We start from the raw sequence: 230,686 nt of genomic DNA on the forward strand, positions 1-230,686 counted from the left end.
GACCGGATGGTGGCTTTTCACGTCCAGCGGGGCGTGACTGTGCCGCTATCCGCTACGGAGTTCTATTCCGGTTTGGTCCAACGGCTCTCAGAACGAGACGGGATGTACTTCCTTCCCGAGCAGGTGGCCGAGTACGATAAAAAGCGCATAACCGTCCGGGAAGTTCTACAACTCCAGCTTTTCGTCACGGACGAGTCATCAGCCATCCAATGGCTCAAGCAGCAGATCGTTAAAAAGCCCCAGACCTTTCAGGAACTTCAGCCGCAGTTCATGCGAGAGACCCAAGGAGGTTGGCAGAAGTATGAGAAGCCGCTGGAGCTGTCGGAACTGTTGGAGCAGAACTTCCTCCGTTACGACGGCAAGGGGGAAGTGCCGAACCAAATTCACAGCTACCTCTCCACGAATTTCAAGGAGCTACGGAACCTGCCCAAGGACGACGAGAGCCTGCGCGCCAAGGGCAAAGACCGCTGGTATGTGCCCGACCCCAACAAGGCCGGCGACCTGGAGAAGCTGCGCGAGCGGTCTCTGCTCAAGGAGTTCGAAGACTATCGCACTTCAAGCCAGAAGCGCCTGAAGGTGTTCCGCCTCGAGGCGATCCGCGCAGGCTTCAAGAAGGCGTGGCAGGAGCGCGACTACGCCACGATCATCACCGTGGCCCGCAAGATTCCCGAGAACGTCCTCCAGGAAGACCCCAAGCTCCTCATGTGGTACGACCAGGCGTTGACACGAAGCGGAGAAGAATGATCCACGAAGGGCACGAAGGGGCACGAAGAATGACAGAGTTGATTTTGAAAGATGAAGTCTTTGCCATCGTGGGCGCGGCTATTGAGGTGCATCGGGAGCTTGGGCCGGGGTTTCTGGAGGCGGTTTATCAGGAAGCATTCGAGATGGAATTGCGAGATCGCGGCATTCCGTTCGAGGCACAGAAGCTGCTGAGGGTTTCTTACAAGGGCAAGATGCTGAACAAGGAATACTGCGCGGACCTGATCTGCTATGGGCAAATCATTGTCGAGCTTAAAGCGCTTGACCGGCTTTCGGGGAATGAAGAAGCGCAGATTCTCAATTATCTCAAGGCGACTGGATTGAGAGTCGGTGTCCTCATCAATTTTGGCAGTCACGGCAAGCTGGAATGGAAGCGATTTATCCACTAAGGACACGAAGATGCACGAAGAAAAAAAAGAAAACTTAGCGTCCCTTTGTGACCTTCGTGGATTGTGTTTTTCGTGGATGTATTCTCTTGATCATCAACAGCTCTGTCAGGTCATCGAAGCCCAGACGCTCTGGGGTGAGACGACCTGCCGCGTCTGGCTGCCCGGCCGCGACTCCGTGGTCCGCATCCCGGCTTCCAGGCTCAAGCCCCTGGAGAGCGCGGGCACCGGTTCGTCGGACGATATCGCCTACATCGCTGCTGCCGCGCGGGTAGCCGACGCCCTGACCCAGGACGTGCTGCTCGCGCCCATCGAGTCCTCCGTCATCCCGCTGCCGCACCAGATTCGTGCGCTATCCCGCGCCATCGCCTATGACCGGGTGCGCTACCTCCTGGCGGACGAGGTCGGCCTGGGCAAGACCATCGAGGCCGGGCTCATCATGCGGGAGCTCAAACTTCGCGGGCTGGTCAAGCGAACGCTGGTCATCGCCCCGAAGGGATTGGTGAGCCAGTGGGTGGCCGAAATGCGGGAGCACTTCAACGAGCATTTCCAGCTTGTTTTGCCGGATGATATCAGAACGCTCAGCCGCATTTCGGCAGTCGCGAGTTCTGAGTCGCGGGTCTCGGGTCAAGAAGACTCGCAACTCGTGACTCGCAACCCGTGGACCATGTTTTCCCAGGTGGTCGTGCCGATGGACTCGGTCAAGCCCCTGGACAAGCGCCGCGGATGGAGCGCAGCTCAGGTGAGCGAGCACAACCGCGAACGGTTCGAGGACCTGATCTCCGCCGGCTGGGACCTGGTCATCGTTGACGAAGCGCACCGTCTCGGTGGCAGCACCGAACAGGTGGCCCGTTTCAAGCTGGGCCAGGGACTCTCCGAGGCCGCCCCATATTTCCTGATGCTTTCGGCCACCCCGCACCAGGGTAAGACCGACGCCTTTCATCGGCTGGTTTCCCTGATCGACGCCCAGGAGTTCCCGGACATCAGCAGCGTCACCCGTGAGCGGGTCCAGCCTTATGTCATCCGTACCGAGAAGCGCCGCGCTATCGATGCCGATGGGAAGCCCCTGTTCAAACCGCGGCGCACGCAGCTTGCCCCGGTCTCCTGGGAAGAGCGGCACCGCAGTCAGCAACTCCTCTACGAGGCGGTCACCGAATACGTCCGCGAAGGCTACAACCAGGCCATGCGGGAGAAGCGGAGCTACATCGGCTTTCTGATGATCCTGATGCAGCGCCTAGTGGTCTCCAGCACAAGCGCCATCCGCACTACGCTTGAAAGGCGGCTTGAGGTTTTAACCACAAAGGACACGAAGGAACACCAAGAAGAATTATTTCCCGCATTTCGTGATTCTTCGTGTGCTTCGTGGATTGAAGATTTCGAGGATTTGGATGGGCAGGAACAATTAGACGTTTTGCTTCGTGGAAAGATTCAGGCGCTCAAGAACGAACGCGCCGAGGTCAAGCTGTTGCTGGAGGCCGCGGCTCGCTGCGAGCAGATCGGACCGGATGCCAAGGCCGAGGCGCTACTCGACTGGCTCTACCGCCTCCAGTCCGAGGAGAGCGACCCGGAGCTCAAGGCGCTGGTGTTCACCGAGTTCGTTCCCACCCAGGAGATGTTGCGTCGGTTCCTGACTGAGCGCGGGTTTTCGGTCGTCTGCCTGAACGGCTCCATGGACATGGAAGAGCGTAAGCGGGTCCAGGAGGCATTCGCCAAGGATGTTCGTATTCTCATCTCCACCGACGCTGGCGGGGAGGGCTTGAACCTCCAGTTTTGCCACGTGGTGATCAACTACGACATCCCCTGGAACCCGATGCGTCTCGAACAGCGGATCGGCCGGGTGGACCGTATCGGTCAGGCCCATGCGGTGCGCGCGGTCAACTTCGTCTTCGAGGGCTCGGTCGAGCACCGGGTCCGTGAGGTCCTGGAGCAGAAGCTCGCCGTCATATTCGAGGAGTTCGGTATTGACAAGACCGGCGACGTCCTCGACTCAGCCCAGGCGGGCCACATGTTCGACGAGATGTATGTCGAGGCGATCCTCAATCCCGAAAAAGTGGAGGAATCCGTAGAGAGCGTGGTTGCCCGCCTGCAGGAGCAGGCTCGCGAGGCGCGCACGACCGCATCCGTGCTCGGCGCGACCGAGGACCTGGAGCCTGGCGAAGCCCAGCGGCTGCTGACCCACCCCTTGCCCCATTGGGTCGAGCGCATGACCGTGAGCTACCTAAAGGCGCACGGCGGCCAGGCCGAGAGGAGAAGCCAGAGCTGGAACCTCACCTGGCCCGACGGCGAAACCTACGAAAACGTGGTCTTCACCGGCAAGGAAGCCGAGAGGCTTCCGGCTGCCCGGCATCTTACCCTTGAAGAGCCGAAAGTCCGCGGACTGGCCATGCGGCTCCCACGTTTTGCGCCTGGCCAGCCGGTCCCCATCGTGTCGATCCCAGGTCTCTCCGAAGAAGTTCAGGGCATCTGGTCCTTGTGGCGGATCGCGATTGCCACCATGGAGTGGAACCGTCGACGGATCATGCCTCTCTTCCTGGCCGACAACGGCATGGTCTACATGCCGGCAGCCAGACACGTATGGGACCAGCTCCTCGCGGCAAGCACAAAGGTCCGGTCCGTTCTTGACGCCGAGGTCTCCCAAGCCGCTTTCGCAAAGCTGCAAAGCGCCGCAGAGGAGCACGGGAAGCCAATCTACGAAGCACTCGTGCAAGAGCACCGGGGCCGCATCGCACGCGAGCGCGAGAAGGCCGACTACGCCTTTGCCGCGCGCCGCAAGACCGTCGAGCGGATCGGCCTGCCCCAGGTCCGCAACTATCGCCTGAACCTCCTCTCGCAGGAGGAGCGGAGCTTCCAGGAGCAGCTCGATCAGAAGGCTCATGCCTATCCCGAAATGGTGCCGCTGCTTGTGATTCGGGTGGAGGGCGGTGGACATGAGTAGCTGGCGCGATCAAATACTGAAGGAATTCACCCCGAAGGTCGCCCGACTCACCCTGGTGGCCGATCCGGACGGACTTCTCCTCGAAGAAGGGATTCTCGAAGGTGTCCGCGAGCGTGGATTCGAGCTGATCCCGTTTGAAGACCATATCGCGTTCCGTTACGCCTACGAGTCGAAGTTTCGCTCCCGCTGGGACCGCGGCGAGCACACGGACCTTGTCGTCGTGTTGCGCTCGCAAGCAAGCGACCTCAGTGGGTTGCCCTATGATCTCCTCCAGGCCGGTCGCAGACTCTCCTTCAACCTCGGCGACATCTTCCCGAACCTCAGCTACCCGGTCGTGACTGCCCTGGACCGCGGGGACCTCGATGCCTTGTATGAGGCGCAGAAGAGACATGCACCCGGCCAGTTGGGCGACAACGCCACCAAGGAGTTCGTCCTCCGGCACGTCTTTGAAATCGCGCCCGAGCTGGTCAAACAGCCATCCGACCTCCTGCGGGTGCTGCTGCGCCGTCACTACCGCGGCCAAAGAATCCCGGCTGACCTTGACAACCGGTTCATCCAGCTCTTGCGCCAGAACAACATCTTCGACGACTGGCCGCTTGAGACGCTGGTTTCGGACCGGGAGGCGTTCTTCGCATTCCTCCAGGAGCGCTGGCCGATCTTCCTCGACCGTGAGGCAGCCAGAGGGACGTCCGGCGTTCGTGAGGATGAGAAGCCCTACGGTCTGTCCATTGAGGGACCGGTCGAACTGCCCTTCGACCACCATGACATCCGGGTCTACATCGACAACCTGTTCGTGGAGGGGGTACTGCACTCAGTTCCACACGAGCACGCGGACACCTTGTCCAAGACCTGGGTAGGTATCGGCGTTCGAACCGCTCCCATGGAGGACAGATCCCGTCGCCTGAGCAAGCTCATCGATAGCCTGGAGGCATCCATTCCGGCCGAGGACGCGAAGCACACGGACTGGTTCCACTTTGCCCGCGGATGGGCGGAGACGATCCTGCTGGCGAACGATCAGGCCGAAGCGATTTCCGAACCGACGGATGAACGCATCAAGAACTTGCAGGCACAGGTGGATGCCGGTTTCGCAGCCTGGCTCTTCAAGCGGTATGCCGGGCTTGTCAACCTGCCACCGGTGCCTCCGGTCATGTTGCATCACCTCCCGCGATTTCTTGCCCGCCAAATGGGAGAAGACCGCAAATTCAAGATCGCACTGATCGTGGTGGACGGCCTTGCCATGGACCAATGGCTGGTAGTCCGGGATGCACTTGCCTCGCGTCAGCCCGGTTTTCGATTCCGGGAGCAGGCGGTCTTTGCCTGGATTCCCTCGCTCACATCTGTTTCGCGCCAAGCGACCTTCGCTGGCAAGGCTCCCATCTTTTTCCCGAACAGTATCCAGACCACGGACAGGGAGCCTGCTCTATGGGCGCAGTTCTGGGCGGATCAGGGTTTCGCGCCAAACGAGGTCGTCTACATCAAGGGGCTGGGCGACGGTAATCTGGAAACCGTTTCCGAAGCGCTTTCTCATCCCAGGGCAAGAGTCGCCGGGCTGGTCGTGGACAAGGTCGACAAGATCATGCACGGGATGGAAATGGGCACCGCCGGGATGCACAACCAGGTTTGCCAGTGGGCCAAGCAGCCGTACCTGAACACACTCCTCGATCTGCTCTTGGATCGGAGCTTCCGTGTCTATCTGACTTCTGATCATGGCAACCTCGAGGCGGAAGGTTGCGGTCGTCCATCCGAAGGGGCTGTGGCGGACCTGCGCGGCGAACGAGTCCGCATCTATCCAGACGCGGCCCTTCGCGGAAAAGTGAAAGAACGCTTTCCAGCCGCGTTGGAATGGGGAACCGTTGGTCTCCCGGAGGACTACCTCGCCCTGCTGGCCCCTGCTCGGCAGGCGTTTGTCCAGGAAAAGCAGCGCACCGTGAGCCACGGCGGCGTTTCAGTCGAGGAACTCATCGTCCCTCTGATCCAAATTGACAGGAGGGGCGAATGACCAGACGGACCGACCAGATCGGATTCAGTCAGCGGGTGCGTCTGGAATGGCTTGAGCAGACGGCCAACCTGGTCTTGGCAGGGAATGACAAGGCTGCGGTCAACGAAGCCTTGCAGGATTTGCTGAAGGACAAGGTGTCCGTAGGCGGACAGGCCGAGCGTGGCAATCGTGAGAAGATCATCACGATTCTCCTGAAGACGTGGCTGACGGTTCCGAGCGAACTCGAGTCGTTGCGCATCGAAGGACTGGAACTACTCAAACGTGTTCCTCGACGCGATCATCTGGCCATCCACTGGGGGATGGTCATGGCCGTCTACCCGTTCTGGTCGGGTGTAGCCACCCAGACCGGCCGTCTGCTGAGGCTTCAGGGCTCCGCTGCCGCGGCTCATGTCCAGCGCCGGGTTCGCGAGCAATACGGCGAGCGGGAAACTGTTTCCCGAGCGGCCCGCCGCGTGCTGCGTTCGTACCTGGACTGGGGCGTGCTTCAGGAGACCGGCGCAAAGGGCATCTACTCCGCCGGGGCAACGCTCGCCGTCGATGATTCCCGACTGATCGCATGGCTGGCCGAAGCATCCCTCCACGCCCGCGCCAACGGCTCGGCTCCGCTGAAAGATCTGATCGACAGCCCGAGCCTCTTCCCGTTCCGAATCAAGCCGGTCCACGCCGAAAACCTCGTGGCCGCGTCATCCAGACTCGATCTTCTCCGCCATGGGCTGGACAACGACCTGGTCATGCTGCGGAAACAGACACCGAACGGAAAGGAGGATAGGCGATGAGCGAGACTTTCCGCTTATCTGATTATCAGATACGCATCGGAAGCGAGGATATCATAGAGCGACACCTGCATGGCATCTTGAGCGCTGACGCTGAGAACTCCGAGAACCAAGAGAAGGCTCAAAAGGCACTCGATGAACTCCTCAAGGAGATGCGCGTCCGGTTTGGCACAGTAATTAAGACCGACAACGTCTCATTCCTGCTCGGGGCCGGTGCCTCCCTGGCTGTCGGAGGTGTATCTCTTACCAACATACCGAAGCAACTCGAGAAGGCACTTATCGACAAAGCGAAGGACGAGCAAAAAGAGAAAGAAGCTCCTGCCTGGATAGATCTCTTCTATATGATTGCTTCAGCCCTTTCCCGAAAAGACTTCTCGTTTGACGCCCGTTCTAAACTTTTCCAGTCGACCGGAGAGAAGGACATTCCCGCGATAGGTGTGAACCTTGAAGCCTATCTCAGTCAATTGCATACATGGCATGCCGGAATGCTCGATGTGACTGAGACATTAAAACTGACGGGCGGCTCCGAACTGTCAATCGTCAAGAGCGATTTGGCTCGTCTGATCAAAGAGATAACTGGCTCCTTGACGATTCTCCTTAACCTGCCAAAGTCTGGCTTGGATGAGCCTCTTCGGAGTCACAGGAAATTCATCAAGAAGGTCCTCACTCGACCGCTTAACCTTCGACGGGCGAATCTCTTCACTCTTAATTATGACACACTGATTGAACAAGCCGGAGATGCTGAAGGAGCGGTGCTTGTCGATGGATTTGTGGGAACACTACGTCGTGTTTTTAGACCCGAGTCCTACGACATAGATTTCTATTTCCCCGCACAGACCACCGAAGGACGGGTTCATCGATTTGATCGGGCCCTTCACCTTTATAAGCTTCATGGCTCGATTACATGGCATCGCTGTGATCCTGATTGGGGAAACCCTTTCGGATTGTATGCAACATTCTATAACCAGGACTGCCGCACAGACGATGTCCTGATCTATCCATCTCCTCTCAAATATGGACAGGCGCTGGGCATGCCGTATTCCGAGCTGTTTCGTCGGTTTGGAAACGCCATCGCGCAACCCCAATCGGCACTTTTTGTGATTGGTTACGGATTCGGAGATGATCACGTCAACGCTTTGATCCGGCAGGCGCTTGCCATACCGAGCTTTACTCTTGTTGTGGTGGACCCCGATCCGAAGAACGATTTCGTCTCGGAGCTGGAGAAACTCGAAGATGAACGCGTTTGGATTGTCAAGGGATGGGGGTTAGGGACATTTGAAGGTTTTGTTGCGAAGCTTTTGCCTGACCTGAGAGAAGAGGAAATCGATGCCAAGGTAATAAAAACCTTCAAGGGGCTATCGTCGCCTTCCAGGCGAGAAGCGAAAGACGCAGAAGAGGACAACGATGGCAAGTGACCATGAAATTGGCCGGGTCGTCGCAGTTGACACGGCCCAGGTGACGGTTGAACTGAACCGGGAGCTGAAAGCCCTGACCCGATCCACCTATGAGGGGACGCTGGAGGTCGGGCGGATAAACTCATACGTCATAATTCCCGTCGGTGCCCGCCGGATCGTGGCTATGGTCACACGTGTTCTATTGACAGAAGAAAGTGAACTGAAAGCCGACAAGACTATGGTGACGCTGCCTTCTTCTCGAAGATTGATGAAGGCAACGATGATCGGCACCATTGACGAGGATAGATTCCGGCAGGGGATCAATCTGTTCCCGGTCCTCGATTCGCCAGTTCTTATTACAACAAAAAAGGACCTTGATGCAATTTTCGGCAAGTCTTCCGAGCAGGATGGGGCGTCATCGGATGAACCAGGGTTCTGCATTCCAATTGGGCGTTCCGCGGTCTTCCGGGATTACGACATCAAAATCGATCCAGACGGGTTCTTCGGAAAACATGCCGCTATCATCGGCAGCACTGGCTCCGGCAAGTCCTGCACTATTGCCACCATTATTCAGTCGATTATCCATCAGGCATCGGTAAAGCAAACGCGGTTCATAATCCTCGACACCAATGGGGAGTACCGCACAGCCTTCCAAAGGCAAAATGGGGACAAGGCGTGGACTGATGCGGATGCGGCATTCAAGGCGCTCTATATACCCACCGATCCTGCAGAGAAAGAAAAACTCGCTATCCCTTACTGGTTTATGGATTCTGAGGACTTCGTTCGTTTGTTCAGGGCATCTCCTGGCGTTCAAAGGCCGGTACTGCTCAACGCTCTGTCGTCGGCTCGAGACTCTGAGGAAGGTGCCGAGAACTGGCTCCATGTGCGTGAAAACATCATTAAGGAATGCAACCGGATTCTTGGGCTTTGTTCTGGTACCGAGACAAAAGACGCAAAGTCTATCCGGCAGTTATGCGATGGATTTCTCACTTACATTGCGGAGCCGGCCATCGAACAACAACTTAGTCTTCTATCTAAACATTACCCAAATATTACAGCTACAGACATCAAAACGATCTTTGAGGGAATAAGAGATGTCGTTCGGGATGGAATCCGCAACGAGGGACAACAATACGAGGCATACGCAGCCATCGATGTAAACAAACGTAGACGTATTGAGAAGTCTATCAAGCCTTTGTTGGGGGCGTTATCGCGACTTCCCGAGAACAGCACCGCTCTCAGCACGGCGTCAGCAGATTGCCCGAGGTTCTTTAGTAAGAGCGAATTTCGCTACTGGTATCTTGAGCAAGCCATGACTCGCGACGAAGCAAGCTCTTCGCGGGCTCGCGACAATTGCTCCACGATGCTGATGCGCATTTACCGGCTACTGGAGGATTCCCGATTCGAATTTATGTTTGGCCCTACTTGTTCTGAATGGCCATCGGTTACGCATTCTCTTGCCACCTTCATACGGGACATTCTGGGAGCTGGATGCTTAGGGGAAGCAGGACTAACTGGAACCGCTGCCTGTCCTGAAGGCTTACTGCCCTTCTACGACAGGCAGCGAGGCGGTTCTACTCGATCCAATGTTGTTATCATCGACTTGAGCCTCCTCGCCTCTGAAGTTCTCGAGAATGTAACCGCACTCATTGGACGCCTTATTCATGAATTCTTGCAGCGATTGAGCGATCCGGTTAGTGGTGTCGGCCGCGGTGAGTACCCGGTTGTTCTCATCCTTGAGGAGGCACAGAACTATATCCGCGAGGGAAGAAGGACAGAGGAGGATTCCATCTCGAAGCTCGTCTTTGAGCGTATCGCCCGAGAGGGTAGGAAGTATGGGTTGGGATTGGTTGTAGCTTCCCAACGGCCAAGCGAATTATCAAAAACGGTTCTCTCGCAGTGCAATAGCTTCATTGTCCATCGTCTGCAGAATCCTGAAGATTTACGCTATTTCCGGGAAATCGTACCTGGCATCTACGGCCAACTTCTCGATCAACTTCCAGCTCTTGCCCCTCGAAGCGCCTTGGTATTGGGAGAGTGTGTTCAGGCTCCCGCGTTGGTGGAAATGCGAGAAGCCAGCCCTGTTCCAAAAAGCAAGAACCCGAAGTTCTATCGAAGCTGGACCCAAGAGGAGAAGCAACCTGATTTTGAAGCCGTATGTGAAAGGTGGGAGGGCAGGCAACCCGAATGCCCTGCTCTCGCCGATCAACCTCATAACGCTCCCCAAAATGGAAGTGAGACGAAATGAGCAGGAGATTTCGTTCCGCATTCATAAATAACAGAAGGATCACCGGTGGGCTGTTTCGGACTAACGACAAGTGGCGCATCCATCCGGTCTTGTGCGATCTCGATAGGTCGGGGAAAGACTGATGACCGGCCCACGAAGAACAGCAGACAAGGTGCAATGGTCCGGCCGCGTCGCGGCCGTTCAGCCCCGCATCCGGCTCACGCGTTCCTTCGATGAGCGGTCCCACAGCTACCTCGGGTACGTGCTTCGAATCGACGGAACATGCGGCGGGGAGGCCGGAGAGTTCCTGATTGCGGTCGGTGAGGGTGCGCACGAAAAGCACCGGTTTCAGACGGGCATGGAGCTCGCCGGCTCCTCCGTGCCGGTTGACGACCCGCGTAAGGAAACGGCAACGCTCTACAAGACGAGCGGACTCAAGGTGGTCGAGGATGCCGCCAGTGAAACTCCTGTTGGGCCGCCTTTTCATGGCGTGCCTCCTGACCTGGAAACGTACCGCGCAAGGGGACATCGCCGCCTGGACGCCCGGACCTATGACACAAAATGCACGACCTGCATCTGGGGCTGCCGGATGCCGGTGGAAATGATCATCGACCAATGGAATCCGTCAAAGAAACAGTACCGGTTCGAAACCTTCTGTTACGGCCCGAAAAGCTGCCCCTTTTACCGGCCCGGGCCCGTGCGGAAAGTTCCGGGTCGAAAGGGCATGTCCTACACCGAGGAGGATTGGGTCGACGAGGACGCCATCGCCCACCGTGGGCCGGATGATTGAGGATTGAGGAACTTGCGACAAACTCACGACTCGACTTGCGACACGCGCATCGGGTAGAGTAATTGGGAAATCGAAATCAACGCCGCTACCGGCCCGCCGGGGGCCGCATACTCCTTGATAACCCGATGATATTGAGGGTTTTTGGTTAACAGCCAGAGAACGAGAAGGATTATGAAGAGGGTTGCACACGGGGAGCCAAAAATTTTATATCAGATAATTATCAGTAACGACCTTAAGACAATCTTAATAAAATCATATTTTGTTTGAAGATAACTTTTCTGCTATTCTGAAAAAAAATCCTAAAGCATGTGACAGGATTTTTTTAAATGGGACCTACCTGCAGCCAGAAAATATAACAATGATTTATTCATGTGCTCCTTTTATATTCATTCTTAAACTATCTTGGAATTCGATAAAACGGTTTCTATTTGTGCCCTCTGAACACATGGCAGAAAAAATCCATTTCGAAGTGAAATTAATTTCCATCCGTAAATTTTTTCATACTGGCCTCTATGAAAATCATTGAATTAACAGCAGGTTAAAAATGATACCATGTGGCATAGTACATGCATTAATTGTATTCATATAAGTCATCTGGTGATGCAACATTATGAGGGAGGCAACATGGCCTGGCAAAGAATTTGTCAGGCCATTCGCCTATGTAAGGGCTGCAGCAATGTTTAAAATCTATCTTAATGAGGAGATGCACTTATGCGCAAAGTTCTTCTGTTGGCGGCAATCGGTCTGATTATCTTTTTTCCGGGATGCAAGGATGACTCTTATGTGGCGCCATGGCCCCAGAATGCGGTGGAGACCAGGGACTATGATGAAAGCAAGCCGGCCGGTCTTCTTCGCAACAAGGCGGACCAATATGACGCCTGGCATGTACAGTGGCACCAGCCATATTACGGCGGTACGGTAGAAACCTACTTTGCCGATGACGCAAGGACCATCATGAGTGGAGTCGGAGGCTATGGCGACAGCTGCATCTGGACCGGGACATATCTCGGCAGTCAGGCCATGCGTTACCATGTGACAGGAGACCCTGTCGCAAAAGCGAACGCAATCCGGATGGTTGATACGCTTGACGGCTTTCTTCATGTAACGGGCAAGGAAGGCTTTATCGCCCGATACCGCGCCCCGCAGACATCGCTTGCATACAGAGGAGATGCCGCATGTGACGCCAGCGATAGTTGTCACCGTGTCGTAACCGGCCCCTATGCGGGAGACTTCTGGGAAGGAAATACGAGCCGCGACCAGTACACGGGTTGGTTTTTCGGCATGGCTCTGGCCTATGACCTCATAGACGATGATACGGTAAAGACAAAAATTCGCGATGACGTAAGCGAGGTGGTGACCGCCCTTATGGACAACAACTGGAACATAACGGCCCAGGACGGCAAACCAAGCAAAACAGCTCCTCAGGTAATAGCCACGATGAAGATGAACTTCCTTCTTATAGGCTATCACATGACCGGAGATGCACGAATGCTCAAGCAGCTTAAAACCATGCTGCTCAATGCAAACCGCGCGACTCTGTTCGTATCCGATATCAATTATTTCAACCGGTATCTGGAGTATTACGGAAACAACCTGGGACATACGAACTGGTACAACCTCCTCAGGCTTGGCAAGGCCTATTTCAGCGAAGATGACTATAACTGGCTCGTAAGCGAATTCAACAAATCGGTCCATACTTTCACAAGGCTTTCTCACAATGCCTGGTTCAACGGCATATATATGAGCCAGGGCGGATGGGTTAATGACATATCAGATGCATATTATACGCAGCTTGTTGAAGATCTCACCGCATTCAGGAATGCACCTAACGGCGAATACTACCTGCCAGACCGTGATCCTTCGACCTATACGATAGACCCGCAGTCAGAAAAGCTTCATAATCTATTTGAGGCGCTCAATGTGGATGCCATCTGGAAGCCGATCAACATACAGGCGCTTGAGGCATTCCCTGTGCCGCTGCAGTGCCCCAGCGATTTCCTCTGGCAGCGCAACCCGTTCGTCATCACTGCCTGCGGCAGCAACAATCCGAGGCATGTCAACCCTGGTGTCGACTATCTCGCAGCATATTGGCTTGCCAGCTATCACAAGTTCCTGAACAAGGACATGTAAAGTCTTCAAGGGGGCATATTGCGATATGCCCCCATCCAAAAATATTTTCAGCTTTATATCTGCTCGTCATTGATATTGATCTTCTTATCCATTAAAATCACCAGTCTTAATAAACCAAGACAAATATGGGAGGAAAAGATGGATTTTGAATTATCGGAAGAAATGCGGATGCTGTCGGACATGGCCTACAAGTTCGCGGTCAATGAGATCGGTCCGGCATCGGAAGAGGCCGACAAACTGGAAAAGTATACGCCCGACATCAGGAAGAAAGCCGGGGAAAACGGCCTGATAGGGAGCTGGATACCCGAAGCCTATGGCGGAGCAGGCGTCGGCTTCCTCGGAAACACCATCATAACAGAACAACTTTCAAGGGTCGATATGGGCATAGGGCTCAATGTCATCGCCGCGACATTCGGATGTGAAAACCTTCTCCACTACGGCTCCGAGGAGCAGAAGCTTAAATATCTTCCGCCCGTATGCGCGGGTGATTCCGTATTTGCAGGTGCCTACACAGAACCGAACGCGGGCACCGACGTCGCAGGATATCGCACCAGAGCGGTAGCCGACGGTGACGATTTCATCATCACCGGCAACAAGATGTTCATAACAAACGGTACCGTATGCGATTTCATGGTTGTACAGGCACTAACCGATCCGGATGAAAAGATTCACAAAAGTTTCAGCCAGTTCGTGGTGCCAGCAGATGCACCAGGGGTAACCGCCACCAAGATAAAGGGCAAGCTGGGCATCCGCGCCAGCGATACGGCGGAGATTGCACTGGACGGCGTCCGTGTGCCAAAAGAAAACCTCATAGGAAAAAGGGGGGCGGGCTTCTACCAGCTAATGCACTTCTTCGACACCACGCGCGTATTCGTCGCGGCGCAGGGCACTGGCATCTCGCAGGCGTGCCTGGACGAGTCCGTTAAATATTGCAAGGAAAGGACGGTTTTCGGCAAACCTCTGGGCTCCTTCCAGATCAGCATGCAGAAGCTGGCCGAGATGTGGATCAGGATAGAAGCGCTCAGGAACATGACATACAAAGGAGCGGTATCTCTTGACAGCAAGAAACCCGACTATCATGTCTCTGCCATGGCTAAATTTTTTGCAGGCCAGACCGCGGTCTTCTGCGCCAATGCAGCAGTTGAGCTTCACGGCGGCTATGGCTATATTGAGGAATACAAGGTGCAGAAGTGGTACCGTGACGCAAAGATTCTTGAGTTGTATGAAGGAACGAAGGAAGCCGAGATCATGACACTGGGAAAGGTTCTTCTTTCGAAATAGCAAATATGTCTTTTTGAACAAAAGGCCGCACCTGATAATAAAAGTGCGGCCTGTTCCTGTTCTATTTTTCAGTCTGGAATTATATCCTTATCAGAATCGTATCAGTCGCCCGAATCATCATTAAGAATGGCATTCTTATCGACCTTTTTGCCTGCGCCCTTGTCGTCATCATCGATAACGGCATTCTTGTCGATTTCCTTGCTTGCGCCCTTGTCATCATCATCGATAACGGATTCTTTATCCTCATCATTGCTGGAACCGGCATCGTCATCATCGATGACCGCCTCTTTATCTATATCGGAGCTGCTCCCGCACATTACTATTTTACCATTGATCAAAGAACCGTCCTGATATGCAGGAGATGCAAAAACTTTAGAACCGGCAATGAAAACAAATGCACAGCACATTGTCATCAGCAGCAGTGTTAACCCGTATTTTTTCATGACTATCCGCCTCCTTGAGTTCAACAGACCTTTCCCGGCATCTGTCGCTTATCACACCTTATCGGCAAAATACGTCTTTTAACTATAATTTTTTTCTGTTTTCTGGCCAACAAGCCCTCTTTTCCTCCAGATGAAAAATATGCTCGGGTAGATGAGCAGTTCAAGCAACGTTGATGTAACGACGCCTCCGACCATAGGTGCGGCAATGCGCTTCATAATATCCGAACCTGCTCCGTGACTGAACATGATCGGTATGAGCCCGGCAAGGATCACGCTTACGGTCATGATTTTAGGGCGTATCCGCTTTACTGCGCCTTCCATTATCGAGGCCTCTAAATCACTATCCGATTTCATCCTGTCCATGGTTTTGTATTTATTATATGCAAGGTCGAGGTATAAGAGCATTACCACGCCGGTTTCCGCATCGAGCCCGGCAAGCGCAATGATACCGACCCAGACTGCAATGCTGAGGTTGTACCCCATGATATAAAGAAACCAGAATGAGCCCACCAGGGAAAAAGGGACTGCAAGAAGAACGATGGCCGTCTTCGTCACAGAGCGAGTGTTCATGTAGATAAGTACGAATATGATAAAAAGCGTAAGAGGAATGACCAGCATGAGCCTTTCCTGTGTCTTGAGCAGGTATTCGTATTCGCCGCTCCATTCAAGTCTGTAGCCGGATGGGATTTTCACGACTGATGCGGCCTTTTTAGCCTCTTTCACGAATCCCCCGATATCCTTGCCCGAAAAATCAATGAATACATAGGTGTTAAGCAGACCCTTTTCGCTCTTTATCATTGTTGGGCCGCGGACAATCTTTATATCCGCAAGCTCGGATAAGGGAATCCAGGCTATCTGACCTGAAGAGGCACCCACGGCCTTGTCACCCATGCCGGATCCGCCCATGCCGCTTGTCGCAGCACCGGCCTGGACCGGTACCTCGATTCTTTTCATCTTTTCGATGTCGTTCCTCAGTTCCCTGGCATAACGGACATTGACAGGATAACGCTCCCTCCCCTCAACCGTTGTCGTGATATTCATCCCGCCTATTGCCGTTTCCACTACCGTCTGGATATCCTCCACACTCAGGCCGTAACGGGCGGCGGCATTTCTGTTCACCTCAAAATCCACATAATAGCCTGTAGTCGCACGTTCGGCGTAAACGCTCCTTACCTCGGGGACATTTTTAATAGCTTTTTCAAGTTCAAGACCGATCCTGTCTATCACGTCAAGGTCGGGGCCAAGTATCTTTATGCCCACAGGGGTTCTGATACCGGTTGCAAGCATGTCTATCCTGGCCTTTATAGGCATGGTGAAGGAATTCGCCACACCCGGAATGCTCAGCCTGTCATTGAGCTCGTCTTTTATGTCATCTGTCGTAATGTCCTTTCTCCACATGGATTCGGGCTTGAGGTTGATGACCGTCTCGAACATCTCAAGCGGTGCAGGGTCGGTTGCCGTCTCTGCTCTTCCGGCCTTGCCGAATACAGATTCCACCTCTGGAACCTGCATAATGATCCTGTCCTGAAGATTGAGAAGCTTCTGAACCTCACTGATCGATGCCGCAGGTACTGTTACAGGCATGTAAAAAAGCGTGCCTTCATTGAGAGGCGGCATGAATTCGCTGCCAAGTTTTTTTATCGGGTAAACGGTTGCCGCCATAATGATCAGTGAAAGCACGATCACGATCCACGTATGTTTGAGGGCTATTCCCGCAACAGGTCTGTATATCCATCTGAGAGCAATACTTATGGGGTTCCTGTCCTCATGCCTGATTCTGCCTCTTATGAATATGGTCATGAGTACTGGTGTCAGGGTCACGGCCAGCAGAGATGAAAAGAGCATTGCAAATGTCTTTGTATATGCAAGAGGTTTGAAAAGCCTTCCGGCCTGGGCCTCAAGTGTAAAGACGGGAAGGAACCCAACCATAATAACGAGCAGGGAGAAGAACAGAGACGGTCCCACTTCCTTCGCCGCCTCCACTATGGCATCAAATTTAGTCCCCGAGCGTTTCTCTTCCCATTCCTCCAGTTTTTTATGGGCATTCTCCACCATTATTATAGATGCGTCGACCATTGCGCCTATTGCTATTGCGATGCCGCTCAAGCTCATGATGTTTGAAGTGATGCCGAGGTAGTACATGCAGATAAAGGACATGATTATGGCAACGGGCAGAGTGAGTATTACTACAAAAGCACTCGGCAGGTGGAAAAGAAAGATAAGGCATACAATACCTACTGCAATGGCAAGTTTTATTATCTCGTCCCTGAGCGTTGCTATGCTCCTCTTTATAAGATCGGAACGGTCATAGGTGACAACGATCTTAACCCCATCGGGCAGGGAAGGTCCTATATCGTTCTTAATCTTTTCCTTTACCCTCTCGATCACGTTGAGGACGTTCTCGCCGAAGCGCACGACAACTATTCCTCCCGCGACCTCGCCTCTGCCGTTCAGGTCGGCGAGCCCCCGCCTTATTTCAGGCCCGACCTCAATAGATGCTATGTCCCTGAGGATAACCGGCGTACCCCTGCCGTCTGTTGAGATTGAGATATTTTCAATGTCAGTGAGGTTTTTTATGTAACCGCGGCCTCTTATCATATACTCAGTGCCGGACATCTCAAGGACGCGGCCTTCCACATCGAGGTTGCTCTTCTTCACAGCCTCCATTACCTTCATGAGCGGGATATTGTATGACCTGAGTTTTACAGGGTCGATATTTACCTGATATTGCTTAATGAACCCGCCTATGGAGGCAACCTGGGAAACACCCGGAACGCTTTCAAGGGCCAGTTTTACCGTGTAGTCCTCAATTGAACGCAACTGGGAAAGGTCATGCCCACCTTTTTCATCGACAAGGGCATATGAAAAACCCCAGCCGAGGCTGGTGGCGTCAGGGCCGAGTACAGGGGTTACCCCCTGAGGTATCTTGTTGGTAACCGCCTGTATATACTCTATCACCCGGCTCCTTGCCCAGTATATGTCGGTGCCTTCATCGAATATGACATATATGAATGAGCTGCCGAGAAAAGAAAATCCTCTCACGGCCTGCACCTTGGGGGCTGCAAGAAGCGTGGCCGATATCGGGTAGGTTATCTGGTTTTCAACAAGGTCGGGGCTCCTGCCGGGCCACTCCGTATATATTATAACCTGCGTGTCGCTCATGTCCGGTATCGCATCGAGCGGAGTGCGCTTCATGGCCCAGACGCCCCAGATTATGGCAAAGACCGCAATCAGGATAATGAAGAAACGATTTCGGGCGCTCAGGCCTATTATCTTATCAATCACCGTCTTTCTCCCTTAATAAAGATTGACTTACTGTCCGAACACGGCTTTATTCTCAGAAGATTTCCATAAGAATCAATACGATCGGAGGTTCTGATGAATGAGTTTATCGCCGGATTGATCAAAGACGGACCGGTTCTAACAGACGGGTCATGGGGTTCGCAGATGATGAAGCGGGGACTTAAGGCGGGTGTAGCTCCGGATTCATGGAACCTCACCTTTCCCGATAAGGTCGAAGAGATCGCACGACAATATGTCGAGGCAGGCAGTCGTGTCATCCTCACTAACACCTTCGGCGCGAACCGCTTCGTTCTGGGCAAGTTCGGCATGGCCGATAAGGTATCTGAAATAAACAGAAAAGGTGTGGAAATATCGAAAAAAGCAGCAGGAGACAGGGCATTCGTCTTTGCATCGATCGGGCCCAGTGGCAAACTCCTCATAACCAAAGATGTCACGGAAGGAGGCCTTATAGAGGCTTTTTCTGAGCAGGCGCAGGCCATTGCCGATGCCGGAGCGGACGCCATAGTCGTTGAGACCATGATGGACCTGAACGAGGCCAGGATAGCGGCAGAAGCTGCTAAAAAGACAGGTCTGCCGGTCATCGCCTGCCTGGTCTTCGATGCAGGCAAAAACAAGGACCGCACAATGATAGGAAACACCCCGGAGCAGGCGGTTGAAACCTTGACGGGTATCGGCGTTGACGTCATAGGCGCAAACTGCGGGCAGGGCATAGAGGGTTTCATACCGATCTGTAAACGCATGCGTTCAGCCACATCACTACCTCTGTGGATGAAGCCCAATGCGGGCTCACCCGAAGTTATAGGCGGGCAGACCGTGTATGCCACATCCGCACAGGATTTCGCCCGCCATATCCCGGCTCTTATTGAGGCAGGCGCCAATTTCATAGGCGGCTGCTGCGGAACAGACATGGAATTCATAATAGAGGCAGGGAAAGCCTTGAAAGGCATATAAAAGAAACCAGAGGCTACTTTCTATCATGAAGGGTAACACCCTTTAACTGTGCCTCGGAATCGATCAGGAACGTGCCTGTCGCCGCCACCTTTTCGCCAACATTGACACCTGAGAGGATTTCCCTCATGCCGCCTGCCGAGATTCCTGTCCTGACCTCTCTGGGCTCGAACGTTTCATCACCTTTGTCAACATATACAATCTGTCTCAAACCCGTATCGATCACGGCATCGGCAGGCACGGCAAGCCTTCTTCCAAGGTTTGCCGATGAAGTGAGCGTTGCATACATCTGCGGTTTCAGTGAACCGCCTGGATTGTCAAGGACGCATCTTATCCTGACCGTTCTTGTGGAACCGCTCATCACAGGATAGACATAATCAATTCTGGAATTAAATGTCTTCCCGGGCATGCCTTCAAAACTGATTTTTACGGCCATATCCTGCTTGACCTGCTGCATATCCGCCTCGGGGACTTCAGCGACCACCCATACCCTGGAAAGGTCGGCGATATCGAACAGGGGCTCCCCGGGCATAATCTGCATACCCTTAACTGCATAACGCTTAAAAACTGTTCCTGTAACCGGGCTCCTGATTGTAAGCGCCCTTACGGGTTTGCCTGTACGCTCGATTTGAGCAATCTGTCCTTCGGTAATGTCCCACAGTATAAGCCGTTTCCTGGCTGCTGAAATAAGTTCCTCAGCATCTTTTTCAACCATCCTGCCCAGATCGGTCGAATCTTTCCTGCCGGAGAATGCCTTAAGACTCAAAAGCTCCTTCTGTGCGCTTAGAAGCTCCGGACTGTATATATCCAGCAGGGATTCTCCTTTTTCCACGGGCCTGCCCTCAAAATCGACATACAGTCTTTCGATCCAGCCATCGACTTTTGCATTGACCGTTGATATTCGCTGTTCGTCATATTCAATACGGCCAGCCAGCCTTAAATCGGAGTTCATCTCAACAAAAGAGACCGGAACTGTTTTTACCCCGATCATTTTCTGTCCCGCCTCGGACATATCAAGTGATGGCGCCTCATCGGTTTGAAATGCATTCGCAGACTGAGTCTGAGACATTGAAGGCGTTTGGGAATGCTTACTGAAGTAGTAAATCGCAAGTGTTGCAACAATCATAATAACCAATATGGCGGCAACAATAACTGCGGCCTTTCTTCTGTTCATTTCGCACCTTCGGCATCAAGTATGCCTGTAACCGAGTTTATCCTGGCTATCGCCTTTTCCCGGATGGTGAACTGCTGATAGTATGAAAGCTCGAAATCAAGCGGCTGCTTCAGCCTGGAAATTAACTGCATTGAGTTTGATTTTCCGGATGTAAACCTAGCCAGAACAGCATCAATATCCTGCCTGCCTTTAGGTATGAGGGCCTTTTTGTAGATTTCCATGAGCTTTTCCGATGTCTTTATCATGGAATAGTTATCCCTTATAAGAGATTCCGCCATAAGCCTCGCACCTTCCATCTCTTTCCTGGCGGCAGCCATGCTATAACCGGCTCCCTCGATCTGGCTCTTCTGCTTGCTGGCATAAAACACCGGTATGGGAAGGCTTGCGGTAAGACTCCACATATCGTCAAATTCTCCACCCTTGTTCATATATGATACGTTCAGCGTGACATCCGGCAGGGCTTCCTTTTTTGCCATTTGAAGCATTCGCGACTGGGCCTCGACCATATTTTTCTGCATCGTGACATCAGGCGAAGTTTCTCCGGCCTTCTTTATAAGCTCTTCGAGGTTGTAAGGGAAAGGTGTAGCAGGATATTCGGCACTCATATCAAATGTCAGATTAACCTGCGTGCCCGTCTCGCTGCTCAGCATGGCGTTAAGCGATTCGACCTTCTGCCTCGCCATTTCCTGTCGCTCAAGGATCATATACTTCTCCGACTGCGCCATTATGACATCTTCCTGCGACGCCATACCTGAAGCATACATTGAAAGCGAAGCCTTCTCCAGTCTGGTGTTAATATCGTTTTTCAATGAAAGGATATACTGCTCACGGTATGCATACATGATGTCGTAATACTGCTCGGTAACTGCAAGAGTCGTCTTTCTTTTCAGAAAATCGGCGGAAGACTTGAGCACCCTTGCCTCATATTCTGCCGTCTCCCCCGCAAGTCTCCTTTTTCCGGGATAAAGGAACATCTGGGATGCGGTGAACATCCATTGCGAATCGTTCATCTCACCGTAGGTTATCCTGTCAAAACCAGCATTCTGATATCCGAACATGAACATCGGATCAGGGAGAGACCTTTTAACTGCAACCTGCTTGAAGGCTGCATCCGCTTTCTCTTGTGCGGCAATCAGCTGGGGATTGTTATTTAGCGCGTCAGTTATAAGTTCTTCAAGCATTTGATCCCTGGCTTGAAGGGACTTATTTTCAAATACAAATAAAAAAGCCAAAAGAACAATAAAAGCAGCCTTGCGCATGGCAGGCCCCTTTTATCTTACATCTATATTAAGCTTGGATTTTCCCTTATTTCCTGCTGCCTCAACCTTCACTTCAACAGACCATGCCCCGGACATTGAAAAATTAAGTTTGCCGGAGTATATACCGTCCTTTCCAGCAAGAGCTGCCTTGTAATTCATTGCAGGCATACCGGGCATAGCAGGCATAATATATTCAATATTAACCTTTGCATCTTTTACCGGCCTACCCGCAACATCCCAGACAAGAATACTAATATTGTTCTCACCCGTAACCGGCGGGTTTTTGTCAAGCGTTATATCAAGTTTGAAAGGGCCTGCCTGTTTGCTTGTTTCAAAACCCTTTGCGTAAGCGGCAGAAGTTATCAGCATTATTATCATTATTATTGTCAACATCGTCTTTTTCATATGATCCTCCCATAAAACTCATATTGTTTTATAATAGGGTTTATTTTCATCAGGACAAGTCCTGTCAGGTTTTCTCTATAAGCTGTTTTAGTTCAAGCGCCGCTTCATAAGGATCAGGGGCCGCGCAAATGGCTGATACTACTGCAATGGAATCGGCACCGGCCCTGATTACAGCAGCTGCATTTTTCATGTTTATACCCCCGATGGCCACAAGCTTATGCCGGGAAAAGGCCTTGATTCGTGAAAGCCCGTCAAGCCCCCAGGCGTACTTCGTATCAGTCTTGGTAGGCGTATCAAAGACAGGGCTTACGCCCAGATAGTCGGCGTCAAGATCCTGGGCCTTCTCCACATCTTCCCATGTCTCGACGGACAGGCCGATTATGGCCTCAGGTCCCATAAGTCTCCTTACTTCGATAAAGGGCATATCGGACTGCCCAACATGAACTCCATCGGCACCCACAGCCAGCGCTACATCCACGCTGTCATTGATTATCAGAGGAATATTGAATGGCTTTATAAGCCCTTTTATCTTTTTTGCCTGTTCGATGAACAGATTCAAGGGGAGCTTTTTTTCTCTTATCTGAACACAGGAAACTCCTCCCCTGACGGCCATAAGGACTACCTCTTCGAGTGGCCTTTTCCCGCATAATTCCCGGTCTGTAACAAGATACAGGCCCTGCATGTCAGTTCTCTACTTTCAGGCGCTGTCCTATATCATCAATCGAAAGATTAAAAAGAGCATCATAAAAACCAACCTGCAATGTTCCCGGCCCTGCTGCACGCTCAGCTGCAATTTCGCCTGCTATGCCCATCACCGCCATGGCATGCGCGGCAGCCTGTGCACGATTTTCACTGACCGCGGCAAAAGCCCCGCAGAGAGCCGTCGCCGTACAGCCCAGACCGGTCACCCTTGTCATCATCTTATGGCCGTTTCTGATCTTTATTATACGGCCTGCATCGATGACATAATCGGTTTCGCCGCTTATGCAGACAACCGAGCCGTAATCTTCATTAATACTCATGCCTGTCGAAACCGCATCATGTGAAGCCTTGGTGCTGTCTACACCCTTTGTCGTGCCCGCATCCTCATAGACCGACATGATTTCAGAGGCATTCCCTCTGATAACTGAAGGCCTGAACACCCTGATAAATTCCCGTGCCGTTTCCGTCCTGAAACTGGTGGCGCCTGCACCGACAGGGTCCAGTATGACGGGTATATTCCTGAGGGTAGCCCTCTCGGCTGCCTTGAACATGGCCTTTATCCATTCCCTGCTTAAAGTTCCAATATTGACAACCAGGGCAGCAGCTATACCCACCATTTCATCCATTTCCTCCAAGGCATGGGCCATCACAGGAGAGGCGCCGATTGCAAGAAGCGCATTGGCCGTGGAATTCATGACCACATAGTTGGTTATATTATGAATAACCGGCGAGAGTTTTCTTATGCTCTCGACCGATCCCCATACATCCGTCACATTACATTTGGGCATTACCAATTCTCCTTTAATAAGTTTTGATCTTTACTGGTTCTGGAACAGCCAGGTTGATAGGTAGCGCTCGCCTGTATCAGGAAGAAGAACAACAATTATCTTTCCCTTGGCTTCAGCTCTCGCGGCAACCTGAAGTCCGGCCCACAAAGCCGCACCGCTTGAAATACCGGCAAGAATGCCTTCCTCCTTTGCAAGAGCCCTTGCCGCTATTCCCGCATCATCATTGGCAACAGTAATAATTTCATCAAGTATTTTTCTGTTGAGCACGTCAGGCACAAAACCTGCTCCTATACCCTGAATCTTGTGAGCCCCTGATTTCCCTCCTGAAAGAACCGGTGAATCCTTGGGCTCGACCCCTATGATTTTTACCCCGGGCAATTTATCTTTAAGCACCTCGCCAACGCCTGTGATTGTTCCGCCCGTACCGATACCTGCAACAAAATAGTCAACCTTGCCGCCCGTGTCGGACAATATTTCCACGGCAGTAGTCCGCCTGTGAATCTCAGGGTTTGCAGGATTCCTGAACTGCTGCGGTATGAAGCTGCCCGGGATTTCAGCTGCAAGCTCTTCCGCCTTTTGGACAGCACCCGTCATCCCTTTTGCCCCTTCTGTCAGCACGATTTCGGCGCCCAGGATTGCAACGAGCTGTCTCCTCTCAATGCTCATGGTTTCGGGCATGGTAAGTATCAGCCGGTAGCCGCGCGCAGCACATACGAAAGCAAGCCCGATTCCGGTATTGCCGCTCGTGGGTTCAATGATTACCGTACCTTTTTTTATAAGCCCTTTTTTCTCGGCATCATCGATCATGGCGACTGCAAGCCTGTCCTTGACGCTGGAAAGGGGGTTGAACGACTCGACCTTGACAAGCACCTGCGCACCAAGACCTTCAGCCATCCTGTTGATACGCACAAGAGGGGTGTTTCCTATTGTCTTTGTTATATCGCTGTAAATCATATCGTCTCCTTTTTAAAAGTATCCCCTCTTCAGAGTGGTGATACTTGCTGGATTCTTCTATGCCTTTGCAAGGGCCTGGTCAAAATCCGCAATTATATCGTCGATATTTTCGATGCCGATAGAGAGCCTGATGAAATCCGGCGTCACCCCTGTTGCGAGCTGCTCTTTTTCCGAAAGCTGCTGATGGGTGGTGGTAGCAGGATGAATGGCCAGGGTCTTTGCATCGCCGATATTTGCAAGGTGGCTCGCCAGCTCAAGCGATTCTATGAAGCGCCTGCCAGCCCTTATGCCGCCTTTTATGCCGAAGCCGATAATCGCCCCTGCTCCCCTGCCCAGATATCTATCGGCCCGTAATTTTTCCGGGCTTGAAATAAGACCGGGATAATTGACCCATTTTACCTTCGGGTGCCCTTTAAGGAATTCAGCAGTTGCCAGTGCGTTCGCTGAATGCCTTTCCATTCTCAGGTGAAGCGTCTCAAGCCCCTGCAGAAGAAGAAAGGCGTTGAACGGGCTTATGGCCGGCCCCAGGTCGCGAAGGAGAACAACGCGTGCCTTTGCAATATATGCCTGAGCGCCCAGGGCCTTATGGAAATCAAGACCGTGATAGTTCCTGTCGGCACCTGAGATGAGAGGGAACTTGCCGCTTCCGAAATCGAATTTTCCGGAATCTACAATGATGCCGCCCAATGATGTCCCGTGGCCGCCGATGAATTTAGTCGCAGAATATACGGCTATATCCACCCCGAAATCAAAGGGCCTCAGAATATACGGGCTCACCGTGTTGTCCATGATAAAAGGTATGCCATGACTGTGCGCAACAGCGGCAATGCCTTCAATGTCCGCCACATCGAGCTTGGGATTTCCTATAGATTCGGCATACACCGCCTTTGTCCTGTCAGTAACGGCTGCCTTCAGTTCGTCGAGGTCATTCGATTTTACGAATTTGACTTTTATTCCGAATCTTGGAAATGTGTTGTGAAAAAGATTGTATGTCCCGCCGTAAAGATTATCCGCAGACACAATTTCATCACCCGATTGTGCCAGGTTCAAAAGTGCGAGCGTAATGGCTGACTGACCGCTTGCAACGGCCAGGGCGCCGACACCGCCGTCCATAAGCGCAATGCGCTTTTCGAGGACATCGGTTGTCGGGTTCATAAGCCTTGTATAGATATTGCCGGACTCTTTGAGCCCGAAAAGGTTTGCTGCGTGTTCAGTATCTTTGAACTGATACGACGTCGTCTGATAAATCGGCACGGCGCGCGAGCCTGTCGTCGGATCAGGCTCCTGGCCTCCATGCAGGAGCAGGGTTTCAATCCTAAGTTTATCATCTATTTTACTCATTATAATCTCCTGATTTCATGCGGGGACATTTGCCCCCATTCAGTTGTCCGTTATTCTCTGTTCCCCGCTCAATATGTCGCCGCGCTGACCCATGAGCTTGCTTGCAAGAGTTATGTTGGTCACCCTGGCGAGCTTGACCGCCTGATTGGTGGCACTGCCGAGTGCGGCTATAACGGGGAATCTTGCCCTGAGCACCTTGGAGAATATCTCCGAGGATACCCTTCCGGTAGTCAGCAGGACCTTGTCGGACATACATATTCCGGCGGCCAACGCAGAGCCTATGACTTTGTCGATTGCGTTATGCCGTCCAATATCCTCTCTCACTATAAGTATTTCCTTTACTGATGCCATTGCCGCCCCGTGAACCCCTCCGGTTTCACCGTGGGACAGCGGGGTTTTTGCAAATTCCTTCATAAGCTCCAGCAGTTTTGATGCCGGTATCGTAAACCCGTTTTCAAGAGGCGCCTTGCCGAGCACATCCATCGGGTTATGAAAAATCACGCCCTTGCCGCAGCCTGAGGTATATATGCGCTTGAAAACAAAGTCGTCCGGGATCCCTTCAATGGTAACGGATGTCCTGAACCTATCCATATCTACTGAAATCGATTTTATATCTTCCCTGCCCTGAATAAGGCCCGATGTGAATAAAAAACCCACGGCAAGTTCATCAAGGTATGTAGGGCTCGCCAGCACGGTTGCGATCTCGGTATTATTGACCTCAATGGTAAAGGGGACCTCGGAGGCTACCGTTTTTCTGGCAGAAACGAGCCTGCCTTTTTCGATCTGAATTATCTCAAAATTTTCCATAATCTACGCCCTGTATTCAAGCATCCTTCTCAGACACTGCCTCGCCTTGAACATGGCCTCCTGCTCTATCTTTACCTCGAACGTCATTTCCTCAAGCGAGAATAACACCTTTTCCAGGGTTATCTTTTTCATGTTGGGACATATTGCCCTCTCGCTTGCCGGTATGAAGTCCTTATCCGGGTTTTCCTTTTTAAGCTTATGCAGTATGCCGATTTCGCTAGCAATAATGAAAACCTTATTGTGAGAGCCTGCTGCATAAGTGCACATCGCCTCTGTAGAGAGTACCTTATCGGCAAGCTCGCGGACAGCCCTCGGACATTCCGGATGGGCAAGGACAATGGCGTCTTTGTATTCAGCCTTCAGCTTTTGAATATTTTCCGGCAGAATTTTAACATGAGAGGGACAGTACCCTTTCCATATTATAAATTCTCTTCCTGTCTGACCTGCTACATAATCGGCAAGGTGCATATCGGGTACGAATATGACCTCATCATCGTTTTTAAGCGCCCCGTTAACCATGGCCAGCGCATTTGCAGATGTGCATGAGAGATCACATTCGGCCTTAACGTCAGCCGTCGTGTTGACATAACAGAGGACCTTTGCCTTCGGATGATCTCTTTTAAGTCTTTTCACGTCTTCGGCAGTGATCATATCCGCCATGGGGCAGCCGGCATCCCTGTCAGGTATGAGAACTGTTTTGGCTGGCGATAGTATCTTCGCGGTCTCGGCCATGAACCTGACACCACAGAATACGATCACCTTTGCATCGGTGCCTGCGGCCTGAATGCTCAACCCGAGCGAGTCCCCGACAAAGTCGGCTATATCCTGCACCTCGGGCGACTGGTAATTATGCGCGAGGATAACCGCATTCCTCGTGCGCTTGAGCTTGTTTATCCTCTCAACAATATCCATGCATTCTACGCCTTGGGATGCTTTTTCCTGTAATCATCTATTGCAGCCTGAAGCGCCTCTTCTGCAAGAACCGAACAGTGCATCTTGATGGGCGGCAATCCGCCAAGGGCCTCTGCAACCGCCTTGTTGGAAACCTGAAGCGCCTCATCAATGGTCTTGCCCTTGACGAGTTCGGTAACCATCGAACTGGTTGCAATAGCCGCTCCGCAACCGAAGGTCTTGAATTTTACATCGGTTATAACATCGTTATCCACTTTAAGAGAAAGCTCCATGATATCACCGCACTGAGGATTACCGGCCGTACCGGTTGCATCAGCGTTCTCAACCTCGCCTACATTTCTGGGATTTTTGAAATGATCCATCACCTTCTCATTATAAACCCTGCAAGTACTTTCCATTATCTTGCTCCTTTCTTGTACAGGGGCGACATCGCCCTCAGCTTTGCTATTATCGGCGGCAGAACCTTTATTACATGATCGATTTCCTCTTCTTTAGTTCCCCTTCCGAAAGTGAACCTGAGAGAACCGTGAGCCAGCTCGTGAGGAAGGCCGCATGCAACAAGCACATGTGACGGCTCCAGACTTGACGATGTACAGGCGCTGCCGGTGGAAGCGGCAATGCCTTCCATATCAAGATTGAGCAGCATCGCTTCACCTTCCACATAGGCGAATGATATGTTCACATTGTTGGGAAGCCTGAGAACAGGATGTCCGTTAAGCGTGCTTTCCGGAATGGCGGCAAGCAGCTCTTTAATAAGCCTTTCCCTGAGAGCAGTCTGCCTTGCCGATTCAGCAAGCATCTCTTCCTGTGCAAGCTCAACCGCCCTGCTGAAGCCTACTATACCCGGCACATTCTGGGTAGAAGCACGCCTCCTTCTTTCCTGGTCTCCACCGTGAAGTAGAGGGGTAAGCTTGACCCCTTTTTTTATATAGAGCAACCCCACACCTTTAGGACCGTAAAGCTTATGGGCCGAAGCACTTAAAAGATCGATGTTCATATCTTTAACGTCGATCGGAAGATGCCCGAATGTCTGGACCGCATCGGTATGGAAAATGACACCTGCCTCCCGACATACCTCACCAAGCGCCTTTATCGGCTCTATTGTCCCTATCTCGTTGTTTGCGTGCATGACGCTTACAAGAATCGTCTTGTCCGTTATCGCCTTTTTCAGATCGTCCGGATCGACAAGGCCTGTGGCATCATTTGGCAGGTATGTAACCTTGAAACCCTTCTTTTCAAGAAAGTGAAGGGGCTCGTGTATGGCATGATGCTCAAGGGCTGTCGTTATTATATGGTTGCCCTCTCCTTCAAGCACATCGACTATTCCCTTTATTACGGTATTGTCGCTTTCAGTGCCAGAACCTGTAAACACGATCTCATCATCACGGGCATTTATGAAAGATGCTATTCTGTGTCGGGATGCCTCCACCATGTCCTTTGCATCAAGACCGAATGAATGAAGGCTCGACGGATTTCCAAAGTTTTCACTAAAACATGGCGCCATAGCCTCTGCCACTTCTTTTGCCACCGGTGTCGTAGCCGCATGGTCCAGATATATTCTTTCCATTTTTTTCCTCTCAGATATTATAATCGCTGCTTGTGCCTGACTTTTCCCTGCTTGTCCTGACAAGATCCGCCAATGTCATTGATTCAAGCACATCTGTCATTTTATCCGCAACTATCTGCCAGACATCCCTAGTGGCACAAACCCCTGAACGAGTGCATGATCTCGGATCTGTCAGGCAGTCCACGAGGAATATCTTCCCCTCCAGACTTTCTACAACTTCCTTAAGCGTAATCTCCGACGGTTCTCGCGAAAGAGTATAGCCGCCGCTTGCACCTCTCAGCGCTTTTATAAGACCTGAGGCCTTAAGCGGAAGGACTATTAGGCTCAGGTATTTCTCGGACAGGTCCTCTTCTCTTGCAATGTCCTTGAGAAGCACCGGCCCGCTGCCGTGTTTCTGTGCAAGATCGAGCATCAATCTTACCCCGTACCTTGTCCTGGTTGACAGTTTCATCATTTATCTCTTTTTTTATTTTCTATTATTACTATCTTATTACTAGTATTAATATCCATCCACCTGAAAGTCAAGAAAATATTAATAAAAGACGAAATGTCGATAAGAAGTCAGAAAAGAGAAGTGAGGATTAACGGTGAAAGACAATGACAGATATGTGATTGACTCAATGAACCCTGATGAGTCCTGGAGGGTGTTCAGGATTATGTCGGAATTCGTTGACGGTATCGAGACGCTCTCAAAACTCCCATCGGCAGTAACTTTCTTCGGTTCCGCCAGGTCAAAGCCTGAAGACAAATATTACATGCTTGCAAAAGAGCTGGCTTCGGAACTGGCGGGACAGGGTTTTGCAATCATAACAGGCGGCGGTCCGGGCATAATGGAGGCTGCCAACAGGGGGGCGCTGGATGCCGGAGGGATATCGGTCGGAGTAAATATTGAACTTCCTTTCGAGCAGAAGCCGAACCCGTACACGAATGTTAAGCTTACATTCAGGTATTTTTTCGTAAGAAAGGTCATGTTCATTAAATATGCGATCGGATATGTTATTTTTCCGGGAGGGTTCGGGACACTGGATGAGCTTTTTGAGGCTTTGACGCTTATCCAGACCGACAAGATACGGCCTTTCCCGGTCGTGCTTTTCGGTTCGGAATACTGGTCGGGCATGATAGACTGGCTGAATAAGACCATGGTCGAAAACAAGATGATCCGGCCTGAAGACATGTCGATCTTTACGGTAACCGATTCGATACCGGAGGTTGTAAAAATTTTAAGAAGCCTTTATCATTGAATCCTGTTGAAGCTTGAATCCTGCATAATTGCATGATAGCGTTCCCGAACGCTGGAGGCCGTTATGGTGATTGAAAGGCTTACATTGGGACAGTATTTCAGGGCTGAAAGAGAAAGGCTCGGCATAAGCCTTAAGGATATTGAGCGACGCACCAAGATATCCTATCAGACGCTTGTCTGGCTCGAAGAGGACAATATTGAAATATTGCCGCCAAGGGCTTTTTTAAGAGGCTTCCTTCAAGTAATCTCCAAAGAGTTCGGAATGGATGAAAACGAACTTTTCAGGCTCATGGATGAATCGCTGATAAAGATCGAAAAGGCTAAAAGCGCCACCCCCTTGAGAATCGATTCACCGGCAAAAGCCAGAAAAAGGGCATACCTTTATATAGCGGCAGCCGTTTTACTGATTGCGGTAATCATCACCGGTGCAGTCTGTGCCATACGCTACTGGGAAGTATCTTCGAGTCTGATTGAGCCGGATACAAGAATCGCATATTTATCCGACCAGGAAAAAGGTTTGAGTTTCGATATCTGACAATAAGCAACCGGGAAAACATAAAGCGGCCGGATCATGCCAAGAATTAAAACCAGGGCAATAATACTCAATACAAGAGATTATTCGGAATCAGACAGGATAATCATCATGCTGTCTCCCAATCTGGGGCTGATAAATGCAATCGCGAAAGGGGCACGAAGGAGTACAAAGCGTTTTCCAGGAACTCTTGAACCATTTTGTGAAATTGAAGCTGAGCTTTTTATTAAACCCGGTTCGGAATTGTTAAGACTAGAAGAAGCAAAGCTTGTAAACGCCAATCTGTGGGCAAGGGAAGATTTGAACCTCTTTGCGCATGCGTCCGTACTGCTGGAGATACCGGCTGTAAATCTTGCACCCCTTGACCCTCACCCCCAGCTTTTCGAGGTGCTGAGGAGGTCTCTCTCGTATTTGAGCCCCGGGAAAAAGTGGTTCTGCTTCTGGGCTTCGGCATTGACCGGAATCCTCAAATCCATGGGGTACGGCTTTGACGTCACGGAAACCCTCAAAAATGGCGAACCTCTTTCCATGAGCAGCATGTCGGGAGAGGCAGTTAAATTTATGGAACATTCCTGCATGCTTGAAACCGGACTGCTCTCAAGGCTTTATTTGAGCGAAAGGGCAAAAAATGAAATAAGCCTGTTCCTCTTTGAATTATGCGAAAAAGTTTCACACAGGCCCCTTAGGACAATAGAATTCCTGAAAGGGCTGGGCTGAGGAATTGGCCGCTGGAGCATACCCAGCTTAATGGACTGGACAAAAAAGCCGATAGATGCTAACTGCAATTAATTATCATCTGATAAAAATTTAATATGAGGAGAATATTATGAAAAAGATGTTGGGGCTGATTCCGGTTTTATCAATTTTTTTCGTGGCAATCATTTCAACAAGCGCAGTGGCCGATCAGAATGCACTGCTGGGCGGTTTGAACATCTATTTTGGAAGCCTGCATGCACACAGCAATTTTTCTGACGGCAAAGGCACACCGGAAGAAAATTTCAAATGGGCGCGCGATGTGGCTAAGTATGACTTCTACGCGCTTACCGACCACAGCGAACAGGTCCTGCCGTTCATGTGGTCAAAGATCGGCAGCCTTGCCGACAAATACAATGCCGATGGGGTATTCACCACCATCAGGGGATTTGAATGGGGCAATCCGCTTCAAGGACACATAAATGTTTTTGACACCGCCACTCAGACAAACACCATAGCAATAATGGCAGTTGATCCTTTCTACATGTGGCTGCGTTTGAACAACGGGATAGGCCAGTACAATCATCCCGGCGAGCAGCCAATGAACTACAACAACTTCAGATACATACCCAAGGATGACAAGTATATGTGCCTCCTTGAAACAGGCAACAGCGGAACTGGTAACAATGACACTAAATATATTCTTCAATATATAAAGGCGCTTGACAAAGGATGGCATGTGGCGCCTGCAAACAATCAGGACAATCACAGCATGAGCACAAACTGTCACCGCACCGCTATAGTTGCATCGTCCCTTTCAAGGGCGGCTTTACTGGATTCAATCCGCAAAAGAAGGGTATATTCAACCGACGACCCGAATATGAACGTTGTCTTCAAGGCAGGTTCTGCATGGATGGGAACACAAATGGCAACCGGTGATCCGGATATTACCTTTACCGTCTCGGTCACTGACGATGAGCCTATACTCAAGATGGAACTCATAACAAACAAGGGCGCTGTCCTTGCAACGAAAACATTCAGCGAAACTGCAGCAGAATATGTCTGGCAGCCGACAGTTCATCTTTCCGGTGATGCATATTACTTTGTAAAAATTTATGAGCTGAATACAATAGAGACATCTGACGGCGGCATTCAGATCGCAGTGACTGCCCCGATATGGATTGATTTCGCAAACTGAAACTGAATAAATTTTTTAGTTTAACATTATTATTCCCGCAAGCCGGCGATCTTTCGCCGGCTTGTTCTTTTCAATGCCTATATGGTTCTCTGCTGATCAGATCTATTGCTCACTTTTTTTGTTGTATCAGAATAAAATATTTAAAATAAATCACTAAAGTAAATCCATATTAAGTCGATAGATTATATATCAGACGAGGGTTTTGGAGGCTAAAAAAACCTTCTACATAAAAGCAACCAGGCGCCTTATAGGTGAGCCTGGTCAGGCTTTTTTTTAAATGCATTATAGGGGTTACTATCTCTGGTTGTCCTGGTATGATACCTTTCAAAGGATAAATTAAAAACATTTCAAACCTATTGAGAATCCAAGTGTCACCTATTATAAAACACAGTCCCCAGGAACAGGAAATTTCCTCAATAAGTTATTTTGTTATCAGCGTCCTGTGTGTGATCCGTATTAGGCTTTTCTGTTATGGAAAACTTACGTCAACTCCTTCAGGTTATAAATCTTTTGGCTAATGCAAAATGTGGGTTTACAAACACTATAAAGATAAGAACTCATCACCTGAACGAGAAAGGATTGAACCTGGTACCGATGTCGAAATGATCGATGTTTTCCTTTTTCTTCAGCCAGGCACAGACATTATATGTTACCGGCGTCATGATAACTTCAACCGAGCACTTGAAAATATAGTTCGTGAGAAAGAGCTGCACGAAAAGGGCGAATGGAAAGACACCGGTGAAGCACGCAATCGCTAGAAAGATGCCCGTATCAACGATCTGGCCGGCCAGCGTACTGCCCACCGTCCTGGTCCATAGCCACCTGCCCTTCGTAAGCACCTTCATTTTTGCCAGGACGAACGAATTAGTAAATTCGCCGGTGAAATACCCGCACAGGCTTGCAACCACTATCCCGCCGGTACTCATTCCTCCAAGTATCGCCCAATAGGCCTTGTCGCCTGCATATTGCCTCCACGAAGCGTCGCCCGGCATTGCTGAAATAAGCATGAAAAGACCGGAGCTAAGAAACAGCATGAAGAACCCCGTCCATATGATTCTACGTGAGCGCGAATAGCCGTAGACTTCAGTGAATATGTCTCCGAAAATGTAGCTCAATGGATAAAGGAGCGTCCCGGCGTCAATTGCCATCCTGATTCCGAAAACCGAGAATCCGCAGTCTATTATCTTGGCAGAAGAAGCGATGTTGCTGACAAGAAGCACCGTCACGAATGCAGTTGAAATGATGTCGTAATAGCCTGGTTTCCGATCATCCATAGTTGCATAATATTTCGGCATTTGATTTAGAGAAGATTAACCGAACGTTTGCCGGAATGAGAAATCATGCCTTTTTACCCCGCTGACCCGCCCTTTGTTTTTGACACCCGGGCTTTTCTTCCTGTATAAACTTGCCCCATGAACAATACCATTTCATATATAGTCCTCATGATTGTGCCTGTGCTGTTCTCGCTCTCGGTGCATGAGGCATGTCACGGCTACGCCGCCTATGCCCTGGGTGACCCGACTGCAAAGCTTCAGGGCCGGCTAACTTTAAACCCGCTCAAACACATAGACGTCTTCGGCCTGGCCGTGCTCTTCATCACGCGTATGATAGGCTGGGCAAAACCTGTCCCGGTCGACCCCCGCTATTTCAAGAATCCGAGAAAAGACATGCTGTGGGTGGCGCTGGCAGGCCCGGCATCAAATCTGGCTCTCGGTCTGATTTTTGCTCTGCTCTTGAATTATGTGGGACCGCTGATGACAGGAAGCATCTTTAATCCTGTAAAAATAATGATGGAGATTATGGTATTCATCAATGTAGGTCTCGCAATATTCAATCTCATTCCTATTCCGCCCCTTGACGGCGGAAGAGTGATGGTAGGGCTTCTTCCTGAAAATATGGCCAATTCATGGGCCAGAATCGAACCCTACGGATTCATCATTCTCCTCGTACTTGTTTTTACAAAAGCTGTGAATTTCGTGATATTCCCGATCATCCACAACATAGTAAATATCTTTTTATCTATATGAGGTGAAATAATGGACAAACCAAGGATAGTTTCCGGAGTCAGACCGACAGGCCCTCTTCATCTGGGGCACTATCTGGGTGCGCTCAAGAACTGGGTGTCCCTGCAGGACGACTACCGCTGCCTGTATTTCATAGCGGACTGGCACGCGCTCACGACCGCATACAAAGACCCATCCATAATAACCGAAAGCACGGAAGATATGGTGCTTTCCTGGCTTGGCGTTGGAATTGACCCGGAAAAGAGCATTATATTCAGGCAGTCGGATATCAAGGCGCATGCAGAATTTTTTCTGCTCCTTTCCATGATCACTCCTGTAAGCTGGCTGGAAAGAAACCCGACCTACAAGGAGCTCAAAGAGGAACTCAAGGAAAAAGACCTGGGCACAATAGGATTTCTCGGCTATCCCGTGCTTCAGGCGGCTGACATCGTGATTTATCACGCCGATAAAGTGCCCATAGGAGAAGATCAGCTCCCCCATCTGGAACTGACAAGGGAGATCGTGAGGCGCTTCAACTATATCTATGGTGAGGGGCTACTGAAGGAGCCGCAGCCGATTCTAACGGCAGCGCCCAGGGTGCCGGGTCTTGACGGTAGAAAGATGTCGAAATCATTCAACAATGCAATCTTCATCAACGACTCTGGTATGGAGCTGAAGGAAAAGGTCATGCAGATGTTGACAGATATCAAGCGCATGAGAAAAAAAGACCCTGGCGAACCAAAAGACTGCAATCTTTTCCCGTTTCATGAATTTTTCACCGATGAATCAAAACACGACGAGATAAAGGAGGGCTGCAGAAACGCCACATGGGGATGCGTCGACTGCAAGAAGCTCTTGATCGCGAACATCGAGGCTGAGATGTCGCCAGTCTGGGACAGAATAGAATATTTCAAGGGCCACAAACAGCAGGTGCAGAATATCCTTCACGAAGGCGCTTCCAAGGCAAGGGCCCTTTCTGCAATTACGATAGAAAAAGTCAGGGAGGCGATGAAGGTAGCCTGATGGACCTTATTTCAAGTTCAGACCGCACGGATTTCATCCTGCACCTGGAAAGATTCGAGGGTCCGCTCGACCTTTTGCTCTACCTTATAGAAAAAAACAAATTCAGCATAGAGGAGCTTGAAGTCTGCCCGATAGTTGACCAGTACATCGAGCACATCAAACGCCTAAGGTCATTGAATATTGAACTTGCAGGTGAATTCCTCGAAATGGCCTCATACCTGATATGGCTCAAGTCATGCATTCTTCTTCCCGTATTCAGGGAAGACGGCTCAGAGGAGATTAACCCCGCCCAGCAGCTCAAAGAGATGCTGCTGGCCTACATGGCGATCAAGCAATCGGCCGGTCTCCTGGCCGAACGCCCGCAACTTTTCAGAGACAGGTTCCCAAGGGGCGTTGCCAGCGAGGAAAGAGGCTTGCCCAGGCTTGGACTCGCGGCACTGCTTCAGGCAATAGACTCAATCAAGGAACGCACCAGGCATTACATAATGAAAGTAGATGTCCGCAGGTATCATATAAGAGACATGATGGCCAGGATTACAGCGATGCTGACAAAAAAGGAAAAAATCGATCTAATGGAAGCGGTCCAGACAAAGGAAAAGGCTGAAATAATATCTCTGTTCATGGCAGCGCTGGAACTTTCAAAGGCATCGTTGGCAAAAACTGCCCAGAGCGGGCTTTTTTCAAGGATATTCGTCATAAGAAAAAGCGGGGCTGCATAAAATATGGCAATTGAAGAAAGAGGGATTGTTGAGGCTATAATTTTTTCATCGGACAGCGCACTGGGACTAAAAGACATCCAGAAGGCAATGCCGGACATGACCACCGACAAGCTGGATGAAATTGTATCCGAATTGAACAGCATATACGACGAGACAGGAAGGTCTTTCAGAATCCTCAAGGCGGCTAACGGCTACATGTTCGTATCCCTTGAAGTCTTTTCACCATACATCAAGGCCATGCTTTCGCCCAGAAGGCTGTCGCAAGCGGCGTTCGAGGTGCTTGCCGTTATCGCGTACAAAGGCCCCTGCACAAAAATGATCATTGACGGGGTACGCGGAGTCGATTCGACATCCACTTTGAAAAATCTGCTCAAGGCGGAGCTGATAGACGTAAGACCTGGAAAACCAATGAAATATGTTACGACCAATCATTTCCTTGAGGTGTTCGGTCTCAATTCTCTCAAGGACCTGCCGGATATGAGCCAGTTCGAGGAGGTTTTTGCGGAAACCGCAGGCAGGATGGATGAGGTTCAACACGAACAGCTTGATCTGATCCAGGATGATGCCGCCATAAAAAGCATGAAAACAGCAGACAATCCCGATGAAGCAAACCGGACGGGATAAATTTCACTATTATCCTGATTAAGTTAAAAGGTCACGGAGTATTGTCAGCATTAATCTCCTTCATCATCAGGGAACATATGAATGCAGCGATAAAAAGTATGGTTATAAGCTTCATGCCAAAAAATATGACGATGGGAAGGCCGCTGATCTGACCGCTCAGCATCAGAATGCCGTTGGATGTGGCTTCCGGGACGGGGTGTGTTTTCTCTACCGCATATGTAAGCCCTACAGGCAGCGCCGCCACAAGAAAGAACCCGAACACGAAACCGCAGGCTCCCAATACCACTATGGAAGATGAATACTGAAGCAATATTGTCAGCGGTACGGCCAGTCCCGCAGATAAAACCAGGAACATCTTTCTCTTGTGGTATTTGTCGGATAATGCTGCAAGAATAACCGCACCGAATATTCCTCCGATTACAAGCAATCCTCCTACTATACCGGGAGCAAGCGCGGTATCTATATCCAGAGGCCGGTCTTTGAATATGCAGTCTATCTTTGTCAGTATGGCATTGAATGCGCCGAGACCTATGAAGAATAGAACGAGCAGGAGCAGGTAATCCCTGTTTTTAAACAGGGCCTTCAGTCCCACTGTCATGGTGACTTTTTTCTCCGCGGCGATAGCGTTCGGCGGTATCTCCGGCTTTTCCCTGAAAAAGAAGATAAACAAGACCATGGATAAGAGGGCCAGGATCCCATAAATATAAAGGATGGCATCCATACCCTGTTTGACGGCGCCCATATCCCGGTAATGTGCAAGGATGAAATCGGTAGCAAACATGACTGTGGTGAATCCGACAAACATGGACATGGTCAATAAGCCTGAAGCAAGCGCCTCTTCATTTTGGGGGAACCAGTTCGAAGCCAGTTTGGTAAAGGCATTCAGAATGAAGGGCTGCGCTATTGCGCATCCGGCCATACAAACAAGGAGCCATGTATAATTAGGGGCGAATATCCTTAAAAACCCGCAAATACCGATAAGCAACACGCCGATGCCTGCACCTTTCCTTAATCCAAGGTTGTCGATGCACCATGCAGCCGGAATGGCGAAAGGCAGCCATGCCAGCATTGCAAAGACGGCAAGAAGGTCAATCAGATCGATGTTTCCGTTTGTATAGATTGCCGCTGCATCCCTTGCCACAGGCGCAAAAGTCATCCACATGATTTGCGATGCCCCTGTCACAAGCATGTATACCGCCAGCACAACCCAGCGATATGAAGACACGACTGAATTGGATTGTTCCATGATTCTGTAGCCTCCCTGAATGAAATCCTAATTTAATGAAAAGACCTGTTTAGTATACAGCATAGTTTGAGCAATCTCTACATATAATAGACTGTTAAATCATCTGATTTCATATAATTTTCATGCGGCGGACCGGCTGCTGTTTTTGAAATTTCAAGATTTCCTCAATATTACTTCCACGGCAGACCCGGAACCAGCTTCAGACAATTGTTCTCGCATGAGCTGACGCATTGTTCGCAGATTATGCAGCTCCTGCTGTTGACGCTTTTTCCGTTCTTTACAAAACCACTTACATCTATAAGCATGGGACACGCTTTGCTGCACCTGTTGCAGCCTGTACATTTTTCAGCATTTACCGGCTTGATTTTAAAGATCGAATATTTCGATATAAGCCCGGACACCGACAGAAACGGGCACAGCATCCTGCAATAGGCACGGCGGCCCAGAAAGACCGACAGGATAATTCCGAGGCTTAAAATGAAAGCGTTCTCTCCTACTATCCACCAGAACCTTTTGCTCTCATTCAATGCCGGATTCCCGTATAATGAAACGCCGCCGGCTATTATTACAGCGACAGCAAGATATGAGAATGCTGTTACAACCGATCTTTTTCTATTGTTTTTTGATTTCGGTATGACATTCTCCGCCAGTTCGAATATCGCACCGTCCCAGCACACCCAAGAACAAAACGCATTGCCTATGATAAAAGGCATGATGAGTCTTGCTATGACAAATTGAATGATCGCGCCTGTTGCAACAAGAGCGAAAATGTCGAAAATAACCTCCGAAAACTGGAAGTTGACATTGACTCGAAGAGACAGCCCCAGGAACAATCCGCCGCCTACAAGGACTTGTGTTGTTCTGCGAAAGGCCTGTTTCTTTTCGGGAAAAAGAATTGTTAGACTTCCGCAAGCTCCTGCTATCAAGCCGATCCCGGCGAAAAGGAAAAAATATATCAGCCTTTGTTTGTATAAAAATACTGCAATTCCGATCAATGAAAAAATAATAATCACGAATATCGGAAGCAGTAGATTTTTGAATTCCAGCGCGTACTTTGTTTTCCTTGATATCATATTATATTCCAATATAAGCCCTTAAACAGCAAATGTAATGGCGGTAATAAAAAAAGCAGGCCGTTGCGGCCTGCTTAAATGGGAGGTTCTTTTGGTTTGAATCCAGGAAATTTTTTTATGTTACAGTCTCAGTATTAAATACCCTGTTTATTCGATAATTCAATTTTTGACTCATCCATTACTGGCTTCAATAATCCCGCCCTTTTTCTCAGAAAGGGAAGGGTTACCTGTATTAATCAGCTCACCAAGCCTTTTATAGCTTCAACAGCCGGCGCAGTGAACAGTGTAACCATAACCGCATAAAGGGCAAATGACCCGACTGCCTCGCTCAGATACATTTTCTGATATCTGTATTTCAAAGATACGATGGTCAATCCGCCCATGATAAGGCATCCGAGATTGAAATAAGGGAAATTGCCTTCACCGGACACTGCATTTGCAGCAAAAGCAAATGATGCCGTGATTAATACAACGAATACCGATACGATCAATGTCTGTACTGTCCTTTTCATCTTAATCCCTCCCGCTACCTTATTTTTTTGTTTAACTGCATATCTCTCTAGGAAGAACCATGCCAATTCTGCATCAAAATCTAAAAAAATTGTAACTGGTTGTTTTCATAAAAGATTGAATGGAAAAAACTGAATTGCGGATGCTCCTTCGCCTGATGCATCCGAAAATTTATCGAAAAAAACGTTAAATCCCTTAAATAAAACTTTCAAACGGGAACACATGTCAGATTAAAATATGAGTATCTTATAAGACAAAGGGATATGGTATTTCCTGTATGAGCTTTTAAAAAACCCTTGTTTCTCCGAAATTCATAACCAGAAAGGAGTCATCGCTCACCCCTGCCTCTTTCATGATTTTTTTTAAATAAACAGGCGGTTCATTCAGCGGCTCATCGGTGAGCTTGAATGTTCCCCAATGCATGGCAACGGACTTTTCCGCCTGAAGATCCCTGTGAGCCAGCAATGCCTCCGGTGGATCCATATGAACTGCCTTCATGAGCCAGCGAGGCTGGTATGCCCCTATGGGCAAAAGCGCAATACGCATCTTTCCCAGCTTATCACTGATCTCCCTGAAATGATGCGAGTAGCCCGTATCACCTGCAAAGAATATTTTCCCATGGCTTGTTTCCAGTACCCATCCTGCCCAGAGAGTTTTATTTCTGTCACTCATGGATCGCCCTGAAAAATGCTGAACCGGAACCGACACGATGCGGATGCCACCATACATAGATGTTTCCCACCAGTCCATCTCCACATAGTTAGTAATATTCTGTTCTTTGAACCACTTCCCGAGCTTAAGGGGAACAAAATATACAGGCTTGTTGCCCAGCTTTTTGACAGTGTACAAATCAAGATGGTCATAGTGGTTGTGGCTCTGAAAAACGGCGTCGATCGGCGGCAGGCGGTCAAAGGGAATGCCGGGGGGGCTTTGCCGCCTGGGACCTATGCCGGCAAAAGGTGATGAACTGCCGTTGAAAATCGGGTCTGTAAGGATATTGATTCCTTCAACCTGGATTAAAAACGTTGAATGGCCTATCCAGGTAATCTGGATTTTGCCGGGATCAGGATGATATATCTTCTGATAATCGGGAACAGCTATATCAGGCACATAGGGTGACATCAGGCTATTAGAAATGGCGGGCGGTTCATCCGGCCCCAGCCCCAGTTTCCATCGCAGAAGACTTGTGAAACCATGTTCCGGGTTTTCGTAAATATTGCGAAACCCGTTCATTGTATAGTGCTCCTGTGCATTATTACTGTCCGGGGTTTTCTTCCCGGCAAAAGCATAAACAGCCATGAAGTTGATGCAGCCGAAAAGCGTCGCAAGCAGGATGTAAAAAATTTTCTGGTGTCTGATTTTTTCCATGGAAATATAAAGAGATCAACTCCGCCAGACGGCCTTTGATAATGGGAATTTCCATTACCGAAAAGACCTCTAGCCGGCACAATCGCTCATATCGCCGTCCAGCTTGGAGAGCGCATGCGGCAGGGCAGGGAGAATTACCTCCAGATTCTCTCTAACCGCTTTCGGGCTTCCCGGCAGATTGATGATGAGCGTCCTTCCCCGAATCCCTGCAACAGCCCTTGATATCATGGCATTGGGTGTTTTTTTCAGGCTTTCCATCCTCATGGCCTCTTCCATGCCCGGAACCCTTTTATCAATTACAGCCAGCGTTGCCTCAGGCGTGACGTCCCTTGGAGAAAGGCCTGTCCCGCCTGTTGTCATAATCAGGTTCAATCCTTTGGAATCACTCCATTCCTTAAGCTTTGATGAAATAAGGAGGGCATCATCGGGAATAATCTCATATGTGTCAACCTCAATCCCCAGACCTTCAAGCATCCCTCTGATGACCACTCCGCTTAAATCCTCGCGGTCTCCCCTGGATCCCTTGTCACTCAATGTAAGTATGCCGGCCTTCACTTCTTCACCTCATGGAGTCTTCTGACAGCTGTCAAGCCTAGGACTCTCGGAACCGCCTTGCTTTTCCCAAGCTTGGAAAGTTCTCTTTCCTTCATATATTGCACTTGTTTGGTTGATATGAATAGAGGCGTCTTGGGATTGAAGACCAGGGCGACTCTGACTTCATAATTTTTCATCCATTCACGCTGGGTTGAAATATACTTTAAAACATCTTCATGAACGGAGCGGTTGTTGGCTATCGTAATAACTTCACTTTCTGTTATTTTCGGAGACCTGATAACGGACATCTGAACCAGCCGGTTGCTGTCGCGAATGAGGATTGTCCTGGCCTCCTTGTTGCATTTCATTGCAAACTCGATTTTCTTCGACACGGTCATTTCCTGAAGCTGAAGATACAGACTGTTTGTTTTGCGCTCTTTCTCTTCACTTGGAAGATCTTCCAGATCCTCTTCAAAGGCTTCCAGACTTACTTCACCGGCTTCCAATTCAAACGAATCCGTACCGATGAAACCATCGTCTTCAATCGAATACTGGCCCGCTATCTCCGCATAGTCTGCAAGTCCGTCACCTGCTGTTTCTTTTACAAACGAAATGCGCGGTTTTCCCGGCACGGTCAGGCTTCTGGTCTGGATCTGAATGATAACCGGCAGCCACCGTTCGTTATATTCTTTTTCTATCTGTGGCCTGCTTTTATCTTCCATAGCTCAGATAAAAATAAAGCCCCTGCTCAAGGGGCTTTATTTTATCGTTATTTCTCTTTTGCCTCTCTGGCCGCCTTCGCCTCGGCCACGACCTTTTCCTGGATATTGAAAGGTACGGGTTCATAGTGTGAAAAGCTCATCGAATAAGACCCGCGGGCTGATGTCATTGAGGTAAGGTCGGACGCATACATGAGGACTTCGGCAAGAGGCACGCTAGCCTTGATCTCCTGGTACTTTCCTTTGGCGTTCATGCCTTCGATCTTTCCCCTGCGGCTGTTGAGATCTCCCATAACATCACCCATACAGTCTTCAGGCACCACTATAGCGATTTTCATTATGGGCTCGAGCAGTATCGGCTTACAGCTCTCCATCGCCTTCTTGAATGCCATTGATGCAGCAATCTTGAATGCCATTTCGGACGAGTCCACCTCGTGGTATGAACCGTCTACCGCGCTTATCTTGAGGTCAACAACGGGATTTCCGGAAAGCGGCCCCTCTTTTATTGCTTCAATCAATCCCTTTTCCACTGCCGGAATATAATTCCTGGGGATAACCCCGCCGACGATTGCGTTAACAAACTCGAAACCGGCACCGCGTTCCAGCGGAACAACTTCAATCCACACATCTCCATACTGGCCGTGACCTCCGGTCTGCTTCTTGTACTTGCCCTGAACCCTTGCTGTCGCGGTAATCGTTTCCTTATATGGGACCTTGGGTGTCTTAAGCTCAACTTCGACATTATAACGGCGCTTCAGCCTGTCAACAGTAAGCTCGATGTGAATCTGACCAAGGCCGTAAAGTTTGAATTCGCCGGTCTGTTCGTCACGTATAACCTTGAGAACCGGGTCTTCCTCCATGAGTTTCTGAAGACCGGGCATAATTTTGTCTTCATCGCCTTTTGTTTTTGGCGATATGGCCATGTTCATGATGGCTTCAGGGAACTCCGGACTTGGAAGCATCATATCGGAATTATCACTTATAAGCGTATCGCCGGTTTTCGTTTCCTTGAGTTTTGCTACTGCAAACAGGTCTCCGGGGCCAACCTGCTCGAGCGGTTTCTGTGTTTTTCCTTCGATGGCCACAATCGAACCGATCCGCTCCTTTATGCCGCGGTTGGGATTGTTAAGCTGTGAGTCAGGCCCAAGTGTTCCAGAGAGGCACTTGATTATGCTCAATTTGCCGGTGTAGGGATCGCTCATTGTCTTGAACACATAACCGACAAACGGTTCGCTTTCCTCGGCCTTCACTTCTCTGGTTTTTCCGTCTGCTGATTTAAGAACCAGGGGTTTCCTGTCTTTCGGGCTGAGCATCGAGTTTATAATAAAATCCATAAGCATCTGGACGCCCATATTCAAAAGTGCGGAACCAGCAAAAACGGGCAGGAAAACACCCTGTGCAACACCGTTGTTAAGAGCACCAGAAAGCTCTGTCGCGCTCAATTCACCGCCTTCAAGGTATTTCTCCATGAGAGTATCATCAACTTCGGCGAGGTCTTCGATTACCTTGGAATATGTTTCTTCAAGTATATCCGTCATATCCGCAGGTACTTCGGTTTCCTTGAAGTTCCCGCTGCCGTTTTTCTCGAAAATGTATGCCTTCTTTTTGAGTACGTCCACTATGCCCTGAAAGCCTTCTTCCTTGCCGATAGGGATTGTCAGAGGAAGAGGTTTCGTTTCGAACATCTCACGAATGTCAGAAAGCACCTGATCGAAGTCCGCTCGTTCCCGGTCCATCTTGTTCACAAAGCATGCACAGGCAAGGCCTTCTTTTTTTGCAAGCTGCCAGAGGTTTTCAGAGTGCGGTTTGATTGAATCGACCGCATCGATTACAAAAATCGCATTATCCGCCGATTTAAGGCCAAGAATAGCTTCCGATGAGAAGTTCGCATCACCCGGCGTATCAAGGAGCATCACACCTTTGTTCTTCCATTTGAAATTATGCAGCGCGCTGAACACCGAAGACTGCCTTTTCTGCTCTTCGGGCTCGAAATCCAGGACCGAATTCCCTTCCAGCACCTTGCCGAGCCTGGTGGTCGCCTTGGCATTGAACAGCATTGCCTCTCCGAGCGATGTCTTTCCTGATCCCGAATGGGAGACCAGAATTATATCTCTTAAACTTTCCGTACCAAATCTTCTCATCGATGGTCCTCCTACATAATAATACTGGTTTAACGAGTGTCATACCGTATCCAAAAGACATCCCCAAGTCAAGCGGACATTGGAAATTCCATGACCTTCGGATTCCTTTACGCATCGGCCGCCGTATGGTAACTTGTCCGCATGAGAAAATTTGCCATTGGTGACATACACGGCTGCCTTGACAAGCTTGAGGATCTGCTCAAGAAAATCGACCCGAAACCTCACGACAGCCTGATCTTTCTGGGCGATTATATCGACAGGGGAGAAAACACGAAAGGCGTAATAGATGCCTTGATAAAGCTCTCTTCTCATTGCAGATGCATTTTTTTAAGGGGCAACCACGAAGACATGCTCATCGAATACATGACATTCGGCAGAAACCGCAGCATGTTCCGTTCAAACGGCGGCGAAATGACGGTGCTTTCCTATACCGGAAAGAAAACCGCGTCCGGTAAGGTACTGGCGGAGAATCTGCCTGAAGATCACAAAGACTTCATGACAAAACTGAAATGGATCCATGAAGACGACAGATACATCTATGTACATGCGGGAATAAAACCCGGCATACCGCTCAAGATGCAGGATGCGATGGACCTGATATGGATAAGGGGGGAATTTCACGAAACACCGACCGGTCTTGACAAAAAAATCATCTTCGGCCATTGCCCGTTTACCCAACCTTTTGTTAGAGACGATAAGATAGGCATAGATACAGGGGCGGTCTATGGAAGAAACCTTACTGCAATAGAGTTGCCTTCCGAGCGCTTTATATTTTCCTTTTCCTGATGTCTTGTAAAAATGCCTCCCGGTGGTTTATAAAAATCGAATGTCAATAAATTACTATGAAATCCTTGGCGTAAATAAAAATGCCTCTGCGGATGAGATAAAAAAAGCCTACAGGAGAATGGCGCTCAGGCTTCACCCTGACACCAACCCGGACAACCCGGATACCGAGGAAGAATTCAAACTCCTGACAGAAGCTTACGGAGTCCTCATAGATCCTTCAAAGAGAAGGCTGTACGATATATCGCGTACCGCAGGCTTCGACCGGCAGCATGTGTACGATGATATCTTCACCAACACTGCTTTCAGCAAGGTGCTTACAGATCTGCCCATACCACCGGAATGGATAGAGCGCATGCTGCATGTCGGCAAAATTGTCGCATATGAGGCAATAATACGGGGCGGCAGGCCCCGGGATATAATAGGAAGGAGCCTGGTAAGGCTGGCGGCCGACAGCGCCGGGACATTTTTTCACAACGTTATGGATATCCACAGGGATTTTTCGGTCTCTGAACAACTTGCGAAAACTGGCGGAGAAATGACTTTTTCATATCGTCCGGGGTTAACACAAAAAAGGCTTAACATCACCGTTCCTGCAGGCAGCACGAACGGAACAGTCCTGCGTCTTAAAGGCATGGGAAGGAAAGGTCTTGGCGGAGCAGCCGGAGACCTCTATTTGAAGATAGTCATCTCGGGAGAATAGACCACAATACGGTTCTTGCCGTTTGATTTTCCCCAGTACAATGCTTTGTCAGCCATTTTTATAAGCTCATCACCGTTCATCGTATCCTTGGGCAGACAGGCCAGACCTACAGTGATGGTAATGCCCAGCGTGGACTCAAGAGATCTGCAGATTCTCTGTGCTACCATGCTTGATTCTTCGGGGTTGGTTTCAGGAAAGACTATAACGAATTCCTCACCGCCGTACCTGGTCAGAATATCGCAGTTTCGTGTGTTGTGTCTCAGCGCCTCTGCAAGGCCGACCAGCAGCTTGTTGCCTGCCTCATGGCCGTGTGTATCATTGTATCTCTTGAAATTATCTATATCGAGCATTGCAACGGTCAGGGTATGATCATACCTGATGTGCCTGTCCACCTCTTTTTTAAGCGTCGGCAGAAGATGCCTCAGATTAAACAGGCCGGTGAGTTCGTCCGTATGAGAAAGCATCCTGTAATAATTTGCCATTTCGGCCTCTTCGAGAAGCCTTGCATTTTCAAGCAGTTTGTTGATTGTCAGGTGCAGATGATCAAGATGTAGCGGTTTTGTAATAAAGTCAGCAGCACCCATTTTCATGCATTCCACCGCATCATGAATCGATCCGTAACCGGTTATCATTATTGCCTGAATTTTGGGATGGTATTCCTTGATTTCACGCAGCAGTTCAATCCCTGTGGTGTCGGTCAGATAAAGATCAAGTATGGCGATATTGTAGGCATGCTCCCTGATAAGTTCAACGGCCTTCTCTCCGGTTTCCGCAACCGATATATCCATGCCTTTATCACTCAGATAATCGCTTATAAGGTTTAAAGTCTCAACCTCGTCATCAACAACAATTATCTTTGTACTTTTGTAGATGCTCTGTTCCATTCACATCTCCAGTTCAAAAAAGGTATTTAATAACACTATTTATTCTCATTTTAATCTTATCGGTTTTCCTCTTAAAAATTTTAATATTATTTTTCGTTTGTATATTGCCCTCTGAATAAATATCATCAATGCAGACATTTACTGAAAAGGGAGATAGGCATGCAGATACTTGTTACAAGAAGCCTGCCCGGCAATGCGCTTGAAAATCTGGCATTGAGTGCTGAAATTGAATTATGGAAAAATTCATATCCAATCCCTGAAAACGAATTGAAAAAAATGATTAGAGGCAAAGACGGCCTTCTGTGCCTCCTGACCGATTCAATCGATGCCTCGATTATGGATTACGCAGGAGGCAGTCTTAAGATAATTTCCAATTATGCAGTAGGATTTAACAACATTGACCTTGATGCCGCAAAACAAAGAGGCATCGTCGTAACCAACACACCCGGAGTTCTTACCGACGCTACGGCAGATCTTGCCTGGGCGCTTCTTTTTGCCGTGGCCAGGAGAATAACGGAATCGGATGCTTATCTGAGGTCAGGCGCATGGACAGGCTGGGACCCCAGCCTTATGCTCGGAGTCGACATAGCAGGCGCAACACTGGGAGTTGTCGGAACGGGACGGATAGGTGAGGCGTTCGCGATGAGATCAAAAGGCTTTGATATGAAGGTAATCTATGCAGATGAAAAGCCAAACGAACAGCTTGAAAAAAGTCTAGGAGCAGTAAGGCTTCCTCTCGATGAACTTCTGAGCGTATCCGATTTCGTTTCACTTCATGTGCCTCTGCTGCCGGCAACGAAACACCTTATAGGAGAACGGGAATTAAGGCTTATGAAACCGACAGCCATACTTATAAACACCTCACGCGGCCCCGTGATCGATGAAGCGGCCCTGGCGGAAGCCCTTGATAAAGGCATAATCAGGGGGGCGGGTCTCGATGTCTATGAATTCGAGCCTGCTGTCAACCCGATGCTTTTGAAGCAGAAAAACGCAGTCCTCCTTCCCCATATCGCATCCGCAACAAACTCGACCCGGGAAAAGATGGCGCATATGGCGGTGGAAAACCTGACTGCATTCATAAAAGGAGAAGAGCCTCCGAACAGGGTGGTTTAGACGGGAAGGAAGCTGATGAACCGGTAAGCCCGTGAGTTATCAAGATTGTACTAAAGCTGTATCAATTTTTTTAATGAGATCTTTTTCCGTTTTGGAAGGAAGTATGTATCTCGTGATATTATGGAAACAATTGCCTGATCGTTTTTTAAAGTTATATCTGCGGATAAGATCTTAAGTCTTTCAGTATAATTCAGAAGAAGTGCAAATTTGAACCGAATATCCGAAAAACGTCCCCTCATTCCCGTTCCATATCAATCCAACTTTCGTCCCTGATGCTCTTTTTCAGATCAAATCATAGTAGTGCTTTTAAACGCACGCGTTCAGACGCGCCGTTAAGCGTCGACCGGATCGCTTGGTTTCGATCATTCTTTTATTGGGCTTCGACGACTTCGATGATCTTTTCGTAGTTCTTCATGGCCAGAGGAGAAAGGTTCCTACCGTATGGACATGCGGATGGCATCAGGACAAAGCCGCGACCAGATCCTGAAGTCCCCTCTGCGATTGCCCGTTTGACCTTTTCCGCGAACTTCTCCGTTGGCAGGTTTTCGATGTCGGATGCTTCGAGGTTTCCGAAGAGCACCATGTTGCTCCCATACCGATCGCGTACATATCTCAACTCTACATCACCCTGAGGTGGTGGTTCTATGGGATCAAGACCATCAGGACCCATAGACACGATGTCATCGAGAATGAGTTTGAGATTGCCATGCGAATGAATTCGGGCATACCCCCCGTACTTCTGAATCGCCTGAATCATCGGGCTCACGTAACGGCAGACGTATTCACGAAACAGATACGGCGGCAGATAAGGGGGAGATGCATATTCCGGGCCGTATATACGCCAAAGACGGCCGGGCAACGCTTTGGCTGCGGCTTCGGTCTCCGGCAGCAGCGTTGAGGCAAAACGTTCAAGCAGTTTATGAAACAGTTTCTGTTCGGTCATCGCAATGACTGTGTACTCACCCATCTCAAATAGCGAGGCAGCTTGACAGAGGGGGTCGGGGGTGTCAATCATAACAATGCCGGTATCTCCCAGCAAGGACTCTGTTTCGAGGATCTGACAGGGATCCACATTGTCCTTCGGAGCGGGAGGAGGAATGTCGAGAAAAGCACGCAGGTCATCGACATCCTTGAGGAGAGGCTCCACCGTCCATACCGTGTTTACATCAAGGTCGCGCCGCGTACGGGACGTCAGCGTCCGGCCGCAAGCTTGAATGCGCCATGTGGAGAACTGGCTTGTATTGCATAGTATCGACTCAGTTGAGGACAATTCAAAAATGGGATCAAGGGGAACAGATTTGTAGGAAACCCCCCTCATGACGATCCTGTCCGTCTTCTCGCGTGCAAGCTCAATTAACGGCCACCAGGAAGAATGCGAGTAGATGTTGAAGGGATCGCTGTCTCCCGGGTCTTCATCCAAGCCATTGATCTCATAGAACGAGACTGGCGGCCGGTCAACCTGTTCACCTCGAAGTGTGGCCATCAGTCTTTCGCGTCTTGTCATTTTCCTCTCATCGAACGCCGATTTAAAACTCCATCACCCTGGCCAGCCTGTAAAAATCGCTGTCCCTTTCGATGAATTTGAGTCTGGTCAGTCCTGTCTTCTGATCAATAAGCTCCTTAAAGGGCACATATTTCAGAGAAAGCTGCTCGCCGAGGCTTATCATTACTCCGTTCAAGCCTTCTTCCGCAATCGCCCGGCATGCCCCGGCCCCGAGCTGGCTTGCCATGATGACATCATAGCCGTTGGGCGCTGTGCACCTTGCTTCATAGCCGATCTGTTTCGGTATGAATTTCACCTTTTCTCCTGTTCTTTTTTTATGGACTTCAGTAAGTCTATCGCAAAGCATCTTGCCTATTTCCAGGTTGGTGAGCACGGCATTGCCGTGATTGTCTATTTCCTTAAGGCGTATCTCATCGGGAAGCTTATCGGCAATCCCTTCGGCTACACAGACGACACCAAAATCAAGGCCTGCTTTTTTTCTTGCCTCGACGAGCATGGAAATATCCGTGGCAAGTCTGTCAATATCAAGGACATCCTCGTCAATATCTTCCACCGAGATCATTTTAGGTGCCTCCGCCATCATGGCAGCGGCATATGTAAGCCATCCAGCCTTTCTGCCCATGATCTCGGCGATGAACCAGCTCCCGGATGTGAAGCTGTCGGCCATCAGGTTTCTGATATTGAGGGCTGCATGCTCGGCGGCGGAGAAAAAGCCGAAGGTCCAGTCAATGCCCTGATAGTCATTATCTATTGTTTTCGGAACATGTACCACCTTAACCGGCCTCAATCCCTTGACCTCTTTCTGCAAACTGTAGAGATAATTCGCAGTCTTCAAGGTGTCATCACCGCCAATGGAAACCAAACCGTCAATCTTCATGTCTTCAAAGGCATTAAAGATATTTACTAGCTTTGCATTCTTGACCGGGTCCTTCAGATCAGACCATTTTTTTATGGCACTTCCCGGATTTGCACGGGAATTATGTATGATTACCCCCTGTGAATTTCTGAGACCACGGATCAAATCAAAATCAATTTCGATATAATGCCGGTCCTTGATCAGGCCCTTATCCCTGCTGTAGTTTTCAAGAAACTTGTACCCGTAGAGAAAACCCGTGACTTTTATTCCTTTTTTAAGGCATGCCGCAGCAACCGCTGATATAACCGTGTTTGCCGCAGGGGCGGGACCGCCTGAAAACACAATGCCGATATGTTTCACGTTTGTTTCCTGTCTGGCCTTTTTTGTCATCTCGCTTACCTCTCTGCTATTACAATATCCGGCCTATATGCATTAATTACCAAAATTTCAAGTTGGACTTTTTATTGAAGATACCCTTTCAAAATGCTATTGTGTCTTCACATATGGAAAACACAGAAAGAAAACGCGTACTGATTGTCGACGACGAGGAAATCATCAGGTACTCGCTTGTAAACATTCTCAAAGGTTATGGATACGATGCTGTGGATGTCGGTTCCGGTGAAGAAGCCGTCCGGATTATAAGCGAACAGAGAATTCATCTTATACTGTCCGATCTCGTAATGGAAGGAATGGACGGCCTGCAGCTTCTCGAAAATGTCAAGCTCGTATCACCTCAGACCATATTTATCCTTATAACGGGATACGGATCGCTCAAAACCGCAGTATCGGCGCTCAGGCTTGGCGCCTATGATTACCTGCTCAAGCCGTGCGATGAAGAAGAGCTGTGCTACCGCGTAAAACGCGCCCTGGAAATGCAGAACTTCGGTGAAGAGCAGAAGCGTATTCAGGAAACAAGCGCAATAGCAAAGACAACAATCACACTGTCTGACAAGATCAATACGCCTCTTAATATAATCCTTGGAAATGTGGAAATCCTCCAGCTTCTTTTTAAAGATATTGAAGATATCAAGGTGAAGAAAACACTTGAAACAATTGAAAAGCAGATATTTTCCATCAAGGAGGTCATGGAGAAACTCGCCAAACTTACCAATGCCGAGACGAGGAAATATACTTCATTTCCAGACTATGAAATAATAAATCTTCCGAGTGAAGAATAATCTATGCCAGAACAGTCAAAAATCTTGATAGTTGATGATTCTCAGGAACTTACTGAAGTAATACATGAGTATATGGAAGCTTGCGGTTTTATTGTAGATACCACAACCGAAAGTACGGATGCACTCAGGCTCATAGCAGCAAACGGATATGATGTCATAGTATCGGATATACACATGCCGGGAATGGACGGCCTCGAATTGATGGGCCTCATAAAAGACAGGCATCCGGATTTACCGGTTGTTCTTATTACAGGCTACAGTATAAGCGAAGCGAGAAAGATCGCTCTGGAAAAAGGGGCTGATGCCTTTGTCGCAAAACCTTTTCATATGAAAGAAATCCTTGATGTCGTTACAGGCGTACTTAACAAGAAAAGATTTATCACTACATAGGAGGGTATCTATAATATGGCAAAACAGAAAGTTAAAAAAATAAAAAAGATATTGTGTTATGTGGACCTCAGCAAAAGCAGCAGATATGTTATTGAATACGCAAAACAAGTCTCGGACCTTACTGGAGCTGAAATCTTCTTTCTTCATACGGTAACAGATTTAGGAAGGTTCGCAGGGTTTTATGTGCCGCATATGAGCACTGACAGCCTTTCCAGCGAGATGATGAAATCCGCCAAAGACAAGCTCTATGCCGTTTGCATGCAGACTATAGGAGAGATCGACGCCTCAAAAAGAATTATAAAAGAAGGCGATATCGTTGAAGCCATTCAGGAAGAAATAGACAGAATCGGTATCGACATCCTGGTAATCGGCCATGATTTCAGAACTTTTTCGTTCTTCAAGGAAGATTATGTGACCAGGTACCTGAAAGATCCGGCGTGCCCGGTTCTTGTTATTCCTCTCGCAGTAGATTAACAGTACCCATAAGGAAAGATAAAAAGGGCTTATCCGGACTTCCGTCGACTTGGATTACGATAAGACCCTTTTTATCAAACACCAGCCCCATCTGCTTAGAAGAAGAAAGGAACCCTATTCCGTCAGCCCCTTCCGGAAAGATGATACATGCCGTATCATCGCCCCGCATCCACCTGGGGACAATGTCCGCCCTCACTCCGAAAAATACCGGATTATACCGCTTTTCAAATACGTTTTTCATGATTTCTGCAGTGCTTTTCGAGGATAAATCTCCTGACATCATCCTGTTAAAAGGCTTATTGAGCACAGATTTTATCTGCGTTTCGTAACCGCTGTTTTTACCTTTGGATATCAATCCTGAAACATGTTTGCTGCTTGAAAAAAACCTTATTGAACCGTTCATAATTTCAAAACCCATATCATCAGGAATACATGCATCGATAATGTCCGACCTTACATGCCTGCATTGACTTGAAACAGGCTTGACTATTTCCGGCTTTAACATCAACTCCGGTGTCAGTTTGAAAGCCCGTGTTATATAAAATCCGAAAAAGCAGACAAGTATGATAATGAAACCTGCAAGAAACCTTATCTGAATGTTGCCAGATTTGTTCCTTAGAACCATTTTGGCTTGATGGGTTTGTCTGAAAATGTCTGGTGCACCGGGGGCGGCATATGGTCTCCCGGCTCAGGAGTCAACCGGGGCGGCTTTGGAATTTCCGGGGAATGTGGATGATGCATGCTGTCATCAGGTTCTTCTTCCTCTGCATGCGGCTGTTTGACCACGAACTTTTTACCGAGCAGCTTCATGATCATTGGCGCCAGAAGAAAAACCGCTATAATGATTATGGAGATCAGATTCTGTTCTTTACCTTCCATGACATTATTTTATCACAAAAATTTTACAAGTCATATCCGGTTTTCAAACGAAACTGTTTTTCGAACCTTTCTAGGGCGAGCCCTATAAGTCTGTCTATGAGTTCTTTATATGATATTCCGCATGCTTCCCACAATTTAGGGTACATGCTTATCCTGGTGAAGCCTGGTATCGTATTGATCTCATTTACTATTATCTCGCCGCTTTCTTTGAGGAAAAAATCAACACGCGCCATACCTTCGCAATTAAGCGTTTCATAGACTCTTTTCGCCGTCTCACGGAACTCGGCAACTTTTCCTTCTGGCAACTTGGCCGGAATTTCAAGGATCGCGCCGTTCTCATCTATGTACTTTGCCTCGTAGGAATAGAACTCATGGTTTGGAATTATTTCACCGGGTACTGAAACAATGGGATCGTCATTTCCGAGCACTGAGCACTCAATCTCCCGGCCTTTTATACATTCCTCTACAAGGACCTTCATATCGTATTCAAACGCCTTTTTGACACCGGCCATAAACTCTTCTTCTGAATCAGCCTTGCTGACGCCTACAGATGAGCCCATATTCGCAGGCTTGATGAAAAGAGGCAGTCCGAGTTTTTCTACTGCCTTCTTGAAATCGGCGTCAGCTTCCTTTCTAAGCGTGATAAAATCGGCGATCCTTATACCGGCATCCCGAAGCAGCCTCTTTGCAACATCCTTGTCCATTCCCACTGCGGAACCCAGCACACCGGCACCGACAAATGGGATGTCGGCAAGCTTCAGCATGCCCTGAATCGTGCCGTCCTCGCCGTATGTGCCGTGCAATACGGGAAATACGACATCAAGGCGGCCGATTGCGGTTTCTTTCTTAATGTCCATGAGCTGTTTGCTGCTTTCGCCGGGGACAAGGGCAAGTTCGTTTCCGGTTTTATTAAGCGCAATGAGTTTGGGATTGGTTTCATTGAGAAGGTACCCTGTCTCATCGGTCAGATGCCATCCGCCCTCTTTGTCCATACTGATGAGAACAACCTCGTATTTATTCCTGTCAATCGCTGCTATCACGTTTTTTGCAGACTGCAGCGAGACCTCATGCTCGGCTGAACGTCCGCCGAATATTATCCCTACCCTGATTTTGCTCATGACATATCTCCGGGCGCTCCAATGGAAGATTCCACTATTTGCCAGACCTTATCGATGCCCGATCTGTCAACCGAAGATACTGCAATTACCTTAGCGGTTGACGATGCTTTGAGTGCCGCAATCAGCCTGTTTCTTTCCGACATGTTCACCTTGTCGGCCTTTGTCGCGGCAATAAGTACGCCAACTCCCATCCTGGATGCAATATCGATCAGCATCCTTTCCTCTTCCTCGATATCCCTTCTGATATCCATTACAATAATCAGCAGTTTAAGGCTTGCATTCCCCGTGAAATAGCGCCTTGCCAGTCCGTCCCATTCCGATTTCATACCCTTTGCGATCCTGGCATAGCCGTAACCCGGCATGTCCACCATGTAGATCGGAGGCATCTCAACAGTCTCCACAATAAAGTAATTGATGTTTCGCGTCTTGCCGGGAACCTTGCTTGTCTGGACAAGGTTTTTCCTTCCGAGCAGGGCATTTATCAGTGAAGACTTACCTGCATTGGACCTGCCTGCAAACGTAACCTCAGGGGCATGCTCCCTTGCGTCATGGACGGTGCCTGCATAATCCGCATGCTTGATTTTCATATATCACAAACCCTTCAAGTACAGGCCTACCCTGCGGATGCCTTCAATGATATTAGCCTCGGAATTGGCATAGGAAAACCGTATAAAACTCTTTACCTCATGCCCGAAGTCGATACCTGGCGTCACGCCGACACCCGTGTTCTTGAGTATGTCAAATGCAAGCCTGTACGAGTCATCCGTTATATGATCGATATTCGCCATTACATAAAATGCGCCGGTGGGTCTTGACTCGACCCTGAAGCCGTATTTTTCCATTTCGGAGAGCATTACAATCCTGCGTTTTGCGAAAACCTCCTTCATGGCCTCGCAGTCGGGACCGGCTTTTTCAAGGGCGGCCACTCCCGCCCACTGTGCAAAAGAAGGCGCGCATATTACAAGATTCTGCTGCAGCTTCTGCGCAGCCCTTATAAGCCTTTTCGGGAATATCGCCCAGCCAAGCCGCCAGCCTGTCATGGCCCAGGCCTTTGAAAAACCGTTAATGATAATGGCATCGTCTGTGAATTCTCTCATTGTATGCTGCTCGCCTTCATAAACAAGGCCGTGATATATCTCGTCGGATATTATCGTTATGCCTGATTCGGCAAGCGCAGCCATCCTGTCCCTGTCCAGACACACGCCCGTTGGGTTTGACGGGGAATTTATGAGTATGGCCCTGGTATTATGATGAATGGCAGCCCTCACCCTATCGGGATCGAGCCTGAATCCGTCGTTACGTGTAGGCACATAATCTATCACTGCATCCAGAACGCGTGCAAAGTTCGGATAGCATGCATAGCGGGGATCGGTCATGATAATACTGTCACCCGCATCCAGCAGCACTGCAAATGCAATGAGAAGAGCCGCGGATGAACCTGTTGTCACAAGCACCTGTGAAGGGTCAACGTCAACCCCGTATGTTCTTTTGTAATGTGCGCATATCGCCTCCCTCAGTTCGGGTATGGCCAGAGAATGCGTATAATGGGTCTTTCCTTCTTCCATAGCCTTTATGGCCGCCGTCCTGACGCAAAGAGGCGTGTCGAAATCGGGCTCGCCCACTTCGAGATGAATGACGCCCATTTCATTGGGCAGGTCATGCGCCGCCTCGAGTATGTCCATTACAAGAAAGGGCTTAATGTCTTCTGCTTTTCGCGAGATGTGCATGTCTATTCCTTAAAGTCTTTATTTTCTTCAGTTTCATCCGGCAATCCTGTTTGTCTTCTGAATCTGATAAAATAAATTACAGGCCAGGGGAGTACAATGAGCGTGCTCAGCACTGACAGGTGCCATCCTTTGCTGATAAGAGAGCTGCCAAGCTGTTCCACCCTCCAATCCGGCGCAAGAAGGCCGCATATGACGAGCCCGAACCAGACATACAAGAAGAGCATTACATGGAAGTGATACCTGAGAAGCCATACAATCCGCCTTTTGAGGCCCTTATCCGGAAATGAAATGTCTTTTTCTGATGTCTCATTCATGACAGTCACCCCTTTATCAGATGTTGAACAGTATGGTAACCGGTAATAAAATCATGATGACAATCACCATGAGGTATAAAACGACCGTTTTTTTGATCTCACCCCAGCCGTTTTTGGATTCAACCCATCTGAACGAGAACGAGAACATGAACACCAGCAGAATCCAGTCTATGAAATTGATGAGCGGGATACCCAGAATCCTTGTGGGATACCTGAGGCCGTCTGGAAAGAACCCTGCAAAAAACCTGAGTACCGCATTATCCGGCGTGGTCATGAAGACATGGTTATCAAAATTGTAGGCGTCTATCACCCCGGGACCGATCGATACTACGCCCTTTTCACAAGGCACCCAGAGCCACCAGTTGTATATCGTGGCAAGAGGGTCTTCTATGAGGTCAATCATCACGCAGATGCTTGCATCGATCACAGCCAGGAGAAGTATGGTTTTTACGATGGAACCTTTGAATAATGCAAATTCCCTGGCTTCCGGGTGGTATCCGTCCTTTTCATAAGTCTTCAAGGAGCGCGGCCCGTAAACTATGCGGTTCGTGAATTCGATCACGATATATACTATCGCCACCCAGGAAAGCGGGTTTAAAAGAGGCGTCGCATAAACATAAACACTGAAGCCGGGGTATATGTACGCCCCGCAGAGCACGCCCAGATTTTCAACGACCGCGGTAAGGAAAAAACCTGCCGAAAATTCCCTCAGTGTCCTTTTCCATCCGTGCACCCAGGTGGAATGCGCAAAACATAAGACGAACATCGAAATGAGGCTCACCTCGAACATCGTCTTCATGAAGCGCGCAGGTTCAATCCCGAAAAGATCAAAGAATGCTCCCGCCATTCATCGCTCTCCGGTTACATGTTCCGGCCATCTTTTTCTGGGGACCATGCTTATTGCATTGTTGGGGCAGACCTTTATGCACTGTCCGCACCCGTAGCACCTCTCATACGATACCAGTGAAGACTGTTTTTTCCCGTTCCTTTTTATCACCTGCCTCGCCTTGAAGTGGCAGACCTGCGCACATCTCCCTCTACCATCACACTTCGAGTTGTCCGTAGCTGCAATCAAGTCGCCGTGAATAATCACTCTGGATTTATACCCTATGGCCTCGTTTGCAAGAAAGGGCGCGCATGTGGGTGAAGAGCAGTGGCATATTCCGGCGTCCCCGTCCCTTATCACATAAACGTTTGACACGAGTCCCATGTTCTGGCAACTCGTCTCGATTTCAAGAAGTTCCTTTTTGCTTATTATCCGGTATGTCTCGAGCCTGCCGAACTTTTCGCCGCATGTGCCTATCTGGATATCGACATCGATCGGGGTATCCATGAACATGTCGAGCCTGCCACCTGCAATATCCCTTGCATCCGGCCCGAGATCTTTGGCCGTATCCAGCCTGCATGCGCAAGGGCCCGCAGCAATGGGAAATTCCTCCGGCAGTTTGTCGATATAATCATATATTTCGTTAGCGCTCATGATTTTTGTCACGACGGTCGCCGATGCCAGGACATCGAATATCCGGTGCACCAGCCTTATGGGCAGTTTCTTTTCCGCTTCGAGAAACCTGAGCACCGCTTGCATCACAAGAGGTTCCCTAGGGGCGTAAAATTCTATGAGCTTTTCCCGGCCCTTTCTGTCATGGATCTTTACCCTTTCCTCACGGTCTTTTAGCCAGGGTTCCTTGTCTTTCATTCTTCAGTCTGACTCTTTCAATTTGATAAAATTCAAAGCTTCGCTTTTATTTGTTATTAGACCTTCCGCACGGGCCTCCTCGACCCTGACAAGAAGCTTGCCGACTTCCGGGCCGGGTCCTATCCCGAGTTCAGCCATGACATCGTTGCCGTTTAAAAGAGGCTCTTTCCTGTTGTTCAGATACACATCAATATAATATTCCCAGATGCGTCTTATCATTTCTTCAATCTCTGTCCTGACGCCTATATAGCCGGGGTCTTTACCTGTAGCCACGGCATCGGCAAGAGAAAGAAGCAGGAGTTCCGGCATGAATGCTTCAGCGTTCTTTATAAGCCTATGCATCGCCTTTGTCGTCATTATTCCGCCGCAGGCCAGATCCAGGACCCTCATATGCATGCCGATCAGTCCTGAGATACTCGAGCAGAAGGCGGATGAAAACCTGAGGTTCCTGCAAAGCGTATCCGCAATTTTCGCACCAGCGCCGGCATGGGCATAAAAATGCACCATGCCGTTTTCAGCGTCTTCGCGAGTCGAAGGTTTCCCGATATCATGCATAAAAGCGGCAAGCCTGAGCATGCAGGCCCTGTCAATGCCGTCCTCAACCTCTTCGGACAGCATAGCACCTGCCCCCGGCAGGAGATCTTCCGCTTCGTCAATAAGCGCATCAACGGTCTCGGCAACGAGTGTGGCGTGCTTTATAAGCGGCCAGCGGTGGTAAACACCCTGATATATGTCTTCGTATCCCGGAAACAGGATTTCCCTGATTCCCGTCTCTTCCATGAGGGAGAATATACCTGCGCCTCTCTTATATGAAAGGGCGCAGACCAGCTCCTGTTTTATCCGTTCCGGTGCGATATTTTTCAGCCCCGGCGCATATTTCTTTATCAATGAGGTCGTGCCGTCCTCTATCGAGAACTCGAGCACTGCAGCAAACCTGAGACATCTGAAAGTCCTCAGTGCATCATCTGCGAACCCTTTTTCCGATACGGCCCTGATAGTCCTGCTGTTAAGATCGCTGACACCGTTTAACGGGTCATGTATTTCCATGTTTGCGAGGTTAAGCGCAATTGCATTGATGGTGATGTCGCGGTTAAGAAGGTCTTCATTCAGGCTCGACCCTTTGGGTGCGCACACGTCGAGAGTGATGCCATCTCTCGATACGGTCCTTGCTATGCCGCGGCTTTCGTCCATCCAGAACGGTTTCGAACCCAGGCAGGACGCTAGTGTTAAGGCCTTGTCCCATACGTTGCCGAAGGTAAGTATGTCGTAGTCGACGGGGATTTTACCGAGCAGCAGATCCCTTACACTGCCGCCGACAAGGTAGTCGCTCTCATCAAGAGTCCGGCTTATCCGCCTGATTACCTCGTTATCTTTTGCGATAGTCCACTGCTCGGGCATGTGCCTCCAGGTCTTCCGCCCGGGCAATACAGGCCGCCTTTGACCCTAGCTCGAGCACAGCTTTTTCGGACATTCCGACAATGGAAGTCCTTTTCACAAAATCATAAACCCCCAGAGGCGAGTAGAACCTTGCCGTCGAGGAAGTCGGCAGCGTGTGATTGGGGCCTGCTATATAATCGCCTATCGATTCCATTGAATGGTATCCGAGGAATACCGCCCCGGCATTTTCAACTCTGCCTAGCAGTTCAAAAGGATTTCCGACCATGAGCTCCAGATGCTCAGGGGCAATCATGTTGGCGATGTCGAGGGCCTCGCTGATATCGTGCGTAAGGATGAACGCCCCGTGGCTTGCAAGCGATTCATTAGCGATATCCTTCCTGGGCAGACTTTCCATCTCGCTTTCAATAAGTTTCATAACTTGCGCCGCCAGCTTTTTATCCGGCGTAATAAGCATGGACGAGGCCGCCGTATCGTGTTCCGCCTGAGACAAGAGGTCTATCGCCACCCATCTCGGGTCTGCCCCGCTGTCTGCGACAACGACGATCTCAGAAGGCCCGGCCACCGCCTCGATACCTATAATACCCTGCAGGATTGACTTTGCATGGGCAACATAGACATTGCCCGGGCCCACCACCTTATCAACTCTCGGAACGGATTCGGTACCGAAGGCAAGGGCAGCAATCGCCTGGGCGCCGCCTATTCTGTAGATTTTTTCAATGCCGGCAATGTGTGCGGCCGCAAGCAGTGCGTTATTCACCCTGGCCTTGGGAGTCGGTGAGACAACGACAATATTCTTTACCCCTGCAATTTTCGCAGGGATCACATTCATGAGAAAGGTGGATGGAAATGCATTCCGGCCGCCGGGAGTATAGACGCCAACACTCGCAATCGGCGTCACTTTCTGCCCCAGGATGGAACCGGTTTCGTCCGTTGTTATCCATGAATTTTCCTTCTGCCGCAAATGAAACGCCTCAATCCTTTCAGCCGCAGTCAAGAGCGCGTCGTAAAGGCTTTTATCAATTTTCGATGCAGCCTTGTTTATCTCCTTTGAGGTAAATGCAATACCGTTCTTCTCAGGATCGTATTCATCAAACCTGCGTGTAAGGTCAAAAAGGGCCTTGTCTCCGTCTTCCCTGACTTTTTCTATAATCTCCCTGACAACGATATCGATATCAGGCGAAGTGATCCTCTTGCGGTCAAGGATTTCATCGAGTTTAATTTTCCACCCTGTCTCGGATGTTCTGATGGTCTGCATGATATCAAAGACCTCCCTTTTCTCTCCTGATCGAAGCCCCGACGGAATTCAGTTTCTTGTCGAGCCCTTCGTAACCCCTGTCCAGGTGGTATATGCGGCGGATTTCCGTATAACCCCTTGCATTTAGCCCTGCCAGAACAAGGCTTGCCGATGCCCTCAAATCCGTCGCCATGACGTTGGCGCCTTCAAAGCGTTTAATGCCGTGGATAATGACCGTGTTCCCTCTTTCTTCAAGATTGGCACCCATCCTGATCAGCTCCGGCACATGCATGAAGCGGTTTTCGAATATGTTCTCGGTTATGCTTGAAACGCCTCCCGCAATGCAGGCAAGCGTCATGATCTGAGCCTGCATGTCAGTCGGAAAGCCCGGGAAAGGCGCCGTGCTGACATCAACGGGCTTTAAGTCCACATCGCCGTCAATCTCGATTATTCCATCTCCGGCTTGAGTTATTTTAATGCCCATATCGTTCAGCTTTTCAGATATGGCCTCTACATGATCGTTTCTGGCGTTCTTAATCCTGAGTCTTCCCTTTGTTACGGCGGCTGCAACCATAAGGGTGCCCGCTTCTATCCTGTCCGGTATGACCGTATGCTCAAGTCTGCCCAGCTCTTTTACTCCTTCGATGGTTATCGTGCTGCGGCCTGCGCCTTCGATATGTGCGCCCATTGCAATAAGGGCATCGGCCAGGTCAACAATCTCGGGTTCCATAGCCGCACCTTCGATTATTGTCGTGCCTTCGGCCAGGCTTGCAGCCATCAGGACGTTTTCCGTACCGCCGACCGTCGTGTTGTTGAATATAATGCGTGAGCCTTTAAGCTTTTTCGCCTTTGCATAGACATAGCCGTGTTTAAGTTCAATCTCGGCCCCCATTTTTTCCATCGCCTTTAAATGCAGGTCAATAGGCCTGACCCCGATTGCACATCCTCCCGGCAGTGAGACCTTGGCCTGTCCGTATCTGGCCAGAAGAGGCCCCAGCACGAGGATGGATGCTCGCATGCTCTTGACCAGATCATAAGGCGCAGCAAAGCAGGTTATATTCGAGGGGTCAATCTCGACGACACCGGACTCAAGCCTTTCCCATCTGACACCCAGCACGCCCAGTACTTCCAGCATGGTTTTTATGTCCATCAGCTGGGGAATGTTTTTATATCTGCACAGACCGCCGGCAAGAATAGAGGTGCATAAAACAGGTAGCGCTGCGTTTTTTGAACCCGATACACACACATCGCCGATGAGGGTCTTGCCGCCGTCGATAACAAACTTGTCCATTTTTCAACCTCGGTTATTTTTTGTGACTATATAAAGTATTGGACAATTATTCAATCGGCAGTGTTACGGTAAAGACCGTACCTGTCAATGGTATGCTTTCAGCAGTGATCCTCCCGTTGTGAAGGGTAGCTATATGTTTTGCAATCGAGAGCCCCAGACCGGTTCCTCCAACACTGCGCGACCTGGACTTGTCGACGACATAAAACCTTTCGAATATCCTTGCAAGGTGCTCTTTCGGAATCCCGATACCCGTGTCCCTGACGGTTATTATTGCATTACCGCCTTCGGTCCTCAATCCCACTAAAACCTCACCCTTTTCGGTATATTTGATGGCATTGTCTATGAGATTTGTCAGGAGCTGCTCTATCCTGAAGCTGTCCGCTGATATGGCAACCGGCCTCAGGTCGGTCTTCAATGAAAGGCCTTTCTGTGTGGCTTTGGGTTCAAAGAGTGTTACGATAGAGTTTATCACGGAGCTCAGTTCAATCTTTTCCACACTCATGCTGACAGCCCTGTCCTCAAGTTCCGAGAGAATAAGCAGGTCCTGGACAATATTTATAAGGCGGTCCGTGTGGCGTTTTACGATATTGAGGTACTCCCTCTGCTCCTCACTGGCATCATCCAGGATTGTTTCGACAAAGCCTTTTATCGCTGTGAGCGGTGTCCTCAGTTCATGGGATATATTGACGACCAGTTCTTTTTTCATCTGTTCGATCTTTTTCATATCTGTAATGTCGTGGAATATAAGGACATGACCCGAAATAACTCTGGTAGCACTTGCAAGAAATACTCTGCCCGATATCTCAATTTCGGTCTGGGCATGATTAAGGCCGATGTCAAAAATATTCTTAAGCGATTCCGAACGCAGAATTTCCCAGTAAAATCTGCCTTCAGGGCTTAATGTACCGAGAATATCCTTTGCGCTGGCATTGACGATAACGATCCTGCCGTCCGAATCGAGAAGGACAAGACCTTCGGACATGGATGAAATGATGCCTTCGAGTTCGTCTTTGTGCCTCACAGTGCTGTCAAAGTATAAAGAGAGCTTTTCGGTCATATCGTTGAAGCTGTCCGCCAGCCCGCGGAGTTCAGCCTCCTCCATTCTCCTGACACGAATGGAAAAATCTCCTGAAGCGATTTTTCTTGCCGCGTTTCTGAGTTCAAGCACTGGCCTTGAAACCCTGACCGAGAATATGTATGCGACAATAAACGATAAAATGCTTATAGCACACAGGATGAAAAGAAGCCGCCATTTGAGCTTGCCGAATATATATCCTTCAGACGGCAGGCTATAGCGGATCACACCGATTATATTTCCGTCTTTCTTCAAAGGTACGGCCACATATATCATTTCCTTCAGCACGCTTGCGCTGTACCTAACTGAACGGCCGGTCTTTCCGCTGTATGCAGCAGCTATTTCAGGCCTTGATTTGTGGTTGTACATGGTAGAAGGGTCGACAGCCGAATCAGCCTGAACCACGCCTTCAGAGTCAATCACAGTTATGCGGTTCATGTTGAGGTTGCCGTAATGGCTGACCACAGACCTCAGTTCTTTTATACTACCTTTCGAAAGCAGTTTTGACACCTTCTCATAAACAGGCCTGTTTCTTATTATCAGCGAATTTTCCGTTTTTTCGATGTAAAAGTCATAGATGACTTCAAAGGAGAGGAAAAGAGTTACGGCCGATATTATGACGGCGGTTATAAATAATCCCGTAAAGACTTTAAGAAACAGGGATTTCTTCATTCTTCAATCCTGTATCCCACACCCCTGACATTCTGGATGAGAGATGCGCCCTCTCCGAGCTTTTCTCTAAGGTTTTTTATATGTACATCGACGGTACGGTCAATGACCGCTTTTTCGTTTCCCCATAAATGATCCAGTATCCTTTCCCTTGAAAATACCTTCCCCCTGTTGGCGGCCAGAAAGGCCAGTATCTTGAATTCGACGGCAGTCAAAGTGACGGCTTCACCTTTGACCGTCACCCTGAAACGCTCATGGTCGATTTCGATCAGGTCTCCTATTCTTATTATTCCCTGCGGCAATCCCCCGGTCCTCCTGAGTACCGCTTTTACACGGGCCACCATTTCACGCGGGGAAAAGGGTTTGGTGATATAGTCATCGGCCCCGGTATCGAGGCCTGTCACCTTGTCGGACTCCATGCTTTTGGCTGTAAGCATGACCACAGGGATTTCCTTTGTCTCATCGTCGGATTTGAGAGCTTTGCATATTTCCATGCCGTCGGCATCGGGCAGCATCAGGTCAAGCAGTATGAGGTCGGGCTTTCTGATCCCTGCAATGAACTTCCTGAAGCTGAAGGCGTCATGGAAACCGGCGACCTCAAAGCCAGCCTTTTTAAGATGCAGGCTTACAAGATGCAGGATATCCGGTTCGTCATCCACTGCCGCTATTAAAAATGCCATGCGTTTCTCCTGATAGGGTTAGTAATTATATATTTACAGCGAATATTGATTGCCAACAATCATAAACAGCGGCTTAACCATTTTTTCATAAACCGTTAACCGATTTTTCATATCCCGTTAACGGCATCCTAACTGCCTGCCGGTATTAACTTTCACAAAAATTTATTTGTTGAAAGGAGACTTGCATGGGCAAAAAATGGATTTTAGCTTTAGCAACAATTATTCTGATTACAGGTTTCCCAATGGCATCACATGCCGCCAAATTCAAGCTTGCTGACATTGACTGGGAATTAAACGGCAGCATCAGACTCGATGCAGGCTACAGATTTTCCGACCTGGGCAGCACACCCGAAACTCCTGCGGGACAGGAATCGAAACAGACCGACTGGTTCCTGGAAAATCCCGGAAACAGCAGATTGGGGCTCAAGGCTACATACAATGGCGTGTTGGCTTACTATGAGGTTGCTGTCCCGACAAACACCTCCAGCTGGACCACCAGACACCTGTATGCAAAATACAGTTTCAACGATTCCAGCAGTGTGCTTCTGGGCCAGACAACATCGCTGCTGGCACCGCTCGATCCCGAACAGCACCTGAGGCAGGACAAGCTCTTAAACGGTTTCGGCAACCTCTACCCGAGCCGCAATCCCCAGTTCAGATATTCGTATAAGACTGGCGGACTTACCGCAAACATTGCACTCGAAGATACGAAGACCGCTGTTTCCGACACGGCCTTCAGCGGCAGCCATATGGTTGACAGCTATGTTCCGGTTGTACAGGCATCGATCGAGTACAAGACCGACAATTTCATGATCATGCCCAGCGCGTATTATCAGACCTATGAACTCAAGAAGAACGACGCAGTGGATACGACAAATTCCATCAATGTGACCTCATGGGCCCTGGCCCTCGACGGCACTTTCAAGACCGATGTCATACAACTCGCGGCAGAACTATGGTTAGGCCAGAACCTTAGCACATTTTCCATTGACCAGCGGTCTTCCACCAGGAAGACAACGACCATGGGCGCGCCCGTTGCAAATACCGCAGGCAACGACATAAAGAACGTGAACAGCTACGGCGGATGGGTACAGGCGGGCATTCCCATAAAACCGGTAACCATATATGCCGGTTATGGAATCCAGCAGTCCCAGGTGAAGAAGACCGATACGAACTCGGTCTTATATGAAGACTGCGTGACTACACAGGGCGCATTCATAAATGCCAAGTGGGAGGCTTTGAAAGGTTTTTATATCCAGCCGGAAGTGGCTTATTTCTATAACGGCAATGACGCACAGAAGACTTTGACTGCAAAAGATACGACTTATGCAACAGGCGAGAATAATCTCGGAAGCGACCTCTACGCGGGTGTTCACTTCCAGTACGATTTCTGATACCTACCACTTCCCCTACGCCCCCGGTGCAGCTAAAGCCCGGGGGCTTTTTTACAGGAAAAATATACTTACCTCATCTTGCGATGATTATTTTTACACCGGCCTTTTTATATTGCTTCATTACTGCCGGAGAAAGGGACCCGTCTGTAATGATGTTCTTCGTATGCTCCATGGGCAGAAAGGTGTGGAAGGCAGGAGAAGAGAATTTGGATGCGTCGGCCAGGATATAGCTCTCTCTCGCATGTGCATGCATTACTCCTTTGATTTTCGATTCATTGACATTGTTCGATGCACAACCCATTTCGAGAGAGATACCCGCTGCCCCTATAAAGGACTTGTTCACATAGAAGCCTGAAAGACAGGATTCCGTTATGGGGCCACCGAATGCCCCTTCACGTTCTTCAAAGCTTCCTCCTGTGCAGATGATATTTATGCCCACCTTGTTTTTCAGGATATTTATGATGTTCAGCGAATGGGTGATGACGGTGATGGAGCGGTTTTCCGGAAAAGACTCGGCCAGATAGGAGCATGTTGAACCTGCATCGACAAAGACCGTATCATCCCGTTCGATAATGGAAGCTGCATACGCCGCGATCTTCCGTTTTTCGCTTATGTGCTGATTGATGCGGCTGGCGATATGGGTGCTTACCAGAAGATTCTCGACCGGTATTGCACCCCCATGCACCCGTGTAATAAGCCGTTCCTTCTCCAGCGCAATAAAATCGCGTCTGACAGTCATGGCAGAAGTGTTCAGGTGCTGGGCAAGCTCTTCCACCGCACAAAAGCCGTTTTTGTGCACGAATTCCAGTATTTTATTCTGTCTGTATGTCAGCATCGCATTGCTCCAGGATAATTTTTTTGCTTGGTTCTTTCATGTCAGGCCCTATAAAATCAGCATCCCGTAAGGTTTAATCCATTTGCCTGAAATCAGTTTCGATTTTGGAGTGTGATTCAGGACGACCCTGAATTTTTTTCCATCATCACCCATGCGGTGGACAACTTCAACACCGTTACCGTTGAATTCAGGCTTGAGTCCTGCTTTTTTGAATATTTTTCTGAACAGAACAAAAAGTCCGAGAGGGTCAGGCGAAGTCCCGAGATAGTAAACAGTGCCCTTGCCGTAATTATTCCTTGTAACAGCCGCCGTCCCGCTGTAATGCTTCTTCCTGTCACTGTAGTAAGCAATAGCCTTTGCTGAAACCGGCTCCAGCAGATCGGCCCAGACTTCGCCCTTTGCCGGGATCAGTCCAATTTTTATCTTCACTTTGTTCCTGTTGAGGGATTCGAACCTTTTGATTTTCACCCCAGCCAGTTTGGAAAAGAGCCCCGGAAGGCTGTCGGTTATCGCAAAATTTTTCATATCGCGGGTTCCGGCGCGCCATCCCAGGACAAGGGTCCCGCCTTCATGCACCCATTTTTCTATCCGTTCGACAAACTCAGGGTCGGCCATCTGGTACATGGGAAGGCTGATGATCGAATATCTTGAAAGATCGACCTGTGACGGCTTTTTCACATCGGCATTTATGTTGAACAATACATACGGCGCAAACCATCTCGTGAGTTCAAGCTCATATCCAGCCTGAACATATGGCGTAGGTTTTTCGTAAAGCCCTTTTGAGAGATACTGATCCCAGAGAACACGCATGTTATCCTTGTCATAGAGAAGACAGGCCGGTGTTATGATTGAACTCCTGACTATTTTATCATGAACTTCCCTGTTATCGATTATGTTTTTCTTGAGCCTAAAGTATCTCTCTGATTCGGAATTGTCGGAATCCAGAATTCCGTAGCCGAGCTGTTCCGAGCCGAAGCGCGATGTTCTCCATGGAAAGTAGAACAGCCTGTCAGCGCCGTGAACGATCGCATGGTTGGTCCACAGCACAATTTCCTCATAAGGAGGAAGATATCCCAGGCACACATGGCCTTGAGCCTCAGCGAACTGTTCGAAGATTGTGAAATTGTTTCTGTCCTTGAAGCCGCGGATCGCGGCAAATGCATAGGAGTTGAAGTAATACGGGAACGGTTCGTCCTGATCCCCCCACACCGGATAATTGCTGTAACCGGCAAAATCCATGTTTTCCGCCATCCGGGCATGATCAATGATGTTGCACACAGGCGGTATGTAAAAGTTGTGGCTTATCCATTGTTCAGGGGCGATGTGTTTTCTCAGCATTGCTATCTGATCATCGACGAAATTTACCGCCGAGTCGGAACAGAATCGGTAGTAGTCGAGCTGAAGTCCTGCATTGTGCGGCAAAGGCTGTTCAGTCGGTATTGGAACCTGTTCAAAGGAAGAATATGTCGTGCCCCAGAAGACCGTACCCCAGGTCTCGTTCATTTTTTGAACGGACTCAAATTTTTTTCTGAGCCATGCATGCCATTTTTCTTTGCAGTTCCCGCATATGCAGATATCAGTACCCTCATGTCCCAGTTCGTTGTCGATCTGCCATCCGACGACATTCTGATTTTTCCCGAAGTGCCGTGCGATGCTCTCCACAATTGAAAGGCTTGCCCCATGGTAATGCCCGGAATTGTAGCAGCATTCGCGGCGCGTGCCGAACTGCCGCACCTTGCCGTCTATGGAAATCCGGATGATATCGGGATGTTTTTCAGCAAGCCACACCGGAGGTGTAGCGGTGGGAGTCCCAAGCACGGATTTGATGCCATGCCTGGCAAAAATATCTATGACCTCATCAAAGAGTGAAAAGTCATAGCACCCTTCCTGAGGTTCCAGAATGATCCATGCGAATTCCATCATGCGCACCAGCCTGACGCCCATTTCCGCCATCCGCCTTGCATCCGATTCCCACAACGACCTGTCAGCATGTTCCGGATGATAATCCACACCAAACTGAAACTCTTTTTCTCCCATCATTCGCCTCCCTGGCTCAACCGGTTACACGGCAACGGATTCATGCAAGCATCCCCTCGATAAACATTATACAGGCCATGCCTCATTTCTGAAACGGATTCTCCGACGGATAACGAACTCCCTGCGGGAGGTTATAAAATATCCCGGAGATTCCAAGCATCTTAAGGGCTGAGAACAGCGGACGACCCGCATGGCTGAATGCGACAGCAGTATGATGCGGGAACTTGTGCTCGATGAGCACATGGCGGTAAAATCGTGCCATCCCGGAAACGGCAAAGACACCGGTGCCTCCGAACGAGCGGGGATTGACATCAAGCACTTCGCCTTCGGCGATATAGGCCTTGAGCATGGTGTCTGCTGTGGACTGAAGCCTGAAAACCGTTACATCACCCGGCCTTAAAGCACCCTGAAGAACGCCACGGGTGGTATCGGGCTCTTTTCCGTTTTCTATAAGACGGTTCATGAGAAAGTGATGCGTAAGCTTTGCCCCGGCCATGCATGCATATGGCGTATTGCCGCAATGAAACCCCATGAAGAGGTCGGTCATCCGATAATTTTTTATGACCTTTTTAGAGCCCGAGATCATATCAGCAGGCACGGTATTGTTGATGTCCAGTATTGTGGCGGGGAGGTCTGTCGCGCACATTGCCATATACTCGCTCAATGCCCCATAGACATCTGTTTCACAGGCGACCGGCATTCCCTGCGACGCAAGTCTTGAATTCACATAGCATGGGACAAAACCGAAATATTTCTCAAATGCAGGCCAGCATTTGTTTGCCATTACGCCCCAGGAACAGACGCCAAGATTGTCCCGTACGAATTGCGAAAGGGCCAATTCATATTGAGCCAGCCTCGGCAGGAGATCAGGATAGGGATTGCCTCCAAGCTCTTTTGACATGTCTTTGACAATTGCTTTTATCCCGGGGCTTCCCTCTGCGTCCTGATAGCACTTAAGCAGATCGAGTTCGCTGTTTTCCATGATCTCCACACCCAGATCATACAGAGGCTTGATCGGGGCATTGCATGTGAGAAAATCGTGAGGCCGCGGTCCGAATGTAAATATCTTCAGATTTTTTAGCCCGATATGAATCCTTGAAACAGGTATGAATTCAGCGATCATGTCAGCAATCTCTTCAGGTTCGCCCATGGGATATTCGGGGATGTACGGTTTAAGCCCGCGCAATCCGAAGTTATAAGAAAGACTGAGCATACCGCAGTAAGCATCGCCCCTTCCATCCATGAGGTTTCCCGAAGACTCCTCGGCCGCAGCTGCTATCATCACCGGGCCGCCAAAACCCTGAACAAGCAGACTTGCAGGTCCCTCAGGACCGAAATTCCCCAGATAAAGAACGAGGGCGTTGATTCCCGAATTATTTATCTCATCCAGAGCGGCAGGGATATCCTGCTCGGCTTCAACAATCGTTTTCAGCTCGATGACAGGCAGCTTCCTCATGCTGCAAATCCCGGCGACCTTTGTCCGCCGCGCCTCTGAAAGAGAGGCCGGGAAACAGTCACGGCTGACGGCTATCAAACCTATTTTAACATCCGGCATGTTCTGCATGCTTTTCTCCTTTGCCGCCATTCATGAAGGCCTGCTTAGATTGCTGCTGCGCCGCTTTTCCTGACGTGCGGAACAGATCGAGATAATAGAGGCATCTCTCGTAATGCGCTTCCCTGGCCCCCTGGATAATTTTGTGGTAATCGGAGCCGCTTTTTCCGGCCGCATCCTGCATCTTCTTGGTCGATGCCAGCACCAGGTCGGTGCCGATATTTATCTTGGCAATGCCCGCATCAATAGACCCCGTGAACTGGGCCTCGCTCAGACCGCTCCCCCCGTGGAGCACGAGCGGTACCTCAACCCGTTCACGAATCGTCTGCACAAGTTCGAGGTCAAGCCTGGGTTCACCCTGATAGACGCCATGCGCGGTCCCGAACGCCACGGCCAGACAATCGACACCGCTCTCGGCCACGAAGCGTTCTGCTTCGGCAGGATCGGTAAAGCCCCGGCGTTGCGAACCGAAAGCTGTGTATTCCTGGCCGCTGCCGACATGGCCGACTTCCGCTTCGACACCTGCGCCAACGGCATGTGCGGCTCTCACGACAATTCTGTTGGCTGCGATGTTCTCATCAAGCGGCAGTTTCGACCCGTCCAGCATGACATCGGTGAACCCGAATGCAAGAGCACGCATGCACTGCTCGAAGCTCGTCCCGTGATCCAGCATCAGCGATACCGGAACCGTGACGTCCTTGCATATTTCGCGAACAAAGCTGACATACGCGCCTATTTTACGATCATCTATCAAATGTGTGTAGATTCCCAGTATCCCTGGAGCCTTACGCTCCTCGAGTGCAGCCACTATTCCTTCGACGGCAGTCATTTCACAGAAATTGAACAGCGGAACGGCATATTGTTCTCTTTGCGCTTTTTTGAGTTCACTGATCATTGATTGAAGCGGCATAAATTCTCCTTAAAATTTATTTTGGCAGTTCAATGTTATGCATTTTCAGAAAGGACTTAACTTCATCATAAACAGGAAAACGGTCATGACCGCCCAGTCGCGTGCATGTCAATGCAGAAACCGCTGTGGCGAAGCGTGCGACAGTCTTCAGGTCCCATCCTTTGAGCAACCCCGTTATATATGCACCGTGAAAGACGTCTCCCGCGCCGGTTGTGTTCACGACAGTCACATCGAAGGCAGGGGTATGGAAGGCCTCGTTCTCAGTCATCGTATAGCAGCCGCGCTCTCCCACCGTTTCAACGACAATGCGTGGGCCATCGGCCAGCATCGCCCGGCCTGCCTTCAAGATATCATGTTCGCCTGAATATGCGGCGGCAAAACCCTCCCCGCAGATTACTATGTCGGTCAGGGTGACAAGCTCCCTTTTCCAGTCAGGTACCGCTTCATTGGTCTTCCACATGTCTATCACCACTGTCTTGCCTGCTTCACGCATCCATCGGGCCGCCTGAAGACTTGCTTCGGGATAAACGCCGTCAAGAAGAAGATATTCGGCCGAGGTAAGGTAGTCCCGGTCAAGCTCGGCAGGCATTACGGGATTCTCGAGATAGTTTGCAAGCAGAGCGAAGACGCGCTCTCCGGTCTCCTTGTTGACATAAACGAAGATAACCTGGTTCTCCGGAAAAGGTCTTTTAACGATACGGCTGATGTCCACATCATACATCGTCAGCGAATTTCTTTTTATCTCCGATATTAAATCATTGCCGATCGTGCCGATATAACCGGTAACGGCCCCGAGACGTGAGGCCGCAACCATGGCCGTCCCCGCAGGTCCGCCTCCCTGCATCGTGAAAGCGTCAACCAGGCCGCCCTTTTCCCATGTCGGCATTTCCGTACATGACATGACTATATCTACACATCTTAGACCCATGCCTATGATTTCCGGATTTCTCATATACGTCCTATCCTCCGGGGCAGGTACGCCCCGTGAAAACGATTGTCTGTTTTATTATTATCTTAATTATCAGATATAATGTTCAAATTGTTTATTTAATTACATTTGTCAAGGCCCAATCTGTTAAAGACTATTGCAGTGACACATGGACTGTTTTCATATATCTTTTCCGGCAATGGAAAGACGGACTGCACCTCTCACCACATGCAATACCTGCACAAAACATCTCGTGGAGCTGTGCTGCAGAAAGAGCCTCTTTTTTAGGCTTTTTCGCATGCCGCTCATTTCAGGAATGCGGATCATGTCATATTTTCACGGCATTGACCTTGATGACTATCCGGTAAGGACGGAGCGGTGCAAAAACTGCGTCAGATTCATGAAAAATGCGCTCAAGGAAAGATCCCCCGTATTCGCAAGACTCAATGAGCGGATAAACCCGTATTTCAACCAATACCGCGACCGGCTCGTGAGCGAAGACGACAAGGCCCGTGCGAAAAGTCTTGCCGCTGAATTCATGGAATACGAGTGCGATTGAACCTGCGTTAATAAATTCTGATTTAGAACCTAGCACCAGACACCTGGAAAGGGAGCTGTTTGCTGCAACTTCTTGTACTTGAAGACCGGTGTGCCCCAGGACGGCTGGCCTCCAGAGACCATGCCCGAGATCAACACAAACGAATAACACCCGTTCCCGGTTTTATAAACATTTCATGAATACGACTCCATCTTCCATTGCCAGTTGCAATGCTCAATCATCAGGTTCATAAGTCCGGATTAAGGAAGCTCTCATGACTAAACCATTCAGGACAGGGATAGCGGTATTCTCGGGAACAGGCAATACGGCCCATGTGGCTGGACTGCTCGCAAAAAACCTCGCTGCAAAAGGCGCGGAAGTCGAGATTAAGAATATCGACTCGAAGATGTTTGTCCAGGGGAACAGCCCATACGTGGATTTCATACCCGGCAGCTACGATATCGCAGGAATCGGCCACCCGGTGCTGGGATTCGGGCCTTCCCCTCTCGTTCTTAAATTCGCAGAGGCCATTCCTGAAGGTAAAGGCCGGATGTTCATCTTCAAATCCGCCGCGGACAACCACGTGATAAACAACTCGGCGTCCGAAGATCTGATAGAGATCCTCAAAAGCAAGGGCTATGACGTCTTCCACGACTTTCTCTATGTCATGCCCTGCAACTGGATATTTAAATATGAGCGCCGCTTCAGCCTGCAGATTCTCGACGAGGCTGAAATAAAGGCGGCCCGGCACGCTGATGAACTCACAGCTGGCGTAAGGTCGGAAATGCCCGTCTTCAGCGGATGGAGGGCTGTCGCACGCTTTTTTCATTTTCTCGAATCAAACTATGGCAGGAAACTGTTCGGCAGGGCGCTCTTGGCCACTCAAAAATGCAGCCACTGTGGGACATGCATAAAAAACTGTCCGGCAGGCAACATCCGAAAGGAAAACGATAAAATCGTTTTCGACGAGGATTGCCTCTTCTGCATGCGGTGCGTATACGGCTGCCCGGAATCGGCCATAACAGCGCCGGGACTCAACTGGTGCATTGTCAAGGGAGGCTACAGATTGAGCGATTATGAGGGTGCCGCTGACGCGGACCGCACCTTCATCACGGAAAACAGCCGCGGATACTGGCGGCACTTTTATGATTATTTCAGATAGAAGGGGTGTGCTGCTACCACTCTTGTTTCAGGAAAACCGCGCGACCTGTCCTTGCTGATTCGTACACCGCAAATACCAGTTCGATATCCGAACGGGCTTCTCTGCCGCCTACGCGTGGAGGTTTGCCGGTATCGAGGCAGTTTATGAAATCCTTCATCGCCTCGCTGTAGACGTTGTAGCCCGCGAACTCCTCTACGATATCCATGGTGACACCGGTTGCAAAGGTCTTATCGATGACCGCATCCGGCAGCTCATCATCGGCCAGGTTCTTCATGTATTCCTTGATACCGCAGATCACAGCGGGATCGACGCCGTGATAGTATTCCTTCACCTTTTCGCTGAATACCTTGATCTCGGCTATCTCGAACTGAAGATGTCCGGGCAGCCTTTTCTCCGGCGACTCGATTATGCTGCCGGCGTTCCCGTATATGGCCATCATCGGCACCAAGGGCGCAATGCGCGCGTTCCATGTGAGTATTATGCTGGTCATTATACCGTTTTCATGCGTGAGCGTTATGATCGAGGCTTCATCGACATCCCATTTTTTATCCGGGCATCTGGTCGTTGCATAAATGCTTTTAACAGGCCCGCCCAGCACATTCGCCATGGCCATCAGATGAATGCCCCTGTCGAAGAGTACGCCGCCTCCGCCGGTTTCGGCTTTCATGCGCCACTCGTACGTCTTCATGCATGCCAGCATGTTTATGTAGCCTGAAAGCTCGTGTATGTTTATCATGAAGGGTTCGCCGATCAGGCCCGCAGCCATGAGTTCAGAGGCCCTGACAACACCTGGTTCGTACCTGAAGTTTTCCAGAACGGCCAATACGAGGCCCGATGCAGCGGCTTTTTCGATCATTGCGTCTGCCTCTGACAGCGAATTGGCAATGGGCTTTTCAATAAAGACATGCTTTCCTGCATCGAAGGCTTTCATCGAGGCACCGTAGTGCAGATGGTGGGGAAGGCAGATGTCGAGTGCATCTATACGCTCGTCAGTCAGCGCTTCATCCATTGTTTTGAAGATGCCGGCCGCATTGTTTTCAGCTGCTATTTTTACCGCAAGATTTTCGTTGGAGTCACAGACATAAAGGTCGGCCCTGTCACTGTGATTGCCCCATTGTTTTGCATGGACATGTCCTATCATTCCACAACCTATAAGACATATGCCGTATCTGTTTTTTGCCATGTAAGGCTCCTTTTATCATATTTTAATGTCGACCGTCATCTTGTCCTGACACCATCGAGCGCCCGGGCCAGATCGCCGATTATATCATCCGCGTCCTCTATGCCCACGCTCATCCTGAATATGCCTTCTCCTATCAGCCCGAGGTATCTGAGCTTCTGCTTTTCGTTGAACACGGCCATCTCTTCGAAGAAGAACCCTGTCGGCAGATAGAAAATAAGGCTCTGGTCATGACCCAGCGAAACCGCATGCGTAATGAGTTCGAGCCTGTCAAGAAACGCGAAGTGCTCGTCGATGCTGGCCTTCAGGTTGAAGTTGAGCATGCCCGACGGGGCCTTCATCTGTTTCTTCGCAAGCCTGTACGAAGGGTGGCTTTTAAGGCCCGGATACCGGATGATGTCCACCTTCGGATGAGATTCCAGGAATCGGGCTACCTTCTGCGCATTGGCGCAATGCCTCTCCATCCTCATGGGAAGCGTAACCGACCCCCTTATGATGAGCCATGCATTGAACGGGCTTATGCAGGCGCCCAGGTGTTTTACGCCGTCCTCGCGCATCTTATTCAAGAGTTCCGTGGGACCTATGATAGCTCCGCCCAGACTGTCGCCGTGGCCGTTTATGTATTTGGTAGCGCTGTGTATCACTATGTCGGCCCCCAGTTCAAAGGGCTTCTGCATAATAAGGCCTGACCACGTACTGTCAACGACCAGCATCGCACCCGCCTTGTGCGCGATTTCGGCGATGGCCTTTATGTCGCATATAAGCACAAGAGGGTTTGCGGGCGTCTCGACATAAACGACCCTTGTGTTTTTCTTAATGGCGCGCCTGACTTCCTTGACATCGGACGTGTCCACCATGGAGACCTCTATGCCGAATTTTGGCAGCATATTCCCTATCAGCTTCTGAGCGCCGGTGTAGCACACTTCGGAAGCCACCAGATGGTCGCCGGCCTTCAGCATGGAAAAGAGCGTCGAAGAGATCGCCCCCATGCCGCTTGACGTAACTACGCAATCCTCGCCGCCTTCAAGCCTGGCCAGCCTTTCCTCGAGATGTCTAACTGTCGGGTTGTGCTCCCTCGTGTAGTTGAACTTGTTTAGATTTTGATAAGTTACCTGTTCGAGAAGCTCGATGAGGTCCGTCGAAAGTTCATAGGAGTTCGCCATGTGTATGGGCCTTCTGATCGCCCCGGTATCGCCGTCCGTACCCTCGCCCGCGTGGACGCACAAAGTATCCGTCTTGAAATCGTTATTTTTACTGTGAGTCATTACAGCCTCCTTGAATAATGCGGCTTATCAGCAATTTCGATTGTTCAATATATCTGATTGCCGTGATGCCTTACAGCATTATTTGAAAATTATTTGATGCAATCCGGGAGGAAAAATGAAAAGCAGTCCTTTTGCGGTATTGAGTTACGGTGAGATAAAGACAACGGGGTCATGACCAAAAGCGACATCAGGAGCTGATGTCGACACAGCGGCAAAGCGCACTCCGGATGATTTCTTTGCAGCCGGATGGGAAAAATAAAAAAAGGCGGGCATATGCCCGCCCAATAGAAGGAGTTGTGACTACTCCAAAAAGGAGTCCTTTTAAAACGGTAAAAATCCGCCGTCTGCCGTTACCATGTAAAAATCGGATTGGTTATTGCCGCAATGAAGCCCTGGAGAAGCTCTCCGAGTGGATTCGTCGAGTTAGGATTGGTTATCTGCCTCAATTCCACCCTGTAGTAGTCACCTTCTTGAGGCTTATCGATGAAACTCACGTTGTAATCAGCGCTCAGGCCCATAGAGTATTTGAACGGCACGCCGTTCTTTATTATGAGCACACCCGACGGTACGGAGACGCCTCTTACCCTTGTTATAAAATAGACGTCTTTGCCGTATGAGCTTTCCGGTATAGTCCCGCCTGTCATGACGTCATATTCAACATGCTGCGGCGCATTGGCGTAATAGTCCGTATCGGCCAGAAACTCCAGGAACGGTCCGTCGGGCGATGTGCTGATGAAAGTGCGCCCTTCCTTTATTCCCTTCAGAATTTCTTTGGCTGACCTGTCCCTGGCGTAAACCCATGTGGTAGGATGTCCGACGTCATTGTAAAGTGTCTGGAAGCCGGGCTGATGGGTGTGTGAGTCGCTTCCTCCGACCATAGTGGGCCTGCTCCCTTTATCCAGCCAGTTTTTATATAAGACATTCACGCTCTTGAAGTTCAGGTTTGGAAGGAGATATTTCGCATTCCAGACCTCCATGGCATCCGCACCCAGGCTCTCTTCATAGGAATATTCCCATGCGCATGTAAGTGCGCTGGGATGATTGATGGAAAAGAGTATCTCCTGGCCGTATTCCCCGGCCATCGCATGTGTTAAGGCTATGGCCTTTCTGGCGTCGCCCAGGGTCTCCTTAAGGGCGTCCCAGTCATATGGTCTGTCAGACCATATATTCGCATGCCCCTTGTCCGAAGTCCATTCAACGCCGTACAGAAGGATCATTTTTTTCGAATAATATTGGCTGTCCAGCCACTGATCCGCGGTGTTGTGGTCAGTCAGGACGAAATAGTCGAAACCCTTGCCTTCGGCGATGTCAAGGACATCGCATACCGACGAATCACCGTCAGAGTAGAGCGAATGGGTATGGAGATCACCCTTGTACCATCCGGGTTCGCCTGCCTGTTCTGTTTCAACGGCTTCATTGGAGGTATCCGTTCCTCCTGTCATTACTGTTGTCTGTGAATCCATAGACACAGCGTCTGAAGTAGAGGAATCGCCGCCTGACTGGCAACCTCCCAATACAAGCAATGCCATGATGATAACTGCCAACAAGTATTTTTTCATATTAAAGCCTCCTCACAGTATTTTCTCAAAACCGATCTTTCATGTTCATTTGCCGACAAGAAGACCGGCGGCCTTTTCAGGAACAAACCATCTTCCCTGATTATAGATTGCCGGACCTTCGAGGCTGATTCTCTTTCCCTTAACTGTTGCATAGCTCCTGTTAGCCTCTATCCTGATTTCCCTGCCGCCTTTCGAGGCAACGAATACGGGATTGAGGGGGTCGGTCGCATCCGTTCCGGTTTCGACCCCTTTGCCGGAAAAAAGTGTGTCCGCATCGGTGAAAAGTCTCTTCGTTGTTTTTGCAAGATCAACGCCCAGGTAACCGGCGGTGATTTTCGCGATGTCGGTGTTGTCAATCACGCCCGAGGGCTTCACTCCGCCCGGCGCATATGCATACAGGTTCACATCTTCGCCGGTATGCCCGAAGGTTGTAAAGCCGATGATCGACCTCGCTCCCATCATGGGTCCAAGGACGGTATTCAATTCGCCTTTGTTTTTCAGACAGTCTTTTATCTTCGATATTTCTTCGCCGCTCAGGTCGCAAATGCCGTAGGAGCTGCATACGGTCCCGGTTACGGTTGCATCGTCGGAGGCACCCTGCAGTTTAGCTTCGACACCCTCTCCCGTGTTTTCGGCCTTTTTGATGACATCCAGGAGATCGCCAAGCTGTCTTTTGTCATAATCTTTCGATGTGGTTTCGTCGCCGATGCTTATGCCGCTGTTTCCGTGGTCGCTCATAATGAGAATAGCGGTATTTCCGTCTTTTCTGGCAAAGTGAAGGGCCGCCTCCACCGCCTTGTCGAATGCCTGCATGTCACTGATGATTCCCACGGGATCGTTGGCATGCGCCGCCCAGTCTATCTTGCTGCCCTCCACCATAAGGAAAAATCCTTTGGGATTCCCGGAAAGAATATCTATAGCCTTTTTCGTCATCTGAGCTAGCGAGGGCTCTTTCTGCGGGTCTCTGTCCATATCGTAGGCCATTGCGACAGGCGCGAACAACCCGAAAACCTTTGACTTCTTGAGTGAGTCCATTTCAGACGGTCCGGTTATAACCTGATAACCAAGGCTCTTCATCTCGGAGATCATATCCTGGCCGTCTTTCCTGCCTTCGGGTGTAAAGTATTTGTATCCTCCGCCGAAAACGACATCCATTCCGGCAAAGACCTCCTGCTCGCTCAAGGAGTCATAATTTTTCCTGCTGATGTCATGACTTGCGAACGCGGCCGGAGTTGCATGCATGACCTCGCATGTCACGACAAGGCCTGTTGACATCCCTTTCAGCCTTGCCGCTTCGAGCACGGTAGCGACAGGAGTCTGTCTATCTTGGGGCCTTAACGGTTTAAGACCGGGCATCGTATTTTCTTCGGGAAGCATCGATATATAACCGGTATGCGACTTGAAGCCCGTTGCCATTGCCGTTGCGGCAGGGGCGGAATCTCCGATAAGCGAGTCGGCGTTATGAGTCCTTACCTGTCCGCAGAGAAGCCCGTCCATATTAAGCGGTGCGCCTCCCCGGTACCATCTGGTCAAGGTTACGGAAGTCACGCTCATACCGTCGGGTATCATGACAATGACGTTTTTGTATTGTCTTGCAAAGGCTGAATCCGGCAGTAAAACCATCAGCATCGAAATCAATCCGACCAGAATCCTCGTTTTCATGAGAAGCCTCCCCATATAAGTTACATGCCGAATAGATCACGAATGTTAAACCAGTGTTAACGGACGATTAATTTTCAGACAAGTTTTCGTTAATCAAAAAATAACCATTATTTAATACGCTGTTCACAATTAATCTCTATATTTCTTCCAAGACAAAAGGAGGAACATGTGACGACAATTCCGTTTGCCGAAGATAATTCTTACATCGGTTCACAAGGTTATCTGTCCAGATTGAATGAGATTTTGAACGACGCCGGCGGCTGCATAATCCCTTTCGGCCCGGAAGATGCCACCACTGGCGTGGAAAACGAATTCCAGACCGCAGTGGAGGGCGGTGTCTCAAATTGCGACCTGCCGCTTACCATAAGCTCGTCGAAATACTACAGATCACTCAAGAAACGCGTCAAATCGGGCGAGATGTCGAAAACTACAGCCTCGGAAATCGACAGGTATATAAGCAACAACAGCTCAGGCGTATGGGAAAACAGCTGGGTAAGGATCGACATCGGCAGGCTCGGAAATCATGCGAGAATGGTGCTTGACTCCGACATGAAGGCCTTGCGGGGCGATCCTTCTTCTCCGCTGCGTTCCGACATCGGCAGCTTCATGCTGAAGGAAAACGGCCGTGACATACTAAGGGTGCCCGTAAGCTATATGCTGAAGCTCTGTCTTGCGGATGCCGCATGGGCTGCAGGCGAGAACTCCGTGGCAAGACATGCGGGAATACGCGCCCTCTTGTGTTTTGTCAATGACAACACCTCACCCGAGGTGTCTTCCTTTTTTCCCGTAAAACTTTCAAACGTCCCTCCAGCCGGAGGATCGAGCGCCAGCGAAACGCTTCTGAGATTTTTGCTTATCCAGGCGCTTGCGGCCTATGCTAATACCGCATACGGCCTCAGAGAATCCGGCCAGGAGGTCAAGATATATTTCTCCCCCCACCCGCCCGAAAGGCAGAAAAAGCTCAACGAAGCGGTCTCCGACTATTTCTACCGCGAGCTTTTCATGAATCCCTGCCTTTCGGGCTGGGACAGGGGAGAGGATAAATACGCATACATGAACCTCTGCCATAAAGTCCTGTCCAGGAGCCATTTGACGGCCGCAAGCAAACTGAAGGACGCGGGTGTCATAAGTGACAGACACATCCTCGTGCCGAATCTGTCCAACATAAGCCTTGCGAACAACGGGACGCACATAAGCCTCGGAAGCTCTCTAGTTACCGGCCTTCTTGAAGACGCATCGAGCGGATTCTCCGGCCGGGACGAGAAATACACGGGGGACCTCGCAATAAAGATAGCCGAACACTTCCTTCCCCTTTTCACCGGGACATATACTGCCGATCCTTACAGACTTTCCTTTGCGGATTTTTATCCTGAAAATGCACTCGGATTCCTACCGCATGAGCTTGATTTCACCCATCTGAGGATGCTCTGGCGCAGATGGAGGAAAAAGGCGAACCTGCGTTTCATGGGAAAAGGGCTCACACCTTTCGGAAACAGGCGCATTGACGGATTCCTCGGAACCCTGCCGGGACTCGAAGGCGACTATGTCGATGATTTCAGACTGATAGACTACCCCGTATGCCTTTTGAGCACGGATGACGCGCCGGCCTTCAACGGCCTGGAGGGAAGCACTGAAAGGCTGAAGGCCGAACTCGAACTTCAGGGCGTGTTTGATTCGAAGATGTCACTTTATCTTTTCTACCGGCTCAGACGGGCTCACGTTAACGGGTTTGCAGGCTTTGAAGCCAGGCATTATTCGCTCTTTTTCTCCATAATCGACGACATGGCCCAGGCCGTCAGCCTGCAGTGCCTGATAACGGCTCTTGCCATGCGCTACGTGCTCTCCGGATACATAACACACAGAGACATCCCGGATGTTCCCTTTGTCGAAAGCGAGAGGAGGCAGATCGTATTCGGAGCGGCAATCGGAATCCCTACGTTTTTCATAAGGAAGGACTCACCCAACAAACTTATCCGGAGGATCGTTGCGGAAACCAGGAAAATAAGGATGAGCGCAAGGTATCCCGGCTATATAAGAGTGCCTGCAGCCGAATACATGAAGGCCCTTATGGGCATTATCTGGAAAGATGCGCCTGATCTCATTGAAGGATTCAAAATGACAGAGACGATGAAGGATCTTGCCCTCAGGATAGAGAATCCTTTCATGTTTTCGTGCGCCTCCAGGCTTAAGAACGGTATCCTCCGGTTTGCCGGGGTGATCTCTCCGTTCGACCTTACGGCAGAAGAGTTCAATCTCACAGCGGAAAGATATTACAGGGACGTCTTGAGGCTGAAACACATCGATGAGGCCATCCTTGTCGCGGAAAAGGTTTTTCTGAGAATGCACAGGGACGAATGCTGGCGTGAAACATCAAGCCTGCTGTACGGCGCGAATGCATGGCCCTCCATGATTTCACTGATGCAAAGCGAACTCAAGAGGCCCGAAAGGCTTCAGGCCCGGTCGGTTACGAATATGATACACGCGATTCTTAACGCAATAGAATATTTAAGGAGGACAGAAGGAATATGATACACCAGTATATCGAAAGAAACACAGGCAGGATTGTCAACGAAAGGATTTTCGGCGACGGTATTATCGGGCGCGTTTTCAGCCCCTTGATCGAAGATTCGACGGCGGCCTACCGTGCGATCACCTCAAAAAGAATAAGCGGGTTTCTCTCCTGGGCCGCCTTTGATTCGGTCCTCGGATCGAGGATGACAGGGGCCGCAAGATTCCTCAGGGAGTCCGGAATCGACCTGGCCGAATGCATCGACCCGCCGCAGATGCTCGATACACCCAGGAAGATATTCGAGAGAAAAATAAGATACTGGGATGCCAGACCCATGCCGGAAGACCCGTTTATAATTGTTTCACCTGCGGACTCCAAGATGCTTGCCGGCTCTTTCAGGGAAGGTCCCGGCGTATTCCTGAAGGAAAAGCTTTTTTCATTCGAGGAGCTTGTCGGGCGAAGATACTGGCTCAAGCCCTTTTCATCGGGTGACTTTGCGGTATTCAGACTAACACCCGAAAAGTACCATTACACCCACTGCCCCGTCACCGGCATCGTCAGGGATTTTTACGAGATAGAAGGCCGCATGAACTCGTGCAACCCTGGGGTCGTGATGAGGATATCGAAGAGCTTTTCAAAAAACAGGCGTGTGGTTACCGTCATCGATACGGATGTGGAAGGGGGTACAGGCATCGGCCTTGTCGCCATGATAGAGATTGTAGCACTCATGGTCGGCAATATAAGGCAGGCCTATTCATCGAAGGAATATCTCTATCCAAGGGATATAATCAAGGGAATGCGGGTTGAGCGGGGTAAGCCCAAGGCCATGTTCATGCCGGGCAGTTCCACTGTAGTGCTCATGTTCGAGGAAGGCCGGATCAAGTTCCACGACGACATCCTGGCTAACATGCGCAGAAAGGCTTCCAGCAGGTATTCGGTGGGGTTCGGCGGATCGATCGTCGAGACCGAAGTCGCTGTCAGATCCGGTATAGCGGACAGAGTACAGCCTGAAGGGGATGGCAGATGGCGGAAATTTTATTCCTGGCTTTTCTGATCGCCTTCCCAGGCTTGATGTTTTTCTGGGGATTCAGAGTGCTGCCTCACGAGGACTGGCAGATCATGGCGACCGTGCCGGCGCACAAAACCGGAAGCGGCTGGCAGGGCGTCAACCTGTTATGGTATGGATTTTTGGTTCATGACAACTTTAGCACGGAGGATGTGTTATAAGTTGTTGTATGGACAGGAGAAACAGGTATTTTCAACGGGCGCACATTTCTGAGAGGAAATTCAAGGAAATTTTGCGGTATTTTTCTATGGATTTGGAAGCAACAAAAATAGCGGAACTAACAGGTATAAGCAGGAACAGTATTAATAAGATATTGAATGCACTGAGAATGAGAATAGCAGAAAATATGTGAGGAAGAATCTCCTTTCAAAGGAGAAGTTGAGGTTGATGAATCTTACTTTGGGGCAAAGAGAGTACGTGGGAAAAGAGGCCGTGGTGCAGGAGGTAAGACTATAGTGTTTGGTGTTCTTAAAAGACACGGGAAAGTGTATACCGAAATAGTACCTGACTGCTCCAGGAAGACTCTGCAAGGCATTATACAGGGCAAGATAGATATTGACAGTACGATACATAGTGACAATTTCAAGGCCTATAATGGCCTGGTGGATTTGGGGTATAAGAAGCATTACAGAGTGAATCATGGAAAGGATGAGTTTGTTAACATCAAGTCACATATAAACGGTATAGAGAACTTTTGGGGTATAGCCAAGATGAGGTTGTCAAAGTTTCGGGGATTGAACAAGAACACATTTTATCTTCATCTGAAAGAAACAGAATTCAGGTTCAATCACCGCAATCAAAACCTGTACAAACTCACCTTGAAAATGTTACTTAATGAACCCCTAAAGTTGTCATGAACCGGATTTTTTATCTCCACATCAATGGTATTCGGAATGGCTGTAGCTTATGTTCTGCTTCGGTCATTAAAAGTTCCCGTTTTTTCCATAATGATTGCTTTTGCTTCGATAATTGTTTTATGCCTCCCCGCGGCTGCAATCGTTGCAAGAATAATAGAAGGAAAGAAGCATACATTCACTGTTGGCGGGGCATCTTTCATCGGAATTATTCTTGCTCCATGGATCTTTCTGGCCATAGACAGCTTCGAACCCATCAGGTTCAATGTTCCCGTGATGGCGGTTCTGGCTGCAATGTCCATCGGCTATGCCTTCGGGGAAGGCATGGGAAGACTTGCCTGCATAAGTTTCGGCTGCTGCTACGGCAAACCCTTGAAGGAATGTTCCGCACCGGTTAGAAAATTGTTCAGCAGGTTTCATTTCGTGTTTCACGGCGACACAAAGAAAATTGCATATTCGCAGGGCCTGGACGGACACCGGGTTGTACCTGTACAGGCTGTTACGGCGATCATCCTCAGTGTTACAGGAATTACCGGCACTATTATTTTTTTATCAGGGGCTTTTTCCTTGTCTTTTACCCTGACGGTTTGCACCACACAGATATGGCGCATACTTTCTGAATTCCTAAGGGCCGATTTCAGGGGTCACCAGAGGTTTTCCGCATATCAGGCAATGGCCGTCATTGCAGCTCTATCTTCGTTTGCAGTTTCACTTTTTCTAAAAAGCTATCCCGTACCGGTTGATATGAGCGCAGGGCTTTTATCATTATGGAGCCCCGGGGTGATAATACTCTTTCAGGCGGCATGGCTTGCATCGTTTCTTTATACCGGCAGAAGCACGGTCACCGGATCACGCATCCATTTTCATGTCATGAAGGACAGGATCTGAATACGAGAAGTACTTCCCTTATTTCATCCCTGAACGGTTCCCTTGACATGGATTTTTAACCTTATCTTCATAATGGCTTAACACTTCATATTTAACATCTTTCAAATTTTTTAAATATTCAGGAGGTAATATTATGCATTCTTCTATGAGGACTTTTCGGGGTATCGTTGCATTATTTGCCTTGGTGTTCATTACAGTAACCGGTTACGGTTGCGGCGGCGGAGGGAGTGACGGGATTGCGCTTATCGAAGAGGAATCTTCCGAACTTTCAGGCATGAGCATCTATTTCGGAAGCCTCAACGGCTCATCAGGCGCCTCCGGGTCACAGGGCGGAGATGACTACGCCGAGCAGTTCATCTCGGCAAGAAACAGCCTTATGGACTTTTATGCCATTACAGACAACAGTGATGAAATCAGCAGCAACGAGTGGGAAAGGCTGAAGACGGCATCGAAGACCTATACAAAGAACGGCTCGTTTGTCGCAATAAGGGGCTTCTGCTTCAATGACCCCCATTTCGGACATGCAAGTATAATCGGCACTGACGATTTCCTAACATATGAAGGATACGGGATGGGATCTCTCAGTATGCTCTATTCATGGATTGGCGATAATGCCGCACTTGCGCAGTTCAATCATCCGGGCGAGCAGAAAGGCGTATTCAATGACCTCGCCTGGTCTGAAGATGCTTCTCGCGGCATTTTTGCAATAGAAACAGCCAACAATGACTATTCCTGCGCGGATTTCAAATATTATCCTTATTATGTAACCGCACTCGACAAGGGATGGAAGGTTGCACCTTCGGCAAATCAGGAAAAGGCTTCGGCAGGGAAAATCAGCGTAAGGACTGCACTAATTGCGGAAAATTTATCACAGCCCGCTCTTCTGGATGCAATGAGGATGAGACGCATCTATGCTACTGATGACATCAATACAAGGATAATTTTCAAGTCCGGTAATGAATGGATGGGCTCTACGCTTTCGCCTTCAAAGGGTCAGGCCGAACTTGTCCTTATGGTGTCCGACGACGAGCCTGTCATAAGGCTTGAAATAATTACAAACAGGGGCATGGTGATCGCACTGAAGGAGATGTATGACTTTGCCGGCAATCTTGATACCACAGGCATTGAATATGTAAATTATATGGGCAGGGAATGGGTCAAATGGAAGGTAAGCGTATCATCTGCCCAGGGTTCTTACTATTTTGCCAGAATAACGGGAAAGAACACCCTGGATAGCGGCGGAAAAACCCAGGTCTCGATAACCGCACCCATATGGTTTGGCAATGTCGAACCTGCTTCCGGCGAATCGAAAACCCTGGCTCAAATCGAGCAGGAAATGCTCAACGGCAGCAAAATTTATTTCGGAAACATACACGGCCACTCGAACGTTTCAGATGGAGAGAATCCGCCAGAGACCGATTTCATTCTGGCCCAATACAGCCTCATGGATTTCTACGTGATTACCGACCATGACGCGCTTACCAGTGCCTCTGAATGGAAGACAAACGGTGAAGTGGCGGACCTTTACAACAAAGACGGCAGTTTCGTGGCGATGAGGGGCTTCGAGTGGAGTCATCCGGTGACGGGCCATATGTGCATCTACAACACGAGCGATTACACAACCTTTCTTGTCACGGGCCTGCTCAATGTAAACGACATATACAAGTGGATAGACAAGAGAGGAGCCCTTGCCCAATTCAACCATCCCGGAAGGGAAAGCGGTATATTCGGAGACCTCGCTCTTTATCATGATGCGGTAGATAACTTCTTCGGCATCGAGACCGGAAACAAGGACGTAGGCAACAATGATCTCGAATACTTCCCTTACTACATAACCGCACTCGACAAGGGATGGAAGGTTGCACCGACTTCAAACCTGGACAACCACACTCCGACAGCCAACAGCCACAGGACTGCCATGATAGCTGACGAACTGACGAGACAGGGACTTCTGGAGGCAATGAAGGCAAGGCGGATATATTCGACTGATGATCCGAACATAAGGCTTATACTCAAGTGCGGCGACACATTCATGGGTTCAAGCGCAGCAGCGACAAGCACAATGCAGGAAATCTCCTTGATGATATGCGATGACGAGCCGGTGACCAGGATTGAAATCATAACGAACGGAGGCGCGCTGGCCGCAGACAAATACGTCTATGACGCCCAGGGCAACTTCAATCCTGCAGGTATTCAATATGCCGAGTACAAGGACACACAATGGATCCTGTACAAGGTCTATGTTCCGGCAACTGCAGGTTCATACTACTTTGCCAGGGTGACAAGCAAAAACACGCTTGATGATGACGGAAAGATTCAGATGGCGGTAACAGCACCGCTCTGGTTTGAATGATTGTTAGGAATTTCTGTTTGATTATTATACCGGCTTTACGATACGGAAATATAAGATGATTTTTTCCGCGATAAAGATATGATATTTTTGCATTAAATCTTTGGTTTGGAGATCAGCGCAGTAAAGAAACTTATTGGGTGTGAAAATGACTGATTCAAATCACAACAGACTGAACATCATCATCAGGGTTTTGATTTTTATACTTTCCGTATTGTTCGCAGCAGTAGTCTATGTCTGGATAACATCCTTCGGCGGAGAATTTCTGATAATCGCGAGGAGAACATGGATACTCGCGATCTTCGCGGTCATGCTAGTGGCCGGTTCGTCCTTCGGGCTTCTAAGGGCTATGCAGAAAAAGGAACACCCTTCACCCTTTGTCATAAGGACAGTCTTTGCATTCATGAATCTCATTTCCGGAATAATCCTTTTCGTGATCTTCGGCTATCTGCTGCTCTGGGTCGTCGATTCCATGGACACTGTCGAACTAGCAGTCCTTTCGCTTCCATTCATTGGTTTCGGTCTTCTGCTCATCATCGACGGTGCGATCGCGCTCTTCTGTCTAAAAAAAGGCGGAGGAGGCGTGCCCGGCATGGTGATATCCGGATGCGCATTTCTCTTCCTGTTCGCCGCATTCGGGATAACGCTCCTTCTCTGGAACCCGGCCTATGCACCGAACATGGAGCATACGTGGCTCTTCAAAAAAGGCATGCCCGAAGGCAGGGGCTACCGCATACCTTCGATGCTCACAATGAAGGATGATCTCGGGCGTGATATTGTTATAGCCTTTGCTGAATCCCGCGCCGATGTAATGCTCGACTGGGGCGATATCGACCTGGTGATGCGCCGAAGTGTTGACGGCGGAAAAACATGGGGTTCGATACAGGTGCTGGTTGACGCGGGCGGACATACCGCCGGTAATCCCTGCCCTGTGTTTGACCGCGACACCAGGACGCTGTGGCTGCCGTACTGTATCGACAACAAAGAGGTCTGGATGATGAAGAGCACGGATTTCGGAAAGACCTTCTCAAAGCCGTTTCAGATAACGAAGGAACTCGGCCTCGAATTGAAATGCGACAGCTCTCCCCTGTGCATGGAATATGGCACAGGTCCCGGCACTGGCATTCAACTCAATAATTCCAGGCTCGTAGTACCCGCATATTTCTTCGGTCCGAGCATTAAAAGAGGCGCACATGTCATATACAGCGACGACCATGGAAAGACATGGCATAAGGGAAAAGACCTTGGCATCGGCGAAGAACCGCAGGCTTTCGTCATGGCGGACGGAACGCTTAACATGAACTGCCGCTATAAGCGCTGCCAGCCTAGACAGGTCGGTTTGAGCAGAGACGGCGGGAAGACATGGTTCAAACAGTATCCTGACAATGCCCTGATCGATGCCGAGACACAGGCATCCATCATCAGCCTGCCTGGAACGTCTGGAAATATCATTTTCAGCAACCCTGCAGGGTGCGCCAGAGGAAACATGACATTAAGGATGAGCCTCGATGATGGCGTGACCTGGCCTTTCAGCAGAGAAGTCTATAACGGGCCTTCATGCTATTCACAGCTCTGCACATTGCCGGACGGAGAAGTTCTGCTGCTGTTTGAAACCGGCAAATATGATTATCGAGAAGGATTAATGCTGGTAAGGTTTCCCCCCGGCTGGCTTAGAGAAGTCCTCAGGAAGTGACCTGGGTATTAACATTCTCTGCAGTGATTTCTATTTCTATCTCATTGATGGATGGCGCGGAAGCCAGGGATCAGTGGTTGAACTGGCTTTATTCTTTATGTTTGCATATGGCTCTTTTTCTTCATCATCCATCCCGGGTACGGGTTTTCTGATCCAGCCCGAATATCTGATTGCGGCACAACTGTTTTTTGAATCGATAACCTTCACATCAACATTTTTACTGAAGCTGCAAATTCTATTGCCATCCGGCCTGTCCAGAATATCGAACGGTTTTGACATGTGATAGTCTTTTAATGAAATGGAACCCAGACCGGCAACATATCCGTCCACCTGGATTTTCAGGTATCCTTCCTTTTCGTCAAGCACCTTTACAAAGGCATTTTCATATACAATTCCCTGCTCGTCTCCCTTGGGTTCTGTAAATATCCTGGTATTTTCTCCCAGCATCAGCATGTACCCGGAAAAGGGGACATCCGGTTGGGTTTGGGAATAAGCCCTGTCCGAGGCAGACAGGAAACATATAAGAATACCGGTAAAAACACTTAGCGATCTTTTCATCATATGCTCAGCCGCCTGATATTATTAATGAAGGTCAGAATGAATATCTAATATGCCTTGATACCTGTTTATGCAAGTCTCAAAGCATCTATCCCATATGTGGTTTATCAGACGCTTGCTTATGTTTGTCATTTGTAGGAGGCTGACCCCTCAGGTTTTCTGTGTGCTCCCGGTTAGCCTGCCCCCTTCACCGGATCATCTTCGACAAACTCAAGCAAGTCGCCGGGCTGGCATTTTAGATGTCTGCAGATAGCATCCAATGTGCCCAGCCTTATGGCCTTAGCCTTGCCTGTCTTTAAAATCGAGAGGTTCTGCTCAGTAATGCCTATGACTTGCGCCAGCTCATTTGACCTCATCTTTCGCCTGGCAAGCATCACATCGAGGTTTATTACGATAGCCATGCCCGCTGCCTCTAAACGGTAAGCTGCTGCTCTTCATAGAGCACCCGCCCTTCATCCATGACCCAGGCTATGAGCACGACCACTATACCGATGAGAAGTATTTTGATGTCATCCGAGCTTAGTCCCAGGCGGATTATGCGTTGTCCCGGGGGGTTGTGAAGCGTGAGCGCCATGCTCATCAACGGCTGCTGGACAATCCCTGCGGCAAACAGCCATAGGATCAACCTGCCCAGAGAGCGCAGACACTTGACCGAGCCTTCGGTAAATATCTCAGCCTTCTCATAAAGGCTGAACAGCCTGATCAGAAAATATACACAGGCCATTGCCACTCCGGAGGTTATGAAGCTCGCCGCAAGCGCCGTGAGCCTGGCGCTCAGCGGAAGGTTCTGCTGGACCGCAACCGGCAGATCATTGGGGATCATATCCTTGGGCAGTTGATTGAAAAATACCCAGAAAAGTATCTGGATAACGGGAATTAGAACAAGAACTACAGTAAAAATGACTCTCAACCTTTTGCTCAATGTTTGTACGCGCTCTATGGCATTCATATTCTCACCTCCAGTAATAATTATTATATATCATTTATTATTTATCGTTTGTCAATAAAAAAATGTCGGTATACAATTAAATTACAATTTCATGTTCTACGGGGTAAGGCTATTTGTTTTGATACCTTTTGTTCTCTCTTTCCTGTTTGAATTTTGGCCTGATGTTAAGATCGGTCGGTTAGAAACTGAAGGGGTCAGCTCCGGACAATTGACAAATTATATTTCATTTCCGGTTTCCGCCCAGTTCGTCAAAATCTGCAATGTCTTTACAAATTCAACTTTCTCATCTGTGAGATATTTCAAGAACTCTTCGAAGTCTTTGTGGATATTCTTAATGGGCTACCTTAGCCGTCTCAATTCTCAAATCTTCGACCAGGGACACCCGCTGACACCCTGAGAGCTTTTTTAAATAATCGACAGATTTTTTAGAATCATTTTTTTTTAAGATTTTGAGCGTCCTTTCCATAAAGCAACCATATCTCAAATAGCCATCCTTGAAAAACTTGATTTTAACGAAAAGCGTGAAATGTTGCTAATGCGGAACTTGAGGGAATGTTCATGATTTAATGATAAAGCATTTCATATTTTCATCAGCGTCCGTGGTAGGCCCAGGGGCTGAATGAAACTTAGCGGGACATTCATGATTTAATGATAAAGCAATTCATTTTGAAACTGCTTCAATCATAACGGTAGCTTGTTTCGCTTTTTCAATTGCTGCTTCCCTTGATAATGATTTTTGTTGCTCTTCCGGCAAATCCAATAACGGCCTAATATAGTCAGATTTAACTGCCCAGTTAACATTTTGAGGTAAGGTTCCAGATTCCTTCATAAATGGCATAATTGCTGCGGAAGAACTTATTATCCCAACAACCTGTCCTTTTTCGTTTATGAGTGCTCCACCAGAATTACCAGGCTGCACAGGAACAGTAATTTGAAAAAATGAAGCTGCATCTTGCAATCCGCTTAATGAACTAATAACACCTTCAGTATATTTAATTTCCTGCCCTAATATCGAAGATAATGGATATCCAACGGTAAACACCCTGTCTCCTGTCTTTGCAGACCTCATGGGGGCAATAGGCAAATATATTGGAGTTGGTTTTTCCACTTTCAAGATTGCAATATCGTTTATTGGATCAGACTGATATATTTTTGCTTCCATGGCTGTTGATCCAAAGTGGACTTTTATTTCTTTTGCGTTATCTACAACATGATTTGCAGTGGCAATGAAACCCTGATTTGAAATTGTAAAGCCAGTTCCAGTAATGATTGTTTGACCTGTGCTGCTAGCTGCTGGTTCGGAATTTTTTGGTACAGGGGCCAGCACCATTGGATTTCCTATTCGCATCTCTGCATCTTCGAAATATGTGCCAATCAGAGTTCCTTCTTTATTGGATATGAGTTTAGCAATATATTTAACCCTGCCTCTGTATATAATAAGCAAACAAACTGTCTTTCCGCTTACAGTGCCTTTGATGGTATAGTAAGATGACAAGCTCCCATAGACTTGAGATTTGTCCTGTTGAAGGTTAGCAATTCCCCACCCCTCGTAGTAAGAGTTCATCAGAGAGATTACTGCTGATTGCCAAAAATTCGGTGGTGGGTTCAGTTGGTCATAGTAGCTTCCGCTGACATTAATCTCAGGTGGTGTTGTGATTTGTGCTTGAAGCCACTTATCTTCTTCTTGGGCAGGGATAAGCCCAGCACAACCCGTAAAAAGAAAAAACGTAAATACTACAATCAGTTTCTTCATAATTGAACCCACCTTACTCTATGACTTTGTCTTACTTCATATGTAAATACACGTTTTAGTCAAGTAGGTTCTGATTTTGACGCTTTCTTTTACAATTGATTAAATGATTTCCGGAAAGAAAAAGATGTTCCATTTTCGAAAATATCTAACAAGTCAGGCCCCACCAATTGACAATTGTATGTTGAATTTTGAAACTCCCCGACTACAGCGCGCCCTACTGACAGGGCGTCAGAACAAAGCATGTCAAGGAGCGACGATGTCGAAAGGTGAGGCATACTAAAGACGTATGCCGCAACCTTGAGACTAGGAGTGACGCAGAGATGCGAAGTTATCACGCCCTGTAATCCCAGTTCCTATGCGCCGGTATGCCTACCTTGGCTGAGCCAGATAGGATGATATACGGATAGCTGTACGCCATCGCATCATTTTTTATCTCTTCCGGCGGCATATCACCCGTAAACGGCGCTATCATGAGAGAGAACTTCTGCACCCGGCCGTTGTATGAAGGCGCATAAGGCTTGATGTGGTCCGCGGCAGAGGCATAAACAACGGCCAGCTTGCCCAGACCGGTCTTCGCTGTCGGATATTTCCACTGTCTGCCCCAGTAGCTGCCGAATGGGTTCATGAAAATCTTTGTTCTCCCCTGATCAAGTCTTGTACGCATTGGGCAGAAGGCAAAAGAGCTGGAGACGTCCGCGCTCTGCGCAAGAAGTACCCCGCTCCGCCTGTCCGAGACCGCAATCCAGGCGTTTGTTATATGGTTGTTGAACGAGTCGATTTCGGGGTTATTCGAGCATTCGCCGTAGTTCAGTTCATATGAGCTCACATGCCCGAAATAGTTGTGCTTTATAACCTTAAGGGGTTCACCTCGCCTGCCGTAAAGCGCAGGCGTTATCTCGCACGGCCTTACTTCCAGCCACCTTGCGTCCCAGGCCTGCTGAAGCCTTCGGGCCTTGCCTTTGTCATAGCCTTTATCCGAAGTCTTAGGATACCTGACCGTCATATTGAGGTAAATATATGGCAGGTTTGAAGCAAGAATTATCTCGCGCTCAAACTCCACATGCTTTAGCCCATCCGAATCGAATACAAGGCTTCCGGCCATCTTTTTTACGCCTATCACGCCGAGAGCGAGCGAGGATGATACGCTCCACGAGCTTACATCCAGGCGCTTTCCGTCATACGTGACGCCGCTGTTCATAAAGAGTCCCGGCGATATTTCTCTGCCCCCGGTCTTGATGCTATTTACATTTCCGAGGGCGTCAAAACCTATTTTAACAAGACCGTTGTCCATGCCGTCTTCTGTTACTGTTACGGGATTTTCAGGCGCCGGTGAAGATTTGCCTGTTGAAACCGTATATGATTTTTTCTCGAGTTTTTCCATGGACTCGATAAAATACAGGTGCCCGTCATGTAATGCTGCGGGTATGTCAGTGCCGCCGCAGGCAATCCCGCCGATATCACCGTTTACAGGAACTTTAATAAGGGCTTTTGACGGCCTGGGTTCATAGATCGTGGTCCTCATGGATATGCCCCTTAAATAATCCGAGATCATGAAGGTGTTATCATCAGGCCTCTGTACTTTTGCAGATGCTTCATTGAAGGCATCAGCGGCTGAGCTGACCGCAGTCCAGACAAGGCTGGAGGCGGTTCTCAGTCTGGTAACATTCATGACCGGTGCGGCCATGCCAAAGTGGGTAGTCGAAAGGGCCTTGATGCGGGCATCGAACGCTTCGGCAAGATATTTCCCGATTTTGCCGGGCATGCCCTCAAGCCCGGCCATTCCTGCAAGGTGCCTGGCCTGAAGCTCCAGAATCCTCGAGCGTTCAATGCCTGTCCAGAGCATGTGGTTGTCCCACTTTTCGGCCCAGCTTGAAAGCCCGTCAAAGCTCCCGTCCGCGGTATCCTGACCGAAAGAGATGCTGCCGGCTGCGGCATGCGTTTCGAGATAGCGCCCCGGCGTCGTGAATTCGACATAATCGAGAGGGCTTATGCTTCTCACTATGCCGTCAAGGCCCCGGGCCATGGCCATCAGGTTTTTCAACACGGGCACGTCGAAGCCGAACCAGAAATCGTCGTCCGCATCCATGTCGATTATAAGTAGAAGGTCTTTGGGCTCAAAAAGCGCGAGCTGCTTTTTCCTGAGCGACTTTATCCAGTTCTTCAAGCCCAGGTTGTCGATCAGGTCGCCCGCATTATAGCAGGGCAGAAGAGTCATACTGCCCTCGATGCCGGGATATGTGAGCTTAAGCGGGTTGTGCCTTTCGACAAGGGACAGCGGCGGAATGAAGGTGCTGAAGCAGTTGAACGGTATCGAGGAATAGAAAAGGCTGATGGTGTTGATCCCGTACTTCGGGTAAAGCCCGATGTGCGAAGGCGTATACATCATCTCCTGCGGCCTGACGATGGGTTTGACATTCTCGCCGAACAGGTCTTTAAGGCCCGAACCTTCAGGGTTCGTTACCGCACGGCCCATGGCCGCATCGAATTCAGCGGCGGTGCTGGCAGAGACGAGCCCGTTGTTGTAGGACATGTATTCTATCTCGTCCATGCCGGAAGCTACCCTGCGCTTGAATGCCTCGATAATGTCCGGGCAATGGGCTGGCATGATCTTCTCCAGTGAGAAATAGTTTTCAAAATCCCATGTGCCGCGTACGGCGATGCCTTCGGCATTCAGCTCATCAAGCGTTTTTATGGTGTTCCTGATGATGCGGATGTCCTTGCCGAATCCGAGTTCGTCCGGCGTATCGCCCCTGTATGAATGGTAAAAGTTGCCGTGGAATCTGAACGAAACGAATATCTTTGCAGGCATTCCCACCTCAGAATTTTATGGCCGTCTTCATAGCCCGGTTCTTCCCCTTTGACAGGTTGACCTCTATCATGTCGCGGTATTTTTCGATGGGGAATGTGTGCGTCAGCATATCCTGAACAAAGACCCTGCCATCCTTGATCAGGTCAAGCGCCATCTCGAAAACATGCTTGGGGCCGGTCTCGGTCATGATACTGCCATAGGCATATACGCCTTTTAAGGTCTGGAGCTTGAGCCATAAGGGCGTAGGGTCGAAGGTGACCTTGTTGCCTATGCCCACAAGGCTTACTGTCCCGCCCGCGGCCGTGGCAATCAGCGACGCCTGAAGGGTCGGCGAATGGCCCACGGTATCGTACACGCGCTCGAACCCGCCCTGGAGGATGCGCTGGCCGATCAGAGGCTTGTATGACCTTGCGCCGGTCACCTTTTCCGCGGTTTCCAGTATGCCTTCTGCGGTTACCATGTCGGCACCGGATTTTTGCACATATTCAGCTGCAAACGGCGCGGGTTCGATTACGGTGATATTGCAGGCGATGCCGAGCCCGCGTATGGCCTTGACTATCATCGCCCCTATTACACCGCCACCTATGACCAGAATCTTTTCGCCGTCAGCGGGCCTGTTGTCCAGCACGGCCTGCAGAGCCACGGCCAGGGGCTCGGTGAGCGTAGCGGATTCCGCGCTTACTCCTTCGGGAATACGGTGGATCTGGCTCCTGTGTGCAACCATATATTCTGCGAAACCGCCTCCCCTTTCCCTGCACATGCCCATGAACATCCCTGGGGGCAGGTTGCCCTCTGCAAGGTTCTCGCAATTTCCGGGGCGCCCTGCCCGGCATGCTCGGCATTCGGGCTTGATGCCGCGTATTTTGCAGCCCAGCATGGGTTCTACCGTTACGATGTCTCCTTTCCTGCAGACATTGACATCACCGCCCGCTTCAACGACCTCGCCGCAAAGCTCGTGGCCGATAACAGACGGGAACGAGGTAAAGGGAGAGGCCATCAGAGAATCCCTCAGGAACATGAGGTTGAGGTCGCTCCCGCAGAAACCGCAGAGCTTCACCTTTATCTTAGCCCATTCGGGCGACGGGATCGCAGGCTCGGGGACATCTTCAAGAGAAAGAAGAGAAAGCGGACTTTTATAGTAGAGATCCGGTTTCAGGCCGCCCAGTAGCTTCAGGCCGATAATCTTCGGTATGGAATCCCTGAAAACAAGCGCCTTCACGCCTCACCCCATCTTGAGCGACTGGTAGAAGAGAGGCGTTGCCGGACTCGTTGCTGTCGGATCGGTCATGACATTAATGCAGGCAGGCCTGCCCGACCTGAACGCACGCTCTATGGCGGGAATTATGTCCTCGTCTTTTGTAACGAACTCGCCGTAGCCGCCCAGTCCCTCGACCACTTTCTCGTAATGCCGCGCGCCCAGCTCCGAGCATATGAGGCGGTCGCTTCCTATGGACAGCTCCTGGCTGTGCTTTATCATGCCCCAGGCGCAGTCGTTGTTGACCACGCATACAATGGGTATGTTGTGACGGACGGCGGTATCGAACTCCATCGCGTTGAAGCCGAAGGAGCCGTCACCGTTCAACAGAACGACCTTCTTGTCGGGGTTGGCCACCTTGGCGCCTATTGCGAACGGTATGCCCGTACCGAGGCAGCCGAGCAGGCCCGAGGCTGTACCGATCACTCCGGCCTTGTTCGTAGACGTAAACCCCACCAGACCGAAATATACCGTATCGCCGCCGTCGGCCATGTAGATCGCGTCCTCGCCGACTGCCTTCTGTATCTGCGCCACGAGTCGTATGGGATGAATGGGGTCGGACGGGGCACCACGCAGTTTGAGTTCGCTTTCTATGAAGGCGTGGCTCGCCGCACGCAGGTCCGAAACCCACGAATCGTGGTTCTTCTTTTTTACGGTTCGCGCGAGCTGATCCAGGATCGAAGCCGCATCTCCCACGAGGCCGACATCGGCCTGGCGGTTTCGGTCGATCTCTATCGGATCGATATCGATACGCACGACCTTGACATCCGGCGGAATGACCTGGCCGGACTGGAGCAGCCAGTTGAAGCGCACCCCGGTTGCAACGAGGACATCGGCCTGGCCGAGGCCCAGCAGGAGCCCGGTATTCCCGACATCCCATATGGAAAGCGGATGATTGTCGGGCAGTTCGCCGCGCCCGAAGTTCATTATGATGAAAGGCATGCCTGTCCTGTCGATGAAGCGCCCCAAGGCGTCCCCTGCATTGCTGAACCTGAGGCCGCTTCCTCCCAGGAATAGGGGCCTCTTGGCCTTATCTATGATTTCGGCCGCTTCCCTTATAGCAGAATCATCAGGACGCACGGAAAACTTCCTCACCTTGTGCGGCGGCATGAACACGTCCTTGAGAGCAATCTTTACATTAAGGATATCGGGCGGAAGCTCCAGAAAGACTGGTCCAGGCCTGCCCTCCTCGGCATGCCTGAACGCCATGGCCAGGTATTCGGGAATGCGCTTCGTTTCGTAGCAGGTGGCGCACCATTTCACTACCGGCTTGACGATATCCAGCTGGTTCAATTCCTGCAGAGCGCCTTTAAGGTCATCCCTGAGAGGGTGCTTTCCGCACAGAACAACAAGAGGGGCGTTATCCAGGCATGCGTTTGCGATGCCGGTTATCGCGTTCGTGAATCCGGGGCCTGCCGTCACCAGACACACGCCGGTCTTGCCCGTATATAATGACCAGGCTTCCGCCATCATTGCCGCCGCCTGCTCATGGCGCACGTCGATGGTGCGAAGCCTGTATTCGGTAAAACCGTCCAGTATCTGTTCTATGTGTCCGCCGGAAAGCGCGAACACCGTATCTATATTTTCGATTTCCCTGAGATATTTGGCAACCAGATGGCCGCCCGGTATCATCTGTGTCATAATTTTCCTCCTGTATTGATTCTCAAGCTTTTCATCATTTCGATGCGCATTGATCAGCGGGATCATGTAAGCTTAACGCCGTCGTTGAACCACTGAATGTAGTAGGCCATGCCTTCAACCCTGATCTTGCCCTTGGCGGCGGCCTTGAACGTCGCCTTGTCGCTGCCGGAGATCATGACCCTGAGAGCGGTGGGGACATCCGACCATACAAGCGCCGCATCACAGGCATGATCGGCTCCTGAGCGCGAGGTCACCTTTCCCCTGTCGAAAATGAAAAGCCGCCCGCGTTTTCCGTCCGCGGTTTTAATAAGAATTTTCAGACGGATGGTTCCGATATAACCCTGAAATTGGGGATTTTTCCGTGAGGCAAACCAGAGTTTTAGATAAAGGACATATAAAAGCAATGAAAGGGGCATACTTTCCTCCTCTTTTTAGTAGTCTTGTCAAAGGCCGGCTGTTTTGAAAAAGGCAATCTGCCGGCCGGGTTAATTCCTTTTACCGTAGTGTTCCTTAACCCAGGGTCCGATCTTTAGCATGGCTTCAGGATAGGAAACCGTTGTCTTCCATCCCAGCTCCTTTTTGGCCAGCGTATTGTCTACATCCATATCACGACCCATGATGTCGACCGACATGCGCGTAACGGGCGGACGTATGCCAAGGGGCGTGAAGACCATGTCGCATAGCCACGCAATCGCCCTGGCTGCGCGGTAGGGAATGGCAGGACCCGGCTTCTTTCCTATTAATGCCCCGAGATCAGTGACATAGCGCTTCCAGGTTACGTCCCAGTCATCGCGCAGCTGGTAGATTTTGCCTTTGGCGATATCCTTTGTGCCTGCGAGAATGATTCCATTCACCAGGTTGTCTACATAAATTAGGCTGGCGCTGTAGATACCGCCGTCGAAAAGCGGCACAGGCATGCTGAGCATTCTTTCCACGATATCTTTTACCCAGACGCTGCCCGGGCCGGTTACATTGGCGGGACGTATTATGGTGCATGCAATTCTGCCAGCATCGTGCGCTTTCATCACGAGACCTTCCGCATCGAGCTTGGCGTCTCCATAGGGCAGCCCGCATTTAACCGGCGTGTCGCTCTCCCTGAAACCCTTTATATGGCGCGCAAAGCCTATTGCGGCAATGGAGCTGATATAGACGAAACGTGAGGCATGACCTATGGACTCTTCCAGAATATACCTTGTGGCGTCATAAATTGCCGTGTAAAAAAGCTCTTTTCTGCCCCAGTCAGTGACCCGGCCTGCAAGGTGAAAGACCGTGTCAATATCATCACACAGACCCTGAAGAGTGTGCGGCTTCAAGAGGTCTCCGCGTCTTACATCGCAGCCGAGCTTAAGAAGCCCCTCAGTGTTTTCCCCTGGCAGTGCTAGCACACGGACCGTATGGCCCTCTCTGAGCAATTCCCCGGTCAGGACTGAACCGATAAACCCTGTCGCCCCTGTTACCAATGCTTTCATAAGCACCTCTTGAAAGGTTTCTGGCAAAGGGTATTATCCCACAGAGGAGTCTGCCTTACAAGCAAATGATTCCCCGTGACCGGGTATATATCTCTGATATTTTTTAGCTCTGAGAAGATGTTTTATTAATGGTCCTTTACGTCTAAATATAACCTTTTATCTCATCATAAATGATGTTAATTTGCTTTTCATCACAATACTTTCGGGAGCCTGTAATGAAGAGAATCGCGGTAAGAGGAGCTTACATAGTGGAAAATGCAAACAGGATTTCTACTGACGGGTACGTGCTCGTCGAAGACGGTATAATTTCCGGCGTCACAAAGAAGCTGCCTGAGGGCGAATTCGAGGTGATCGGCGGCAGGCACGACATTGTCCTGCCCGGCCTTGTAAATGCACATACGCATGCCGCTATGACCCTCTTCAGAGGCATCGGGGATGACATGAAGCTGGAAGTCTGGTGGAACAAATACATGTTTCCGCTTGAAAAGAGGTTTGTAGACGGTGATTTCGAATACCTTGGCATGATGCTGGCCTGCATCGAGATGATAAGAAGCGGCACGACTGCATTCTGCGACGGCTATTTTTTCTCAGATGACGGTGCAAGGGCAGTGAAGCAGGCAGGCCTAAGGGCATGGATCGGCGATGTCATCAGCATATACCCGACGCCTTCGGTGAAGGACCCGGCCGCGGCATTCGAGATGACCGAGGGGATCATCTCAAGATGGAAAGACGACGACATGGTTAAGCCCACGGTCTTTCCTCATGCAGTGTATACGAACGATCTGGAATATCTAGGGAAGGCCCACGAGCTCGCCTGCAAGCACGATGTCATCCTGCAGACGCACATAAGCGAAACAGACCACGAGGTGAGTGAATGCAGGAAAAGGTTCGGCATGTCGCCCGTAAAGGCATACAACAGCGTCGGATGCCTCTCTGAAAGGGTGGTTGCCGCACACTGTGTGGCTGTTGATGACGAGGATATAAGCATTCTCGCCGAGAGAAAGGTGACGGTCGCCCATTGCGCAAAAAGCAACAAGAAACTTGCCTCTGGAATCGCTCCGGTCGATAAAATGCTGAAGGCGGGCGTCAGGATAGCGATAGGTACTGACGGCTGCGCGAGCAATAATAATCTTGATATGTTCAGCGAGATGTCCACGGCGGCGAAGCTTCACAAGGTAAAGGGCCTCGATCCTACCGTCATGAATGCACACGAGGTACTCGAAATGGCGACACTGAACGGCGCCCGCATGTTCAGGATCGAAAACGGGGGAAGGATCGAAAAGGGAAGCCCGGCTGACATCATCGTTCTCGACGGAAACGCACCCAACCTGGTCCCTGTATATAACCCGGTATCGCATGCCATCTATGCGGCTCACGGCACGAACGTCAAGGATTCGATAATCGCTGGCAAGGTGGTGATGAAGAATTTCAAATGCCTTACCATCGACGAAAAGGCCGTCATCAGGGAATGCCGCAGACTGCAGAAAAAGATCGCAAAGAAACTTTGACGATCTCAAGAAGGGTTCAGTACTTGAAAAAACTTGCCGTTAAAGGAGCCTACATAATAAGGAAGCCGTCTGATTTCATAAAAGACGGCTATGTGATCATTGATGGAGGTACGGTAACCGACATAACAACCAAACTGCCTGAGGGAGAATTCGAGATAATCGGTGGTGCGCACGACATAGTAATGCCGGGCCTCATAAACACGCATGGCCATGCGCCCATGTCTTTATTGAGAGGTGTGGCCGACGACCTCAGACTTGAGGACTGGCTCTTCAACCACATATTCCCGCTTGAGGCTAAATTCGCAGACGCCGACTTTGTCTATATGGGTACGATGCTCTCGTGTCTCGAGATGATCCAGACCGGAACCACGGCCTTTGCCGACGGGTACATGCTTTCGGATTATGTCGGTAAAGCCGCTCAAGAAGCAGGGATGCGGGCCTGGCTGGGCGAAGGTCTTGTGAAATTTCCCACAAGATACATCAATGACCCGGCAAAGGCCTTTGATAAACTTGAAGAATATGTTTTCAAATGGAAAGAAAATCCTCTCATCAGGCCTACCGTGTTCGCCCATTCGGTCTATAGCTGCGAACCCGCTCAGCTTCAAAGGCTTCAGGAATTCATAATAAAAAATGATATCCTGATGCAGATTCATGTAAGCGAAACAGATACCGAAGTGGATAACTGCAGAAAAGAGTCCGGCGTCTCGCCTGTGGGGCTCCTTGACAAGCTGGGCTGTCTTTCGGACCGTATGATAGCCGTACATTGCGTGGCTGTCGACGACAGCGATATTGATATGCTGGCAAAGGCCGGGGTGTCGGTAGCCCACTGCCCCAGGAGCAACAAGAAGCTCGCTTCAGGCATAGCCCCTGTCGATAAGATGGAAAAGGCAGGGATTAATGTCACGATAGGCACTGACGGCTGCGCATCCAACAACAATCTTGACATGTTCCAGGAAATGGCTACCGCGGCGAAGCTGCACAAGGTCGACAGCCTTGACCCTACCGTGCTTGGCGCCGCGGACGTGCTAAAGATGGCTACGATAAACGCTGCAAAAGCACTCAGGTTTGAAGGCGGCGGGCGCATTGAAAAGGGAGGCCCGGCTGACATCATCGTGCTCAACGGTAATGCATCGAATCTGGTCCCTGTCTATAATCCCGTTTCACACACGGTCTACGCGGCGCACGGCCTCAATGTAAAGCACTCGATAATTGCAGGCAGAGTCGTGATGAAAGACTTCAAATGCCTCACCATCGACGAAGACGCTCTCATTTCCGAATGCCGCAAGATAAGCGATAAAATAGCCGCGTATAAAAAGCCCTGATTTTCCTGGCGCTACTCCATTTTTTTAGATTTATCAGTTCACTTTTAAGGCCGCTTGATGAACTCTTCACAAGTCATCTTTCATTCTTCGGACGACAAACAAGGTTTTCATAACATGATATTATATCCAGCATACGCTCAAGTGTCATCATTGCGGGTTACTTTAAAAAATATGAACCACGAAGAACACGAAGAGAATCAAATAGAATCAGTTTTCTTCGTGTCCTTCGTGCTCTTCGTGGTTAAAAATCATTTTGTTATATTGCCTTGAAAAACATTTGCTTATAGACAGTTATGGCTGATAAGCAGTTAAGCAGAATAAGAGGTTGAAAGGTTCTGTTTAACAGTTCTTGAGCTTCATAACTTAACAGCTTCTTATTTCCTTCCTGCCTCAGGCCTCTTTTCTTTTCTTCAAATCCAGTGCGGCTTTCAGGCCTTTTTCACGTATCACCTTGATCTTGAGCCCGGTCTCAGAGAGGCGGAAAAAGCGTTTGCCGTATTTCTTGAGAAGCCTTTCATCGATATCGAAACCCAGCCCCGGTTTTCTGAACGGCTGCAAGAACGCGTTTTTATCAGGCAGAATCGGCGCGATTATCCCCTCGCGAAACTCGGGAATCCACGAGGGCTCTTCGAGCGGATATTCCAGTGGCAGCATGTTTCCCGGGTCGGCCAGCACCATATTCCAGTTGACGTAAAAGCCTATGCCGTTCGTCCATGTGTGGGGCGAATATTCCCGGCCCTTTTCATGGCATGCATCGATCACCTTTTTCACCTGTGCGATGCCGCCTGCAAAGGTCGCATCCGGCTGATATACATGGAAGCAATCCTTTTCGAGCATGATCTTTATCTCGTCCCAGCCGTAATTGAGCTCGGCCCCGGAAATCTTTATCTTCGAGATCTTTTTAAGCGCTGCGTTGTCGTCGTAATTGCGCGACTCTAGCGGCTCCTCCAGCCAGAGAAGGCCGTTTGCATGGCAGGCCTCGGCAAATTCCGTCGCACGCTTCAAATCCCAGTTCGGTATCTTATCGACGATGGATACAGGCCAGCCCTGGTTGGCGTCAACCCCGAGGCTCATCTTGCCACTAAGACCTTTTGAGACTGTTTCTATGTGGCGGATGTCTTCTTTCAATTCCCTGCTTTTCACCCGCAGCTTTGCGGTCTTGAACCCCCGCTCGCGCATGGCCAGCAGCTCGTCAACCCTCCTGTCCGGGTCATGTATCTCTCCTGTCGAGCAGTAAACCTCTATCGGCCGCGCTGTGCCTCCCAGAAGCTCATAGACAGGTTTTCCCTGAGCCTTTCCAATTATGTCCCAGCATGCGGGCTCTATCCAGAAATTGCGCCAGCCCAGAATCCCGGCCTGTTTGAGCAGATCCTGGGTCTTTTCAATATCCATAGGGTCGGCGCCAATCAGATAAGAACCAATCAGGTCGCCGAGCCCCTCCCGCTCGGTTCCCATAGCGGAACCTGCACTGTAACCCTCTATGCCGTCATCAGTAATAAGCTTTACAAGCGTAAACTTGTTGTGGGTCTGCGGATAGCCCGGTATCCATGTCGGCCAGAATGTGGCCTTTAGCGGTACGGAAACATGCCATAATTCAATTATCTTGATTTTCATATTAACATCCCCCTTTCATCACATAATATATACTCGAAAAACTAATTATAAAACAATTTTGCTTGGATTAAGTATTATATTCTTATATTGGTTTAAGCATTCAATTGATGCCGTTTGGCAAAAAACATGAGAGGTGAGAAATATGCTGTCATGCAAAAACAAAAATGATGTCTTTGCTGCCGTTAAAGAATTCAACGTAAGTTTCATACAGTTCTGGTTCACCGATGTCCTGGGAAGGCTCAAGAGCTTCAGCGTCACACCGTCCGAACTTGAAGAAGGAATGGAAGAGGGCATGGGATTTGACGGCTCGTCGATTGAAGGCTTCGCCCGCATCCATGAGAGCGATATGATTGCGAAGGCCGACCCGGAAACCTTCCAGCTCATTGCATGGCGGCCGGGAGACAGGCCGGTGGCCCGGATGTTCTGCGATATAGTAAACCCTGACGGCAAACCCTATGACGGATGTCCGCGCTGGGCTTTAAAACGCATACTGAAAAAAGCTGCATCAATGGGCTACCAAGTCTTCATGGGCCCTGAACTCGAATATTTCTATTTCGCCAGTGAAAAGGCGCCCGAGACCATAGACAAGGCCGGGTATTTTGACGGGCTTCCCATCGACCTGGGCATCGACATCAAACGGGAAACGATATTCGCGCTTCAGAAAATGGGCATAGAGGTTGAATACAGCCATCACGAGGTCGCACCATCCCAGCACGAAATCGACCTGAAATACAAGGAAGCCCTTGTGATGGCTGATACAGTCATGACCTACAGGACAACGGTAAAAGAGATCGCACGTCAGAAAGGCGTCTACGCCACCTTCATGCCGAAGCCGATTTTCGGCGAAAACGGTTCGGGCATGCATGTGCATCAGTCCCTGTTCAAGAACGGGAAAAACTCATTTTTCAACGAGAAGGACAAGTACCATCTGTCGGATACAGGAAAACATTACATAGCGGGAATTCTCACTCATGCCCCCGAGATCACGGCCATCTGCAACCAGTGGATCAATTCCTACAAGAGGCTTGTCCCCGGCTACGAAGCGCCTGTCTATGTCTCATGGGCTCGCAGGAATCGCTCGGCCATGGTAAGGGTTCCCATGTACAAGCCAGGCAAGGCCAACGCCACACGCATGGAATACCGTTCTCCCGACCCGGCATGCAACCCGTATCTCGCATTTGCGGTAATGATTGCCGCAGGACTGAAAGGAATTGAAAACAAATACAAACTGCCCGAACCGATTGAAGAGGACATCTTTGAAATGAATGAGAAAGAGCGCGAAAAAGCAGGCATCATTTCACTTCCCGGGAGTCTTCACGAGGCAGTCTGCGAGCTTCAGAAGAGCAAGCTGGTCCGCGAAACCCTCGGCGACCACATTTTCAATAAATTCATCGAAAACAAGAAAAAGGAATGGGATGCTTTCAGTACCCATATAAGCGCATTCGAAATAGAAAACTACCTGCCCGTTCTGTAAATGCACAAGGGTTCCTGCTTGTTGAAGCAGGAGCCCTCTGAGACAAAGCGAGCAAAACAGCATGGCACTCAATTGATATTCAACCTTACCAAATATCTCATCAAGACCATAATTTTACCGGATGTGGAATAAATTTACTCCTTCTTGCCTGATCATCGTTTTGATAATTCCGATAGATCATATGTATTCATTAAGTTATAATCCTTATCCGAAGGTATGCCGTTTGCATGAATTGAGACATTGAGAACTTACAGGACAGTATCTTGAATCAAGGGGAGGTTGGAATGAAGATATCAAATGGCAGAGGATACTCAAGAAGGGACTTCATCAGGCTTACCGGTAAAGGTGCAGGGTTTGTCGCTTTGTCATCCCTGCCGCTCGCGCTTACCGCATGCGATCCTGACAGATATTTTTATTTTGCCGTAATTGCTGACACTCATATAATAGACGAGTTCTATAAGGGTCCGGAAAGCAACCCTGTTGACACCGAATCCATGTTCAAGACTGCCGAGCGCTATACGGCGGCAAGGGATGTTATCAACAGCCTTGATCCGAAAATCGAGGCCGTTTTCATCGCAGGCGATTATATCCACAATTACCCTTCAAGGGATTATGATTTCTATTTCAGCAACAGAACCCGTTTCGACATAGTAAAAGAGATTACCGCCGGTTTCAACATGCCTGTATATCCATGCTTCGGAAATCATGATTATGACCTTCCCGACATACCGCTCGAATTCTCGCATGCGCTTTTCAGGGAAAAATGGGGGCTTGATCCCTATTATTATATTGACCTGAAGGGATTCCGCTTCATCCATTTGAACAACTACTTAGGCTGCTCAATGGACCCGGAAAGCGGAAAATATAATAACGATCTCGGCTCGTTCGGTGAAGAGCAGCTGCTCTGGCTCGAAGCGCTGCTTGCGGAAAAAAAGCCCAGCTTCGTCTTCTTCCATCAGCCCATGATCATGATAATGCCTAATGAAATCGGCGACCTTGATGTCTTTTCCGTGCTGAACAAGCACAGGAATTGCGTAAAGATGGTCATTGCAGGCCACTGGCACAGATGGGTGGACTTCAGCTGGCTGTTCGGCGTCAGGCATATGGTATGCGCATCGACCCGCTATGACGGCGACAGCTACATGATCATAGAGGTTGACAGGCAGACACAGGGATTCCGTATCCTCAACTGGCCGTGCTACCAGTGGATCACATTCAATACCGCCCCGTACACGCAGAGTCAGCACAAATATCTTGCAAAAGGGGCCTGGGCAAAAAATACATAAAAGAGCCTGTGAGAGTTTTTAAAATTTTTGCCCTTCAGTTATTCTTTATTTACGCCGATTAATTGACCTAGCCATGATTATGAATAATCCATTCCCGGCATATGTCGGTTATGCAGCCCTCACCCCGGAAACCGCACGCGATTTCGTGCTTTCCAGTGAGGAATCCAGCCTTCTGGGACCCAAGGCGGTAAAAAAGAGACGGGACGAATTTTATCTGGGGCGGGCGGCCTGCAATGCGGCGCTCAAATCAATCGGAATAGAAAATCCCGGGCCAGTCCTCAAAGGCCCATCCAGCGAACCTCTGTGGCCCAAAAACATAATAGGCGCCTTGAGCCATTGTCCAGGGATAGCTGTCTGCGCCGTATGCCATGATAATATGCTCATGGGGCTGGGTATCGATATTGAAGAGCTTCCCGGCGACATGCCGCAGGATGTCATCAGGCTGGTCTGCACCGGAAAGGAAATGGAATGGGTAGGAAACGAGACTTATAAGATGAAAATGATCTTTTCCGCCAAGGAGGCGGCTTTCAAGGCGTTCTTCCCGTCCGTGGGCGTGTACATGGATTTCAAGGATGCAGAACTTCATTGGAACGAGCAAAAAACCGCCTTTGATGCCAGACTTTTAAAAAAGTATCTTCCGTTTGAAAAGGGGTTTTCCTTTGAAATAGGGTGCAGAATAAATTCCCGCTATATACTGAGTTATATCATGCTTAAAAAGCAGCCGGCGGTTTAGAACTTATCCACCAGTTCCTTCGGCCTGCCTATGCTCGACTTTATCTGTATGACCTTGCCGCTAACCGGGTCCCTTGGTATCATGTCCAGTATCTCGCCCTCGAAGGTCATCCTTCCGGCAAGCCCTTCGCGCTCCATGTTGAACTCCATGATCTTCACCAGATCCTCGGGTGTTATCGTGCCGGGCTTTTCCGGTACAATTCTGAATACGGCCTTGTCCCTTTCGACCTGGTCGATCTGATACTCCTTGAACCCCTGCATATTGAGCGCCGGAACAAGGAAGATATACGGATGGACAGGTTCATAACCGCCGCCTGGTTTTGATATGAAGAGTATCTCTTCTGTCCTGCCCTCGACAGCTTTTATTTTCGGAAGCCTGTTTCCGCATGTGCAGCCGGCATCGTCCATGATGACACGATCGTTGACCTCATACCTGATCATCGGTTGTGCGTATGTGTACAGATTTGTTACGAGCACCCTGGTACTGGATTTTCCGGGCGGCACAGGCTTGTAGTTTTCGTCTACCGGTTCGAAGATTACCAGATCGCTGTTTATATGCATGCCCGAATGCAGTTCGCATTCCCTTGCCATGATGATGCTCTCGCACGCGCCATAGGTGTTGGTCACGTCGATTCCAAAGGCCTTCCTCACCATTTCCCGTGTCTTGTTGCTGAGCGGTTCGCTGATCGAGATTATCGAACACCTCGAATCGTCGAACCTAAGTCTGAGCCTTCCCTCGAGCTGTTCATATGCGAGGTAGTTGAGCGAACTCGGGTATATCTGGATGACGTGCGGCTGGAATTCGTTGAGCTGCTCCACCAGCTTGTCAAGCGGAGTGAATATCGAGAAGAACCTGTTTTTCATCAGAGGATGGTCTTCTACCGTGCAAACCCTGAATGTGACCACAAAGCTGGCCGAATGGCTGTTGATGAGCATGATGTTGGCAATCTTCAGCGGTTTGTAGACAATCGATTTGAGAAGAGTCAGAGGGTTGGCCGCGTCATTGCTGCCTCTGGACATTGCGACTGCGAACACATTCCTGAATTCCTCCCAGTGGTAGCCCATAATGGCCTTCTCTCCCGTGGTTCCGGAGGAGTTGAGGATCACGAAATCGTTCTTGTAGTTGACGGATGCGTTCTCGGGGATCTTGAGGTATTCGGTCAGGTCTTTTCTGTTGAGCCTTTTGTCAGTGACCAGCCTGTCATAATTATCCATCATCTTTCTTTTTGTGAGCGTCGGCAGGTCGGTTATGCTGCACGTGTCTATATTGATGCCCTTGTAGTGTTCCCTGTAAAACTCGGAATTTGCTACGGCATGCTTGATCAGACGCCGGAATTTAAGCTCCTGCAGTTTCGTAATCTGTTCAGGATAAAGATGCAGGTTTCTGTCGAATTCCCTTTTGAGCTTAAGGGTCTTCAGGACTTGTTTTGTGTCTGTCCAGTAGTACCTTGCCTTCTCAAATAAACTTGCTTCCATAACAATTTCCTGCCATTTACAATTTTATTTTCTGAGGATTATAGCACAGATAACTCTTGATCGCATAAATAAATTTAACGGGCGGTATAAATCATGCGGAAGCTTAAAGGATTTGAAAGAACATACCTGAGAGGGCTGGCTCACAGTTTAAAACCGGTTGTGCAGATAGGAAAAAACGGCCTGAAAAATGAGGTGGTGGGATCCATCGAAGAGGCCTTTTCGACAAGAGAGCTGATCAAGATCAAATTCAATGAATTCAAGGAGGAAAAAAAGACCATCTCAAAAGAGATCGAGGAAATCACCGGAAGCGAGATGGTTGGCATGATAGGCAACATCGCAATCTTTTTCAAAGAAAACGACGATGAAACAAAACGCAGGATCAAACTGCCTGCAAAGGTTACCTCCCGTGGAATACACAAATCTAAACAGTGAAATCCTTGACGGTCTTGCCGCTATAGTCGGCCCCGGCAATGTCATGACCGAAGCGGAACTTATTGAGCCCTATTCCCATGATGAGTTCGCAGAAAAAGATATCAGGAGGTTGCCGGCCTGCGTTGTCAGGCCCGGAAGCACAGGCGAGGTAAGTAAGATACTCAATCTTGCGGACATTCATAGAATTCCTGTGACCCCCAGGGGAGGCGGAACCGGTTTGTGCGGCGGCTGCGTGCCCGTTTCAGGCGGCATAGTTCTTTCGCTTGAAAGGATGAAGAGAATAATCGATATCGACAAAACCAACCTCATGGCGGTGGTCGAAGCCGGAGTAACCTTGAGGGAATTCTATGAAGCGATAGAAAATAGCGGCCTTCTGTTCCCTCCGCATCCGGGTGATGAAGGTGCGCAGATAGGAGGACTTATCGCCACTAACGCAGGCGGGGCGCGTGCAGTTAAATACGGGGTGATAAGAAATTATGTGCGCGGCATGGAGGTGGTCCTTGCCGGCGGAAAGGTTATTGAACTCGGCGGCAAGCTCATGAAGAGTTCAACCGGCTACAGCCTGCTCAACCTTATGACAGGCTCTGAAGGAACCCTGGGGATTGTCACGAAAGCGACACTGAACCTTACCCCGCCTCCCGGGGCGATGTTCACCCTGGTGGTACCTTTCAAAACAATAGCCGACGCAATCAGGACAGTGCCGTTGATACTTATTAATCGCATAATTCCCATGGCTGTTGAGTTCATTGACATGAAGGCAATAACCGTAACCGAGCGGTATTTGAACAGGAAATGGCCGTGTGAAGAAGGAGAGGCGCATCTGATGTTTATTGTGGATGCCCCTGACAGGGACGACCTTCTTGAGCTTTCGGGCCGGATTTCGGAGATATGCCTTTCCGAAGGTGCAATCGATGTCTATGTGGCCGATGACAGCGAAAAGCAGAAGAACGTGCTCACGATAAGGAGCCTCATGTACGAAGCCCTTCACGACCACATGATCGATCTGCTCGACGTGTGTGTTCCCAGGGCTTCAATCGACAGGTTCGTGAATGAAGTCCGCGAGGCAGAGAAGGCCTTCGGGGTATGGCTTCCCGTTTACGGGCATGCGGCGGACGGTAATGTCCATGTGCACCTGATGAAGGATGCATGGGATGACGGGGTATGGAAAGCGATTCCTGATTCCCGTAATAAGGCTCATGCAATAAGGGACCGGCTGCATGAGGCGGGCAGAAGGCTTGACGGAGTAGTGTCCGGCGAACACGGGATAGGCATTGTCAAGAAACAGTATATGCCATTATTCCTTGATGCCGCTCAGCTGGAACTCATGAAGGGAATCAAAAAAGTTTTCGATCCTAACGGGATAATGAACCCAGGCAAGGTGATCCCATGAACATGACTTCGGCTTGACGGCATGCATGAATTGCCGGTAGAAAAATGAAAATAAATTTCAGAGGGGACCATGATAAGATTAAATGAAAACTATTTGAAGCTTCAGTCATCATACCTGTTTTCGGAGATAGCAAAGCGGGTGGCCGCTTTCCAGAAGGAAAACCCCGGCAAAGAGGTCATCAGGCTGGGTATCGGTGACGTTACCAGGGCCCTTCCCGATGCGTGCATAGAGGCGTTTCACAAGGCAACCGATGAGATGGCCGATGATGCCACATTCCGCGGTTACGGCCCTGAGCAGGGCTATGACTTTCTGCGCGAAGCGATCGCCAGAGAAGACTTTCAGGCAAGAGGCGCTGAAATAAGCGCGGATGAGGTGTTCGTAAGTGACGGCGCAAAATGCGACACCGGAAATATACAGGAGCTTTTTGCAGGCGACATCAACGTTGCGATACCCGATCCGGTCTATCCGGTCTACATAGACACAAACGTCATGGCGGGAAGAACAGGGAAATACAAAGATGGCCGCTACGACGGCGTCACATACCTCGACTGCACCAAGGAAAACCATTTCGTGCCGGAGCTGCCCAGAGAGCCTGTCGACCTGATTTACCTCTGCTTTCCAAACAACCCGACCGGCGCCACCATCACAAAGGCTGAACTTGAAAAATGGGTCGATTATGCAAGGAAGAACAGGGCGCTCATAATCTACGATGCAGCCTATGAAGAGTTCATCCGGGATGAAGAACTGCCAAGAAGCATATTCGAGATAAAGGGTGCGCGCGAAGTGGCGATAGAGTCACGCAGCTATTCCAAGACAGCAGGCTTTACGGGTGTCCGCTGCGCCTATACAGTGATACCTAAAGAGTGCATGGCCTATGATGCGGCCGGGAATAAACATCCCTTGCACGGGTTCTGGAACAGGAGGCATACGACCAAGTTCAACGGGGTGAGCTATCCGGTGCAGCGTGCGGCTGAAGCCACATATTCAGAAGAGGGGAAAAAACAGGTCAAGGAGCTGAGCAACTATTACCTGGAAAACGCAAAGCTCATCAGGCAGACCGTTACAGGACTCGGTTTGGCATGTACCGGCGGCGAAAACTCTCCTTATATATGGGTGGATACTCAAAGAGATTCCTGGGAGTTCTTCAGCATGCTCCTTGAGAAGGCAGGCGTTGTAACCACACCCGGCGCCGGATTCGGCAGATGCGGTCAGGGCTTCATCCGCATCAGCGCATTCAATTCAAGGGACAACGTTGAAAAGGCCCTTACCAGGATCAAAGAGGCGCTTAAATAGTCCTCATGCCGACATATGAACACTTTGAAGATTTGCCGGTCTGGAAGGAAGCAGCCAGCCTTTATAATATAAAGGAGGTGTATAATGGCTATCAGCCCATTGGCAGGAAAGAAGGCCCCGGCCCAAATACTCGCAAACATCCCGAAACTGATAAGCGCCTACTATGTCATAAAACCCGATCCTGAAAATCCCGCCAATCTCGTAGAATTCGGGACTTCGGGGCATCGCGGCATGTCAATGAACGGAAGCTTCAATGAGGCGCATATCCTGGCCATCACACAGGCCATCTGTGAATACCGCAAAAACAAAAATATTACAGGCCCGCTGTTCCTCGGCATGGATACTCATGCGCTTTCAGAACCGGCCCATTCAACGGCGCTTGAGGTGCTGGCCGCAAACGGCGTCGATGTCATGATAACTAAGGAATACACCCCGACCCCTGTCATCTCGCACGCCATCCTGACCTATAACAAAGGAAGAAATTACGGGCTTGCTGATGGTATCGTTATAACACCTTCACATAATCCCCCTGACAACGGCGGCTTCAAATACAATCCTCCCAACGGAGGGCCTGCCGATACCGATGTAACAGACCATATTGCGAAAAGGGCGAACGAACTGCTTAAAGCAGGAAATAGGAACGTAAAGCGTATTCCCTTTGAAAAGGCGATAAAGGCTCCTACAACACATGAACATGATTATATCTCGTCCTATGTGAACGACCTTAAGAATGTTGTGAAAATGGATATTGTTAATGCAACGGGTCTTAAGCTGGGGGCAGATGCGCTGGGCGGCTCGGGACTTGGCTTCTGGCAGGTCATTGCGGATGTCTACGGTCTCGATATTGACATCATGAACAATCATGCAGATCCCACATTTTCTTTCATGACGGTGGATAAGGACGGGAAGATACGCATGGACTGCTCTTCGCCCTATGCAATGGCTGGCCTTATAAGCCACAAGGACAAATATGACCTGGCATTCGGAAACGACCCCGATTTCGACAGGCACGGCATTGTCACAAAAAGCGCAGGGCTGCTTAATCCCAACCACTATCTCGCTGTGGCCATAAATTATCTCTTTGCCAACCGGCCCGGCTGGAAAAAAGATGCCGCAGTGGGCAAGACCCTGGTCAGCAGCTCGATGATCGACCGCGTTGCATCCAGGCTCGGCAGAAAACTGAGCGAGGTCCCTGTCGGATTCAAGTGGTTCGTTGACGGTCTTATTGACGGCTCTTACGGCTTCGGCGGTGAAGAGAGCGCAGGCGCGTCATTCCTGAGGCTTGACGGGACTGTATGGACGACGGACAAGGACGGTATCATAATGGACCTGCTCGCTGCAGAGATACTTTCAGCCACAGGCAAAGACCCGGCAGAACATTATCGTGAATTGACCGAACTTTTCGGAAACCCTGTTTATGAACGCACCGATACCGCGGCAAATGCCAGAGAGCGAAGCATCCTCAAAAAGCTCGCCCCTTCGCAGATAACAACGGAAACCCTGGCCGGTGAGAAAATCACTTCAATCCTGACGAATGCACCGGGCAACGGCGCGGCTATTGGAGGACTAAAGGTCACTGCGGAAAACGGCTGGTTCGCAGCAAGGCCATCCGGAACCGAGGACGTTTACAAGATTTACGCCGAAAGCTTCAAAGGTAAAGATCACCTGGAAAAAATTAAACAAGAGGCGCAGGATATCGTCAACTCGGCGTTCGCTGCTTCGAATGCAGGATAAGCCCTGAAAGGGAGGCCTCAAAAATCATGAAAAAGCTTGTCACCGGCTCGACCGGATTCATCGGTTCGGCAATCGTCAGAGAACTTCTCAAGGAAGGCGTTGAGGTAAAGGTCCTGACAAGAAAAACAAGCAATACGCGCAATATTGACAACCTCGATGTCGAGAAGGTTTATGGAGACATCCGCGACAGCGATTCCATGAAAAAAGCCCTTAAGGGTTGCGATACCCTTTATCTTACGGCCGCATATTTCGCGCACTGGGCACCGGACCCGAAACTGCTTTACGATGTAAATGTGGGAGGAACCAAGGCGACAATGCAGGCTGCTCTCGAAGCGGGCGTTGATAAGATCGTCTATACAAGCACGAATAATGCCATTGCCGCAAGCGGTCCCGTACCTGCAAACGAAGAGAAGGCCTTTAATTACTGGGAAGCGCGCGACCACTACTCCATGTCCAAATATATTGCGGAAAACGAGGTAAGGATTTTCATCACGAGAGGACTTCCGGTCGTTATTGTCAATCCCACGCTGGTCATCGGCGTGAACGATATAAAACCGACACCGTCAGGTCAAATGATCATAGATGTCGCCAGACGAAAGATGCCCGGCTACATAGACGGCGGTGTGAACATCATCGATGTCGAAGATGTCGCCAGAGGCCACATCCTCGCGGCGAAAAAAGGCAGGGTTGGTGAAAGATACCTACTGGGAAACAGAAACATAACGGTTCATGATTATCTTTGGCTTATTGCGGATATTGCGGGAGTGAAACCGCCCGCCTTGAAACTGCCGTACCACCTTGCGCTTGCGTTCGGATATGCGTTCGAACTAATTGCAAATCTGACGAAAAAGCCCCCTGTCGTGACAGCCAGCGAGGTAAGGATAGGTAAAATGACCGAGTGGTATGACTGTTCAAAGGCGGTGAACGAACTCGGCCTGCCCCAGACGCCGATCGATGTGACTATCAGAAAGGCTCTCAACTGGTTCAGGGAAAACGGTTATCTTTAGAGATATTCTATATTGGATCAGACTGAGGGACAGAGAGTGAGCAGCAAAGATTCAAACCTGCTGCTCACTTATCGACAGGATTTAACTATTTAACAAAAACCAGTTCCAGCACTTCATCCATATTGCTTACGGGATGGAAGTTTATTTTCTTGCGTACCTCTGTCGGTATATCCTCGAGGTCCTTTTCATTATCCTTCGGGATGATTATATCGAATATCTTGTTTCTGTGTGCGGCAAGGGCCTTTTCCTTGAGTCCGCCGATAGGAAGCACCTTGCCCCTCAATGTAATCTCACCGGTCATCGCTATGTCTTTCCTGACCGCCCGGTTGGTAAGCGCGGAGATTGTAGCAACCGCCATTGTTATTCCGGCGGAAGGACCGTCTTTGGGAATCCCCCCGGCAGGCACATGGATATGTACATCCTTTTCCTTGTTGAAGCTTGGGGAAATCCCGAGCTGTTCCGCACGTGAACGGATATATGATATACCTGCCTGTGCAGATTCCTTCATGACGTCTCCAAGATGTCCGGTAAGGACAAGTCCGCCGCCCTTTCCGTCCTGGCTCTGCACCACCGAGACTTCTATATAAAGGATCTCGCCGCCGAACTGCGTCCAAGCAAGACCTGTCGAAACGCCCACTTCGTGTTCCGTTCTCTCCTGTTCCGGGAGGAATTTCTGAACACCGAGATAATTGTGTACGTTTTTGGCAGTCACCCTGTATTTCTTTTTGCGCTTACTCTCTTTTTCTGCGATGTCGCGGGCGATCTTTCTGCAGATCGAACCGATTTCACGTTCAAGATTCCTTACACCGGCCTCTTTTGTGTAATGGTTGATTATGTCGAGTATCGAATCGTCTGAAAAATCTATGTCCGCTTCGACCATGCCGTTTTCCTTGATTTGCCTCGGCACAAGATAGCGTTTTGCAATCTGGAGCTTTTCATGATCGGTATATCCCGGCAGCTCAATGATCTCCATACGGTCTCGAAGCGGTCCCGGAATCGGGTCAATAAGATTTGCTGTAGTAATAAACATGACCTTTGAAAGGTCGAAGGGGACATTCAGGTAATGATCCTGGAAGCTGAAGTTCTGCTCAGGGTCAAGGACTTCAAGCAGTGCGGACGAAGGGTCTCCCCTGAAATCCTGGCCTATCTTGTCGACTTCATCAATCATGAAGACAGGGTTGTTGGAGCCTGTATGCTTTATTCCCTGTATGATTCTGCCGGGCAGTGCGCCGATATAGGTACGTCTGTGCCCCCTGATCTCAGCCTCGTCCCTTACTCCTCCGATTGACAGCCGGTAGAAGTTTCTTCCAATAGACCTCGCTATCGAACGGCCCAGAGAGGTCTTTCCGACACCCGGAGGCCCTACGAAACAGAGGATGGCGCCTTTCTTGTCAGGATTTAGTTTCCTAACAGCAAGATATTCGAGGATCCTCTGCTTTACCTTTTCAAGGCCGTAATGGTCTTCTTCCAGTACCTTGTCCGCTTCCTTTATATTGAGCTTGTCGTCAGTGGATATTGACCAGGGAAGCTCCACCATCCAGTCGAGATATGTCCTGATGATATTCGCCTCGGCGGAATCGTGGTGCATCATCTTGAGCCTGTCAAGCTGCTTCGTTGCCTCTTTTGCAACCTCTTCAGGCATTTTGGCCTTGTCGATCTTCTGCCTGTACTCATCGACCTCCTTGCCCTTGTCGTCGACCTCGCCCAGTTCGTTCTGTATCTGGCGCATCTGCTCGCGGAGGAAATATTCCCTCTGGGTCTTGTTCATTTCGTCCTTGGCCTGATTCTGTATCCTTGCCTGAACCTCGGTAAGTTCCATCTCCTTGGTAAGCAGTGAATTTACATGCTTGAGCCTCTCGATCGGGTCGACTATTTCCAGGACATTCTGGGATTCGTCCACCTTGAGCCTGAGGTTCGATGCAACCAAATCGGCAAGCCTGCCGGGATCATCGATCGCCTCAAGAATGGAAAGGGCGTCCGGCGAGACGATGCCCCTCAACTGGAGTATGCGCTCGGATTGTTCCTTTACGGATCTCATAAGCGCTTCTATCTCTACGGTGAACTCCTTGATCTCGGGTTCTTCAATCCTTTCGATGTCGACTGTATAGAATCCCCTGTCGTCCTTAATGAAGTTTTTGATCCTCGCCTTTGCAACACCCTGTACAAGTATCTTCACCCTGCCGTCCGGAAGTTTCAGCATCCTTATCACCATGGCAATTGTCCCCATGGTATAGATCTGTTCGGGTTCAGGCTCTTCAACGGAAGAATCCTTCTGCGCCACCAAAAAAATAAACCGGTCCTTGTTAAGAGCCTCATCGACAGCCTTTATCGAAAGCCCGCGGCCTACAAACAGCGGGAGTATCATATATGGGTAGATAACTACATCCCTGACCGGCAGCAATGGCACGTTGCCAGGGATTTCTATTGCCTGCTTCTCATTTTCCATTCGTCTCTCCTGAAAAAGTTCTATTTTACCTCTATACGCTTAACCATCTCCACCTTGTTTTCCGAACGCGCGATTCTTACCGTCAAAACCCCGTCCTTGAATTTTGCGTCAATATTTTCAAGGTTGAATCTTTCCGGAATCTCAAGTTCACGGCTGAATCCGCCAAAGCTCCTTTCCATTCTGATATATCTTACCCCGCCCCCTGAAAGCGGGTCTTTTTTCATGCCGCTTATTCTTAACGTATTGCCGATTATCTCCACATTGACATCTTCCTGCATAACCCCGGGAATTTCCATCTCGATAAAAAGATCATCGGAACTCTCATATACGTCAATCGAGGGATAACAAATACCCAGCCTTTCTTCCCCCATTTCCGGTCCGAGCAGAAAGCCCATTATTTCCTGAAACTTAAGGTTTATCATAATTTTCTCCGCAAATTATTATAAGGTTCTTAATAGGACTACATCGGGATATGTCAAGCATCCCTTAAATTTATTATTAGGGACGCTTTCCTCCCCAGGGATTTTTTTCCGGATTCTCATGACAATCGCTGCAGAAAGCTTTAGGGTCGATGTGACCGCAGCCGTAACTCCACAAGTCGAATATACGGCATTTTTCACATAATGCACGAGAACATCCGTCGCACAAAACGACGGCTTCCCTAAACCCGCACTTTTCACATATCCGGCTGTTTCCTGATAGAATCATTTTCCTACTCTCTTAATAATATTAACAGAAATCGTATGATTCAGGGAGCTCTAATAAATATAATATATAACTATAATTTATAATTCTATATTGTTGACACGTTCAAGGCCATTTGTTAAAAGTTCGACGGTTTTCCATACTTTCTTAGGGGGTGCCGCTTGAAAATTCTGGTAAGTGATAAGCTTTCAGCACGAGGAGAAGAAATACTTAAAGAAGGTGGACTTAAAGTCGACGTAAAAACGGGCCTTAAACCTGATGAACTCAAAGAGATTATCGGTGATTATGACGGCCTAGTCGTAAGATCCGCCACAAAGGCGACAGCAGAGATCATTGCTGCCGGTAAAAAACTCAAGGTAATCGGTCGCGCAGGCGCGGGTGTTGACAATATCGATTCTGAAGCAGCAAGCAAACAGGGTATTGTTGTCATGAACACACCGGGCGGCAATACGGTAACGACTGGAGAACACGCAATCGCAATGCTTATGGCTCTTACACGTTTTATTCCCCAGGCAACCGCTTCAATGAAGGCTCAAAAATGGGACAAAAAAAGTTTTGAAGGCCGCGAGGTCTTTAACAAGACTCTGGGAATAGTCGGAATCGGCAGGGTAGGGACAATCGTTGCGACAAGGGCGATTGGCCTCAAAATGAATGTTATCGCCTATGACCCGTTCATATCGAAAGAAGCCGCGGACAATATGGGCGTTGAGCTGGTTTCTCTGGATGAACTCTATGCAAGAAGCGACTACATTTCGGTTCATACCCCCAAATCAAAGGATACAATAGGGCTTCTGGGAAAAGATGCTTTTGCCAAGATGAAAAAAGGTGTCATGGTCATCAATTGCGCAAGGGGTGGAATCGTTGACGAAAAAGCCCTTATCGAAGCCCTCGATTCAGGAAAGGTGGCAGGCGCGGCAATTGATGTGTTCGAGAAGGAACCGCCTGAGGACTGGTCTCTTCCTCTTCACCCGAAGGTCATCTGCACACCGCATCTCGGTGCTTCCACGGAAGAGGCGCAGGAAAACGTGGCAATAGCCATAGCCGAGCAGATAGTCGATTACCTCAACAATGGCGTTATCAGAAACGCAGTGAATGCGCCTTCGGTAGGGCCGGATATGCTTCCCAAAGTAAAACCCTATATTGAACTTGCCGAAAAAATGGGGCTTTTCATGGGCCAGCTCATTTCCGGAAGGATCCGCAAAGTCAACGTCAATTATTGCGGCGGGGCTTCCGGCATAGAGACGAAACCGGTAACGATTTCAATGCTCAAAGGGCTGTTTGCGGCCATCATGGATGACGTCAATTTTATCAATGCGCCCATTATAGCCAAAGAGCGCGGCATAGAAGTCGTTGAATCCAGAACCGAGAAAGAAGAAATATTTACAAACACCCTGGAACTTGTAGTCCATCTTGATACAGGTAAACGCTACCTGGCAGGCGCCGTCTTCACTCAGGACGACCTCAGAATAGTCAAGATAGACAATTATCCGATAGAAGTCACCCCGGAAGGCAATATGCTCGTTATCTACAATAAAGACCTGCCGGGAACCGTCGGAAAGATAGCTTCCACTCTGGGAGATGATAAAATCAATATCGCAAGACTTTTCCTCGGCAGGGACAAGAAGAAAGGCACCGCGATAATAATCATCAATCTGGATGCGGAAGTGCCTGAGTCTGTTGCTGAAAAGATCAGGAATGTTTCAAACACCCTATCGGTTCAAAAGGTTACAATCTGACAGGAGAATAATAATGGCGAATCTAGTAATTGTCGGCGCGCAGTGGGGAGATGAGGGCAAGGGAAAGGTCGTTGATCTCCTTACGGAAAAAGCCGACCTCATCATACGATTTCAGGGTGGAAACAATGCAGGTCATACTCTTGTAATAGGCGACAACAAGGTCGTGCTCCACCTTATACCTTCAGGCATACTTCATAAAAACAAGATGTGCGTGATCGGTTCCGGCGTTGTGCTGGACCCGGAAATCCTTCTTGGCGAAATAGATGCGTTGAGATTGAAAGGGCATGAGGTTTCACCGGAAACGGTTGCAATCAGCGACCGGGCTCATGTTATCATGCCTTACCACAAGGTGATCGACCATGCCCGTGACGCTGCACGTATCGGTACGACAGGCAGAGGGATCGGGCCCGCATATGAAGACAAGGCCCGAAGAACAGGCATACGCGTGATAGACCTTATCAATCCAGGACTGTTAAGAAATAAAATCGAAGCCTTCTGGGATGAGCGCCAGGAATATATAACAAAAATCCTCAAGGCCAAGGCCCCGGACAAGGATGAACTCATCGAAAAACACATAATATTGGGAGAACGTCTGAAACCATTTGTTACCGATGCCTCAATCCTTATCGACAAGGCAGTCAGGTCAGGCAAAAGTCTTTTATTCGAAGGAGCACAGGGTGGAAATCTCGACATGGACTTCGGGACATATCCATTTGTCACATCTTCAAACACCATTGCAGGCGCCGCCTGCACCGGTTCAGGTATCGGGCCAACCAGGATTGACAAAGTCCTCGGCATTTGCAAGGCATACACGACGAGGGTCGGCGGTGGTCCTTTCCCGACTGAACTGACGGATGAACTGGGCGAAAGGCTGCGCGCCTTCGGCGGTGAATATGGTGCGACAACCGGAAGGCCCAGAAGATGCGGATGGCTTGACCTTGTGGCGCTAAGACACACAGTCCGCCTCAGTTCAATAAGCCATCTTGCCATAACAAAGCTCGATGTCCTCTCAGGTCTTGAAACGTTAAAGGTCGCCACGGCCTACAGATCAGGAAATACGGTCATGGAAAGTATGCCGGCCGATCTGGAGCTTTATCCCGAAATTGATATTGCCTATGACGAACTCCCCGGATGGGAAGAAAATATTTCAGACATAAAGAAATTTGATGATCTTCCTGCAAGCTGCAAGGCATATATCGCGTACATTGAAAATAAGCTCGGAGTTAAGGCTGCAATAATATCAACCGGACCGAAACGGGATCAGACGATAATCGTAGAAGATTTATTATAAAACAAAGGGCCGGAAAACCGGCCCTCTTTTTTTATCATGCAGCGCTGACCGCGCTGCTTCCATCAGCCTCAGGTTGGACCGCACGAAGTCGACGAACATGTTCCGCACCCGGATTTCCCCGAAGCGGTCATGGACATTTTTTTTATTACATCCTCTGATTCGCATTTGGGACATTTGATCTTATCTTTACTGCTCAAAGAAACCAGCTTTTCAAAATCATTATCGCATTTTTTACATCTGTATTCATAGATGGGCATGGTCCTCTCCTTTCGTATTTTTTGAGTAGTGCCTGAGCTTTATTTTGTCAAGGTATCCCATTCATTCCAGGCCGTTCGCTGCTATCACCTTTGCATACCACTTTCCGCCCTCCTTTATCGTGCGCTTCTGAGTGGCAAAGTCTATATTAATCAGACCGAATCTCATTTCATAGCCCTTGTCCCATTCATAGTTGTCGGTCAGCGACCAGCACATATAGCCCTTGACCGGTATACCGTTCTCTATCGCTTTGTGAACCTGCCTGATATGGGCATCCATATAGAATATCCTTTGAGTTTCATCTGTTGTTCCTATACCGTTTTCCGTTACTATTACAGGCAGTTTTACCTCATTTCCTAGATATTCGAGGCAGTCATATATACCCTCGGGATAGATAACCCAGTCCATGTCTGTTACAGTGTCTCCCGGCTTCGATGGTATGTTGGTCAACCCTTTCTGGTAGCTTGAACTGTAATAGTTGAGGCCTATGAAATCCATTGCACCTTTCAAACCCGGGAATTCATCCCACAGGCCTAATGGCGGTCCGATTTTCCCTGTCTTTACACCTTCGAAAAACCTGAGGTTGGCCGTGATATCGGCAAATCTTGCACCGGCCCTGTCAATGAATACATCTGGCCTGTAGGGCCTGAAGTGCATAAAGGCGAATGCAACCCCGACAGGAGCCTCCGGGTAATATTTCTTAATCGTATGAAAGGATGCCTGATGCATGTCGAAAAAAGTCCGATAAACCTTTATAAACGCGACAGGATTCTTTTTGTATGGAGGAAACTGCCCGGCGAAGTATCCGCCCAGAGGCACGACATTCGGCTCGTTTATCGGCAGCCAGTAGTCGACAAGATCGCCCAGTGAGCTTACGATAACATCAAGATAATCCTTGAAATGCTTCATGAAAACAGGCCTGTTTTCAAATCCTCCGTAGGCCAGCACCCATATGGGAATAGTAAAATGATGCAGGCAGAGCATGACCTTGATGCCGTTTTTTTTCAAGGCCTCAAGAATTTTCCGGTAATGGGCGATGGCGGCTTCGTCCGTTTTGCCTTCCGACGGTATCACCCTTGACCATTCAATTGACGGACGGTGAATCATCACGCCGAGTTCCCTTGCAAGGGTATAGTCCTCTTCATATCTGTTCCAGTGATCACATGCATTTCCGCAGGGTTCTTTGAATTTTCTCTGTCCGACAGGTTTCCTCATATCCATCTTTTCCATGAAGTACCAGTCGTTGTTGAAATTTCCCCCTTCTGTCTGATATGCCGATGCGGCCGTGCCCCACATGAAGCCTTTTGGAAATAAGACTTTATCCATTTTTAATCTCCCCGGGTTTTGATATCCGTCAAGTATACTCAATACCTGCCTTCATCAAGGAATAAAATTTCAGAAAAATCCCTATGGACAACAACACTGGAATTTCAGATACTATTGATGATTATTTGATATTCAATAAATGGAGGATTTGCCGTGAAGGCACTGCTGGACAGATTTATCAGACACCTGCAAACAGGCATAAGCATAAAGGAACGATTTATCTGCACTGTAGTAATGTATCTGTTTTTCTGTATCGCATATCTTGCCGCCAACCGTTTCATAGACATGAGAAGCTGCCATAATATTTCCACTCCGGTTGATGAAGCGCTGCCGTTCATGCCCTATTTTATTTATCCGTATTCATTCATTTATGTTTTTTCCATGCTTCCTTCGCTGGTATGTGAAAACCGTTCTCTTTATTTCAGAACGGTCGTCGGCAGCGGCCTGCTCATTATAATTTCAGCAGCAATATTCGTCGTTTTTCCCGTAAGCATCCCCAGGTCATATGATCTCCCCGCCGGTTTCACGGGATGGGTATTTTCCCAGCTTGACTGGATTGACAATCCAGTTTGCGGATTTCCAAGCCTGCATGTAGGATTGACGATGCTTGCCACTTTTTGCGTCTTCAGGGAAAACCGCATACTAGGCTGGTTCTGCGTTGTAGTTGCAATGCTTACGGTCTTGTCCACCCTGCTCACCAAACAGCATGTATTATGGGATGTAGCAGGCGGTGCTGTCATGGCGATATCAATTGACCTTCTTATACTGCGAAACTGGATAAATTATCTTATCCCCCTTGAATACGCCAGGCAGGAGTTCAACAGGGTAAGAAACAATTTCAAATTTTAAATTTAATAACCGGCAGCAAGACATCTTCAAAATAAGGTTTTTCGAATATAAAATTAAGGATATTCATAATTTTTATAAAATCATTACGGGTCTATCATGTCATAAACCTTTAAGCATTTTATCATTCCTGAACCGTAAAAGGAGAGTTTATGAATAAACTTGCTGCGGAATTTATCGGGACTTTATGGCTGGTATTGGGAGGATGCGGAAGCGCTGTTTTAGCAGCAGCTTATCCGGAACTGGGAATCGGATTTGCAGGTGTTGCCATCGCATTCGGTTTAACAGTGCTGACAATGGTTTATGCAATCGGACACATTTCAGGCTGCCACCTGAATCCTGCCGTATCAATCGGCCTCTGGGCCGGAGGCCGTTTTGATAAAAAAGAGCTGCTTCCATACATCATTGCCCAGGTCCTCGGAGGAATAGCCGGAGCAGGAATCCTTTTCCTTATTGCAAGCGGAAAAGCCGGTTTTGAACTTGGAGGGTTCGCAGCCAACGGGTATGGGGAACACTCTCCTGATGGATACAGTATGCTTTCAGGTCTAATTACTGAAATTGTAATGACCTTCATGTTTTTAATTATTATTTTAGGTGCTACGCATCCAAAAGCCCCAAAAGGTTTTGCCGGAATAGCAATCGGCCTGGGATTAACACTTATTCACCTGATAAGCATTCCTGTAACAAACACCTCGGTAAACCCAGCAAGAAGTACAAGCCAGGCAATATTCGTCGGCGGCTGGGCATTGAGCCAGTTATGGCTGTTCTGGGTAGCGCCGATTGCCGGAGCAGTTTTAGCAGGTTTTGTTTATAAAATAATTTCACCCGAAAAAGAATAAATCAACACCTGCTTTTATAATATTGAATCATTGCCAGTCCTCGCAGATATTGTGCGAACAGGTTATGGTTATTATGGTTTGTGGTTTATAGCCCTTTTGAGGAGCCTGTCCTGAACGGCTGAGCCTGTAAGTTCCCGCAGGGCATCTGCAGCTATCCATCTGCCTGCCTTTGTGCCTGAGATGCGTATCCTTTGTGAAAGCTCAATAGCCTTTCCGTTGAGGTAAAGATTACGCTTCCCTATCTGTCGGATGGCCCAGTTGACGGCCTTTCTGACCATCGGCCTGTCATCGCCGGATTCGCTCATTATCAAAGGATAAAACTCTTCGAACAGCTCATCCGGCGCCTTTCTGTCGGCTACGGCAATTCTTGCCATAAGGACAAAGCCGGCGCGCTTCACAAAAGTTTCTTCCCTTTTGGACCATGCAAGGGCCTTTTGAAGTGCATAGGGTGTTTTCTGGAAAAGGTTTGAACAGACCTGATCGCACACGTCCCATGAATTGAAAGCCACGACCCATTCTTCCATTTGTTCCGGCAGCACTTCCCTGTGATCATCAACAAGTGAGGCAAGTATCCTTGCCTCGTGAATTCCGCAGTCCCATAAAAGAAGGGCAAGTTCGTGGTCTTTTCCGGTCTCTTTTGCCATTGCCCTGAGTCTAGGCATTGAAACGCCAAGAAGAACTCCTCCGGGATTAATCCCGTAACGCATCATACCGGCAGCATCGGCTGGGCTGGCCAGAGACTCGAGCCTGGTGATTATATCATCAGCCTTCATATAAATTCCCCGATTTAATGCAGCTGGCGGCATTACTAATGAGCGTTTACAGTCCTTTCCGATGCCCATTCCCTCAGATTTTCGATCTGCTCCACGCGGGTAACAGATAAGGGCTTTGTCCTGCCAATCTCAGCAACAAGCATATCGTTCGTAAGTTCACAATTTGCTGAAAATGCACCGTAAAGCCCTGATACGACCACCTGTTCTATTTCGGCCCCGCTGAAACCGTCTGAGGCCTCTGCAAGTGCCGCGATATCGAACTTCGCAGGATCTTTTCCGCGTCTTCTCAGATGGATCGAAAAGATAGCGGCCCTGCTATCGGCATCGGGAAGGTCTACAAAGAACACCTCGTCGAAACGGCCTTTCCTGAGGAATTCCGGCGGCAATTTTTCAACTTCGTTTGCCGTCGCCACTACAAATACATCGCCTTTCCTGTCCTGCAGCCAGGAAAGGAAGGTCCCCAGGACGCGCTGTGACACGCCTCCGTCCTCGCTGCCGCCGGAGGCGAATGCCTTTTCAATCTCGTCTATCCACAGGATTACCGGCGCCATCTTTTCGGCCGTTTCCATGGCCCGCTTGAAGTTGCGCTCGCTCTCTCCGATGTACTTGTTGTACAGATTGGACGGGTCCATTTTTAATAGCGGCAGGCCCCATTCCATTGAAACAGCCTTGGCGCACAGGCTCTTCCCCGATCCCGGAACACCGAGCAGGAGTATCCCCTTCGGAAAAGCGAGTCCGAAGGAAACAGCCCTTTCAGGTTCGGTTATTATCATCCTTCGTTTGTTGAGCCAGTCTTTCAGTGTGGCCATGTCCGCAATTTCCGACATGCCGTGCTCAGCCGGGAAATACTCCAGAAGACCGTCCCTTTCCACGACCGTCCTTTTAGCGTCAATCACCCTCTGGATGTCTTTTGCATTAAGGCCTCCGTCTTCAATGATGGCCCTGGTCAGAATTTTTTCCGCTTCAAGAAGCGTAAGCCCTTTCAGATTGTTTATAAGCCGGTTCAGTTCAGTGTTTGTTATCTCGACCTTGATCTCGGTTTTGGCCCTGAGGTCGCGGATGATGTTATTGAGAAGTTCAGAATATTCCTCTCTTTTCGGCGCGGGGGGAGACACTTCAGCCAGATAAGGCTTCAGGCTCTCGGGTATATTCATGTCGGCGCCGGTCAGAATTATCGAAGCATCGTGGGGAGAATATTTTTTTGCGGCGTCGTAGAGTCTGGCTGCAATTGCCGGATCGCTCAGAAAAGGCGCTATCCCCTGAAACAGGTAGATCGCGGGAAAATCAGAACTGATGACATGATCGAGTGCAGCTTTCGGTTCGGTTGTCATATAAACCGGCCCGTCCATATCCGTGCGTTTGAGGCCATGCGTAAGGCTCCATGTGAAAAGCTTCAAGCCTAAAGAGTCTGCCAGATGCGATAAGAGGCTTTCAGCTCGCTCCTCTTCATTGGTTCTGACCCAGATGAGTCCGTAATGAGACTTTATCAGAAGGGCTATTTCCCTGACTATATCAGGTACTGCCCCGGGGGAAGGCTTTTCACATTCCTTCTCCTCATTTTCCGCTTCAGGCTGTTTGCCCAGCCTTGCCTCCGCCCTTGCATAAATAACGCCGCATCGCGGGCATTCTGTCAGTGGACCCGGATCGCCGTCATTTCTTATATATCCGCATTTAAGGCATTTCTTTCCCATCAAGTATTCCTTTATGCTCTTGTTAGTCTCCGGTATTTTATGCGGTGCGGGGTATCCGCTGCAGCGCCCAGGCGTCTTTTCTTGTCCTCTTCATATTCAGTGTAGTTGCCGTCGAACCATGTGACCGTGCTGTCGCCCTCGAATGCCAGAATATGTGTTGCGATGCGGTCAAGGAACCATCTGTCGTGGCTTACCACGACCGCGCACCCTGCAAAGTTCTCCAGCGCCTCTTCGAGGGCACGCATGGTGTTCACGTCAAGATCGTTCGTCGGCTCGTCCAGAAGAATTACATTCGCGCCGCTCCCCAGCATCATGGCAAGATGAACACGGTTTCTTTCTCCTCCCGAAAGAGTGCCTAGCTTTTTCTGCTGGTCGGTGCCCGAAAAGTTATAGCGGGCGACATACGCTCGCGAGTTGATCTCGCGGCCTCCCAGCACTATAGTGTCCTTCCCGCCGGAAATGGTCTCCCATATGGTTTTATCAGGATCGAGAGAATCCCTGCTCTGATCGACATATGCGAGCTTTACGGTTTCGCCGATGCGGATTGAACCGGAATCAGGCGTTTCCTGGCCGGTAATCATCCTGAAAAGTGTCGTCTTTCCGGCACCGTTAGGGCCTATTACCCCGATAATGCCGCCGGGAGGCAGCATGAAGCTCATGTTTTCAAAAAGAAGCTTGTCGCCGTAGGCTTTCGTTACGGCCTGCGCTTCGATTACTACATTACCGAGCCTTGGCCCGGGCGGTATATATATTTCAAGGTCTCTGGCGCGCCTTTCGGATTCGCTGCCGAGCAGTTCTTCGTATGCGGTTATCCTGGCCTTCGCCTTTGCATGACGCCCCTTAGGGCTCATGCGTATCCAGTCCAGTTCACGTTCAAGTGTCTTCTGGCGATCGGTTTCGCCCTTTTCCTCAACTCTCAACCTTTCCTGCTTCTGTTCGAGCCATGAAGAATAGTTGCCTTTCCAGGGTATTCCGTGGCCACGGTCGAGTTCGAGTATCCATCCGGCAACATTATCCAGAAAATAGCGATCATGTGTAACTGCAATGATTGTACCCTCATAGCGCTGCAGGTGATGTTCGAGCCACGCAACTGTTTCTGCGTCGAGATGGTTGGTCGGTTCGTCGAGCAGCAGGATGTCGGGCTTCTGCAAAAGCAGGCGGCACAGTGCAACCCTGCGCTTTTCGCCTCCGGAAAGCACTTTTACCTGCATGTCGCCCGGAGGACAGCGAAGCGCATCCATTGCCATTTCAAGACGCGCATCAAGATCCCACGCATTAAGGTGGTCGAGCTTTTCCTGTACGACGCCCTGGCGTTCTATCAGGGAATTCATCTCATCGTCACTCATGGGCTCGGCAAATTTCATGCTGATCTCGTTGAATTCGTTCAGGAGGTTTACCGTTTCCTGTACGCCCTCTTCCACCACCTGGCGGACCGTCCTGGTTTCATCAACAAGGGGTTCCTGTTCAAGATAGCCCACTGTGTACCCGGGTGAAAGCACGGCCTGACCGTCAAAAGCATTATCAACGCCGGCCATTATTCGAAGGAGCGAACTTTTGCCCGAACCGTTGAGGCCGAGTACGCCTATCTTGGCGCCGTAAAAATAGGACAGAGAGATGTCCTTGATAACTTCCTTTTTTTCGTAGCGCTTGCTCACGCGCATCATCGAATAGATTATCTTGTTCGGTTCAACCGCCATTAAATGCTCCCTCCGTTATCAAACAGTAAACATGCCTTTTTCATAAATTGTTATGGTTCTTCCTGATTTAAGCTTTGCCGTGACCCTCTTTTTTTCAGTATTCACAAGGTCCCAGTGAAGGGCCGAATCGTTAAAGCCCAGCGCCTCCTTCTTCTCTTTCGTAAGCTCTGCCGGGTCACCGGAATATGTATCCGAATACGATGCACCGACTGCGATATGACAGTTGCCGTTTCTGCCTCCGAAGTTCTCGTCAAAAAGGGTATTGGCCATGAACCTGTCGATCTTGGAAAAACGTTTGTCTGTCAGGGAAAATTCGCCCACCTGATCAGCCCCGTCATCCATTGAAAGCTGCTTGCGCGCAAATTCCGCTCCCTTGTCGGCATCAATCTTCACTGCACGGCCGTTCCTGAATTCAAGCTTCAAGCCTTTTACCAGGTTTCCGTTCCTGTAGGAGGGCTGGTCCGCATAGTAGACTCCCCTTGTCCCGCGCCAGTCGGGAGACAGGAATATCTCAAAGCTCGGTATGTTGTGCCCTGATATCCCTATCCATTTCCTCATCTCTCCGGGCGTTATGACAAGGTCGGTGTTAGCGCTTTCCACATGGTATTCAGCCACTTCCATGGAATTAAGGCCTTTTTTGATCGAACTCACCTCGGTATATACATCTATCCATTTCCCGACAGGGTCTCTGCTGTTAAGGAAAGCGGCCTTTGAAATCTGTTTCGTATAGTCATCCAAAGATAGGCCCGCATGCTTTGCAAGCTCTTCAGTAGGATACATGCACAGAGTCCAGCCGAAGAGCCCCATCTCTTCGCGCTTGTCAAGTATGTCGCGCAGGTATTTCTGGGCAACCGCCGCCATGCCTATGCGTTTGGGATCTATTCCGGCAAGGTGTGTTAGCGATGAAGGTGCGATGATATAGATGCTCCCGTTCAGGCTCTTATAGAGTTCCTCATTCCCGGGGACCTTGAATGTGAGCTGCTCGTCATTTGAAAGGGAATAAAATCCCTTTTCCATCGTCGGGGTAATGCCTGCCCTCGGTATGACATTAAATCCCATTTTTATGAGCCTTGAATATACGGATTCAGCAAGGCTTATGGCGGGCAGTTCATACCTGAGCAGGATGATGTCGCCTTTTTTAAAAGTCTGCGTGCGTGCCGTTGTAAGCCCCCAGATAAGAACATCCGTATATTTTTCGAGCCTTATTTTCATAATTCCCTCCTTCTGGCTGCTAAATGTCTTTTTGCCAGTTCAACATATATTTCAGCCGGGTTTCTGTTTGCTATCGCACTGTCTGCATCAAGCTCTCTCTTGAATACTGCGGGTGAACCTGCAACAAGCTGATTCTCGCCGATTTCCTGCCTCTCCCTGACAACCGCACCTGCCGCCACGATAGAACCCTTTCCTATGACCGAGCCGTTCAGAAGAATCGAACCCAGTCCTATAACCGAACCTTCGCCTATGCGGCAGCCGTGAAGAACAGCGTTGTGGCCGACAGTGACATAATCTCCTATAACGGTTGCATTTATGCCGTCGACATGTATCGTGCAGTTATCCTGTATGTTGGAAAACCTGCCAATTCTTATTGCATTGAGGTCGCCTCTGATGACTGCGCCGTACCAGATGCTTGAACCTTCACCGATTTCCACGTCTCCTATGACAACCGCATTCGGAGCCACGAAAACCCCTTCGGCAATTTTGGGTTTTTTCCCGTTAATCTCGATAATCATTTGTTCACTCTTCAGTCAAAACTCTTTGCCAGTCAAGAAGAGATATGGGCGTTTATCACGACCGGAATCATTTTTGGTATTAATTCCCGCAATTGAATTTTTGATAGAATTTTTTGTGAAATACACGAATGAATTAAACAGCAGTTCAACCTCTTAACAGGCATATCTTCCCGGGTGCGACTCGAATATCATAAAATGGGAAAGACTTTCGTCAAGGCCTCAGCCGCAACCGGCAGATATAAAGGTTTCATGGCCTGTGCGCTTTATTTTTTTGCCGGGATTCTCATCCAAGGGACTGATTAAGGGTTCCTATCTTTCAAGGTCTGAAACGGCCTTTTTAATTCGGCCAAGAGCTTCTTCAATAACAGCCCTCGGGCAGCCGAAATTGAGCCTGACAAAACCCTTGACGCCGAAATCGTTCCCGTCGGAAAGCCCGACCCCCCTTTCTTCAAAGAAGGCCGCCGGATTTTGAAGCCCCAGTTCCCGGCAGTCTATCCAGGCAAGGTAAGTCGCCTCGACATGATTCATTGATAATCCATCGATCCCGGATATCGATTCTTCAAGGTAATCCCGGTTTTCCCCAAGATATTCTATCAGGGAGTCATGCCAGTCTTTGCAGTCGCGGTAAGCAGCCAGGCCAGCGGTATAGCCGAAAATATTCACATGGGGAACTATTCCATCCATGGCCTTTTTGAAGCTTTTTCTGATTTTTTCATCGGGGATAACGGCAAAGGAAAAGCCCAGTCCCGGTATGTTGAATGTCTTGCTGGGTGCCATCAAAGTAATGGTACTAGCGGCGATTTCTTCCGATAGAGAAGCTATCGGTACATGCCTTTTGTCTTTATCCAGCACAAGCCCGCAATGTATCTCGTCCGAGCAGATGATCATACCGCGCCTCAAACAGATTTCGGCAAGCGTATTCAATTCTTCGGAACTGAAAACCCGGCCGAGGGGATTCTGCGGGTTACAGAGAATGAACATGTCAGTGTCTTTTGTATGGGACTTTTCAATTGCATCATATTCAAACCTGTAGCTGCCATTTTCAACCATGTGTTCTGTTGTCACGAGTCTTTTGCCTGCATTGACCGGGGCGCTTAAAAACGGCGGATAAACAGGGATGGACGTCATCACCGTCTTTCCCGGCATGGCCCTGCATGAGATATTGAGCCCTGTCACAAGCCCCGGCAGCCAGACAAGCCAGGACGGTTTTATCCGCCAGGCGTATTCTGTTTCAAGCATACCGACAATTACATCTTCAAGCTCATCCGGTTCGCATGTGTAGCCGAAAACTCCGTGGCCGGCCCTTTCAATTATCGCGTTGGTAACCGGTCCGGGCGCTTCAAAGTCCATGTCCGCCACCCACATGGGAATGACATCACGGCCCTTATACTTGTCCCACTTGATGCAGGCGGTGTTCCGCCTGTCGATTATCCGGTCAAAATTCGTCATAATTCGATATGAAGATATTAAAATGTTCTACCAGAACTTCCACCAGGGTTTTAAGTTCTCTTTTTCCCATTGATACATATTCTTCCAGGAATCATCACCTTTAAGATATTTGACAAAAACTGCGAGCACTTCTGTTCTATTCAATTTATTCACACTCTGAAATTGAACATCATTACCATCATCATTTCTGCAGCAATATTCTACAACGAACGAATCATTTTTTATTTTTGATGTCTGAACAAAATAATTATCATGATTGAAAAGAATAACAAATTCCTTAAAACCATCGTTAATGAATAATTTTTCCAAATCTTCTTTTGTTGCATTTTCAGTTATTATGCCTTTTTCTGTTTCAATTTTCATTTTATCTCCTCCTTATTAATAATAAAAACCATCATCGCCATCATCATCCGGCAACATATTGCCATGCTCACGGTTCCACTCCTCCTTATGCTCCATAATGATCTGAAACTGGTTGCGCAGGTCAATGAGCTCCTTCGCCCAGAAATTTTCGTTGCCCCAGTCCGGATGGTCGCGTTTGAAGTCAAGGTCGTCACCCTGGCGGGCGCACCAGGCCAGATAATAGATTATACGCATGAAGCGCAGAGGCTCGATGAGCTTAAGCGTCGAATAGTCGAATTCCCTGAATTCTTCATAACCGCTCATTATGAGATCGATTTCACGCTTCGCCCTTGTATAGTGATCAGGCAGCATCAGCCAAAGGTCATGCACGGGTGGCCCTGTCATCATGTCGTCAAGGTCGATCACCATGAGTCCTTCGCCGGGCCTTTCAATCAGGTTTCCCCTGTGGCAGTCACCGTGAATACGTATATATTCTACGCCGCCAAAGAGCCCGGTAATTTCATCCAGAATCTGAAAGCAAAGCTCCTTGAATGCGTCTCTCAACTCGGGGTGAATGAATCCGCCTTCAAGCAGAAATTCTATATCCGCCCGTGTGGATATGCCGGGATGGAGCCTTACCCTGTGAGGCGCATCTTTTTTTGCGCCTACGGCATGTATCCTGCCTATAATACTCCCGACCCTGACCCAGTCTTCATCGTTATTTATCTCGAACATCCTCCCGCCCTTTTTGGGAAATACTGCAAGGTTGATGCCTTCGATATTCATAAGAGTCGATCCGTTAGAGAGCTTAATGGGCGCCACAACAGGGATTTCACCGGCATCGCAGTCGGCGATAAAGGCATGCTCTTCTTCTATAGCCTCCCTGCTCCACCTGCCGGGGCGGTAGAATTTTATCACAAAGCGCTCCGTATCCATTGCCTGCAATTCATAGACACGGTTGATATAGCTCGGGTGCTGTATCAGGAGGCCGGTAAACCTCTTGCCGACAGCTTTTTCGGCAGAATTAATAATCAGGTCCGGTGTCAGGACCTTAAAGTCTGTCATTATTTCTGCTCCACACGGACAGTGAAAAAATTGATATGACAGTGCCCATCAATTTTAAAATCTGAAGCATTATCAGGATTCCGCACCAAAATATCTGGAAAAATTCATCAGCATATCGAGATTACCCTCGGCTTTGTATTTTCCCTCGATGAATGCCGTCCCTCCGTCCACCTTCCCGAACATTATATCCATCCACAGTTCAAAAGGTGTACTGACGATGAGATCAGGTTTGATAAAAGCGATGTCTTCCGAGGTCTCAAGTGTGCCGTTTTCAATATGCAGCATGCATTCCCTTTTAGCTTCGCCGGTGAATATGAACTGAATATCAGCCTTAACACCAGCCGCTGATTCAGGTTTGAAGGCTATTCGCATGATGGCCAGAAATTCCGGGATATTTTCCGCCCTGGGGATAAGTTTCTTTTCCGCGGCTTCCTTTACTGTCACGCCTTCCTTTATGCAGGTCTTCCACCACATGTTGGCAAGGAGCTGGAATGTCTCTTTGTCGATAAGAGGCTGCGTGATCCTTTTCATTATTCCCTCGGATACCGACTTATTTAGAATTATCTCCCGGCCCGCCTCTTTCAATGCATCAAAAATATCCGCCTTTATTTTTCCGAATGCGGAAGAGGCGAGCGTTTCGGCGCCAGGCCTGTAAATTTCAGCGATCAGGTCTTTTTTGTAGATATATCTAAGCCAGGAAGAAAGCTGGTCAAAAATACCCGGATCGGGAAATCCCGCAACCGAAAGGGCCACGACCATTGGGATATTGCACCTCAGAGGGTGGGTAGATCTGCCGTTTTTTTCTATCATGAAAGGTTCGGCCATAGGAAGCGTGCGGTCAATGAACGTCTTCATTCCGGCCGTGACCGAGTAAAAATAAAGGGGAGAAGCAAAAATAACGATGTCGGAGCTAATATATTTCGGGAACAGCTCAGCGGTCATATCGTCTTTGTGGATACATTTGCCCGGGGTTTTCGTCCAGCATGTATAACAGCCGATGCAGTTATGAATTTTTCTGTTCCTGAGATACACGACCTCGACATCGGCAGAGGCGTCTCTCATTCCCTGGACAAGAGGCTCGAGCAGCATTTCGGTCTTGCTTTGACCTCCGCCCCTAGGGCTTGAACTGATCGCCAGAACTTTCATGACCACCTCCGATTTAATAGTTTTATATTAATGCTTTTAATATCACATACAGCACCAGGGTACAAAGACCAGAACCGGTATTAATTATACATGTCATTATTTCAAAGAAGTTTGCCCTGTCCTTTTCCGGCGGCCGGTAACCTCTTTTAATCAGTTTGACAGTGTGTACACTTGCATTGTAAATAATTGCTCAATTGTTATTCAAGTCCAGCGCAGGAGAAGACATGGAAAAAAAGGAAATATTTGATATCATCAAAGAATATTTCATCAGCCAGTTTGAAATTCCGGAGGATAAAATAATAATGGAGGCTCTCCTCAAGGATGACCTGGGGCTGGACAGCATTGACGCTCTCGATATGATAGGAATGCTTGAAGCAAGACTCAATATGGAAATAGAGGGAGAAGAACTCAAACACATCCGTACTGTCAGCGATGTTGTCGAATTTATCCTGAAAAAACTTCAAACCCGGTAAAAAATGGCGGAATTACCCTGGCATACCCTGCTCGGCTTTGAATTGAACAAAGACGGCATTACCGGGCAATTCAATATACCGGCAGATTCTTTATGGTTTGAAGGACATTTCCCCGATGAACCCGTCCTGCCAGGAGTATCGATGCTCTGCATGATAAAGGAGCTTATCAGCAAAGCAAATCCGGTCATCAATATAACAGGCCTCAGGCGCATCCGTTTCAGACAGCTTGTCCATGAAAATGAACTCCTGAATGTGAAAATAACATGGGAAAAAGGACACGGTTCAAAATCCGCTTCCTTTGATATTACCAGCAATGGAAACCTTATCAGTTCAGGATTTATCGAGACAGACGGACCTGTCGGGAACTTGAAATCATGAATATGGACATCGAATCCTACATGCCCCACAGGGGCCGGATGAAACTGATAGAAGATATTCTTGAATCGGACGAGAACAGCTGCAAAGCCATTGCCGTCCCGAAACTTACCTGGCCCTTTCAGAGGCACGAGGGTATTGATCCACTGGTGATTATCGAGCTTATTGCACAGACAACCAGCGCATACGTGGGCTGGTGCAGACGCAATGAAAAAATGATGGGTGGAGCAGGGTTTCTTGTGGGTATTCGCAGTGCCGGGATAGGCCTTACCTGTCTGCCTCTAGACAGCCCTGTTTTTATTTCATGCAAGAGAATGCTGGATATGGACAACTATGGTGTATTTGAAGGCCGTGTTTTTATCAACGACACCACATATGGTACATCCGTCATTCAAGTATACAATCCATGAAGGTAATTTTTTTTTCAGCGTGTATCCTTCTCTGTTCTTATCTTCTCGGTTCGATAAATTTTACTGTAATCATTTTCAGGCTGCTCGGACTTGATGACCCCAGAATGAAGTTTTCAGGTAATCCCGGGACAACAAATGTCTACAGGATAGCAGGGCCTTTCTGGGCGGCGCTGGTTCTTGTCCTCGATATCAGCCGTGCAGGACTGGTATCCATAGCAGCGCTTAAATTGCTTCCTGCTCAGGAAATTGCACTTGCAGGTTTTTTTCTTGTGCTCGGAAACAGATATCCCTGCTTCCATGGTTTTAAAGGCGGCAAAGGCGTGGCCAATTATATGGGTTTTGTCCTGTTCATAATACCTGTCTGGGGAATAATCGTAACCCTGCTCTGGCCTTTGATATACAAACTTGTAAAAATTACTTTCATACCTTCTTTTGTCATAATTACCCTGATGGGAATCGGCTTATCGTTGCATTTTCAGTTCAATCCACTTTTCACAGCCATAACAGCAGCAACCATTCTGCTGATTTTCGCCGGCCACAGAAAAAACGTCAGGCAATACATTTCAAGGGAAAAAAGACTTGATTAAATTTTTTTAAACAGCATTATAGTTTGTGAAAAAAAGATAAAGAAAGGAGACCTGCTTATGAAAAAACTAATGTTAATTATGTTTGTTGTCCCGGCATTCTTTATCATATCATGCGCCAGCACCCTTCAGGTTACAGATATCGACTCCTGGCTCACTACAAAAGCAGCCGGAGTAAATGCAACAGCGAATATTACGGGAACCTGGAAAGACGCACTTAATGAGACCGACTCCTTCATGAGCTGGGGACAGGGTGAATGGACCCAGACTGGAAACATCATAACAGGCAATATCAGCTCTTATGTAATTAAAGGTATCATGTCCGGAAAAACTGTTTATATAGTCCTTTATAACGGGGCCAAAGTAGATTACACAGCCAAGCTTGAACTGAAGAATAACAATGAACTATATGGTAATTACTACAGCTCCCGTGACCCCGGTCAGACAAAACCTACCCCGATGAGCTTCAAGAAAGTCAAATAATACGTTTACTTGAACATCTGACACCGGCGGTCTTGAATCTTTATCGGTTGCCGGTGTCTTCTGTCTGAATCAGTTCAAAGCTCAGTGTGTATCCGCTGACACCTTTTATTTGAAGCGTCATCTTTGAAAACAGGCCGTCTATTACAGGCGGCATAAGGATGGCCTGCCTGATGATCTTTGAATGCCCTTTTAATTCCCTGATAACGGTTTTTTCCTTTTCTTTTTGAAATTCCTTCCTCATATCCATTTTTTCCCAAAGACAATAACAGGAGCCATCCTCATTATTTGAAGCTCTTTTTATATTTCCGTCAGGCTTAATGAAAAGAAAACGGATATCATCTGCAAGCCCTGACGCAAAATCCTTTCTGTTAAGAGGAGGCATCCCCGAATTAATCTTTATTTCCTGGCCTGTAGATTCTGCATCCAGAAGCGTAATGCCTTCTGGAGACAATAGAACCACTTTAATGAAGCCGGTATCAGGATAAATTTCCGTCACCCCTATAAACGTCTGATAACCGCCGAAAGGAAGATCTGCCTCGATTTTATGAACAGCCCGGAATGGTTTTGCCGGAAAAACCGACAGACACTCTTTTTCCGTTCCGGGATTTATTTCTATTTCTGTAACTTGTTCCCTGTGTGCACATTGAAGAAGCATGCAGCAGAGAGGCAATACAAACAAAACGGCTTTTTTCATCTAACTTTAGTGAATATGCCATCAGGCAAAGGTTTGTTGATCTCTGTGTTATCGAACTCCAGGTATGTCGTTGCTCCCTGAACCTCTATAATCTCGATAGCCGAAATTACGCCCGCATCTTTTGAAAAAGTGATTACAACTTTTTTGATAAAACCTTTGATTGTTGCATTTTGAGGGGTCAGCTCCACCTTGCCTTCAATAATATCCGCCCTGAAATCCTTGTTATTATTGAATTTGCCGGCAAACCACTCGGTAATCTGGCCTACAACAATGCGGACGGCTTCGAGTCTTGCGCTGGAATCTTCAACGAAGCTTCCTTCCTTGAAGATGAAGCGTTTTACATTGCCCTTGTCTACAAGGAGAATGCTCTTTACAGGCTCTGTGTATTCCCACCTGATCGAATCGGGAGATAGGTAATAAAGCCGTCCTTTGCTGATGAGGGGCCTGCTCAGTATCCTGATGTCCTTTTTCTGTGTGAAGGCTCCTGATATGGACTTTACCTGAGACATGTTCTTTTCGATAGATTCCCAGCTCAGCGTCCACCCGGAAAGGACAAACGAAATGAAAAATAGAAACAGGACAAAGGCCTTTGAAGCATGCCTCATCAAATCATGCCCCCGTTAACAGAGAGAACCTGCCCCGTTATATACGATGCATCATCGGAGCATAAAAATCCGACGGCTTTTGCAACCTCTTCCGGTTTCCCCACACGGCCCATCGGAATGTGCTGGACAACAGCCTCAATGGGCAGATCCTTTATCATTTCTGTTTCGATGAGACCGGGCGCCACGGCGTTTACCCTTATGCCCAGCTTTGCCATCTCCTTTGCAAGAGCCTTGCAGGCTCCGATCAGTCCCGCTTTGGCTGCGGAATAATTGACCTGCCCGGCATTACCGATAATACCGGAGATGGATGCAATGGCTATTATATTACCATTTTTCTGCCGGATCATGCTTCTGAGAACCGGCTTTGTGACGTTGTAAAAACCCCTGAGAGATGTGTCTATGACGTTTTCCCAGCTCTGCCTCGATGTCATCGGGAAGAGGCCGTCACTGGTAATTCCTGCATTGTTTATAAGTACCTTTATGTATTTGTGCCTGTCCAGAAGGTCTTTTATGGCAGCAGCTGTTTCATCACCGTTTGCGACATCGAACTGCACTGTTTCGCCGTCTCCTCCCGACTCTTTTATTTCAGCAAGCGCAGCTTCCGCCGCATCCTTCCGCGAGTGGTAGTTTATGATGACATAATATCCCTTTGCCGCAAGCTCCATTGATATCGCCCTGCCTATGCCCCGGCCTCCTCCTGTAACAAGCGCTATTTCTGTCATAATTCCTCCATCACTTTCTTGCCAGTAAGCTTATCAAGGGATAAAAAATCAAGCCCCTTTTTCCTTATGCCCGTAATTGTCTCCTCCATCTGTGCGATAAGTTCCGAAACAGACACGCCTCCTGAGGGCGCCCTGTCATGAAGCATGATGATGCCGCCATCCCTGGCGCCTTTTAAAATATTACGGCCTATATTGCCGATTCGGCGGTTGCCGAAATCATACCCCCTTATGCCGAACATCACACAAAAAAGGCCAAGACGGGAAAGAATAGGCTCCAGTTTCGGATTGACAATACCTGCAGGTGGCCTGAACGTATATGCAGTTATACCGAACCCTTTAAGCACATCCTGACAGGATGCAATCTCATTATTCAGCCTGGCAGAAGTTTTCAGCATAATTAACGTGTCATGGTTCATGGTGTGGTTTCCCAGCGTATGGCCGTTATCAAGTATAAGTTTTATCAGTTCCGGATGAGCGGCTGCTTTTTTGCCGACAATAAAAAAATGGGCCTTAATCCCTTGTTTTCTTAACATCTCGATGACAGACGGGGTGCTTGCGGGATCAGGGCCGTCATCGAATGTGAGAGCTACCCCGTGAGAACCCGGTGCACCCCTCGTGATACAAGGCAGGAACATCTGCCACTCTGGAAAAAAAGGCGATGCCATGGAAACAATGACGAACAAGGAAAGCGGAATCAGGGCATAAACAGGACTGATCATTGAGACAATGATGGATGTAATAATGGCTGCAATCCCGATAAAAAATATTCGAGGGATTTTTCCGCTATTCATTTCCAGCCTTTTCAATGAGGAAAGGCTCGAAGCAGTACCAGTGCTCGGGATGTCTGCGTACCACGTCCTCATACATTTTAAGATACTTCACCGCCGCCTCTTGTATGACCTTTTCCTTATTTGACCGGTTTATTGAATCGAGAAAAATGGGCTGGTTATATTCGATCCGGTATTTTGCCCGGCCTGTCCTGATTATGAAAAAAACGAAGAGCGGAACCTGAAGCGTATATGCAAGTGCGAACGGCGAATATGGAAGCCTTACCATATGATCTAAAAATTCAAGTTTCATTGATTTCTGACTGTCGCTCCAGACCCTGTCCCCTGTCATTGAAACAAAGCCCTCGTTTTTAAGATATCGAAGTACTTCAAACACGTTAAGAGGTGCACTCTCGTTCTCGTCAACAGAAATGATCTTTATGCCCTTGCCCGAAATTTCAGTTTTCATCTGTGTTTCAATCTTCTGCGCCTGCTTTGAGCCAACGAAGAGCGCCACATTTATCCCTAAATCGGAAAGCTTTCTGGCTGCAAGTTCCCAGTTGCCTATATGAGACATTAGAAGAATGCCCCTTTTTCCGCTTTGATGGGCATTATATATATGCTCCCATCCTATACTCTCACAGGGGAATGCCCCTGTTGCCTCGACTATGAGCCTGTCGGTGAATACTGTTGAAAAATGATGAAACTGACGCCATGCGCATAAAAGGTAATAAAACCCTGACCTGCCGGGAAAGAGTGCACGGTAAAATTTCATGCTCAATCTGACCTGCGGTCTTGGCATAAGAAAATAGCATGTTGTGATGAACCATGTGAGAATTTCCGCAATGTATATCCCGGTCCTGGTGCCTGCGAGAAAATGCATGATTTTATAAAATAATACCTTCATGTAAGGAAATCCCGCCCGCTCACGGGCTCAGCCACAAACCATGTTTCTTCTCTTTGCTGTGCAGTAGCTTCACTGAGTACGAGTTTATAACCGGTCTCTTGGAGCATGAAAGAAATATCTTCCTTCGAACGCAGCCATATGGCGTTCCTTGCAACCTTGTTTCTCAGGATTTCAAGCCATCTTTCCCACGGGACTTTCTTTTCCGATGGTATCGTCACCCGCAGAATGAGTCTCCCGTCAGCAGCAAGCCTTGATTTTATTTCCAGGAGGATTTTCTTAAGATCCGTCTCGGGGATATAATGTATCATGTCAAGCATAAGCGCCGTGTCTATGGTTTCGGGATACGAGTCAAACGCCTGCGCAGTTGAAACATGAACCTCATCATCATCGCCTAGAACTCTGCCAGCAATCCTGATGCGCTCCCTGTCAGGGTCCAGAGCGCAAATCCTCATGCCGGGGAACAGGGTTTTCAGCCATACACCCTGAACGCCATATCCGCAGCCTATGTCCAGAACCGTACCGGTACTTTTCATGAAACCGGCGAGCTTAGGAAACATCGGGTCGAACTTCATCTTGAACCTGGCAAACATGCGGGCATAGACTTCCAGGTGTCTGAAGCGGGACATTACCAGTTTTATATGTTCAGGAGATCCCGGCTGGATGTCCTTCGCGGCAGGGAATGGAATCTGTCTGAATACACGCTTTAAAAGAGGGGGCAGAAGAAGGCATGTCCCGGCATATGTATACAATATGCCCAGTGTCGCAGAAAGGCCGGCGCTCGACAACAGGGGATGTCTGGCCAGGGCAAGGACTGAAAACCCCGTCAGAATTGCCGCTGCCGCCATAAGGACCGACGCCCTTATTGTTTTCATCGAAGGGTGTTTCTCATCGATGTAACGCTGTTGCATCCTCACAATATATATTGAAAACACTATTCCCAGACCAAGCACTACCACCGCCAGCATCAGCCCCGGGATATCAATAGGATGGCCTATCAGGGTAAACGTGCCGAATGTGCAGATAAGGGAAAACGCCACCGGCAAAAGAGTCAGGAAAGCAAGGGTTATGTCGAGGTAATAAAAGAGAAGCAGAAGTGCGAGCGCACTTCCCGCCGTGATGAGCGTTTTCATGAATATCCCGTGCACAAGGCCGGACAGCCTCTGGGTGAAAAGACCATAATCAAGCATGCTGCCGAGATTTTTACTATGGATTTCATCGAAAACAGGCTGGGCCTTATAGTCAGGTCCTGGCATGGCGGTGCTGATCAGCAGGTATTTTTTCCCCGGATCCTCCGTGAAAAGTCCCAGGAATTCATATGAACCGACAGTAAGGTCCGTCCCTGTTATTACGGGATTCTCAAGTAGTTCCATGAACGGCTCAAATGCATCTGCATTAAAACCGTATTCTTCTGAGGCCGGGATTATCTCTGATTTCAGTGCTTTTACCCTGTCTTTGTTCCAGAAGTCTTTCCAGTCCTGAAGGTTTAAGCTCGAAAGATATGACGAAGGAATAATATCGGAGAGTGTAAAGGATGAAGCCAGGGTTTTCTTTCCAACCTGCTCTTTGAAGAAAAGCGACATCCTGTCGGATATGTTTCTCAGGCCTTCGATGGAATCCCCTTCGGACAGAAAATATATCCTGCTGAAGACATCCCCCCAGACGGATTTGAATGTCTCTTCAGCCTTTATGGTTACAGGACCGACCGCATTCATCCTGTTCAAATCGGCGTTGAAGACCGGTTTTGCAAGAGCGGCCATGGTGATGCCGAAGACTGCGGCCAGGATAAATCCGGTCCATCCCGGCTTGAGGCTCAGAAATTCAGCGATCTTCTCAACAGGCAGCAGGGCGCTTCTTTTCGCAGGCGGCATGCTTATGAATATTCGCGGCTGCAGGGTATGGACAAATACAAATGTAAATACGGCTCCGAGTGCGGCAAACATGCCGACATCGGCCATGATCCTGAATCCGCTGAAGACAAGCGCCAGAAATGCCCCGGCAGTCGTGAACATGGCCATGAGTTCCACCGAGCGTATCTCATGCGAGGTCTCTTTGCCTGATGTCATGGAAGTCCTGTCCAGAAAAAGGAAAAAGGATATCCCGCTGTCCACGGTAAATGAAAGAATCGCTCCGCCAAAGCCAAGGGCCAGAAGCGACATTTCGGGCCTGATGATGGACAGGACAAACATGGCGGCGGTTGTGCCAGCCGCGCCGGGGAAAAAGGAAAGCAGCCCGATATAGGGTCTCGGAAAGCAAGTAATCAGGATAAAGGCTATGCCAAGAGTTGATACTATGGCAGCGAATATTACATCTCTTTTTGCGGTTTTTTCATTATCCATGGCAGAGCGGTAAGAGCCTATCGCATTGAGCTTTATTTTAGGCGTCCTGTTCCTTAAAGCATCTGATTCAAATTCATTCGAGATCCTGTTGAAAAGCTCGGATATCCGTCTTGAAAACTGAGTATCCATACCGGGATTCCTTGTATGGGCGACAACAAGGCAGTGCCTGCCGTCGGAACTGAATATCTGACCCTTATAGACCAAGGATCCTTTTACCTCCAGGAAATTTCTGAGCCTTTCAAGGATTATAAACCTCAACCCCAGCGGGTCTTTTGAGATCATATCCGACTGGCCTATACCTTCAAATCCGCCCAGGAGTTCTATGTCGGCATTCAGGCTATTCCTGATTGCCTCCTTGTTAATCAGCGGAAATATGCGTTCATTGAGATCCTGAGCCGAAAAGCTTCCGGGAAGATTGTCCGCAACCATATTTAATATGCGGGGCAAAGCACTGCCGGGATCATCTATCCCGATCTTTTCAAACAGGCCCGATTTCTTCATCTCGTTTTCAAGACGCAAGGCATATGAAGCAAGCAGGTCCTTGTCAGGTAAGGCCACACCTTCAAGGCAAAGGTCCACGGCCACCTTGTCCGGAAGCCTGTAGCGGTCGAATATCTTTTTGGCGTCTGATATTACCGGGTCGTAAGACGGCACTGATGACAATATGTCCGAACTCATCCTCAAATGAGACTGGGTCCACAGGCTCATCAAAATAAGCCCTGCGATGGTAAAAATCAGAAGCCTAAGATTGATGTTGTATCCCCGGAATTTCATGACATACTCATACGCTTTCTTGTCGCCTGCGGAAAAACAAGCCTCATGACAATCAGGCGAGTAAAGGTTGCAGAGTTCCTCAGGAAATCCACAAAAGGCCTGAAGTGAGAAACCCTCTTTCCGTTTTCAGGGTAGACGACACTGACAGGAACCTCATAGACCGGTATTTTATGCCAGTTCGCCAATACAAGAATTTCCACCTCAAACTGAAACCTGCTGGCCCTGCTTTTAAGGCTCAATATTTCCTTTACAGGGTAAATCCTGAACCCGCTCTGTGTATCTGTCAGAACGGGCCCCCCTGAAAGTTTTACCCAGAAGTTTGAAAATTTCCTTCCGAATCTGCTTGTCCAGGGAATACTTTCATCATCGAACATGTTTTTTCTGGCGCCTATGACAACAGGCCGTGCCCCCTCTTGTATTGATTCCATCAATCCTACGGCGTCACCAGGCACATGCTGCCCGTCTGCATCTATCGTTACGGCAAAATCGGCAATTTTAGATGCCTCTTTCAGGCCCGAGCGTATAGCCTCACCTTTGCCGATATTTCTTCCATGCCTGATAACCGTTATATTGTCATACCGTGCTAAAACTTCTGTTATCCCGTCAGTCGATCCGTCATCAACGACTATGACCGGCAGACCGAGTTCAATGCATCCGTCAAGCACAGAGGCCAGGGTTGCGGCATGGTTGTATACGGGGATGACAAAAGAGAACTGCATCCATCGGGTGTAAGATAAACGGCAGTATCATGTCAATGCTCATTAGCTCTTGTGGGACAACAATATCATTGTTCGCCTTATTAATTTTTCCTGCTTACTTTTTATATAAATTAATAATATAATATTAATGTACAATTAATACCTTTTCAGCGATCCTGTTTTTTAGGTTCAGTAGTCAGGCCACAGTTTTTAATTTTATCTTTGAGGAGTGAACATGAAAAACCTGAATTTGAAGATTTACACCCTGCCAGGTTGTTTGGTCGTATTGTTCCTTATTCTGCCGGGATGCAAATGGCAGGCCCCCGTCCTCAATGATCTTTCCGTAAAGGCAGTCAGTTCCAGGACAATAACCCTTGCACAGCCTGTGCTCATTAAAGCGGGCTATCCCGAGGCTTCGGTCAATGCCTTTATCGGGCCTTCCGGACAGATATCAGTCGACGGGTCAGATGTCAGCGGTTCAGCCGAAGGGCCGGTGGATGTCTCAAAAGGTAATTACCAGTTTAAAGGCCTGAACCCAGGGTCAAGCTATGATATCATTGTTGTAGCAAAGAATATTTCCGGCTGTTCAGTTAAAAGCCTTGCCGGCATCAAGCCTCATATCCCTCAGATCGATCCGGCCTCATATCAGAGCATAGGCACGGATGAAATGGGTTTGTTCCGATGGTATCTGGCTCTTGCCGACGATCCCATTTCCGATTTCAGCAAGATTCCGTCATATGATGACAAGCAGACCGAGGGTTCTTCATACAGGTATTCGCTGGCATTCATGACCTATTTTCTTATTCTTGAGCAGTACCATAAGCTTCCTGCATGCGCAGAGATCATCAAGCCGCGCATGGACCGGCTGATCCAGAAAATACTTGACAGGCAGGTCTGGACCTACTGGGCCAATACAAGCCAGGGCGTGGAACTTCTTGAGCCTAAGATGGACAGGCCATACCCTGAACAGCACGACCCCGTCGCAGACCAGAACATTATGTATTCCGGCCACGTGGGGATGATGATCGCCTCTTATGAAATGCTCTACCGCGACATGAAATGGAGCGAGCCCGGTTCGATCATCTTCAAGTGGAGCGACACCGAACAGTACGTCTATGACAACCACTCGCTGCAGAAGGTCATGTACGACCAGATGGCAAACAACCCGTATCACGGAATCGCATGCGAGCCTAATGCGGTATTCCCGGAGTGCAACCAGCACCCGATCATTTCGTTCATGCTGTACGACCATGTACACGGCACCAGTCTGGCAGAAGCCCGCAACCTGTTCCTGGACTTTTTCCTCAAACGCGGGATGATCAATCCTCTGACTCACGAGGTCTGCGTGAACTACCTTGTTAAGCAGAATATAGTCGTCAGTCAGGAAAACCCCAATTTCGGGAATCTGGCTTCTCTTTATACGATTCCCCAGGTACTTGCCGGTAAGCTGATTCTGCATGCGGCAGCCGCCGACGGCTGGACGGGCACATTCATGCATGCCTGGCAACCGGACTTCATTGAGCGCCATTATCCGTACCAGAAAAAACTGCATGTTCTTGATCCTGACAGCATGACCGCGCATCTTGACGGAAAAAAGGAGCAGGCCACCAACCAGCTTGCAACACCGTTTTTCGCCATGCTGGCCGCCGAGGTGGGTGATACCGACACCAGAGACGGTCTCATTCAATGGTGCAAGGACTTCTACAAGCCGGTCTGGGAAAACGGGATGCTTCACTACCCGGCAAAAGAGCCTGTCAACATCAACACTTCGGGTGAGTTCACGCCGTACGGTAACGCAACCACTGGCGCACTGATAGCGGTCGCCATGGCAAATTCTAAAAATGGGGTCTGGTCTCTCGTCAACAGGCCTTTCACTGACAGGGAATTCAACGCCCCCAAAGTATCAGGGGTTGACTTCCCCAATGCCCTGCTAAAGCGCGCGATCTATGACTTCGAGAAGGAGGCGCTCATAATCACTACAGATGGCGGAGCCATTAAAAGCGGCAATACGTCATTCAGCGTGACGCAGCTTGATCCTGCCAGGTCATGGAGACTCCTAATGGACGGTGTTTGTGTTGGAGAATATACAGGGGTCAGCTCCGTCTCAATATCCGTTGCACTTGATTCTCAGCACGATTTTGTACTGATAGCGGAATAGAGAACCTGACGGGAGTTGGCAAACTATGAGAATATTTATGCATGTTGGGTATGCCAAAATGTCCGGACTGGCCATATGCCTTTTCATGCTAATAATCCTTATGCCCGGATGCAAATCTAAGCCAGAGGTGGCACCGGTCCTCAACGACCTGAACCTCAAGGCATACAGTTCACGTACCATAACGATCAGTCAGCCGAATTTTGCAACACCGGGCTATCCTTCACCGGCTGTAGAGGCATATATCGGGGCGACCGGGGCGATAACCGCTGAAGGGTCATCTGTTTCGGGGGCATCCGAGGGACCGGTCGATGTGTCCAAAGACGGCTACCAATTCATGGGCCTCGCAACCGGCGCTTCCTATGACATCATCGTAATTGCAAAGAACAAGGCCGGCTTCTCGATCAAAAACCTTACAGGAGTGGTTCCGGCTGTGCCCAATGTAGATCCTGCCTCTTACCTTCAGATCGGGAATGACGAAATGGGTATGTTCAGATGGTATCTCACGATGTGTGACGATCCCCTGGACGACTTCTCCAAGATAGAATCCTGGGACAAGGACCAGTACTTCATCTCATCATACAGATACAGCATTGCATTCATAACCTATATGCTCGCACTCGAGCAGTACCACAAGCTCAATGCCTGGCGCGAGTACATAAAACCCCGTATGGACAGGCTCATACAGAAGATGCTCATGAAGCAGGTATGGCAGTACTGGGCCATGAGAAGCAAAGGGGTCAGTTTTCTGGAGCCGTTATTGAATACGCCGTATCCAGAGGAACGCGATCCGGTAGGCCACAAGAACATCATGTACTCGGCCCACCTTGGTCAGATGATCGGGCTTTATGAGATGCTCTACAGGGACCTGAAATGGGACGAGCCCGGTTCCATCGTGTTCAAGTGGAGCGAGACAGAGCAGTATGTCTATGACAATAACTCCCTGCAGAAGGTCATGTACGACCAGATGATGTACAACCAGCACCAGAGCATCGAATGCGAGCCTAATGCCGTCTTTTCCGAGTGTAACGAACACCCCATACTCTCCTTCATGCTGTACGACCATGTACACGGGACGAACCTTGCCGAGGCACGCAAACGATTTCTGGACTTTTTCCTGGAGAAGAATTTCATCAACCCGATAACACACGAGACCGCCGTCCTCTATCTGGTCAAGCAGAAGACGATGATAACCCAGGAGTTCTGCAGCTTCGGAAACGGCCTTTCCCTGGTATCCGTACCCATGGCCTGGCTGGGGCTGATAAATGCCAATGCCTCGATATCGAACGGATGGAACGGGGCCTTCATGCACGGCTGGGAACCTGCCCTTATTGAACGACATTATCCTTACCAGAAAAAGAGGCATGTGGTGGAGCCGGACAGCAATACCGCGCACCTGAAGATAGAGATGATAACAGATCAGATAGCCACGCCGCTCTTCGCCATGCTGGCAGGTGAAGTGGGAGACACTGCCACAAGGGACAAACTCATAGCCTGGTGCAAGGACTTCTACAAACCGACATGGGACGACGGTATGCTGCATTACCCTGTCGGAAAAGACACATACGTCAACCTTCTAAGAATGGCATGGACGCCATGGCCCCAAGCCTTCACCGGCGTTCTTGTGGCATTCACGGCTGCCAATCCACCGAGCGGCATCTGGAAACTCCACAACAAGCCGTTCATCCAGCGAGATTTCGAATCTCCGCAGGTGACGGAAGTCGACTTCCCCAATGTCCTGCTTACAAGGGCCGTCTACGACTTTGAAAAGGAGGCTCTTGTTATGTCCACAGTAGGCGGCGCACTCCATAGCGGCAGCACATCTTTCAATGTAACTCAGCTGGACAATAACAGGAAATGGAAGCTCTTCCTGGATGGGATTCTTCAGAATGAATATATAGGGGTCCGTTCTGTTTCAATCAATGTTCCCCTTGATGCGCAGCATGATATTGTATTGGTTGCGGAATAGGACACACAAAAAATTATAGACAGACGATTTCAGTCCAGACTTAGGAGGAAGGGTATGCAAAAGAATTCCATGAAAACATTCAGCACCGTGATATGCCTTTTCCTGGCTGTTTTAATGATGCCGGGATGCAAAAAGGCGGTTGCACCAGAGCTCAACGACCTGAGCCTCAAGACTTGCAGCGCGCGCTCAGCGACAATTGATAAGCCGAGTTTTGCCACACCGGGCGACCCGGAACCGATAGTGGAAGCTTACATCGGGGCAACCGGAACCATCTCAGTCGACGGATTATCTGTGTCAGGTGCTTTACAGGGGCCTGTTGACGTATCCAAGGATGGCTGCCAGTTTACGGATCTTGTCAAAGGCTCTTCCTATGACATCATCGTCATTGCAAAGAACAAGGCCGGTTCCTCGATTAAAAGCCTTACCGGAGTAGTTCCGGCAGTACCCACGGTGGATCCTGCCTCTTATCTCGAGATCGGGAATGACGAGATGGGCATGTTTAGATGGTACCTCTCAATGTGCGACGATCCCCTGGATGATTTTTCGAAAATCGAATCCTGGGATCAGGATCAATTCTACATTTCATCATACCGCTACAGCATAGCGTTTACTACATACATGCTGGCTCTTCAGCAATATCACAAGCTCCCTGCCTGGCGCGAATACATAAAGCCCCGCATGGACAGGCTCATACAGAAGATGCTCCTGAAGCAGGTGTGGCAGTACTGGGCCGTGCGCAGCAAGGGCGTTGATTTCATCGAACCTCTCCTGAACACGCCATATCCCGAAGAACACGATCCTGTAGGCCACAAGAACATCATGTACTCAGGCCACCTGGGTCAGATGATAGGTCTCTACGAAATGCTTTACAGGGACATGAAATGGGACATGCCGGGTTCGATAGTCTTCAAATGGAGCGATACAGAAGAATATGTCTACAACAACTATTCCCTCCAGAAGGTGATGTACGACCAGATGATGTACAACCAGCACCAGAGCATCGAATGCGAGCCAAACGCTGTCTTCTCCGAGTGTAACGAACACCCGATACTCTCCTTCATGCTTTATGACCATGTTCACGGTACTAAGCTGGCAGAAGCCCGCAACAATTTCCTGGATTTCTTCCTTAAGAAAATGTTCGTAGATCCTCTTACGCATGAGACGGCCTTCTTCTATCTGGTCAAGCAGAAGACTATGATTACCCAGCAGTTCTGCAGCCTGGGCAACGGACTTTCTCTTGTATCGGTTCCTCTTGCCTGGCTCGGGCTCGTTAATATAAATGCTTCGATATCGAACGGATGGAACGGCGTGTTCATGCACGGCTGGCAGCCGGACATAATAGAGCGCCATTACCCATATCAGAAAAAAAGGCATGTAGTTGAACCAGACAGCACCAGCGCCCACCTGAAGGTTGAGATGGTGACCGACCAGCTCGCCACACCCTTCTTCGCCATGCTGGCAGGTGAAGTAGGAGACACTGCCACGAGGGACAAACTCATAGCCTGGTGCAAAGACTTCTACAAGCCGACCCTGGATGACGACGGGATGCTGCATTACCCTGTGGGTCCGGACACCTATGTGAACCTTTCCAGGACGAAATGGTCAGAATTGCCGCAGGCCTTTACGGGCGTGCTGATAACCTTCGCGGCTGTTAACCCGCCGAACGGAGTCTGGAAGCTTCACAACAGGCCGTTTACCCAACGCGACTTTGAGTCTCCGCAGATTACGGGCCTGGACTACCCCAACATACTGCTGAAACGGGCGATATACGACTTTGAAAAGGAGGCCCTCATTGTATCTACCATGCCCGGAAAAGGCACTGGCAGCACGTCGATAAACATCACCCAGCTTGACCCTTCAAGGACATGGGACGTAATTGTTGATGGTGAGAATTTCTGTACTGTCAGCGGGACAAGTTCCACATCAGTTGATGTATCCATGGACGCAGGACATGACATTGTCCTGATAGCGGAATAAGGAGGTAAAAATGAAGAAGTCTCAAATCTGGGCACTTGTAATTATTCTGCTGGGGGTGGTCGTCATACTTATCCCATGGCAGCTTTTCCCTGTCTGCGGAGTGGGTCGCTATGCACCGCCTGCCGGGGCTATGCCCCGGATGCACGGCTGTGACGGCACCCTTAAAGCCGCTACTTATCTGGGTATTATAACAATTTGCGCCGGGCTGCTGCCGCTATTTTTCAAACAGCACCTTGCCGGACTTATCTCGGCAGTTTCAACAGCAGTGATCGGCGTCCTTCTCATACTCTTCCCGACAGTCATAACAGGAGTCTGCAAGGTGCCGACAATGCCATGTGTCTTCGGGACAAAACCTGCCCTCATAATGGCGGGTATAGTATTGATACTGGTGGCTGGCTCTTTCGGCATCATGCTGATGAAAAAGAAAAAGTAATGACAACGGCAAGCCTTGCCCTGGGCAATCTCATCAAACGCCCATGGCGAACCGCCATACTGGCGGTTTGCATCGCATGTCTTGTGGGAATGCAGATGGCGGCCACGATCATTGAACGGGCCAGCAGACAGGGTCTCAAACTGGGTCTTGAGCGCCTCGGGGCCGACCTGGTGGCAGTCCCCCGTCAGCTTGACAGCGACCTGGTGCAGGCCTACATGACGGGAAAAGCAGCGGTCTTCTACATGCCGGCCACTATCGAACAGCGTATCCGTAATTTTGATTTCGTCAGACAGACATCCCCTCAGCTTTACATAGAATCTCTCTCAAATGCGACCTGCTGTTCAACATGGAATGTTTTCCTGATCGGATTTGACCCCAAGACCGACTTTACTGTCCGGCCCTGGCTGAGCAGACACCGCGACATACAACTCGGCCCTTCAGACATCCTGGTCGGCGCTGCGCTACAGTCTCCGCCCGGAAAGACCTACAAATTTTATGGTCAGATATTCAATGTCGCGGGGTCGCTGGATGCAAGCGGTATGGGACTTGACTATTCCGTCTTCATCCCGATCGAGGGAGTCAAACGTATGATAGCCGAATCAGGGATAAAGGCAGTTAAACGGCTCGATATCGCCCCTGATCAGACATCTGCAATCATGATCAAGCTGAAGCCGGAGATATTCGGGGGGCTCCCTGCATGGAAGGCGGCCTATGAAATAGAGAGCCGGGTGCCGGAAGTCACTATCATCCAGCCCGCAGACATCACGGTAAAGGTTCAGAAAAATCTGGCCGCGACACTTAAGACCTTGACAATGGCCAGCTTCGCCATATGGCCCATGACAGTCCTTCTCGTCGGACTCGTGTTCATGATGGCAGTCAGGGAACGCCAGCGCGAGATAGGTCTCATGAGGGCAATGGGCAGTACACGTCTGTTTATATTCCGCATGATACAACTTGAAGCATTAATGATCTCGGTTCTGGGAGCAGCTCTCGGACTGATCGTTTCAACGGGAATAGTGATCGGTTTCGAGCGTATGATTGCACTTAGACTTGAAATCCCCTTTGCGGTGCCGGGAGTCTTTGAAATTCTTTTCATAGCAGGCCTTTCCTTTGGACTCGCAGTTGTCACGGGAGTTCTGGCCGCAATGATCCCGGCACTTAAAGTAAGCGCCATGGAGCCTTACGAGGCCATCAGGAGGGCGGGATGATAATCCTTAACGGGGTCTCAAAACTCTATGGTTCCGGAGGCGGTGAAATCCGTGCCGTGGATGACGTTTCTCTTGAGGTTAAAGAAGGCGAGTTCCTTGTTCTCATCGGCCATTCCGGAAGCGGTAAAACCACACTCCTTAACCTCATAGCCGGTATGACGCGTCCGGACACGGGACGAATAGAAATAGCCGGACGGGATATTCTCGGCATGAGTGATGCCGAAACGGCACATATGAGGGCTTCGGTCATCGGTTTTGTCTTTCAGTTCCAGAGCATGATTTCAACGCTCAATGCACTGGATAATGTCAGGCTCCCGTCGCTCTTCCGCAGACACAGATCAGAGAAGAAAGAGGCATTCGAAATGCTTGACCGGGTCGGTCTGGCCGGCAGGGAACATGCATATGCACACGAGCTTTCACTTGGTCAGCAGCGCCGTGTCGGTATTGCACGGGCCCTGTTCAGCAGGCCTTCGCTGCTGCTCTGCGATGAACCGACAGGAGACCTCGACCCTGAAACAGAACTGGCGATCATGGGTTTGATCTCAGGGGCGAACAGGGACGGTGCTACCATTGTCATGGCCACGCATAACCATGACCTCTGCTCTTATGCAAACCGTATCCTGTGCATGGACCACGGCCGGATTTCCTCGGTTGAGCCCGGGACAGAACATGCGATTAAATAACAGGTAATCCCTCTTCTGTTTCAGAAAAACCGCCGGGTACAAAATGATTGAAGAATTATCAGGTACTGCCGATAGATATTTTAGCGCACTTAATTAATAAATATTAAAAACCGGGCGATTCATGCTCTATTCGCGCAAACAAGGAGCCCTTATGAAAATTAACAAAACGACGGCCGGAGTCAGCATGACCATCGAACTCGAAGGCAGGCTGGACAGCGTAACGGCGCCGCAGCTCGAAGCCGAATTGAAATGCTCTCTTGACGGCATAACGGAACTGGCGCTTGATTTCTCGGCGCTCGATTATCTTTCATCAGCAGGACTGCGTGTAATTCTTGCCGCACAGAAGGTCATGAACAAAAAAGGGTGCATGCAGATCAGAAATGTCAACAAAACGATCATGAATGTGTTTGAGATCACGGGGTTTACTGATCTCCTGACAATCACCTAGCTGAAGTATCTCGAAAAATGCGCCTGGCAGTATCCGGGCTTATTATAAAACAGATCGTTCCTCTGGACAAATGTTGAACACAACATGACGCCAATCCTAAAACATCATCTTCAATCAACAGCCTGTTAAGTCCCTTCTTTTCGGTATTTCAAGGCAAGCATGGTAATATCATCCGATTGTGATGCGCCATTGGTGTGCAGTGTTACAACCGAGCGTATGTAATGGATCATTTCTGTAACATCCTCTTTAGGTGCCTGTTTAAGCGCATTTAAAAGGCGCTCCTCGCCGTATAGTTCCTGTTCCATGTTTTGCGCTTCCGTCACTCCGTCGGTATAGAGAAAAAGTGTGTCTCCGGCTTTAAGGGTAAGCCGTTCGGCTTTATAGACAATACCCGGCATGGGGCCCAGCACAAAACCGGGTTTCAGGGTAAGGTATCTTATCCCCTGAGAATCCATGATTACCGGGGCATTATGCCCGGCATTGGCAAACCGTACGACTCCTGTAACAGTATCAAGAATGGCGCAGAATACTGTAGCGAACATGGTGCTGTCATTGTCCGAGGCAAGAATGTTATTCACGCATGAAAGTATCTGATCGGGCTCGCCAAGCCGCTGACCCTCGGATTTAAGGAGGGTCTTTGCCACCATCATGTAAAGGGCCGCCGGCACACCTTTATCCGAAACGTCTGCAATTAGGAAGCAGAGATTGGTATCGTCGATGAAAAAGAAATCGTAGAAGTCTCCACCTACTTCCTTGGCGGGATCCATCGAGGCGTAAATGTCAAATTCGGGACGATCCGGAAATGCCGGGAACAGACGTGGAAGCAGACTGGCCTGTATTTCGGTTGCCATCCTGAGTTCGCTCTGTATACGTTCCTTTGCCGCAGTGGTTTCGGTCAGGTTCTTTATGTATTCCTTGAGTGACGTTTTCATTACCTGAAAGTCATGCGTGAGCACGCCGACTTCATCCTTAGATCTGACCGCAGGCAATTCCACATCGAAGTTACCCGAAGCTATATCATCCGTCGCAGCCGCCAGCAGACGGAGAGGTTTTATGATAGCGCTGGCAACATAGACGACAGTCGCAACCAGAAGCAGGAGCCCTGCAAAACCCATGGCCGCCATGGTCATGCTCAGACACCTGACATTTTCAAGAAGCTCCGCCTCTGGAAATACAACGGCAAGCGTCCAGCCTGTAGAACGGACCGGCGCGTAATACATCCAGCTCCTGAATCCCATAAGGCTGTTGTAGAGAATGAAACCAGACTCTCCGCTGACCATCTTTTTGCCGAGTTCGCGCAGTGAAGCATCATTGCGCGCCTCGGCTATGCTGAAGAATGTCTCATTCATGACGGCATCCTTCAAGGGGTGTGCGAGCAGCATCCCGTTTCGTGAAAGAAGGGCTGCATACCCTGACTTCAGTATCTTGACGGATGAGATCATTTGCGTAAGCGAGTCCAGCGAGACATCCGCCGTCACTATTCCTTTGAGTATTCTTGTCCCGTTCTTTTCACCGTAAAATGGAACCGAACATGTTGACATGACGGTATTGCCTGCCCCCTCGTCGAAATACGGCTCGCTCCATTCGGTTTTGCCCAGTTCCCTCGGGATCTGGTACCAGTCCCAGTATAGATACGGTACGTATTGATATGAGTCTTCCAGGCGGCTGAAGGCAATTTTTCCTTTATCCCGGTAGAAGTAGGGAGCAAAAAGACGGATTGAGGGGCTGAAGGCATAGGGCTCAAATGCCACTGTTGAACCGTATATATCCGGATTCTTTTCAACTGTGGTTCTGATAAGCGAAAGGAGTTCCTTCTCCGTGTACTGACCGGACTCAAGTGAATTAGCCACACCTTCGGTCACTTTGGCAACCCCGATAAGCTCGGTTTCAACATGATAGACTAAAGACATGGCAAGGTTGCGCGCATTGGCTTCAAGCTCGTTCTCTAGAACGACGCGGGAGCGGTAATAGTTGTAGCCGAGAGTTACGGCAAAGATGAGCGTGCTGCATAGCGTGATAACAAGGACAAGCTTGGTGACGATACTATTTTTCCCCGGCATCTGACCTCCGGCTGAAAGCGTCGTAGTAGGGGCAACTCCGGATCAGGCCTGCCTTGAGAAGTGAACTGCAAACCGCCTCATAATCTTTTTCTTTGAGAATGCCAGGAGCACCCAGGGATGTGCCTGGCATGATCATATCCCGCATCCGGTCAAGCATCCATTTCTGATGAATCCGGTTGGCGGGTATTTTTGCCTCGCGCATGCGTCTGATGACTATGTCCAGAGCCTCTTCGGGATGCTCAAAGGCATAGCGCCAGCCATCCAGAGATGCTTTTACAAAGGCCCCGGCCAGTGCAGGGTCATTATGCAGGGTTTTTTCCATCGCATATATGCCGTCCTCCGGGAAATTCATCCCCAGCTCATTCATGGAAAAAACGTTCAGTTCTTCAGGATCGAGTCCGGAATTGATGATAGTGTGGTACTCGTTGTACCACATTGCGGATGTGACATCGATCCCGCCTCGAAGGAAGAGGTTCACGGTGGCGTTCTGGGGCACCTCACGTACTTTGATGCCGTATTTAATAAACAGGGCATGCGGAGGTATGGACAAGTCTCCTCCCCACAGTCCCACCTTTTTGCCGTTCATATCAGAGACAGTCCGAATGCCGCTTGATTTTCTTGAAATCAGCATCATGGAAGATCTCTGTATGATCTGAGCCAGATTGACAAGATCTGTACCGGCAGACCGCTGTTGAATTGCAGTCGTAAGCCACAGAATAGCGAAGTCGGCAGAACCGTCCTTCAATGCCCTTACAGGGTCATGACCAGGACCTGCATTGAGAATTTTAAGATCTATGCCATAACGGGCATATATCCCTTTGTCCAACGCGACATAATATCCGGCAAACTGCGCCTGTGGAGTCCAGAGCGGCATGAGGGTAGCCTTTTTCAGAACGGGTTCGGAGACGGCCCATGTCGAAAGGGGCAACATCAGAAACAACAGCAATGCAAAAATCAATTTCAATAAATTTTGTTCAGTATATTTTTTTTTGTGCATCATAATCATTACGAAAGAGAGCGTAGGTATTTACGGATTGTCTGTCAAGAATATCTTAGGAAACCTGCTTTATATAAGAGTGAAATTGGGGTAAAGTGATTGCATGAAGATAGGACTGATTGGACTGGCAAAGGCGGGAAAGACAACCGTGTTCAATGCAATTACACGCTCGGATGCAGAGACGGGGGCGTTCACATCGGGTAAGCCCGAACCCAACATCTCGGTAGTGGAAGTGGCTGATGCACGGGTTGACAGTCTGAGCGCAATGTTCAAACCCAAGAAGACCACCCATGCAACCATCGAATTTATGGACTTCGTCGGCATTGCCAGGGATGAAGACAAGAAGCAGTCTTTTACGGCGAGCGAACTCGGCCTTATTAAAACCTCAGATGCACTTGCCATCGTGCTCAGAAATTTTGCAAATGAGATGCTTGATGCATCCATAGGCACCCATGATCCAGCGAGAGATCTGGAAAACGTTATTTCGGACATGGTGCTTTCCGACCTTATCATCGCAGAGACAAGAATTGAACGCATTGACGCCCAGTGCAAAAAAGGCGGCAAAACCCCTGCCCTTGATCTTGAAAGGGCTACGCTGGTAAAGATTGTTTCTTATCTTAATAATGACAAAAGGCCTGACCCTGAAGCTTTCACCGCCGAAGAGCTTAAATCGATCAGGGGTTTTCAGTTTCTGACGCTCAAGCCTACTCTCATAATCCTGAATTCAGATGACATGTCCTACGGCAAGAACGATAAAATCCTCACCGGACTAAACAGTATATTCCCGGCGATAGAATATGCAGGGGAATTCGAGATGGAGCTCTGCCGCCTGAGCGCCGAAGAGGCGCAGCTCTTCATGGATGATATGGGCATTAAATCCTCCGCCAGAGACCGGCTTACCCAGATGGCTTATGACATTCTGGGTTTGATAACTTTTTTCACGGTAGGTCCGGACGAAGTAAGGGCATGGACCATAAACAAGGGCGAGACGGCTTTGGAGGCAGCAGGCACTATACACTCCGACCTTGCCAGAGGCTTCATAAGGGCAGAATGTTTTACCTATGACGAGATAATGGCGCACGGGTCTGAAAAGCACCTCAAGGAAAAAGGGCTTGTGAGACTAGAGGGCAAGACCTATGTCGTCAAAGACGGCGATATCCTGAACATAAGGTTCAGTGTTTAGAATCAGGGGAATACATGTCCAGGGTTTCGATAATTGAAGTTCGCAGGTATGACAGCGGTCTTATCAAGCAAGCCATGTTTAAGGCCCTTGATGAGATCGGATTCGACCTTTCCAGCCTGAAGGGTAAAAGGGTAGCTGTAAAACCCAACCTTCTGTCTGCAAGCAAGCCTGAGCAGGCGATTATAACCCATCCTGAATTTTTCCGGGCGGCTGTACAGATAATCAAAGGTGCAGGCGCGTTCCCGGTCCTCATCGAATCCCCGGCAATCCATTCGCTTTCAAGGGTATTTCGCGTTTCTGGTTATGACAGGGTCATCGAAGAAGAAGGCATCGAGGTGGACCTCGAGCAGGCAGGCATGACAATCACCAACAATAACGGCCGCAGATACAAGAATTTCGAGATCATGAAAAGCGTGACCGGTGCGGATTTCATCTTCAACCTGCCCAAGTTCAAGACACACGGCCTCACATACATCACCGGCGCACAAAAAAATCTTTTCGGGCTGATACCCGGTATGGCCAAAACCCAGTGGCATTTCAAGGCCAATGAAAGGGAAATATTCTGCGAGTTTCTGGCGGATTATTTCGAGGCGGTGAGCATGCTTTTCAAATCTCCCAAGGGTATCATACATGTGATGGATGCGATCACAGGCATGGAGGGAAACGGTCCCGGCTCGGGAGGAAAACCCAGGGAAATAGGCGCCGTTATCGTATCGGAAGACGCCATTGCCGCCGATTTCATTGCAACAAGCCTTGTCGGATTCGATCCGAGGTTTGTTAAAACCATGTCCTTTGCCTCAGAGCGCGGCCTCGGCAAAAAAGGGTTTAATGAAATAGATTTCGACCGGAACGCCTTCGACAGGCTGAAGCTCGACAAGTTCGAGCCGGCGCCAATGCCCTTCAACGTCAGGCTGGAAAAAATTAAATGGCTGAACAATCTGCTTAAGAGGCTTATGGTTGAAAGGCCGGTGCCGATAGAGGGCAAATGCACCCTGTGTTATCAGTGCAGGCAGATCTGCCCGGCAAAGGCCATTGATAAGGGTGACACGGTCGCCATCTTCAACTATGAAAAATGCATACGCTGCTTCTGCTGCATAGAAGTCTGCCCCGAAGCGGCGATTAGAATCAAGGGTAATTTCCTGAGCAGAATATTCAACCCGAAAAAAGGTTAAACAATTGACTTTTTAGATATATGCATATTTACTGATTTATCAGTGCGCTATACTCTCTTGAAATACTGAAACGGAGGTTACAATGAAGCCAGGCAGACTGGAGTTCCTGAGTGAATCCGAAATTAAAAAGATCGATGCGCTATCCTTGGACATCCTCGAAAACACCGGCATCAAGGTCGAACTTAAAAAACTGAGAGGAATCCTTCGCGATATAGGATGCACGGTTGATGAAACTAAAAAAATCGTTAAATTCCGTCCAGATATCGTTCAGGCATTTGTTAAGAAGGCACCAAGGGAGTATATCCTTTGCGGAGCGGATCCGTCAAAACGCTGGCCCGTCAATCCGGACACAAGAGTTTTCGGGGGACTGGGCACAGCCGTGAACATGTACGATCTTTACTCGGGGGAATACCGTCAGGCGACCCTGCAGGATGTCGTCAACCACATCATCCTTTTCGACGGCCTTGAGCATATCGTCTCCAGCCAGATGGACATCTGGCCGGGTGACATCCCGATGCAGACAATCCACGTTGAGGCCATGCGGGCCTGGGCCAGGCACAGCACCAAGTCATTCGGAATGGGTGCCTACGGCGTCATGCCCACGCAAGACATGATGGAAATGACGTCATTGATAATGGGTGGAAGGGAAAACTTTAAAAAACAGCACCCCTTCATCGCCATCGTGAGCATTCAAAGCCCTCTTTCCTCGGTACAGATACAGCTCGAGGGGCTTATGGTACTTGCGGAATGGGGTCAGCCCGCTCTCATGTCGCCGGAGGCCATGGCCGGCACAACAGCTCCTGTAACGATTGCGGGGCTTCTCGCCCAGCACAACGCGGAAATACTTGCGTATATCGTTATGGCCCAGGCAGTCAATCCAGGTACACCGGTCATGTACGGAACGGTTTCGACCATTGCCGAGATGCGGCGCGGAACCGTAGCATTAGGCGCGATTGAAATGGGCCTCATCAGCGCCGCCTCTGCACAGATGGCACATTATTACGGAGTTCCCTGCAGGGCCGCAGCGGGCGGCACCGAGGCCAAGACCTTGGACATGCAGTGCGGCATAGAGCGCGAGCGCTCGATGATGCTTGCTGCCCTCGGCGGTGCAAACTATATCACCAGTGTCGGCACCATCGAATCCACCACGGCAGGCGCGCATGAACTGGCGGTAATCGACAACGAAATCATCGGACAGATCGAGAGGGCGCTGCGAGGCATCGAGGTGGGCGACATCACCATGGCGGCCGAGGTCATCAAGGCCGTGGGCCCTGACGGAAACTACCTCATGCAAGACCATACACAGAAAAACTTCAGGCGCGAACATTATATTCCGAAACTGGCGGATAGAGACAAACGCGATGTATGGGAACGAGGCGGAAGCAGAGAAATGATTAATAACGCCAGAGAAGAAGCCAAAAAGATCATCGCCACACATAAAGAGCGGCAGCTGGACCCGAAGCTTTTAATGGAGATTGACGCCTATGTGGATTCTGTGAAGGCGAGAAGCCTGGAAGATTTTTATGCGGCTGAATGGGAAAGCTGAATAGATAAGGGAGGCATGTCATGGGAGAGACTACGTTAAAAGAACTTGAAGATGCGATCGTACAGATGGATGCCGATATCACGGAGGGGCTTGCCATAAAGCTTCTCGATTCAGGCACAGAAGCTCAGGTAATATTAAAAGAGGCGCTTCTTCCGGCACTTGACCGGGTTGGAACACTCTTCAGGGACGGGGATTATTTTCTCCCGGACGTGCTCATGTGCGTAAAGGCCTATGACAATTCGTTCAAGATAATCCTGCCAAAGCTCAAGGAAGGCGATTATACCTCGCGCGGCAGGGTGATTCTGGGAACCGTGGAAGGCGATATCCACGAGATCGGCAAGAATATTCTTTTCGCGCTTCTTGAGGGTAACGGCTTCGATGTGCTGGATATGGGCGTAAATGTCAAGGCGGACGACTTTCTTGCAAAGGCAAAGGAGTGGTCTCCGGACATCATCGGCATGTCGTCGCTGCTTTCCACGACCATGCCCGCAATGAAACAGGTCATCGACACCTTCACAAAAGAAGGGCTCAGGAATAACTATAAATTCATCATCGGCGGTGCGCCGGTAAGCCAGCGGTTTGCCGATGAGATAGGTGCAGACGGTTATGGGGAAGATGCACAATCCGGAGTGGAGCTGGTAAAGCGGCTGCTCGCATCCTGACAAAAAGTCCGGGAGAAGACATGACCGACAGGCATGCAGTTCAAGAGTTCATGCCGGTAACTCTGAAGGAAATCATCCTCTACAATCTGGCAGGCTTTGCCTTCAACGTGTACGATACCGTGCTTTACGCATGGCTTCCGTACTTCTATACTCCGCCGAAAGATTCTTCGGCGATTCATTATATACCGTTGGCCGCCATAGGGATAATACTGGCAGGCGGCAGGATCCTCGATGCCTTCAATGACCCGCTTGTGGGTTACTGGAGTGATCACACCAAATCCCGCTGGGGGAGAAGAAAGCCTTACATCTTCATTGCAAACCCCTTTCTCTTTCTCACTTTCATCCTGGTATGGATGCCCCCAGTGCGAGGAGAAAGCATAACGAATGTAATCTTTCTAGCTGCAGTTCTTTTCTTTTACTACTGGGCCTATACGGGGGTGCTCATTCCCTGGTTTGCCGTTCTGCCCGAAATAAGCAGGAAGAATGAAGACAGGGTGAAGATTGCATCGATAGGTGTCGCCATCGGCGTAATCGGGGCACTTCTGGGCGGTGGCCTCTCCGGTCCGCTCTTCTCCAAATACGGGCCATTCATGATGGGGCTTTTACTCGGCATTCCGGCATTCATAGCCGGCGAACTCACCCTATTCGGCATCAAGGAGCGCCATTCACCGCCCCCCGAAGAGGACATGCCCGGTTTTTTCAAGGTCATGAAAGAGGTTTTCGGAGATAAGCAGTTCCTTTCCTTCGCCGGAATGATAATGATGGTTCAGCTTACCTATCAGCTAATGCTTATGAATGTGCCCTATCTGACTACCCTTATCCTCGGCAAAAAGGAAGCGGATGCGTCTCTGATCATGGCTGAGGTGATCATAATGATCGCGGCTTCGTCACCGCTGTGGTATCTCCTTCTTAAAAAGTATTCGAAGAAAAATATCTTCCGCATTATCATAATCCTTATGATCTTGGGCTTTTCACTTAGTTTCTTCATCGGCAGGCTGCCCTTCTTCTCGCCACTGGTCCAGGCCATGCTGATATTCCCCATTGCCGCAATTCCCATAGGCGGCATGTTTACGGCTTCGCTCGGCATTATTGCAGATCTCACGGATTACGATGAACTCAAGAGCGGCAGGCGCAGGGAGGCTATATATTACGGCCTCTACGGGATAGTCAGAAAGACCGGCTGGGCGCTATGCTCTCTTATCCTTGTGGGGATATTTTCCTTTTTCGGCTACAGCAAAGAGAATCCTCTAGGCATACGTGTGGTCTGGATCGTCTGCTCGATTTCCTGCCTCATAGGGCTTCTCGCATTCATCCCTTACAAGATAGGCGACAGCAAGGAAGAGACAAAACGCATCATGGGGCTGTGATTCAGGATTTTTGGGGCCCTGTTGAAATTGCGGTCATGAAAGATTTTGCAGGTTGAATTTTTTCCCCACATGCGAAAGGTGTGCGATCATGGCCTTTCGTGCCCCATCGGGATCATGCGCCTTCAGCGCCGCCACAATCTCCCTGTGGTCATCAACAGCCTGTCTGCGGACTTCCATGTCGTCGCCGGTTCTCCGCCTGCTGTAGATGCTGATCCTGTCTATTGAATGCATGAACGCCTGAATGATCCTGTTTCCTGCAACTTCCATAATACGCCTGTGCAGATCAATATCATATGCCATGAATGTTTCCGGGTCATCGATTACCTTGAGGGCCTCGTCAAGGCACTTCTCGATTTCATGTATTTCGTCGTCGGAGATATTCTCCGCCGCAAGGGCCACCATCCCGGCTTCCAGTATCGTTCTTGCCTGAAGGAGATTCGCGTAGGTGGAATCGTCGAGTGCGAATTCGATGTCAAGGTGCTCTACAAGCTTTTCGGGAGTAAGAGACGAAACAAACGTCCCCGAGCCCTGGCGGTTTTCTATTATGTTCATGAGCTTAAGGGCATTGAGGGCCTCTCTCAGCGAGGGCCTGCTGACGTTCAGAATCGATGACAGTTCCCTTTCCGGAGGGAGTTTGTCACCTCTCTTGAGGCCCTTTTCCCTTATAAGCGAAAGGATTCTCTGCGCAAGATTATCAGGCTGGATTTCTTTAAAAGCGGTACTTTTTTTTACTTTCACAAGGCTTCTCCGGTCCGCTGACTATCGTACACTGATTATATCTGCCGGAAGAGTTGTTATCTTATGAGGTACTGTTTCCGTTATGATATAAGTTTCTTCATCTCCGATTTCCACCCCTTCGGCATAATTGTAATACAGCTCGATATTGATCACCATATCGGGATTCAATTCAAAATCGCTTCCTCCATAGAGCCAGGACTCTTCGGTCATAAGGCCTATAGAATGCCCCGCTGTGACGATTAGCGGAATCATGCCTTCACGCTCATAGATTTTGACGGCCATTTCATAGATTTGTCCGGACGTTGTTCCGGGGACAAGGGATCTGCCTACCTCATCCACGATAGCGTTCATTTTTTTATTTAGCGCTCTCAGTTCTTCGGGCACATCTCCTGTAAAGGCATGCCTCCTTATATCAGAGAGATAGCCGTAATAGCTTGCACCAAGGTCAATGGCCACCAGCTGACCTTCTCCGAGAGTTTCATTTATGGACACTTCCGGATTCGATGTGCCGAATGAAATCGTGACATGGCCGATGCCTGTCGCCCCGTTTTTGATCATGCGCCATTTGGCTTCCTGAATTAGTTCAGGCCTTGTTATGCCCGGCCTGACAACTTCAGCAATCAGTTCCTGCATGGCCTTTTCCGCTATCTGGGTCGATTTTATAATCATATCAAGTTCATAGACCGATTTTATCAGTCTGAGTGAATCCATGACATCATCGACATATATGAACCTAACGTCTGATGCTGTTTGAACAATCAAGTCCTTCAGATAAACAGGCATCCCTGACTCGATGCCGAGAGTCTTTCCTGAAAGGTTTTTTGAGGAAAAAAAATTATTAAGGGTTGAATGGGCGCCGGCCCTGTCGGCCCAGACCTCGATATGATCGCATCCGAACTCAACATCGCCCAGCACCGCACCTATCCAGCAGCCGAGCGTTACTCTGCCGTCAGGTTCAATGAAAGAAAGGAACGGTAACTGGTTTCGAAGCGCAAACAAAATGGGATTACCGCTTCCGGGCAGACACGGATATCCTGTCGTGTACATAACATTTTCAGGAGTAGTCAGCAGAACAGCGTCGATTCCCTTTTCATTCATCGTTTTCAGCAGGGAGTCCTTGTAAAATCCTATCGGCTCGAATCTTGCGCCTTTCACCGGAACCTCCGTTTAATGGTTTTCATGAAAACAAATGGTCTTACCAATTTACAAATAGACCCTTTTTTGTCAAGGTAAAACATGTTATTTGTATAATGATAAGTCCGGATGTAACTTATTTCAGAATGCGGGGAAAAATATTTCCACATTAAACATGAATCGAGTTGGAATGACCACCCATGCTTAACAACTGCTTGAATTTAATTATTAATTAATTATATATATTAGGCATGGTTCATGCAATTATTTGTTATGAAATATAATAATTATTAATTTTAATTCAGACAATTTATCAGTCTTGAGGAGACAGTATGAAGATAATGCGATATTTGCTTTTCGTTCTGTTTATTCTGACGGCAATGTTATTCGCTGCTTGCGGTGGGGCCAATCACAATGAAGAGCTTGCAAAAGACGAATCGTTTTATGATCCCGGCGCATCAGTGGAAGCAGTTGATTTCAGTGAAGCGCAGACAATAACGTTATATGTCTGGAAACAGACGGGATATAATAAATACGGGTTTGTGAAGGTGTCAAATGGCGATTTCCTTGCCCCTGGAAAGCATAAATTCGGTGTTTCTGTAACACAGAGGATTGTCAACGGTGAAGTCGCCCCCGAGCGCGTTTTCATAGGCGACGGCGGAATTGATTATCAGGTGGAGGCCCTGCCTGATAAGGATTCCGGTTATTATGTCTGTGATTACAAGCTTGCCCCCGCCGATTATCTCCTCACTTGCCCTATACTGATTCAGGTCATTTATGAAGACGCCCTTGCATCAAAGGAAAAATTTGTAGTCAGGACCGAAGATGGAATGGGAGCGCCTTTTGACATGCTTGCAGATAAGGGCCTGGGTATATCGCTGAGCAAATACATGCTGAAACAGGCCATCAAGGTTGTCAATCCCATGATCGCCCAGCAGATAAAAGGTGTGTCGATTCAGGATCTGAGACCTGTAGTAGGCGGGAATGGAATCATCCATGTAGACCTCGGAAGCATAGGTTGTGATGTCGCCATAACCGACATGAACAAAAAAACAAGGGGCCTGTTCATCGGGCTTGAGAATATAACCGGCGGCAGCGGCAGCGGTAATATTTTAAATTCCGTAATCAGCGCAATCCTCAAAGGGATTTTAGGAAAGGGGATCAATATTAACGGCATCTCTGTAGGTGCCCTTGGATTTAATATACCGGACATGATTTCAGGCCTTGCCGGACCGGCCGATCCTGACAGCGAAGACCCTCTTGCTGGGATCCTTACAGGACTTAAGCTTGACTCAGTCATGTTCCTGAATCTGAAGGGACAGCCGGACTCAACCACGGAAAACAATGCCTTACTCAGCGGCAGCCTTTATTCCGCTCCTGCCGGAACAGTTAAAAAAGACAAAGACGGCAATTACATATGGCCGTCAGTTACTGAAGACACAACGAATACTCTTAAAATGGATTTGACAAGACTTCAGGGTGACAATACGGACATAGGGCTTGCCCTTTCAGACTACAATCTTAATCAGGTGCTGTCTGCCGTGATGAACGGATTTTCCATCGAAATAAAAGATATCCAGAAACTTACCGATTTCTTTTCACCGGATGACCCAAACAATTCGATGACACTGGACGTTAAAATAAACCCTGGCGGCATTGCCCTTGACCTGGCGAACCAGAGGGTGGCGGTAAACGATGTTCGCCTGACAGTATACGAGGTTATGCCCAATGGGACATCATGGGCAAGGACGGAACTATCTCTTGATGTGACAATAGCATTCGAGGCCGGTTTCCATTCCGACAGCAAGACATCATATCTCGATCTGATGCTTTCTCCCCAATACGACAAATGCCACATTCACATCATGAAAGACAACATGGACATGAGCATGTTTGACCACAGTTCATATTTCCCGCTTATTATTTCGGGATTTACCGGAGGGAAAGCCGATCTCAGCCTTAGTCTGGCGCTTTCGGATTTCGGCATCCTGCCAAGGCCGGGCATTGATCCAGGAGAAGTGGAATACGACAACTCGGGAAACTGCTATATGAAAATGGCGGTAGGCGATCTCGACGCCTCAAAACTTCCTGTTGACGGGCTCTGTTTTATAAGTACTGCAGCCGGCTGAAAGAAAGGCGGCGGGACAGCCTGTCCTGCCGCCTTAAATATACAATTTTTGCTTAAGCCTTCTTCAAGGAATCCCGATATGTTTTTTATCCCATTTCCCAGGAGGCAAAGATGATCAAACTTTATAATAAGGACAACAACTCCTTCATTGGAACAATTACAGAAGAAGACCTTCTGCTGCTTGAAAAAGTTCTTGTTGAAGAATCCGAGACCGATACCGACTATTTTATAAATCCCGACACGATTGACCTGATTGAAGACAGCAATGCAAGTCCCGAACTCATATCTCTTCTGAGATCGGCGGTCGGACAAAGCGATGGAATAGAGATTTCATGGAAAAAGAGATAGTAGCCGACGAAACTTATAAGAAACTCGCATGCGTTCTGGATACGCTTCCCAACGGTTTTCCGGAAACCAAGAGCGGTGTTGAGATAAAACTGCTCAAAAAGATATTCACGCCTGAACAGGCAGGACTATTCTGCGAACTGAGGCTTACCATGGAGACGGCAGCTGAGATCGCCTCGCGTACAGGCCGAGACCTCTCGCAGACAAGCGAACTTCTTGAAACCATGAGGCGGGATGGCCAGGTCTTTTCAATTAATTTCGAAGACACAAGGTGGTACAAAATGATGCCCTGGGTCTTCGGTATCTTTGAATTCCAGCTGCACCGCCTTGATAAAGAGATGGCCGAGCTTGCGGATGAGTTCGAGGAATATTCGAAACAGTTCTTCTCAATAAGACCTCAGCTTATGCAGGTGCTTCCCGTAGAAGAAGATATCCCGTCTATACAGACTGCTCTTCCCTGGGAAAGGGTCTCCTCGATTATAGAACACGGCCAGTCATTCAGGATTATGGACTGCATCTGCAAAAAGAAGAAGTCGCTTCTGGGCAAGCCCTGCGACAGGACTGTCAGGGTATGCATGGCGATTGCACCGGTTCCCGGCATTTTTGAGAACGACGAGCAGGGAAGGGTAATCTCTCGTGAAGAGGCATATTCAATCTTGAAGAAATCAGAAGAGGAGGCGCTTGTCCACCTGACCGCCAACACACAGTTCGGACAGTTTTACATCTGCAACTGCTGTTCATGCTGCTGCGGAATTTTAGGTTCGATTGAGAGATACGGCATCCCGGCTTCATCCGTTGTCAATTCCCAGTATTATGCCGAGATTGACCAGGGCACCTGCACAGGGTGCGGCATTTGCGCTTCAGAGCGCTGTCAGGTGAGGGCTATTGAAGAAGGTGATTCCTTCAAGGTTATCAGGGACCGTTGCATCGGCTGCGGGCTTTGCATATCGACCTGTCCATCATTTGCAATAAAGCTTGTAAGAAAACCCGAAGTGGAAATAAGCATACCGCCCATTACTGAAAATGAATGGTTTGAAGAGCGCGGCAAAAACCGCGGGGTTGATTTCAGCAGATTTAAATAACGATAATCCCAGGTGGTCGTTTTTCAGTCAAAACTTGCTAAGGGTGGAATTGATAAACATACCTTATCGTCTATGGCTGCTTTACTTTAGATAAGCCCCAGTTTTTCAATGGTTCTTTTATCCGGTTTGCCGTCTTCATCAAAGCCTATATGCCTGTAGTAGGCTTTAATGAATGGAATAATATCGATTGTGACGTTTTTGTGCACGCCGTCTTTTCTGGGCGGGATGCCCAATGCGCGCATATTGACATCTATTTTCAAAGCGCCTTCGCGGTCATTGAACAGCTGACGCAGCGTCTGAATGCGCCAGCCTGTTTCAAGAAGCTCTTCGGGCGTGATATCCCAGCCGGTTATCGCGCTGAACATTTCCCATAATGGATACATGCCGCACCATACGCTGAATTCACAGAATCCCAGAGAGTTGAATGCCTGTTTGAATTTCACCGCCCGGGCCTGGCCTTCACCTTTTGCTTCCGGATCTTTTCCCGTCTTGAATTTTATGCCCTTTGCAAACCGGTTTGCTGAACCCATCAGAATAAAATCCACGCCACCTGCAGTATGACGGCCCGGGGTCGGGTCAGCCGCATAGGTCAGCATCAGTCCGGGCATCTTGCGTGCATCGTGCATGGGCAACTCCTGGCCCCCTGAGGTAACTGCAAATTCTTCGGAGCCGGCTATTATCTTTGACGCGGCCTTTGAACCATTTGCAAGCAGGTCACCGATACCTTCCCTGTTGACAATGAGCCTGAGCAGCGGAAGTATAGTCTCTGCTTTTCCCCATCCGGGAAGGAACCCTTCCGGGAAATCTCTGCACCTGAAATCCTCTTTTGCAAGCAGCCCTTTTTCCACACATTCAATTGTGTATGCAACAACACCTCCGGCTGATATGGAATCTACTCCCTCACGGTTCAGGTATTCGTTGATTTCCATAATTACTTTAAAGTCACTGTTAAGTATAAGTCCGCCGAATGCCGCTATTGTTTCATATTCAGGTCTGTGCGTCTCCTTTTCATGGTAGTGCAGTTGAGGCACGGTTAATATGGCACCGCACTGAACAGGGCACCCGAAGCATCCATATGCCTTTGTCCTGTACGGCAGGCTTGCATTCTTATTCAATTTCCTTGAAATCTTTTTTTTGAAATCTTTTACATCACCTGCATAATTTTTGATGGGGGTATCCCCGGTTTCATGGCTTATAACGGTCGCAAAGGGCGTCCCCCATCTGTGCAGGAAATATCTGAACAGAAGAGGTGCAAATGCCTGGAATTTGCCTGCAATATCAAAACCGATCCTGAAAAGTCTCATGAAAAATGTGAAATTGTCCGCGACTGCCATCATCATTCCGATAACAGGATTCGTCATGGTGAATTTCAGCATCTGATTGTATTCCCTGGAAAGCTCTACAGCCTTTTTTCTGTCTGCATAATCTCTTCTGGCCGAGCCCCTTATGCACAGCGCCTTGAGATTTTTGCTGCCCATCACAGCCCCGAGCCCGCTTCTGGCCGCTATCCTGCCCCTGTCACAGACAATGCCGGAAAAAAGAACTTTATTTTCTCCGCCTTTACCTATTACAGCAACCTTAAATCCATTTCCGTGTTTTGAAATAAGGCTTTCCTCGGCTTCAACAACATCTTTTCCCCAGATGTCCGAAGCATCGCAAAGTTCTTTTTTATCATTATTTATCAACAGATAGACCGGCTTATCGGATGCCCCTGTAAAAAATATGGCGTCATAGCCTGCCTGTTTAATGACCGGTCCGAAATGTCCGCCTGAATTTGCATCTCCCCATCCTCCGGTCAGCGGACTCTTGCCGCAGACCATGTAACGGCCGGTGAAAGGAGCCGGGGTGCCTGTGAAAAGCCCGGGGCAAAAACCAAGGATATTATCGGGACCGAGAGGGTCGCAGCCCGCTTTCATTCTGGAATAGATGTAGTATGCGCCCAGCCCGTAACCGCCAAGATGTTTTCTGTAGATTTCCTCGGGCGGCGCTTCCTCGGTAAAAGTCCCGGACGATAGATCCACCCAGAGAATCCTGCCCATGTAACCGTTCGGCATTTACGATTCCTCACCTAGACCCTCTCCATTAACAGGGAGAGGGTCTGGATATATTAGAAGTTGTAGGTAGCCATAATGCTAAATTCATCCCTCCTGTCCATCATGCCGAGAGTGCCTGAATAATTGTTTGCCCCTGAGAAAAAATAATTGATTTCAAAATCCCAGTTCCTGTAAGTATATGCAACAGACGGTATGAAAACCAGAGACTGCGGTTCAAGTTCATACATCACGACAAGCTGCGGTGCAAGGTTTGCGGTCAGGTACGAAAGCCTTGTAATTAATATAAAAGTGTTCGAATATTCCGGATAATAAACAACATCAAACTGACCGTCGAAGTCATCATCCCATGGTTCGTACCACGGTTCAAGCAGATGGTCTTTTTTCCATCCGAGTATCTTGCTGCCGACATATTCGAGTTTGAACATCACATCATCACTGGGAATGATATCAGAAATGACAGGGATATGTTTTTTCGGTGCAAGCCATGAGAAATTGTAGAACTTGTCTATTCCGATACCGTATTTTATCACATCGTATTTTTCTACTTCGCCTGTGGAAAACGGCAGAATCATTTTATCTATGTTTTCAAGGTCTTTTTTGTAGAATGTGTTTAGAAACCATACCACGTCGTGAGGCTGTCCATCAAAGTATATTGTTATTTTGGGGTTGAACTGGTCCACCATATCCGAAAGCTTGCCCGGCGTCATATACGGTACCTGCGAAAAATATGCGAACTCGCCTCTGAATACGGTGTTTATTGCTTCCATCTGGTAGTTGAAGCTGCCTCCATAAACGTTGACATTATCACGTGTAAGATCCACTTCAAGCAGTTGTCCTCCAAGTATCGAACCCATGGGGTTCTTGGGATTCACCTGTGTTATATCATAGATGACAACGGGCTGGAGGGCATCCGAATTGATAACAGCAACCGGAATATCAGAATACATTCTGTAATATACCAGATTCAGATTAAGCCCATGAAATACAAAGCCGGCCTTAAGACCGTATCTGTCGGAATCAATGTCGCTGTTCACCTGGTTCATATTGAGCTTGAGCGATGCCATTGAAAAAGGATTTTTATAATCATCCACAGTATCTCTGCCGATACTGGGCAGAATCGGAGAACCGTCAATCATGGGTTCCTCATAGGTATTGTCAATCTTTCCGGGTACATAATACGCTTCGAAGGACATCGAATCGAAGGGACCCACATAGGCAAACGCATAATTGGCGCGGGCCATCCAGAGCGGTATGCGCCTTTCAAGAAGGTCGACTGCAAGCGATGATGTGTCGAGAGGGTTTTGTCCCTCAAGAATTCTGAGCGTACTCATCTCGCCCCATGCCATAACCTGCTTCCCCAGCCGGCAGAATGCCCCGCCTTTCATAAAATCGACATATGCCATGTACAGATCAACATCCCATTTCAGGTGATTGATCTGGTCACGGTTGTCATAGGTGTAATATCGCCTCTGGTGCTCATAATCTCCAGTTGCCTCTTTCCATTTCTGGTTATAATTTCTGTCAGGGTTGTTTACGTCATAATAATCACCGTCGGTTGTCAGTATCTTTGCGCCGTAATCATATGCTCCGTCGTAAAAAACTCTGCCCTGGAGAAAACACTTCGACTTGAAGCCTTTGCCAAGGTCGCCGAAATCGCCGCTGAATTCAGCAAGCAGAAGATTCCTCTGGCTGATAAGGTCGCCTTTTTCAATGGGAATAGGGTTGTTGACAGGAGTATCCTCCGTGCGCCATGTCGCCTGGGACTTTGCCTTGCCTATCATCTTGTAATTGCCTGATTCGTCAGTCCAGAAGGCATAAGCCTGAGCCTGGACAAGCAGAACAAGAATAAACATCAAAAACATTATTCTAAGTTTTTTCATTTTCAGCCACCTCCTCAGTATTCATTGTGAATAAAACCGGTAAGAAAAGCATGGCGAATATCCCGCCAGATATTGCTGTAACCGCAAATCCCATTATCATGAGCGCCTGGAACCTCATTCCTATGAAGAACCAGGGCAGGCACATCAACAACACGAGTACGGATGCAAAAAGGATTACTCCGGTCTTTCTCCTGTCCAATGCCTTTGAAACAATCACAACAGCTGCGCCTGTTCCTGTCGCCGCCACTGCTGCAAATGGCATGGAAAGAGGTATCCCCATGAATAACAGCTTCATTGAAACCGTCATCCCGGAAATCATCACAATGACAGAATAAAAAACGCCCGTTTTTAATGAGCGGAACAGGAGTATTGAAAGGATCAGAATTATTGCCGCCATTGCCGCAAGTATTACCTTGAAGCTGCCTTCAATCCCGTCATTTATCAGTTTTGTCATGCCGAGCATACTGCCGCCAAGGGAGAATGTAACTGATTCAGACGGATGAGCATCGATATATTCCTGCATCAGTTTTGCATATTCGTTGATGCTTTCTCTATCCCTGTAAGGGAAAAACGGCGAGATTGTCGCTTGCGTATATGAAGAGTCAATGAATTCCTTTACATCGCTGTTTTCGGTCACCGTACCGCCCAGGCCTTTTCCTTCCCGGTCAGTTTCGGGCAGCGTCTGCCACTTCGGGCTGCCGTCGCTCATGGTGTAACGGGCCATCTCAATCATATAATCAAATGCAATTGAGTCCTTGGCCCCTGAACGGTATTTCAGGAAATTGCTGAAAGCGCTTATATCCTGAAGGGCTTCCGGTTTGCACAGACCGCCTTCTTCCTTTGCCTTCACATAGACAAGGAGTTGATTAGGACCCATGAATTTTTCCGTAAAGAGATTGAAAGCCTTGTTCCATTGATTAGTGCACCATAGATAAGAAGACCCCGGGATGTTGTCTCCAGACTTGTTTGAATAGACCGAGAAGACGCCAAGGGCGAACAATGCTATAAGAACAGCAATTGCCAGGTATTTTATTCCTCCTGTCGGTGAAAGCGCCGAGGAAATCCCTTCCCAGGAGCGCGGCTTATTTTGAGGCTGAGGCAGGATCGAGGCAATCGCAGGCACGGCGAGGCATGTAACAGCAAGCACCATCAAAAGACTGATCGCACCAATAATGCCTAACTCTCTTAAAATCATAACCTTTGCAGCCAAAAGCGCGAGAAATGATATCGCTGCTATAGCCAGACCGGCAGGGACCTTTCCCCATGATGCAATGACAGCCGATATCCTGTCGCTTCCCTCTGATACGGCCCTGTAGTAACCGTCCATGACCAGCACCGAAGCCGCCACACTCGTTATTGCAATTGTCAGCGGGAACAGGACCGCCATCGGATTCAAGCTTCTTCCGAGAAGGCTGAAGAGGCCGAGTCCGGCTCCTGCGGGGAATATCATTGCTATTATCGAGATAAGCACAGACTGCCAGCTCCTGAAATAGACTGCCACCATTGCTATCATCAGGACAAACATCAACCCGCCTGCAACAGGCATCTGTGTCATGCCCATCCTTGTCATGTCGGCCTTTATGACCTCTTCACCCATGAACAGAAGCTCGTAATTCTTATCATTCACTTTTTTCTTCAGTTCATCGAGTTTCTTCATCAGCTTCGGGTCGAATTCGCCCTCTGCATCAGCCTTGTATTTTTCAAATGTCCTGCCGGCCTTTTGTTTGTCATCGAGCAGCTGCCACGCAGACTGGGCCGTCTGCTCCACGCTCATGAAGTTTGCCGTGATCATAACCGCCTTGCCGTCATAGGATACATACTTGCCTGGTCCCATCGGGTTTGTGGCGACTCTTTCCTTGAGTTCTTCAAACTGTGCCGGGGTTTCCGGCCAGGTGCTTCCCATGACCGATGCGATGTTAAGGCCGTTTGCAGTGAATATATAATTGTCCATCCCCTTTGTAAGCGAGGTAACCGAGGTCGGATTTATTACCTCGCAGTCCATAAGGGCTTTTGTTATTTCATCTATTTTATTGATCGCAACGGTATTGTAGATGTCGCCGTTTTTCGCTTTAAGCAGGCAGACAAGCATATTGGTTCTGGGGGCCATTTTTTCAATAGGCTTGAGACCATTCAGGAAAGGGTGCCCGTCAGGGTACATGCTTGCCATAGGGTCTTCGTCAAGTTTTACATCCTTAAGAAATACCATGCAAAGGGCGCATGCGATCAAAACCGCAGCAAAGACAGGAATCCTGAACTGGTAAATCAATGCGCCGAGCACTGCCTTAACCGGAGTATTGTTCTCTTTCATCACTGAACCTCCGGGATCACAGGGATCTGCCATGAGACATTCCCGTTTTCATAAACACCTGTTATTCCGTACTGGCCTGTAATGAGGCCTTTTGTGCCTGAAGGGGTACGTCTGAGATCCACTCCCGACAGCCAGGCCCGTTTCAAAATTTCCGGAATACCAATCTTTTTCCATGTCGCGCCTGCATCTGATGAGACAATAACTGTTCCGGCTGAACCCACGGCAAGACCGGTCCGGCCTTCAAGGTCTATGCCGAATATTTCAGGCTCATGTACTACGGTGTCAGTTTCAGCCCAGGTCAGGGCATTGTCTTCAGACAATAAAATCGCCATATCGACTCCGGCCGCGGCAAGCCCCCCTCCTGCTCCACCGGCCAATGTAAATATTGTCCTGCCGACCTGATTTTCAGAATCATACAATGGTGACTTTATTTCAGCCCACGACTTCCCTGCATCTTTTGTCAGAAAAATCCTTCCCATGTAGCCTGCAACACAGATCGTGTCTGCATCGATCATTTTAACCCCGAAGAGGTTGAATCCCGCAGCCGGGGGCTGTCCTTCCTTTGCCTGTTCTTCTCCCGGACGGGATGCCTTGATCCATGTTGCGCCGCCGTCCTGAGTAATAATCACGGTCGAGTCAGCGCCCGTTGCACATGCATTTAATGCGTCAAGGGCATGTATTCCGAGCAGGGAAACTTCAACTCCCGACCTCTGGGCCGTCCAGGTTTTCCCTCCGTCTGTCGTGTGCAGTATTACCCCTGACTGGCCAACAGCCCATCCGCTTTTATCATCGCTCATGCTCAGATCAAGAAGAGCAGCCCTTGTCGGCGTCTGAATTTCATGCCAGGTTTTTCCCGCATCTGCACTCAGATATGCTTTTCCGAGATCTCCAACGACAAGCATGTCTGTTTCAGTCAGCACGGCACCCGCAAACAGGTTTGATTCAATCTGATTTCTCACAATCACGGCCGTTTTCTGATGCGGCCTTGCCAGTAAGACTGCAATAGAAACGGCTACAGCAACCGCAATCAGCACGATAAGTATATTTCCCGCTTTCTTCATAATCAATGCCTCATGCCATCATGTCTGAAAGGCTTCTGATTTTTTCCACAACTTCCACAGGGACTTCGGGTGGTGTTATGCCCAGAGACCTACAGGCCAGAAGCGTTTTGGATGTAGTTTCTATCACTTCGGTCGTATCGGCAGCACGCCTTAGCGACGGCCCGGCAACTATCAGCCCGTGGTTTCTCAATACTACTGCGGAACCGGCTCCTATTGCCGCTCCCACTGCATCGGCAAGCTCCTTTGAACCGGGCATGATGAAAGGTACGACCGGAAGATCTGGAATAAATGCGGCCTCCGTGTTTATCGGCCTGAAAGGTGTGCCTGTCATATCAAGGATGGTAGCCATCGGCGGATGGGAATGGATCACGGCATTAACCTCGGGCCTGAACCTGTATATGGCCGCATGCATATGTCGCTCCGAAGACGCGGGATATCCGCAGTCATCGAGAGTCTTGCCGTTGATATCTATCCTTACCATCATATCCGGCTGGAGATCGCCTTTGAATATATGCGAAGGCGTGATCCAGAGCTCATCCGGTTTTCCCGGAATGCGGACGCTCAGATTTCCGCCGGTGGCAGTGATCAGCCCTAAGGCATAAAGTTCGTTTGTCACTTTCAGGAGGTCGTCCCTGATATCGCCGACCTTGATGATGGCAGGCGCACCGATTACGGCACCCTGTATCGCTGAAGCCGGTTTTGGTTCATTGGTTTTGCCGATCTTTGTCAGGTCACCGGGGTCTCCGATCTCGGTTCTTGCTTCCTGATAAAGCCTCATCATATCCTTTTGAATCTGCTGAAATGTCATTGCCTTTGCGGTGTCGCCGCTGAATGAAAGCTTGCCGCTCATCGCCGCATCCATACCGCTCACCCTGCCGGTGAACATGCCATCGAGTATGTCGGCCTTCATCTTGAGCACGACATCGGCCTCTGCCGGTTCAACCGCCTCGGCCTTGACCTCTCCTTCCCTGAAGAGCATGTAGAAAGGCAGCCCAAGGTCAGTCAATATAAAGAGCATGACTACATCCTTATCTGCTGCAAAATTCTTGATCTCGGCATCCGCTTCGATCAGAGAAGTGAATGACGTTATTATCTTGAGCATATGCTCCCTGATTGCTTCATCTGCCGCGGAAATATCGGCTTTACATGAAGAAACAGCCTGCTTCTGCCTCTTGCCGCCAGCCTCAAGGTCGGTAACAGAGGCGCCAGGTTTCTTGATGAGCTTTTCCAGCACTTCCGCTGCCGGCTTCTTTGATTTTTCAGTCCAGCAGAATTCGTTCAGGGCTTCAGGGTTAAGGAGACACTGCGGTCTGCCGCCCTTCAAAAGAGTTGTTACGGCATTAACCGCGCTCCTCCCCTGATGGACAGCCACCTCGACCGTGTTTCCTCCTATATGCGGAGTGGCGATAACATTGGGCATGTTGACAAGAGGGTCGTCGGCTGCAGGAGGCTCCACATTAAAAACATCGAGTGCTGCCCCTGCCAGCTTTCCTGCTTTCAATGCATCAAGCAACGCATCATAATCCACGAGAGCGGCTCTTGCCGTGTTAACAAGGCAGGCCCCGTCTTTCATTTTACTCAAAACTTCAGCGTTTATTATCGACCTTGTGCCATCCGTGACAGGAGCATGCAGGCTAACGACATCGCTTGATGAGATCAGCTCATCCAGCTCAACCTTTTTCGCCCCGGCGACAACTGCCTTTTCAGCGCTGACATACGGGTCATATGCAAGCAGCGTGGCGCCGAAAGATTTCAGCCTTTTTGCAGTCTCCTTCCCGACTGCGCCAAGGCCGACAAGACCTATGGTAAGCCCTGCAAGTTCGCGGCCCTGGAATGCGTCATGCGCCATGCCCATTCGTCCCATGTCCCCCGCTTCGCCACCCGGTTCACGGATGAAGGCGTCCGCAGGGATTATCTTCCTGGCAAGATTCAGTATATACGCCGTCGTAAGGTCGGCTACCGCCAGGGCATTTCGCCCGGGGGTGTTGACCACCGGTATGCCGAATTCGGTAGCGGCCTTTATGTCGATATTAACAGGATCAGCACGGCAGACCACGATCATCCTTAAATCGGGCAGCTTTGCAAGCGATTTGGCGTCGACCACGTCGACCTCGGTTATGAATATATTCACACCTGCAAGCGCCTTGACAAGGTCATCGCCAGTAAGCAGTCTTCTTGCCTCCCGGTAGCTTGCATATTCAACGGAACCTAAAGCTTTCAGTGCCTCCAGCGACTCCTCATCGATTTCCGCGGAGACAAAAATCCTGGGCCTGAACGAGAGGTCTGTCCTGGCCTCGCTCGTCTCTGCCGTGCCCATTATCGCATTGAGCACGATCCCGCCTGTAACGCTGTCCAGCTGCTTTGCAGGCGCCAGCAGGCCTGTCCAGCCCTGATAGAGCCCCTGGTATTTCGCCGAACTGCCCGAGGGAGCATGCTCACGGATGACTCTGCCCAGTTTTGAAGCACCTTCTTCGAGGCTTTTGTAAACGCCGGCCCCGACACCTGCTGCGATAGTAGCGCCGAGGCATGTCGCCTGAGGGTTCGCCACACCTATGGCCGTATTCATGACATCCGAGAGCATCTGCGTGAATATCCCTGATTGCGTCAGTCCTCCGGTCACCCGTATTTCCTTCGGCGGATTTCCAGACACGCGGGTTATCGATTCGATGTTCGCCCTCAACGCAAAGGCCATACCTTCCACTATTGAACGCGCCGTATCAGACCTTCCCGAACCCTTGAGCAGGCTCATGTACGAGACTGACAGATTGCCCATCGGCACTCCGAGGTCACTGCCGTTGAAGACCTGTGCGCCCAGAGTCGAAACAAGGCCATTGGAGCCCGGAGCCGCCTGCGCGGCCTCCGCCATCATGACTTCTGCGGCGTTGTCTCTGTCGGGGGCCATTATCCCGGCAAAAAGTTCGAGCGTTGTCCCCATTGGCCCCGAGTTGCTTTCAAGCACATACTGGCCGGGCAAAAGGCCCAGTCCTGTCCACAGCTTGTTTTCCGGGTCGATGAGAGGTTTTTCCGATATCATCATGAGAGGAACGGTTGTGCCAGCTATTATTCCGAGCTGCCCTGGGACTGTCACCCCCGAGCCCAAAAGCCCGCACTGTGTATCGCTGCCGCCTGCTGAGACTGGTATTCCTGCAGTAAGTCCCAGATGCTGCGCGGCCGTTTCTCCAAGAGTGCCGATAACCTCCCCGCTGTTTACAACCTTCGGGAATATCGAGAATGGCAGGCCGTAGGAATCTATAAGGGGCTTGGACCATTGTCTTTTATTGATGTCATATGCCATTGACTCGGCGGCCAGAGAGGCCTCGATCACTGCATTGCCTGTAAGTTTGAAACCTATCCAGTCAGCCACTGAGAGATAGGCTGATGCCTTTAAAAAGGCATCCGGCATATTGGCTTGCATCCACTTGAGCCTGCATGCGGCAAAAACAGGGCATGGCCATCGACCGGTAATTTCATAAAGTTCCCTGCCCCGCTCGACAACAAGGGTGATCGATTCCATTGCCGCACGGGCGTCCACTGCCGGCGATGCCATCAGGGGGTTGCCCTCATCGTCAATCACCACTATGCCATGGCGCATTGATGTAGTTGCAATACCTGTTACTTCAGTTGGTTTTATTCCTGCTTTTTTCATTGCCCTGCGGCAGGCAAGCGCCATCTTGTTCCAGATATCAGCAGTGTCCAGGTCGTATTCAAACCCCATTGAACCCGGCATTGAAGGATGGGTCCAGGCGACAGACGCTGAATAGGATTTGCCGGTTTCAGAATTGACAATTACAGCCCGGCCGCTCCCGCCGCCCAGGTCAAGACCCATTATATAAGACATTGTAACCTCCGGTAATTAAATTTGAAAAAGTGAGTGGCGTTTCGATTTGAACGTTTTTAATAAGTCCAATAAGTCATATAAGACCAATTAAAACCGATCTTTCTCACCACTCACAAATGTTCTTATTTATAGAATTGCTTGAATCCTCCTGCCGTGAAAAGAGTGGGCTCTGCGTTCTTTATGAGAATCTTGAAGTAGGCTCCCTTGTAATAAGTGCCTGGATAGACCGAGCCGTGGTCGCGCCTCATGTCGACGACGACCTGTCCTTCGAGAGACATCTTCTTGAATTTGCCGTCAGTGCACTCAACGGGCAGATTCACATAGTATAATCCCTTCCACAGCTTGCCGTTGACGTCGGTTATGCGTTTGTAAATATGGGAGAATGTCCCTTGTTCCACCCAGCCTTCGCATTCACCGTATTTATAACTGCGGTCCGTGCTTCTGACCGTAAAGACCCAGACCTTGGATTTTACCCATATGATGTTGGTAACATGCCATGGGGCGCCGGTCCATCCAGGGGTATTATATCCCATCTTGAGTTCATAACCGGTTTCGGCACTCCCGATCCCGAGGTAATTCTTGTCCTTCCAGGAAACCTTCAGCGGACCTTCAACGACATAAGGTATGAGCGCATCCTGTTCACGTACGAATTTATAAATACCTTCATTAATGGCAGTCTTGGGACCACCGACCCATGAGTCATCAGGGGCGGCATCGAACCCGAAATGGTCATCGGAGCCTGTCAGTTTTGTATCAAGACGGAGTTCCCTTCTCATTTCGGTTGAATAGGCAAATCGCTGTCCCTTGCCGATATCAAGCGGGTACAGAGGATAGAGGGCAAGTGTTCCTGTTCCCGCCATGCTCATAGGCTGGCGGAAGACCGAAAGCTGTGCGTAATCGCAGCCGGGCCGCCAGGGTTTCATGATATAGGTAAGGTCTTCAAGGGCAAATATTTTTTCCGGCCTGCTTTTGTCGTTTCTGCCGAAACAAAGCCAGTAGTTCATGCTGTGCTTGTTTCCCTGAAGAAAATATTCCTCGAAGATATTGTTCCACATTAGCATGACAGGCATCTTCGGGTCTTTTATATCGGGTTCGGGGAAAGGCAGCCCCTTTATGTCATGCGCCGGCTTACCGGTCTTTACATCTATTATGCCGTTATTTTCATCGATTTTATAGCGGCCGACATTTGACTTCCAGTTTGCCTTGACGTCATCGCTCCAGTAGGATGCAGGGTCATAATCCAGCTTGCCTATTTTCATGGTCATATCGCCGTTTTTAACCCACATGACGATGTAATCCGGGACAAGGCCCTGTATTTTCTGCCAGTTTGTTTGATTGATTGTTTCGCCTGGTGTCACATCGGCATATGCCATGGTTGATAAAAAGAAAAAGAACAGTACGGAAAACAAGAGTATTTTTGTGGATAGCTTCATAAATCCTCCTGATAATATTGTACAAAAGCAATTCATGATGCGGTTTAATTTGGTCAGACCAATATACCCCAGATAGAATCAAAATTCCACAGGAGAAGAAAGCAAAAATTATTTCATCATGTTTAATATTTCAGTTAATCGGCCTCTTCAACCGCGACGGCTTTCTCAGAGGCAAGCTGTTCCCCTGAAAAGCGTACAAGAAGGATGGTGCCGAAAAGCACCATGATGAAACCGGCAAGCCTCAGCCATCTGTGTACCGGATCAACTGGAAGCAATTCACCCATTGCAAAAATGCCTATAAAAATTGCAACCAGCCTGGCACAGAAGTCATTTACCGCGATGGCCACGATGGCCCTGCCATGCTGGTAGGCGCTTGAAAGAATGAATATCTGGGTGATGTAGAAAAAGATGAGCAGAGGGAACATCATTCCGAAGGCAATGAAGTATTCCTTGCTGTCAAGCTCTACGACCACCGCCTTGGTGAAGACATCGCCAAGCCCAGCAAAGGCCCCTGAAATGATGCTGAATATGACAAGGAGACCGACTTCAAAGCTCCATAACTTCTTTGACATGTAAACAAAGAGGCAGATCAGACAGCATATGCCGACTCCCGTGAAGAATCTTGCCGGAGTTATGACGCTGACTGTCTGCTCCTGAGCGGGTTCGCTCATCCCCAGCGCGACGATACCGAGAGTGACGATGGCCACTGCCGCCCATTCATAGGCCTTGAGTCGATGGTTGAGGAAGAATATGGAAAAAAGGGCCAGCACCACGAAACCTGATCCCTGAATGGAGCGTGCAAGCGAGATAGGTGTAAAATTGAGGGCCCAGACGAAGAACCCCCATCCAATTCCGCTTATGATGAGCCCGGCCATCCATTTTTTGGAGGTCAGGAACTTAATGATGACTTTGCCCGAACCTTTTCCCAGTGAAAGCTGCGGCAGAGTATCCGCGGCCTGCTTCTGGAACACCACACCCAGATTCACCGATACCGCAAAGATTGTAATGAAAATTATTGAAACCCATATGGACATGTAATCTCCTTATATCTGTTCAGTTCAATTCTCCCATCAGCACCCGGGCGTTTTTGAAAAAGAACTTTTCACGCAGGGTTGAGCCGCCCTTTGTGGCAGCCATGCCGACCCTCACTGCATATTTCGGCAGGGAGAACGGGAAATCGGAAGCATAGAGCACACGCTCATGCCCCATGCGCCTGAATGCCTCCCTGATGTTCCTGGCACACTGGAAGCTGGTATCCACGAACACATTCACGTATTTCCGGGCAAACTCCCATACCAGCTCGAACTGCAGCATGCCCATATGGCCGAATATGAACGGCACATCGGGGAATGCCTCGACAAGCTTTTCGTATGTGCTTACCTCGCCGTACTGGTGTCTTTTTAATTTTGGTATGTAATACTGACTGACCCCGGAGTGCATGATTACAGGTTTTTTATAACGCCTGTACTCTTCCATGATTTCAAACCAGAGGGGGTCTGTCAGGGGAAGATTCTGAATTATTGGGTGGATCTTAATCCCCAGACAGCCGGACTCCATAAAACGGTGAAGTTTTCCGATCCGCAAAGGATCCCTCGGGTCGACAGAAGCAAAAGGGAAAAGCCGCGGCGAGTTCTGGCCTGAATCCATGCGCGATCTGCACATTTTAATAATATCATCGGTTTTGACAAACGGCTCTATGGGCAGAACCAGGCAATGTGTAACGCCTGCCTGAGAAGCGTAAAAATCCAGGTTACGCTCCGTACCGAGGTTGTTGCGCTGATGGTTGTGAATAACCTCGAGGTAGCGGGTGATCGTTCGCATGCCGAATGGAGGCCTGCTTGTACGATAACCCGTCAATTCGGCGATCATGCCGGGGCTTAAGGCCGGTTTGGTATATGCCTCGTCAAGTGGCCAGCCGTTGATCAGATCGCCTGTATGCGTGTGGATATCGACGATCTTCATTAAAGAAAGCGGTGAGTTACTAGTGGTAAGTTGAGAGAAAAATTCACCAATCTTTTCTCAAACATTCATCACCGCCTACAATGGTTATTCCGATTTGCATTCAAGATGATAACGAGGAGGCCAGGAGAAAATGGGATCTCGTGCATCCTGTTTCGCTCCTCAAGCCGAAGGCGCAGAGAAAGCGACGCAGGCATACTCAGTTATGTATGTCGAGGAGCATTCCGACACAGCCGACAAAGTTAGCGCTTGAATGCGAAGCGGAATTAAATGATGCCCAGCTTCTGCATCTTGATGCCGGCTGTCATGCTCCCCTTGAACTTGAGTTTTCCGGTCATGAATGCCTTCTGGCCGGAAAGTTCGCCATTCACCAGCTTGACGAAATCATCGTCCTTCATCTTCAGGCTGATGGTAGGATTTGCCGTTTCGCCCGGTGAAACCTTGGCCTCTTTGTTTTTGATGGCGAGAAACCATTCACCTGCATTTACCCCTGTAATGTTGAACTGGATTGTCATATCCAGTCCTTCGAGTTTGTCCGTTGTGAGTTTGGATGGCAGAACCACTTCAATGAATTCCTTCGGTGTACTTACTGGCATTTTTACCTCCTTATATTTTCAATAATATTTCTGCTTTTTAACCTCTCAATTAACGTGGCTCTTTCAAAGATATCCTGGCCAACTGTACGGGAAGCACAGCCCCTGTTTCAATATAATACCTGACAGCCTTTAACATCGCTATGCGTATGTCATTCTGCGGCAGACCCAGTTCATTGACGGCCTTGGTGCAATCGACAAACTCATCATATCTGAGATGAAGCGCCTGTTCAACAGCCGCCAGCGGCGGTTTTTTTGTTATATCGGCTATGCGTTCGTTGACCTCGGCGACAACCCTGACCACAGCCCTGGGTATTTTCACGGCAGGCTCTTTCAATCCGGTAAGCAGAGAAAGCTCATGGAATATCTCCTTGAGGTGGATGTTTTTGTTGCCGAGTATATATCGCTGGCCTGTTCGCCCCCTTTTTTCCGCATTTACAAATCCGATCGCAAGATCATCCACGTCGATGAGGTTCATTCCCACATCCACATAGGCGAACATCTTGCCGTTGAGGAAATCCAGGATGGTTCTGCCGGTAGGAGTCGGCACCCAGTCGCGCAGGCCGATAGGCGAACACGGATTCAGAATGACCATAGGAATCCTGTCCATATACTTCCAGGCCAGCATCTCGCTCAGATATTTGCTCTCGCGGTACGGCTGCCTTCTGCAGTCCTTCGGGTCCGGAAAATCGTTTTCATTGCTTATTCTATGAGGGAAAAACCCTACAGACGACACCGAGCTTGTGTAGATGACCTTTTCCAGATCACGGTTGAGAGCCGCATCCAGGATGTTACGGGTGCCTTCGATATTCACGTGACGGATGTAATCGCCACCCTTCGGATGCCAGTGCCTGTAGATTGCTGCAAGCTGGTACAGTTTGTTGCAGCCATCGAGAGCTTTTTCTAGGGATGGCCTGTCAAGCAGGTCACCCTTTACTATCTCGATGTCAAGCCCCGTGAGGTTCCTGATGTCTCCGTCCGGGCGCACCATGGCTTTAACTTCCTGTCCGTCGTCAATAAGTGCCCTGACGACAGCCGAACCGATTATACCGCCGGCTCCCGTAACAAGAGTCTTCATGACATCAATTTGGATTCCATAATGGGAATCGCCTTATCGAGAGTATCTATTATCCGGTCTATCTCCTTTTTCTCGATGCACAGGGCAGGTGCGATGCATACAGTCTCCATGGATGACGAACGGATAAATATGCCCCTGTCCCAGCACTCTTCGGCGAGCACATGCGGGGCCGAGTTTTCAGGCAGTATCGCCGTACGCTTCTCCTTGTCGTCAACCAGTTCGATGGCAGCCACCAGACCGAGCCCGCGGACATCGCCGACAGAACGGTGCCTGGTGAGCGTCTTTAGACCGTCAAGCATGTATTTGCCGTTCTCGGCCGCCTTCTCAACCAGGCCTTCCTCTTCGATCACCTTGATGTTCGCAAGGCCCGCCGCACATGCGACCGGATGGTTCATGTATGTAAACCCGTGCATAAGAGGCAGTCTCTCGTCCTGCAACTGGCCTATGGTATCATATATGTCCGCGTTTATGACCGAAGCGCCCAACGGTATCTGGCCTGAACTGATGCCCTTTGCAAAGCTGAGCATGTCGGCGCGTATCCCCCCCCAGTACTCGTGACCGAACATTTTGCCGGTGCGTCCGAAGCCCGTGATGACTTCGTCAAGAATAAGAAGAATGTCATTTTTATCGCATATTTCCCTTATCTTCGGAAAATACTCATCCGGAGGTACGATGACCCCTCCGCTTCCGATTACAGGTTCGGCGATGAAGGCAGCTATTGTTTCAGGGCCTTCGTTCTTGATGGTCTCTTCCATTTCCTCAATGCATTCGAATGCGCAGCCCGGATAGCTCTTTTCAAACTCGCACTGGTAGCAATATGGCGCCGAACACTGGATAAAGCCCTCGGCGAGCGGCTCTATGTTCCAGTGGAACGGGAAAATGCCGGTGGCCGCTGTGGTGGAGAGCCCCATGCCATGATAGGAAAACCGGCGAGAAAGGATCTTGTTCTTGTCTGTCTGGCCCTTCAACTGCCAGTAGAGCCGTGCCAGCTTAAGGTTGGTCTCGTTTGTCTCACTGCCGCCGCAGGTAAACCATGTCCGCGTCAGATTGTAGGAAGGGTCAAGCATGGAGGCGACCTTTTCGGCCAGCTCGATTGAAGGAACCGTGCCGTGTCCGTGGAACGAGGTGAAGTATGATATCTTTTTCATCTGCTCATTAACGGCCTCGATCACCTTGGGATGGTTGTGGCCGATAGCGACGCACCACAGACCTGAAAATCCGTCGATGTATTCTTTGCCGTCAAGGTCCCACATATATACCCCCTGGCCCTTGACTATTATTCTGGGCGGCTCGTGGTCGAAATCTTTTGGATGAGTCAGCGGATGAATAAGATACTTCTTGTCCAGCGCAATCAGTTCCTCTTTTGATTTCATAATCTCCTCCGGCTATATTTTTTATTGCAGCTCAAATTCCTGTCATCTGCGCAGAAATCTCCCAGAGTCTCGATGCAAGCACAGGATCGAGAGCGTCTTTCTTTGGCCTTTTCGCCTTTTTTTTCTCATAATATTCACCTGAGACCCAGTCCTTTCCGGGTTCTCCTCCTGCAAGCCATACAAGAGTTTCCGCGCCTTTTTCCGGTGAACTCAGGAACAGGTGTTTCATCGGTGAATTATAAAGATAATAGATGAAACCCCTGGCATCACGCCCGAAGCTTGATGCGATATTGCCCGGATGGAAAGCGGCCGTGCTGATTCCTTGCGCAGACCATCGCCTGTGAATCTCTTTCATGAAAAGGATGTTTTCGAGCTTTGAAGCGCAATATGCCTTCATGGCGGTATATTTTTTCTCGTTCTCAAGATCGTCAAGACTCACCTTGCCGTACTTGTGGCCGACGCTCGAGGTTATGATGATGCTGGCCTTTGATGATATCAGCCTTTCTTTCAAAAGATTGGTTAAGAGGAATGCCGCCAGGTGATTCACCTGGAATGTGATTTCATGGCCGTCCTTTGTAAGTGTCCGGTCGTTCCAGGTCATGCCTGCGTTGTTTACAAGAACGTCGATCTGTCCGTATTTCTGAAGAAGTTCTCCGGCAATCCTTCTTACCTGTGACAGATCCGCGTAATCAGCGGTGAATCCGTCTGTTCCCAGTTCATCCGCTATCGCTTTAGTCTTTTCCTTGGAGCGTCCGACCACCACGACCCGCGCCCCCCGGCGGTGAAGCATCCTTGCGGCGTTTGCCCCTATGCCGTCACTGGCTCCTGTGATTATTATTGTTTTCTTTTCCATCTGCAATCCTTTCCGTTTGCTTCATTTCAAAAACGACCTTGATGACCGACCCCGGGTTTTCCCGTATTGCCCGGAAGGCTTCCCTGTAATCTTCAAGAGCAAATCGATGAGAGATAAACCCGTCGAACCCGATACGTCCTTCCACCGCCCATTTTATCGCAAGCTCAAATGAACTGATCTTCCTTCCTTCGTATTCTTCCATGCCGTGAGCGTTGACGCCTGTCATTCTGAGTTCCTGATTCCACAGCGGAGTGATGTCAAAGTCTACAGGCTTCAACTGTGTTCCAACCATCACATAATCACCTCGCGGCGCTAGCCAGCGCAGCGAATCGTGGATGGTCGAGCTTGATCCGACCGAATCATAAATAACATCAAACCCTCCAAGTAGAGTGCTGTTTTTCATGTGCCCGTGAAAGACCTGTGCGCCGGTGGCAATACCTGCGGCATCATATGCATTTCCACCCGGCAGTGCCTCTGCTCCCATGCGTTTTGCAAATTCCAGTTTGAGAGGGAACGGCTCCGTCACAAAGACCCTGCTCTCTGGGCAAACCGCTTTTGCTATCTGTATGATGTTGAGCCCTATCGTCCCGGCACCGATCACCAGTATCTTATCACCGGGCGATGGCAGCCTCCTGAACACCGTGTGTAAAGAAACCGCCGCAGGTTCGACAAGAACCGCCTGTTCATCGGTAAGCTCCTCCGGAATCCTGATAAGCTGCTCTTCATGAGCGATAAATATATCGCTGAATGCCGCGCCAAGGTCCGAAGGCATCTTCCTTGAAGGAAAAGCCTGACATAGAGGAAAATTTCCTTCACTGCAGGGCAAACACGGCGGATCGATTTCAAGGGTGGCGCAGCAGGCAGTATAGCGCTGCATGGCCACCCTGTCGCCGGTCTTCAGGCCGGTGACGCCCGGGCCTGTTTCAACAACCCTCGCTGCCATTTCATGTCCCATGAAGACTTCGGGGAAAGGAGGGAGGGCTGCCATGGAGATACTAAGCCCCGCCTTTATGAAAAAAAGCGCGATATCCGAACCGCAGATGCCGGCCAGTTCGGGTTTTACCCGGACAAAACGTGGCCCGGGCAAAGGTTTGTCAGGATACGACCTCAGCCTGACGGGCGAGAGGCGGGAATAATACAGGCCCGGAAACTTCGGGCCCAATCCCTTTGTAGCCAGAATCCTCAAAGGGCTGATGTCAAACACCAGCGTTTTCATCAATTCACCTGTTTACAAGTTCAAGCACAGATTTGCGTATCCCGTCGCTGTCCAGTCCGTATCGCGGATAGAGGTCTTCGGGATATCCTATCGCAGAATAACAGTCCGGAACCCCTACGCGTTTGAACCTGACTCCAAGGCCCGCATCGGAAAGTGTTTCGGCAACCGCCCCCCCAAGGCCTCCGATTATCGAGTGTTCTTCGGCGGTGATGATTCCGCCGGTCTCACGCGCCGCTTTCAGGACCGCCTCGACATCAAGAGGCTTTATTGTGTGCATGTTGATAACCCGTATGCCGATGCCCTCGTTCTCGAGCGAATCCGCAGCATCCATAGCCGCTTTTACACATACCCCGCAGGCGATCACTGTCATATCACTTCCGTAATCCCGCATGACGATGCTCTTACCGAACTCGAAATCATATGTATCATCAGTATAGGCGAGCGGTTCGAGCGAGCGGCCGATTCGTATGTAGATGGGGCCGTTGTAGTTTTCACCGGCGCGAACGGCCTTGCCGGTCTCTATGGTGTCAGCAGGCACCACCACGGTCATGTTGGCCATTGAGCGCAGGATGGCGATATCCTCCGTGGCATGGTGCGTGGTTCCTCCATTGCCCATGGAAAGCCCGCTGTGGGTTGCAATCATCCGCACATTGAGATTCGGATAGGCTATGTCGGTACGGATGGCCTCGGCGCAGCGTAGCGAAAGGAACACGGCCATGCTTGAAAGATAAGGCAGCTTGCCGCTCACGGCCATTCCTGCAGCAGCCGCCACCATGTTTGTTTCGGCTATCCCGAAGTTGAAGAAACGCTCGGGATAATACTTTTTGAATGTGCCGGTCTTGTTGGAGCGCATCAGGTCAGAGGTTAGAACAACGATGTCCGGATTATTCTTTGCCATATCGGAGATGACCTGTCCGTAGACCTCGGCCTGCGAGATCATGTCGTATGTCTCCATGGTGAAGACAAACCCCTCAATTATTAAGCCGGCGGTATCACTCATTATTTTACCCTCCCTGCCGGACAGGTGCGGTCGATGCTGTCACATGCGTCTTTTGCGGTCTTTGTGTCCAGCATGGTGTAGTGATATATCGGGTTGTTTTCCATGAAGTCCACCCCCTTGCCCTTTACGGTTCGGGCTATGACAAGCTGCGGTACACGGCCCTCAGCAGGTTCCAGACCGTCGAACGTATCTATCAGGGACGCCATGTCGTGTCCGTCAATATCATATACCTTCCAGCCGAACGATTCCCAGCGTTCTCTGAGTGGTTCAAGTGCCATGATCTCCTCGGTGGCTCCATCCAGACTGAAGAAGTTGCGGTCTATTATAGCCACCATATTGCCCAGCTTGAAATGACTTGCTGCCATTGCCGCCTCCCATACCATGCCTTCGTCCAGCTCTCCGTCGCCCATTAGAACAAAAATTCTGTATGAACGCTTGTCAAGACGGGCCGACAGGGCCATTCCCACGCCGATTGAAAGTCCGTGGCCCAAAGAGCCGGTGCTCATCTCAACCCCTGGTATCTTGTGCATATCCGGATGCATGCCGAAGGGACTGTCGAGCTTGTTGAATGTTGAAAGCCATTCGCCGGGAAAGAATCCGAGATCGGCCAGTATGGGAATATAGCCTATTGCCCCATGCCCCTTGGACAGTACGAAGCGGTCTCTCTCAGGCCAGCTGGGGTTCTTGGGGTCAATCCTTAAAACATGATAATAAAGGGCTACGATGATGTCCATCATGGAGAAGGAGCCTCCCATGTGGCCTCCGGTTGCGACTGCGGCAAGCTCGATAACTTTTTTCCTTAGATCCCTGGCCTTTTCATCAAGGAAGTCGAGAAGTTCAGCCCTGTTCTTAAATTCCTTTGGCTGCATGCACACCTCCTTCAATTACTAAATGAATTAATGGTTGCCGGACAAAGGAGAGGATCTTTATTAATAGCATTTGTTTAATAATTAAGTAAAACCGTTTTGTTAAAAGACAATACCTGAGCATATTTTTTTAAATATACAGTCTTAAAAGGCATATGAGGACGAAGTATTGACACCCGGATACTCACCTAATATATGGGTCATGTGAGGAAAAAACATATTTTGCTGATCTCGCTGCTGGTCTTATTTGCCATGGCAATAGCGGTATCATCTTTTTCCATCTACAAGGCATATAACAGGATAAAGCACCTCGGCAAAGGGCCGGAATGGCATATCCCATCCAGAATATATTCAAGCGAGACAGTCCTTAAACCCGGTACAAACATTGATTTGATCGGAATAGATGCCAGATTGAAACGGCTGCGTTATCATCAGACGAAAAGACTGAGTTCACCGGGAGATTTCAGAAAAACCGATCAGGCATATTTTATATACCTTAATGAATTCGATTACCCTGAAGAAAAAACCAAACCCAGGAAGATAAAGCTGTCACTTGAAGGAAGAACAATCAAACAGATCACCGACCCTGATTCGGGCAGCGAATTGAAAGAGGCGGCCCTTGAACCTGAAGACTTTGCAGCAATCTATGACCAGAGCTTCGAGGATCGAACGCTGGTTACCTTGCAGGACTGCCCGAAGGTGCTCACAGATGCCATCATAGCGACAGAGGACAAACATTTCTATGAGAACTGGGGAATAGACCCGCTCCGCATTTTCAAGGCAGGCATAGTAAACATCAGGGAGGGCAGGATATCCCAGGGCGGATCGACCATCACTCAGCAGCTCGTGAAGAACATCTTTCTTACAAGCGACAGGACTTTTTCCCGAAAAATAAAGGAGCTATGGCTGTCGATCGTGTTGAACGTCCTTTATTCCAAAGATCAAATCCTCGAGATGTACATAAATGAAGTCTATCTCGGCCAGCGCGGCAATGCCAGCATATGCGGGTTCGGCAGGGCATCACGTGTATATTTCGACAAGGACGTCAAGGACCTTAACCTTCAGCAAGCGGCATTTCTTGCAGGCATAATATGCAGCCCTAACCTGTATTCACCCTGGAAACACCCTGAAGATGCTAAAGAGAGACGAAACACGGTCCTTGCCCTGATGCGGGACCAGAATAAAATAACGGAAAAGGAATATCAGAAAGCCATCAAAACCCCGCTGGGTGTTGCGCCGTTTTCACCGAAAACGAGGTATGCCCCTTATTTTGTCGATTATATCCTGAACCAGATGGAAGATGACATTCCTGCCGGAGATCTGTCAAAAGGCGGCTACAGCATCTACACCACACTGGACATGACGGTGCAGCTCGCGCTGGAAAACAAACTTGAAAAAGGACTCAGAAACCTTGGAAACCAGAGACTACAGGGTGCTGTGGTTGCAGTGAACCCGAACACCGGAGAAATCCTTGGAATGTCCGGAGGCCGCAGCTACTCATATTCTCAGTTCAACAGGGCTGTTCAGATGAGACGTCAGATAGGCTCACTGATCAAGCCTTTTATCTATTATGAGGCCTTGAAAAAAGGATACACCCTTAACAGGATGCTGGATGACAGTCCGTATACGATGCCTCAGGGTGACGGCACGGAATGGACGCCCTCCAACTTTGACAATGTATCGCACGGCAGCATAACAATGGCCGAAGCGCTTATTCAATCCTACAACATAGCAACAGTAAGACTCGGAATGGATGTCGGCGTTGCAGATGTCGCATCCCTGATCAGGGACTTGTTTCCAGGCCAGAAGGTAAAGGAAAACCCTTCCCTGCTGTTGGGCGCCATGGAAAGCTCTCCTCTGGATATGGCCATCATGTTCTCCGCTTTTGCCAATGGCGGATACAGGGTCAAGGCTTCGGCCATCAAGGCGGTTAAGGTCAAGAATGATGTTGTTTACAGGGGAAGTTCCTACGCACCCGATAAAAGACTTGATGATACTGCGGTATTTCTGATCGATTTCTGCCTTATGGATGTGATCAGGTTCGGGACGGGAAAAACCGCCTCCGGATATGGAATGCCTGACGGCGTATGCGGCAAGACCGGTACCACAAACGATTTGCGTGATTCCTGGTTCGCATGTTTCACAAAGGATATATCCCTTGTGTCCTGGGTCGGGATGGATAATAACAGCCCGGCAGGTTTTACCGGTGCAACCGGCGCCATGCCCATTGCCGCCATGATAATGGCCTCACTCGGGCATGTCAGGCAGATACCTCAACCTGAAGGGATCGTTTTAAAGGATATTGACCCGGCAAGCGGCAAACTGGCCATGGAAACCGCCCCGAAGATACTTCTCCCGTTTGTCGAAGGAACCGAGCCCACCGAATATTCGGACGGAGTTCCCGTTCCCGTAGAGATCCCTGCTGATGATTCGAAGGAAAACAAATCGCCCGCTCCGGCTGAAAAGGAAAAGGCGCCCGAAGGGGCAAAGGTTGTTTTCTGAATGGGTTCCGGCGGGATAAAAAGTTTACTCCTGACAATAATAATCACTGTCGCCATTGCCCTGGCCGGATGCTCACACAAACCTGAAGTAAAACAGCTACCCTATTTCCCGCCTAAAAAAGATCAGCCGAAGGCCGCCGCAAGACCGGCCGCACCCGAACTTAAACGCATGGGATACACCGTTCAGGTGGGTGCTTTTTCAAATGTCGATAACGCGATCAGGCTTACGAAATCTCTTGAAAAGGAAGGCCTTGACGCGTTTTATTACAGGAATTCAGCCGGTCTTTTCAGGGTAAGGTTCGGTGACTACAAGACCAGGGCCGAGGCGGAAAAGGCCGCCGGGGAAATTATCAGCAAAGGCATCGCGGAAACATACCGCATTATTTCTCCGGGTGAATATATCCAGACAAAAAACAATATTCCGGACAAAAGCATATCTGTCACCGGGGATTCCCTCAGGGAACACATTGTAGTGACTGCATCAGGTTTTGTTGGTCTGCCCTATCAATGGGGAGACATCTCGCCTACGAAGGGATTTGACTGCAGCAGCCTTGTCATGGCCGTTTTCCAGCTTAACGGACTCGTTGTCCCCAGGACGTCAAAAGATCAGTTCATAAACGGCGTACCTGTTGATCCCGAAAACCTCGATAAAGGAGATCTTCTCTTTTTTACGACAAACGGGACCGGACAGATAAGTCATGTCGGAATCTACGTCGGCGACGGCATGTTCATTCATGCCCCGGGCAAGGGCAAACCCATACGAGAGGAATCACTTAACACACAGTATTATCGCGACAGGTACATGGGTGCATGCACATACCTTCAATAGCATCACTTAGCATTTCACAGGGAAATTTATTTGATGAAACAAAAAATGAATGGTATTCATCACTTTAAAAAAGGCGGTGAATAAAGGCTATGTCAGGCAGAACTGTCGCTTATGCCCAGAATTTCAGCAGACTTTCTCAAAAGGCGTTGAAACATTATCTGCCTGATGCAGTATGTTCGGAGAAACCGTCCATCGATGCAGTATTCAAATCAGTTCTGGCGGACAAAAAAGCCTTCGGTTTCATTCCTGTTGAAAATGTTATTACAGGCCGCTATGCACAGACCCTTGACTGCCTTCTGAAATATCACGTCGGCTTTTCGATCACAGGTTCGACGATTGTAACTTCAGGAAAGACGGAAGACGGCCGAGAAGATAAAACCCGCTTCATTCTCATAGGCCCCGGCGAGACAAAACCCAGCGGCAGGGATGTAACAAGCCTTGTTATCTATCCGCAACGCGACAGGGTCAAACTTCTCTTCGACATGATCGAAATAATCAGCGTGCGCTACAACCTCAACATGACCGACATAGACCGCAGACCAGACAGGAAAGGGCTTTCCATATTTTACATCGATATCGAAGGGCATAAAAATGATGAAAACGTAAGCGCCTGCATAAAAGACATTCAATTGGCACTTTCCGATACCGAGGTGATAACATTAGGCTCTTATCCATATCAGCCGTTCAACGAGCCCCTTATAAAATCGATAGGCATCATAGGCGGCACCGGCGAGATGGGCTCATTCTTTGTGCCGTTTTTTAAAAACCTCGGATACAGGGTATCCGTTGCCGGGAGAAAGACCTCTCTTTCTCATGAGGAATGCGCAAAAACCTGCGACGCGGTAATTGTAAATGTCCCGATAGATTATGCATGCGATGTCATTAAAAAGATCGCCCCTCATATGAAAAAAGGCCAGCTCCTGATCGACAACACAGGCATTAAGACAAAGGCGGTAAAAGCGATGCTGGAATCGTCACCCAAAGGGGTCGAGGTGCTTTCCATTCATACGATGTTCGGTCCGGGTGTTGAAAGCCTCAGGGCACAGAATGTCATATCGATCCCGACAAAAAGGTCGGGCCCCATGGCTCAGGAATTCGAAGACCTTCTTTTCAAGCACGGCGCAAACATCACACGGACGACCCCTGAAGACCACGACCGGTTCGTGACCATGACCCAGGGACTTGAGCATATAGACAGTGTCGCCAAGCTTGCAACTATCCTTAATATTGCAGGGCATCCGGACAGGCTGGAGCCTTTCTCCACGCCCAATTCCAGGAAATCGGCCGAGATATGGGGCCGGATCCACGGCCAGGACCCGCACCTTTATGCGACAATGCTAAGGGAAAACCCTTATATTCTTGAAACGCTCAAAGACTATCTGCACAATCTTTCAAGTCTGATAAGCAACCTTGAACAAGGCAGGACAGCAGCCTTTGAAAAGGCCATGAATAAAAATGCTGAAAAACTTAAAAGCTGACCTTGAGTAAAACAGAACGTGTTCGACCTTTTAACCGGCTTTAGAATATTTAAGGATTGTTGAGTTTTCAGCAGAAAACATTCTCCCCAATGAATGCAGCGATTTGTTTCGCCGCTGTTCCGCCGCCGAAGGGCATGACTGCCGGATTGATGCTTATGGTTTTCATTTTATTGACGGCAGCCTCAATTGCAACGGGTGCAGCATCTACAAGGACATTTGCTCCTGCCTCTATGGTTTCCGGCCATTCGGTTGTCGTGCGTACCGTCACGCAGGGCGTCTTTAATAAAAAGGCCTCTTTGACCAGACCGCCTGAATCTGTAAGGACACAGTCCCCATATTTAACCAATGAAAGCATGGCCGTGTATTCAACAGGGTCGATTACCGTGACGCCGCCTGCTTCATTCATGAGGCCTGAATAGAGGTTGCGGGTTCTGGGATGGACAGGAAAGATGACATTGATTTCCTTGGCCAGGTCTGTCATGGCCTGCCAGATGGCCTTAAAGCGCAACGGATTATCCGTGTTTTCCGCCCTGTGTATCGTCGCCAATATATATGGTTTTTTATAAGAAGGCTGTTCCATGGTTCTGGAAAATTCAAGCAGTGCATCAACCATGACATCACCTGTGAATATTCCTTTCATGCCTTCGGCGGCAAGCAGCCGGACAGCGTTTTCTGTCGGGCAGAAATGGTAATCGGAAAGCCTGTCGGCGATAATGCGGTTAATTTCCTCAGGCATTCTTTTGTCGAAACTTCGCAACCCGGCTTCGACGTGGGCTACTTTTATATTCAGCTTTGATGCGGCAAGGGCTCCCGCCAGAGTAGAATTGGTATCGCCATAGACAATTACAAGTCCGGGCTTCTCGTTTATAAGAATATCTTCAATACCTTTGAGCATTCCCGCTGTCTGAACGGCATGCGAGCCCGAGCCAATGCCCAGATGAAAATCCGGTTCGGGCAGGCCCAGGTCGTCAAACAGTAGTTCATTCATTGCAAAGTCGTAATGCTGGCCGGTATGAATGGTCTTTGAAGAAAGCCCTTCTTCCCTGAACGCCTTGAGCACGGGCGAAAGCTTGATAAACTGCGGGCGTGCACCGACGACATGAAAAATCATGAACCCCTCCGAAACGAATTTGGGAAATTATTATCACAATGACACAAAAACCTTATGGAATCAATTCCTTGACGCCTCTTTTCCTCAATGCTACTTTATCCCTATGCTTGACATAAAAATATTAAGACAAAACCCGGAAATCGTCAGGAAGTCGTTGTTAAACCGCGGGACCGAGGTCGACCTCGACGGACTTCTGGAGCTTGACGCTAAAAGGCGCGCCATGATTCAGGAAGGGGATGACCTTAAGGCTAAGCGCAACCAGTTCTCTGAGCAGATGTCAAGGAACAGGGGCGGCACGCCTGAACAGAAGCAGGAAATCAGGCAGATTGGAGAGCGCATCAAGGCAATTGACACGGAAATGAAAGACCTGGAGCTTGCCATTGATGACATTATCAAACGCATCCCGAACATCCCGCATGAGACGGTTGCCATAGGCTCTTCCGAAGAAGACAACCCTGTAATCAGGGTCGTGGGCGAAAAACCCACTTTTGCATTCACTCCCAAGGAGCACTGGGACATAGGCGAAGGACTAGGCATTCTGGATTTCAAACGTGCAGCAAAGATCACCGGGGCACGTTTCTGCCTGAACTGGGCGGCAGGTGCAAAGCTCGAAAGGTCGCTCATAAACTTCATGCTCGATGTTCACACAAAGGAGCACGGCTGTACCGAGGTTTGGACGCCTTTCATGGCCAACCGAGACAGCTTCACCGCAACAGGACAACTTCCCAAGTTTGAGGAAGACCTTTTCAGGACAGACGATTATTTCCTGGTACCGACAGCGGAAGTACCTGTGACCAATATCTACCGTGACGAAACCCTGCCTGAGGATAAGCTCCCGATAAAACTTGTGGCATATACCCCGTGCTTCAGACGCGAGGCGGGTTCATACGGCAAGGACACGCGCGGGCTTATCCGTCAGCACCAGTTCGACAAGGTGGAACTTGTACGCTTCGCTCATCCGGACCATTCATTCATCGATCTCGAAGAGCTGACCAACGAGGCCGAAGACATCCTCAAGAAGCTCGGGCTTCATTACCGGGTCATCTCTCTGTGTACAGGCGACCTGGGTTTTTCCTCGGCCAAGACATATGACCTCGAGGTCTGGATGCCGGGACAGGGCGTTTTCAAAGAGATATCTTCCTGCAGCTGCTTCACCGACTTCCAGGCCAGAAGAGGGAACATGAGATACAAGTCGGCGCAGATGAAAAAGAGTGAGTTCTGCCATACGCTTAACGGAAGCGGCCTTGCAGTGGGCAGGACTCTCGCGGCCATACTTGAAAACTATCAGAACGAAGACGGAACCGTCAGAGTTCCAGATGCATTGAAGCCCTATATGGGGCTTGACCTGATAGAACCAATACGTTAGAAAGCTCTGAAGCGGAGGGATGGCCGAGTGGCTTAAGGCGGCGGTCTTGAAAACCGCAGTGTTTCACGACACCGTGGGTTCGAATCCTACTCCCTCCGCCAGATTAAATAATCAGAGAAATCTGGAGATGGAAATTATTATAAGATTTCCTGCTTTTTCTGATGAAATACGGAGAGATGGCCGAGTGGACGAAGGCGTTCGCCTGCTAAGCGAATGTAGGGCCAAAAGCTTTACCGAGGGTTCGAATCCCTCTCTCTCCGCCAGCCTTTCTGATAATACCATTCAAATATAACTCCACATGAGGAGGGGAAATGATCCGGAATTCAACCCGTATTTCAAAGAATGGCACTATTCTGAAAGGAATCATTTTAATTTCTTCTTTCTTTTCCCTTATCATTTCGAACAATACTGCATCTGCAAATAATGAAATGACAATTTTTGAAAAAACAGAGATTCCCGAAAAGGCGGTGATAGCACACAGGGGGGCTTCCTGGTTTGGCCCTGAAGAAACCGAACCGGCTTATATTCTGGCCCGTGAACTCGGGGCGGATTATCTCGAATTTGACATCCAGCTTACATCTGACGGGGTGCCGGTGCTTTTTCATGATGATACCCTCCTGCGGACCACAAACGTGGCCGATGTTTTCCCTCAGCGGAAAAATGCAGCGATTTCCGCTTTTACGCTTGCCGAGCTGAAAAGTCTTGATGCGGGCTCCTGGTTCAATCTCAAAAATCCCGACAGGGCTAGGCCGTCTTATAAAAATCTCAGGATCCTTACCCTTGAAGAGGTAATAAAAATCGCCTCGTCTGGCAGACCCGGGCAGAGGCTTTATATAGAAAGCAAGAGCCCAGAGGCATATCCCGGCATCGAGGAAAAGATTGTTTCTCAATTGAAAAGTGCGGGCTGGCTGGATAAATCAAAGGTTGTCTTTCAGTCCTTCAGCCTTGAAAGCTTGAAAAGATTTAAAGAACTCGCCCCTGAGATATCCAGGGTTTACCTCGTGGATGAAAAATTGAAAAAAGACTACGGCTGGAATAAACTAGTAAAAGACTCAGCGGATAATGCAACCGGCATAGGTCCCTCAGGGTACATAGCATGGCCGTGGAACATCAGTAAGGCGCATAAAAGAGGGCTTATCGTCCATGTCTACACAATCAATGCCCTGTGGCAGGCAAAACTGATCAACCTTTTCGGTGCGGACGGGATCTTTACGGACAGGTGCGACATGCTTTTAAAGCATTACGGCCGAGACAATAAAACCGATCCTAACGATATCCTCAAAAAATACGGTTATTGAACATGATCCCGGGCAAAGCTTTCATAATAGGCAATTCCGATGGAATCGGACTGGCGCTTACCCTCGAACTCCTTAATAGAGGCTGGAAAATAAACGGCTTTTCCCGAAGCCCTTCTTCTGTAACACATGATGCTTATTCACATACCGTCATCACTGTAGAAGATGATACTTTCTCTTCAGTTCTGAAATCCGTCTTTGAAAAGGAGGTTGCCGACCTGTGTGTCTATTGCGCCGGAATAGGAGAAATGCTCGACCTTTCAGACATGAAAGACGAGGAAAAAATCTTTAAGGTCAATCTTCTCGGTTTGGTTAAAGCGGTTTCCTGCGTAATCCCGGTAATGGTAAAAGAGAGGAAAGGTCATTTTATCGGCCTTTCAAGCATGGCGGATGAAATACTTGCCCCTGATTCTCCCAGCTACAGCGCCTCAAAGGCCGGTTTTTCAAACTACCTCGAAGGTCTTGCACTTGCAGTTCGGCCGAAGGGCGTCCACATAACAAATGTACGCTTCGGATTTGTCGATACAAAGATGGCAAAGGGGTCCTTCTTGCCATTCATGATGAGCACTAAAAAAGCGGTTGGCCACCTTTTCAGGTGCATCGAAAAAAGGCCTGTCCGGTATTCGGCTCCCATAATAATGATACCTGTCGTTAAAATGCTTGGCATGGTGAACAGGATAAAAACCTTAATCTAGCAGTTAGGCTTCTTCATGAAAAATTACATGTTTTATGGGTTTTATACCATATGTCTTAATGGTTAAACGGCAACAGCCTGATATTTCATTTTCCGGTATGCTGTGTAATTCCGGCAGGTTGCCTGAATCAGTCATTTGGCACGCATCTGGCAATATAATATAAAAAACCTCCAGGAGGTGACATATGCTGGCAGCCAGAAAGACCCAAGAGATATGCAAATGCGGAAATTTTCCTGTGGCATATTGCGAGGAATGCGGCGAACCTTTATGCGGGGATTGCATGAAGACGGAAATAACGGGAATCGAAACAAAGAAAATCTCACAGAAAAATTTCTGCCTCAAATGTCATGCAGATCCCATAGTAAACATCTGGGGCTCGACATACTGGCCGAAACTGACGGGTATGTTCTTATAAAAACAACGCTGTTCATTTACCTCCCAATTCAGCAGGGCTGCCGCAGGGCAGCCTTTTTTTATCCTGTATATTCAGTTTTTTCAGCAGACTTTTCTTCTCCGATGTGTCAGTTTAAGTTTTTAAAACGGTTATGGTAATTTTGTTGGTAAACCCATAAAATAAATCCAATTACTGGAGATCTGATGGACAATTCATATCAAAGACTTGAACAGTTTTTCTCGCCACGGCATATTGTAGTAGTCGGTGCCAGCACGAAAAATTTCTGGTTTGCCAATGCAGTGATGAATGCCTCAACCTTGGGATTCGAAGGGGCATTCTACCCGGTTAACCCGACCGCACAGGAGGTGGCGGGAATTAAGGCATACAAGGGAATCGAAACGCTTCCTGATGCACCGTTTGATTTCGGCGTAGTCATGGTCAAGGCCTCGCTCGTGAAAGACACTATCGGCAGACTCCTCTCTATCGGGATAAAAAATATTCTGCTACTAACCTCAGGCTATGCAGAAACAGGGCCACAGGGCAAAGCGCTGCAGCTTGAGCTCACGCAATTCTGCAAAGAGAACGACATCCTGCTCATGGGCCCCAACTGTCTTGGTTTTATCAATCCCCTCTCACGCTCAAGCGTCTTTGTCGGCGGCTCGGTCGAAGGAATTCCTGCCCCGGGAGGAATTGGCGTTATTGCACAGAGCGGGGCTACAAGTGAGATCCTCGTAAGCAAGCTTATCGGGAAAGGCCTGGGGATTTCGATTTATTCGACGACAGGAAACGAGGCTGTGCTTACAGCCGAAGATATCCTGGAATATCTCGTGAACGATGCCAGCACAAAGATAATCACGGCTTTCTTCGAGGGTTTCAGGGATATTGCTAAACTGAAAGCGGCTGCAAAAACTGCGGCCTCAAGGGCCATCCCGATAATCATGGTTAAAGTTGGCAGGTCGTCACACGGGGTGAATATGGCCAGTTCGCATACAGGTGCGCTTGCCGGGAATGATGCGGTTATCGACAGCGCCCTGAGACAATTCGGCATTATAAGGGTCGATTCGATAGAAGAAATGGTTGAAACGGCTTCACTTTTTTCAAGATGCAGGCTTCCCGACGGCGACGGGCTCTGCATATACACGCTGTCTGGCGGACTTTGCGGAATGTATGCGGACCTGTGTGAAAAATACGGCATCAGCCTGCCTGAACTGAGCAACAGCACAAAAGAAAAACTCAAGGAAATCCTTCCCGAGTTTGCTCAGCCTGACAACCCTCTTGACGTCACAGGGTCAGGCTTTCAATCCGGCCTGGATTCGGTTTTCGACATCCTTCTTGAAGAAGAGAGTATTTCGATAATCGCTCCTTTGTGCATATCACCCCCGGGCCCCGACGATATTTTCTCTCCTCGAATAAACAGCGCTTTTTTAAGATATTCCGGTTCTTTAATAAAGACTGTTGTGCCTATTGCGTTCAGGGAAGTGAACTCTTATGCGCGGGAACTCTTTAAAAACCTGAATCTCCATGTCATGGAGCACCCGGATATTGGCTTTAAGGCGCTTTCGCATTTTATTAATTATGCAAAATATGTAAGACGCCCTTAAAGCTGACTCTTAAAAAATAAAAAGGGCGCATGAATGATGCGCCCCTTTGCTGTTTTTCAATTCCGGTCGGGCTTCCCTTCCCTTAAGTCCAACCCTCATGCATTCATATACCACTTTATTTATCTATCCCTGCACAACTCCCTTGCGATTATTATTCTTCTGATTTCCGATGTGCCTGCACCGATTTCAAGAAGTTTGGCATCGCGCCAGAGCTTCTGTATCGGATACTCCAGGCAATATCCATAGCCGCCGTGAATCTGTACGCCGTCGCAGCAGACCTTAGTTGCAGATTCAGCTGCAAAAAGGATCGCGGCCGCTGCAAGTTTATCAAGGACTGTGCCTTTTCCCCCTTTCTTTCCACCGGGGCCGTCGGCGAATCGGGCAGCATTGTAAACAAGACCGCGTGATGCCTCGACCAGGCAGTACATGTCAGCAAGCTTTGCCTGTATCATCTCGAATTCCCTGAGCTGCTTTCCGAACTGCTCGCGCTCTTTTGCATATTTTATGGAATATTGAAGCCCCTGCTCTGCGGTTCCGAGTGAATTTCCCGAAAGGGTAATCCTCTCGTAGGCAAGGCCCGATGTGACTATATGCACGCCCATATTCTCTTCAAGAAGCAGGTTCTCTGCCGGAACCTCTACATCTTCATAGCTGAGCTCAACGGTAGGAGAGCCCCTCATGCCACACTTGCGGAGTTTTTTTGAAATCGTAACACCTTTACTTTCGGCATCGACAACAAATGCGCTGATGCCATGGGCTCCGCGTTCAGGAGCAGTCTTTGCATAGACAAGGTGCGTCTTTGCTATGGTTCCATTGGTTATGAACATCTTTGTTCCGTTGATTATATATTTGTCACCTGATTTTTTAGCAGTGGTTCTCATCCCTCCGAGCGCATCCGATCCGGCTCCCGGCTCTGTCAGACAAAGCGCTCCGATCGCATCTCCCGTGCACATGGGGGGCAGGAATTTCTGCCTTTGCGACTCATTACCGTTCTTGTAGATGTTGTTGGCGCAAAGGTTCGAGTGGGCCGCATAGCTCATGCTGAGTGCCGGGGATAATCTGGCGATCTGCTCTACCGCAAGCGTTTGCATCAATATGCCCTGACCCGCTCCCCCGTATGCCTCTCCAAGCGTTATGCCAAGAATGCCCAGGCCTGCAAGCTGTTTGAAGAAATCATCAGGAAGCTTGTCTTCTTCATCTATCGCCTCCTGTTTCGGGCCCAGATAATTTTCAGCCCATTTGTAAACCGTATCGCATAACATTAACTCTTCTGCCGTCAGTGATAACATTTTCTTTCTCCTTTTTCCGGTCGGTTATTAATGGATTTGCCAGACCGTTAATTTTTTAAAATTAACTTAAGTATCCTTTCCTGATGCGGTTCAGTCAGGGCCATCCTTCATATTCGCGAAAATAAACAACGGAAGGTTCAGATAGAATTTCAAACGGATTCCTGCCAACGAACGCTGCCTGTTTCACGGTTTCCCCCCTTTTTCCTTCACCCGCCGTAAGGGGCAGGGATTATTCAAGATTGAAGCAAGCAGATTAAAATATGACAAAAACGCACTGTTATTGTCAATACTTAATTGACAGTAAATATTAAGTAATGGTATATATTGGATAATACATAAGACACACATTCTGGAGACAACATGAATCTCGGCGCAGTGCTGAAGAAAAGAAGAAAAGAAAAAGGGCTCATACTCAAGGCCGTGGCTGAAAAAGCCGGAATATCTGAGGGATTTTTGTCTCAGGTGGAAAACGATGTCAGCTCTCCTTCGGTTGAAACCCTTATCCGGATCTGCAATGCGATGGGCATAAATGCAGGTGAAATAATCCGCGAGGCCGAGAAAAAAGAGCGGCTTGTGGTGATACGCAGGGCCGAATGGGAAGAAGATATCGAGCTGCCCAAGTCCGGATTTGTCACCCGCCGTTTTTACTCTCCGGAATCGAGGCACATAATTGACAGCTCTGTAATGGTGCTTGAATCAGGCGCATCAATACCCGGCAGAAAAGGGATCAAAAACAGCCAGGAAATATTATGCGTTCTTAAAGGCACGGTTGAAGTTTCATGCGGGAACGAAACGGCTCTTTTACATGAAGGGGATGCCGTACATTATTATTGGTCGGTACCTGAAAAACAGGTGATTGAGAACAAATCGAAAGACCTTTCGGTTGTTCTATGGGTTGGCACTTTGTAGTTATTGGATTTGGAATTCTGTTTAAAAAAATGCCAATGTTTTGCAGCGGTCTTTTAAGACAGCTGCAAACAGAATAAAGACTGGGAAGGAGTTTTTTATGATCAAGTTCAGTGAACAGCAGTTAAAGATCCCCAAGCTGATGAGGCCGGTTTATCTGGTAACCTCCGGTCAGTCGAAATTTGACCGTGCATTTCCGGATAAGCGTACTGAGGAATTGTGCATCGATGCATTCAACCAGGCAGCCGAACTCATCAACATGCAGCCATCTGAGCTGAAGAAGTACATCCACACTTGTTATTATGGTCATTTTGCGGATCACTTCGGCGATCAGCTTCTTGGCGAAGCCGTTATCCATGACAGGCTCGGACTGGATCCCCTGGGCAATGTCGGGATTAAAACCGGCGGCGCCACAGGAGGTTCGACGCTGTGGGAAGCGACAAAAGCGGTTGCTTCCGGCTACTCCGACTGCGTGCTTGCAATGGGTTGGGAACGCATGGACGAGGTTCCGACGGATGAAGGAAATTTCCTTATTTCCTGTGCGGCCGATAAGGATTGGGAAGGCCCTCTCGGTCACATATATACGGGATACTATGCCGTCATGGCCCAGAAGTACTGGAAGGTTTTCGGCAAGGAGGAGGACTCGTTCCGCAGGACTCTGGCCGAAATATCCGTCAAGCATCACGGATACGCCAGGATGAACCCCTACGCCCAGGCCCCCATGAAGATTACGGTTGAGGACGTTCTGAAATCGCCCGTCGTCGCATATCCTCTGCGCGCCCTTGATGCATGCCTGATGAGTGTCGGTGCCGCTTGTGCGATCATCTGTGACGAAAAAACCGCAATTAAGCTGACAAAGGGAACAAAGAACAAACCTCTTCGCATATGGGTTACTGCAGGCTCGCATACACTGAGGCCAGCTGACAGAAGGGATATGGCCATTCCTCTTCTCCCGAATGAAACGGCCAAACAGTACAAGGACCTCGGAGAAAGATTCCCCGGCGGCGAAAGATATCCCGGTTTCACCGGATTCCTTGCGGCACGTATGGCGGCATATTATGCATACCGTATGACCGGCATAAACGATCCGACAAAGGATCTCGATGTCATCGAACTACATGATGCATTCACCATAAGCGATGTCCAGACATATGAGGACGTCGGAATCAGACCTTACGGATACGGCAGGGATTATGTCGAGTCAGGCGATTGCTATCATACCAACCCAAAGACCGGCAAACCCGGAAAACTCCCTTCAAACCTCTCGGGTGGTCTCATCGGATGCATGCACGCTGTCGGCGCCACGGGCATCATGCAGACATTCGAAATAGCCACACATCTCTGGGGCCGATGGGCGGAAATCCACGGTGATGAAAAGAGATGGAAGGAATTCAACAGAAAGAAGCCTGCCGACTGGACAGATCTCCAGGTCAAGGGCGCGAAGAGGGCGATGGCTATAAGCCATGCAGGCGTGGGTTCGCATGTAACCGCAACTATTCTGATGGACCCCGACCATCTTTTAAAGAAAGACGCATAAAGGAGAACGACTATGGGAAATTTTGCAACCGTTTCGGTTAAAGATAACAAGTACAAGGTAAAGGGAGATTTCCATCATCTGACCCCTAACACACCTATCAGGGATATGGACAACAAGGGAAAGCTTCTTGGAGTAACCAACCCCAGGGACATGACCTATATACACTCATACGGTGGAGAGGCGATATTCTTCGAATCGCTGAGCCAGGGCAAACTGATGGCTTCCCGCTGCGACAACAAAAAGTGCGAATCCAAAGGAACCATTTATCAGCCTTTCAGGATTCACTGCATGGATTGCCTTGGAAAGAATACTGTCATCGACATGACGGAAATCGCCAAAAAGACCGCGCGCATACATACGTTCATGGTCTGCGAGCGATCGGGAGCCTTCAGCATTCTGGACAAGCCTATAAAATTCATAAACATCGAGTTTGACGGTGTATCAACGATCCTTATGAGCTACCTCGCTGTAGGTGAACCTGAAATGGGCATGAGGGTTGTGCCTATCTTCAAGACACAGGACCCCACTTATACGATACTGGATCTCGCTTGGGTTCCTGAGGGAACAAAGAAGAACAAGCTGCCGCTTGGTTTCAGTTTCTAATAATTAATGCCTGTGTTCCCTGCCGGTAACTGTCAAGGCCGGCAGGGAAATTCCATCTTGTCAGAAGAACCTTTCCGTCGATTATCTTTTGCCTGTTGGCAAGATAATATCTTTAAGGTTATACCGATAACATCATAAACAACAAATCCAAACCACAGGGGTTCTCATGAGAAAAATCATTCTGGGGGTGATTATGGCACTGGCCTTGCTGCCGGATACGGGCTTTGGATATCAGAGGGCGCTTCCGCCGAAAGCCGAAGTGAAAAAACTAGAGGTTACATTCAACTCCGAGACTATAAATGCATATTACCTCATGATTGACGCCCGGACAAAAGAAGAAAAAGAAGCGGATAAGGCCAGGGGCGAACTGGGTGGTGCGGTGATTGTCTTTTTCCAGGGACACGGCCAGAGGCCGAAGGATTGCTACAACTTCACCGAGCTTCTCGGAGTCCAGAGCAAATCAGGCATTGTCATCGTGCCGGTCTGTGACACGCCATACGGCAAAGACGCGACCTTCAGAGGCGACAGCGGAAAGATGGTGATTCTGATGGACATTATCAGATACCTGCTCAATGAGAACGGCATCTCAATTGACGGGTACAGTCCCGTTACCAAGATGGAGATCAAGATTAACGGCAAGCCGGTTATTTCAAACCCGGATAATATCATGACGAAAATATGCCCCGTCGGATGGTCTCATGGCGGCATACTGGCAAGAGAGTTTGCACATAACTACCCCGGGGCTGCAACAGGGATGGCTGCCATATGTTCGGCGGGATATAAAAAATGGTGCTGTACCTGCCATCTTATGACCAGGTTTGCCTGGGAGGGCCTTCATATCGGAACGCTAACCTTCAGCAGGCATGCATCGGAAGCGCTTGGAGCAGGCTGGGGGCTTGCATGCGGTGTTACAGGTGATGCGGCAAGGTCGGTGCCCGATAGTTTTTCATCCTGCCAGCCTTCAAAACTGGGCCGGTCATGCAGGGATATAAAAGACTGTACAAGGTATCTTGACGACACCAATGCCGCTATCACCGATATCAAAAAAATCACCGTTATATTCGGAAGGTCCGATACCTGCATGGATGCCAGAGATTACGGAATAAAAGACCTCGATAATCCTTCCGCGCAGGATGTACAGAAATTCTGGGAGACATACTATCCATCAAATGTCGCCAACGGTTCGAAACTAACATTCATGATACTGCCAGGCATGCATGTGGGCCCTGCAACGAACAGCGATGTTTATGCAGAGGCGGTCCTTGAAGGGATTGATCAGATCGACAGGGAAAATGCGGGTCTGTTTCCGGCACCAGAAACAAAGGATAAGAATTGACATCTGTGAAACGATTCCCGTGGGCTGTTATTGCCGTTATTGCAGGGATATTAAGCCTTGCTGTCTACAGTCATGTCACTGGCTCCGATGTCCATATTGTTAAAAGAGTCATAGACGGCGACACTATTATCCTTGATGACGGCAGACACATCAGGCTTATCGGGGTCGACGCCCCTGAAGTCGATTCCCCGTACGAAAAAGCAGAGCCTTTCGGGAAAGAGAGCCGTGATTACATGAAAAGACTTGTCGAAAGAAGACTCGTAACAATAAAGACCGGCCCTGAACCTTATGACAAGTATGGAAGGACGCTTGCGTATGTTTACCTGGGCCCCACAATGGTGAACAGCCGCATCATAAGGGATGGGTATGCAAAGGCGTACAGGAGATTTAAATTTCCCGAACGTGACCTTTTCATCAATTATGAAAAAGAGGCCAGGTCAAGGGGTGTGGGCATGTGGAAGTATAAACATGGTAAAGCAAAATAAGTATAAGGCTTCGGGGTTTATAAAATAAGATTACTTTCTTTCAGGGAAAAGTTATGTGGAAATATGTTGTAATCGCCTTTGTTGTCTTGATCGGGTTTTTTTCATGGTGCTCTCAACGGACACTTCATCACGCACCAGGCATCATTGCACCGGATATTCCAGTACAGGAAACTATCAATGATGCCGATCCGTTTACTTACAAGGACTATACTATCAAGCCCGTTGCAGCATTCAAGCTCAAGGCAAGAGTTCTCTCTCGCGAACGATACCGTTTTGACCGGTGTGCCGAGCTGAGCCCTGTCGACCTTGCTCTCGGATGGGGACCCATGTCGGATGAAGCGGTTCTAAACAAGCTGAAAATCAGCCAGATGGGCAGATTTTTTTACTGGAAGGCAAGCGGGGTGCTTCCAATACCGCTGGAACAAATATGCGCCAATGCTTCTAACATGCATATGATACCAGCTAACAAATATGCCCGCAGAATACTCTTAAAGGTCAGGCCCGGTCAGATTATAGAAATAGAAGGCTACCTGGTCAATGTTTCGGGCAGGGACGGGATGACATGGCAAACTTCCCTGTCAAGGACTGACACTGGCAGGGGCGCATGCGAGCTTGTCTGGGTGGAAAAGGCGAATATCAGATGATCTGCGGCCGGTCATCGCCTGAAGAACGAGGCGGAACAATCTTTACTTGAAATAAATGCCTCATTCATCTATCTTTTGCCAGAAATGCAATAAAAATAAAGGGAGAAACTGATGCTCAGTTACATGAGGAAGCATTCCAAAGGGTGGATGATAAAGATCATTTTCGGTGCGATTATTTTGACATTTGTCATGTGGGGAGGAAGTTCATACCTCAACCGTGAGGCCAGCAAGGTAGCCAAGATAGACAAACACATCATATCAGATGATGTGTACCGGAAGGCATATGACAATACAATCGAAGCATACAAGCAGCAGTACGGCAATTTTTTCAGCGATGAGATGATAAAGATGCTGGACTTGAAAAACAGGGTGCTTGAACAGCTTATCAACAATTATGTCCTGGAGGTCGAGGCACAGAAAATGGGTATCAGGATTACGAAAGAAGACCTTCGGGACTCTATAAGAAAACTGCCGGTTTTTTCGACCAACGGCGGTTTTGACATGGATAAATACAACCAGATTCTGGAATATCTGAGGCTTACGCCTGCGGAGTTTGAAGATCAGCAGAGAAACGATATGATAAGACAAAGGCTTAAGGACATAGTGACTGACAATGTCCATGTATCAAAACAGGAGGTAGAGGCGGCATACCATCAGAAGGAAGACATATTTGATCTGAATTTGATCTGTTTTACACCGGATCAGTTTAAATCAAGTGTTAAAGTGGACGAGGCTGTAATCAAGGCCTGGTACGAGTCACACAAGGATTCATATAAGATTCCGCCCAAAACAAAGATATCCTATATAATATTCGACACTGCGAAAACTGCCCAGTCTGTCGTTATACCGGATAAGGTAAAACGGGACTACTACAATGAGCATATTTCAGACTTTACCCTTCCTGCAAAGGTTCATGGAAGACAGATACTTATAAACGTACCCAAGACTTCAGACGAAAAAATGGTTAAGGAAAAGGAGAAGGATGCACAGAAGATCGCAGAAGAGGCAAAAAAAGGTGCTGATTTTGCCGAGCTTGCCAGAAAGTTTTCTCAGGACCCTGTAACCGCAAAGAATGGCGGCGACCTCGGAATGGCTGAAAAGGATAAGCTTCCGGAAGGACTTGGAGACACGCTCTTTTCCATGAAGCCCGGAGATGTAAAAGGTCCGCTTCGGACCGGTACCGGGTTCAGGATAGTAAAGCTTGAAGCAAAAATCGATGAAAAGGCAAGGCCTTTTGAAGAGGTCGAGCTCATAATTACTGAGAAACTCACAGCCAGAGAAGCCAAGGATAAATCATATGATGAAGCCCAGAATGCATTTTCGGCCATTTTCGAAGACCCGAAAACCGATATTGCCGCCTATGCAAAAAAGAAAGAGCTTGAGCTGAAGGAATTCGGACCGTTTGCTGAAAACGAACAGCTGGCACTCCCCATGGGAGCAAAGGTTGCAAAAGATGCGGCAACCCGTCAGGAAGGCGATCTTGGAGATGTCATTGATACAGGCACAGGGTATATGGTGTACAAGGTAACAGGCAGGATTAATGCCAGAATCCCGGAGCTCGCCGAGGTAAGGGAAAGGGTTGTTGCCGATGCAACAAGCAACAAGACAGTCGAGGCCGCGAAAAGTTATGCATCCCAGCTTGCAGCAAAAGGGGCGGCGGCACTTAATGCAATGCCTCACGAAACGACAGGCACATTCAAGCGCTCAGACGGCATGATCCCCATGCTTGGCAGCGACCCCAAGATCAAGGACGATCTGGACAGCCTTAATATACCAAAAGAATACACCATTAACGGCAAATCCTGCGTGGTATGGCTCAATCACTTTGTCAAGGCCGATCCTGCAGGCCTTACTCCAGAGAAGGCAACTTCCATCAGGGCCGATCTTCTAAGAAAGGGAAAAGAGGCCGTTTTCGAAGATTTCATAAATAGCGCAAAGAAGAAACACAAGATAGAAATAGTACATGAAAAACTGAAGTAAGGTCTGTTATCAAGAGAGAGGTGCCGTCTGCGCCACTCTCTTGATATATATCAAATAGTGAAGGAAATTTTATAAGGTTACTAAATTTCTTGTCAGGTTTGATTAACTGAACCATTCCATCGGGTCCCGACTGAAAAATTCTTCCAGAGGGATGCCAGCACCACCCACAAGCATTGCCGATGTTTTGGGATAGGCTTCCCTGAAACGTTGCAGCCCGACCATTTTACCGCTACGGCCGCTCTTGATTTCAACAGCCCATAATTTTGAGCCTCTTGATATAATAAAATCAACTTCGTAATTTTTTTCCCGCCAGTATGTAATACTGTATTCAACTGAATTAAGGTTATTGCATAGATGTGCGCCAACAGCGTTTTCAACAATCCTGCCCCACCAGATGCTGTCCCCTATTGTTTCGGAAAAGGACTTGGTCGAGAGGGCATTTATTAATGCATTGTTCCACACCACAAGTTTCGGGCTGCTGCCCCTTTTGCGCTGAACGCCTTTTGAAAAAAACTCAAGTCCGCTCAAAAGAAAAGCCGCTTCAAGCAGCCTGATATAATGAGCCAGTGTTGTCGTGTTTCCTGCATCATGCAGCTGGCCAAGCATTTTTGTATATGAAACCGTTTGGGCGGGCAAGGTCGCCGCAAGTGCAAAGAGATGCCTCAAAAGGGCGGGTTTCGTAATTCTGCTCATCTGGAGAACATCCCTTGCCAGGACTGTTTCGATAAGGGAATCAGAAATATAACGTTTCCAGGTCGGCTCATCATCAACAAAAACCGAAGCCCCGGGATACCCGCCGAAGTAAAGCCATTTTTCAAGGCCCCAGCCAAAAGCCTGCCTACATTCCGAATAGCCCCAGTGGGTGCACCTGTGCAGTAGAAATCTTCCGGCAAGGCTTTCAGTCAAACCCTCCTGCATCAGAAGGGCGGATGATCCAAGGATAAGCACTCGAATGTCTTTTTTTGCATTGCGGCCATCCCATAGTATTTTCAGAGTCTCGCTCCAGCCTGGAACCTTTTGAAGTTCATCAAGGATCAGCAGCACCGGGCCGCCGCTTGAATCAAGCTCGGCGCCTGCCCTTCGCCACTGCGTTTCAATCCAGGAATAATCAAGCTGAACCGGCGAGTCTGCTGATGCATAGATTGACGGGTATTCGATGGACTCCTGAAGCTGTTTTGCAATAGTAGTTTTCCCTACTTGGCGAGGGCCTATGATTGCATGTATGACAGGCGATTTTTTTGAAAATATTGCCTGCAGTGTTTTAAGAAGAGGTCTTTTGTAATCCATAAATGTCTAATAACACAAACATACCCTGACTGCAATTAATTACTCAACGGTTGAGTAAAATTGCTCAATGCGGAACATATTTATATATCTGAATTAACGGAGGTTTGATTTTGGAATCAGAATTTCAACAGAAAAGTTTTCAAAAATACGGCAAGGTGTTTGTTCCGCCGGTTTATTCTGCGGAGAATATTTATAGGCGGTTTGAGGCAAAATAAAATTTCCTTTACCTTTTTATCAAGCTGCCCTGAGTGCAGCTTGATAAGCAGGTTGGAGGATTAAAACTCATAATTCAATGGACGTCCCGAAAAGGTTCTCAGCTGCATTGCTTCCTGATGCTTGCTTCGTGTCCGGGTTCTATCAGCATATGCTTGTCCTCAACCGATAAGTCCGACTTTTTTTTCAACCAGTCCAGTTCGACCTTCATTTTCCCTATCTGTTTGTAAAGTTCTTCCTTTTCAGCATCATCGGGCTTTTCCTTATTCAGTGGTCTGAAAAACGGGGGCCATCATAATCAACATAAGATCATAGTTATAGTTCCCGGGAGGGGATGTAAGATTGCATCGGGAATTTTACAATTGGTATCAGGGTTCATACAGTTTCATATTATCCCGCATCAGCAGGTTGATGCCGTCACCGAACGGGTAAAAATTTGTGAAATCAGGAGCATAGCTTTCCTGCGAATCAATATCCTGCGCATAGATCGTTTCAAACCCGAGTTCTATCGCCCTCGACAAAACAGCCTGATATTCTTCATAAGTGACGGCTCGTTTCATTTCCGGGATTTCGCCGGTGTAGAAGCGCGGATTGTACTGGGAAAGCAGGCTTAACGGTACCTTAAGCGAAAGGCAGGCAAGAAAATCGAGTACGCTGAAGGGTTTTGACAGCATGCCAGGCATGAGGAGATGCCTTACTATAAGGCCTGATAAGGCGCGGCCTGTTTTATCCGTCTTTATAGGACCTTTTTCACGCCAGGCAAATTCAACCGCATCCATCGCCCTTGCCCAGTAGTCCGGAATGCCTCCGATAAAAAGGCCTGCCTCGTTGCTTCCGTAACGCATGTCCATGAGATAAATATCAATATGGGGACTTAACATTTTGAGAGTCTTAATATCTTCATATCCGCTAGAATTAAGCACGACAGGGATAACAAGGCCTTTGCTTTTTGCGGCGTCGAGCGAAAGAATCAGTTCATCGGCATAGTGCGTCGGGGTTACGAGATTGATGTTTGAACAACCCATTTCCTGAAACTCAATCATGTATGATGAAAGCCTGTCAGGGGAAACATCGCAGCCGAGGTTTTTGTGGCTTATCTGACTGTTCTGGCAGTATGGGCATTTGAGCGGGCATCCCGGAAAAAATATTGCACCCGAACCTGAACCCGTTACCAGAGGCGGTTCTTCTCCCTTGTGGATGACAACGGCTGATACGCGCATGCCGCCGCCCGCACCGCACAGACCCCTTTCAGAAGACCTGTCGGCCCCGCACCTGATAGGACAGAGCGAGCATTTCATGTGATCACTTTAAAAGGTCGAACCTGGCCTTTCCTTTTTCGTCCCTGGGTATCTCATCAACAAATACGACAATTCTTGGCGTTTTGTAGGGGGCAAGGCGCTTTCTGGCGTACATCTTAATATCATCCTCGGTAAGTTTCGGGTCATCCTTGACAATATACGCCTTCACCACGGCCCCCCGCATAAGGTCGGGTTCACCTTTTATGGCAGAATCCTTCACGCCGGGAATTTCGTCGAGCACACTCAGGACTTCCCTGCAGTAGACATTGAACCCGGAGGTGATGATCATGTCTTTCTTGAAGCCGGTGATATAAACATATCCGTCTTCGTCCAGATAACCCAGGTCACCGGTGTGGAGCCATCCGTCTTTTATGATGTCGGCGGTCTCCTTCGGCCTTTTATAATAGCCCTTCATGATGTTGGGCCCTTTGAAGAGAATCTCTCCCTTTTGCATGGGGGCGAGGATATTGCCGTTTTCGTCGATGATCCTTGCCTCTACATTATATACCGGAGGGCCTATCGACTCGGGCTTGTTGACACCGTATATCCTGTTGACAGTGCATACCGGGGAGGCCTCTGTTATGCCGTATCCATGCATTATTTCGATACCGGTCTTAGCCTTGAAAGATTCGTATATTTCTTTTGACAGCGCTGAGCCTCCGGCAATGAGGAAACGGATATCGGGATAGGTTATGTTCTGGGCATCGGGATGGTTTACAAGACCAAAGAAGAGTGTGGGAACGGCGCTGATGTTGGTTATCCCTGCATGGTTTATTGCCTGTGCCATCTCCTTGAAGTCCAGCCTTTTCATGAAATACACCGTGCCGCCGAGCCTTAAAAGGCTCAGCATGTTTATACTGGCGCTGAATGAATGAAAGCACGGAATAACGGTAAGGGACATCTCCCTGTCGGTCCCGTTATAGAGTATTTCCATGAGACTAGAGTTGTGCTCGAGATTGCCGTGTGTAAGCTGGGCGCCCATTGGGTAGCCAGTGAGACCGGAAGAATATACCATCGAGGCCACATCATCTCTCCGGGTAGCCTCAATTATCGGATCCGGACTGCCGGTTACCCATTCTTTGAAATTGCCGTTTTCGCCGGTGGTGATCACAGTCTTTAAAGGATATTGGTCTCTGATGGCAGTGTATGTATTGAGGTTCGAGTCCTCTATTATGAGCGCCTTGGCGTCGGAATCCGCTATGATGTGCAGAAGTTCTCTCGATGTGTACGAAGGATTGACCGGTACTATCACCGCTCCCATGCCCGCTACCGCCAGATAGGAAACGATGAACTCGGGTATGTTGGGAAGCACCAGTGTGACATGATCTCCGAAGCCTATGCCCGCCTTTTTCAGATTCGTGCCCAGGGTTCTTGTCAGGGCTGCCAGTTCGGCATAGGACATATCCCTGTCCCTTGTCTTTATTGCTGTCTTCCCAGGCCTTGTTACGGCGTTTTCTTCAACAAAACCATATATGTTCATACACACCTCAAAAAGGATTTTCCCTGATATTATAAACTTGTTTCCGCTTAATTTATCAATACAATGTTTTTTAAAATGTGACGACCTTTTTACGGCAAAATGCGATCGATGAGGGTTTAGGCCTGGTTCTTGCTTTTACGGCTTTTTATTCCGGACAGTATTTGTAGCAGTCAAAATCCTCCCCGGGGGCCGGATCCCTCTGGAAATAACGGTTTCTTTCGCAGTATATTTCAAGCTCGGAATTATCCCTGTTGATGCATATGCTGCAGAAATCTTCAGCCGTGAGCCGGTTATTTTTCCTGCCGGTTATCTTGACATATTTCGGGCATGTTCCGCACCTTTCCAGAGGCCCGTTTTTATGTGCACACCACGCACACCTGTAGGTTCTGAAATCCATGGGGAGTTAAATAAAGCGGCCAGGCACAAAGGGCAAGCAATTTTTATTTTAAAATATGTTCTCTATACATTATGAATTGTTGAATTATCAGGATGATCGGTTATTATAATTACACAAAGCTTGTTTTCCGGGAGACAGCCTTGATGAATATAAAGTTGTTTGCTGCAGTCACATTATTGTCTCTTATATTAACGCCTTTTGCCGGTTTTGCCGAAGACAGGCCCGGCTGGGTGCTTAACGGCAGACATACATCATATAATCAGAAAGATTATCTTGTCGGCATCGGCATCGCCCCAGCAACCAGTGACAGCGGGGCTGATATCCAGAAGGCGGACAATGCAGCAAGGGCTGACGTTGCAAAGCAGATACGCGTAAGTCTTTCGGAGGATTTCTCCTCCCATGAAGAAAATGTGAGCGAAACGGGATATGACAAAAAAGTAATATCTGGAGAACGCTCGAAGTTTAAGATAACCCTTAAAAACCGCCAGTGGGTAAATATTACCGTTGAAGGCGTTGAAATAGCGGAAAGATATTTCGATCAAAAGGCTAGCCTGTACTATTCGCTGGCGGTGCTGAACAAGGCAAGAGCCGCAGAAAGGCTTTCCAGTGAAGCCGCAGTAGGGTTTCACGATTCGGACAAAACACTAAAGGAAGCGGAAAAATCGATAAACAGCGGTAATTATGTAGACGGAATAATAAAACTTATTACCGCAACCGATCTTTTTGACAGGGCCAGAGAGGACAATAAAATCGCATGTGTTCTCGGGGCTCAGGCAATAAAAACATCTTCGTTTACAAATCCCTTTGCGATGCTGCTTGACGTCGCAGGCAGAATAGAGGTCAAGTGTGAAAGCGGATGCCATCAAAAGGCAAGGATAGGTGATCCCCTGCCCGAGAATGTTTTTGTAAAGGCCGTTTATTCTTCTAATCAGGCAATAATCCCACACCTCCCGCTCAAGCTTATCTATCCCGATGAAAAGGCCGCCCGGGGAGACACGTTTTTAACTTCTTCCAGCGGCACCGCTTCCATAAAGACAGGCGCCATCAAAAAAACGGGAAGTAAAAATAATACAATAGAAGTGGTCCCTGCATGGGAAGTTCTTGAAAAATATGCACTTGGGAAAAACGCTGATTCCTGGCAGGACAGGTTTTCCTCTGACGGCGCTGTGATAAGCTATGAGACCAGGAACGAGGCATCAACAAGAATTATCATCTCAAGCTGTCTTAAAATAGACGGCAGACCCGCTGAGGACACCGTTGCCATTGATATTCTGAAAGGCCAGCTGCGAGCAGCAGGATTCATCGTATCCACCACGAATGACTGTCTGGAGTCAAAAGACATCGACGCCATTTCTTCCAGGATCAACGGAAGGGCCGAGCTTGTTGCAATAATCGATATGGATGCAATGAGGTCAACAAAAAGCGCCAGGACGGTTTACAGGGCGGGCGTCTCGTTCACCTGTTACGACATGCTGAGAAAAGAGATAACAGCTTCCATGGAAGGAGTGGCTGTAGGAATGGCAAATGAAGACAGGGAGGCCGTTGACAGGGCGATTGCAAATGCATGCTCGGAGTCCGGAAAACTGTTCGTGGAGAAAATCAGGGAAAACCTGAGATAAACCCTTTCATAAAATACATTTGACAGTTTGCAATTTTTTTGTAAACGTTTACGAAATATTAAATAATTCAGAGTCAAGGAATGAATATACGAAAATTTAATGTAGCGGTAATCGGCACCGGACGTATGGGTGCAATTCATATTGCCAACATCATGGATCATATGCCTTTTGTTGCAATCAGCGGCGTTTATGACACGGGTCCGCATATTGCCGAAAACGAGATTATGCGAAAGTACGGGCTACGCTGTTTCGTCTCTGATAATGAAATCTGGCAGGACACTTCAATCGATGCGATTATTATCTGTTCCCCAACCACAACCCATCTGGAATACATTCGAAGAAGCGCCCGGGCAGGCAAGCATATTTTTTGCGAAAAGCCGATAGGAGAGGATATCTCTGAAATCAAGGATGCACTTGATATGGTCAACTCGGCAGGCGTTACACTGATGACAGGATTCAACCGCCGCTTCGACGCAAATTTCCGGCGTGCCGTAAAAGCCATCCGGGAAGGCGAAGTCGGAAAACCCCAGGTGGTAAAGATAACCTCCCGCGATCCGCATCCGCCGACAATAGAATTCATCAAAACCTCCGGCGGTCTTTTTTTCGACATGAGCATCCATGACTGGGACATGGCACGGTTCCTCATGGGAGATGAGATCGAATCGGTATATGCCACAGGCTCGAATCTCATTGACCCGGAAATCGGAAAGCTTGGAGATATCGATACTGCCGCAGCGTTGTTGCGTTTTTCAGGCGGAGGCATCGCCGTCATAGATAATTCCCGCCAGGCCGTCTACGGATATGATCAGCGAATAGAGGTGTTCGGCTCCAAAGGTGCTGTCATTATCGGCAACCAGCCTGCAAACACGGCGTGCATAAGTACGGCGGACGGCATCAGGCATGATCCCATCCCTTACTTTTTCATAAACCGGTACATGCAGTCATATCTGAATGAACTGAAGGCTTTTTTTGAAGCCCTCGAAAATAAAGGCCCGTCGCCGGTGTCTGGCGAAGACGGGCTTGCGGCAGTAATAATTGCACGAGCTGCGCTTTTGTCTCTCAAGGAGAACCGTCCGGTTTCACCGAATGAGGTCGAATCGTCATGAACGCGACCATTAAAGACATCGCCCGAAGACTTGATATATCCTACGCAACCGTTTCCAGGGCGCTTAACGGCCGCTATGGAGTACATCCGAAAACGAAGGAAAATATCCTCAAGATGGCGCAGGAGATGAACTATCATCCAAATGCGATCGCCCGCGGGCTGGTCAAACAACACACGGAAACCATCGGCCTCGTGATCCCGGATATAACCAATCCTTTTTTCCCGGAAGTGGCCCGAGGAATAGAGGACAGGGCGGAAGAACAAGGCTACAGCGTTTTTCTCTGCAACACCAACTGGGAGCAGGAACGCGAAGCACGGTACCTGTCCCTTTTGAGGGAAAAGCGAGTTGACGGCATAATCCTTGCCCCTGTGTCCGACAAATCACCTTTGGACTGGAAGTTTGACGACAGAGCACTGCCGCTCGTATTCGTCAGCGAAGTCCGTCGCGGCATGGGCAAAAGCTATGTTGCCATAGACAATATCCACGGAGGATACATCGCAACAAGGTATCTTATAAATAAAGGATATAAACGAATAGGCTTTTTCGGCGCTGCGGAAGATGAGCTTACCAGTGAAGAGCGCTACCAGGGATATGCCAGGGCTTTGAAAGAAGCCGGCCTCAGGGAATACAAGAAATTCGTCAGGTTCGGGGATTACGGCTCCAACACGGGAAACCGGCTTATAACCGACATGATAAGGAAAAAAGACTATCCCGATGCGGTATTCGCGGTCAACGACCTCTTTGCCCTCAGCGTCATGCAGGGAATTTTGGGCTCAGGGCTACGCATTCCAGGAGATATTGCGGTAATAGGTTTCGACGACATACCTTTGGCCTCTTTTCCAGAAATTATGCTCACGACCGTGGCCCAGCCGAAATACCAGATGGGCAGGATCGCGGCGGATCTGCTTTTGGAGCAGATACAGGAAAAACCAGGCGCGGCAAAAAAGGAGGTCATCCTTGAAACGGAACTCATCGAAAGGGGAACGGCATGATAAAACTCACCAGTGAAATACTAGGATACGGACCTGACGCAAGGCTTCTTATAATCAACATAGACGACTTCGGATTTTCTCATACGGCCAATGTTTCGGCAATACATACGATGAGGCATGGTCTGGCAAGCTCGCTTACGGTAATGGTCCCCTGCCCTTGGGGACTTCACGGACTGAAGCTCCTTAAGGAAAATCCTGACATTCCCTTTGGTGTTCACCTGACTGCCATGAGCGAACATGAACTCTTCAGATGGGGACCGGTGTGCCCGCAAGAAGAAGTTCCGAGCCTTGTGGTCGATCGCGGATTCTTTCCAACAGAAGATGAGAGAGACGACTTCATCGCAAGGGTAAGCGTCAAAGACCTTGAAAAGGAATTCCGGAAACAGATCGAAATCGTGCTGCAATCAGGACTTACCCCCAACCACCTGGACAGCCACTGCAACATCCACGACAGCAGGGAGGATATCTTCGATATGACGGTGGGGCTGGCCAGAGAATACGGCCTGGCCTTAAGGGTCCATGAACCAGGCTTCATAAGAAAACTTAAAGAAGAGGGGCTCGCCGTTATCGACCACCCGGATGTGGACAGCTTCAGGTTGCCGACCGATGGAAAGGATGCGCTGTACGAAAAGATGCTCAGGGAACTGCCGGTCGGGCTTTCAGAATGGGCAATCCATCCTGCAAGCGTTACCGACGAGCTTAAAAGCATAACCGACGAATGGCCGGTGCGCGACGCCGATTACCGCTTCTTCAATTCCGAACGCGCCAAACAGGTAGTTCGAGAGGAAGGAATAAAGGTTATTACTTACAAGGAACTGCAGAAGTTCTGGAAACAATAGAAGGAGGAAACAGACAATGCCTGGACCTGGAGCATATTTGATCGGAGACGAAGAATACAATGAGGTTGTCGAAGTTCTGAAATCGAAACATATAAGCAGGTACGGGAGCGACGACGATCCTTTGTTCAGACAGAAGGTGCATACCCTTGAAAGGGAGTTCGCGGAACACATGAACGCGCAATACAGTGTCGCTGTCAATTCCGGGACAAGCGCATTGATGGCTTCTCTAATAGCGCTCGGTATCGGCCGCGGAGATGAAGTTCTGGTGCCCGGATATACCTTTATCGCCTCCATGTCTTCCATCATCGCTGTCGGGGGCACACCTGTACTTGTCGAGGTGGACGAATCCCTCACCATGGACCCCGCAGACATAGAGAGCAGGATTACAAAAAAGACAAAGGCCGTTATGCCGGTTCACATGCTCGGAAATCCATGCAATATGAAGGCGATATGCGACATTGCACACAGACATGAACTGTCCGTTGTTGAAGACTGCTGTCAGGCGCTGGGAGGCTCCTTTCAGGGCAAGAAGCTCGGAACGTGGGGAAAAATCGGGGCCTATTCGCTGAACGTCTACAAGGTAATCAGCGCAGGCGATGCAGGCATCCTTATAACCGATGACAAGAGCCTCTATGAGCGCGCCTTCGGATTTCACGACCAGGGCCATCTTCCCCGCCGCAAAGGTGTTGAAATCGGGAACCGCAGCCTCATAGGCATCAACATGCGTATGAACGAACTTACGGGCGCCTTTGCTCTTGCCCAGCTTCGGAAACTTGACAGGATCCTTGAGCTCCTCAGGGAGAAGAAGGCCAGGTTTAAAAAGGCCATCTCAGATGCCGGCCTCAAGGGAATGCATTTCAGGACCATAAACGACCCCGGGGAGTGCGGCACGCTGCTTACGGTAATCTTTGAAAACGCCGAGCAGGCCGAAAAGGCTGCATCAGCGCTGGGGACGAAAACTCTCAACAAAAGCGGCTGGCACGTGTACAATAACATGGAACAGATGATCGCCTGGCGGGATGAAAATGGAAACGCCCCGATCAGAAAAAACATGCTGCCTCAAACGGATAATATCCTTTCACGAAGCCTGAACCTGAGTGTAGGCGTAGTCGACGGCGGAATTGGATCTGATTTCGGTATTACAATACTCTCGGATGAGAATGAAATAGATGGCAAGGCCGAAGAATTCATAAAGCGGATTAAACCGGTTACCGGTTAGAAGGGGGTGTTTATGTGGTACCTTGCGGGCATTGTATGCACATGCTGCATACTTCTGATTCTGCTGAAGCCTCGCAAAAAGGGAAAAGCCCATGACAGCTACTTTGCCGCTGTCAATAATCTCCTCAAAAACGAAACCGACGGCACACCTAAAATATTCTGCGACCTTGATCGCCTTGACAGGAACATTGTCAGGGTAATGGAATATATCGGCAACCCTGAGAGGCTCAGGATCGTCGTCAAATCGCTGCCCTGTATCAGCCTTCTTAACTATATCATGGAGAAAACCGGGACGAAAAAGCTGATGTGCATTCACCCGCCCTTCATCCCGGCCATCCTTAACGAACTGGGTTATGACATCGACATTCTTATGGGAAAGCCGGTATCTGTAAAAACGGCCGGGAAGTTCTTTCAAACCATCGGGGAAATAGAAAAGGCTTCCCGGACTATTCAATGGCTAATCGATACGCCTGAGCGCATCCTTGAATACCGGAATCTGGCAGAAGAAATGAACCTCACATTGCGTGTGAATATCGAACTCAATATCGGCCTGAACCGCGGGGGAGTGGATTGCATTGAAGACCTGAAAAAAATGATGGAAACAATAAAGTCTAACCCGGAGACACTTAATTTTACTGGATTTATGGGCTATGAGGGTCATGTGCCCCATGTGCCGGCCATTTCAGAAAGGATTCCCGCCATAAAAAAAGAACTGAAAAAAACCATGGACCGCTATAATGAATACTGTCGTTACGCATCGGAACATTTCGGTGATATTTATTCGAAAGCCTCTACCTTCAATACAGGAGGAAGCGGAACGCTCAGGTTTTATCATGACCAGTTCTACGAGATGGAACTTGCTGCCGGCGGCGCATTCTTAAGACCGGCCTGCTATCCGGAAGTTTCTCTGGAAGGCTTCGAGCCGGCACTTTTCATAGCGGCGCCCGTCATAAAAAAACCTGGCCCGGTCAGGATACCTTTTGTGGAGTTTCTGACTCCGCTCGTAACCTGGTGGAATCCGAACATGATGCAGTCTATATGTGTGTACGGAGGCGGATGGGCGGGGCATTTCATTTCCCCACCCGGAGTCGATCCTCTCAATATGCTTAATGATCCACCGAATCAGAACCTGCTGCCCAACCAGAGCCTGCTTAGCATATCCGACAGGGTGCCGATTTCCTTAGGAGATTATATCTTTTACTGGCCACAGCAAAGCGATGCAATGTTTCAGTTCCACAATCTGCTTACGATTCGAGAAGGTGCAATCCACGGCGAGTGGAAGACCTTCCCGTTCGGATTTTAGAGAGGAGCGTAAACCATGAAAAAAGGTTTTGTAGTACCATTGTTGGAAAAGATCGCCTTCGGCGTCGGAGACATGCCGGGCAATCTGACGTACCCGGCCCTTCAATTTTATTTTGTCTACTTCATTGTCAATATTTCAGGCGTCCCTGCGCATCTGGCCGCCCTCGTCTATCCCATAGGCAGGGTGTGGGGTGCGATCATGGACGTCATCATAGGAAGGATCTCCGACCGTACGGAAAGCCGGTTCGGAAGGCGGCGGCCCTATCTTCTCTTCGGTGCGATACCGCTTGGGGTGTTTTTCGTGCTTCTCTGGCTCATACCGTTCAAATCCACGACAGCCATGTTCATTTATTATCTTGTGGTTGTAGTCCTGTTCAATACCATATTCAGCCTCACGACAATCCCCTATAACGCACTCCATCCCGAACTGACACAGAACTATGACGAGCGGACTACGCTCTCCGGATTCAGGATAGTCTGTTCCTTCATTGCCAACATCATCGCCGCCGCAGGCGTTGCGGTCATCGTAGACAACATCTATCCGGGCCGTCAGGCTTACAGGGAAAGCTACCCTGTCATGGGATGGATTGTAGCCGCCCTGGTCGTTATAATGTACTTTTTCACCTTCACTTTCACAAAGGAACGGGTGAAATCCGAAGCAAAAGATACAGAAGGGATTCTTGAGACGCTCAAATCTTTCTGGAAACTTAAAGAGTTCAGGAGCGTCCTTGCCGTTTTCCTCTTCAATCAGATAGGTGCGGATGTCTTCATGTTCATAATCATTTTCTTCCTGAAAGATGTCATCAGGATTCCGGAAGACACCACCTTCATCATCATGGGCATCCCTATCATCACTGCGATCATCATGGCTCCGTTCTGGGTCTGGATGGGGTCGCGTCTGGGTAAACCGAAGACGCTTACCATTTCGTCCATTTATTTTGCTGCGGCATTGCTTTTCAGTCTTCTGGCGCCTGTGGGAAACCTCTACTTTGTGATCGGTCTGGCAATATTTATCGGGATTGGCATGTCGGCCTCGCAAGTCCTCATCTGGTCAATAATGCCGGATGTAATCGAGATCGATGAGTACGAAAACGGGGAGAGAAGAGAGGGTGCCTTTTATGGCATTACATCACTTATTTACAAGGCAGCCTCAGCAGCCGCTGTAGCTGCAGCCGGCTCCATAATAGCGTGGTTCGGTTATGTGGAAAACTGTGCATCGCAGCCCCAGTCATCTCTCACTGCCATAAGGTTTCTTATGGGCATAGGCCCGGCAGCATTCTTCCTGCTTACCGCCATTACGGTGAGCAGGCTGCCGATAACGAAAGAGCGCTTTGAAGAGATCATGATTGTCCTCAAAGAGCGTAAGAAACAAAAAGAACAGGTAATATAAAAGAAATCCGGTGTGATGCTGCTGATTTTAAGAAGATCAACCCGTATATTCAGCAGCATCCACCTGAATATTTTTGAAATTACTTGCCGGTTTTGTCCTTATCCTTTGCTGTTTCGGCGTCTTTGTTGATCCAGTACAGGTAGTATTCGTCAACCGTGATGTTGCCGTCGGCATTCTTATCCATCACCATGACAACTTCTTTCAGTTTGGCATTGACATCGTCCAGTGACACTTTGCCGTTCTTGTCGGAGTCCAGCTTGTCATAGTAAACCGTCCACTCTTTCTTTATCTCATTGGGTGTGATGGTGCCGTCTTTGTTTACATCCAGTTTGGAAAATACCGTTCTCTCGTGGACAAGCATTTCATCTTTGGAAAGTATGCCGTCCTTGTTGGTGTCTATAGAATCAAAGAGCTTCTGCCGCCGGGCCTTCAACTGTTCCGGTGTAAGTGCTTTACCATTTTTGGTGTCCAGCTGCTGTAAAACGGAATCAGGTATTCCTATGCTCGGGACGGCCGTTTTGGCTGCCAGAACAAAGCTGGGACCTGCCAAAACAAAGACTATTGAAAACAGTAAGCTGATTTTGAAATACTTTTTCATCATTTCCTCCTTTAGTATATAACTTGTGTGAATATATCATATAAAATTTTACAGGCAAATTGAATAGCTTGCTTTCAAAATATGAATGGCTTGTATCGATGAACCTATTATGTTAACAATTTTAAAGCGTTTACTCATAATAATGGAGATCCCATGAATTCTTTGACTCAGGCATTACTCTACTCAAACACCAGCCTTCCGGATTTTGATGTAATCAAAAACCTATTCAACAGGCTTAAACAAACTCCACTCTATAAATCCTCGTTTCAGGATTTGGAAATTGCCTCTTGGGATGATTTTATTAAACTTCCCCTTACTTCAAAAGAAGTTCTCAGAAATATACAGCCGACAGATAACCTTATCACAGACAAAGATAAAGTATGGCATTATCACGAATCGTTCGGCACCACTGGCGCCCCGATTTCATCCTGGTATTCAAGAGAAGATTATCTCAACGAGATCAAAATCACAGAAGGCTGGACATCCTGTATAAAACCCGGGATGAAGGTTCTCAACAGGTTTCCGTACAGCTTCGCCATACCCCCTTTTGTGCTTGAGGAAAAATGCCGGCAGGACGGCGGAATCGTTCTGCCTGTCGGGTATTTAAGCTGGAACATGCCTTATGCCAGGGTCTTGGATATCATGAAAAGGCTCGAGGTTGAGGTTATAGGCTGCCTTCCCACCGAGATGATCATCCTTGAAATGGTTGCAAAGAGCATGAAATACGATATCAGGAAAGACTTTAAAAGCCTCAGACATATTCTTACTTCCGGTCGTATTGTCCCTGATTCTCTGCGAAACTACATCGAAGAAAAATGGGATGCGAAAATGTCGATGGTCTACGGCTGCACCGAATCGGGCGGGATTGCATCAACCTGCGAAAACGGGAGCCTGCATATTCATAAGGATGCCCATGTTGTTGAGATCCTGGATGAAAAGACCCTGCTGCCGGTCAAAAAAGGGGCTCCAGGGCTGGTGGTCCTCACATCATATTACAGGACGGCGTCCCCGATGATCAGGTATAATACGGGCGATTATGCCCGCATAACAGACAAAAAATGCAGCTGCGGCAATTCAAGCCCAGTTATCGAGGTTTTGGGAAGGGCGGACGAGGCAATACACTCTGGTAAGGGAAAGATCTATTTCCTCAATGCAGAAGATGCAGTCATGGAATTCTCCAAACAATTCGACAGTCCTGTGTACTATTTGATCGTCAACGGGGATAAAATCGTGCTCAGGATAGAAACGCACAATGAAAGAAGAAAATACAGCCCTGAATCTTATGAAAGGCTTTGCGAAGTCTTTTCTTCAAGGTTAAAGGTCGACATATGCAGCCCCGGGGAACTGCTCGATGTGGATTTCCTTCTGAGGGCGCCGGAAGTCTACAAGCCCAAAAGCATCACCTTCTGGGATAAAGAAGACAGGAAAACCATCTCCATGACGGAAGGACTGATCAAATTCCCCGAATACTCTTTTACCGATTTTCTCTCTCTCAGCAAGAAGTCGATAAAAAATATGTTCGTCAAAAAAGGCTTGATCCGCCACTTCAAACCCGTTTCTTGACAATTAAGGTGAATGCTAATAGCAGTTATCAAATGAGCTCTCACTTTAAACCGGACGTAGTTGTCGGCAATGAACACATAGGCCTTTCAAGACTTATTGATGTTGCCGACTCGCGTGCACAAGTCGTCATCAGCGGCTCCGATGAGTTTGTTTCGAGAATGGAGGCATCCAGGTCCGTCCTGCACAAGGCTATCAGAGAAGGTACTCCGGTATACGGTGTAACCACAGGCTACGGCGCCTCATGCGGAAACAGAATCGGGGCTGACGATATTGAGGCGCTGGGCAATAACCTGATTACTTATCACGGATGCGGAACCGGTGAACCGCTGGGCATAAAAGAGACACGCGCCGCCATGATGTGCAGGATAGTTTCCCTTTCACGCGGACTTTCAGGCGTTACAATAAATCTTTTAAAGCAGATCGCGGCATTTTTAAATGCCGGCATTACACCTGTCATTCCATCTCTCGGGTCGGTCGGGGCCTCTGGCGACCTCACACCTCTTTCATACCTGGCAGCTACCCTGGCCGGCAAAAGAGAGGTCGTTTACAAAGGCAAAGTCATGGAATCCGCCAGGGCAATTACGGAGGCAGGCCTTAAACCATACATTTTCGAACCGAAGGAACCTCTCGGTATCCTGAACGGGACTTCGATTATGACCGGGATAGCTTCTGTAGTATTATACCGTTCAAAAAAAATACTCGATGCCGCTACTGCCGCAACCGCTCTGACCGTGCATGCGCTTAAGGGACATGCAGACCATTTCCATAAAGTTATTACCGATTCAAAAGAACATCCTGGCCAGATATCGATTGGAAAAAAATTAAGAGCTCTGCTTTCCTCAACAGGCGAACACGGTGAAATATCTTATATTGAACATTTGCAGGATCCTTATTCGATAAGGTGCGTCCCTCAGATTCTGGGTGTTGTAGATGATACCCTTACCTGGGTTGAAAAATGGGTGGTTACGGAAATCAACAGCTCAAACGACAACCCCCTGTTCGATCCGGAAACCGGCGCAGTTCTGATGGGCGGCAATTTTTACGGCGGCCATATCGCTTTTGCAATGGACAGCCTTAAAAGCGCTCTCGCCCAGGTTGCGGACCTGCTTGACCGCCAGCTGGCCCTGCTTGTCGACACACGCTTTAACAGGGGTCTGCCTTCAAACCTGGTCAAGGTTAAGGATCAACAGCGATTCAAGCACCACGGGTTCAAGGGCATGCAGATAACGGCCTCGGCCCTGACCGCCGAAGCGCTTAAAAACACCATGCCCGTATCATCGTTTTCGCGTTCGACCGAATCTCACAACCAGGACAAGGTCAGCCTTGGAACAATAGCGGCCAGGGATGCATTAAGGCAATGCGAGCTTGTCTCAAGCCTCGTTGCTGTTCATCTTATGGCATCGGTGCAGTCCTGCGAAATCAGAGGGGGGCTTGAATCAAGACCTGAAATAAAAAAAATCGTATCATCAGTTCGCAATATAGTTGCCGACGCGTCAGAAGACCGGGAAATGGGAGAAGATATCGGCATCCTGGCCTCGGCGCTATATGAAATGGTGTGGGATGAATAAACCAGGGATTCTGTTTGAACATTCAGTGAAAATAAACATACCGTTTCACGACACCGATGCCATGCAGGTTGTATGGCACGGCAATTACCTTAAATATTTCGAGATTGCCAGGGATTCACTGTTTGCTGAAAAAGGCATTGACCTTTACGACTACTTTCTGAGATTTCATTACCTTTTCCCAGTCATCAGGGCTTCGGTAAAGTATATCGCTCCCCTGCGCGTAAGAGATGAAATCATCTGCACCGCTTTTCTGTTAGAGGCAAGAAGAAAAATCGTTATGGATTTCACCATTCGCAGGGTATCTGACAACACGCTCTGCGCAACGGGAACAAGCGAACAGGCCGCCGTCCTTTTTACAGGAACAGGCATGGACCTTGAAATCCCGAAGGAAATACGGGCCGCTCTGGAGGCTTCCAATGACACCTGAATTAATCTCAGCCCTTTCAACGGGGACAGAAAGGCTTGCAGCATGGTCGGACCTGCTTGACAGCATAAACGTATTTCCTGTCGCAGACGGAGACACCGGCAGAAATCTCGTCCTGAGTCTTTCGCCTTTAAGGGCTCTTCCCAGCGATACGATACTTGAAGACCTGCTGCTTTCTGCACGGGGAAATTCAGGAAACATCGCTGCCGGTTTTTTTACCGGATTCCTGTCATCCTCTCCTCAAGAAGACATGGCACATGCCGTCAGTACCGGCAGAAAAAAAGCCTTCGCCGCAGTCCCGGATCCCAGAAAAGGGACCATGCTTGATATATTCGACACTCTTGAAGAAATTGCCAGATATCCTGAAAGGATTGCTGATAAAAACTGCTTGCTGGAAACCCTCAGAGACACTGTAATTGCCACAGCTGAAATAAATCCCAAGCTCAAGAAAGCAATGGTCGTCGATTCGGGTGCACTGGGAATGTTCATTTTTTTCGATGCATTTTTCAATGCATTAAACGGCTCTCGCGAGGAAATGAACCACATAGCGGAACTCTTCAATAACCGCCTAACCATCAGCGATGACTGGAAAAAAGAAGAAGGAGTGTCAGGCAGTTGCATAGATTTTGTAGTGAAGGTAGCGGGTGACAACCGGCAGCTTACTGATGAACTTGTACGTTTTGACAACAGCGTTGTATCAATAAGGCACGACGATTATGTAAAGATTCACCTGCATGCCGATTCTTCAAAAGAGCTCCGCAGTTCCATATCAAAACTGGGAGCCGTCGTACAGTGGTCGGAAGACGACCTGGGAGAGCAGGCAAAGAATTTTGCCGTGGCGTCAAAACCGGCTCTGCATATCCTCACCGATGCGGCAGGCAGCGTTACACGAAACGATGCCGCGCGCCTTGGATTTACTCTTCTGGACAGCTACATTACGCTGGGCAGGCTTGACATGCCGGAAACATGCCTTGAACCCTCAAAGCTGTACTCGGCCATGAGGAACGGCATTAAGGCCACAACCGCTCAGGCCTCGGTTTTTGAAAGGCACCAGCACTACGAAAAGGTGCTCGGTCTTTACGGCAGGGCGCTCTACCTCTGCGTAGGTTCGGCTTTTACCGGCAACTTCAAGGTGGCAACCGACTGGAAGGCATCTCACGATCCTGAAAACAGGCTTACCATTATGGATACCGGCGCCGCGTCTGGAAGGCTCGGGCTTATAATTCTTTCTGTCGCCCGCTTTTCGCTCGAAGCGGCTTCTCCTGAAGAGGTTCTTGAATTTGCCGGAAGAGCTGTTACTTTGTCAGAGGAATATGTCTTTATCGACAAGCTTCAATATCTTGTCGCAGGCGGCAGGGTTTCAAAGACAAGCGGTTTTTTCGCTGACTTGCTGAACATGAAGCCTGTTGTGAGCCCCCAGCCCGAAGGGGTAAAAAAGCTGGGGGTGGTGCGAAACAGAAAAGACCAGGTGGCCTTTGCCTTAAAAAGGCTTGAAGAGCTTTTAAAAGATAAGAACGGGATAATAATGCTCGAGTATTCCGATAACCGGAGCTTTCTTGATGAAGAAATCAAGCCACTTTTACAAAAAAAATTCAAAGGCTCTGAAATTTTTCTGCAGCCTTTATCGCTTACATCGGGTACGCATATGGGGCCAGGCACTTGGGCCCTTGCCGTCATGCCCTATACGGCAGGCCTCAAGATAAACCCGGAAGGTTAAAAATGATCAAGCCTGCCGTTAGATATGCCAAGGGTGCATATATGTTTTTAATGTTTGCAGTGTTTGAAATCGGCATACTGTCGGTTTTCATTTTTGCCGTCCCGCTTATAACCATCTATAATGCCCTGGGAGGAAGGGACAAATCACTGATGCAACGCATCAACAGGTTTCTCTTCGGATTGTGGCTGAAACTGCTCGATACAGGTGGGCTTTTCAAGGCTGTCAAAACAAAAGGTTCGATTGTCGATGGACCGTGCGTCGTGGTCGCAAATCACCCGGGGCTGTTTGACGTTCTTGTAATGGTTCGCGATATTCCGGGATTGTCTCTGCTGGCAAAACAGTCTCTCGCTGCGCTCCCGGGGTTAAGTAAAATATTCGCACATGCAGGATTTATTTTCGCATCCGGCAATGATGATTTGTCCGCTGCTGTTCAGCTTACCAATAATATAGTTGATATACTGAAGTCGGGCCGCAGGTTCATGCTTTTCCCGGAAGGCACCAGATCGCCGAAGGGAGAGCTGCTCAAGTTCAGATCAGGGGCCTTCAAGATTGCCAGGGCGGCAGGTGTACCGATACAGCCTGTTCTTATAAAAAACATTCCCCCATTCATGCCCAAAGAAGACAAATGGTATTACCCGCCGTATGAAAAATCCTGCTTTGAAGCCGAGTTCCTTGATCCGATAGCACCCCCCGAAGCAGGAAGCGAAGTACAGGCTGCAAAAGAGCTGGAAATGATGTTCAGGGAACATCTCGGTCTTGCGCCTGATAACAGGCCTGCAAATAAATCATGCTCAGGAGCCGTATATGACAAATGATGTACGCGTCGTTGTTACCGGCATAGGATTCCGTTCGCCGATAGGCCATACCATGAATGAGCTCAGGACATCGCTTCAGGAAGGCAGGAGCGGGATCAGATATATCCCCGAATGGGAAAAGGTAGGACATATGCGGACCCGCCTTTCAGGTGTATGCGACGGTATCGATGAAAAGATAATCCCGAGGCCGGTAAGAAGGAGCATGGGACGGCTGTCGGTGCTGGCCGCCCTTTCGGTGATGGACGCCGTCAGGGATTCCGGGCTCACGGAAGATTTCATCAGTTCCGGGAAATGCGGTGTCTCCTACGGTTCGACGGAAGGCAGTTCGCAGGCAATGGAAGATTTCACCAAAGATTATGCCAGAAACAACAGCCTCCTCGGACTCGAATCATCCACATACCTCAAATTCATGAGCCATACATGTGCTGCAAATATTTCCATGATGTTTCACACCAGAGGGCCTTTGATCGCCTCCTGTACGGCATGCGTTTCGGGCTCTCAGGGAATCGGTTTCGGGTATGAAGCAATCAAGGCGGGAAAGGCAACCGTAATGCTATCAGGCGGCGCAGAAGAAATGCACTTTTACAATGCGGCCATATTCGAGCTTCTCAGGGCGACTTCCGTAAAATACAACGACTGCCCTGATAAAACACCCCGGCCGTTTGATGAGAAACGTGACGGGCTGGTGGTCGGGGAAGGTTCCGGCTGCCTCGTGCTTGAGGAATATACGCAGGCAAAAGAACGCGGGGCCAGGATTTATGCCGAAATCGCAGGGTATGCAACAAATTGCGACGGCGCGCATCTTACCAATCCGAGCGCAGACGGCATGGCAGGCGTTATGATGCTCGCCCTAAAAGATGCCGGTCTCTCCCCTGATGAAATCGGACATGTCAATGCCCATGCCACAGCCACTGATGTTGGAGATGCAGCCGAGGCTGAAGCAGTGTTCAGGGTGTTCGGAGATAAAACCCCGGTAAGCGCATTCAAGGGATATATCGGTCACACCCTGGGTGCATGCGGCGCCATCGAATCAATAATTACCATCTGCATGATGAATGAAGGCTTTATGGCTCATACAAAAAACCTGGATAAACCGGACCCCGCGTTTCCGAAGCTCAACCACATCATGAAAGAAGCCGTTCATAAATCTTTTGATATCGGCATGAACAACAATTTTGCATTCGGCGGCATAAACACCTCTCTTATTTTTAAAAAAATATAAAAATAAGGTTCATTATGCCCATTCTAAACAGGCTGGCTGACAGGATTGCGGCGACAAAATACGGCCGTAAAGCCCTGAATGAACCTGCCGATCTCGGATATTTCAAACAAAGACCGTCCCTCAGGCTGGTAATTGGACTGCTCCTGCTTGTTCTCAGCTATATCATATGCTGGCCGGTTATTGCGCTTCTTGCGTTTGCAGCCGCGTACTATCGAAACCCCCTGATAATTGTAATCGGCGGCCCTTTGGCATACGGGCTGTCGTGGGCGGTATTCGGCCTGTCCATGCTGCTTCTGGGTATACACAGTTACTATGGTGCAGAAGTCATAGGCCATTATTTTACAAGACAATTTTTAGAAAAATATTCCTCAAAAATCCAGGTTAAAGACCCTTATAAAGATTGAACGATCTCACGGATTATTTTTTTTAGCAGCTGACAGTGACCATTTTCCGGGTGTTATAATGAACTGCAAATATCCGCTGCCGGCGGTTTTCAATTCTTCAAAAACCTCTCCTGAACTGCCGGTGATTTTTATATCACCTGAAAATTCTGAGGGAATTCCTGCAACACATTTTGTGCCTTCCGGAGATTTTATATTCATACTGAACGTTTTTTCGTCTTTTTTTATATCGAGTTCTATCGGGCCCTTAACAGAAGGCACCGTGCACTT

The 230,686-nt window shown here is 49.1% G+C and carries 202 protein-coding genes, 2 tRNA genes and 1 pseudogene (1 of these 205 cut by a window edge); 100 read left to right on the forward strand and 105 right to left on the reverse strand.

Features of this window, described 5'->3' with window-relative positions; all coding sequences use genetic code 11:
* The 10 genes from VIS94_08335 to VIS94_08380 all read left to right on the forward strand — a co-directional run.
* The coding region (locus VIS94_08335; protein HEY9161078.1) for a DNA methylase at positions 1-744 on the forward strand (744 nt) is incomplete at its 5' end.
* A complete protein-coding gene (locus VIS94_08340) occupies positions 741-1,151 on the forward strand; it encodes a GxxExxY protein (GenBank protein HEY9161079.1) in 411 nt (136 codons plus the stop codon). The genes VIS94_08335 and VIS94_08340, both read left to right, overlap by 4 nt.
* A 76-nt stretch (positions 1,152-1,227) precedes the next feature.
* Positions 1,228-4,083 (forward strand): helicase-related protein, encoded by a 2,856-nt coding sequence (locus tag VIS94_08345; GenBank protein ID HEY9161080.1) that lies wholly within the window; start codon positions 1,228-1,230, stop codon positions 4,081-4,083.
* Positions 4,076-6,082, forward strand: coding sequence for a BREX-3 system phosphatase PglZ (gene pglZ / locus VIS94_08350; protein ID HEY9161081.1), 2,007 nt, complete (start codon positions 4,076-4,078; stop codon positions 6,080-6,082). The genes VIS94_08345 and pglZ overlap by 8 nt, the downstream gene beginning before the upstream one ends.
* Entirely contained in the window at positions 6,079-6,858 is a 780-nt protein-coding gene (locus VIS94_08355; protein HEY9161082.1) for a hypothetical protein, read from the forward strand. The genes pglZ and VIS94_08355 overlap by 4 nt, the downstream gene beginning before the upstream one ends.
* Entirely contained in the window at positions 6,855-8,270 is a 1,416-nt protein-coding gene (locus tag VIS94_08360) for an SIR2 family protein (GenBank protein HEY9161083.1), read from the forward strand. Before VIS94_08355 ends, VIS94_08360 begins: the two co-directional genes overlap by 4 nt.
* Positions 8,260-10,497, forward strand: a complete 2,238-nt coding sequence (locus VIS94_08365) for a DUF87 domain-containing protein (GenBank protein ID HEY9161084.1) — start codon at positions 8,260-8,262, stop codon at positions 10,495-10,497. The genes VIS94_08360 and VIS94_08365 overlap by 11 nt, the downstream gene beginning before the upstream one ends.
* A gap of 121 nt (positions 10,498-10,618) precedes the next feature.
* Positions 10,619-11,266: a hypothetical protein gene (locus VIS94_08370; protein HEY9161085.1), complete on the forward strand. Its 648-nt coding sequence runs from the start codon at positions 10,619-10,621 to the stop codon at positions 11,264-11,266.
* A 711-nt stretch (positions 11,267-11,977) separates the two neighbouring features.
* Positions 11,978-13,396 carry a hypothetical protein gene (locus tag VIS94_08375; protein HEY9161086.1) on the forward strand — a complete coding sequence of 473 codons (1,419 nt, stop codon included), beginning with the start codon at positions 11,978-11,980 and terminating at the stop codon, positions 13,394-13,396.
* A 138-nt stretch (positions 13,397-13,534) separates the two neighbouring features.
* Positions 13,535-14,677 carry an acyl-CoA dehydrogenase family protein gene (locus VIS94_08380; GenBank protein HEY9161087.1) on the forward strand — a complete coding sequence of 381 codons (1,143 nt, stop codon included), beginning with the start codon at positions 13,535-13,537 and terminating at the stop codon, positions 14,675-14,677.
* A 101-nt stretch (positions 14,678-14,778) separates the two neighbouring features.
* Here VIS94_08380 and VIS94_08385 read toward each other — a convergent pair whose 3' ends face one another.
* Together VIS94_08385 and VIS94_08390 are read right to left on the reverse strand one after the other, a co-directional pair.
* Positions 14,779-15,120: a hypothetical protein gene (locus VIS94_08385; protein HEY9161088.1), complete on the reverse strand. Its 342-nt coding sequence runs from the start codon at positions 15,118-15,120 to the stop codon at positions 14,779-14,781.
* Between the two features lie 78 nt (positions 15,121-15,198).
* Complete coding sequence (locus VIS94_08390; GenBank protein HEY9161089.1) at positions 15,199-18,405, reverse strand: CusA/CzcA family heavy metal efflux RND transporter; 3,207 nt, start codon at positions 18,403-18,405, stop codon at positions 15,199-15,201.
* A gap of 93 nt (positions 18,406-18,498) precedes the next feature.
* On the opposite strand from VIS94_08390, the gene VIS94_08395 reads away from it, so the two are divergent.
* On the forward strand, positions 18,499-19,374 hold the full coding sequence (locus VIS94_08395) for a homocysteine S-methyltransferase family protein (protein ID HEY9161090.1): 876 nt from the start codon (positions 18,499-18,501) through the stop codon (positions 19,372-19,374).
* A 13-nt stretch (positions 19,375-19,387) separates the two neighbouring features.
* On the opposite strand, the gene VIS94_08400 is transcribed toward VIS94_08395, so the two are convergent.
* From VIS94_08400 to VIS94_08455, 12 genes are all read right to left on the reverse strand, one after another.
* Positions 19,388-20,545 (reverse strand): efflux RND transporter periplasmic adaptor subunit, encoded by a 1,158-nt coding sequence (locus tag VIS94_08400; GenBank protein ID HEY9161091.1) that lies wholly within the window; start codon positions 20,543-20,545, stop codon positions 19,388-19,390.
* A complete protein-coding gene (locus VIS94_08405; protein HEY9161092.1) occupies positions 20,542-21,726 on the reverse strand; it encodes a TolC family protein in 1,185 nt (394 codons plus the stop codon). The genes VIS94_08400 and VIS94_08405 overlap by 4 nt, the downstream gene beginning before the upstream one ends.
* A gap of 90 nt (positions 21,727-21,816) precedes the next feature.
* A complete protein-coding gene (locus VIS94_08410; GenBank protein HEY9161093.1) occupies positions 21,817-22,194 on the reverse strand; it encodes a FixH family protein in 378 nt (125 codons plus the stop codon).
* Between the two features lie 79 nt (positions 22,195-22,273).
* Positions 22,274-22,891 carry a thiamine phosphate synthase gene (gene thiE / locus VIS94_08415; protein HEY9161094.1) on the reverse strand — a complete coding sequence of 206 codons (618 nt, stop codon included), beginning with the start codon at positions 22,889-22,891 and terminating at the stop codon, positions 22,274-22,276.
* 1 nt (position 22,892) lies between these two features.
* Positions 22,893-23,699: a hydroxyethylthiazole kinase gene (gene thiM, locus VIS94_08420; protein ID HEY9161095.1), complete on the reverse strand. Its 807-nt coding sequence runs from the start codon at positions 23,697-23,699 to the stop codon at positions 22,893-22,895.
* A 30-nt stretch (positions 23,700-23,729) separates the two neighbouring features.
* Positions 23,730-24,653 (reverse strand): cysteine synthase A, encoded by a 924-nt coding sequence (gene cysK / locus VIS94_08425; GenBank protein HEY9161096.1) that lies wholly within the window; start codon positions 24,651-24,653, stop codon positions 23,730-23,732.
* Between the two features lie 57 nt (positions 24,654-24,710).
* Positions 24,711-25,994, reverse strand: a complete 1,284-nt coding sequence (locus VIS94_08430) for an O-acetylhomoserine aminocarboxypropyltransferase/cysteine synthase (protein HEY9161097.1) — start codon at positions 25,992-25,994, stop codon at positions 24,711-24,713.
* 39 nt (positions 25,995-26,033) lie between these two features.
* Positions 26,034-26,801 carry a formate dehydrogenase accessory sulfurtransferase FdhD gene (gene fdhD / locus VIS94_08435; protein ID HEY9161098.1) on the reverse strand — a complete coding sequence of 256 codons (768 nt, stop codon included), beginning with the start codon at positions 26,799-26,801 and terminating at the stop codon, positions 26,034-26,036.
* 3 nt (positions 26,802-26,804) lie between these two features.
* Positions 26,805-27,713, reverse strand: coding sequence for a quinolinate synthase NadA (gene nadA / locus VIS94_08440; GenBank protein ID HEY9161099.1), 909 nt, complete (start codon positions 27,711-27,713; stop codon positions 26,805-26,807).
* Between the two features lie 5 nt (positions 27,714-27,718).
* Positions 27,719-28,111: a Fe-S cluster assembly scaffold protein NifU gene (nifU, locus tag VIS94_08445; protein ID HEY9161100.1), complete on the reverse strand. Its 393-nt coding sequence runs from the start codon at positions 28,109-28,111 to the stop codon at positions 27,719-27,721.
* Positions 28,111-29,280, reverse strand: a complete 1,170-nt coding sequence (gene nifS, locus VIS94_08450; protein HEY9161101.1) for a cysteine desulfurase NifS — start codon at positions 29,278-29,280, stop codon at positions 28,111-28,113. The genes nifU and nifS overlap by 1 nt, the downstream gene beginning before the upstream one ends.
* A 10-nt stretch (positions 29,281-29,290) precedes the next feature.
* Positions 29,291-29,734 (reverse strand): Rrf2 family transcriptional regulator, encoded by a 444-nt coding sequence (locus VIS94_08455; GenBank protein HEY9161102.1) that lies wholly within the window; start codon positions 29,732-29,734, stop codon positions 29,291-29,293.
* 133 nt (positions 29,735-29,867) lie between these two features.
* Between VIS94_08455 and VIS94_08460 the strand changes: the two genes are divergently transcribed.
* From VIS94_08460 to VIS94_08475, 4 genes are all read left to right on the forward strand, one after another.
* Positions 29,868-30,521 (forward strand): TIGR00730 family Rossman fold protein, encoded by a 654-nt coding sequence (locus VIS94_08460; GenBank protein ID HEY9161103.1) that lies wholly within the window; start codon positions 29,868-29,870, stop codon positions 30,519-30,521.
* 63 nt (positions 30,522-30,584) lie between these two features.
* A complete protein-coding gene (locus VIS94_08465; protein ID HEY9161104.1) occupies positions 30,585-31,055 on the forward strand; it encodes a helix-turn-helix domain-containing protein in 471 nt (156 codons plus the stop codon).
* 36 nt (positions 31,056-31,091) lie between these two features.
* Complete coding sequence (recO, locus tag VIS94_08470) at positions 31,092-31,769, forward strand: DNA repair protein RecO (protein HEY9161105.1); 678 nt, start codon at positions 31,092-31,094, stop codon at positions 31,767-31,769.
* Between the two features lie 109 nt (positions 31,770-31,878).
* The gene (locus tag VIS94_08475) at positions 31,879-32,943 is read left to right on the forward strand and encodes a CehA/McbA family metallohydrolase (GenBank protein ID HEY9161106.1); all 1,065 of its coding nucleotides are present in this window, start codon (positions 31,879-31,881) and stop codon (positions 32,941-32,943) included.
* 560 nt (positions 32,944-33,503) lie between these two features.
* Here the strand turns inward: VIS94_08475 and VIS94_08480 are convergent.
* Positions 33,504-34,217, reverse strand: a complete 714-nt coding sequence (locus VIS94_08480) for a queuosine precursor transporter (GenBank protein HEY9161107.1) — start codon at positions 34,215-34,217, stop codon at positions 33,504-33,506.
* A gap of 138 nt (positions 34,218-34,355) precedes the next feature.
* On the opposite strand from VIS94_08480, the gene VIS94_08485 reads away from it, so the two are divergent.
* Genes VIS94_08485 through scpB form a run of 4 tightly spaced genes read left to right on the forward strand, consistent with a single transcriptional unit; the run spans position 34,356 to position 37,312 of the window.
* Entirely contained in the window at positions 34,356-34,970 is a 615-nt protein-coding gene (locus VIS94_08485; protein HEY9161108.1) for a site-2 protease family protein, read from the forward strand.
* A gap of 9 nt (positions 34,971-34,979) precedes the next feature.
* Positions 34,980-35,969 carry a tryptophan--tRNA ligase gene (gene trpS, locus VIS94_08490; GenBank protein ID HEY9161109.1) on the forward strand — a complete coding sequence of 330 codons (990 nt, stop codon included), beginning with the start codon at positions 34,980-34,982 and terminating at the stop codon, positions 35,967-35,969.
* A complete protein-coding gene (locus VIS94_08495) occupies positions 35,969-36,688 on the forward strand; it encodes a ScpA family protein (protein HEY9161110.1) in 720 nt (239 codons plus the stop codon). The genes trpS and VIS94_08495 overlap by 1 nt, the downstream gene beginning before the upstream one ends.
* A gap of 3 nt (positions 36,689-36,691) precedes the next feature.
* The gene (scpB, locus tag VIS94_08500; protein HEY9161111.1) at positions 36,692-37,312 is read left to right on the forward strand and encodes an SMC-Scp complex subunit ScpB; all 621 of its coding nucleotides are present in this window, start codon (positions 36,692-36,694) and stop codon (positions 37,310-37,312) included.
* A gap of 31 nt (positions 37,313-37,343) precedes the next feature.
* Here the strand turns inward: scpB and VIS94_08505 are convergent, their stop codons facing one another.
* The 7 genes from VIS94_08505 to fusA form a co-directional block, all read right to left on the reverse strand.
* A complete protein-coding gene (locus tag VIS94_08505) occupies positions 37,344-38,558 on the reverse strand; it encodes an MFS transporter (protein ID HEY9161112.1) in 1,215 nt (404 codons plus the stop codon).
* Positions 38,559-38,728: 170 nt separating this feature from the next.
* Positions 38,729-39,631 carry a 4Fe-4S binding protein gene (locus tag VIS94_08510; protein HEY9161113.1) on the reverse strand — a complete coding sequence of 301 codons (903 nt, stop codon included), beginning with the start codon at positions 39,629-39,631 and terminating at the stop codon, positions 38,729-38,731.
* A gap of 236 nt (positions 39,632-39,867) precedes the next feature.
* Positions 39,868-40,143 carry a hypothetical protein gene (locus VIS94_08515; protein ID HEY9161114.1) on the reverse strand — a complete coding sequence of 92 codons (276 nt, stop codon included), beginning with the start codon at positions 40,141-40,143 and terminating at the stop codon, positions 39,868-39,870.
* 283 nt (positions 40,144-40,426) lie between these two features.
* The gene (locus VIS94_08520; GenBank protein HEY9161115.1) at positions 40,427-41,509 is read right to left on the reverse strand and encodes an MBL fold metallo-hydrolase; all 1,083 of its coding nucleotides are present in this window, start codon (positions 41,507-41,509) and stop codon (positions 40,427-40,429) included.
* A 69-nt stretch (positions 41,510-41,578) separates the two neighbouring features.
* Positions 41,579-42,064, reverse strand: coding sequence for a MogA/MoaB family molybdenum cofactor biosynthesis protein (locus VIS94_08525; protein ID HEY9161116.1), 486 nt, complete (start codon positions 42,062-42,064; stop codon positions 41,579-41,581).
* Positions 42,061-42,765: a hypothetical protein gene (locus VIS94_08530; GenBank protein HEY9161117.1), complete on the reverse strand. Its 705-nt coding sequence runs from the start codon at positions 42,763-42,765 to the stop codon at positions 42,061-42,063. Before VIS94_08530 ends, VIS94_08525 begins: the two co-directional genes overlap by 4 nt.
* 47 nt (positions 42,766-42,812) lie before the next feature.
* On the reverse strand, positions 42,813-44,903 hold the full coding sequence (gene fusA, locus VIS94_08535) for an elongation factor G (protein ID HEY9161118.1): 2,091 nt from the start codon (positions 44,901-44,903) through the stop codon (positions 42,813-42,815).
* A 141-nt stretch (positions 44,904-45,044) separates the two neighbouring features.
* Here fusA and VIS94_08540 point away from each other — a divergent pair, with 141 nt between their 5' ends.
* Both VIS94_08540 and VIS94_08545 read left to right on the forward strand, forming a co-directional pair.
* On the forward strand, positions 45,045-45,689 hold the full coding sequence (locus tag VIS94_08540; protein HEY9161119.1) for a metallophosphoesterase family protein: 645 nt from the start codon (positions 45,045-45,047) through the stop codon (positions 45,687-45,689).
* 40 nt (positions 45,690-45,729) lie between these two features.
* Positions 45,730-46,389, forward strand: a complete 660-nt coding sequence (locus tag VIS94_08545; GenBank protein HEY9161120.1) for a DnaJ domain-containing protein — start codon at positions 45,730-45,732, stop codon at positions 46,387-46,389.
* Here the strand turns inward: VIS94_08545 and VIS94_08550 are convergent.
* Entirely contained in the window at positions 46,359-47,273 is a 915-nt protein-coding gene (locus VIS94_08550) for a diguanylate cyclase (GenBank protein HEY9161121.1), read from the reverse strand. The two genes, VIS94_08545 and VIS94_08550, sit on opposite strands and share 31 nt — an antisense overlap.
* Before the next feature lie 159 nt (positions 47,274-47,432).
* Between VIS94_08550 and VIS94_08555 the strand changes: the two genes are divergently transcribed.
* Positions 47,433-48,386 carry a D-glycerate dehydrogenase gene (locus VIS94_08555; GenBank protein HEY9161122.1) on the forward strand — a complete coding sequence of 318 codons (954 nt, stop codon included), beginning with the start codon at positions 47,433-47,435 and terminating at the stop codon, positions 48,384-48,386.
* Positions 48,387-48,756: 370 nt separating this feature from the next.
* Here VIS94_08555 and VIS94_08560 read toward each other — a convergent pair whose 3' ends face one another.
* The gene (locus VIS94_08560; protein HEY9161123.1) at positions 48,757-49,890 is read right to left on the reverse strand and encodes a uroporphyrinogen decarboxylase family protein; all 1,134 of its coding nucleotides are present in this window, start codon (positions 49,888-49,890) and stop codon (positions 48,757-48,759) included.
* A gap of 22 nt (positions 49,891-49,912) precedes the next feature.
* Complete coding sequence (locus tag VIS94_08565; protein ID HEY9161124.1) at positions 49,913-51,136, reverse strand: 6-phosphofructokinase; 1,224 nt, start codon at positions 51,134-51,136, stop codon at positions 49,913-49,915.
* Positions 51,137-51,249: 113 nt separating this feature from the next.
* On the opposite strand from VIS94_08565, the gene VIS94_08570 reads away from it, so the two are divergent.
* From VIS94_08570 to VIS94_08580, 3 genes are read left to right on the forward strand one after another with little or no spacing between them, the layout of a single operon-like run.
* Positions 51,250-51,924 carry a response regulator gene (locus tag VIS94_08570; GenBank protein HEY9161125.1) on the forward strand — a complete coding sequence of 225 codons (675 nt, stop codon included), beginning with the start codon at positions 51,250-51,252 and terminating at the stop codon, positions 51,922-51,924.
* A 3-nt stretch (positions 51,925-51,927) separates the two neighbouring features.
* On the forward strand, positions 51,928-52,314 hold the full coding sequence (locus tag VIS94_08575) for a response regulator (GenBank protein ID HEY9161126.1): 387 nt from the start codon (positions 51,928-51,930) through the stop codon (positions 52,312-52,314).
* 15 nt (positions 52,315-52,329) lie between these two features.
* Entirely contained in the window at positions 52,330-52,788 is a 459-nt protein-coding gene (locus tag VIS94_08580) for a universal stress protein (protein HEY9161127.1), read from the forward strand.
* Here the strand turns inward: VIS94_08580 and VIS94_08585 are convergent.
* From VIS94_08585 to VIS94_08645, 13 genes are all read right to left on the reverse strand, one after another.
* Positions 52,766-53,293 (reverse strand): hypothetical protein, encoded by a 528-nt coding sequence (locus VIS94_08585; GenBank protein ID HEY9161128.1) that lies wholly within the window; start codon positions 53,291-53,293, stop codon positions 52,766-52,768. The two genes, VIS94_08580 and VIS94_08585, sit on opposite strands and share 23 nt — an antisense overlap.
* 110 nt (positions 53,294-53,403) lie before the next feature.
* On the reverse strand, positions 53,404-53,667 hold the full coding sequence (locus VIS94_08590) for a hypothetical protein (GenBank protein HEY9161129.1): 264 nt from the start codon (positions 53,665-53,667) through the stop codon (positions 53,404-53,406).
* A gap of 23 nt (positions 53,668-53,690) precedes the next feature.
* On the reverse strand, positions 53,691-54,785 hold the full coding sequence (gene ddlA / locus VIS94_08595) for a D-alanine--D-alanine ligase (protein ID HEY9161130.1): 1,095 nt from the start codon (positions 54,783-54,785) through the stop codon (positions 53,691-53,693).
* The gene (gene yihA, locus VIS94_08600) at positions 54,782-55,372 is read right to left on the reverse strand and encodes a ribosome biogenesis GTP-binding protein YihA/YsxC (GenBank protein HEY9161131.1); all 591 of its coding nucleotides are present in this window, start codon (positions 55,370-55,372) and stop codon (positions 54,782-54,784) included. Before yihA ends, ddlA begins: the two co-directional genes overlap by 4 nt.
* A gap of 3 nt (positions 55,373-55,375) precedes the next feature.
* Positions 55,376-56,512, reverse strand: a complete 1,137-nt coding sequence (locus tag VIS94_08605) for a pyridoxal phosphate-dependent aminotransferase (GenBank protein HEY9161132.1) — start codon at positions 56,510-56,512, stop codon at positions 55,376-55,378.
* 2 nt (positions 56,513-56,514) lie between these two features.
* Positions 56,515-56,826 carry a hypothetical protein gene (locus tag VIS94_08610; GenBank protein ID HEY9161133.1) on the reverse strand — a complete coding sequence of 104 codons (312 nt, stop codon included), beginning with the start codon at positions 56,824-56,826 and terminating at the stop codon, positions 56,515-56,517.
* Between the two features lie 16 nt (positions 56,827-56,842).
* Positions 56,843-57,673 (reverse strand): hypothetical protein, encoded by an 831-nt coding sequence (locus tag VIS94_08615; GenBank protein ID HEY9161134.1) that lies wholly within the window; start codon positions 57,671-57,673, stop codon positions 56,843-56,845.
* Positions 57,674-58,522: a 4Fe-4S dicluster-binding protein gene (locus tag VIS94_08620; GenBank protein HEY9161135.1), complete on the reverse strand. Its 849-nt coding sequence runs from the start codon at positions 58,520-58,522 to the stop codon at positions 57,674-57,676.
* Positions 58,523-58,525: 3 nt separating this feature from the next.
* Positions 58,526-59,920 carry an HD domain-containing protein gene (locus tag VIS94_08625; GenBank protein ID HEY9161136.1) on the reverse strand — a complete coding sequence of 465 codons (1,395 nt, stop codon included), beginning with the start codon at positions 59,918-59,920 and terminating at the stop codon, positions 58,526-58,528.
* Complete coding sequence (gene hisD / locus VIS94_08630; GenBank protein ID HEY9161137.1) at positions 59,889-61,175, reverse strand: histidinol dehydrogenase; 1,287 nt, start codon at positions 61,173-61,175, stop codon at positions 59,889-59,891. Before hisD ends, VIS94_08625 begins: the two co-directional genes overlap by 32 nt.
* 4 nt (positions 61,176-61,179) lie before the next feature.
* Positions 61,180-62,445 (reverse strand): UDP-N-acetylglucosamine 1-carboxyvinyltransferase, encoded by a 1,266-nt coding sequence (gene murA / locus VIS94_08635; GenBank protein HEY9161138.1) that lies wholly within the window; start codon positions 62,443-62,445, stop codon positions 61,180-61,182.
* A 46-nt stretch (positions 62,446-62,491) separates the two neighbouring features.
* Positions 62,492-64,192: an ATP-binding protein gene (locus tag VIS94_08640; protein ID HEY9161139.1), complete on the reverse strand. Its 1,701-nt coding sequence runs from the start codon at positions 64,190-64,192 to the stop codon at positions 62,492-62,494.
* On the reverse strand, positions 64,189-64,869 hold the full coding sequence (locus tag VIS94_08645) for a response regulator transcription factor (GenBank protein HEY9161140.1): 681 nt from the start codon (positions 64,867-64,869) through the stop codon (positions 64,189-64,191). Before VIS94_08645 ends, VIS94_08640 begins: the two co-directional genes overlap by 4 nt.
* Positions 64,870-65,054: 185 nt before the next feature.
* On the opposite strand from VIS94_08645, the gene VIS94_08650 reads away from it, so the two are divergent.
* The gene (locus VIS94_08650; GenBank protein ID HEY9161141.1) at positions 65,055-66,263 is read left to right on the forward strand and encodes a hypothetical protein; all 1,209 of its coding nucleotides are present in this window, start codon (positions 65,055-65,057) and stop codon (positions 66,261-66,263) included.
* A gap of 73 nt (positions 66,264-66,336) precedes the next feature.
* On the opposite strand, the gene VIS94_08655 is transcribed toward VIS94_08650, so the two are convergent.
* The 5 genes from VIS94_08655 to VIS94_08675 all read right to left on the reverse strand — a co-directional run bounded on the left by VIS94_08655 (position 66,337) and on the right by VIS94_08675 (position 72,549).
* Complete coding sequence (locus VIS94_08655) at positions 66,337-67,098, reverse strand: DeoR/GlpR family DNA-binding transcription regulator (protein ID HEY9161142.1); 762 nt, start codon at positions 67,096-67,098, stop codon at positions 66,337-66,339.
* Between the two features lie 48 nt (positions 67,099-67,146).
* Positions 67,147-69,138, reverse strand: a complete 1,992-nt coding sequence (locus tag VIS94_08660) for a beta-galactosidase (GenBank protein HEY9161143.1) — start codon at positions 69,136-69,138, stop codon at positions 67,147-67,149.
* Positions 69,139-69,217: 79 nt separating this feature from the next.
* Entirely contained in the window at positions 69,218-70,699 is a 1,482-nt protein-coding gene (locus VIS94_08665) for a fucose isomerase (protein ID HEY9161144.1), read from the reverse strand.
* On the reverse strand, positions 70,677-71,597 hold the full coding sequence (locus tag VIS94_08670) for a class II fructose-bisphosphate aldolase (protein HEY9161145.1): 921 nt from the start codon (positions 71,595-71,597) through the stop codon (positions 70,677-70,679). The genes VIS94_08665 and VIS94_08670 overlap by 23 nt, the downstream gene beginning before the upstream one ends.
* Positions 71,598-71,613: 16 nt before the next feature.
* Positions 71,614-72,549, reverse strand: a complete 936-nt coding sequence (locus tag VIS94_08675) for a carbohydrate kinase family protein (GenBank protein HEY9161146.1) — start codon at positions 72,547-72,549, stop codon at positions 71,614-71,616.
* A 301-nt stretch (positions 72,550-72,850) separates the two neighbouring features.
* Here VIS94_08675 and VIS94_08680 point away from each other — a divergent pair, with 301 nt between their 5' ends.
* Positions 72,851-73,084, forward strand: a complete 234-nt coding sequence (locus tag VIS94_08680; GenBank protein HEY9161147.1) for a hypothetical protein — start codon at positions 72,851-72,853, stop codon at positions 73,082-73,084.
* A gap of 253 nt (positions 73,085-73,337) precedes the next feature.
* Positions 73,338-74,225, forward strand: a complete 888-nt coding sequence (locus tag VIS94_08685; GenBank protein ID HEY9161148.1) for an EFR1 family ferrodoxin — start codon at positions 73,338-73,340, stop codon at positions 74,223-74,225.
* Between the two features lie 13 nt (positions 74,226-74,238).
* Here the strand turns inward: VIS94_08685 and VIS94_08690 are convergent, their stop codons facing one another.
* The 4 genes from VIS94_08690 to VIS94_08705 form a co-directional block, all read right to left on the reverse strand.
* Positions 74,239-75,408 (reverse strand): Gfo/Idh/MocA family oxidoreductase, encoded by a 1,170-nt coding sequence (locus VIS94_08690; protein ID HEY9161149.1) that lies wholly within the window; start codon positions 75,406-75,408, stop codon positions 74,239-74,241.
* Between the two features lie 35 nt (positions 75,409-75,443).
* Entirely contained in the window at positions 75,444-76,670 is a 1,227-nt protein-coding gene (locus VIS94_08695; GenBank protein HEY9161150.1) for a PLP-dependent aspartate aminotransferase family protein, read from the reverse strand.
* Positions 76,671-77,020: 350 nt separating this feature from the next.
* Positions 77,021-78,229: a CehA/McbA family metallohydrolase gene (locus VIS94_08700; protein ID HEY9161151.1), complete on the reverse strand. Its 1,209-nt coding sequence runs from the start codon at positions 78,227-78,229 to the stop codon at positions 77,021-77,023.
* 45 nt (positions 78,230-78,274) lie between these two features.
* Positions 78,275-79,891, reverse strand: a complete 1,617-nt coding sequence (locus VIS94_08705) for an alkaline phosphatase (GenBank protein ID HEY9161152.1) — start codon at positions 79,889-79,891, stop codon at positions 78,275-78,277.
* 168 nt (positions 79,892-80,059) lie between these two features.
* Between VIS94_08705 and VIS94_08710 the strand changes: the two genes are divergently transcribed.
* From VIS94_08710 to VIS94_08740, 7 genes and pseudogenes are all read left to right on the forward strand, one after another.
* Positions 80,060-82,420, forward strand: a complete 2,361-nt coding sequence (locus VIS94_08710) for a hypothetical protein (GenBank protein ID HEY9161153.1) — start codon at positions 80,060-80,062, stop codon at positions 82,418-82,420.
* The gene (locus VIS94_08715; protein HEY9161154.1) at positions 82,417-83,454 is read left to right on the forward strand and encodes a phosphatidylserine decarboxylase; all 1,038 of its coding nucleotides are present in this window, start codon (positions 82,417-82,419) and stop codon (positions 83,452-83,454) included. Before VIS94_08710 ends, VIS94_08715 begins: the two co-directional genes overlap by 4 nt.
* Positions 83,424-83,627 carry a hypothetical protein gene (locus VIS94_08720; GenBank protein ID HEY9161155.1) on the forward strand — a complete coding sequence of 68 codons (204 nt, stop codon included), beginning with the start codon at positions 83,424-83,426 and terminating at the stop codon, positions 83,625-83,627. Before VIS94_08715 ends, VIS94_08720 begins: the two co-directional genes overlap by 31 nt.
* A gap of 8 nt (positions 83,628-83,635) precedes the next feature.
* Positions 83,636-84,323 (forward strand): annotated as a pseudogene (locus tag VIS94_08725) (IS1595 family transposase).
* A 24-nt stretch (positions 84,324-84,347) separates the two neighbouring features.
* On the forward strand, positions 84,348-85,208 hold the full coding sequence (locus tag VIS94_08730; protein ID HEY9161156.1) for a prolipoprotein diacylglyceryl transferase family protein: 861 nt from the start codon (positions 84,348-84,350) through the stop codon (positions 85,206-85,208).
* A 133-nt stretch (positions 85,209-85,341) separates the two neighbouring features.
* On the forward strand, positions 85,342-87,561 hold the full coding sequence (locus tag VIS94_08735; GenBank protein ID HEY9161157.1) for a CehA/McbA family metallohydrolase: 2,220 nt from the start codon (positions 85,342-85,344) through the stop codon (positions 87,559-87,561).
* A gap of 145 nt (positions 87,562-87,706) precedes the next feature.
* Positions 87,707-89,251 carry an exo-alpha-sialidase gene (locus VIS94_08740; protein HEY9161158.1) on the forward strand — a complete coding sequence of 515 codons (1,545 nt, stop codon included), beginning with the start codon at positions 87,707-87,709 and terminating at the stop codon, positions 89,249-89,251.
* 36 nt (positions 89,252-89,287) lie between these two features.
* Here VIS94_08740 and VIS94_08745 read toward each other — a convergent pair whose 3' ends face one another.
* The 9 genes from VIS94_08745 to VIS94_08785 all read right to left on the reverse strand — a co-directional run bounded on the left by VIS94_08745 (position 89,288) and on the right by VIS94_08785 (position 99,685).
* A complete protein-coding gene (locus VIS94_08745; GenBank protein HEY9161159.1) occupies positions 89,288-89,812 on the reverse strand; it encodes a hypothetical protein in 525 nt (174 codons plus the stop codon).
* A 170-nt stretch (positions 89,813-89,982) separates the two neighbouring features.
* A complete protein-coding gene (locus VIS94_08750) occupies positions 89,983-90,210 on the reverse strand; it encodes a helix-turn-helix transcriptional regulator (protein ID HEY9161160.1) in 228 nt (75 codons plus the stop codon).
* 11 nt (positions 90,211-90,221) lie between these two features.
* Positions 90,222-90,758 carry a DUF2975 domain-containing protein gene (locus VIS94_08755; protein HEY9161161.1) on the reverse strand — a complete coding sequence of 179 codons (537 nt, stop codon included), beginning with the start codon at positions 90,756-90,758 and terminating at the stop codon, positions 90,222-90,224.
* A 661-nt stretch (positions 90,759-91,419) separates the two neighbouring features.
* A complete protein-coding gene (locus VIS94_08760) occupies positions 91,420-92,511 on the reverse strand; it encodes a serine protease (GenBank protein ID HEY9161162.1) in 1,092 nt (363 codons plus the stop codon).
* 331 nt (positions 92,512-92,842) lie between these two features.
* On the reverse strand, positions 92,843-95,320 hold the full coding sequence (locus tag VIS94_08765; protein ID HEY9161163.1) for a hypothetical protein: 2,478 nt from the start codon (positions 95,318-95,320) through the stop codon (positions 92,843-92,845).
* Positions 95,321-95,327: 7 nt separating this feature from the next.
* The gene (locus VIS94_08770; GenBank protein HEY9161164.1) at positions 95,328-96,539 is read right to left on the reverse strand and encodes an alcohol dehydrogenase catalytic domain-containing protein; all 1,212 of its coding nucleotides are present in this window, start codon (positions 96,537-96,539) and stop codon (positions 95,328-95,330) included.
* 3 nt (positions 96,540-96,542) lie between these two features.
* Positions 96,543-98,216, reverse strand: a complete 1,674-nt coding sequence (locus VIS94_08775; protein ID HEY9161165.1) for a thiamine pyrophosphate-binding protein — start codon at positions 98,214-98,216, stop codon at positions 96,543-96,545.
* Between the two features lie 62 nt (positions 98,217-98,278).
* Positions 98,279-98,632 carry a hypothetical protein gene (locus VIS94_08780; protein ID HEY9161166.1) on the reverse strand — a complete coding sequence of 118 codons (354 nt, stop codon included), beginning with the start codon at positions 98,630-98,632 and terminating at the stop codon, positions 98,279-98,281.
* Positions 98,633-98,701: 69 nt separating this feature from the next.
* Entirely contained in the window at positions 98,702-99,685 is a 984-nt protein-coding gene (locus tag VIS94_08785) for an NAD-dependent epimerase/dehydratase family protein (protein HEY9161167.1), read from the reverse strand.
* A 215-nt stretch (positions 99,686-99,900) separates the two neighbouring features.
* On the opposite strand from VIS94_08785, the gene VIS94_08790 reads away from it, so the two are divergent.
* Positions 99,901-101,193, forward strand: coding sequence for an amidohydrolase (locus tag VIS94_08790; protein HEY9161168.1), 1,293 nt, complete (start codon positions 99,901-99,903; stop codon positions 101,191-101,193).
* 23 nt (positions 101,194-101,216) lie between these two features.
* Positions 101,217-102,515 (forward strand): amidohydrolase, encoded by a 1,299-nt coding sequence (locus VIS94_08795; protein ID HEY9161169.1) that lies wholly within the window; start codon positions 101,217-101,219, stop codon positions 102,513-102,515.
* Positions 102,516-102,905: 390 nt separating this feature from the next.
* Here VIS94_08795 and VIS94_08800 read toward each other — a convergent pair whose 3' ends face one another.
* Positions 102,906-104,129: a mandelate racemase/muconate lactonizing enzyme family protein gene (locus tag VIS94_08800; GenBank protein ID HEY9161170.1), complete on the reverse strand. Its 1,224-nt coding sequence runs from the start codon at positions 104,127-104,129 to the stop codon at positions 102,906-102,908.
* Between the two features lie 142 nt (positions 104,130-104,271).
* Here VIS94_08800 and VIS94_08805 point away from each other — a divergent pair, with 142 nt between their 5' ends.
* The 3 genes from VIS94_08805 (at position 104,272) to VIS94_08815 (ending at position 107,622) form a co-directional block, all read left to right on the forward strand.
* On the forward strand, positions 104,272-105,603 hold the full coding sequence (locus VIS94_08805; protein HEY9161171.1) for a glutamine synthetase family protein: 1,332 nt from the start codon (positions 104,272-104,274) through the stop codon (positions 105,601-105,603).
* Positions 105,604-105,887: 284 nt separating this feature from the next.
* The gene (locus VIS94_08810) at positions 105,888-106,889 is read left to right on the forward strand and encodes a metallophosphoesterase (GenBank protein ID HEY9161172.1); all 1,002 of its coding nucleotides are present in this window, start codon (positions 105,888-105,890) and stop codon (positions 106,887-106,889) included.
* A 79-nt stretch (positions 106,890-106,968) separates the two neighbouring features.
* Positions 106,969-107,622 carry a 4'-phosphopantetheinyl transferase superfamily protein gene (locus tag VIS94_08815; protein HEY9161173.1) on the forward strand — a complete coding sequence of 218 codons (654 nt, stop codon included), beginning with the start codon at positions 106,969-106,971 and terminating at the stop codon, positions 107,620-107,622.
* Here the strand turns inward: VIS94_08815 and VIS94_08820 are convergent.
* Entirely contained in the window at positions 107,619-109,097 is a 1,479-nt protein-coding gene (locus VIS94_08820; GenBank protein ID HEY9161174.1) for a hypothetical protein, read from the reverse strand. The two genes, VIS94_08815 and VIS94_08820, sit on opposite strands and share 4 nt — an antisense overlap.
* A 93-nt stretch (positions 109,098-109,190) precedes the next feature.
* Between VIS94_08820 and VIS94_08825 the strand changes: the two genes are divergently transcribed.
* From VIS94_08825 to hpnA, 5 genes are all read left to right on the forward strand, one after another.
* A complete protein-coding gene (locus VIS94_08825; GenBank protein ID HEY9161175.1) occupies positions 109,191-109,529 on the forward strand; it encodes a YhbY family RNA-binding protein in 339 nt (112 codons plus the stop codon).
* Positions 109,504-110,919: an FAD-binding oxidoreductase gene (locus VIS94_08830; GenBank protein HEY9161176.1), complete on the forward strand. Its 1,416-nt coding sequence runs from the start codon at positions 109,504-109,506 to the stop codon at positions 110,917-110,919. Before VIS94_08825 ends, VIS94_08830 begins: the two co-directional genes overlap by 26 nt.
* A gap of 69 nt (positions 110,920-110,988) precedes the next feature.
* Positions 110,989-112,212 carry an LL-diaminopimelate aminotransferase gene (locus tag VIS94_08835; GenBank protein HEY9161177.1) on the forward strand — a complete coding sequence of 408 codons (1,224 nt, stop codon included), beginning with the start codon at positions 110,989-110,991 and terminating at the stop codon, positions 112,210-112,212.
* An 84-nt stretch (positions 112,213-112,296) separates the two neighbouring features.
* Entirely contained in the window at positions 112,297-113,946 is a 1,650-nt protein-coding gene (pgm, locus tag VIS94_08840) for a phosphoglucomutase (alpha-D-glucose-1,6-bisphosphate-dependent) (protein ID HEY9161178.1), read from the forward strand.
* A gap of 26 nt (positions 113,947-113,972) precedes the next feature.
* Positions 113,973-114,953: a hopanoid-associated sugar epimerase gene (gene hpnA / locus VIS94_08845; GenBank protein ID HEY9161179.1), complete on the forward strand. Its 981-nt coding sequence runs from the start codon at positions 113,973-113,975 to the stop codon at positions 114,951-114,953.
* A gap of 85 nt (positions 114,954-115,038) precedes the next feature.
* Here the strand turns inward: hpnA and lon are convergent, their stop codons facing one another.
* Positions 115,039-117,399 carry an endopeptidase La gene (lon, locus tag VIS94_08850; GenBank protein HEY9161180.1) on the reverse strand — a complete coding sequence of 787 codons (2,361 nt, stop codon included), beginning with the start codon at positions 117,397-117,399 and terminating at the stop codon, positions 115,039-115,041.
* 20 nt (positions 117,400-117,419) lie between these two features.
* Positions 117,420-117,821 carry an Hsp20/alpha crystallin family protein gene (locus VIS94_08855; GenBank protein HEY9161181.1) on the reverse strand — a complete coding sequence of 134 codons (402 nt, stop codon included), beginning with the start codon at positions 117,819-117,821 and terminating at the stop codon, positions 117,420-117,422.
* Positions 117,822-118,265: 444 nt separating this feature from the next.
* Between VIS94_08855 and serA the strand changes: the two genes are divergently transcribed.
* Positions 118,266-119,840: a phosphoglycerate dehydrogenase gene (serA, locus tag VIS94_08860; GenBank protein ID HEY9161182.1), complete on the forward strand. Its 1,575-nt coding sequence runs from the start codon at positions 118,266-118,268 to the stop codon at positions 119,838-119,840.
* A gap of 13 nt (positions 119,841-119,853) precedes the next feature.
* Complete coding sequence (locus VIS94_08865) at positions 119,854-121,131, forward strand: adenylosuccinate synthase (protein ID HEY9161183.1); 1,278 nt, start codon at positions 119,854-119,856, stop codon at positions 121,129-121,131.
* Between the two features lie 68 nt (positions 121,132-121,199).
* Here VIS94_08865 and VIS94_08870 read toward each other — a convergent pair whose 3' ends face one another.
* Positions 121,200-121,388 carry a zinc ribbon domain-containing protein gene (locus VIS94_08870; protein HEY9161184.1) on the reverse strand — a complete coding sequence of 63 codons (189 nt, stop codon included), beginning with the start codon at positions 121,386-121,388 and terminating at the stop codon, positions 121,200-121,202.
* A gap of 61 nt (positions 121,389-121,449) precedes the next feature.
* A complete protein-coding gene (locus VIS94_08875; protein ID HEY9161185.1) occupies positions 121,450-122,712 on the reverse strand; it encodes a glycoside hydrolase family 1 protein in 1,263 nt (420 codons plus the stop codon).
* 153 nt (positions 122,713-122,865) lie between these two features.
* Between VIS94_08875 and VIS94_08880 the strand changes: the two genes are divergently transcribed.
* Together VIS94_08880 and aqpZ are read left to right on the forward strand one after the other, a co-directional pair.
* The gene (locus VIS94_08880; protein HEY9161186.1) at positions 122,866-123,561 is read left to right on the forward strand and encodes a phosphatase PAP2 family protein; all 696 of its coding nucleotides are present in this window, start codon (positions 122,866-122,868) and stop codon (positions 123,559-123,561) included.
* A 149-nt stretch (positions 123,562-123,710) separates the two neighbouring features.
* Complete coding sequence (aqpZ, locus tag VIS94_08885; GenBank protein ID HEY9161187.1) at positions 123,711-124,397, forward strand: aquaporin Z; 687 nt, start codon at positions 123,711-123,713, stop codon at positions 124,395-124,397.
* Between the two features lie 71 nt (positions 124,398-124,468).
* On the opposite strand, the gene VIS94_08890 is transcribed toward aqpZ, so the two are convergent.
* From VIS94_08890 to VIS94_08930, 9 genes are all read right to left on the reverse strand, one after another.
* Entirely contained in the window at positions 124,469-125,170 is a 702-nt protein-coding gene (locus VIS94_08890; protein ID HEY9161188.1) for a DNA alkylation repair protein, read from the reverse strand.
* 35 nt (positions 125,171-125,205) lie between these two features.
* On the reverse strand, positions 125,206-126,861 hold the full coding sequence (locus VIS94_08895; protein HEY9161189.1) for an AAA family ATPase: 1,656 nt from the start codon (positions 126,859-126,861) through the stop codon (positions 125,206-125,208).
* A gap of 11 nt (positions 126,862-126,872) precedes the next feature.
* On the reverse strand, positions 126,873-128,558 hold the full coding sequence (gene ettA / locus VIS94_08900; GenBank protein HEY9161190.1) for an energy-dependent translational throttle protein EttA: 1,686 nt from the start codon (positions 128,556-128,558) through the stop codon (positions 126,873-126,875).
* A gap of 18 nt (positions 128,559-128,576) precedes the next feature.
* The gene (locus VIS94_08905; protein HEY9161191.1) at positions 128,577-129,770 is read right to left on the reverse strand and encodes an aminopeptidase; all 1,194 of its coding nucleotides are present in this window, start codon (positions 129,768-129,770) and stop codon (positions 128,577-128,579) included.
* Positions 129,767-130,288, reverse strand: coding sequence for a gamma carbonic anhydrase family protein (locus tag VIS94_08910; protein HEY9161192.1), 522 nt, complete (start codon positions 130,286-130,288; stop codon positions 129,767-129,769). The genes VIS94_08905 and VIS94_08910 overlap by 4 nt, the downstream gene beginning before the upstream one ends.
* 309 nt (positions 130,289-130,597) lie before the next feature.
* Entirely contained in the window at positions 130,598-131,737 is a 1,140-nt protein-coding gene (locus tag VIS94_08915; GenBank protein ID HEY9161193.1) for a PatB family C-S lyase, read from the reverse strand.
* A gap of 27 nt (positions 131,738-131,764) precedes the next feature.
* Complete coding sequence (locus tag VIS94_08920; GenBank protein HEY9161194.1) at positions 131,765-132,100, reverse strand: hypothetical protein; 336 nt, start codon at positions 132,098-132,100, stop codon at positions 131,765-131,767.
* A gap of 15 nt (positions 132,101-132,115) precedes the next feature.
* Positions 132,116-133,144 carry a serine/threonine protein kinase gene (locus VIS94_08925; protein ID HEY9161195.1) on the reverse strand — a complete coding sequence of 343 codons (1,029 nt, stop codon included), beginning with the start codon at positions 133,142-133,144 and terminating at the stop codon, positions 132,116-132,118.
* 72 nt (positions 133,145-133,216) lie between these two features.
* Entirely contained in the window at positions 133,217-134,290 is a 1,074-nt protein-coding gene (locus VIS94_08930) for an NAD(P)H-dependent oxidoreductase (GenBank protein ID HEY9161196.1), read from the reverse strand.
* 224 nt (positions 134,291-134,514) lie between these two features.
* Between VIS94_08930 and VIS94_08935 the strand changes: the two genes are divergently transcribed.
* The 5 genes from VIS94_08935 to VIS94_08955 are packed head-to-tail and all read left to right on the forward strand — an operon-like array spanning position 134,515 to position 136,615.
* Complete coding sequence (locus VIS94_08935; protein HEY9161197.1) at positions 134,515-134,763, forward strand: acyl carrier protein; 249 nt, start codon at positions 134,515-134,517, stop codon at positions 134,761-134,763.
* A 3-nt stretch (positions 134,764-134,766) separates the two neighbouring features.
* Positions 134,767-135,141, forward strand: a complete 375-nt coding sequence (locus VIS94_08940) for a hypothetical protein (protein ID HEY9161198.1) — start codon at positions 134,767-134,769, stop codon at positions 135,139-135,141.
* On the forward strand, positions 135,138-135,548 hold the full coding sequence (locus tag VIS94_08945) for a hypothetical protein (protein HEY9161199.1): 411 nt from the start codon (positions 135,138-135,140) through the stop codon (positions 135,546-135,548). Before VIS94_08940 ends, VIS94_08945 begins: the two co-directional genes overlap by 4 nt.
* Positions 135,545-136,135 carry a glycerol-3-phosphate acyltransferase gene (locus VIS94_08950; protein ID HEY9161200.1) on the forward strand — a complete coding sequence of 197 codons (591 nt, stop codon included), beginning with the start codon at positions 135,545-135,547 and terminating at the stop codon, positions 136,133-136,135. Before VIS94_08945 ends, VIS94_08950 begins: the two co-directional genes overlap by 4 nt.
* 57 nt (positions 136,136-136,192) lie before the next feature.
* Positions 136,193-136,615 carry a hypothetical protein gene (locus VIS94_08955; protein ID HEY9161201.1) on the forward strand — a complete coding sequence of 141 codons (423 nt, stop codon included), beginning with the start codon at positions 136,193-136,195 and terminating at the stop codon, positions 136,613-136,615.
* A 40-nt stretch (positions 136,616-136,655) separates the two neighbouring features.
* On the opposite strand, the gene VIS94_08960 is transcribed toward VIS94_08955, so the two are convergent.
* Genes VIS94_08960 through VIS94_08990 form a run of 7 tightly spaced genes read right to left on the reverse strand, consistent with a single transcriptional unit; the run spans position 136,656 to position 144,139 of the window.
* Positions 136,656-137,309, reverse strand: coding sequence for a hypothetical protein (locus VIS94_08960; GenBank protein ID HEY9161202.1), 654 nt, complete (start codon positions 137,307-137,309; stop codon positions 136,656-136,658).
* Positions 137,306-137,914, reverse strand: a complete 609-nt coding sequence (locus VIS94_08965) for an outer membrane lipoprotein carrier protein LolA (GenBank protein ID HEY9161203.1) — start codon at positions 137,912-137,914, stop codon at positions 137,306-137,308. Before VIS94_08965 ends, VIS94_08960 begins: the two co-directional genes overlap by 4 nt.
* Complete coding sequence (gene fabG, locus VIS94_08970; protein HEY9161204.1) at positions 137,914-138,636, reverse strand: 3-oxoacyl-ACP reductase FabG; 723 nt, start codon at positions 138,634-138,636, stop codon at positions 137,914-137,916. The genes VIS94_08965 and fabG overlap by 1 nt, the downstream gene beginning before the upstream one ends.
* A complete protein-coding gene (locus tag VIS94_08975; GenBank protein HEY9161205.1) occupies positions 138,633-139,427 on the reverse strand; it encodes a polysaccharide deacetylase family protein in 795 nt (264 codons plus the stop codon). Before VIS94_08975 ends, fabG begins: the two co-directional genes overlap by 4 nt.
* Complete coding sequence (locus VIS94_08980) at positions 139,420-140,310, reverse strand: lysophospholipid acyltransferase family protein (GenBank protein HEY9161206.1); 891 nt, start codon at positions 140,308-140,310, stop codon at positions 139,420-139,422. The genes VIS94_08975 and VIS94_08980 overlap by 8 nt, the downstream gene beginning before the upstream one ends.
* The gene (locus VIS94_08985) at positions 140,307-143,420 is read right to left on the reverse strand and encodes a methyltransferase domain-containing protein (GenBank protein HEY9161207.1); all 3,114 of its coding nucleotides are present in this window, start codon (positions 143,418-143,420) and stop codon (positions 140,307-140,309) included. Before VIS94_08985 ends, VIS94_08980 begins: the two co-directional genes overlap by 4 nt.
* Complete coding sequence (locus VIS94_08990) at positions 143,417-144,139, reverse strand: glycosyltransferase family 2 protein (GenBank protein HEY9161208.1); 723 nt, start codon at positions 144,137-144,139, stop codon at positions 143,417-143,419. Before VIS94_08990 ends, VIS94_08985 begins: the two co-directional genes overlap by 4 nt.
* A gap of 214 nt (positions 144,140-144,353) precedes the next feature.
* Between VIS94_08990 and VIS94_08995 the strand changes: the two genes are divergently transcribed.
* From VIS94_08995 to VIS94_09025, 7 genes are all read left to right on the forward strand, one after another.
* Entirely contained in the window at positions 144,354-146,276 is a 1,923-nt protein-coding gene (locus VIS94_08995; GenBank protein ID HEY9161209.1) for a hypothetical protein, read from the forward strand.
* Between the two features lie 37 nt (positions 146,277-146,313).
* Complete coding sequence (locus tag VIS94_09000; GenBank protein HEY9161210.1) at positions 146,314-148,242, forward strand: hypothetical protein; 1,929 nt, start codon at positions 146,314-146,316, stop codon at positions 148,240-148,242.
* Between the two features lie 54 nt (positions 148,243-148,296).
* Positions 148,297-150,219 carry a hypothetical protein gene (locus VIS94_09005; protein ID HEY9161211.1) on the forward strand — a complete coding sequence of 641 codons (1,923 nt, stop codon included), beginning with the start codon at positions 148,297-148,299 and terminating at the stop codon, positions 150,217-150,219.
* 10 nt (positions 150,220-150,229) lie between these two features.
* Positions 150,230-150,652 (forward strand): DUF4418 family protein, encoded by a 423-nt coding sequence (locus tag VIS94_09010; protein ID HEY9161212.1) that lies wholly within the window; start codon positions 150,230-150,232, stop codon positions 150,650-150,652.
* Positions 150,652-151,860 carry an FtsX-like permease family protein gene (locus VIS94_09015; GenBank protein ID HEY9161213.1) on the forward strand — a complete coding sequence of 403 codons (1,209 nt, stop codon included), beginning with the start codon at positions 150,652-150,654 and terminating at the stop codon, positions 151,858-151,860. The genes VIS94_09010 and VIS94_09015 overlap by 1 nt, the downstream gene beginning before the upstream one ends.
* On the forward strand, positions 151,857-152,543 hold the full coding sequence (locus tag VIS94_09020) for an ABC transporter ATP-binding protein (protein HEY9161214.1): 687 nt from the start codon (positions 151,857-151,859) through the stop codon (positions 152,541-152,543). The genes VIS94_09015 and VIS94_09020 overlap by 4 nt, the downstream gene beginning before the upstream one ends.
* A 151-nt stretch (positions 152,544-152,694) precedes the next feature.
* On the forward strand, positions 152,695-152,991 hold the full coding sequence (locus VIS94_09025; GenBank protein ID HEY9161215.1) for an STAS domain-containing protein: 297 nt from the start codon (positions 152,695-152,697) through the stop codon (positions 152,989-152,991).
* A 125-nt stretch (positions 152,992-153,116) separates the two neighbouring features.
* Here VIS94_09025 and VIS94_09030 read toward each other — a convergent pair whose 3' ends face one another.
* Complete coding sequence (locus VIS94_09030; protein HEY9161216.1) at positions 153,117-155,051, reverse strand: SpoIIE family protein phosphatase; 1,935 nt, start codon at positions 155,049-155,051, stop codon at positions 153,117-153,119.
* Positions 155,035-155,982, reverse strand: a complete 948-nt coding sequence (locus VIS94_09035) for an ABC transporter substrate-binding protein (protein HEY9161217.1) — start codon at positions 155,980-155,982, stop codon at positions 155,035-155,037. The genes VIS94_09030 and VIS94_09035 overlap by 17 nt, the downstream gene beginning before the upstream one ends.
* 169 nt (positions 155,983-156,151) lie before the next feature.
* Here VIS94_09035 and VIS94_09040 point away from each other — a divergent pair, with 169 nt between their 5' ends.
* The 5 genes from VIS94_09040 to VIS94_09060 all read left to right on the forward strand — a co-directional run bounded on the left by VIS94_09040 (position 156,152) and on the right by VIS94_09060 (position 161,978).
* A complete protein-coding gene (locus VIS94_09040) occupies positions 156,152-157,231 on the forward strand; it encodes a DUF933 domain-containing protein (protein ID HEY9161218.1) in 1,080 nt (359 codons plus the stop codon).
* A gap of 14 nt (positions 157,232-157,245) precedes the next feature.
* A complete protein-coding gene (locus VIS94_09045; GenBank protein ID HEY9161219.1) occupies positions 157,246-158,403 on the forward strand; it encodes a DUF362 domain-containing protein in 1,158 nt (385 codons plus the stop codon).
* An 82-nt stretch (positions 158,404-158,485) separates the two neighbouring features.
* The gene (locus VIS94_09050) at positions 158,486-159,949 is read left to right on the forward strand and encodes a trimethylamine methyltransferase family protein (GenBank protein ID HEY9161220.1); all 1,464 of its coding nucleotides are present in this window, start codon (positions 158,486-158,488) and stop codon (positions 159,947-159,949) included.
* A 20-nt stretch (positions 159,950-159,969) separates the two neighbouring features.
* Positions 159,970-160,611 carry a corrinoid protein gene (locus tag VIS94_09055; GenBank protein HEY9161221.1) on the forward strand — a complete coding sequence of 214 codons (642 nt, stop codon included), beginning with the start codon at positions 159,970-159,972 and terminating at the stop codon, positions 160,609-160,611.
* A 20-nt stretch (positions 160,612-160,631) separates the two neighbouring features.
* Positions 160,632-161,978, forward strand: coding sequence for an MFS transporter (locus VIS94_09060; GenBank protein HEY9161222.1), 1,347 nt, complete (start codon positions 160,632-160,634; stop codon positions 161,976-161,978).
* 33 nt (positions 161,979-162,011) lie between these two features.
* On the opposite strand, the gene VIS94_09065 is transcribed toward VIS94_09060, so the two are convergent.
* A complete protein-coding gene (locus VIS94_09065) occupies positions 162,012-162,716 on the reverse strand; it encodes a FadR/GntR family transcriptional regulator (GenBank protein HEY9161223.1) in 705 nt (234 codons plus the stop codon).
* 21 nt (positions 162,717-162,737) lie between these two features.
* Entirely contained in the window at positions 162,738-163,871 is a 1,134-nt protein-coding gene (locus tag VIS94_09070; GenBank protein ID HEY9161224.1) for a Xaa-Pro peptidase family protein, read from the reverse strand.
* A 311-nt stretch (positions 163,872-164,182) separates the two neighbouring features.
* Between VIS94_09070 and VIS94_09075 the strand changes: the two genes are divergently transcribed.
* From VIS94_09075 to VIS94_09085, 3 genes are all read left to right on the forward strand, one after another.
* On the forward strand, positions 164,183-165,979 hold the full coding sequence (locus VIS94_09075; GenBank protein HEY9161225.1) for a hypothetical protein: 1,797 nt from the start codon (positions 164,183-164,185) through the stop codon (positions 165,977-165,979).
* Between the two features lie 110 nt (positions 165,980-166,089).
* A complete protein-coding gene (locus tag VIS94_09080; protein ID HEY9161226.1) occupies positions 166,090-166,326 on the forward strand; it encodes a galactosyldiacylglycerol synthase in 237 nt (78 codons plus the stop codon).
* A complete protein-coding gene (locus VIS94_09085) occupies positions 166,311-167,405 on the forward strand; it encodes a 4Fe-4S binding protein (protein ID HEY9161227.1) in 1,095 nt (364 codons plus the stop codon). The genes VIS94_09080 and VIS94_09085 overlap by 16 nt, the downstream gene beginning before the upstream one ends.
* A gap of 86 nt (positions 167,406-167,491) precedes the next feature.
* On the opposite strand, the gene VIS94_09090 is transcribed toward VIS94_09085, so the two are convergent.
* From VIS94_09090 to VIS94_09160, 15 genes are all read right to left on the reverse strand, one after another.
* Entirely contained in the window at positions 167,492-169,459 is a 1,968-nt protein-coding gene (locus VIS94_09090) for an aldehyde ferredoxin oxidoreductase family protein (protein HEY9161228.1), read from the reverse strand.
* Between the two features lie 53 nt (positions 169,460-169,512).
* A complete protein-coding gene (locus VIS94_09095) occupies positions 169,513-171,339 on the reverse strand; it encodes a DUF1302 family protein (GenBank protein ID HEY9161229.1) in 1,827 nt (608 codons plus the stop codon).
* Complete coding sequence (locus VIS94_09100) at positions 171,326-173,647, reverse strand: hypothetical protein (GenBank protein HEY9161230.1); 2,322 nt, start codon at positions 173,645-173,647, stop codon at positions 171,326-171,328. Before VIS94_09100 ends, VIS94_09095 begins: the two co-directional genes overlap by 14 nt.
* The gene (locus tag VIS94_09105; GenBank protein ID HEY9161231.1) at positions 173,647-174,708 is read right to left on the reverse strand and encodes a YCF48-related protein; all 1,062 of its coding nucleotides are present in this window, start codon (positions 174,706-174,708) and stop codon (positions 173,647-173,649) included. Before VIS94_09105 ends, VIS94_09100 begins: the two co-directional genes overlap by 1 nt.
* Positions 174,709-174,718: 10 nt before the next feature.
* Complete coding sequence (locus VIS94_09110) at positions 174,719-178,546, reverse strand: NAD(P)-dependent oxidoreductase (protein HEY9161232.1); 3,828 nt, start codon at positions 178,544-178,546, stop codon at positions 174,719-174,721.
* Between the two features lie 122 nt (positions 178,547-178,668).
* Positions 178,669-179,979, reverse strand: coding sequence for a hypothetical protein (locus VIS94_09115; GenBank protein HEY9161233.1), 1,311 nt, complete (start codon positions 179,977-179,979; stop codon positions 178,669-178,671).
* Between the two features lie 134 nt (positions 179,980-180,113).
* Positions 180,114-181,013 (reverse strand): hypothetical protein, encoded by a 900-nt coding sequence (locus tag VIS94_09120; protein HEY9161234.1) that lies wholly within the window; start codon positions 181,011-181,013, stop codon positions 180,114-180,116.
* A 19-nt stretch (positions 181,014-181,032) separates the two neighbouring features.
* Entirely contained in the window at positions 181,033-181,941 is a 909-nt protein-coding gene (locus tag VIS94_09125; GenBank protein ID HEY9161235.1) for an amidohydrolase family protein, read from the reverse strand.
* A 263-nt stretch (positions 181,942-182,204) separates the two neighbouring features.
* Positions 182,205-182,534, reverse strand: coding sequence for an SCP2 sterol-binding domain-containing protein (locus tag VIS94_09130; protein ID HEY9161236.1), 330 nt, complete (start codon positions 182,532-182,534; stop codon positions 182,205-182,207).
* Between the two features lie 49 nt (positions 182,535-182,583).
* Positions 182,584-183,609, reverse strand: coding sequence for an NAD-dependent epimerase/dehydratase family protein (locus tag VIS94_09135; GenBank protein HEY9161237.1), 1,026 nt, complete (start codon positions 183,607-183,609; stop codon positions 182,584-182,586).
* Positions 183,606-184,982, reverse strand: coding sequence for an aspartate aminotransferase family protein (locus VIS94_09140; GenBank protein ID HEY9161238.1), 1,377 nt, complete (start codon positions 184,980-184,982; stop codon positions 183,606-183,608). Before VIS94_09140 ends, VIS94_09135 begins: the two co-directional genes overlap by 4 nt.
* Before the next feature lie 31 nt (positions 184,983-185,013).
* Positions 185,014-185,835, reverse strand: coding sequence for an SDR family NAD(P)-dependent oxidoreductase (locus VIS94_09145; protein ID HEY9161239.1), 822 nt, complete (start codon positions 185,833-185,835; stop codon positions 185,014-185,016).
* On the reverse strand, positions 185,798-187,051 hold the full coding sequence (locus VIS94_09150) for a zinc-binding dehydrogenase (GenBank protein ID HEY9161240.1): 1,254 nt from the start codon (positions 187,049-187,051) through the stop codon (positions 185,798-185,800). Before VIS94_09150 ends, VIS94_09145 begins: the two co-directional genes overlap by 38 nt.
* Positions 187,052-187,055: 4 nt before the next feature.
* Positions 187,056-188,051, reverse strand: coding sequence for a transketolase C-terminal domain-containing protein (locus tag VIS94_09155; protein HEY9161241.1), 996 nt, complete (start codon positions 188,049-188,051; stop codon positions 187,056-187,058).
* Complete coding sequence (locus tag VIS94_09160; protein HEY9161242.1) at positions 188,051-188,920, reverse strand: transketolase; 870 nt, start codon at positions 188,918-188,920, stop codon at positions 188,051-188,053. The genes VIS94_09155 and VIS94_09160 overlap by 1 nt, the downstream gene beginning before the upstream one ends.
* Before the next feature lie 219 nt (positions 188,921-189,139).
* Between VIS94_09160 and VIS94_09165 the strand changes: the two genes are divergently transcribed.
* The 3 genes from VIS94_09165 to VIS94_09175 all read left to right on the forward strand — a co-directional run bounded on the left by VIS94_09165 (position 189,140) and on the right by VIS94_09175 (position 193,725).
* Entirely contained in the window at positions 189,140-191,419 is a 2,280-nt protein-coding gene (locus tag VIS94_09165) for a PBP1A family penicillin-binding protein (GenBank protein ID HEY9161243.1), read from the forward strand.
* A complete protein-coding gene (locus tag VIS94_09170) occupies positions 191,420-192,247 on the forward strand; it encodes an NlpC/P60 family protein (GenBank protein ID HEY9161244.1) in 828 nt (275 codons plus the stop codon).
* A gap of 89 nt (positions 192,248-192,336) precedes the next feature.
* The gene (locus VIS94_09175) at positions 192,337-193,725 is read left to right on the forward strand and encodes a prephenate dehydrogenase/arogenate dehydrogenase family protein (protein ID HEY9161245.1); all 1,389 of its coding nucleotides are present in this window, start codon (positions 192,337-192,339) and stop codon (positions 193,723-193,725) included.
* 67 nt (positions 193,726-193,792) lie between these two features.
* Here VIS94_09175 and wecB read toward each other — a convergent pair whose 3' ends face one another.
* On the reverse strand, positions 193,793-194,836 hold the full coding sequence (gene wecB / locus VIS94_09180) for a UDP-N-acetylglucosamine 2-epimerase (non-hydrolyzing) (GenBank protein ID HEY9161246.1): 1,044 nt from the start codon (positions 194,834-194,836) through the stop codon (positions 193,793-193,795).
* A gap of 103 nt (positions 194,837-194,939) precedes the next feature.
* On the opposite strand from wecB, the gene serS reads away from it, so the two are divergent.
* The 7 genes from serS (at position 194,940) to VIS94_09215 (ending at position 200,187) form a co-directional block, all read left to right on the forward strand.
* Entirely contained in the window at positions 194,940-196,202 is a 1,263-nt protein-coding gene (gene serS / locus VIS94_09185; protein ID HEY9161247.1) for a serine--tRNA ligase, read from the forward strand.
* Between the two features lie 13 nt (positions 196,203-196,215).
* Positions 196,216-196,303 (forward strand) — tRNA-Ser (locus tag VIS94_09190).
* 69 nt (positions 196,304-196,372) lie between these two features.
* Positions 196,373-196,465: transfer RNA gene (locus VIS94_09195), tRNA-Ser, on the forward strand.
* A 48-nt stretch (positions 196,466-196,513) separates the two neighbouring features.
* Entirely contained in the window at positions 196,514-197,500 is a 987-nt protein-coding gene (locus tag VIS94_09200; protein HEY9161248.1) for a glycerophosphodiester phosphodiesterase family protein, read from the forward strand.
* Between the two features lie 2 nt (positions 197,501-197,502).
* Positions 197,503-198,192 (forward strand): SDR family NAD(P)-dependent oxidoreductase, encoded by a 690-nt coding sequence (locus VIS94_09205; GenBank protein ID HEY9161249.1) that lies wholly within the window; start codon positions 197,503-197,505, stop codon positions 198,190-198,192.
* 184 nt (positions 198,193-198,376) lie between these two features.
* The gene (locus VIS94_09210; protein ID HEY9161250.1) at positions 198,377-198,607 is read left to right on the forward strand and encodes a hypothetical protein; all 231 of its coding nucleotides are present in this window, start codon (positions 198,377-198,379) and stop codon (positions 198,605-198,607) included.
* 182 nt (positions 198,608-198,789) lie between these two features.
* Complete coding sequence (locus tag VIS94_09215; GenBank protein ID HEY9161251.1) at positions 198,790-200,187, forward strand: CoA-binding protein; 1,398 nt, start codon at positions 198,790-198,792, stop codon at positions 200,185-200,187.
* Positions 200,188-200,306: 119 nt separating this feature from the next.
* On the opposite strand, the gene VIS94_09220 is transcribed toward VIS94_09215, so the two are convergent.
* The gene (locus VIS94_09220; GenBank protein ID HEY9161252.1) at positions 200,307-201,476 is read right to left on the reverse strand and encodes an acyl-CoA dehydrogenase family protein; all 1,170 of its coding nucleotides are present in this window, start codon (positions 201,474-201,476) and stop codon (positions 200,307-200,309) included.
* Between the two features lie 360 nt (positions 201,477-201,836).
* Here VIS94_09220 and VIS94_09225 point away from each other — a divergent pair, with 360 nt between their 5' ends.
* The 7 genes from VIS94_09225 (at position 201,837) to VIS94_09255 (ending at position 208,967) form a co-directional block, all read left to right on the forward strand.
* Positions 201,837-202,385, forward strand: coding sequence for a helix-turn-helix domain-containing protein (locus VIS94_09225; protein HEY9161253.1), 549 nt, complete (start codon positions 201,837-201,839; stop codon positions 202,383-202,385).
* Positions 202,386-202,482: 97 nt separating this feature from the next.
* On the forward strand, positions 202,483-203,919 hold the full coding sequence (locus VIS94_09230; GenBank protein ID HEY9161254.1) for a thiolase domain-containing protein: 1,437 nt from the start codon (positions 202,483-202,485) through the stop codon (positions 203,917-203,919).
* Positions 203,920-203,931: 12 nt separating this feature from the next.
* Complete coding sequence (locus VIS94_09235) at positions 203,932-204,522, forward strand: hypothetical protein (protein ID HEY9161255.1); 591 nt, start codon at positions 203,932-203,934, stop codon at positions 204,520-204,522.
* Positions 204,523-204,688: 166 nt separating this feature from the next.
* Positions 204,689-205,858 (forward strand): hypothetical protein, encoded by a 1,170-nt coding sequence (locus VIS94_09240; GenBank protein HEY9161256.1) that lies wholly within the window; start codon positions 204,689-204,691, stop codon positions 205,856-205,858.
* 5 nt (positions 205,859-205,863) lie between these two features.
* A complete protein-coding gene (locus VIS94_09245) occupies positions 205,864-206,343 on the forward strand; it encodes a thermonuclease family protein (protein ID HEY9161257.1) in 480 nt (159 codons plus the stop codon).
* A gap of 53 nt (positions 206,344-206,396) precedes the next feature.
* Positions 206,397-206,987 (forward strand): hypothetical protein, encoded by a 591-nt coding sequence (locus VIS94_09250; protein HEY9161258.1) that lies wholly within the window; start codon positions 206,397-206,399, stop codon positions 206,985-206,987.
* A gap of 111 nt (positions 206,988-207,098) precedes the next feature.
* On the forward strand, positions 207,099-208,967 hold the full coding sequence (locus VIS94_09255; protein HEY9161259.1) for a SurA N-terminal domain-containing protein: 1,869 nt from the start codon (positions 207,099-207,101) through the stop codon (positions 208,965-208,967).
* A gap of 102 nt (positions 208,968-209,069) precedes the next feature.
* On the opposite strand, the gene VIS94_09260 is transcribed toward VIS94_09255, so the two are convergent.
* The 4 genes from VIS94_09260 to VIS94_09275 form a co-directional block, all read right to left on the reverse strand.
* Positions 209,070-210,254, reverse strand: a complete 1,185-nt coding sequence (locus VIS94_09260; protein HEY9161260.1) for an ATP-binding protein — start codon at positions 210,252-210,254, stop codon at positions 209,070-209,072.
* A 581-nt stretch (positions 210,255-210,835) separates the two neighbouring features.
* A complete protein-coding gene (locus VIS94_09265) occupies positions 210,836-211,765 on the reverse strand; it encodes a radical SAM protein (protein HEY9161261.1) in 930 nt (309 codons plus the stop codon).
* Between the two features lie 4 nt (positions 211,766-211,769).
* On the reverse strand, positions 211,770-213,245 hold the full coding sequence (locus VIS94_09270) for an AMP-binding protein (protein ID HEY9161262.1): 1,476 nt from the start codon (positions 213,243-213,245) through the stop codon (positions 211,770-211,772).
* A 145-nt stretch (positions 213,246-213,390) separates the two neighbouring features.
* Complete coding sequence (locus VIS94_09275) at positions 213,391-213,642, reverse strand: hypothetical protein (protein HEY9161263.1); 252 nt, start codon at positions 213,640-213,642, stop codon at positions 213,391-213,393.
* Positions 213,643-213,785: 143 nt separating this feature from the next.
* Here VIS94_09275 and VIS94_09280 point away from each other — a divergent pair, with 143 nt between their 5' ends.
* The 7 genes from VIS94_09280 to VIS94_09310 all read left to right on the forward strand — a co-directional run bounded on the left by VIS94_09280 (position 213,786) and on the right by VIS94_09310 (position 222,108).
* Positions 213,786-215,261: an LPP20 family lipoprotein gene (locus VIS94_09280; GenBank protein ID HEY9161264.1), complete on the forward strand. Its 1,476-nt coding sequence runs from the start codon at positions 213,786-213,788 to the stop codon at positions 215,259-215,261.
* 80 nt (positions 215,262-215,341) lie between these two features.
* The gene (gene iolG, locus VIS94_09285; GenBank protein ID HEY9161265.1) at positions 215,342-216,367 is read left to right on the forward strand and encodes an inositol 2-dehydrogenase; all 1,026 of its coding nucleotides are present in this window, start codon (positions 215,342-215,344) and stop codon (positions 216,365-216,367) included.
* Positions 216,364-217,359 carry a LacI family DNA-binding transcriptional regulator gene (locus tag VIS94_09290; GenBank protein ID HEY9161266.1) on the forward strand — a complete coding sequence of 332 codons (996 nt, stop codon included), beginning with the start codon at positions 216,364-216,366 and terminating at the stop codon, positions 217,357-217,359. Before iolG ends, VIS94_09290 begins: the two co-directional genes overlap by 4 nt.
* Positions 217,356-218,198 carry a polysaccharide deacetylase family protein gene (locus VIS94_09295; GenBank protein HEY9161267.1) on the forward strand — a complete coding sequence of 281 codons (843 nt, stop codon included), beginning with the start codon at positions 217,356-217,358 and terminating at the stop codon, positions 218,196-218,198. Before VIS94_09290 ends, VIS94_09295 begins: the two co-directional genes overlap by 4 nt.
* 16 nt (positions 218,199-218,214) lie before the next feature.
* Complete coding sequence (locus tag VIS94_09300) at positions 218,215-219,417, forward strand: DegT/DnrJ/EryC1/StrS family aminotransferase (protein HEY9161268.1); 1,203 nt, start codon at positions 218,215-218,217, stop codon at positions 219,415-219,417.
* A 12-nt stretch (positions 219,418-219,429) separates the two neighbouring features.
* The gene (locus tag VIS94_09305; protein ID HEY9161269.1) at positions 219,430-220,719 is read left to right on the forward strand and encodes an alanine racemase; all 1,290 of its coding nucleotides are present in this window, start codon (positions 219,430-219,432) and stop codon (positions 220,717-220,719) included.
* A gap of 15 nt (positions 220,720-220,734) precedes the next feature.
* A complete protein-coding gene (locus VIS94_09310; protein HEY9161270.1) occupies positions 220,735-222,108 on the forward strand; it encodes a glycoside-pentoside-hexuronide (GPH):cation symporter in 1,374 nt (457 codons plus the stop codon).
* Between the two features lie 79 nt (positions 222,109-222,187).
* Here VIS94_09310 and VIS94_09315 read toward each other — a convergent pair whose 3' ends face one another.
* Positions 222,188-222,706 carry a hypothetical protein gene (locus VIS94_09315; GenBank protein ID HEY9161271.1) on the reverse strand — a complete coding sequence of 173 codons (519 nt, stop codon included), beginning with the start codon at positions 222,704-222,706 and terminating at the stop codon, positions 222,188-222,190.
* A 153-nt stretch (positions 222,707-222,859) separates the two neighbouring features.
* Between VIS94_09315 and VIS94_09320 the strand changes: the two genes are divergently transcribed.
* The 7 genes from VIS94_09320 to VIS94_09350 are packed head-to-tail and all read left to right on the forward strand — an operon-like array spanning position 222,860 to position 230,419.
* Entirely contained in the window at positions 222,860-224,269 is a 1,410-nt protein-coding gene (locus VIS94_09320; protein HEY9161272.1) for an AMP-binding protein, read from the forward strand.
* Between the two features lie 32 nt (positions 224,270-224,301).
* On the forward strand, positions 224,302-225,837 hold the full coding sequence (locus VIS94_09325) for an aromatic amino acid ammonia-lyase (GenBank protein ID HEY9161273.1): 1,536 nt from the start codon (positions 224,302-224,304) through the stop codon (positions 225,835-225,837).
* Positions 225,830-226,264, forward strand: a complete 435-nt coding sequence (locus VIS94_09330) for a thioesterase family protein (protein ID HEY9161274.1) — start codon at positions 225,830-225,832, stop codon at positions 226,262-226,264. The genes VIS94_09325 and VIS94_09330 overlap by 8 nt, the downstream gene beginning before the upstream one ends.
* Positions 226,254-227,978 (forward strand): DegV family protein, encoded by a 1,725-nt coding sequence (locus VIS94_09335; GenBank protein ID HEY9161275.1) that lies wholly within the window; start codon positions 226,254-226,256, stop codon positions 227,976-227,978. Before VIS94_09330 ends, VIS94_09335 begins: the two co-directional genes overlap by 11 nt.
* Before the next feature lie 41 nt (positions 227,979-228,019).
* Complete coding sequence (locus VIS94_09340) at positions 228,020-228,793, forward strand: lysophospholipid acyltransferase family protein (protein ID HEY9161276.1); 774 nt, start codon at positions 228,020-228,022, stop codon at positions 228,791-228,793.
* Positions 228,783-230,015, forward strand: a complete 1,233-nt coding sequence (locus VIS94_09345; protein ID HEY9161277.1) for a beta-ketoacyl-ACP synthase — start codon at positions 228,783-228,785, stop codon at positions 230,013-230,015. Before VIS94_09340 ends, VIS94_09345 begins: the two co-directional genes overlap by 11 nt.
* Positions 230,016-230,029: 14 nt before the next feature.
* On the forward strand, positions 230,030-230,419 hold the full coding sequence (locus tag VIS94_09350) for a hypothetical protein (protein ID HEY9161278.1): 390 nt from the start codon (positions 230,030-230,032) through the stop codon (positions 230,417-230,419).
* A gap of 6 nt (positions 230,420-230,425) precedes the next feature.
* Here the strand turns inward: VIS94_09350 and VIS94_09355 are convergent, their stop codons facing one another.
* Positions 230,426-230,686, reverse strand: partial view of an alpha-L-rhamnosidase C-terminal domain-containing protein gene (locus VIS94_09355; GenBank protein ID HEY9161279.1) — the end only. 2,334 nt of this gene lie beyond the right edge of the window; 261 of the gene's 2,595 nt are visible here — the last part of the coding sequence; the start codon falls outside the window, past its right edge; its stop codon occupies positions 230,426-230,428.

It is taken from the genome of Desulfomonilia bacterium, from assembly GCA_036567785.1.
Classification (GTDB): domain Bacteria; phylum Desulfobacterota; class Desulfomonilia; order UBA1062; family UBA1062; genus DATCTV01.

Excerpts from the sequence above, each read along its gene's own strand:
- VIS94_08340 (HEY9161079.1), top strand. The coding sequence starts at position 741 with ATGATCCACGAAGGGCACGAAGGGGCACGAAGAATGACAGAGTTGATT.
- VIS94_08345 (HEY9161080.1), top strand. The coding sequence starts at position 1,228 with ATGTATTCTCTTGATCATCAACAGCTCTGTCAGGTCATCGAAGCCCAG.
- pglZ (HEY9161081.1), top strand. The coding sequence starts at position 4,076 with ATGAGTAGCTGGCGCGATCAAATACTGAAGGAATTCACCCCGAAGGTC.
- VIS94_08355 (HEY9161082.1), top strand. The coding sequence starts at position 6,079 with ATGACCAGACGGACCGACCAGATCGGATTCAGTCAGCGGGTGCGTCTG.
- VIS94_08360 (HEY9161083.1), top strand. The coding sequence starts at position 6,855 with ATGAGCGAGACTTTCCGCTTATCTGATTATCAGATACGCATCGGAAGC.
- VIS94_08365 (HEY9161084.1), top strand. The coding sequence starts at position 8,260 with ATGGCAAGTGACCATGAAATTGGCCGGGTCGTCGCAGTTGACACGGCC.
- VIS94_08370 (HEY9161085.1), top strand. The coding sequence starts at position 10,619 with ATGACCGGCCCACGAAGAACAGCAGACAAGGTGCAATGGTCCGGCCGC.
- VIS94_08375 (HEY9161086.1), top strand. The coding sequence starts at position 11,978 with ATGCGCAAAGTTCTTCTGTTGGCGGCAATCGGTCTGATTATCTTTTTT.
- VIS94_08380 (HEY9161087.1), top strand. The coding sequence starts at position 13,535 with ATGGATTTTGAATTATCGGAAGAAATGCGGATGCTGTCGGACATGGCC.
- VIS94_08385 (HEY9161088.1), bottom strand. The coding sequence starts at position 15,120 with ATGAAAAAATACGGGTTAACACTGCTGCTGATGACAATGTGCTGTGCA.
- VIS94_08395 (HEY9161090.1), top strand. The coding sequence starts at position 18,499 with ATGAATGAGTTTATCGCCGGATTGATCAAAGACGGACCGGTTCTAACA.
- VIS94_08400 (HEY9161091.1), bottom strand. The coding sequence starts at position 20,545 with ATGAACAGAAGAAAGGCCGCAGTTATTGTTGCCGCCATATTGGTTATT.
- VIS94_08405 (HEY9161092.1), bottom strand. The coding sequence starts at position 21,726 with ATGCTTGAAGAACTTATAACTGACGCGCTAAATAACAATCCCCAGCTG.
- thiE (HEY9161094.1), bottom strand. The coding sequence starts at position 22,891 with ATGCAGGGCCTGTATCTTGTTACAGACCGGGAATTATGCGGGAAAAGG.
- thiM (HEY9161095.1), bottom strand. The coding sequence starts at position 23,699 with ATGCCCAAATGTAATGTGACGGATGTATGGGGATCGGTCGAGAGCATA.
- cysK (HEY9161096.1), bottom strand. The coding sequence starts at position 24,653 with ATGATTTACAGCGATATAACAAAGACAATAGGAAACACCCCTCTTGTG.
- VIS94_08430 (HEY9161097.1), bottom strand. The coding sequence starts at position 25,994 with ATGAGTAAAATAGATGATAAACTTAGGATTGAAACCCTGCTCCTGCAT.
- fdhD (HEY9161098.1), bottom strand. The coding sequence starts at position 26,801 with ATGGAAAATTTTGAGATAATTCAGATCGAAAAAGGCAGGCTCGTTTCT.
- nadA (HEY9161099.1), bottom strand. The coding sequence starts at position 27,713 with ATGGATATTGTTGAGAGGATAAACAAGCTCAAGCGCACGAGGAATGCG.
- nifU (HEY9161100.1), bottom strand. The coding sequence starts at position 28,111 with ATGGAAAGTACTTGCAGGGTTTATAATGAGAAGGTGATGGATCATTTC.
- nifS (HEY9161101.1), bottom strand. The coding sequence starts at position 29,280 with ATGGAAAGAATATATCTGGACCATGCGGCTACGACACCGGTGGCAAAA.
- VIS94_08455 (HEY9161102.1), bottom strand. The coding sequence starts at position 29,734 with ATGATGAAACTGTCAACCAGGACAAGGTACGGGGTAAGATTGATGCTC.
- VIS94_08465 (HEY9161104.1), top strand. The coding sequence starts at position 30,585 with ATGGTGATTGAAAGGCTTACATTGGGACAGTATTTCAGGGCTGAAAGA.
- recO (HEY9161105.1), top strand. The coding sequence starts at position 31,092 with ATGCCAAGAATTAAAACCAGGGCAATAATACTCAATACAAGAGATTAT.
- VIS94_08475 (HEY9161106.1), top strand. The coding sequence starts at position 31,879 with ATGAAAAAGATGTTGGGGCTGATTCCGGTTTTATCAATTTTTTTCGTG.
- VIS94_08480 (HEY9161107.1), bottom strand. The coding sequence starts at position 34,217 with ATGGATGATCGGAAACCAGGCTATTACGACATCATTTCAACTGCATTC.
- VIS94_08485 (HEY9161108.1), top strand. The coding sequence starts at position 34,356 with ATGAACAATACCATTTCATATATAGTCCTCATGATTGTGCCTGTGCTG.
- trpS (HEY9161109.1), top strand. The coding sequence starts at position 34,980 with ATGGACAAACCAAGGATAGTTTCCGGAGTCAGACCGACAGGCCCTCTT.
- VIS94_08495 (HEY9161110.1), top strand. The coding sequence starts at position 35,969 with ATGGACCTTATTTCAAGTTCAGACCGCACGGATTTCATCCTGCACCTG.
- scpB (HEY9161111.1), top strand. The coding sequence starts at position 36,692 with ATGGCAATTGAAGAAAGAGGGATTGTTGAGGCTATAATTTTTTCATCG.
- VIS94_08505 (HEY9161112.1), bottom strand. The coding sequence starts at position 38,558 with ATGGAACAATCCAATTCAGTCGTGTCTTCATATCGCTGGGTTGTGCTG.
- VIS94_08510 (HEY9161113.1), bottom strand. The coding sequence starts at position 39,631 with ATGATATCAAGGAAAACAAAGTACGCGCTGGAATTCAAAAATCTACTG.
- VIS94_08515 (HEY9161114.1), bottom strand. The coding sequence starts at position 40,143 with ATGAAAAGGACAGTACAGACATTGATCGTATCGGTATTCGTTGTATTA.
- VIS94_08520 (HEY9161115.1), bottom strand. The coding sequence starts at position 41,509 with ATGGAAAAAATCAGACACCAGAAAATTTTTTACATCCTGCTTGCGACG.
- VIS94_08530 (HEY9161117.1), bottom strand. The coding sequence starts at position 42,765 with ATGGAAGATAAAAGCAGGCCACAGATAGAAAAAGAATATAACGAACGG.
- fusA (HEY9161118.1), bottom strand. The coding sequence starts at position 44,903 with ATGAGAAGATTTGGTACGGAAAGTTTAAGAGATATAATTCTGGTCTCC.
- VIS94_08540 (HEY9161119.1), top strand. The coding sequence starts at position 45,045 with ATGAGAAAATTTGCCATTGGTGACATACACGGCTGCCTTGACAAGCTT.
- VIS94_08545 (HEY9161120.1), top strand. The coding sequence starts at position 45,730 with ATGTCAATAAATTACTATGAAATCCTTGGCGTAAATAAAAATGCCTCT.
- VIS94_08550 (HEY9161121.1), bottom strand. The coding sequence starts at position 47,273 with ATGGAACAGAGCATCTACAAAAGTACAAAGATAATTGTTGTTGATGAC.
- VIS94_08555 (HEY9161122.1), top strand. The coding sequence starts at position 47,433 with ATGCAGATACTTGTTACAAGAAGCCTGCCCGGCAATGCGCTTGAAAAT.
- VIS94_08560 (HEY9161123.1), bottom strand. The coding sequence starts at position 49,890 with ATGACAAGACGCGAAAGACTGATGGCCACACTTCGAGGTGAACAGGTT.
- VIS94_08565 (HEY9161124.1), bottom strand. The coding sequence starts at position 51,136 with ATGACAAAAAAGGCCAGACAGGAAACAAACGTGAAACATATCGGCATT.
- VIS94_08570 (HEY9161125.1), top strand. The coding sequence starts at position 51,250 with ATGGAAAACACAGAAAGAAAACGCGTACTGATTGTCGACGACGAGGAA.
- VIS94_08575 (HEY9161126.1), top strand. The coding sequence starts at position 51,928 with ATGCCAGAACAGTCAAAAATCTTGATAGTTGATGATTCTCAGGAACTT.
- VIS94_08580 (HEY9161127.1), top strand. The coding sequence starts at position 52,330 with ATGGCAAAACAGAAAGTTAAAAAAATAAAAAAGATATTGTGTTATGTG.
- VIS94_08585 (HEY9161128.1), bottom strand. The coding sequence starts at position 53,293 with ATGTTAAAGCCGGAAATAGTCAAGCCTGTTTCAAGTCAATGCAGGCAT.
- VIS94_08590 (HEY9161129.1), bottom strand. The coding sequence starts at position 53,667 with ATGGAAGGTAAAGAACAGAATCTGATCTCCATAATCATTATAGCGGTT.
- ddlA (HEY9161130.1), bottom strand. The coding sequence starts at position 54,785 with ATGAGCAAAATCAGGGTAGGGATAATATTCGGCGGACGTTCAGCCGAG.
- yihA (HEY9161131.1), bottom strand. The coding sequence starts at position 55,372 with ATGAAAATCAAGCATGCGGATTATGCAGGCACCGTCCATGACGCAAGG.
- VIS94_08605 (HEY9161132.1), bottom strand. The coding sequence starts at position 56,512 with ATGCACATCTCGCGAAAAGCAGAAGACATTAAGCCCTTTCTTGTAATG.
- VIS94_08610 (HEY9161133.1), bottom strand. The coding sequence starts at position 56,826 with ATGAATGAGACATCAGAAAAAGACATTTCATTTCCGGATAAGGGCCTC.
- VIS94_08615 (HEY9161134.1), bottom strand. The coding sequence starts at position 57,673 with ATGGCGGGAGCATTCTTTGATCTTTTCGGGATTGAACCTGCGCGCTTC.
- VIS94_08620 (HEY9161135.1), bottom strand. The coding sequence starts at position 58,522 with ATGAAAGACAAGGAACCCTGGCTAAAAGACCGTGAGGAAAGGGTAAAG.
- VIS94_08625 (HEY9161136.1), bottom strand. The coding sequence starts at position 59,920 with ATGCCCGAGCAGTGGACTATCGCAAAAGATAACGAGGTAATCAGGCGG.
- hisD (HEY9161137.1), bottom strand. The coding sequence starts at position 61,175 with ATGCAGACCATCAGAACATCCGAGACAGGGTGGAAAATTAAACTCGAT.
- murA (HEY9161138.1), bottom strand. The coding sequence starts at position 62,445 with ATGGACAAGTTTGTTATCGACGGCGGCAAGACCCTCATCGGCGATGTG.
- VIS94_08640 (HEY9161139.1), bottom strand. The coding sequence starts at position 64,192 with ATGAAGAAATCCCTGTTTCTTAAAGTCTTTACGGGATTATTTATAACC.
- VIS94_08645 (HEY9161140.1), bottom strand. The coding sequence starts at position 64,869 with ATGGCATTTTTAATAGCGGCAGTGGATGACGAACCGGATATCCTGCAT.
- VIS94_08650 (HEY9161141.1), top strand. The coding sequence starts at position 65,055 with ATGGGCAAAAAATGGATTTTAGCTTTAGCAACAATTATTCTGATTACA.
- VIS94_08655 (HEY9161142.1), bottom strand. The coding sequence starts at position 67,098 with ATGCTGACATACAGACAGAATAAAATACTGGAATTCGTGCACAAAAAC.
- VIS94_08660 (HEY9161143.1), bottom strand. The coding sequence starts at position 69,138 with ATGATGGGAGAAAAAGAGTTTCAGTTTGGTGTGGATTATCATCCGGAA.
- VIS94_08665 (HEY9161144.1), bottom strand. The coding sequence starts at position 70,699 with ATGCAGAACATGCCGGATGTTAAAATAGGTTTGATAGCCGTCAGCCGT.
- VIS94_08670 (HEY9161145.1), bottom strand. The coding sequence starts at position 71,597 with ATGCCGCTTCAATCAATGATCAGTGAACTCAAAAAAGCGCAAAGAGAA.
- VIS94_08675 (HEY9161146.1), bottom strand. The coding sequence starts at position 72,549 with ATGAGAAATCCGGAAATCATAGGCATGGGTCTAAGATGTGTAGATATA.
- VIS94_08680 (HEY9161147.1), top strand. The coding sequence starts at position 72,851 with ATGTCATATTTTCACGGCATTGACCTTGATGACTATCCGGTAAGGACG.
- VIS94_08685 (HEY9161148.1), top strand. The coding sequence starts at position 73,338 with ATGACTAAACCATTCAGGACAGGGATAGCGGTATTCTCGGGAACAGGC.
- VIS94_08690 (HEY9161149.1), bottom strand. The coding sequence starts at position 75,408 with ATGGCAAAAAACAGATACGGCATATGTCTTATAGGTTGTGGAATGATA.
- VIS94_08695 (HEY9161150.1), bottom strand. The coding sequence starts at position 76,670 with ATGACTCACAGTAAAAATAACGATTTCAAGACGGATACTTTGTGCGTC.
- VIS94_08700 (HEY9161151.1), bottom strand. The coding sequence starts at position 78,229 with ATGAAAAAATACTTGTTGGCAGTTATCATCATGGCATTGCTTGTATTG.
- VIS94_08705 (HEY9161152.1), bottom strand. The coding sequence starts at position 79,891 with ATGAAAACGAGGATTCTGGTCGGATTGATTTCGATGCTGATGGTTTTA.
- VIS94_08715 (HEY9161154.1), top strand. The coding sequence starts at position 82,417 with ATGATACACCAGTATATCGAAAGAAACACAGGCAGGATTGTCAACGAA.
- VIS94_08720 (HEY9161155.1), top strand. The coding sequence starts at position 83,424 with ATGGCGGAAATTTTATTCCTGGCTTTTCTGATCGCCTTCCCAGGCTTG.
- VIS94_08730 (HEY9161156.1), top strand. The coding sequence starts at position 84,348 with ATGGTATTCGGAATGGCTGTAGCTTATGTTCTGCTTCGGTCATTAAAA.
- VIS94_08735 (HEY9161157.1), top strand. The coding sequence starts at position 85,342 with ATGCATTCTTCTATGAGGACTTTTCGGGGTATCGTTGCATTATTTGCC.
- VIS94_08740 (HEY9161158.1), top strand. The coding sequence starts at position 87,707 with ATGACTGATTCAAATCACAACAGACTGAACATCATCATCAGGGTTTTG.
- VIS94_08745 (HEY9161159.1), bottom strand. The coding sequence starts at position 89,812 with ATGATGAAAAGATCGCTAAGTGTTTTTACCGGTATTCTTATATGTTTC.
- VIS94_08750 (HEY9161160.1), bottom strand. The coding sequence starts at position 90,210 with ATGGCTATCGTAATAAACCTCGATGTGATGCTTGCCAGGCGAAAGATG.
- VIS94_08755 (HEY9161161.1), bottom strand. The coding sequence starts at position 90,758 with ATGAATGCCATAGAGCGCGTACAAACATTGAGCAAAAGGTTGAGAGTC.
- VIS94_08760 (HEY9161162.1), bottom strand. The coding sequence starts at position 92,511 with ATGAAGAAACTGATTGTAGTATTTACGTTTTTTCTTTTTACGGGTTGT.
- VIS94_08765 (HEY9161163.1), bottom strand. The coding sequence starts at position 95,320 with ATGCCTGCAAAGATATTCGTTTCGTTCAGATTCCACGGCAACTTTTAC.
- VIS94_08775 (HEY9161165.1), bottom strand. The coding sequence starts at position 98,216 with ATGACACAGATGATACCGGGCGGCCATCTGGTTGCCAAATATCTCAGG.
- VIS94_08780 (HEY9161166.1), bottom strand. The coding sequence starts at position 98,632 with ATGCCCCTTTCATTGCTTTTATATGTCCTTTATCTAAAACTCTGGTTT.
- VIS94_08785 (HEY9161167.1), bottom strand. The coding sequence starts at position 99,685 with ATGAAAGCATTGGTAACAGGGGCGACAGGGTTTATCGGTTCAGTCCTG.
- VIS94_08790 (HEY9161168.1), top strand. The coding sequence starts at position 99,901 with ATGAAGAGAATCGCGGTAAGAGGAGCTTACATAGTGGAAAATGCAAAC.
- VIS94_08800 (HEY9161170.1), bottom strand. The coding sequence starts at position 104,129 with ATGAAAATCAAGATAATTGAATTATGGCATGTTTCCGTACCGCTAAAG.
- VIS94_08805 (HEY9161171.1), top strand. The coding sequence starts at position 104,272 with ATGCTGTCATGCAAAAACAAAAATGATGTCTTTGCTGCCGTTAAAGAA.
- VIS94_08810 (HEY9161172.1), top strand. The coding sequence starts at position 105,888 with ATGAAGATATCAAATGGCAGAGGATACTCAAGAAGGGACTTCATCAGG.
- VIS94_08815 (HEY9161173.1), top strand. The coding sequence starts at position 106,969 with ATGAATAATCCATTCCCGGCATATGTCGGTTATGCAGCCCTCACCCCG.
- VIS94_08820 (HEY9161174.1), bottom strand. The coding sequence starts at position 109,097 with ATGGAAGCAAGTTTATTTGAGAAGGCAAGGTACTACTGGACAGACACA.
- VIS94_08825 (HEY9161175.1), top strand. The coding sequence starts at position 109,191 with ATGCGGAAGCTTAAAGGATTTGAAAGAACATACCTGAGAGGGCTGGCT.
- VIS94_08835 (HEY9161177.1), top strand. The coding sequence starts at position 110,989 with ATGATAAGATTAAATGAAAACTATTTGAAGCTTCAGTCATCATACCTG.
- pgm (HEY9161178.1), top strand. The coding sequence starts at position 112,297 with ATGGCTATCAGCCCATTGGCAGGAAAGAAGGCCCCGGCCCAAATACTC.
- hpnA (HEY9161179.1), top strand. The coding sequence starts at position 113,973 with ATGAAAAAGCTTGTCACCGGCTCGACCGGATTCATCGGTTCGGCAATC.
- lon (HEY9161180.1), bottom strand. The coding sequence starts at position 117,399 with ATGGAAAATGAGAAGCAGGCAATAGAAATCCCTGGCAACGTGCCATTG.
- VIS94_08855 (HEY9161181.1), bottom strand. The coding sequence starts at position 117,821 with ATGATAAACCTTAAGTTTCAGGAAATAATGGGCTTTCTGCTCGGACCG.
- VIS94_08865 (HEY9161183.1), top strand. The coding sequence starts at position 119,854 with ATGGCGAATCTAGTAATTGTCGGCGCGCAGTGGGGAGATGAGGGCAAG.
- VIS94_08870 (HEY9161184.1), bottom strand. The coding sequence starts at position 121,388 with ATGCCCATCTATGAATACAGATGTAAAAAATGCGATAATGATTTTGAA.
- VIS94_08875 (HEY9161185.1), bottom strand. The coding sequence starts at position 122,712 with ATGGATAAAGTCTTATTTCCAAAAGGCTTCATGTGGGGCACGGCCGCA.
- aqpZ (HEY9161187.1), top strand. The coding sequence starts at position 123,711 with ATGAATAAACTTGCTGCGGAATTTATCGGGACTTTATGGCTGGTATTG.
- VIS94_08890 (HEY9161188.1), bottom strand. The coding sequence starts at position 125,170 with ATGAAGGCTGATGATATAATCACCAGGCTCGAGTCTCTGGCCAGCCCA.
- VIS94_08895 (HEY9161189.1), bottom strand. The coding sequence starts at position 126,861 with ATGGGAAAGAAATGCCTTAAATGCGGATATATAAGAAATGACGGCGAT.
- ettA (HEY9161190.1), bottom strand. The coding sequence starts at position 128,558 with ATGGCGGTTGAACCGAACAAGATAATCTATTCGATGATGCGCGTGAGC.
- VIS94_08905 (HEY9161191.1), bottom strand. The coding sequence starts at position 129,770 with ATGAAAATAAGGCTCGAAAAATATACGGATGTTCTTATCTGGGGGCTT.
- VIS94_08910 (HEY9161192.1), bottom strand. The coding sequence starts at position 130,288 with ATGATTATCGAGATTAACGGGAAAAAACCCAAAATTGCCGAAGGGGTT.
- VIS94_08915 (HEY9161193.1), bottom strand. The coding sequence starts at position 131,737 with ATGACGAATTTTGACCGGATAATCGACAGGCGGAACACCGCCTGCATC.
- VIS94_08920 (HEY9161194.1), bottom strand. The coding sequence starts at position 132,100 with ATGAAAATTGAAACAGAAAAAGGCATAATAACTGAAAATGCAACAAAA.
- VIS94_08925 (HEY9161195.1), bottom strand. The coding sequence starts at position 133,144 with ATGACAGACTTTAAGGTCCTGACACCGGACCTGATTATTAATTCTGCC.
- VIS94_08930 (HEY9161196.1), bottom strand. The coding sequence starts at position 134,290 with ATGAAAGTTCTGGCGATCAGTTCAAGCCCTAGGGGCGGAGGTCAAAGC.
- VIS94_08935 (HEY9161197.1), top strand. The coding sequence starts at position 134,515 with ATGGAAAAAAAGGAAATATTTGATATCATCAAAGAATATTTCATCAGC.
- VIS94_08940 (HEY9161198.1), top strand. The coding sequence starts at position 134,767 with ATGGCGGAATTACCCTGGCATACCCTGCTCGGCTTTGAATTGAACAAA.
- VIS94_08945 (HEY9161199.1), top strand. The coding sequence starts at position 135,138 with ATGAATATGGACATCGAATCCTACATGCCCCACAGGGGCCGGATGAAA.
- VIS94_08950 (HEY9161200.1), top strand. The coding sequence starts at position 135,545 with ATGAAGGTAATTTTTTTTTCAGCGTGTATCCTTCTCTGTTCTTATCTT.
- VIS94_08955 (HEY9161201.1), top strand. The coding sequence starts at position 136,193 with ATGAAAAAACTAATGTTAATTATGTTTGTTGTCCCGGCATTCTTTATC.
- VIS94_08960 (HEY9161202.1), bottom strand. The coding sequence starts at position 137,309 with ATGAAAAAAGCCGTTTTGTTTGTATTGCCTCTCTGCTGCATGCTTCTT.
- VIS94_08965 (HEY9161203.1), bottom strand. The coding sequence starts at position 137,914 with ATGAGGCATGCTTCAAAGGCCTTTGTCCTGTTTCTATTTTTCATTTCG.
- fabG (HEY9161204.1), bottom strand. The coding sequence starts at position 138,636 with ATGACAGAAATAGCGCTTGTTACAGGAGGAGGCCGGGGCATAGGCAGG.
- VIS94_08975 (HEY9161205.1), bottom strand. The coding sequence starts at position 139,427 with ATGAATAGCGGAAAAATCCCTCGAATATTTTTTATCGGGATTGCAGCC.
- VIS94_08980 (HEY9161206.1), bottom strand. The coding sequence starts at position 140,310 with ATGAAGGTATTATTTTATAAAATCATGCATTTTCTCGCAGGCACCAGG.
- VIS94_08985 (HEY9161207.1), bottom strand. The coding sequence starts at position 143,420 with ATGAAATTCCGGGGATACAACATCAATCTTAGGCTTCTGATTTTTACC.
- VIS94_08990 (HEY9161208.1), bottom strand. The coding sequence starts at position 144,139 with ATGCAGTTCTCTTTTGTCATCCCCGTATACAACCATGCCGCAACCCTG.
- VIS94_08995 (HEY9161209.1), top strand. The coding sequence starts at position 144,354 with ATGAAAAACCTGAATTTGAAGATTTACACCCTGCCAGGTTGTTTGGTC.
- VIS94_09000 (HEY9161210.1), top strand. The coding sequence starts at position 146,314 with ATGCATGTTGGGTATGCCAAAATGTCCGGACTGGCCATATGCCTTTTC.
- VIS94_09005 (HEY9161211.1), top strand. The coding sequence starts at position 148,297 with ATGCAAAAGAATTCCATGAAAACATTCAGCACCGTGATATGCCTTTTC.
- VIS94_09010 (HEY9161212.1), top strand. The coding sequence starts at position 150,230 with ATGAAGAAGTCTCAAATCTGGGCACTTGTAATTATTCTGCTGGGGGTG.
- VIS94_09015 (HEY9161213.1), top strand. The coding sequence starts at position 150,652 with ATGACAACGGCAAGCCTTGCCCTGGGCAATCTCATCAAACGCCCATGG.
- VIS94_09020 (HEY9161214.1), top strand. The coding sequence starts at position 151,857 with ATGATAATCCTTAACGGGGTCTCAAAACTCTATGGTTCCGGAGGCGGT.
- VIS94_09025 (HEY9161215.1), top strand. The coding sequence starts at position 152,695 with ATGAAAATTAACAAAACGACGGCCGGAGTCAGCATGACCATCGAACTC.
- VIS94_09030 (HEY9161216.1), bottom strand. The coding sequence starts at position 155,051 with ATGCCGGGGAAAAATAGTATCGTCACCAAGCTTGTCCTTGTTATCACG.
- VIS94_09035 (HEY9161217.1), bottom strand. The coding sequence starts at position 155,982 with ATGTTGCCCCTTTCGACATGGGCCGTCTCCGAACCCGTTCTGAAAAAG.
- VIS94_09040 (HEY9161218.1), top strand. The coding sequence starts at position 156,152 with ATGAAGATAGGACTGATTGGACTGGCAAAGGCGGGAAAGACAACCGTG.
- VIS94_09045 (HEY9161219.1), top strand. The coding sequence starts at position 157,246 with ATGTCCAGGGTTTCGATAATTGAAGTTCGCAGGTATGACAGCGGTCTT.
- VIS94_09050 (HEY9161220.1), top strand. The coding sequence starts at position 158,486 with ATGAAGCCAGGCAGACTGGAGTTCCTGAGTGAATCCGAAATTAAAAAG.
- VIS94_09055 (HEY9161221.1), top strand. The coding sequence starts at position 159,970 with ATGGGAGAGACTACGTTAAAAGAACTTGAAGATGCGATCGTACAGATG.
- VIS94_09060 (HEY9161222.1), top strand. The coding sequence starts at position 160,632 with ATGACCGACAGGCATGCAGTTCAAGAGTTCATGCCGGTAACTCTGAAG.
- VIS94_09075 (HEY9161225.1), top strand. The coding sequence starts at position 164,183 with ATGAAGATAATGCGATATTTGCTTTTCGTTCTGTTTATTCTGACGGCA.
- VIS94_09080 (HEY9161226.1), top strand. The coding sequence starts at position 166,090 with ATGATCAAACTTTATAATAAGGACAACAACTCCTTCATTGGAACAATT.
- VIS94_09085 (HEY9161227.1), top strand. The coding sequence starts at position 166,311 with ATGGAAAAAGAGATAGTAGCCGACGAAACTTATAAGAAACTCGCATGC.
- VIS94_09090 (HEY9161228.1), bottom strand. The coding sequence starts at position 169,459 with ATGCCGAACGGTTACATGGGCAGGATTCTCTGGGTGGATCTATCGTCC.
- VIS94_09095 (HEY9161229.1), bottom strand. The coding sequence starts at position 171,339 with ATGAAAAAACTTAGAATAATGTTTTTGATGTTTATTCTTGTTCTGCTT.
- VIS94_09100 (HEY9161230.1), bottom strand. The coding sequence starts at position 173,647 with ATGAAAGAGAACAATACTCCGGTTAAGGCAGTGCTCGGCGCATTGATT.
- VIS94_09105 (HEY9161231.1), bottom strand. The coding sequence starts at position 174,708 with ATGAAGAAAGCGGGAAATATACTTATCGTGCTGATTGCGGTTGCTGTA.
- VIS94_09110 (HEY9161232.1), bottom strand. The coding sequence starts at position 178,546 with ATGTCTTATATAATGGGTCTTGACCTGGGCGGCGGGAGCGGCCGGGCT.
- VIS94_09115 (HEY9161233.1), bottom strand. The coding sequence starts at position 179,979 with ATGAAGCTATCCACAAAAATACTCTTGTTTTCCGTACTGTTCTTTTTC.
- VIS94_09120 (HEY9161234.1), bottom strand. The coding sequence starts at position 181,013 with ATGTCCATATGGGTTTCAATAATTTTCATTACAATCTTTGCGGTATCG.
- VIS94_09125 (HEY9161235.1), bottom strand. The coding sequence starts at position 181,941 with ATGAAGATCGTCGATATCCACACGCATACAGGCGATCTGATCAACGGC.
- VIS94_09130 (HEY9161236.1), bottom strand. The coding sequence starts at position 182,534 with ATGCCAGTAAGTACACCGAAGGAATTCATTGAAGTGGTTCTGCCATCC.
- VIS94_09135 (HEY9161237.1), bottom strand. The coding sequence starts at position 183,609 with ATGAAGACTCTTGTTACGGGAGCCGGCGGTATAATCGGTTCGGCTGTC.
- VIS94_09140 (HEY9161238.1), bottom strand. The coding sequence starts at position 184,982 with ATGAAATCAAAAGAGGAACTGATTGCGCTGGACAAGAAGTATCTTATT.
- VIS94_09145 (HEY9161239.1), bottom strand. The coding sequence starts at position 185,835 with ATGGAAAAGAAAACAATAATAATCACAGGAGCCAGTGACGGCATAGGG.
- VIS94_09150 (HEY9161240.1), bottom strand. The coding sequence starts at position 187,051 with ATGAAAACGCTGGTGTTTGACATCAGCCCTTTGAGGATTCTGGCTACA.
- VIS94_09155 (HEY9161241.1), bottom strand. The coding sequence starts at position 188,051 with ATGAGTGATACCGCCGGCTTAATAATTGAGGGGTTTGTCTTCACCATG.
- VIS94_09160 (HEY9161242.1), bottom strand. The coding sequence starts at position 188,920 with ATGCAGCCAAAGGAATTTAAGAACAGGGCTGAACTTCTCGACTTCCTT.
- VIS94_09170 (HEY9161244.1), top strand. The coding sequence starts at position 191,420 with ATGGGTTCCGGCGGGATAAAAAGTTTACTCCTGACAATAATAATCACT.
- VIS94_09175 (HEY9161245.1), top strand. The coding sequence starts at position 192,337 with ATGTCAGGCAGAACTGTCGCTTATGCCCAGAATTTCAGCAGACTTTCT.
- wecB (HEY9161246.1), bottom strand. The coding sequence starts at position 194,836 with ATGATTTTTCATGTCGTCGGTGCACGCCCGCAGTTTATCAAGCTTTCG.
- serS (HEY9161247.1), top strand. The coding sequence starts at position 194,940 with ATGCTTGACATAAAAATATTAAGACAAAACCCGGAAATCGTCAGGAAG.
- VIS94_09200 (HEY9161248.1), top strand. The coding sequence starts at position 196,514 with ATGATCCGGAATTCAACCCGTATTTCAAAGAATGGCACTATTCTGAAA.
- VIS94_09205 (HEY9161249.1), top strand. The coding sequence starts at position 197,503 with ATGATCCCGGGCAAAGCTTTCATAATAGGCAATTCCGATGGAATCGGA.
- VIS94_09210 (HEY9161250.1), top strand. The coding sequence starts at position 198,377 with ATGCTGGCAGCCAGAAAGACCCAAGAGATATGCAAATGCGGAAATTTT.
- VIS94_09215 (HEY9161251.1), top strand. The coding sequence starts at position 198,790 with ATGGACAATTCATATCAAAGACTTGAACAGTTTTTCTCGCCACGGCAT.
- VIS94_09220 (HEY9161252.1), bottom strand. The coding sequence starts at position 201,476 with ATGTTATCACTGACGGCAGAAGAGTTAATGTTATGCGATACGGTTTAC.
- VIS94_09225 (HEY9161253.1), top strand. The coding sequence starts at position 201,837 with ATGAATCTCGGCGCAGTGCTGAAGAAAAGAAGAAAAGAAAAAGGGCTC.
- VIS94_09230 (HEY9161254.1), top strand. The coding sequence starts at position 202,483 with ATGATCAAGTTCAGTGAACAGCAGTTAAAGATCCCCAAGCTGATGAGG.
- VIS94_09235 (HEY9161255.1), top strand. The coding sequence starts at position 203,932 with ATGGGAAATTTTGCAACCGTTTCGGTTAAAGATAACAAGTACAAGGTA.
- VIS94_09240 (HEY9161256.1), top strand. The coding sequence starts at position 204,689 with ATGAGAAAAATCATTCTGGGGGTGATTATGGCACTGGCCTTGCTGCCG.
- VIS94_09250 (HEY9161258.1), top strand. The coding sequence starts at position 206,397 with ATGTGGAAATATGTTGTAATCGCCTTTGTTGTCTTGATCGGGTTTTTT.
- VIS94_09255 (HEY9161259.1), top strand. The coding sequence starts at position 207,099 with ATGCTCAGTTACATGAGGAAGCATTCCAAAGGGTGGATGATAAAGATC.
- VIS94_09260 (HEY9161260.1), bottom strand. The coding sequence starts at position 210,254 with ATGGATTACAAAAGACCTCTTCTTAAAACACTGCAGGCAATATTTTCA.
- VIS94_09265 (HEY9161261.1), bottom strand. The coding sequence starts at position 211,765 with ATGAAATGCTCGCTCTGTCCTATCAGGTGCGGGGCCGACAGGTCTTCT.
- VIS94_09270 (HEY9161262.1), bottom strand. The coding sequence starts at position 213,245 with ATGAACATATATGGTTTTGTTGAAGAAAACGCCGTAACAAGGCCTGGG.
- VIS94_09275 (HEY9161263.1), bottom strand. The coding sequence starts at position 213,642 with ATGGATTTCAGAACCTACAGGTGTGCGTGGTGTGCACATAAAAACGGG.
- VIS94_09280 (HEY9161264.1), top strand. The coding sequence starts at position 213,786 with ATGAATATAAAGTTGTTTGCTGCAGTCACATTATTGTCTCTTATATTA.
- iolG (HEY9161265.1), top strand. The coding sequence starts at position 215,342 with ATGAATATACGAAAATTTAATGTAGCGGTAATCGGCACCGGACGTATG.
- VIS94_09290 (HEY9161266.1), top strand. The coding sequence starts at position 216,364 with ATGAACGCGACCATTAAAGACATCGCCCGAAGACTTGATATATCCTAC.
- VIS94_09295 (HEY9161267.1), top strand. The coding sequence starts at position 217,356 with ATGATAAAACTCACCAGTGAAATACTAGGATACGGACCTGACGCAAGG.
- VIS94_09300 (HEY9161268.1), top strand. The coding sequence starts at position 218,215 with ATGCCTGGACCTGGAGCATATTTGATCGGAGACGAAGAATACAATGAG.
- VIS94_09305 (HEY9161269.1), top strand. The coding sequence starts at position 219,430 with ATGTGGTACCTTGCGGGCATTGTATGCACATGCTGCATACTTCTGATT.
- VIS94_09310 (HEY9161270.1), top strand. The coding sequence starts at position 220,735 with ATGAAAAAAGGTTTTGTAGTACCATTGTTGGAAAAGATCGCCTTCGGC.
- VIS94_09315 (HEY9161271.1), bottom strand. The coding sequence starts at position 222,706 with ATGAAAAAGTATTTCAAAATCAGCTTACTGTTTTCAATAGTCTTTGTT.
- VIS94_09320 (HEY9161272.1), top strand. The coding sequence starts at position 222,860 with ATGAATTCTTTGACTCAGGCATTACTCTACTCAAACACCAGCCTTCCG.
- VIS94_09325 (HEY9161273.1), top strand. The coding sequence starts at position 224,302 with ATGAGCTCTCACTTTAAACCGGACGTAGTTGTCGGCAATGAACACATA.
- VIS94_09330 (HEY9161274.1), top strand. The coding sequence starts at position 225,830 with ATGAATAAACCAGGGATTCTGTTTGAACATTCAGTGAAAATAAACATA.
- VIS94_09335 (HEY9161275.1), top strand. The coding sequence starts at position 226,254 with ATGACACCTGAATTAATCTCAGCCCTTTCAACGGGGACAGAAAGGCTT.
- VIS94_09340 (HEY9161276.1), top strand. The coding sequence starts at position 228,020 with ATGTTTTTAATGTTTGCAGTGTTTGAAATCGGCATACTGTCGGTTTTC.
- VIS94_09345 (HEY9161277.1), top strand. The coding sequence starts at position 228,783 with ATGACAAATGATGTACGCGTCGTTGTTACCGGCATAGGATTCCGTTCG.
- VIS94_09350 (HEY9161278.1), top strand. The coding sequence starts at position 230,030 with ATGCCCATTCTAAACAGGCTGGCTGACAGGATTGCGGCGACAAAATAC.